Source organism: Bacillus sp. T-10(2022), assembly GCF_056502895.1.
Window position 1 is genome coordinate 3,526,406 of sequence record NZ_CP113518.1, and the last position, 230,686, is coordinate 3,757,091.

Below are 230,686 nucleotides of genomic sequence, written 5' to 3' on the forward strand. Positions count from 1 at the left end.
GCTTGCGAAAACCTGTCGCTACAGCACCTGATGAAACAAGGACAACTTCATGTCCGGCTTTCCTTAATGCTGCCACTGCCTGGATATGATCGGAAAATTTATTCTGGTCGATTTCACCTTGTGTGTTGGTCAAAGAACTACTTCCTATCTTTACAACGATGCGTTTCTTTTCCATCGATTACTTCCTCCAATAAATATCTAAGACATGAAAAAAAGCCCTTTTCATCCTCGAAATAAGGACGAAAAGGGCTGCTCTCCGTGGTACCACCTTCATTGAATGCAAGTTCATGCATTCCACTTTGCCTGATAACGCCAGGATTTGCGCCTATGTTTTGCATAGGACTCAAGAAGCAGGTTCTGCGCTTTCCTGTCGCGGGTCTTCCAGCAATTGACGCCGCTCTCTGTCACAGTGATTCTCGCATACTAATCTTCTCTCAACGTTCATTGTTTTAATATAGTATGCAAAATTATCTTCTTGATGTCAATAACATTCCTTCTATGAATGAACCTTATATCGCCATGGCTGGGCCGAAGAACTCATAGTGAATTTTATCCATTTCTACCCCAAGCTCTTTAAGGTAAGTGATGATGGACTTCATGAAAGGCACAGGGCCGCACACATAATAATCAGCTTCAGGTTTAACAATACTGCTCAATAATTCCTTATCAACATACCCTTCCTTTGCAAAATTCGGCAGGTTCTTATCATCCTCACTCGGATTTTTAAAGACAAAGGATAAATGATAACTGGCAAGCTTGTGCGTTAGATCTGTCAGTTCCGTTCTGAACGGCTGTAAAGTGCCTTTATCGGATGCGTGAATGAATTGGACATCACGCTCAGGTGTTTGTTCAGCTACTGCATGAACCATACTCATGAAAGGCGTTATTCCAACGCCTCCGCTCAAGAATACTGCCGGAGTCCGTTTTCCCAAATCAATGGTGAAATCACCTGCAGGAGCCGTTACGTCAATACTGTCACCCATCTGAATGGATTCATGCAAGTAGTTAGAGACCCTTCCATCAGGAGAGGTTCCAGGCTTTTCTTTTTTAACGGAAATCCGGAAGTAATCTTTTCCCGGAACATCAGACAAACTATACTGACGGTTGAATAAATAACGTTCACCCGGTATCTCGATGCGAACCGTAATATATTGTCCTGGAAGAAATGCAGGAACCTTGTCTCCATTTGCTGGCTTTAAATAAAAGGAAGTGATTACGTCACTTTCCCGTACTTTTTCCACCACTGTGAATCGTTTGAAATCAGACCATCCGCCGACCTGATTGGAAGCTTCGTCGTACATTTCCTTTTCGATGCTAATGAAGACATCGGCAATGACTCCATAGGCCTCTCCCCAAGCTTGGAGGATCTCTTCTGTAGCCGAATCTTGTAACACTTCCTTGATTGCACCTAATAGATATTCTCCAACAATGGGATAATGTTCAGCTTTAACTGCAAGACTTCTGTGTTTTTGTGCTATTTGCTTCACGGCAGGTAAGATCGTTTCAAGTTGATCTATATGTTTAGCCGCTGCCAAAACCGTGTTGGCAAGTGCAGTTTGCTGGCGCCCCTTTTTTTGATTGGCGTGATTAAAGACATTTAACAATTCAGGATGTGCTTCAAAAAGATTTTTATAGAATACAGTTGTGATAGTTGCACCATGCACTTCTAATACGGGTACGGTTGATTTGATAACATCGATAGTTTTCTGGGATAGCATAGGTAAACCCCTCTTCATAAACAAGTATTTTAAATACATGTTTATATTAGAACTTAAATGCATTAAAAGCAATATTTTTTATACATCTTTTTAAATAATAAGTTTTCATGTTTATAAAATGTTCACATTTATGATATAGTCTAATGGGGATAGAATGTGAGGCGATAAACATGAGGTTGACGAGTTATTCCGATTACTCACTTAGAGTGTTGATTTACCTGGCTTCCCACGACCAAAGCAAATTGTCAAATATTAAAGAGATATCTGAAGTTTATCAACTGTCTAAAAATCACTTGATGAAGATTGTTCATAATCTAGGTAAATTAGGCTATATTGAGACGATACGTGGAAGAAATGGCGGTTTCCGGCTTGCAAAATCACCCGCCGAAATAAATGTAGGGGAACTGGTACGGAGAACCGAAGAAGATTTTTATTTAGTGGAATGTTTTAAAGATCACGATAACTGTGTGATTTCTCCCGTTTGTTCATTGAAATTTGTCCTTAATAATGCCTTGGATGCTTTTTTAAAGGTCCTTGATCAATATACGATTGCAGACTTCAGCGAAAATAAAGTGATGCTCAAAACTTATTTCGATTCAGTAAAGCAGAATGACGAAAAGCCCGATTTTTTATAATCGGGCTCTTTTTTATCCGATGATTCGTTCAATCTGCCATTCTTTTTCCATTCGCAAATCCATGATCCCTGAACTGGTTTTCAATAGGACTTTAAGGGGATCGTATGGATTGATCATGATGATCGTCCCGATGCGTCCATTGGTAAGCGCGACTTCTTTTCCGACTAAAGTGGACATTAATCGGTTTACAAACTCCAGCAGTATTTCTGGATTGAATTTACCGAACATATCGCTGTTCATTTGCTCAATCACCTTATAAAACGGCATGGCCTGATGATATACACGATTTGAAGACATCGCATGGAATACATCGGCTATTGCGACGATTTTCGAATGATGATGGATATCATTCCCCATCAGACCAAGTGGATAGCCTTTCCCATCTTCCCGTTCATGGTGCTGAAGGGCTGTTAATGCAATCGATGATGGGATTCCAGGGATATTTTTAAGTAATTCATAACCATAGATGGCATGTCGTTTCATTTCTTCATATTCTGCCGCAGTCAGTCTACCCGGCTTTTCCAATATACTATCCGGAATCTTAGTTTTACCAACGTCATGCAGCGTGGCTGCCAGTGTCAGTGCTGAAAGGTTTTCTTTCGATAATCCAAGCTTCATCCCTAGATAAGTGGCAATGATTCCGACACCGATATTGTGCTTATACGTATAGTCGTTGTTTGCTTGCATCTCTTTGAAAAGGTAATAAACATCAGGGTTCTTTGCAGCTTGTGCAATGACAGGTGCTACCTCAGCTTTAATCACTTCAACCTTTTCAAGCTGTATTTTTCCTTCTTTACGTATATCTTGAAAGATGTTTTTGATTTGAATAGAAGCTTTGTTGATTCTTTCATGAATCTTTACTATAGGTTGTACATGATCATCAGTTAAAGTAGATTCACCTTTTTTCAATTCTTCCATCATGAAATCAATTTCAGGTATGGTAAGAGGCGGATTCGCTTTATTAATCAGCTTCCCTCTTCTATTTTTCATTGCTCTCACACTTTTCTCTATTTTTTACCTATAATACCATATCCTTCATGACATTGTGTCTTAATGTAAACAATTTTTGGCACTTAAGTTCGGTCACTAAGTTCATTGCCCAGCCGTTTTAATTTTTCACCAACCGTACATTCTGAAATACAAAACTGATGGGCATATGTACGCCCCTTCTCTTTTCGAAAATGCTTTCGTAAAAAACAATCCTGACAAAATGAAGCGAGAACATCTTCCACTTCTTCATATATTTTTTTCCTGTTCATTGTTGTTATGGCTCCTTTGGCTCAGCAATCTCTATTTTGCTGAAAATGGCTTTTCCCTGCAGTGCAAGTGTTGCCAGGCGATCAGCTTCCTGATTTTCCTTCCGAGAAATTGGCTTGCAGACCGGAATGATCTTTAATTTATCCAGTTTCGCTTCAATGCGGTCCAGCCATTTATTTAAGTTTTCTTCCATACAGGGCCATTCACCGGAAAGTTGATTTAAGACAACTAGAGAATCCCCTTTAAAGACACAGCTTTGATGGTGGACCCCAAGTTCTTCCATCTGTTTGACCGCTTCATGAAAGGCCGCATATTCAGCTTCATTATTGGATTCGAATTGGTCCAATTTCACGTTGGTGCGTAACCGCCAGAACTTCTTACCTTGACGAAAATAAATCGCTACACCGAGTCCTGCCACCTTTTCATCTTTTTGAAAACCGCCATCAAAAAAAACCGTCACATCCTGCGGCTCTTCCTCAACTTCCGTCAGGAGTTTCTTTAGCTCTTTCTTCGTCCATGTTGTATCGAATTCATCCTTGAATTCCACTTCTTTCAGCCTTCCTGCCTTTTCAAGGTCTTCCGTAATGACCAGTGCAGTCCCGGCATCAAGCCAATCCGAAACGAAATCGGCAGATGGTTTTTTTGAAGCATGATATGTCCATTGCATAATTACCTTCAAAGATTTCCAGCTCCTTATCCATTCACCATTCATGAAGAACAGCTTACAATTTTCATACCTTTTTTTCGTCATACCCTTTATAATATATTGTAAGCATTTGAATCACTCTTTTTAATTATAGTTCCCATATCAGCCTGAAATTCTCATGTTTCAATCTTATTTTATATGAAACGTTTTTTATTAAGGCATATTGACAGTTAAACTCGAGGAGGAGCATATATTGATCGAAGTGTATATTGATGGTGCCAGTGCGGGCAATCCCGGGCCGAGCGGCGCAGGTGTTTTCATAAATAATAACGGTGTGGTCGAGAGGCATTCATTTCCGCTTGGAAATATGGAAAACCATGAAGCGGAGTACCATGCTTTAATCAAAGCATTGGAAATTTGTGTAGCCAATAAGTATCAAATCGTTTCTTTCCGTACTGACTCCCAAGCCATCAACCAGGCCATTGAAAAAAGATTTGCAAAAAATAAGTATGCGATATTGCTGGAACGGGCGCTAAAGCTTTCCGACGAGCTTGAATTATTTTTCATTAAATGGATTCCAAACCTCGAAAACAAGTCCGCGGATGAATTGGCGAGACGGGCCATTCGCATGAATAAGGCTGAGGAAATTCATGAACAAGACAGCTGATTTTTCGTTATTATTCGTTGTATTCATCTGGGGTGTCACTTTTGTCATGGTTCAAAATGCCCTATCATTTCTTGACCCATTCACGTTTAATGCCGTCCGTTTCTTCATGGCCTTCGTTTTCTTGCTCATTCCTTACATATCGACTTTACACAAAAAGGGGAAAACTTGGAATAAGGGCCTCATCATAGCCGGGTTTCATATTGGGGTTTGGCTTTTTCTGGGATATGGGCTTCAAACGATCGGATTGAATTATACGACTCCTGCCAAGACAGGCTTCATTACAGGATTAAGTGTCGTCATGGTACCTGTTTTTTCCTTGCTGCTTTTAAAACATCGGCTTTCCCGCAATACAATGATCGGTGTCGCAGCGGCAACCATTGGGCTTTATCTAATGACTTTCGCTGACCGCTCCAATTTGAATATCGGTGATTTACTGGTATTTTTATGCGCAATCAGTTTTGCCATGCAGATCATTACTACCGCTAGATATGCCAAGACCCTACCCGCCTTACCGTTGACGCTGATTCAGGTTTCGACCGTATCTTTATTATCATTTGTTTCAGCCTTCATTTTCAACGAGAATCATTCCGTCATCTTCAGCCCAGAGGTCATGTTAAAGAAGGATGTATGGACTGCTTTATTGGTTACTGCAGCCCTTGCCACGGCGTTCGCCTTTTTCGCTCAAACCTTCTTCCAAGCCTATACGACACCTACAAGAGTGGCGCTGATCTTTTCAATGGAACCGGTTTTTGCTGCGTTATCCTCATACATATTGATAGGGGAAAAATTGACTACCGCCTCCATCATCGGCTGCGCATTCATTTTCTTGGGAATGATATTCGCTGAACTGCCTGTTAAGAAAAAGAAACAGGTGACACAGGAGCTTTCTTAAAATAGCCCAATAAAACAAATCGGACTTCTAAGTTATGAAGTCCGATTTATTTTAGCAGCCCCTGTTCTTTTGCAAACGATACCGCTGCACTACGCGTTTCAATGCCATTTTGTTTTAAGTTTTCCAAAAAGGAAATATAGAAGCTGCCATCAAAATTCTTTTGTACCTTCAATGTCAATTCTATTGCTGCATTGACTAAAATATCACTTGCATCCGTGTAGCGCTTACCAAAATAAATAAAACCAATAGCGTCATTACCAAAAGTGAAACCCTTACCTTCTAAAAAACTAACATACTCTTCAGTTGATTTCGCCACTTCTGCATCCACTCCATACTTCATGCCTTATTTTCATCTTACCGTATATCAAAGATTTTGACTATCCATTTTTCGACAAAAAAATCACCGTACAAAATAAAGGAGCTCCCATTGGGAAGCTCCCCTTTTTTGATTAGATCATTCGCAGTAAAGCCCTGAATTCATGATCCCTAGCCAGATTTTTGACCTTCTCGCGATCATACTGATAGACCGCATCGTCCAAAGAACATGAAATTGGTACATCACATTTTATTTCTGCTAGCTTTCTGGATAAATGAAGCATATCGACGGCAGATTCAATTTTAGCCCTCTGCCCATTCGTCAATGAAGCAACATTTTCAAGAATCCCTTCGATACTTTGATACTGGATCAATAATTTCAACGCTGTCTTTTCCCCAATTCCTTTAACTCCGGGATAGTTATCAGCTGTATCACCCATTAAAGCTTTTAAATCGATCATTTGTCTTGGTGTGATCCCTTTCCATTCAAAAAAGCTATCGGGATTATGCACCTCATAGTTACCATACCCTTTTTTTAACAAAAGTACGGAAATGTTTTCATCTATTAACTGAAGCATATCTTGATCGCCAGTCAATATACCCACCCGGCTATGTTGGGCAGATGCCTTGGCAATTGTCCCGATACAGTCATCCGCCTCATATCCAGAGAGCCCTATGTTAGGGATATCAAATGCTTCAACCGCTTTTTTCGCCAGGTCGAATTGAGGTATCATTTCGACTGGAGCTTCTGATCGATTAGCCTTGTATCCATCAAATAATTCATTTCTGAAGGTCTTGCTGCCCATATCCCAGCACACCGCTACATGACTGGGTGAAAAGTGATTCACCGCCGTCAGCATATGCTTCAAAAAACCTTGAACGGCATTGGTTGGTATGCCTTTCGAGTTAATCATGAATTGACCAGTAACAGCCGTTGCATAAAAAGCTCTAAATAAAAGCGCCATCCCATCGACAAGCATAAAGGAAGTATGCTGCTCGTTTTCTTTCATTAACACATTATCACCTCTATCATGATGTACTTCCATTTTAACATAACCGTCCCCTTTTTTAAGGATCGTTTAATTGGAAAAAATATTATTCAATTGGATTATCATCGTAGGAGATCCAGTCACTGAAACTGCCAATATAAATCTTCACATCTTTAAAGCCCGCTTCTTTCAGAGCGATATAATTTGGTGATGCCGTTACACCTGAACCGCAGTACACAATGATTTCCTTATCATTACCGATGCCTGTGAAATTTGACTGAAGATCTTCCTTCTTTTTAAAATAGCCATTTTCCAGAACGTTCGTCCACACCTTATTTACGGCACCAGGTATATGGCCGGCTTTTTTATCAATCGGCTCTTCAATTCCCTCGTAGCGTTTAGATTCCCTTGAATCGATTAAAATGACATCGTCTGGCCTATTTATTGTGTAATTCTTTACTGTTTGAAAAGAAGCAAAAACGGACTCATTTAAATCGATATGATATTCTGCTGGCACATAATTCGTTTGATTCGAGTCAATGGGATAGCCTGCATCACTCCAGGCGCGATATCCCCCGTTAAGAACAAAAACTTTCCGATGCCCAAGGTAGCTCAGCAGCCAAGCAAACCTGGAAGCAAAAGAACCTTCGCCGCCATCATAAGCAATAAGTACCGTATCGTTGGTGATTCCATTTGATTCCAGTTTACCTTTAATGGTTTCCAGGTCAGGAAGAGGATGTCTTCCGCCATGTTCTTTAACCTGACCCGATAAGTCCTTTTCTAGATCGAAATAAACAGCGCCGGAAATATGGTCTTTTTTGTATGCCTTATCCCCTGCATCAGGAGTGCCTAGCTGAAAGCGGCAGTCACAAATTCTGATATCATTGGAATTCAACAACGGCAACAGCTCTTCTTTTTCGATTAATAAACTCATCTGTATAACCCCCTACTTCAAAATGGCCCAAATTAAATCATTAAGCTCCGTTTCCATGCTCTTCCCTTGATGTAGCTTAGTTATCTCATTCTTTAAGGAAAGTGATTTCCCTTCTAATAGCGAAAGATTCTTTTCACTTTCATTGTCGCTTATACATTCTTCCATTTGTTTTGCCTTGAATATCCGGGTCATCCCGGTTTTCAATTCTTGATCAATTGAAACCAAATCAAGTAATTCCCACACCGATAAAGGTGGCAGCGAACCCCGTTGGATGATATATTCCAAGATTAAATATGAACGGCATACTTGTACCCATATTTTTAGTTCTTTTCTTTTGGATTCCATTGTTTTTGTCAATTGTTGAAGATTGTCGCTCATCATCCGATAATAGTGATGCCCCAGTGCCTTTTTGGAATAGCAATCCGCTATCAAACCATTCATCTTCCTATAATAATCCGGATGCATAATCAACTTGATTTGCGACTGAAATAATTCAAATAAAGCAGGATTACTCTTTAAGGTAAGACGTGATGATTTAAATAGATCCCAGCCTTCCATGTCAAATTGGCCTTCTTTCATTTGAATGACTTCAACTGGCTGACTTAAGCTTAGGTATGATCGCTTATCATTATGAACATATATAAATCGAACATCATAATCAGATTGGCCGGATGATAAACCAAAAGAATGGCTGCCAGTAACAGCAGCCATCAAAATGGTCATATCCTCTTTCTTTTCCAGGTATCTCAAACTTGAAATAAGGTTTTCTTTCATGAATGAACCTCGTTTCTATTTCGAATGCATTTTTGCCAATTCAGCTACAGCATTTTCATAATACGGTAAATCGACCGTTTCCTCCAATGCTGCACGTAAGCCTGCAAAGATATCCGATATTTCCGTCTTAAACTCTTTTTGAATCGCGAGTAACTCTTGATCGAGGACTTCATTATACATTTCGAAAATCCGCTCACCCTGTTCTTTAACATAAATAAGGGCAGGTTCATCCAAACGCTTCTGAAGTCCTTCGCTCATTTTCGCTTTCTCATTTTTTTCAAAGAAAGATTTTGGATTTTTAAATAATGCCAATTCCTTTTTGAATTCCCCCGTATCCAATTGGGCAAAAGCTCCTGTAAATTCAATGGACTCCCTCTCATTAGGTTCATATGGCTGCAATGAAAGGGTTCTTCTTACTTTTTGCATTTGCTGAAGCAAACTGCTTTGTTTCTCATTCAGTAATTTATTTACGAACATTTCCGTCCTTAATGCCGTTGCCCGCATTTCCTGGGCAAGGTCAAAGCCTAGCGCATCCAATAAGTTCTTCATCGATTGCTTGAGGACAATTTTCAGATCGCCTCCATCATCTTTTAAAACAGCCGGATTGAACGATTCTTTAAAGAAATCATTAAACCGGAAGAAGACTCGTTGTTTACTATAGAAAGTCAATTCGTCGACTTCTTTTTTCAAACGTTGCTTTTCTCCATCCCCTTTAATGACTGAGAGGAGTTCCGAAATGGACTGTGCCTCTTGAGAAAGGGTCTCCAGGGCTTTTTGTTTCGCTTTCTCATCTTGCCTGGAAGCTGTAATTACATCTCGTAGCAGTTCTTCCGTTCTTTTTACAGCCGCTTGAGCCGATTCAATTGCAAGTCCAGTTAAATCGTTTTCTATGAAAGAATCGAATTGGCCTTGGAATTCCGAGATTCCGCTATTAGGAAGGAACGAATGCTTAAATGAACCAGGCGTTTGTTTTTCCATCAACGCTCCCTTACTCGTAAGCGGGAACAGTTTTGGAAAACGGATTCCGAATCCATTCAATTGATCTGTGACATAATCCATCACTTCGTCCAATTCGTCAGTGGTTTGTGCCAGATCGACGGCATTGACAATGAAAAACATCTTATCCATAGCGAATGAATCTTTCACACGTCCAAGTTGTATCAAGAACTCCCTGTCTGCCCGTGAGAATGGGTGATTATAATAGGTCACAAAAAGGATGGCATCCGAATTCTTAATATATTCGAAAGCTGCTCCTGTATGTCGTGCATTTATCGAATCCGCCCCAGGCGTGTCAACAAGGACCATCCCCTGCTTAGTCATTTCACAGTCATAACGCAATTCAATCAGATCAACAAGACATGACTTGGACTCTTCTGCAGCAAAACGTTTAAATCCTTCAAGATCTACCGTAACCACATTTCCTAAATCATTTTGGTACTCAGGCAGTCCTTGATGAAACGCCCTTAGAAAGGATAAATGAGTCTTCCCCTTATCAACTTCCCCCGCCTTCGCAATGATTTGCCCTGCTAGTTGGAGGGCTTCATCTAGAGTCTTTGCCGATTTATCAAAAGCTGCCAAGGCCAGGCTTACATCTTCCAACAGCATCGCTTCGGTCTTTAATTTGACGGTTGCCGTTCCATGTGGATGCTCAGCGTCCGAAGACATGATTTTGTTGATTGCCGCAGTTGTCGGATTTGGTGAAACAGGAAGGACGCTTTCTCCCATCAACGCATTGGCGAAGGAAGATTTGCCCGCACTGAATGCACCGAAGAGGGCAACCGTGAACGTCTGCTGTTCCAAGCGATTTGCCTTCTCTTTCAATTCCTTATAAAGTGATTGAAATCCTCTCAAAGGTTGGATCAGCTTGGCCGCCTGATTCAAACTCGCTGCAGTCTCCATCAGCTTTTCTTTTCCGCGTAAATCAGCAGCATCAGATGAAGAAACTGTCACGGAAGGTACAGCTTCCTTGTTTTCTTTATCATGATCACTTTCAGGTTGTTCGTTGACAGACCTTGAATTACTTCCTTTATCGGTTTTCATGATTTTGACCGTAATATTTTTTTCCTCTTCATTCCATTGAGTTAAAAGCATATCAATATCGCGTTCATCGACTAATGATTCAGTTTGATTTGCAATGGCCTCTAAACGCTCCGTTTGGTAAACGATTTCCGCGTTCATCGCAGCAGTAACTTTAAGTGCTTCCGCAAATTCAGAATAACCTTCAAGCTCCTTATCGATGGATATAGACTGCTGTTCCACTATTCCTTCCATAACGGTAACCATTTCATTCAAAAATCCTTCAGATACATCACGTGCTTTCTTTTTGATGGCTGATGCCAAATCATTCGTATAGTTTAAAACGTATTCACCCGTAATATCGACTTGAGGCCTCAAAGAGTTTTTTATGTAAGATTCCGTTACCTCGATCTGAAGTGCCTGAGCCTTACCTTCAAGTGTTGAATCATGGATCTCCGCCTGATTAAGCATTTTAACGGCTAATTCTTTAAGATGCCATTCAAGCTGGGTTTTCACCTTTTCTTGTAGATCGTTCAAGAACGCCTTGATACGCGCCTCACGTTCGGCATCCGTTTTTTTCTTGGCAAATAATAATCCCATTTTAAAGTCGGGCTGAGCGGATTCCAAGAAAGATTTACCTAGGTCCCGTGTTGCCGCGGGCATGATGTACGCACCTTTCAAAATCGTTTCTAATGCATCAGCATATTGGACCTTGATGTCCTCTATGCGTCCCGTTAATGATTTTTTTTCTTTCAATAGGCTGTCCACTTGATTCGTCAGGTGTACTCGTTCTTCATGAGGAAGTTCTGACAATACTTCAAAATCATCGGCATGTTCCTCTTCATACTGCTCCTTCAGCCAATTAAGATGCCTTTCGACAAGGGCATTAGCCGATTGCATGATGGCATCTTTGCCATCATTTAGACCTTTTCCAGCCATTTCATATATGAATTGCTTGACCACTTCTATTTCATTTTCACTATTGTTCAAGTCTCTTACGGAAGTATAAAAAATCCCATCAGGATATACATTCCAGTTCGCAAATGCTTCAGAAACGGAAAGCTTGAAGTCTTGAAAGCTAAGCTCGTTCTCATCATGCTTATCAATCATATTGATAATTAAGTATGTCGGTTTTTCAGCCTCTAACAATTCTTTCGTGAATAGGAAGTTCACCTCTGATTGGACGTGATTGTAGTCCATGACATAGAAGACAACATCAGCTAGATGCAAGGCAGATTCCGTAGAAACTCTATGTGCATCATCGGTTGAATCAATTCCTGGCGTATCCATGATCGCACATGAATCCGGCAGTGAAAAATCATTGGAGCTTATCGTTATTGCCGATACTGAGTCTCCATCCTTGGCAAATTTCTTGACCTCTTTAAAATCATAAGGTGCAGGAAATAATACTGGTGGCTGATGATGGTAAAAGACCTTGGCATAGTCTTCCCCTTTTTGGACTTTTACCGTATTTGCACTCGTTGGAATCGGACTTGAAGGCAGTACTTGATCACCAAGGAAAAAATTGATCATACTGGATTTCCCCGCTGAAAAATGCCCGCAAAAAGCAATGATGAACTCCTCATTATTCACTTTCATGATTAACTGTTTCAGTTTATCGGCATTGCCTGTATCACCTGCCGATTGAAATTTCTCATACATGGCAGTCAAAATCCCCAATTTGGACTGTTGCTTTAATGTTTCTTGAATCATGAATCCATACCCCTTAATCTATCGTCATTTTGATATTCTTATTGTAAACGATTTCGTTTGTTATTCATACCATCAGCTTTATTTTTACTATATGATTCATTACAGTCCATGTTCAAAAAAAAAAATCCACCGATTGGTGGATTCTGCAGTTTGATTCATATTGACTTGGAATGCAAAAAAACCAGGATGTTTACCTGGTTGTAGGGGTGGGGTTAAAAGCAGCTCGGTTTTCAATTGGTGACTCAATATAAGGTTTTACTGCCTTTGCCGGTTTTTGAATATTATTCAATACATGTTTCATCACAAAACCATATGTAGCGATTGTCAATAAAATGAATACCCAAACCATTACCAACACCATCCTCTTATATATTGTTTAGCTTTTAGTTATTAGTTATTAGTTATTTAAATAAAATTATCGAAATCCGAATGAGAATAATTTTCATCTTCATTTAGAATCTTATCACGAACGATAATCATTTTCAATAAGAAATTAAATTTTTTTATTATTTTCCCTTAAAAACCGTAGAATATTCCGTATGTTCCTTTAAAGCCTTTTCTTCCAGCGGGATTCTTACCGTCATCATCCAAACATTCAATAAACTAAAGATGATAGCAGTATAATATGCATTGAATAATAAGGAAATAACTAAAATCTCAGTTGCGACTATGATATAGTTCGGATGTTTGAAATATTTATAAGGACCTTTAATGACTACATCGGCATCGGGAACCACTATGATTTTTGTATTCCAATGTTTTCCCAATGAACGGATTGCCCAAATCCTGCCTGACTGCGCAATTAGAAAAAGGGTCAGCCAAATTGGCCAAAGTCCAGACATATCCCTTTCAAGCGCGACTACTTCAATAATGAGAACAATAAAAAAACTAATATGCATTAGAACCATCCATCTGTAATGGGACTCACCGTATTCCAATGCTCCTGCAGCTTTCAGCTGTTTTTCGTTTTGTTTGGCGATATATAATTCAACCAGGCGTTGTATTGCGATCAAGATAATGAAAATGGCAAAGATCATCACTTCCACCTCATTAACACAAGTTCAGATGAAAACCCAGGCCCTAATGCAGCAGCCAAGCCCACCTCACCTTTATTCCCGCCCCGCTGCATGAACCTCTCAAGGACGTACAAAATAGTTGCCGAGGACATATTTCCAAATTCCCTCAATACGCTCATTGACTCTGCCGTCATGCTTTCATCGAATCCGAGGGCTTCGTGATAAGCATCGATTACTTTTTTGCCTCCAGGATGAGCGATGAAATCTTTTATGTCACTTAGATCGAATCCATTCTCCATTAAGAACTCTTGAACATTCGGTTTAAGCCAATCCTTGATGATTGTAGGGATATCTTTCGAAAAAATCACGTATAATCCTTGATCTTTAACATCCCACCCCATTACATCCAATGAATTCGGCATAAGCGTAGATTGAGAATCCAAAAATTGCAAATGTCTTACTTTTTTTGAAAACTGTTCATTCGGCACTTCATCACCGCAAACCAAAATACAGCTTACTCCATCAGAAAATAAGGAAGTTCCAATTAAATTACTTTTGGAGATATCGTTCCTTTGAAATGTCAGACTGCATAACTCCACGCTTAAAACAATGACCTTTGCCGTCGGGTATGCTTGGCAATATTCAAAAGCACGTGATAGGCCACTCGCTCCCCCTGCACAGCCAAGCCCCCAAATCGGAATCCTTTTAGTATGCGGGTTAAATGGAAGTTCATTCATTATCCTGGCATCAATGGTCGGGGTAGCAATCCCCGTGCTTGAGATAAAGAAGAAAGCATCTAGCTCGTTTGCCTGCAGTTCTTCTTTTAAAAATTCTCTGTTGGCTAAGCATTTTTCTATAGCTTCTTTCCCAAACTTGACTGCCTGCTCAATATATAAATCATTCCGCTCGGCAAAAGAATGATCCTCTTTAAACCAATCAAGATCATTTGAAAAATACCGATTTTCCACTTGCCCATTCTTAAAAGCTTTTAGTAACCGTTCTATATTTTTAAATGATGCCCCAAATATTTCTCTCGAAAATTCCATGATCTTTTCCTGTGAGAGTAAATGTGGCAGCTTTATATGTGATGCAGATAATAAATATGGCATGATTCCACCCCTGATTATTCATGATATGGTTAATATACCCACCAGGATATCAATTATGCTTTATAGCTATATGGCAGACTGTAGACAAACTCGATCAAAATCGAGTTTGTCTACAGTTTTTTTATGGCTTGTACAAATTTGTTGATTTCCACTCCAGGCACTCGCTTTCCGCGGGCGGTCCGGGAGCCTCCTCGGATCCCTTGCGCCTGTGGGGTCCTCCCTTGGACGCGCTTTTCCCGCAGGAGTCTCGCACACCCGCTCCAATCAACTATGTTTAAAAAATTTAGATAGAACTCTTTTTGCCTACAGTCTTTTTTGTTTTAAAATAGAATGATTAAAACTTGAGGTGATGAGGATGCTTTCTAAACATGATTTTATTCAGCAAGATCAACTTGAAATGATTACTTTAGATCAACTGGTGCCAGAGTTATATTAGTTAAACTGACTTTTATTCAATATACCTACGGAAGTCGTTCCATGCGTAAAACAATTGAAGAAGCTGAAACAAATATGGCTACCGTTGGTTCTTAGGCTATGGTTTCCATGATAAAAGTCCCTCATTTCTCAACGTTCGGGAAAATTTTTGAACGACGCTTTAAAGATACAGACCTGTTTGAATGAACAGATTTGCTATCGTACCTTAATGACAAGCTGCTGATAGAAAGTTAATAAGTGCAGAGCATGTATTGGTCGATTCCACACATGTGAAAGCCAGTGCGAATAAGTGGAAATTTGAAAAGAAAATCGTTCACAAAGAAACACGAGCGTATCAAGGACGTCTTCAAGATGAAATAAATCAAGATCGTGAAAACCATTACAAACTGTCATTTATGCTTTATAGCTATATGGTTATATTTATTGGGGTTTTAAAATATTTTTTCTTTTTTTCTTAATCAATAGGTAAAAAAGACTATAAATTTGATAAAATAGAGAACATACCCATACAAGCGGAGGAACGAAATTGGAAATCAACACTATAATCACAAAATTGTTAAATGGAACCATCCAGGCCGTTAAGTCCGTTATTCCTTTCACTTTGGACATTCAAAAGCCTTACCTCATAAGACAGCCTTTCGAACAGGAATCCATTAGCGTCCTTATTGGCATGACAGGAGATATCCGTGGGAGAATAATGATTGAGGGGACTAACGGATGCATGAGTAAAATAGGTGAAAGTATGTTTGGCATGCCGTTAGAAGGTGAAATGCTTGAATCTTTTGCAGCAGAATTCGGTAACATGCTTGCCGGTAATATTGCCACCTCTTTAGCAGGAGAGAATGCATTGATTGATATTACACCGCCCACCGTCATTGTGGGCAATACCAAAATGTATGGGTTTCATGAAGCAATCCATTTACCCATTTCATTGGAAGGCGTTGGTACTCTTCAGACCATCTTTATGATCGAAATGTAATCACGAAACAATAAAACCCCCTTACCTATAATCGGTAAGGGGGCACTTTCATTCTTCCTTCTTTACTGAAGATTGATTTTGCACTTGTATAATGATATTTTGAAACTCCTCTTTTCCACACACACTGCACCTATATTCCTGGCTTAGAATGGTCCGACAATGAATACAATATTTTTTCTCCATCCCTATCACTACTTTCCTGAACATATACTATCAATATATTCAAAAAGTGAAGAGAGTTTCCTTTTATCTGACAAAACGCCAATTTCATTATCAAAGATATCCTAAATGAAAAAATGCCCAAAATCCTCATCACCTGAGAAATTTGGGCATTTAATGGGTGAATCTATCAAGTATACCGAAACTATTTTTAATCAGGCTACATTTTGCCCTTCAATACGCGTTTCCTTCATTTTACCTTTTGTAGGGACGATGTTAAAGACAATATTCAAGAAAATGGCTGTCAAACTTCCGGCTACAATACCGTTTTCCGTTAAGATTTGAAAGCTTTCCGGAATTTGCGCAAATAGCTCAGGAACGACCGTCACTCCAAGTCCCATACCTACTGAACAAGCGATGATCAATAAATTTTCTTGAGAAGCAAAATCCACTTTGCTCAACATCTTAATTCCAGCGGCAATTACCATCCCGAACATCGCAACCATTGCACCGCCAAGCACGGATGAAGGGATAATTGTCGTGAATGCACCAATTTTCGGAACAAAACCTATGAAAATGAGAATGCCGGCTGTTGTGTATATGACATTCCTTGTTTTAATGCCTGACAATTGAATCAAGCCGACATTTTGTGAAAAAGCTGTATACGGAAACGCATTGAACAAACCGCCAATCATGATGGCAAGTCCTTCAGAACGATATCCGCGAGCTAGGTCGTCTTCTGAAATCTCTTTGTCCGTGATTTCACCAAGGGCATAATAAACACCAGTCGATTCCACCAAGCTTACGATCGCCACCAATGTCATTGTAATGATTGCCGTGACGTTAAATGTCGGAGTTCCAAAGTAGAAAAAATGTGGCATATGCAGCCAATTGGCACTGACCACTGAGCTAAAATCCACTTTTCCAAGGAAGAAGGCCGCAAAGGTTCCGACTAACAGCCCCAATAAAATAGAAATGGAGCGTAGGAATCCCGTCGAGAATTTATACATGAATATGATGAATAACAAAGTTCCAAAACCAAGAGCTACATTGTTCAAGTCTCCGAAATCAGCAGCTCCCTGGCCTCCACCAAGGTTGTTGATGGCAACAGGAATGAGCGTAATGCCAATAATCAAAACGACCGATCCAGTGACAATGGGCGGGAAGAACCTTGCCAGTTTTCCGAAGAACTTACTAATGATAATGACAATCAATCCCGACGCCAAAATAGATCCATAAATGGAGTTGATTCCATATTGCGTACCAATTGCAATCATCGGGCTAACTGCTGTAAATGTGCAGCCTAGGACGACCGGAAGCCCTATTCCAAAGAATTTATTTTTCCACACTTGCAATAAAGTTGCTATCCCGCACATCAAAATGTCTATCGAAACTAAATAAGTTAACTGCGCTGCAGTCAATCCCAGCGCCCCACCGACAATCAATGGAATGACGACTGCACCGGCATACATGGCGAGAACATGTTGTAATCCTAAGGAAGCAACTTTTAATGGTGATTGATTAGACATTGACGGCTGCTCCTTCCTTTTCCTCAGCGAACGTTATCTCACCGAATTTCAACTCAGCAATTCGTGCAAGTGATTCCACTTGGAAACCTTGTTCCCTAAGATCCTTACCACCACTTTGAAATGCTTTTTCAATCACGATGCCGATTCCGGCCACTTCTGCTCCAACCTGCTTACAGATTTCCACCAAGCCCCTGGCTGCCTGTCCGACCGCAAGGAAGTCATCGATGATCAAGACCTTATCTCCAGCTTCAATATATTTATTGGAAACCGTAATGGTATTGGTTTCTTTTTTTGTAAAGGAATGAACGGATGCCGTCACTAAATCATTTGTTAAAGTAAGTGATTTACGTTTACGGGCAAAAATGAGCGGAACTTCCAATTCCAAAGCAGCCATCAAACCAGGACCAATGCCTGATGATTCAATTGTCAGCACTTTCGTGATTTCCTTGTGTTCGAAACGTTTAACGAATTCTTTACCAATTTCTTTCATTAGCAAAGGATCCATTTGATGATTTAAGAATGAATCTACTTTTAAAATATCTTCTGATAAAGCTTGACCCTCGGACAAGATTTTTTCCTTTAAAAGTTGCATGAAGGTTCCTCCCAATCTCGGATGTTTATTGACCCAAAAACCATACAATTATTTCCCGGCATATAAAAAAGCCCAAGAAACATTGCGGCACTTTTTTGGAGTGAAGCAATACTTCTTGGGCACGAATGAAAAATGAATCAGCAAAAGCCTTCATTTACGCAACAAGATCTATTACTCACCCATAGTCGAATTATTTACGGTAATCCGGTAGAAACTTGCAGGCCATATCCCTGCTATTATACGAGTGAAACATTATATTTTATTAATATATGAATTATACCAACGCTGACCCTATTTGAAAAGTAATTTTTAATAAAAAACCGAACTTTAAATTAGAAAAATAAATCATTATTCGTATTATTAGAAAATTGCGAAATCACCAAACCTAAATAACTTGGATTTCCTATCAAAAAAACATCATATTCCATTTTACTGGTATTATACCATGCGTTTTTGTAGCAACCCATAAAAAAGAAGAAGGGCTTGAGATTAATCCAAGTCCTTCTTCTTTGATTCATTTGATTTTATAAACTTCTTTATATTTATTTTCAAGATACTTTATCAAATACTGAACATTCAAGCCTTCCCCTGTCGTTTCTTTCAAAATCTCCAGAGGCTTTTTTGTTTTTCCGTATTTATGTATTTTTTCATTAAGCCATTTCCTGATTGGTTCAATATCACCCGCTTCCAACAGTTCATCAAAATCAGGCAAATCTTTAAGCATCGATTGCTTGATTTGGGCTGCATACATATATCCCAATGCATAAGAAGGAAAATAACCAAAGCTGCCATCTGCCCAGTGTACATCTTGCAACACGCCCATTGCATCATTTTCAGGCACAATTCCCAAATAATCCTTGTATTTTTCATTCCAGACTTCCGGTAAATCCTTCACTTCAAGTTCCCCATTAAAGAGGGCCTTTTCCAGTTCATACCGAATCATAATATGTAGAGGATACGTCAGTTCATCTGCGTCAATACGGATGAACGATGGTTTTGATTCGTTAATGCCCCGGTAAAATTCATCCAGCGTCACATCTTGGAATTGTTCGGGAGCATATTCTTTTAATAAGGAAAATTTATTTTTCCAAAAGCTATGGTTCCGTCCAATGAAGTTTTCGAAAAACAAAGATTGTGATTCATGGATCCCCATTGATGTCCCGCTATCGAGAAGTGTTCCGGTTAACTCTTCGGCGATATTCTGCTCATAAATGGCATGTCCACATTCATGAATGGTACCAAAGATTGCCCCCCTAAAATCATTTTCATCGTATCGGGTCGTCACCCGGACATCGCCCCTATTTATTCTAATTTCAAAAGGGTGAACTGTTTCATCAAGCCTGCCAGCCTTGAAATCGTATCCTAGCTGATTTAAAATTTCCAAGTTGAGTTGATGCTGTTTTTCTTTTGGAAATTCTTTATATAGGAACGCTGTTTCCGGTCTATGTTCGCTTTTTGCTATCTGTTTTACCAAAGGTACGATCCTCGACCGAAGCTCACTGAATACGCCATCAAGTATATCTACAGTCATGCCTGGTTCATATATGTCTAAAAGGGTATTATATTTCGTCCCTTCATATCCCCAGTACTCTACGAACCTGCGGGTATATGCTACAATTTGCTCCAGATAAGGTTGAAATAAAGAAAAATCAGCTTTTTCCCTTGCCTCTTCCCATGCACTTTCAGAACGCGATTGTAAAATGACGAATTCCTTATATTCGTTCGCAGGAATTTTCTTATTCCTTTCAAACTCTTTTTTACACTCTTGTACCATCTTATTCATCGATTCACTAAGAATGGCTTCATCCATCGAAAGTTCTGCAATGAAGGATTCCATTTCCTTACTTGTGCTCATATTAAACACTTCGGATGAAAGCATACCGATAACTTCGGAACGCTGCTCAACTCCCTTTTTAGGTGCACCTGTACGCAAATCCCAAAAAATTAACGCGAGAGCTTCATTATAAGCCGAGATTTTCTTTACATATTCTTTAAACTCTTTTTCTATCAGTTCTATACCCTTTTTTTTCATATTCACTGCTCCTTCCAACTACACTTTACCATATTATACAAAAGACTTTCATATCAGAACCACTCCGATTAATAAATTCAAATAAAAAGAGCCAAGGGGTTCCCTTGGCTCTCATTATGAATTGGGTTTTATTTAAATCGTTACAGGAAGAATGGATACAATCTTCTCTTTCACATGTTCCGAAAGATCCTTTTCAATCAAAATCTGGACGGTTCCCGAATCATTGCTCGTCCTGATCAAACGCCCTATTCCCTGGCGCAATCGAAGGAGCATGTATGGAAGATCCACTTCTTCGAATGCATCGGTAACCGAGTTACGTTTGGCTTCGAAAACCGGATCGCGAGGCGGGAATGGAAGCGAGTGTATCACTACATTTTGTAATGAAGGGCCTGGTACATCAAGACCTTCCCATAAATGATAGGAGAAAAGGACAGATTGCTCATCCTCTTGGAACTTCTTAACAAGCTCGCTGATTTCCGCTTCCCCTTCAAAATAAAATGGATAAGATGATATTGGGCAGTTTTCCTTGAACCATTGCAATTCTTCTTTTGAATGGAATAACACTAGTGTTCGACCTTCATTTTCCTCAATTGTCTTCATTGTATATTGAAGTTTTGCCAATTGATCTCCATTTTCGAAGACCGGCATGTTCATTTTCATGACTTCATCGTAATCAAATGGTGATTCAACGGAAAAGCTGTCATACTTTTCTATCCCTAAACTATCTGCAATATATTGGAAGGATTTATTGTCCGATAATGTTGCCGATGAAAAAATGTAAGGGATTTTTTTCGAGAATACCTGTTCAGACAAGATATCCTGCACAAGCCTTGGCATGATGACCAATGTTTTGGTCATTTCATTTTCTTCAAACCAGGAAACAGCCTGTTCATCCTTCACAAATAGAGAAAGTGAGTAGCCCAGCTGCTCTAAATACTCTTCCGTCACTTTTAAATCATAATCATTGATCGTGTACATTTCCGCTTCAAAAACAAGATTCTCCTCTAACTCTTCAACCTTTTTATGAAGCTTTTGGGCAAAGTTTGTTATTTCTTTTGACATCGGGATTTCATAACGATTAGATCCGCTGACATGTATCGCTTTTTCATCCAACAAATCAAAAAATTCTTCATTGATATCGATTAAGTCCTCGATGATGTATAAGGTTTCTTCACGAACCTGATTGGCTGTAAGCAATTCCAGAACCGAAGCAAGGGTTTGTTCCCCAACTTTATAAGTTAAAGCCTTTTGAGCAGCAAATTCCAAAAGATGACCTTCATCAAAGACAACGCAGCTATGATCAGGCAGTAATGGTAACTGTCCTTCACGCTTACGCTTTTCCTTAGTCCATACATGTTCCATGAAGAAGTCATGTGAACAAATGATCAAATCACTTGATTTTCGATAGTGGTCCCGTGATAGGGTTTGCCCACAACGATGGCGTTTATCACAAGTAAAACAGTTTTGAAGCTGATCCCAGCCAACTTTAGACCAGTCTTCATCATTTAAATATGGATACTGTTTACGGTCTCCATATGCTGTATAGGCGTTCATGGATGAGTTATCATGAACAAACTTGGGAAGTTCATCATAGAGCTGATCTATCCCTTCTGAATCCTCATGATTCACAGCATAATCCAATTTCTTAAGACATACATATTGATCGTGATATTTGGCAAGCCGAACATCCACTTCAATACCTAAAGCATTCTTGATTTTCTGGATGTCGCCTTCCTCTTTGACAAGCTGTTCAATCAACGTTTCATCTGCACATGAAATAATTGCCGGTTTATTCGTATATCTCGCATAACAAATCGCATATAGTAAATAGACCAAAGTCTTACCGGTCCCTACCCCTGCTTCAGCAAAACTTACATTTTTTTCTTTAAAAGCTTTTTCTAACTGAAAAGCCATGAAGATTTGTTCGTCACGCAGCTCAAATCCTTTTTCGGGAAGAATATCGTAAAAAACATCACCGATCCATTCTGAAAGCTTATCGTAAAAAGAATCTTCCTTTGTTACCGAAAAAGGCAGTGTTTTAAGCATCATGGTCTCCCCTTTTATCTATCATCATTATATAGAATCCGAATCATTATTATCTTAGGCAAAAGTATATTATCCTTTATTTCACATTAGTAGTCAAGATATTTACCTATTATCAGAATGAAAGGTAATATGTATGTATGCATGCTGTCTGGTTGCCCGATTCGTAAAATAAAAGACAGGCTCCAAGAGAGCCTGTCTGTAAGTAATATAGGGTTGAATTAAGCTTTGTTTACGTTTGATGCTTGTGGTCCACGTTGACCTTGTTCTACATCAAATGTAACGTCTTGGCCTTCTTCAAGTGTTTTGAAACCTTCGCCTTGGATAGCTGAGAAATGTACGAATACATCGTCTCCACCTTCACGTTCGATGAATCCAAAACCTTTTTCTGCGTTAAACCATTTTACTTTACCTTGTTCCATTTTTGTTGCCTCCTAGTGTGTTCTCCACACATTATATTACTATCCTTGCTCAAAAGAATATTAAGGTATTCCTTAAATCTGAACAAAAATAATTCATTATTAGAATAACAGAAAAGGAAATGATAAGCAAGACTGGAACCTATTATGAATAAATCGTCCTGACTAGCAAAAATCCTCCATTATATTCTACCTACTCATTCACCTTGAGGCTGCCTTGGCGGCCTTTTCCCCCAATATTGATAAAGGTCGGCACGGATGAAACCATTGAACAATTTCCTTTTTTTCGTTGCAGGCTTACCGTAATGCTGTTCGAAGTCAGGATTGGAGGTAATCATGTATACCGACCATGTATCAAGCTTCTTGAAGGCTTGGCCCATTTCCCTATACATCTGCTCTACCGCTTTTTTCTCACCTAGACGTTCTCCATAAGGCGGGTTCCCGACAATGACACCATACTCTTTCCTGGTCGAGATATCCCTTACCTGCATTTGTTTGAATTCAATCAAATCACCCAGACCGGCTTCAAAACTATTCGCTTTAGCTATATCGACCATTCGATGGTCAATATCACAACCGGTTATGTCCAAGTATTGATCATAGTCGGCTAAATCTTCAGCCTCAATCCGCGCTTCATCCCAAACCTTGCTGTCCATCCATGACCAAGTTTCAGAAACGAATTCCCTGTTAAACCCAGGTGCTATATTCTGCCCAATTAAGGCCGCCTCGATGGGAATCGTTCCAGATCCACAAAATGGATCTATGAAAGGTTTATCCGGTTTCCAATTGGTCAGCATGATTAACGCAGCCGCCAATGTTTCTTTTAGGGGCGCCTCTCCCTGCCCTGTACGATAACCCCGTTTATGCAAACCAGCACCTGAAGTGTCTATGGTAAGTGTCACTACATCTTTTAAAATAGACACTTCAATTTTAAACAAAGGACCTGTCTCCGCAAACCAAGATACTTGCTTATATTTACTTTTCAATCTATCAACAATCGCCTTTTTTACAATAGCCTGACAATCAGGGACACTGTATAGCTTTGAATTAACGGATTTTCCACTCACGGGGAACTCGACATCGGCTGATAAGAAATCTTCCCAATTCAAGGCCTTTGTTTTTTCAAACAACTCATCAAATGAATATGCTTTGAATTCCGCGACTTTAATTTTCACCCTATCGGCACTGCGCAGCCATAAATTAGAGCGGGCAATGGCGGATTGATCCCCTTTATAGGTGATTTTACCATTTTCGACTTGACAATCGTAACCAAGATCCCGCACCTCCTTGGCAACAATTGATTCCAATCCCATTGCTGATGTTGCAATTATATCGAATTGTTTCATTAATCCTGCACCTTCTTTCCATTAATCCAAATCAATGGCACCTTTTCCCGAATTTCTTTCATTTATGTATTTAGAATCAGGCATTGATTTTTTACATGTAAACCTTATGGTCCACCGCGTTTTTATATTTCAGTAAGCCAATGTTTGCCTAGCTTATATCATGATCATGTAGCGTATTAATCACCGTGAAGTAAAGCTTTACTCAATACCTTAGGATACACGCTGCCATCCAACCAATTATGTATGCTTCCCATCCATTGTTCTGAAGTTTGATGTTCTATCTTGATACCTTCATATTAGGGCTAACAGAAGAGTTAAGGAACCTTTATAAATAGGATACCCAGAATCAAAGAAATGCTTAACATTCCAACACTATTTTTAAAAACGTTACCGACAGACTTCATTTAAGCCATTTCCCTAATCATTCGAACGCAATGAAAAACTTGCCAAGTTTTAAGTTTAACACAGCCGTGTTTCAGAAAACGAAAAATAAATGGAAATGCCCAATCTTTTTATAATAGTGCATTCTCCATAAACAAAAACTCCCCTTTTAAAAGGAGAGTTGTGCTTTTGGTGTTATATGATAACGTTCTGTAAGCCATGTTTTGTTCCTCAGTACTGCAAGCGACTCGCGTCTCGTACTTCGGCGGTAATCATCTATCTACAGAAGCAAGTGCTTCTGTCCTTCTCCTCGTTCAATTCCAAGGAAGAAAGCGCCCCTACCATTAATTTGGGTTTCTCGCTCGTGGGGTTTACCTCGTTCCACCCTTTACATTTCTGTAAAGGCTCCGTCACTGTGGCACTTTTATAGGTATTCATGCCATATCCAAAAGGACTTAGGCATTTTCCCAGCCGTCAGCAATCCAAGATTGCTGCCCAAGCTTATTTTTTCGCCAGGCACGAACACTACGGACATCGCAGTCCGTGCGAGCATGGACTTTCCTCAACTGCATAAATGCAGCAGCAATTACCCAAACGTTAACATAACATAATTGATTATACTCCATTATTCACGAAAACACAATACCAAAATCATTTTCACTTTTACAATGCAAAATCTCAGTCAAAAAGCTTGTTACCAAAAACGTGCTTTTCCAAGTTGGATAACCGTTTAAGGATATCAAAGTTAGTGGTTCCCGGAGTGGCACTTGGAGCAGGTTGATTTGGACGTTTTGTACTCTCTTCGGCTTGTTTTTTCAATTTAAGATTTTCTTGTTTTAGATCTTCAATTTCCTGATGGAACACTTCATAATCTTTAATGATCAGATCCAGGAATTGATCCACATCTTCAGGTTTATAACCGCGCATGGCTGTTTTAAAATCTTTTTCAAGAATATCTTTAGCCGTTAATTTTATCTTATCGGATAGCATAAGACTTCACCTCAATACTTTCGCCAATACAATCGACTTTTTATTATTTTTTCAAATCTGCTTGGGTTTGTCAACGAAACACCATTTTGTAAGCTTACTGTTTCAGAGAACGATATGTAATCCCATTAAATCTGTATCTAAATTTCATCATAATATGATTATGCTTTAGAAACAACTTTTAATCCATAATTATTTTCACTCCATCATTCTTCGGACCAGCTGGCTTCTTCCGCAGCCAGTTGCAGATCATCAAAGTTTATCTGAAAGATGGGGTATGGCTGTGTTTCCGCCTTTTTCATTGCTTCGAAATAAGGATATCGGGCTGATCCTTCTTTTTCAGCTTCGAAAATGATGAGCATGGCATCGCTTTTATGGACCATATACCTATTTTTGGTTTTCAACTGTTGTGGCCCTTCATATGGTTTGTTGAAAATGGACTCAACAAAATCGGCACGGGCCAATATGGATCGGTAGTAATCTTGATTCGTCTCGTTCCATGACTCTTCCTGTTTCAGGAAAGGAGTAAGCACCCCTAATTTAAGCTGATGATATTCTTCCTGTAATTCGAACACCACTTCGGCACCCCATAGTTCCGTACCCAACTGCCCTGAGATGATCACCCATTCCAGCCCGTCTTCCACCAATGGCAGGAGACGCTCCTTCATCGCTTTCTTTATATATTTTACGGCTTCATGGTCATTTTTGAATATCCCGAATTCAAAAGCTTTGTAGCCCGTCATATACAAAACCTTCATCGCTAGACTAATCTCCTTTTAACATGATTATGTATGAAAACAAGGGCTTAATAAGCCCTTATTTTTTAGTATCCGAAATGCTTAGGTGGACAGCATGGGTTTTGCGGCGGCCTTCCACAAATCAAGTGTTGATTATAGCACTCGTTCACCACGGATTGAGTATGCGGGAAATAATGCTTAAACGTGTTCACATGTTTATTGACATTTGTAGTATGTGATGGATGAACGACAGGGATCACTGTGTTCGATACATTCGTATTGACATATTGCTGTGTTGGAGAGACTTGCGCTGGGGCAACTTGAGATGGAGATGTTTGTGTTGGACCATATTGCGCTGGAGATACAGCAGATGGACTATAGGCTCCCATTACGTTAGAGTTTTTACCAGCTGACGCTCCCATTACGTTGGAGTGTTTACCGGTTGATGCGCCCATTACTCCAGGTGCGTTCCCGTATGCTCCCATTACATTGGATGCTCCCATTACGTTGTTGGATGCTCCCATTACGTTGTTGGATGCTCCCATTACATTGTTGGATGCGCCCATTACATTGTTAGATGCACCCATTACATTGTTGGATGCTCCCATTACATTGGGGTTATTTCCTCCACAATTACGAAAATACATTTATAATACGTCCCCTTTCATCATGATAAGTTTAGTCTTACCATTACAGACTATGAAAAAAAGGGGATACGTGTACTGATGAAATGACCTATTTATACAGAATAAGTATAAAACGATGTATGGCTGTCAATAAGTACACTATCATTATTATATCTGGCTAACCTTCAAATGAAATGAGGAATATTCTATAAAAAGGAATAGAGACTGTCTTTTAATGAAGTAAACAAAACTATCGTTAAACAAAGGACTACAAAAAATAGAAATAAAGTCGTTTTATACATTTCTCCGCTCCGCTTTCACCTTAATTTTATATGATGTAAAGGCATGAAATGAACGCTTCGGTATTTCACCCTCAACTCTTTCCATTTTACACACAATAGTTGAAGGCTACAATAATTGTATACATATTTTTTATTTTCGGCCTTTTGCACTAAAAGAAGATTCTCGGTCCTTATCTTATACAGAAATATCCTTTGATTCCTCTTTCTTTTCGAGCCGCCGGATCCTCTTTTCCAATTCCAACTGTTTTTTCCCCAGGGCGGTCCCTTCCCTAACCATCTCTTGATGTGCGATTATTGAACATTTTAGAGCATGACCGACGTCCTTAAATTGATGTTCGTATAATTTTGCACATTCAATCTGTGCCTGTATCCTTATTTGCACATTCCCTTTTAAGGCGACTTCCTTCCAAATTTCCAAAGCTTCAGCGAATTGTTTTTGCTTCTTTTTCTGGAAGGCCAATGCATGGCCAGCTAATATCCGATCTTCCTCATTACCCGATTCCAATATTTTTTGATATGTCTCAACTGACTCCTCTTTTTTCCCCAAATAAGCAAGCCATCGTGCAATTTCCATTGACTCTTCCGTATATCCATCGATTTGGAGGATTTTTCGGGACAAATGAATATACAAAGTGATCAATGATAAGATATCCAATTCATTATGCTTCATGATTCCAAACAGTATTTCTGGATTCTTCCTCTCAACAAAATCAAAATAAATCATCGGTGCCAAATATCCAGGAATATCATCCTCCCTATGTACACCTAGAATATCTGTTTCGACAGCTGATAATTTCACTCGTTCCAATTTGTTTCTCCATAGGCGTCTTGAAGCATGATACAAATCGAAATGTCCGAATTCCGGTAGTTTCGGTACATGTTCCTTTACCAAGGTATGTCTCGTTTTTAGCTGGGGCCAATCAAAGGATTTACCATTATATGTGACAAGCGTTTCGTAATTGATGTTTTCCAGAAAGCTTTGATAAAGCGGTATTTCACTTCCAGGCTGCGGAAGGATATGTTGCTTCACGACTACTTCTTCACCTTCTAAATAGGCATACCCTAGTAAAAAAATGGTATTGCCGGCTCCGCCTCCTAGCCCTGTCGTTTCCGTATCGAAGAAAAACAGATCTTCACTTTTAACGCCCCTGGCGGAAAGTGGATGCTCCAATGATGTTTGATTCCACTCTTTTACGACCTTTTTCAGCTCGGAAAATTCATATAACCCGTGTTTGTGATTTATAGGGTAACGGACTTCCCTAATGAAACAATAGTCATCGTCGAAATGAAAGGAAACGGTATCGTTCTCCAGCCACTTTTCAAAGTAAGGAATTTCTTCATTCAATGTCTGGTCTTCTTCTACTGGAGAAGAATGTTTTCCTAGGTTCATATGCGTTTTCATACGGTTCAATTTATTTTTTAAAGACATGAAATTACACCTCTTTTCACATATCACTGCAATCTATTAATGTTTTTGCTTACAAAATTGACCTAATAATTGTTTGGCATCACTCTTGGCTGTTTTCGTTGCGGATTCCGTACCGATACAGGAAGGACAGCCGCTTTCACACGTGCAATTTTCGATCATTGATATTGTTTCCAGCAGAATGACTTCAGAGTTTTCATATACTTTATCACTTAACCCTATGCCTCCCGGATAACTATCATAGATAAAAATGGTCGGTTTTTCATTATGTGCTGCCTTAACCTGCGGATAAACATGAATATCATGCGGATCGCACATAACGTATAGCGGAATCATGTAATTCAGCGCATGCGACGCACCTATCATTCCTTGTTCTATTCGATTTTCGCCCCACTTGAATATATCAGGATCCATGGAAAGCATGGCCGAACTAGTGTGCAGTTCCATCTCAGGGAGACTGATTGGACCTGAACCAATATTTTCATGAGTTTCGAATTTGATTTTTTTGAAGATCGTGGGCATCGCCCTGATTGCGACATCACCAAAAGCAGCTGTTGTGGAAGCGAAAGTTCGCTGTTTATCGACTTCCAATACAGACAATTGGACAGCAAGGTTAGCATCCGTATAATAGTCCACATTGACTTCACGTACATAAGCCTTCTTTTCATCCCAATCAAGTTCTTCCACCTGAAATTGAATTCCCTGGTGTAAATAAATGGCTTCATCGTGAAGAAGGGTCATTGCACTGAACGTATCCATTTCCCCTATGACCCGATTAACCGGTGCATTCGTTTGGTCGATGATCACGACATTTTCCTGTGCCGCTGAGCGCAGGCTGATATTGCTTGCGGGAAAAGCATCATTCATCCAATGCCATTTGTCCCCATTTAGGTGTAAGACCCTTTCTTCCGTAAGGAATTCAAGAACGTCCATTATCTCTGTTTTCCCAAAAGTATCGCCTTTTTTAAAAGGTAGCTCATATGCTGCACATTTTACATGATCAACCAAGATCAAAAGATTATCCGGATTGATTCTTGCAGTTTCTGGATTTCTGGTAAAGAAATAATCGGGATGCTGTACGATATATTGATCAAGGGCACTGGAACTGCCGACCATGATGATCAAAGCTTCACCATGCCTTCTTCCTGCTCGCCCAGCCTGTTGCCAGGCACTCGATATGGATCCAGGGTAACCGGTCATTATGCAAACCTGGAGCTGGCCGATATCGACACCCAACTCAAGTGCATTTGTGGAAACTACCCCATAAATGGAACCATCCCTAAGGCCTTGTTCAATTTCCCTACGCTGTGTTGGCAGATATCCGCCGCGATAGCCCCTGATCGATTTTGGCCCCAATTGCTTTGACACAAGTTCCTGTAAATAAGTCAATAGAATTTCCACTCGAACCCTGCTTCGCGCAAAAACAATCGTTTGTATTTTATTTTTCAAAAATTCATTTGCCAGCTTCCTGACTTCCAAAACCGCACTCCTTCGTATGTTGAGCGGTTTATTGACTATTGGGGGATTATAAAATACAAAATGCTTTTTCCCACTGGGTGCTCCGTTATTATCGATAAGGACCATTTGTTTTTCCGTAAGCTCTTCTGCTAACTCTTTTGGGTTATTAATCGTAGCGGAAGTACAGATGAATACAGGGTCGCTTCCATAAAACTTGCAGATCCTTTTTAACCTTCTTATGACGTTGGCTGTATGACTTCCGAAAACGCCTCGGTAAATATGAAGTTCATCGATGACCACATACTTCAAGTTTTCAAACAAAGAGACCCATTTCGTGTGATGGGGCAGGATTCCGGAATGGAGCATATCAGGATTTGTGATCACGATATGCCCGGCCTGGCGAATTTTTTGCCTGATGTTTGAAGGTGTGTCCCCGTCGTATGTATAACTATTTATCTTAGCATCCATTTCATCAATCATTTCATTCAATTCGCTTTTTTGATCATAGCTCAGCGCTTTTGTCGGAAATATATAAAGCGCCCTGGTTTTTTCATTTTCCAGTATCTTTTGAAGGACCGGCAAATTATAGCATAATGTTTTACCAGAAGCTGTTGGTGTGACCGCCACAAGGCTATTGCCACTGACAGCAGTATCAAATGCAGTTGCCTGATGGGTGTACAACCCATTTATCCCCCGTATTTCAAGAGCATGCTTGATCTTATCATTCATTGCAGCGGGAAAAGGGACATGTTTCGCCTCTTTCGCTTCAATTACTTGCCAATGTACGATGTTATCTTTAAAATCCTCATTTGTTTTTAAATCCTTAATAACTTCCTTTAAATTTTTTCGCAGTTTCATATAACCACCTCATACTCCTATTCTACCGAATGAACGTTCTATGCAAAAGGGAAACTATTTCCTATTCAAAAAAAAAGCTGGAAACGGCAACATCCCGTCTCCAGCTCGGTCTTTTATCATTTAATTAATTCTCTTCAACAAAGCGAATGATTTCTTCGAGTAGTCTGCTTGGAGCTTCCAGCATTCCCATATGGCCGCTGCCCTTAAGTATAACTTCATGGATATGGCTCCCTTTTACAGAAAAGGTTTTTTCAACGGGAATTAGCTTATCCTCTTCACCTGCAACCAATAAAACAGGTAACTTTGTATCTTTGAGTACATGATTTCTGTCTATTCTGTTCCTCATGGCATGTAAAGACCCTATCGCACCGCTTTCACTGGTTTTATATCCGATTTCCTTAGTTTGTTCAATATTGGAATCTTCGGGATTAGCGAAAAGCTTTGGTATAAGTCCGTCAATGAAAGCTGGAATTCCATCACTTTTGATTTTCTCGACAGATTTTAAGCGCCCAGCCTTTCCAGTTTCATCGTCCGGCAAAGCCGTAGAATGTACCAATGAAAAACCAGACAATTTCCCAGGAAACCTTTCTGCGAACGCCAAGGTGATATATCCCCCAAGCGAATGACCAAACATATATACCTTTCCGATTTCCAGTTCGTCCAGTAATGACGCAATATCAGCAGCCATATCTTCAATCGAGAACGATTCCCCTATTACCTCACTTGCACCATGCCCCCGTAAATCAACGGCAATAACCCGGTATTCATCCTTTAATTCAGCAATGATGTCACTCCAATATTCATGGCTTCCGCAAAATCCATGAATAAACAACAATGTTTCATTTCCTTTCCCGGTATCTATGTAGGAAAGCTTGCCATTATCTGTCATATAAATCCCTCATTTCCTTTTCTAATCATTCAGTAACGGTATTCCCTATAGTCCTTTATCTGAAACCCAACAGTGCATTCACATTTCTTAATTCCTCACATAGCCTATAGGCAAAGGAATTTTTTAGAAAGGAGCACCGCGATGACCTCTTCTGAAAAAAATAATAATCGGAGAATAGAACCCTTTACCCATTTCATTAACAAAATGGATCGGCTGTTTTCCGAAAGGCCTCCTAAAGGCATGCTGCAATCTCTTGACGATTTCTTCGGTTCGGCGAAAGAACGCAGCTTTCCGGTTGATGTTCACGAAACGCATTCAGAATATACCCTTACCGCCACTTTGCCTGGAATTGCACGCAGCCAAATATCAATTGATGTACTGGCCCATGCCGTAACCATAACTGCAAAGCAAGTAGATAGAAGACATAAAAATCAAGGAATGTTTCAAAAAGAAGTTTCAGCAGGTACTCTTTCAAGAACCATTTCCTTTCCAAAACCCATTGATGAAGCAAAAGTCACCGCTCGACATCGCGATGGCATCCTCACGCTTCATCTACCCAAAATCAGGGGGAATCGGATTGAAATCCATTAGACATGAATAAAAGCAGACTTAAAAAAGTGGCTGGGTCACTTGTAAGTCTGCTTTTCCTTTATTCACCATCTAAGCTTTGAAGAAGCCCCCAACTCCTTTGACCATTGAAGATACTTGAGAAACTGTATTCATCATTTGTCCAGCTGTATTCATCATCTTCGTTATATCCATCGAGCCATCTTGTGTTTTGAATTGATTCATGACCGATTTGAAACCCGATGGCTGGGGTTTTTGCATGAACTGCTGCTTAGGATATGGATTATGAGCCTGCTGCTGACCTTGCGGAGGTCTTTTAGCTGGCTGTAACGGATTTGCGAACGGGCTAAAAGCTTGCGGCTGCTGATTGGACTGGATTGGCTGCATTTGTGCCATTGGCTGCATTTGTGCCATTGGCTGCATTACACTGCTGCCAGGATAAGCTCCCACAGGCATCGCCTGCTGCTGGACTGATTGGAATGGATGATAGGCCGCTTGCTGATAAGGATCATGATATGGTGTCATATAGCCCCCTGTATCCTGGAGATGATATGGATACATAAATGGTTGTTCATGATTATGATTATTGGGCGGAGGATACGGCATTGGCTGCTGGTACCCTCCCCAATATTCCGTCATTGATTGAGGAAACTGTCCTTGATTTGGGGAGATTTGGTTAAAACCGGATCTCATCATGTCAATGAGCCCTCCTCTTTTTTCATTACATGGTTCTGATAATATATGAAAAAAGGGGTAATATAGTGTAGGTATTTTTATGATAAAATCCGATTGATTTCCGTTCTTACATTATTAAGGATGAATTCCACCGATTGAACATGGCTTTTAAATCGCTTATAACTTGTTTTAGGGAAAAATGCCTGTACGGCCACATCAGAAAGGTTATGGGCGGTTTGTTCGATTTGCTCGGGGAAAAGATGCCTAAATTCGGATTCTTTCATCCACTCCTTCATTCCGGTTTCCCATTCGATGCATGCGGTCCTTACCTGGTCTGCAAACGGCTTGACATCCGAAAAAAAATCCTTTTCCTTTCCTTCCTTCCGTACACCCTCATAGATATCATCCGCTTGGTCCGTGAATTTTATTAATTGTTCTGTTAATAGCTGCAGTTTTTCTTTTTGCACAATATATTCCTCCGCACAATTGTTTACCTTATTATAATCCAGTTCATTATAAAATGATATTCTTCTGGCTTATACGTGCAATTCAGTGAGAACATTGTTCTTTATTATTGATTTTTTCGGGACAATGGAAAAGGAATGGTTTACACCTTCAGCATTTACCCAATAATCCTCGGCTTTCTCAATGGCTTCCTGGGCTTCGTTAACTAATGTATATTGCTCCGCCCATAGTTTACACCGCACTGTATTTACAGTTTCCCCATATGAAATTTCCAAACGATCCAGGCTGGTACTGATCTCAGCTATCATCCTTAATATCTCCTCTGTTGCGACACTTTTATTGACCATGCTGATCCCTCCCATTCTTTACCTGTACTATTCTTTTTTTTATCAGAAAGCCCTTCATGACTGACAAAACTAGAAGGGAATCGGCAAAGAAAGTGCAATTCACTTAATTTATTATGCCCTTCGACAACAATGGCAGAATGAAGAATGAAGTTTTAAACAAGAATACAGACAGGAGGTGATTTTATGCAGTCGAATGAAAGCAGACAGCAAAAAAACGAAAAACGACAAAAGCCGCCCACTAAAAAGGCAGGAACGGGAAACCCGAAGCTTAGCGGAGAAAACCGCCCCTCTACGTAAGACATAAATACTGACCGATAAAACAGGGAAGGCTTACACGACGCCTTCCCTGTTTGCTTTTATAATATCCAATTTTTGAGCATTGCTGCTGTATGCAGCTGCTTTTGTTTATGGTCATACCAATCAGTCAAATACGGGTCTTCTTCCCATTTGGATTCAATGAACCATTTTTTTTTAACCTTTTTTTTCATATCCCATTGCTCTGTCATCCTTGCTTGATGATGAATCAATGGATATACTCCCCTCAGCATCGGGGTTTCATGGTACCTAGGATTTTTTCGATATTGTTCATAATCATATCTGGCCCCCGTTGGTTCTGTCCTGCAGGAAAATTCATAGAATAGCGGAAACAAATCTTCAGAAAATAAAAGGCCGGCCAACCTTTTCCCCAATTCAATCCTTTTATCGATATTTCTAAAATGAGAAACGGACGAGCCATACAGTTCTCCATTGCAAGTAGGAAATAAAACGGTGCTAAAATGCATCCAGTCCTGCAGGAAAAATAATAGAGAATGAAATACGAAAGATTGTTTTTTAATAACCGGTTCTTCTATGATGTTTTGTTCATTTATGATAAGCGCAGTGACTAATTTTTCCCGATTTCCATGTTTCCAAAAGGAATACCATTCGTTCGTCATGAATTTGGTAATAAAAAAATAATGACATAAGTGAAACAAAGGACGTCCAAACTTCGTCGAATAATGATAGAGAAGTAATTGCGGATAAGCATCTTGGAATATTCTCCAGTTGGCTTCTTCATACGTCAGGAATAAGAGATGCCTGTATTTTTGGCCAAGCAAACGGGAAAACCAAATCCCTTCAAGATCACACATATTCCAGCCTGCATTTCTGGAAACCATCCCCGCTAAAAAAGACCATTGTATTTCGGGATGCATTTTGAAAAATCGTTCATATGCCTTTGTCCTTGATATATTATCTCTATTCCCTTTAGCGGTTTGGGCTTTTATGGAATGTAGCAATTGCTTTTCCGTCTTTAATAATCGCATCTATGTGTCCGCCTTTCTATAGCGATGAATTGTGACATATAGTTGTACATAAATCCTATCGTTCTAAGAAACAATTCTTTTTATTCACATTTTGGATTCTTTTTTTGCTAATATAGATAAGTGAAAAAAAGGAGGGGTAAAAGTGGCATTTCATTATCCCAACGGACGAAGATTTGTACCGCAGGCTATGGAAGAAAAGAAAAGCCCACTTAAAAAAATCAGTTACAGCAACCGGGGAAAAACATTGGAAGACGATTTGAACGAAACCAATCAGTATTATTTAGCACACGGCATTGCCGTCATCCATAAAAAACCGACACCCATTCAAATTGTCGATGTCCACTATCCGAAAAGAAGTGCTGCAGTCATTAAAGAAGCTTATTTTAAACAAGCATCGACCACCGATTACAATGGTGTTTATAAAGGAAAGTACATTGATTTTGAGGCGAAGGAGACGAAAAGCAGCAGTTCGTTCCCTCTGAAGAATTTTCATGACCATCAAATTGAACATATGAAACAAATCGTTCAGCATGACGGAATTGCATTTGTGATCATTCGGTTTTCCGCAATGGATGATATATATGTAATGAGTTCTGAACAACTGAGTTTTTATTGGAAGAGAATGAAAGAAGGCGGGCGCAAATCTATAACTCTTCAAGAGGTTGAAAGCAGTTCACGAAAGATTACTCTTGGCTTTCAACCGAGAATTGACTATATTAAAGTAGTAGATTCGCTCATCGCAGAAAATTTTTAGTTTTTTTAGAAAGGCAGGTTAGCTGTAATGGCTGAAAAATATAATACTAGAGAAGAACGCCGAAAGCAGGGGCAGACTCAAAAAAAGGGACAGAAAACAGGTCCTAAAAAGCCAACAAATATGCTTAAGCGAATTTTCCTTATACTTGTTACAATCGGAATAATAGGCCTTGTTGCCGGAGGAGCTGCAATGGCTTACTTTATCAGCGACGCTCCAAAGCTTGACCAAAAGCTTTTGAAAGATCCGGTCACATCCAAGATTCTCGATGAAAATGGTAAATTGCTAGCTGAAATCGGAAAGGAAAACCGGGATTATGTAAATTATGAAGACATACCCGACCTTGTCGAAGAGGCTTTCCTGGCAACGGAAGATTCACGATTTTATGAACACCACGGTGTCGATTTCTTACGTCTGGGCAGTGCCGTCATAGCCAACTTCAAAAACGGATTCGGCTCAGAGGGTGCAAGTACATTGACCCAGCAGGTTATCAAGCGTTCTTATTTAACACCTGATAAGACCATCAAAAGGAAAGTCCAGGAAATGTGGCTATCCATACAGCTTGAAAGGAAATATACAAAAGAAGAAATTTTTGAAATGTATGTGAATAAGATTTTCTTTGCAAACCGTGCAAACGGGATCTTAACTGCATCGCAAACTTATTATGGAAAAGATCTAAACGAATTAAAATTGAACGAAGCGGCCATGCTTGTAGGATTACCGCAAAGTCCAAGCAGGTATGACCCGTATAAATACCCTGAACGTGCGAAAGAACGCCGTGATATTGTCCTGCACTTAATGAATAAACATGGATATATCACCGAAACGGAAATGAAAAATGCGCAAAGCATAGATATAACAGAGGGGCTTCAAGAAATCGATAAGAGTCAAATCGATACGACGGCATACGATGCCTTCATCGATTTGGTAATTGAGGAAGTCGGGGATATGGGTGACTATAACGTCTTTACCGATGGTTTGGAAATCCAAACGACAATTGATAAAGATGCCCAAGAATATGTCTATAACATGTTGAATAGTGATGAAATCATTAATTATCCAAGTAAAGATCTCCAAGCAGGAGTCACATTACTCGATACAGAAACTGGTGAAATCAAAGCAGTGGGCGGCGGCAGGAACACGACGGTTAAACGCGGCTGGAATTATGCAACGGATGCCAAGCGATCACCTGGTTCGACCATTAAGCCTATTCTGGATTATGGTCCTGCGGTAGAATATTTAAATTGGTCCACCTACCATCAAATCAAGGATGAGGAATACACTTACAGTGATGGAACACCGCTTAAAAATGCTTCCGGACGACATTATGGTACTGTAACCACTCGTGAAGCACTTGCTCGGTCATTAAATATCCCTGCCTTAAAAACACTACAAGCAGTCGGCTTGGAGCGGGCACGTGATTTTGCCGTTGACCTTGGCATACCTTTTAAAGAGAAGATAAATGAATCTGCTTCACTTGGGAGTGGTCAGGATGTTTCCACACTCGAACTTGCCGGAGCCTACAGCTCATTCGGAAACAACGGTATTTATAATGAACCGCATAGTGTGAAAAAGATTGTATTACGTGATAAAACAACCATTAAAAACAAGACGGAATCAAAACCGGTCATGAAAGATTCCACAGCTTTCATCGTGACGGATATGTTGAAAAGCGTCATGAAAGAACCTTATGGAACAGGAAGGTTAGCCAATATACCTAGTCTCCCTGTAGCCGGTAAAACGGGTTCAACCAATTTCACGCCTGAACAGCGAGCAGCGAACAACATCCCATCTTCCGGTGTAAAAGATAGCTGGATGGCAGGTTATACAACCAATTATACAGTCGCGGTTTGGGCTGGTTATGATAATGCATCTGGTGAGAAAATGGAATATCTGGGTGAATCATCTCAAAGGATCCCTAAATACATCTTTAAGAATTTAATGGAACATATGGCTCAATCAAAAGAAACGAAAGACTTTGATCAACCTGACAGTGTTGTGAAGGTTGGAGTCATCAAAGGTTCGAATCCAGCTGTTAAAGCCAATGAATACACACCAAGCAGTAAAATCACTTATGAATATTATGTTAAAGGTCACGAACCAACACAAGTGACGACAGAATATGAAAAAATCGACTCACCTGGCATTAACGCTTCTTACAATCAGGAAAGCAATGAAATCAATCTATCCTGGTCATATCCTAAAGGAAATGGGGATACCCAATTCGAGGTTAAGATGTCCGTTGATGGCGGAGCAAAGAGCGTATTGAAAAAATCGAAGGATACTAGTTTAACGATCCCGAATCCTACCCCTGGTAGTAAATATACTTTCTCAGTGGTAGCTTTAGTGGATAACCAACAAAGTGATCCTGCGAGTACATCAGTCAAAATACCTACTGAAGCGGAAGCTCCTGAGGATACTGAGGACGAGGAGATTGAAGATCCGGCCGAAGGTGAAGATCCGGAACAAGAAAAGCCTGCAGAAGGCGAAGAAGATAAGCAAGATGAAGACAAAAATAACAATGGCGAAAACGGCAATAATGGCAATGGCGAAAATAACGGCAATAACGGTAATAATGGTAATGGCAACAATGGTAATAATGGTAATGGTAATGGCAATGGCAACAACACTGATGATGGCAATAATGGTGGTGATGAGGACGTCGAAGGCGGGGATGATGCCACTGACCCTGGAACGGGAGAAGAGGAAAAACCAGTCGAGACCCCTGACCCTAACCCTGACCCAGATCCAAACAAAGATACGGAATAAATATATAAAGATTGACTTAAAAAACGTCTAAGCTAAAAGCTTAGACGTTTTTTGGGCTGTTCTTATTTTTGATCATGAACTTCACATATTGCTTTTCAAATTCTCGGAACAACTCACTAAGCTGTCTATATGAATGAAAAAAAGCGGGTCTAGCAAGGATGAAAGAAAGCCTTTCAGCAAGGTTCACCGGAATATTGGGAAAGGATTCTATTTTTGCCCGGAAATCTCTCAATACCACTGGCTTTCCATGCATCCAGAAGACTGCGGTTAAAAATAAACCGATCCCCTGCTTCATGAGTCCCAAAGTCTGTCCCACTTTTCGCTCGGAAAATAGCAAACTGCATTCTGAATCAATTCCCTTCCATTTTTCCAGAAGTTCCTTTATATGCAATGCCCCCTTAGTCCAAGGAGCATACGTCTCAACGTTATTGTAATAAAGTAACTCATACGGGAAAGCTTCGAATGGGATCGTTCCACTCCAACCGGCAAAACGCTCTTTTTCCAAGATGGTTTCCTTTTCAGGAAAAAACAAAGGGTGGTCCAATTCTTCAGGGACTTTCAATGATATGGACTGCGTCAATTGGCTTCTTTCCTTTTCATTCTTTTTTTTCCTTCACGGCATAATTCAAGAAGCGGGCAGGTTTCACATCTTGGTGACTGGGCCTTGCAATGATAGCGTCCAAAGAATATCAGGCGGTGATGCGTAACGGACCATTCATCCTTTGGTATCTTAGCCATCAACGTTTTCTCAACATCGAGGACACTATCCTTCCAACGGCATAATCCCAGTCGCTTGGAAACACGCTCTACATGGGTATCCACAGCAATTGCAGGCACATCAAAAGCAACGGAAACGACTACATTCGCCGTCTTTCTGCCAACGCCAGGCAATTTAACAAGCTCATCACGATCTCTGGGAACTTCCTTACCGAATTCTTCGATCAGCATGCGCGACAACTTTTGTATATTCTTAGCCTTGTTACGAAACAAACCGATTGAGCGAATATCATTTTCCAGCTCTTCTATCGGAACGCTTATGTAATCCTCAGGCGTTTTATATTTTTGAAATAAATCCTTCGTTACTTTATTGACTAATACATCCGTACACTGAGCTGACAGGGCAACAGCAATCACCAATTCAAATGGATTGGAGTGATTCAGCTCACAATGGGCATCCGGAAACATTTCACCCATCGTATCCAGACAATATCGAATTTGAGCTTTATTCAACATATTGGTTCTCCTTCAATTTACATTACTGCTCGAGCCAGTTATAGAAAGGCACATCTTTCAATGGTCGTGCATTTTCCGTCTTTCGGTCCCTCTTTTGGTGAACTCTAAATTTTTGTCCTTGCTCCCTTGCCTGTTCCAAGGTTTTAATTCCATTCTTTTTCCACTCGAATAAAATTCGATCAATATATCGGAAATTCAATTTTCCGGAAATGACAGACTCCCTCAGAGCTGACTTAATGATTTCGGGTTGATGGTCATCCTCCATCCACATTGCCAATGTCTCACATTCATATGGAGATAAAGGGCGGCCGAACTCCTGTTCAAAAATCGTATAAAGGCTCTCCCCCGCTTTTTGGATTTCAGCAGACTCTGTCTGTTTCAAAGTTTTCAAGAAACAGTCCATCATTTTTTCATAAAGTGGAGACAACGAGTATTTTTCCTGTCCGATTTCTTGGCTCTCCTCAACCATCATTTCAATAAATCCCCTTTGGACCAAACGCTGGATCAAGAATAGACATTCCGTTTCCTGCAATGTCATTCGGTCAGAAAGTTGGGATGGTGCAGGGAAATGGTTACCTTTATCTATGAAGCTTTGCAATTGTAATAAAAGGACCATTTCTTGTTCATTTAGTCCCATTGTTCTATAGTTAGTCAACAAAAAGGATGGAATCGTTATCGTTCCTTCCTTAAACCACGCATATAAATGTTCTTTATTCATGTTTTTGGACACCTCTGGTTAAGTATAACATGAATACGGCTCCCCGAATAAGTTTATAATTTTAACAAAAAACGGTTATCTGCCAAATTTGGCAAGATAACCGCTTCATTACGGAATCAAGGATATAATCGATTTAATAGGCGTGGGAACGGGATGGTTTCACGGACATGCTCGACTCCACTGATCCATGCAACGGTGCGTTCTAATCCCAAACCGAAGCCTGAATGCGGTACAGAGCCATATTTTCTTAATTCCATATACCATTTGTAAGCATCCTCGCTCAAGCCATGCTCATTGATCCTCTGCTCAAGCAATTCCTGATCATGAATCCGCTCTGAACCGCCAATTATTTCTCCATATCCTTCTGGAGCGATCAAATCGGCACAAAGAACGACTTCTTCCCTGTCAGGGTCTGGCTGCATATAAAAAGGTTTGATTTTGGTTGGGTAATGGGTTATGAAAACGGGCTTATCATAACTTTCCGCTATCGCAGTTTCGTGCGGAGCCCCAAAATCATCACCCCATTGGATATCATCAAATCCTTGTTCATGAAGGAACTTAATGGCTTCATCATATGTAATACGCGGGAAAGGAGCTTGAATTTGTTCAAGCTTCGCTATGTCACGGCCCAGTGTATTCAACTCAAGCTGACAGTTTTTCAATACGGATTGGACGATCGAAGAAACGAATTGCTCCTGAACCTCCAGGTTTTCTTTAAATTCGATAAAAGCCATTTCTGGTTCAATCATCCAGAACTCGATTAAATGTCGTCTTGTTTTGGATTTTTCTGCCCTGAAGGTAGGGCCAAATGAAAATACCTTACCAAGTGCCATGGCAGCCGCTTCCATATAGAGCTGACCACTTTGTGAAAGGTATGCATCCTCATCAAAGTACTTGGTCGCGAACAATTCACTCGTTCCCTCTGGCGCGCTTCCAGTTAAAATCGGGGGATCCACTTTAACGAAACCTTCTTCATTAAAGAATTCATATGTAGCTCGGATTATTTCATTCCGGATCTTCATGACTGCATGCTGCCGTTTTGAACGCAGCCACAAATGGCGGTTATCCATTAAGAATTCAGGACCATGCGCTTTTGGTGTAATGGGATAATCCAATGATTCATGAATGATTTCAATATCTTTCACCTGTAGCTCAAAACCGAACGGCGAGCGTTCATCCTTTTGAATGACACCTGTTACATACAAGGATGACTCTTGCGAAACCGATTTCGCACGAGCGAAAATTTCTTCACCCACATCAGCTTTCACGACCACACCTTGAATGAAACCAGAGCCATCACGGATTTGAAGGAAAGCAATTTTCCCACTGGAACGTTTACTGGCAAGCCAGCCTCCAATGGTTACTTCTTGATCGACGAATTTGCTAGCATCTTTTATTGTAATTTTCACGGAATTTACCTCCAAAAATAACTTAACTTACTAATGAATTTACTCTACTTATTATACCTATAGCCCTGCTTACAAGCAAATAAATCAATTGAAGCGGAGGTTCCATGCCTTTTATATCATTCTTATTATGTTTTTTAGGTATTCGCTAGATTGCATGGTGGTTTACTATTCACGAAAGCCCATGCTCTTACAGTAAAATCATCGTATATGTTATCGATTGACTTTTCCATTTCCTAAACAAATTAACGAATGGTAATCATGAAATCCTAGCTTCATACTAACTATATGTTCAAGGCATTTTTCAATTGAAACACCTCTTTTTTCTAACATTTTTTGCCTAATTATACTGAATAATCTAAATATGTTGAACTTAAGCAAAAAATCATATACGATATCATATATGATTAATAAAAAATCAAGGGGTGAGTGTCTATGACAAAAGCAAGAGTGAAGCTCATTGAGTCAGATTATTCAGAAGAAATCGAAATACTGTCGAACCGCTACATATTAATGAATGGTGATAAGTATGAGGTATCACAAATCAAGTTGGATAACCCTATTTCAGGAACGGTATATGGAACATTATTAAACTATAAAGGATCATTGGAAGCATTGAAGGGAAAGATCGACCATCCTCCCTATAATGAACCTCCTAAAGGGCCGATCCTTTATATTAAACCTAGAAACACATTTTCTTCTTTTTCAAATCCAGTTCCCCTTCCAAACAGCATACCTGAATTGGAAATCGGGGCAGCACTTGGAATTGTAATTGGTAAAACGGCCACAAGAGTCAAGAAAGAACATGCATTGGATTATATAGAAGGATTTACGATTGCCAATGATATCAGCATTCCTCATGAAAGCTTTTTCCGCCCTGCGATCCGCCATAAAGCGCGTGATGGATTTTGCCCGATCGGTCCCTGGGTCGTATCCAAGGAATCGATATCCAACCCCGATTCTTTAGGAATCCGTGTATATATAAATGGAGAGCTAAAGCAAGAAAATTCAACTTCAAATTTAATTCGCTCCATATCCCGCCTTATTGAGGATGTAACAGACTTCATGACTTTGAGTACAGGTGACGTCCTTCTAGTTGGAGTTCCAGAGAATGCACCGCTGGCAAAAGCCAATGATCATGTCAGAATAGAAATTGATGAAATCGGATATTTGGAAAATACAATCATTTCCGAGGAAAAACTATCACTGGAGGGGATTTTATGAAGAGAGCACGTGTAGCCTATGCAGGTGCCATACATCCAGCATTTGAATATCATGGCCAGCTCCAATTGGCGGATGGCCGGATTGTCAATGAGCAGGATGTTGTCTGGCTTCCCCCAGTGGAACCACGAACTGTCTTCGCGCTTGGCTTGAATTATGCAGACCATGCGAAGGAGCTTGCTTTTAAAGCCCCGGAAGAACCCCTTGCGTTCTTAAAAGGCCCCAATACCTTTATCGGCCACCGGGGACAGACAAAGCGGCCTGCTGATGCAGCTTTTATGCATTATGAATGTGAACTGGCAGTCGTCATCGGGAAAAAGGCGAAGAACATAAAAAAGGAAGAAGCCTTTATGTATGTAAGTGGATATACGGTTGCAAATGATTATGCAATACGGGATTATCTGGAGAATTACTACCGGCCAAACTTAAAGGTCAAAAATCGCGATACCTGCACCCCCATTGGACCTTGGCTAGTCGATGCCGAAGATATTCCAGATCCTTCGAATCTTGCCATCAAAACTTACGTCAACGGAAAATTGACTCAGCAAGGCAACACGAAAGACATGATTTTCGGCATTGCTGATTTAATTGAATATTTCAGCAGCTTCATGACATTGAGTCCAGGCGATATCATTTTGACAGGCACACCTGAAGGATTGGCGGATACTGCTGTAGGCGATGAAATCATCACTGAAATTGAAGGAATCGGGAAACTCGTCAGCACAATAGTCGGTGACGATGCATTTACTGAAGGCGGGGATCGGCCGCATCTAAAAATCCATAATTAACAGAAGGGACTAATCACATGCCTCATATTATTATTGAATATACGGATAATATCAAAGATGAAATCCAGATTGATGGCTTATTAAGGAAGGTGAATGATGTACTGATATCTTATCCTTCCATCTTTCCAATTGGCGGCATTCGATCCCGGGCCATTGAATTGAAGCATTATCGTGTTGCCGATGGTACAGAGGATGATGCCTTTGTTCATGCCATCCTAAAAATTGGTGCTGGACGCCAGGACAGTGATAAAACCAAAGTATGTGACCAACTATTCAAAACGATGGAATCCCATTTGGCATCCCTCTTTTCAAAAAGATATCTTGCACTCTCCATGGAACTTACGGAATTCAGTGATTTTGGCACATATAAAAAGAATAATATCCATGATCGATACAATAAATGAACAAGATTCCATATTTAAAGGCCTTCCACATCATTGGGGAGGCCTTTAAATTATAATGTTTTGCCACTGCTGCCGCGCTCAGTTGATTTCTGCAAGGTTTTCAGTACGGTTCAAGAACTCCTTGACACGATCCACATATTCCTGTTTATCATAGCCGTTATATAAAGCACTCGCCATACGGACCGGATCTCCAAAAAAGAATCTTTCGTACAGCGTTTGCCTGGATCCAAATGAACTCATGCATACATCCCATGCGAGACGATACAATTTGACCCTGTCATATGCTCCACCATTCGCAGCTTGAAGATATTTATCCAAATCCGGTCGAAGCTCCGAATTGAAATCGGCTTCATTTGGAATCGCCATTAAGCCGCTAGCTCCAAGAAGCTGCATTATTTCACTGAATCTAGGGTAAATCTTCGGATAATAATTACGGGCAATGTTTAATGGTGTAAAATCAGGTGTCATCATTCCCCATTTATCCAATTTCGCGTTTGCCTCCGAAGCTGTTATGAAAGCCTTTAGCGTTTCAAGCGCCATGATGACTTCCGAGATTTTCTCCTGAACATGCTGGTATTGCCCGATATTGATGGTTTCCGCCATAAGTTGTAAAATCCCCAGAATGAACTCGGTTTTGGCGATATTCTTCGATACCACCTGATGGGTCATATGAACAACTGCATTGCTTTCATTATAAGCCTGGTTACAAATTCCGACATCCCCATATGCAAATACCCGATTCCAAGGAACGACTACATCATCAAAAACGATAATCGTATCCATCTCCTCAAATCGTGAACCAAGTGGATGATCAAAATGTGATTTGCCATAGTCGAATGATTCACGACAGATGAATTTCAACCCCGGTGTATTATTTGGTATGGAGAATGCGAATGCATAAGGGTTTTCTTCTTCTGATTGTTTTAGCAATGTCGAAGGGAAAACCATGATTTCATCCGTTATTCCTCCTTGTGTAGCTAATAATCTGGCTCCCTTTATAATAAGCCCTTCTGAATTCTTGCCAGCAATCCGTGCAGCGATGTAAGGGTCCGGAAGCTTTGCGGCACTAACTCCCCTATTAACCTGTGGTTGAATCAAGGTATGTGTCAACGACAAATCCTTTTCCCGGCAGAGCTCATAATAATCCTTCATATTTTTTGCAAATGCCGAATCCTGAGTGCCGAACATATCCGCTGCAGTACCGTACGCCATCATCCCACTGTTGATATAATCAGGGGAACGTCCCATCATTCCATTATTATGTCTTGCCCATTCTTGAATCATCATCCTCCTTTTTTCAAGGTCTTCCTTAGTCCGCGGCTGCATGAATGAGGTCCCTACTCTTTCGTTTGAAGTTGGTGAAATATAAGTCATGATGTCATTTTTCGCGGTATCATGCTGCAAATCATATAATTCAGCCTGTGTTTTCATGACCCCTTTAAAAGCTGGGTGTTGACTGATCTTATCTTTTACTTGCTCTCCATTGATCCATACATTCGCCTTTGCTTTGTCTACCCTATCGATATATTCTTTACCTGTTTTAGCCGGCATGCTTGCATCCCCCTTAAAAATCGATATAAATGAAGCGCTTACAATTAAATAAATTCCAAATATTTAATTAATTCCTATAACAAAATATACCATGTGTTATGATATATATAAAATACTTTAAAAATTCAAAATGTATATGTAAATCATATGTATGAGGTGTATATAATGGACATCCGGCAGTTAAAATATTTTGTGACAATCGTTCAGGAAGAACAAGTAACCAAAGCCGCAAAAAAATTACATATGGCTCAACCGCCTCTTAGCCAGCAACTTAAATTAATGGAAATGGAAATCGGTGAAAAACTTTTCGATCGGAATGGAAAGAAACTTGAACTCACAGAAACTGGCAAGGTCCTTTATAAAAAAGCTGAAGCTCTATTGAATCAGTTTGAAGAAACACTTCTGGAAGTGAAGGAAGTCAGTAAAGGGGTAAAGGGCACTCTTTCCATAGGCTCTGTAAAAACTTGCTTTTCTTACATTCCGCAAAGGATGAGAACCTTTAGAGTTAAATACCCTGACATACGTTTCAAGTTAATGGAAGGTGATACGTTCCGTTTGACAGAAGGGTTAATAAACAGGGAAATCGAGTTGGCCATTGTACGGCTTCCTATTAACGGTAAGCAATTCTCATCAATTAACCTTCCGCCGGAAGATTTTGTGCTTGTCACCCCAAAAGATTGGGATATCCCAGACTCCATCGAATTCAAACAAATCAAAGAATATCCCCTCTTATTGCTGCATAGGGTAAGCGGTCAAGGTACTTACGAACTTATAGTGAATGAATGCTTCAGACATGGATTTGATCCTACGATTGTATGTGAATGTCCTGATGCTGCAATGATATTATCTTTAGTGAAGGAAGGAATAGGCGCTACCATCATGCCACGTACCACATCCAAATCGTTTTCAACCCAAGGGATAAAAATAGTCGAATTGATAGATTGTGAAGTACAATCGGAAGCCGCCCTTATTTGGCTAGAAGAACGCTATCTTTCCAAAGGCGCCGTCAAATTTCTAGAAACTTTTTCTGAATGAATGGCCAGTTATCCTTAAATCTTCATTTCATTTGCACCTTTTCTAATAATCTATGGTGTTGGTTTGAATTTCTATTTCAATGAAAAGATAAAAAACAACCTGGATGGCTGCTTTTTAAAATCGATTCACAAGTTCGATGACCTGCCCTTTATTTATAGGCATATCATTCAATGTCGCAAAACACCCTTAACATCATGACCGGTATTGGACTTTACGAGGATTTCATTATAATTGTCTTTTGTAACCGTTTTAAAACCAGTCCTGCGATTACCGATCAGGGCACCTAAATAGCATGCGAGGAATCCAAGAGGAATGGAAACGATTCCTGGTGAATTCAAAGGGAAAATCGGGTCACCTGTCATAATGGTTGCTCCGGGGACCGGGTTCCAGACATTTGGACTGAGGGCCACGAGCAAAAGTGTACCAAAAAGACCTGTCATCATACCGACTATTGCTCCGGTTTTATTGAATTTTTTCCAATAGATAGTAAGAAGGATTACTGGCAAATTCGAACTGGCGGCCAATGTAAAGGCAATCGATGCCAGAAACGCTACATTGAATTCCTGCAGACCTAATGATAAAACAATCGCAAGTGCAGTCACACCAATGGAAGCCCATCTAGCCATCGTCATTTGCTGTTTTTCCGTCGCTTTTCCATCTTTTAATATTTCATTATAAAAATCATGTGAAAATGCCGTAGCACCTGTTAAAACGATTCCCGCAACAACTGCGAGTATCGTAGCAAAGGAAACGGCTGCAATAAAGGCGAATAAGATGTCCCCGCCCACAAGTTGGGCCAATAAAGGTGCAGCCATGTTACCCGCTGGATTAGCGTTCATGATATTCGATGTTCCGACCAACTTCGCAGCACCGAATCCGAGAAAAATGACCATGATATGAAAAGCACCCATAATCCACATCACCCAAACAACAGACTTCCTTGCCACTTGTGCATTCGGGACAGTCAAAAAACGTATTAAAATGTGCGGTAGACCTGCCGTTCCCAGAATTAAGCCCAGGGACAAGGAAGCTGCATCCCACCCACTGGCATATTTAATACCTGCCTTCAGGTAATCTGCACCCATGGGTGTCGCTGTTTTCATTTCCGTGAAAATTCCAATGAAACTAAAATTCAACTTCCACATGACGATCATGAATAATATAAACACGCCGCCAATCAGCAGGATGGCTTTAATGATCTGCACCCAGCTCGTCGCCGTCATCCCCCCAAATAGTACAAATACCAACATTACAATACCTACGATGATGACAGAGGTATTATACGGGATGTCTAAAAGCAATTTAAACAAAGCACCTGCCGCAACAAGTTGACCCAGCATGTACATGACTGATATCACCAAGGTATTAAAAGCGGTCACTCCCCGGACCTGTTTATATTTAAACCTTGTAGTCACCATATCAGCCAATGTGTATTTCCCTAAGTTCCTTAAAGGTTCAGCCACCAGGAATAACACGACAAGGAATGAAACAAGTGCTCCGTACATCAGGAAAAATCCATCATACCCCGTTAAGGAAAATGCTCCAATCAACCCTAAAAATGTGGAAGCCGACATAAAATCCCCAGCCAATGCAAGTCCATTTTGCCTAGCGGTCAAACCGCCCCCAGCCGTATAAAAAGAGCCTGCCGTTTTAGTTTTTTTGGAAGCGAAATACGTGATGAAAAGCGTACCTATCGACATTAGTGCAAAGAGAATAATAACTGTCCAATTCATGAATCAAAGCCCTTCTTTCTCGATGATTTCTTTTATTTGTTCATCGATTCTTTCGGATTTCCTTACATATACGCTGCAAACCCATACAGACATAACCGTGATGGAAACACCGTACACCCACGCCCATGTTATGTCTCCAATGAAAGGGTGATCCAGGATATCAGTGTAAAAAACTAAGAAGGGCAAAAGCAGGGAATATCCCATAAAGAATATCGTATAAGGGATGACGAATTTCTTTTTATCGGAAAGCATATTCTGAAACTCTTTGGAAGCAACAATCCTTTCATAATCCACTAGATTAGTTTGTTCCGAATCTTGAAGGTTTTTTTCCAACCGAACCATCTCTTCACACCTCTACTGATATTTATTTTTCAAAGGACGGTAGTATTGAGCCTCTCCATTGTCAGAAATCCCCAAAAAATCCAAATAACTCATCTGCACAAGAAGGTCTAAGCCCATCCCTAAGCTTTCCGTACGCATTTTATCTACCCGGTGACACTTACAGACAGGGCAGCAGTTAGTTCCCACTGCTGCCCTGTCCCAGACCATATCTTTTAGAAGGCTTGCACTTTCGCAATAGACTTGGCTCGCATATCCCTCATCCGTTTCGGCTTATTTATACTTTCACGTTTCAAATGATATCCATATCCATCTACCAGTTTTCCATCAACTATTCACCAATTGCACTAGCACCCTTTCGAAAAGACCAAGAGAGTCAATGTATGTTTTGCCGAAACACTCGATCATTCATCCTGAATCCCGCTTTTTTCAGATGATGAATTCAGGCTTGCTTTTTGCCAGGATCGGTTCTTTAAGAGGAACTTCTTCTCCTGATATTATATCAAGTACAGAAGATGCCTCATCAAACCATGAATCCGGGGCTTTGGCTCCCCAGAATGTCTGGCGTCTTGGATCATTCAAATCCCAATGAATCGGTTCGATATCCGGGTCAGATGTTAAGTAATCCCCATTGTATAATTCGATTCTGTGACCGTCCGGATCTCTTAAATATAGGAAGAATGCATTGGATAGACCATGCCTTCCAGGTCCGCGTTCGATGGACTGTGCATATCCAAGTGATGCCAGTACATCACAGGCATGGATAATTGCAAGGGGGTCAGGCAGAAAGAAGCCTACATGATGAAGTCTTGGGCCGATTCCGTTCATGAATGCCTGGTCATGGACCGTTTGCTTTCTATGTAGCCACGTTGCCCATAATTGGCCCGACTCATCCACTGTATCTTCCGAGCAGGCAAAACCCAATTCCTTCACATAAAAATCATAGGCTTTTTGCACATTTGTTACATTACAATTCACATGATCGATCCTTTGGACCCTTGAACCCCTATGCATATCGAATCGTTGCAGCAATCTCTCTGCTTTATCCATTTTGCTGAAAAATTCGATTGGCAATCCGGAAATATCCTGAACTCGGAGCGATTTGCCTAGTGCATGCTGTGTTCCTTCCTTCATCCACTTCATTTTCATTCCCTTGGACAGCAAGAAAGATTCCAATTCTTCAAGGTCTTCCTCTTTTTCAACCTTGTATCCTATCGCTTCAACACTTGGCTTTTCTGCCTTTTGCAAGACAAGCGAGTGATGATGCGCTTCCTCTAAACCACGTAAATATATGTGATCATTCGTTCTTTCCGTTTCAATAAAACCTAAAGCATCCACATAAAAGGCTCTTGATTTATCTAAATCTGTTACATTAAGTATCGTTCTCGCAACACGAATAATAGAAAAATTCATAGTATTCTCCCCTTCTTTTGACACCCGGATTATTTTTCAGCAGAAGAAACGGCATTTTGTTTTACGTCCCCAAATTTCGGAATGTGATGTTCTCCAATTGCTACGTGGATAACTTGTGTTTCCGTATAGAATTCAAAGCTATAATGGCCACCTTCACGTCCTACCCCACTATATTTCGATCCTCCAAACGGTATCCGCAAATCCCTTACGTTTTGGGAATTCACCCATACCATCCCACTATCGACAGCTTGAGCAAACCTATGTCCCCGTTTCATATCATTTGTCCATACATAAGCAGCAAGCCCATACTTTACATCATTAGCCATTCTCAGTACTTCCTCTTCAGTCTTGAAAGGAATGACTGCCATGACTGGTCCAAAAATCTCTTCTTGTGCCACCGTCATATCATTTGTACAGTTCAAAAGAAGCGTCGGGGCAATATAATTCCCTTCCTTGAACGCACTAGGTATGGCACCGCTTACAATTTCCGCCCCTTCATCTTTTGCTATATCCAGATAACGGGAGACATTATTAAAATGGCTACGATGGATCAGCGGTCCGATTTCCGTGTCTGGATCCATTGGGTTTCCAATTTTGATATTATGAACACGTTCCTTCAATTCTGCAACGAACTGGTCTATTATCGATTCATGGACAAATAATCTGGAATTAGCTGTGCAGCGCTCCCCATTGAATGAATAGATTCCCCATACCACTGAATCCAGGGCCTTCTCTAGATCGGCATCTTCAAAAATGACTGCTGGTGATTTACCTCCAAGTTCCATGGAAAAACGTTTCATCGTATCCGCACCATTTTTAATGATTTCAGCACCGGTTGTCGTTTCTCCGGTAAAGGATATCAATTGGACTTCAGGATGGGCAACCAAGGACGCCCCCGCTGTCTCCCCAAAACCGTGAACGATATTGAATACGCCTTTTGGCAGACCTGATTGATCAATGATTTGTGCTAATTTATTGGCAGTCAATGGAGACCACTCCGCCGGTTTAAGGACACATGTATTACCTGTAGCCAGGGCCGGGGCGATCTTCCAGGTTTCTAACATGAAAGGCGCATTCCAAGGAGTGATTAATCCTGCCACTCCTATCGGTTTATGAATCGTATAATTGATGAAAGTGTCATCCACTTGATATGACTCTCCTATTAGCCTGCTTTTCACCATTTCAGAATAAAAACGGAAATTCTCCGCTCCCCTTGCCGCTTGTTTTTTTGTCTGGCTAATCGGCAACCCTGTATCAAGGGATTCCAAAAAGGAAATTTCTTCGGCATTCTCTTCAATTAAATCAGCAATCCTATTAATGTACTTCAATCTTTCTTCCACTTTCATCGTTCTCCATGGACCATTACTGAATGCATCTCTTGCGGCAGCGACCGCTTGATCAATATCCTCTTTAAACCCTTCTGCCACATTATTGATTGCTTGATTATTAAAAGGGCTTAGATTTTCAAATGTTTTTCCTGAGATACCATCGACAAATTGACCATTGATGTAATGCTTCACATCTTGCACGGGAAAAGTTTGCATGATAAATCCTCCTTTAAAAATTAATTCGGGAAGATGACAATAATCGTTTGGATTTGTGCAATCTTCCCAATTTAGCAATTATGACTGGATTTTTTGGTCAATCAACCCGTATGATTGAAGGGTTTCACGCAGTTCTTTTTCCAACGGCTCCGAAGGCGGCCCCATTGGCGGCCGTAATGCAGGATTGATTTTCCCCATCATCCCCATCGCAGCTTTTAATGGTCCTGGATTGGTTTCTTTAAACAAAACATCATTCAATGGCATTAATTTGTAATGGAGGTCAAGTGCCTTATCCACATCACCCTCCACCCAATGGTTATAAATTTCCGCCACTTCTTTAGGAGTGATATTGGCTGTAGCACTTATATGTCCTGCCCCTCCAATAGCCAACATCGGATAGCATAATAATTCGATGCCCGAATATAAGAGAAAATCCCTTCCACAATTCAATAAGACACGGTTCACATGTTCAAAATCCTTATTTGATTCCTTCACACCAATAATATTTTCACAGTCTTCAGCAAGACGTGCCAATGTCTTCACTTCCAAATTCGTCGCCGTTCTTCCGGGAATGTTATAAACGATAAGCGGGATATCAACGGAATCGGCCACCGTCTTAAAATGATTGTAAAGTGCCTGTTGATTCGGTTTATTGTAATAAGGAACGATGACTAATGCAGCATCCGCGCCCATTTCCTGTGCCCTTTTTGTCAAATGCAACGTTTCTTTCTGATTGGCAGATCCAGTACCTGGTGCAACCGGAACACGGGCTTTTGCTGCTTTAATCGCCGTCTCCATCACTAATTCCCGTTCCTCAATCGTTAGTGAACTCGGCTCGCCGGTAGTCCCGCATACCGAGACACCATGGGAACCGCTTTCAATATGCCAGTTTACTAGATTTTCAATTGCCTTTACATCCACTTCCATCTTGTCATCAAACGGAGTGATAATGGGAGCGATGGATCCTCTTAAACGACTTTTGATTTCCTCGTACATTATTTCTACCACCTTTTCATTATTTGAATATTCCGAATAATTCAAGTGAAAAAATCGGCTTTGATTTTATGAATAATCGTTCGACTATTATAAAATAAAGCCTGGGTCATCAAAGTGCCTGATCGTGATTAGTTTCCGCCCTCTGCTTGAATGTACTGATGGCATTCATTTTATGCTTTCTCACCAGAGATTCAATTTCTTCAAAAGATGCTTTTTCCTTTAAAAGCTTTATGATGCTTTCATGTTCGCGAATCGATTGGACTGCGCGTTGCGGTACCATGGTGAACATGGACTTTCTGACTCTATTCATTCTTTGTTGCGCCTGTTTAATTTCCTCCTTTAAAAAGGAATTTCCGCACTTTTCATAAATTTCCTCATGGAAACATTCGTTTAACTTACCAAACAGCTCTAATTCAAAGTTATGGAGGGCTTTTTCCATTTCTTTGTTTAAATTAATCAGATTTTCAAAATCATCATCTTTCATCGTCAAAGAACTAAGGGCAGCTGCATATCCTTCAAGCAAAGATAGAACAGAAAGAGTTTCAATGTATTCGCTCTCATTAATGCTTGTAACCACTGCTCCACTATAAGGCTTATATTGAATAAGGCCGTCGGATTCCAGTTGTCTGATCGCTTCCCTGACAGGAATCGGACTTAGACTAAGTTCTTTTGCCGTTTGATCGATAATGATCCGCTGTCCAGAACCATATGTTCCATCCAAAATTAATTTACGAAGGTGCTCATATGCTATTTGTTTTTTGCTGGGTGTTTTGTTTTTCTCTTCCATATTTTCATCATATATGAAATCATATATGATTGCAATCGGTTTTAATTAAAAATCATATATGATTTTCTTATTTCTTTATATACTGTTTCTCTGCAGGACTTAATGGGACAAAAAACTCCATTGTTAAAAAGGGAGATCAGTAATCCACCTTTTCCTATGCCATAGAGAAGTGAGCCAAATGCTTATCATGTCTACTTCCCGAATGTATCATATCAAAATAAAATTCAACTAAAATAACCTGCAGACCCTGTTGTAGCCAGGTAGTCTGCAGGTTATTAAAAAATTATGCCATTTTTGATTTAACGAATGAATGTATTCTTTCAACTGCTGCTTCCAACAGCTCCAGTGAAGTTGCATAAGAGAGTCTGATGTTATCAGGTGCACCGAACCCTGAACCTGGAATAACAGCCACTTGAGCTTCTTCCAGCAACGCAGTCGTAAAATCTTCGACATTGCTGTACCCTGTTAATTCAACTGCACGTTTAACGTTCGGGAATAAATAAAATGCCCCTTGTGGTTTAATGCAGCTAATGCCTGGAATTTCAACCAATTTATCATATATCTTATTCAAACGGCCTTCAAATGCCTGACGCATTTCTTCAACAGGTTCTTGTGTACCTTCATAAGCGGCAATCGCACCATATTGAGCAGTTGTGGTAGGATTTGATGTGCTATGGCTGGCAAGGTTCGTCATTGCTTTAATGATGGACTCTTCACCGACTGCATAACCAATTCTCCAGCCAGTCATCGAATGCGATTTAGATACACCATTGATGATGATCGTTTGCTTTTTCAATTCAGGTGAAATCTCTGCAATGGATGTATGTTTAGCATTTCCATAAACCAATTTTTCGTAAATTTCGTCGGAAACGATCAAGATATCATGAGCCAGGCAAACTTCCCCGATAGCAGCCAATTCTTCCCTGGAATAAAGCATGCCCGTTGGATTGCTTGGCGAGTTTATGATAACCGCTTTCGTTTTTTCGGTAATTGCTTGTTCTAACTGTTCTTTAGTGATTTTATATTGATTTTCTTCCGTACCGACTACATAAACTGGCTTTCCGTCAGCAAGTTTGATTTGCTCAGGATAACTTACCCAATATGGTATCGGAACAATGACTTCATCTTCTTCATCCAGGATAGCTTGAAACAATGTATAAAGCGCGTGCTTTGCACCTGAGCCAACTACAATTTCAGACGGTTTGTATTCCAAGCCTTGATCACGCTTCAATTTAGCCGCAATTGCTTCTTTTAGCTTCGGCAGACCAGCGGATGGCGTGTATTTAGTTTGACCTTCATTCATGGATAGAAGTGCTGCATCTATGATATGTTGGGGTGTATTATAGTCTGGTTCACCAGCACCCAAACCAATTATATCCAGACCTTGTGCCTTAAGCTCCTTTGCTTTTGCCGTAATGGCCAATGTAGTTGATGGCGTTAATGACTGAACGCGGTTCGCTAATTTCATTTTAAATTAATCCTCCATTCTAAATGCTTCGATAATACTTTAGCCATTCCCCAGTTTTAAAATCATAATAGTCATAGTTAAAACGCTCGGATTCATCAAGATACGTTACTTCCCAAAGCGGAACGTTCTTTTCCATGCCTAGCTTAACCGAAATGATTTTTTGGGGATTAAGCTTTTCTTTGACAATGTTCATGATCTCTTTTTTTGATTTACCATCTTTATAGTTTTCCACTACTATTTCTTTCTTCTTGTCCTCAGGAAGCCAGACTATTTTCTTAGTCCCCTTTTCACCTTCACCAATGATGACGGAGTATGAATCCTGCCCATTATAAAGGTAGAATTCTTCCATGGTCACAAGGCCGCCCTCTTCCTTTGCCTTTTTAAAAGCCTCATTACCAGCCTCTTTTTTAGGCTGTAACGCTTTAATATATGCCCCGCTGACAAATCCGATAAAACAAAGGACTAGGATAGAAGCAATAATCAACCATTTTTTCAAAGCTGCTTTTCCCTCTTTCTATGTACGATAAATTGTAAATATCGCTTTTTCTTGATCTTCGGAATCCAATGCGAGACCGAACATCAAGTCATCTTTTTTCAATGTTCGGTTCAAGGAATCCACAATTTTATACAGATCAGGAGAATGTTGCAACCTGACTGTTGAAATTACTTCGATTTTACTTTCCATGAAAATGCCCCTCCATTTTAATAAATTGTCAACAACCACTGGTATGAATAGGATTTGAAGGCTTTACCACCTATCACATTATACCAGTTCAAAGGTTATTTTTCTTTATAAATTCATAAAAATTCCTGGATTAATGAATTATCAAGATCCTTTAAATCCACTTCTCTATCATTTCAGCCATTTCTGTTATTGAGGCTTGGTGCCAGTCCACTTCCGGAATGGCCTTTTGAAATTCAGGGCCGTATTTGGCAGTGATTATGCGGCGATCAAGAATAACCAAAATCCCTTTATCTTCTGGAGTGCGTATAAGCCTGCCGAAACCTTGTCGGAACCTTAATAGGGCTTCAGGTAAAGAATACGCAGAGAATGGATTGCGCCCCTGCTTCTCGAGAAGTTGGCATTTTGCAGCTGTCACTGGTTCATCCGGCGGCGAAAAAGGCAACCTGACAATGATTAAACAAGATAAATCCTCGCCAGGGATATCGACGCCCTCCCATAGGCTGGTTGTCCCAAACAGGACCGCTTTCTCGAAGTTTTGGAAATTCCTGAGCAGCCTCATCCGGCTTCCGCCAGAAATCCCTTGTGCAAACAGGGTGAACTCATCCAGGACCCCACTATCTTTGATGGAATGATAGGTCGCCCGCAGCATTTCATGCGAGGTGAATAATACCATCATCCTCCCTTTCGCTGCTTGAGCGGCAGCAATAATATGGTTTGCCGCGGTTTCGGAGAATTCCTCCACCGATAAGCAATTGATATCTGGTAGATCATTTGGAACCAGTACCTTTACGAGTTCCTTATAAGGAAAGGGTGAAGGAAAACTTGCTGTCTGCATTGGCTCATTCTCCAAACCGAGTTGTTCTTTAAAATACTTGAAAGAATCCTTCACCACGAGGGTTGCCGATGTCATGACCACACTTTTTTGGCGCCCGAAATAGGAATCCCATAGCCGTTTGCTTCCTGCAATCGGCTGAACCGTCAATGTCACCCCATGCTGGGGTGCTGCATTCGTATAATCAAGCCAATAAATATTTTCTTCATGCGGCTTGATGAAGAATTCATGCAAGGAGTCCCTGGTATCTTGTAAATGTCCAAGCAGCACCTCGATATCATTCAAATGAAATAATGAATTTTTTCCTAAAGGGGACTCATTATTCAATAAAAGAGCCAATCTTTTCTCTAACTCCGTGATGATGTATCCTAATAAATCCACCAATCGCTCAGCGACCAGAATCGCTTTACCCCATCTTCCATCATCTATTTTGAATGAAAGCCGTTTCGGACTCATGGAACGTGAAAGTTTTTCCGCCTGATTGGAAATGTAATAAAAAAGCTGTTCGAATTCATAGGAAAAATCACTAAGCTTTTGATCTAATTCATGTGAAGACTTTCCATCCGTCAGTCGGTTATTTAAGAGCATCCTGTCCAATTTATATAATAATTGCTTTTGATCTGATGTCCCTAGTCTGTTCAAAATCGTCTTCACCGAAATGTAATTAAGCCTGCTCCCAAGCTGTTTGGATGCAGCCTGTTCCAAATGATGTGCTTCATCGAGTATCAAATACCCTTTTTTTGGAATCAAGGCATCTTCTGTAAGCAAATCCGTCATTAAAAATGAATGGTTAGTAATGATGATATCCGCCTTGGCAGCTGTTCTTTTTGCCCGTTCAAAAAAATCCAATTCAAGCCAGGGCTGTTTTAATCCGGCGTATGTAAGACCATCACTTTGAAGCCTATTCCAAAATAGCTGACCGCCGCTTGTAAGATTCAATTCATCTTTATCGCCTGTTACGGTTTCAGTAAGCCAAACCAATATCTGCATTTTCGTTAATGCCGTTTCATAATTATCTTCCTTCTCACGCAATGCCCTTTCGAACTTTGCCAAGCTCAAATAATTACTTCTCCCCTTTAGCAAAACAGCTTGAAAGGTAAAGGGAAGTATTTTTTTAAGCTTGGGAACCTCGTTTTGAAGTAGTTGATCCTGTAGCTGAAGCGTGTATGTCGAAACGACGACAGGTTTATGATGTTTCTTTGAAAAATAGACGGCCGGAAGCAGATAGCCTATGGATTTCCCAATCCCAGTCCCAGCTTCAATGATTGCATCCTGGCTCGATTCGAAGGAGTGGTGAATCATGTTCATCATATCAAGTTGTCCGCTTCTTGCTTCAAAGGCAGGATATGCACTTTGAAGCATGGCTATTTTTTTCTTATCATCGAGCGGAAATTCCGCCCCCATATCTTTTTGATCACTTTCGTCTTCGGCCTTTTTAAATGCAAGGCCCCTATAAGTGATAAGATCAGGGGAATGGACTTCTGTTTTAGCAAGTTTGCTTGCAATACAAGCATCTATCAATTCGGAAATCTCACTTTGTAAGGAATATGATAATCGATATAACTGTTTAAGTGTCATCACTGGAAGATTCATCAGCTTTTTTTTCAATTCCAACAATAATAAAGCGGTCGCATATGCATCACTATCCGCTTGATGGGGCCTGGAATGATCCAGGTTTTCTTCTTTAGCCAGCTGGTGCAGCTTATATCCATCGGATGTTGGTTTTAATATTTTCGCTAATTCCACTGTATCAAGGGTGGAACCATAAAACGGCTCAAACCCGCATCGTACTAGTTCTTCCTGTAGAAAAGATAAATCAAATAAAACATTATGGGCAACAAAACAAGCCCCCTCTATAAGCCGGGCAATATTTTCTGCAACATCTTCAAAGTCAGGTGCATTTTTTACCGTCTCGTTGCTTATTCCGGTCAATTCTTCAATAAACAAGGAAATTTCCTGTCCAGGGTGGATATATGTCGAGTATTCATCCACAATTTGGTCATTTTCGATGACCACGCCAGCAAATTGAATAATCCTATCCCCTTTTTTCGGAGAATTCCCTGTTGTTTCCAAATCGACCACTACATATCGTTGCATCATGAATTGTACACCTCAAACTTCACTTTCTCCACTTCCTGATGGAATTCTCTTATCTTTTTTATACCATAATAATCGTAATAAAGGAAACAAGCGGTTCATCGACGGACGAAAAGGGCCGGCACCTGTATGCATGATCCATGCATATTGTGCCGGCCCTCCGCTTACATGATTGTAGCTGCAGGTTCGTTTGAAATCAGATCAATGATTTTGTTATTTTCATCCATGATCGCAACTTTTGGTTTATGATCCCCCAGTTTTTCCTCTGAAACCATCACATAAGAAATGATTATCACGATATCATCCGGCTGCACCAGTCTTGCTGCCGCTCCGTTCAAACACACGACACCGCTGCCCCGTTCACCCGCAATCACATACGTTTCAAGTCGTGCACCATTATTATTATTCACGATGGCGACTTTTTCATTAGGCAGAATACCAACCGCATCAATTATGTCTTCATCAATCGTAATGCTGCCTACATAGTTCAAGTTAGCCTCAGTTACCCTTGCACGGTGGATTTTTCCATTCATCATCGTTCGAAACATCTCAATTCCCCCTGATCTTCATGAATTATTCTACATATAAAGTGATATTATCAATTAGTCTTGCATGCTTGAACTTTACAGCCATTGCAATGATGATGTTTCCAGCCAGCGATTCAAGCGGTTTAAGTTCCGGGTATTGATAGACTTCAATATAGTCGATCACTCCACTTGTATGGGCACCAATATGTTCACTTACTAGAGCCGTGACGGTTGCTGCATTTCTTTCACCTGATTCAACCGCCTTTTTGGCCTTTAATAAACTTTGGTACAGCTCTTTAGCCTCCAAGCGCTCCTGATCTGATAGGTTCACATTTCGCGAGCTCTTCGCTAACCCATCTTCTTCACGTACGGTATCTACAGCGATAAGCTGGATAGGGAAATTAAAGTCTTTGATCAGTCCATCTATCACGGCGACTTGCTGGGCATCCTTCTTACCAAAGTAAGCTCTATCAGGAAGAATGATATTGAAGAATTTCGTTAAGACTGTCGCAACACCATCAAAGTGTCCAGGCCTTTGTCTGCCGCATAAAACATCCGTCCTGCTTTGGACAGCAACTTTTACAGATGGTTCTTCACCGTACATTTCGTGGACTGTTGGATAGAAGAGATAATCAACTCCGCCATTGGCTGCGACTTTTTCATCCCGTTCCAAATCCCGCGGATATGTTTCAAAATCCTCATTGGGTCCAAATTGCGTCGGATTGACAAAAATACTCAATACCACAATGTCATTTTCTTTGCGCGCCTTTTCTAAAAGGGTTGCATGCCCCTCATGTAAAAACCCCATTGTCGCTACATAGCCAATGCTTTTGTTATTGTTTTTTTCCTCTCTAAGTGCCAATTGCAATTCAGCTGCTGATGTAAATGTTTTCATCTTTTCCCTCCGTAAAGTTCAGAAAGCTGCTCTTCCTTCATCGTGAATGTATGTTTCTCCGACGGAAAAACTTTAGATTTCACTTCATTCACGAAGCTTGTAATCGATTGGCCAATCAGTTCATTTGCATCTCCATAAACTTTTACGAATTTCGCCAGCCGGTCTACGCCATACTTGATGACATCATGGTAAACGAGGACTTGACCATCCGTTTCAGCACCTGCCCCAATTCCAATGGTTGGAATGTCAAGGTTCCGTGTGACGAGTTCTCCCACTTGATATGGAACACATTCTAAGACTACTAGCATCGCCCCCGCAGCTTCACACTTTTTCGCATCTTCCAAGAGCTGTGCTGCACTTTCGGCATCTTTTCCTTGCACTTTATATCCGCCCAGAACGCCGACTGATTGAGGAGTCAAGCCAAGATGGGCTACAACCGGGATGCCCGCCTTGGTCAATGCTGATATTTTTTCAACAACATCATCCGCTCCCTCAAGCTTCACGGCATCCGCATGACCTTCCTGCATGATCCGGGCTGCATTCTTGAGTGTTTCATCCATAGAAAGGTGATAGCTCATAAATGGCATATCCGTCACGACAAATGTATTTGGTGCCCCGCGTTTTACTGCCTTTGTATGATGGATCATGTCATTCACCGTAACTGGAATCGTTGACTCATATCCCAATACGACCATTCCTAAAGAATCTCCGACTAAAATCATGTCTACACCTGATTGTTCGGCTAACTTTGCTGACGGGTAATCATAAGCTGTCAGCATGACAATTTTCTCTTGATTTTGTTTCATTTTCAAAAAATCTCCGGACAATTTCATTACGTTTCCTCCTTTTAATGGAGGAGATGAAAACATCAGCGAAAACTGGTGTCTATACATTCATGCGCAAAAAAAGGACTGACTAAAAAAGTATCTGTTTCGCTACGAAAAATGGCTGAAAAAGCCACAATTCGATCAATAAACAGCACTTAGCTTTTTAGTCAATCCCTTTGTTTCATCAGAAGTTTCATCCCTCCGTCCCAGTCCAGTTCTCTGGATCAAGGCAGATTTTCAAATAATTTGGTATTTATGGGGGTGCAGTTCACATGAGATACTGCCCACTTGCATTATATCAAGCCAAATTGAAAATTTCTATTTAATTTTCACGAATTTGACAAAAATCTACTGAATTTCAATATCTGCAGAATATATCGAATGTACGGTTCCTTTGCCGTCTTCAAGAAGTAAAACGCCTGAATCCGTTATGCCCAACGCTTTTCCGACAATCGTGTCATTAACGGTACTGGCTTTGATTACCTGTCCAAGACTGATCGCATAACTCTCCCATAAATCCTTTATTGGCATGAAGCCTTGATCTAAATAGAGTTCGTACAAATTTTCCAGACGAAACAATGCTCGTTGAATGACCTTGGACCTTGAAACCGTCCCTCCACTTTCTATGAGAAGGGAAGACGCTTTTTCCTGCAGATCTTCAGGAAAATCCTCCAATTGCTGATTGATATTCATTCCAATTCCGATAATGACAGAATGGATCCTATCTGATTCCGCCTGCATCTCCGTAAGGATGCCCACCACTTTCTTTCGATTCACCAAAATATCATTCGGCCACTTTATTTGCGGCTTCAAATCAGTGGTATCCTCTATAGCCTGAGCAACAGCGACCGCAGCCAATAATGTAAGCTGTGGAGCCTCATGAATCGGGATTTTCGGCCTTAGGATGAGACTCATCCATATACCGCTGAATTTTGGGGAATGCCAAGATCTCATTAGCCTTCCTTTTCCGGATATCTGCTCCTCGGCAACGACGAGGGTCCCCTCCTGAACGCCTTCATTTGCGAGTTGATGCGCAATTTTTTGCGTGGATTCTACAGTTTCCTGATAGTGGATCATCTTGCCGATCGTTTTTGTTTCCAAGCCAAGCTGTATTTCGCTCTCGGACACTTTTTCCGGCGCTGATATGATCCGGTAGCCTTTTTTCCTTACGGCTTCAACATTATACCCTTCACTGCGCAGGTCTTCTATATGTTTCCAGACAGCTGTGCGCGAACAGCCAATGTATTCAGCAATTTCCTGACCGGATATAAACGCACCATCCGCTTTTGAGAGGGCTTCCATCAGCTTTGTTCTTAACTCAGATTGCATTTCACCAGCCACCTCTTAATTTCTTCTTTATCATTTCTTAATTCTTCATTCAAGACAGCTTTCAATATTTTTTCCAAGTATTCCTTGACCCATGGACCTGGCTTTTCTTGTTGCCAATTCAATAAATCCGTCCCCGTAACGGCAAGATCCGACATTTGTTTAATAATAAGTCCATTATAGCTTTGACGTGCATTCTCCTCCGCATCCGATACATTACCGCCAGTCATCGCCGCCCTGACTTTTGCAGCTTGTACAGTTACGCCATGACCTGCCTGAAATACATCGATGGCTGATGGATCTTCTTTCTTCACTAGCTGTATCGTACGTTGAACGTTTCTTATGCTTTTCAATGGCAGCTTCCATTCCCTCAAAGCCTCTTCGATTTCCTGATCCTTTGTGTGAACCATGATTATAGACCATATTTCTGCCGCTTTTAGCTGATGAAGCGGCAGGTTCAGTAATTCCATTAAATGATCCTTTTTACTGGAGAATAGAGGCAGGTATTGATATAAACCGCTTTCCAGCAAGAGTGAAAAAGCCCTTATCTTATTGGAGCCTGCCAATAGCTTCTCAAATTCAACCAGGATTCTTTCGACAGCAATTTCACTGATGATCTGGGCGTTTTCTTTAAGGGAATCAAAGGTTTTCTGATCCAGTTCAAAATCAAGTTGACTGACGAATCTTAATGCACGCATCATTCTCAATGCATCCTCATGAAATCTTTCATGCGGGTTGCCAACCGTGATGATCCTTTTTTCAGCCAAATCTCGCTTACCATTAAATGGATCGATGATCTTACCGGTCTTATCCATTGCCATTGCATTCATCGTAAAATCTCTTCTTTGCAAATCCTCAGTCAAAGAACGGACAAATTGTACAGCATCGGGTCTGCGATAGTCCGAATACCCGCTTTCCGTTCTAAACGTCGTAATTTCGTATGTACCCGTATCCGTAATGACGAGCACTGTTCCGTGGTCAATCCCGATATCAGCCGTATTAGGAAAAATCCTTTTGATTTCCTGGGGTGTTGCGGAAGTGGCGATGTCCACATCATTAATGGGCCTGCCAAGGATATAATCCCTTACAGAGCCGCCAACGAAATAACCCTCGTATCCTGCTTCTTCAATCAATTCCAGAATGGGTACTGATTTTAAGAATAACCGATCCATCAGCATCCCCTCCCTATTCCATGGATTTACCTTCAAGTGCTTGAATGTAGATGGCTTCATACTCAGCCATAATCGTATCACTGTGAAATTCAGTATTGGCCCTTTCCAGCGCAGCTTCAGAAAAGCGTTTATGTAAAACCGGGTCGCTTAAAAGTCCAATCGCTTTTTCAGCAACCATTTTGACATCTCCCAATTCACAAATATAACCAGTCTCCCCGTCAACGATGACTTCAGGAATTCCCCCGATATTTGTCCCTATACAAGGAACTCCACATGCCATTGCCTCGAGCAGCACAAGTCCGAAACTCTCTTTTTCCGATAACAGGAATATCAAATCACTGATTGAATATAATTCGGCAAGGTTATCCTGCTTACCAAGAAACAAGACCGAATCATCGATTCCAAGATCATTAGCCAATTTCAAAACGGTTGTCACTTCCGGCCCGTCCCCTACGAGCAGAAGCTTTGCAGGCATTTTCTTTTGAGTTAGATAAAACGCTTGGATGACGTCTTTCACTCGCTTGACCGAACGGAAATTCGAAACATGTATGATCACTTTTTCATCTTCACTGATTCCGTATTCATCCTTAAGGTAATCGGAATTGGATTTATGGTAATCTCTTTCATCAATGAAATTATAAACGGTTTTAATTTCCTTATCCGGTGCGATTAATTCGTGCGTCTGCTGAACAAGGGAATTAGATACTCCTGTAACTACATCCGATTGCTCTATCCCAAATTTTATCAAATTGGTCAATGAAGGATCATGGCCTAATACGGTTATGTCCGTACCATGCAGTGTAGTTACGATCTTTACTTCATTACCTGACATCTGCTTTGCAAGGATTGCACAAACAGCATGGGGAATTGCATAATGAACGTGGAGAATATCTAATTTCTCCCGTTTTACGACATCCGCTATCTTGCTCGCAAGCGCCAGGTCATATGGTGGATATTGAAAGACTGAATACGAGTTCACTTCAACTTGGTGATAAAAAATATTACAGTACATCTTATTCAAGCGAAAAGGGAGGCTTGAAGAAATGAAATGTATTTCATGTCCTTTTTCTGCAAGCATCTTTCCTAATTCAGTTGCTACGACACCAGAACCCCCAACTGTAGGGTAACAGGTAATTCCAATTTTTAATTTCATAAGATTATTTTTCTCCTAACAAGTCGGCATCGATCAGTAACGGTTTTTTAGTCATGAATCCCTCCGCATAGGCGACACCCACTTCTTTACCGAACATCCGCTCCCGTGCCTCGACAGTCTCGATATAGCCATTAACCAGCGGTGTTTCTACAGATACTTGACTTTCTTCGAATTGGCTGCGATATGCCCTAAGGCTATCCAACTTTTTCGATATTGTGGAACTGATGTCCACGACGAAGTCCGGTTTGTGAAACCCATTGATCATATAATAGTACATATTTTGGACACGATGATAATCCATGCCTGCTTCTTCCATATACTTTCTTACTCCTGCCGAAAAAACTGCTTCCTCCACTAATTTTGCACAGTTACCATGATCGGGATGGCGATCTTCCAAAAATGGTGCAAATACAAGTGCAGGCTTATATTGGCGAATGACCGTAATGATTTGATTTATGTATTCCGCTTTCATGTATAGGCCCCGGTCGGGTAAATCAAGGGAAATCCTCTTCACCCCAAGGATTTCAGCAGCCTTATGCGCTTCCTCTTGCCGCAATGGAACGGTTCCATTGGAAGACATTTCAGCTTTTGTCAAATCACAAATGACAATTTTCCTGCCTTGTTGCGCATATTTGGCGATCGTGCCACCCATACCGATTTCAACATCATCCGCATGTGCACCGAAAGCCAGAATATCTATGTTACTTTTGTTTATCATTTATCTCACCTTGTTTTTGCCGTAGTTTTAGCCAGTCCATATACCCATGCTTCAAACCTTGTATAAGCACTTCTGCCGTGCCCATATTTGTCGCCAAGGGAATTTCATAAACATCTGATAGTCGTATAAGCGCCGATACATCAGGTTCATGTGGCTGTGATGTCAATGGATCGCGGAAAAATAGGACCATGTCCATTTCTCCGCGCGCGATCATTGCACCTATTTCCTGATCCCCGCCAAGAGGTCCTGAATGAAAACGATGGACAGGCAGCGATACTTCTTCCATGATTCTTTTCCCGGTCGTTCCTGTAGCATATAATTCATGCTGCTCAAATACATCTTTATAGGCTGTTACAAATTGAATGATATCTTCTTTTTTCATATCATGGGCAATTAAGGCAATTTTCATCGTAAATCCTCCTGATCCCTATTCAATAATATTTTCCAGGCCGTATACAAGAACATCCAATTTCATGACGGTATCGACAGCAAGTTTAACTCCTGACATGAAGGAAGCTCGATTAAAGGAATCATGCCGAACCGTCAATAACTCTCCATCACTTCCGAAAAGCACCTGTTGATGGGCAACCAATCCAGGCAGCCGGACACTGTGGATATGCATGCCATCTACATTTGCGCCTCTTGCCCCCTGGATGGTTTCTTTTTCATTAGGGTGCCCCTGTTGTTTCGTTTCACGGACTGCTGCAATCATGTCTGCCGTTTTGGAAGCAGTTCCAGAAGGTGCATCCAGTTTTTGATCATGGTGCATTTCTATGATTTCCACATCCGGGAAGTACTTTGCGGCCATTTGGGAAAACTTCATCATCAAAATGGCACCAATTGCAAAGTTTGGCGCGATGATGCAACCAATGCCCTTTTCTTTTGTTAATGAATCCAGCTTTGCTAAATCTTCCTTAGTAAAACCAGTCGTTCCCACTACAGGGCGGATGCCATGATTAAGTGCCGTTTCGGTATGAAGCATGCCCACTTCCGGTGTGGTCAAATCGATCAATACGTCAGCCTCTACAGAAGAAAAGCATTCATTTATATCAGAAAAAACCGGTGCTTCAATCCCATGAAAACCTTCTATTGCGGAAAGGCTTTCCCCGTTATGCTTGCGATCTATGACAGCTGCCAATTCAAACCCTTCTGTCCTATGTACAAGCTTCACCGCTTCATTTCCCATTCTGCCTCGTGGACCTGCTACAATCACTTTGACTTTACTCATCTTTACCTTCCTCCTCCATTTTTTCTTCTATTCTTGTCCATCTATCTTTATCACGGGTTGTGAACTTTTCCATGACCAAATCATGCGAGTTTTGAAGGTCAATCCCTAAAGAATTGGCAAAACAAATCAACACAAAAAGCATGTCCCCCAATTCCGCTTCAATCGTATTCTCTTCTTCTGTTGCCTTCTTTGGTTTTTCACCATGGTAATGATTGACTTCCCTAGCCAACTCCCCAAGTTCTTCAGACATACGGGCCAGCATGGCCAGAGGGCTGAAATATCCTTCTTTAAATTGTCCTATGTATTGGTCGACTTCCTCTTGCATTTGTTGGATCGTCTTTTGCTTTTCCATATGAGTCACCCATTCTTGATTTTCGTTTTCAAACATCATACCTTCTCCATGTTAGCTAAAAGTGAAACAGATGACAACAGATACGTTTGCGAATCAAAATTGCCCATAGTTGGTTAATTAGTTATAATAAGTAAATTAATGAAATGTAAACCTTTGGAGGTATGGGACATGCTTTTGGGCTTAAAATTAAAAAATATCATCTTCATCCTTTTTGGGGCTGGAATCTTCGCTTTTGGCCTCGTGCATTTTAACATGCAGAACAACTTAGCCGAAGGCGGATTCACCGGTCTCACCTTGATTATATATCAACTTATCGGGATAAATCCTTCTTATTCTAATTTGATTTTGAATATTCCCTTATTTTTAATAGGGTGGAAATATTTAGGGCGCACATCTTTCTTATATACGATTATCGGAACGGTTGGCCTCTCCGTTTGGCTATGGGTTTTCGAGAGATACGAAATCGAAATCGATCTCGGAAACGATTTGATGCTGGTGGCATTGTTTGCCGGGGTCTCTGTTGGTGTCGGTCTGGGCATCATCTTTCGTTACGGCGGGACAACAGGTGGAGTGGATATCATTGCCCGTTTTGCCCATCGTTACTTAGGAGTGGGCATGGGACGGACGATGTTCATCTTTGATGCCGTCGTCATTGGCCTGTCCATCCTTACCTACCTGGATTACCGTGAAGCGATGTATACCCTCGTTGCCGTATTTATAGGTGCCAGAGTAATCGACTTTATGCAAGAAGGAGCCTATGCTGCTAGAGGTGCAATGATCATTAGTGATAAAAACATGGAAATTGCAGAAAAAATCATGAATGATATGGAGCGGGGCGTAACTGTATTAAGGGGATATGGATCCTTTACACGCAATGACCGGGAAGTACTCTATTGTGTTGTCGGGAAAAATGAGTTAGTCCGCTTAAAAAATGCCATAACATCGGTGGACCCTCATGCATTTGTATCAGTAAGTGAAGTTCATGATGTATTGGGTGAGGGCTTTACCCTTGATGAGAACAAGAATCCCATTGAAAGGTAATCCATTGATTAATGTTGCCCCGTCTAACTGCATTTTATTAGCAATGTGCAGCAAAAACTCAAATGAAAAGGACCCCATCCCAAGATGGAGTCCTTTTTTCAAATTAATCTTCTTCCCTCATTCCTGTATACATAAGCAGAAGACGAACTAATTCCAGTACGGCTACAAGAGCGGCAGCAACATAAGTCATTGCAGCAGCACTTAATACTTTTTTCGTTTCCCGTTCTTCATCATTCCGGATGACCCCAGCGGAAATGAGTTGATCCATAGCCCTAGAAGAAGCATTGAATTCAACCGGCAGTGTTATCACTTGGAACAATACAGCGGCTGCCATAAATACGATACCCGCCAAAAGCAAATTAGGAAGTGAAGCTAGCATCCCGATTAAAATCAAAATCCAAGATATGTTAGAGCCAAAATTAGCTACCGGTACTAATGCATGGCGGAAACGCAAGAATGCATATGCTTCTTTATCTTGAATCGCATGTCCAACTTCATGGGCTGCAACAGCTACGCCGGCAACTGAATGGCCGTGATAGTTATCCGTTGATAAACGCACCGTTTTATCCCTTGGGTCATAATGGTCCGAAAGCATTCCAGGTGTCTCTTCGACCCTGACATTGAACAGTCCATTTTGATCCAAAATGGCACGAGCCGTCTCAGCACCATTCATTCCGGAAGAGGCCGATACCTTTGAATATTTTTTATACGTGCTTTTCACTTTCATTTGTGCAAAAATCGGGATTATAATAATAATCGCCAAATAAATGAAATACATGGTATCCTCCTATAACTCTTATTACCCTTAATTCTATGGATTGAAGGCACCCCTGTCAAATATAGTGTTCTCTACCCGTGTCTTTTTAATCATTATGCTCTTTCCTTGGTTTTTCCCTATCACCTTTATATTTTCTCCAGCCTACATAAGAAAGCGTCATGATTATGATTGAGCCTGTCGAAATGATGACCCACCAAAGGGAAGGATCTGCATCATCTTCACCCATATCATCAAAAATCGAGGTTAGTTCGTTTTGCAACGCATCCAGTTCCTCTTGATTATCTCCATCACTGATTACCTCCGGGCGGTATTGGTTGATGTATTGAATCCTCGTGTCCAGTTGCTGCATCGTTTCTTTGGAAAGGTCGACTTTCAAGCTTGGATATATCATTTCATATTGTGATAGGAATAAGTTCAATTGGCTATTGAATGTAATGGTGTCTTGTTTGATGGCGGCATTCTTTGTCTGCTGGAAAGAATTCATCATTTGATCCTCCATCTCTGTCCAAAGTGGCTGATGAGTAGACTTGACCGCATCAACAACAAGCCGGAACTTTGTAACAGAATTAACCTTTTCGGAATCTCCCTTGTTCATATCCTTTATTGTCATTAACGCTTCATTATGAGCTACAGTGATAATTCGAAGTTCGTCCATGTCAAGGATCTGCTCTTTCGCTGTATCTTTTAAAAACCGGTCAGAAAAAAACGTCAGCATCTTTTCCGAATCTCCATATCGCTTCAACTTGGTCATTTCCAAGGCTCTATCGGAAATGTCATCTAATTGCTCCAAACTTGAAGAGGATTCTGCATAGACAGGGAAATGTAAGACGACAAATAAAACAGCAATGGTTAATATGAATTTTTTCAACATGCTACTCGTCCCTCCTCATATCTCTACTAAAACGATATGAAAGAAAAAACATGAGTAGACCTCGTTCAACATAAAAAAGTTAACCATGCTTTTACAAAGCTGTATTTAGAGTTAACTTTTTAAGAAATGAAGGACAGAGTGAACCGCTTTTTTCTATATCCAAAGTACCAGCCGACAAAAATGGAAAGTATGCTGAGCCAAAAAGTGAAATAACCTATCGAGTCCATATACACCAATAAATCACGGTAAATTGGCATCATTTCAAAAACATAGTCGATTATGTCATTATGTATGGTCCAAATCCCTGCCGCTATCAAGTGCCAAGGTTTTATTCGATAAAATGGTGCATATAATATTCCTTGAATCGCCATCCCCAAATGAGAAGCCATTAACATATAACCTTCCCAAGGCAGTGAGCCTGTAGTCACGAAGGTCATCAAATTCATTACAACTGCCCATATGCCATATTTGAATAGTGTCATTATCGCCAACGCTTCCATAAGTCCGAAATTCCTTCTTAAAAGGAACCCCAATAAAACAAAAACAAAAAACAGGCTAGCTGTCGGGCTGTCCGGTACAAATGCCAAAAAAATAGTAGGAGTGTTTTCCAATTGACTTCCATACCAATAATATCCATAGGCAGTTCCGAATATATTTATCATTAATAACAAAACGAGCATTTGCCGATTTGCAAGCCAACTGTAGATAACATTCATTCTTTTACCCTCACTTACATTCTCATGTATACTCATTTTACAGGCCATCAACCAGAAAACCAAGCATTCATTTCAATTTCTTCTCATTTACGCTTCAATTTACCAATAAAAAAGCCGACAACCGTAGTCGTCAGCTTCATTTGCAGCATATGAAAGAAAATGCTGTGGATGGCTATTTTATTTTGCCGATAAACCAGATACAAATTCAGCTAATGTTGCCAATTCTTCATCTGTACCTTTGAACATGCCAGCTGGCATTGCGCCCTGGCCTTTGACTGCGATTTTAGAGATTTCTTCTGGGCTCAAGCCAGTGTCAATTAAGCTTGGCGCTCCTGCTCCACCAGTTAACTCTGCTCCGTGACAGCTAATACAGCCACTGGAATCCATCAGTTTGTACCCATCACTCTCTTTATCAATGTCTGCACCTTCCACGATCGCTCCTTGTTTCTTGGAAGCTTCCCAATCGTGGTGGGCTGCAGACTCCCATGTTAAATAGAAAACGCCAGCAATTGCCAAGAGCATGAAGCCTACAGCAAAAGGTCGTTTTGCCGGGCTCCGCTCTGGTCCACGATCTAAAAATGGTGCCAAGAGCAAAGCTCCAAAAGCCAAACCAGGTATTACTAGAGCCCCAATTGCATTATAAGGGCCTGAAGCATAGGTATACTTAAGTAATTGGTAAAGGAATAGGAAATACCAATCTGGCAGCGGAATATACGCTGTATCTGTAGGATCTGCTATCCTTTCCAATGGAGACGGATGAGCGATTGTCAGGCATAGATAACCTACAAGAAATACAGCTCCTACCATCCATTCTTTTAAAAGGAAATTAGGCCAAAATGCTTCAGTTTTCCCAGGATATTCTGAATAATCTTTCGGAATATTCGGTTTACGGTCCGCGGAGATACGCGAGTCACCTACGAATTTCATACCTTTCCCACGATGCATTGAACAATTCCCCTCCTTTATGAAAAGGTTTTTTTGGTTCTTGGTTCACCATTCTTTTATAGTGGACCTGAAATACCTTGTTTTCGGATCATCAGGAAATGAGCCGCTAATAAAGCAAATAATGCTGCAGGCAGGAAGAATACATGAATTGCAAAGAATCGTGTCAATGTCTGTGCTCCAACGATCGTTGGATCTCCTGCTATCAATGTCTTGAGTGCCGGTCCCATTAACGGTACCGATTCGACAATTGTCAAAGTAACTTTCGTTGCGAATAGCGCTTTCATATCCCATGGCAATAAATAACCAGTCAAGCCTAATGCCAGCATGATGAAGAAAATCAATACGCCGACCATCCAGTTCAATTCACGCGGTTTTTTGTAAGCTCCCTGGAAGAAGACACGAAGAGTATGTAAAAACATCATAACTATAACTAGACTTGCTCCCCAGTGATGCATACCACGGACAATTTGACCGAAGGCAACTTCATTTTGTAAATAATAAACAGATTCCCAAGCGTTTTTAATGTCTGGGACATAGTACATCGTCAAGAACATGCCTGACAAGATTTGGATGACCGTAATAAAGAAAGTTAACCCACCAAAACAATATACGAATGCAGAAAAATGATGTGCGGGGTTAACATGTTCAGGAACCTCATGGTCAGCAATATCCCGCCATAACGGCGTAATATCTAAACGCTCGTCCACCCAGTCATATAACTTTGTTAGCAATGTTTACGCCTCCCCATGCGGTTTTAGTTGACCCAAATAAAGTATTCCATCTTTTTCTTTCGTGTCAAAGACATCCAATGGTGAAACCGGCGGTGTCCCTTTCACATTCACTCCATCTTTCGTATACCTGCCATAATGGCAAGGACAGAAAAATTGATTCGGATTAGTCTTATCCGTATTCCAGCCTACCGTACAGCCTAAATGTTTACAGATTGGAGATAAAGCAACGATCTTACCATCATCCGTTTTGTAAACCCAAGCTGTATTTGTTTCTTCAGATTCATACCACCCATCGACCTGTTTAAAACTAAAGTCGACACGGGTTGGTTCGGTAGTCAGTTCACCTACCTTCTGTTTAGTTGCAACGTAATCCCCGCCTTTATCTGCTGATAATACAGGATCAATTGCAAACCTAACCATAGGCATCAACATACCGGCCGCCATAAATCCACCAACGCCAGTAAGTGTGTAATTAAGGAATTGACGTCGTGAAACATTATGCTTGCTCATGCGTTTTCCCCCCCTCTATTACTATACTGAGAGCCCAAAGGACCAATAAATAGCGACACTATAAAACTAGGACATTTCCATGATATCTCAATAATTTACCAAGGTCAATATTTGTAAAACCCAAAAGGTGGCAACTATGTGTCAAATAATGCGAAAAATCCTACTTTTTTTCATTTTTCCAATTATAAGAGAAAATATCAAGGATTTGGAGAACTTGCTGGTTAATCATTTCCCTTGCTTGTTCAATTTCAAGCCCTTCCAGGGGGATGGCAGGAATCCATACTAAATTATTTTCTAATTCCCGCTCTTCCTTTTTCCACTCAAAATCCGATGTAAGAAAAAAAACATGCTCGAAATTATTTTCTTTCACTTCATTTGCCCAACGCTTTAACCGCTCAACCTTATCCAATTCACCACTTAAATAATGAAATGTTGGCAATAAAAGAATCCTTCCTTTCATCTGCTTTTCAATTTCCAAGCTTAAGATGGTAAGAAATTCATTCATTGAGCCCGTTTGCTTCATTTGCCCTTTAAAAGATAGGGGAACCAAAGGAATCAATACGGTATCCACATACTCTTTTGACTGCATATACATGTCAAGATCTTTTGCTGTCCACTTCATGTTTTTTCTTCACTCCCGATTTTTTAAATCAACTCCTTATCATTTTACCATTATTTTTATAACATCTTTACCATATACCCATAGTCTTTACAAAAATGTGGATTTTATCAATGTTTTATAAAAAATAAAAACCTTTCCTGATTACGGAAAGGTCAATTTATTTCATCCAAGTACTTTTAATTGATTCAATTGTTCGGTTAAGTTCTTAAATGCTTGTTCATCATGCTTATCGAGGGCTTCATCGATTTCCTTAAGCAAACGGTCCCTTTGAAAATACAACATGCTTCTTTCCAAAAATTGTTCAGCCAGCAGCTGGTCTTTTTCATTCGATGCCGTTGTTTTCGGCATGAAGGGGTTGTTCTCGAGTACCGCTGCATATTGATAGGAAGAATAAGAAGATTTAAAATTAAGCTGAATATAAATGTCTTCATCCCGATTTAAACGGATATCATGAAAAGATTTCTCTGCATCGGTCGTCATGATATTGGACTTATAGAATCTGAAAGGGACCTCATCTACACAATGTGTCGACATAATCAGTCCACGTGGGCAATATTGTGCATTTTCTACAAAATGAACCTTTTTCATTAGTTGATCATGACTCATTAAGTAATTCAATATCCACACACATTCTCTTCGTTTCAGTTGATAATGATTTAAAAACCACCGAATAAAATCCTTCTTCTCATTCACAGAAACAGGGGCAGCCACCATGAATTCCCTCCTCTGTCTAGGTTTAGTTTCGTTTCACTTATCTACATTTCATCTGTGCTTTCACCTAGCCGCTCCAAAATCATCGCATACTCATCATTCGCCGGGTTCATCTCTAGGAGCTTATTAAATACTTCTCTAGATGTGGCTCTGTCTCCTTCTTCAATTAAAAAGAAACCATAATCTTCAAGGAAATCTTGATTGTTCTTGAATGAATTATATGCATTATGATAGCTGGTTAATGACTCTTTAAATTGTTCAGTATTCTGATATGATACAGCAGCTATCCATTCAAACTGCGGATCATCCTCTCCATATCGCCTTACTTCACCAATACACTCCAATACATCTTCATACCTTTCTTGGTGCATATACAATTTCAAGAGGGTGAGTGCAGCTTCCAGGTATCCCGGATCAATGGCTAGTGCTTCTTTAAATAGATTTTCCGCCTCTTCATCAAGCCCGCTTTTCAAGGCAATTTTTCCACCGAAGAAGTAAAGTTCCTTATTGAATTCATCAGCCTTGATTCCTTCTTTGACTGTTTTCAAGGCATTTTCCAGATCTTCAAGATGTTCATAACTCTTTGCCAAGTACAAATATAAAGAGTGGTATTCATGATCTAATTCTTTCAGTTCAATGAACTTACGTACGGCTGTGTCATAAAGACCTGCCTGAAAAGCTGTAAATGCATATTCAAATAGGGTATTGATTTCAAGTCCATCCTTTAAGGCCTTTTCAAAGTGCGGAAGGGCCTCCTCGAACTTCCCCGAACTGCTCAATGCTTCAGCAAGCCTCTGATTGACATTAACACCAGCGATTTCTTGTTCCTGTTCCAAAACCTTTATGTAATTTGCAATGGCTTCCTGATCCCTTCCTTGATGAAAGAACAGTTCAGCTAGTGCAAAATCAATGATGATCTCATCTGGAAGCATTTCCTTAGCCTGCAGTAATTTCCTTTCGCTGACCTCGTCCATCCCCTGTAATTGATAGAGGTCCGCTTCCAAAAGCAAAGCACTTGGATATACTTCATCATCTGCACTTACTTTTTCAAGCATCAGCATCGCTTCATCTTCCTGGTCCATGTCAATCAGGATTTCCGCCAACGAAACAATTAATTCTCCTTCATTGGGATAGAGTTGCAGCAGATGTTCAAAAAGATCCTTTGCCTCCTCCGCAAAACCAAGCTGGAGCATTTCTTCGGCCAGCAACAATATGTCCTCTGCTGACTCTGATGATTTAATTCGATTTATATGTTTAAGAGCTTCTGTTAATTCCCCTTTTTTTAAATGCTGTATAACTTGTTCCACTGTGTTCATTGTTGAATCCTTCCTTTTGCATGATAGACTTGGTCCCTAGTCATACACACTCACGCCATAATGTAACATATTCTTCCATCAAGAACAAAATGCCATATAATCGCGAGATGCATAGTAAACAGTATTCATTAGTTTACCATACTGTAGCCCTGTATTCCATTGATGAAGTCCCCTCCCATTCTCATTAAAAAAAGGTTACTAGTTAATTCTCCACACTATGGTAAATCTCCTTTTTGATCATGAACCCCATTTTCATTATTTTCATGATCAATACAGATAGAAAAAGCCCGGATGTTAGCGCTTTCAACACTTTTCAGCATTTAAAAAAAGTTTACAGACCAAATAAGGTCTGTAAACTTTTTTTATATTCACTTTATCAATTGCGTCAAATGCCCAAAAAATTGTGGATATGATACATCTATGGCACCAGGGTCAGCAAGTTCCACTTCCCCATCCGTTATCAAAGCCGCTACAGCAAGCATCATCCCGATACGATGGTCCCCATGGCTTGTAACCTTACCACCATTCAAGGCTTTACGCCCTTTGATGATCAATCCGTCTGCTGTCGGGGTTATATCTGCGCCCAGGACGGAAAGCTCATTTGCAACAGTATCAATTCGATTCGTCTCTTTCACTTTAAGTTCTGCTGCATCCTTGATTGTCGTTATCCCTTCAGCCTGTGTTGCCAGGAGTGCAATTACCGGTATTTCATCGATGAGACGGGGAATTAAATCACCGCTGATAGTCGTTCCCTTTAGCCGGGAGCTTCTGACAGTGATGTCTCCTGCAGGTTCACCCTCGCTCGTCATCTTCTCTATCGTAATATCCGCCCCCATCGATTTCATGACTTCGATGATTCCGGTCCTTGTCGAATTAAGGCCGACATTCTTTAAAACCACTTCACTATTTTCCGTAATCGCTGCAGCCACCATGAAGAAAGCCGCTGAAGAAATATCACCCGGCACATGGATGGTAGTCCCTTTGAAGACTTGGTTTCCGCTTACTTTAATCGTTTGTCCGTCTTTTTCGATTTTTCCGCCAAACTCTTGGATCATTCGTTCTGTATGATCCCGGGTCTCTTCCGGTTCGATAATGATCGTTTCACCTTCTGCCTGTAAACCGGCCAAGATTATCGCTGATTTCACCTGAGCACTTGCCACAGGCAATTCATAGCGAAACCCTTGTAACTTTCCTCCTCTTATGGCGAGGGGGGTGTATTCGGCTCCTTTTCGACCATCAATGACCGCTCCCATTTGACGAAGAGGGTTGACTACCCTGGTCATTGGACGTTTAGCTATCGATTCGTCACCTGCCAAAACGGCCGAAAATTCCTGTCCTGCCAAAATGCCCATCATTAACCTGATCGTGGTACCAGAGTTTCCGACATCCAGTACTGATTCTGGTTCCTTTAATCCATTAAAACCATTGCCTGCAATTTTGACATGCTGGCCATCTTGTTCAATATGAACTCCAAGCTGCTTAAAACAGGAAATCGTACTTAAACAATCGGCTCCTGGAAGAAAATTAGTGACTGTCGTTTCCCCCTCGGCAAGGGCTCCGAACATTATCGAACGATGGGAGATCGACTTATCTCCAGGTATGGCAATCGAACCACGTAATGATTGGATGTTCGTTTGTAATTTTTTTGTATTCATAAAACCATCCTTCCCTATAAATGTTATGCCAGGATCGTTTCATAATCTGTATGTCTTGAAATACACTCTGCAGCTTTTATGCGGTCAACATCCGTTTGGAAGCTGATGACCAGCACACCGTATATCTCTTCCCTGGTTTCAATGATCCTTATGTTTGTAATGCTGATACCTTCTTGTGCCAAATATCCGGTAATCTCAGAAATTATTCCGGCATAATCCGGTATATCGATATATAAATCATAAAACGCTGGTATGGCGCCTTTCGCATGCGTTGGCAAATCATCCCTGAAAATCTTGGCATCGGTAAAGAATCGAAGGATTTCTTCACTATCTTCATTCGCAACCAAGCCTTTTATATGCTCCATTTCATTCAGCCAATCATTCATTAATTCAAGTAACACATCCCGGTTATGTAACAAAATGTCACGCCACATTTCCGGACTGCTTGAAGCAATTCTTGTAATATCTCGAAATCCACCTGCTGCAAGCCTTGAGATCAATTTATTTTCCTTACTGTAATTTTCTGCCTGCTTAACGAGCCCCGATGCGACAATATGCGGGAAATGACTAATGACCCCAGTCAGCTTATCATGTGTGGCAGGACTCACAACCAGAAAGTTCGCTCTTGTTCCTTGCAGCCACCCTTTCAGCTGCTCGACTTTTTCTTCTTCAATGGAATCTCCTGGAGTAAGCAAATAAAATGCATGTTCGAATAAATGCAATTTGGCTGCCGCAGCACCACTTTTATGGGAACCAGCCATAGGGTGTCCCCCGATGAAGGCCACCCCTTTATCTATCAATGGTTTTGCTGCCTTAACGACTGTATCCTTCGTACTTCCTGCATCCGATATGAGGACATCACTCTTCAAATCCATCTCAGCCAATTGAGCTAAAATTTTCACGGTTTCATTGACAGGCACAGCAAGTAGAATCAAATCAGCATCACATGCTCCCGCTTCCAATGATGATACAGAATCATCAATGATCCCCAATAGCATCGATAGTTGAATATTCTTTTCACTTAGGTCCGTACCAACAATCACGGCTTCAGGATGTGCATGGCGTACAGCCATGGCCAATGATCCGCCAATTAGACCTAGACCTATTACAAAAACCTTACCCTTCACTCTTCTCTCCCCCGCATCTTTTATGCTCCTCTAGGTTTGATGAAACGTTAAAGCAGCGAATCAGAAGGTGCCTCAACTTCATTCAAAAAAGCTTTAATAGCGTTAATCATTCCTTCATTTTCTTCCGTAGAACCAACCGTGACCCTTAGGCTGTTAGGAAAACCGAAAGATTTCCCCGACCTTGCAATGTATCCGCGCTCAAGCAAATATTGAAACACCACATCGGCATCCTGTTTAAAATGGATAAAGATGAAATTACCTTGTGACGGGTAATAAGCTAAATTTTCCTTATTGCAAAATTCATAGTACTGCTTGAGCCCTTTTTGATTTTCATCCTTGCATTTTTCAATGAAGGCTTGATCTTCCAAAGCGACGATAGCAATATTCTGTGCGAATGTGTTGACATTGAATGGTTCCCGGGATGGATCTAGTTTCTGGATGATATCCTCATCCGCCAATCCGTACCCTACCCTAAAACTGGCAAGTCCATAGATTTTTGAGAATGTCCGGAGTATGATCAAATTTTTATATTTATTGACCCATTGATTCGTTCTCGGGTAATCCTCAGCCGTTGCATATTCACAGTACGCTTCATCCAAAACGATAAGTACATCTTCCGGCACTCTTTCAATGAATGATAATAAGTCCTGTTCCGAAATGTATTTACCTGTTGGATTATTTGGTGTACAAAGCCAGACAACTGCTGTTTTTTCATCTATAACTTTAAGCATTCCTTCTAGATCATGAGCACCATCAATATGAGGAACTTCCCTGATTTCCGCACCTTCTAGCGTGGCATTATGGCGATACTGTGAAAAAGTGCCTGTTGCCATGACCGTATTCTTTCCAGCTCCCAATAGGCTTCGGGAGATGATTTGAATGTTCTCATCAGATCCATTTCCAAAAATAAGCTGAGTTTCTTTCACACCTGTATGTTTTGCAACAGCTTCCCTTAGCATCGTTGCATACCCATCTGGGTAGATGGCAAACGAATGGGTTGAATTCCTAACGGACTCCTTTACTTTTTCCGAACAGCCGAAAGGATTTTCATTTGAAGCTAATTTCGTGATTTTTTCCAACCCGTATAATTTTTTCACTTCATCAGTGGATTTTCCCGGTTGATAAGACTTCAAGGAAAGGACCGCTTCATTCCATTTCATGTCAATCACCTCTATATTTTTTATCACTTTAAAGTAAGAAAGTATGAGAATAGTATATCATATTCATAGATTTAAAATCATCTTATATCTGCTTTGTCAAATCTGGCCGTAATACCGTAGCCCCTGCCTGGTATACATGCTGTATCTCTTTTTGAGATTTCGTCGTATTTACATGGATCATGACCCGAATGCAAAATGGCAAGGAATTGCTGACCGGTATTTCTTTCATGCATGTAACCGGTACATAAGTCCAGCCTTCGAATTTCCTCAAGGCTTTGGCAGGGAAGACAGAACGAATCTCTTCCGTAGCAGAAAAAAACACAGAAGCTACCATTTCTGGATCAATCTCGTTGACCTGAATGATCTCTGCCATCAACTTTTCGGCAGCGGAAATCACTTCCATTTCCGTGTCTCTTTCTACAGTAGTGGCACCCCTTATTCCTCTTATCACACATAGTCCCCCCCTTCTCCTGAACTCTATATCATATCCGCCATTTCCTCCATCAGCTCAGAGTCGGCTATATCCATTAATAGCGGTGACCCCACTTCGTTTAGCAGGACAAAAGTAGCTGAATCATTGACCGATTTTTTGTCTGTTTTCATTAATTCAAGCAGCATTGCATGTTCAAGCCTGGTTGGAATCGTTATTTGATAACCTAAAGAAGATACCCAGCTAATAAACTCATCCAGTTTAAAATCGAGATCCACTTTCTTTCTGCTTAATTTAAGGGCATAAACCATCCCGATTAAAATGGATTCCCCATGCGTAAAGTTTCCGTACCCCATTGAACCTTCCACTGCATGTCCGAGCGTATGACCAAAATTCAAAAAGGCACGAATGCCGTTTTCCTTCTCATCCTCTTCGACAATTTTAGCTTTAATTCCAATCCCTTTTGTAATCATTGTCAGGAATTGCTCATCCGTTATATCATTCAAATCAACAATATTCGACTTTAACCATAGATAAAACTCATTATCGGCTATCAATGAATGTTTAATGACTTCTGCAAAACCTGACCTTAATTCTTTAAGAGGCAGAGTTTTTAAAAATTCAAGATCATAAATGACCGCTTCTGGCTGATGAAAGGCCCCAATCATATTTTTCCCTAGCGGGTGATTGATGGCAACCTTGCCGCCCACTGCACTATCGTGGGCGAGTAAAGTCGTCGGAACCTGTATAAATGGAATCCCTCTCATAAAAGTAGCCGCAACGAATCCAGCCAAATCACCTACTGCACCACCGCCAAGGGCGATAATCAATGATTTGCGATTAATCTGTTGAGTTAAGCAGAAGCTTTGGCATTCATAAAACACATCGAATGTTTTAGCATGCTCCCCTTCTGGCACTACATGATGCAGGACAGGTTTCCCCGTCTTGATCAGGGCGTTTTTCACGGTCTGCAAATGAAGTGCCGCCACTTTCTCATCAGTTATGATCAGAATCTTGTTTAGATGATTTAATTCATGTGATATTAATTCGGGCAATTCATTTATTGCCTTCTTGCCAATTAAAACCGGATATTGCTTGGAAGCCGTTTTTATTTGGATGGATTCCATGATTTAAAACCCCTTTACTTCTTCCCGATATGATCTTACGTATTCCGCTAATTGCTCATAACGATCTGAAGGGAATTGATCAACGATGGCAGCCGCCAGTTCCCATGCTACTACCGCCTCAGCAACCACTGCTGCAGCAGGAACCGCACAACTATCGGAACGTTCGACACTTGCTTCAAACACTTCCTTCGTATCAATATCAACGCTTTTCAAAGGTTTATATAAAGTGGGGATCGGCTTCATCACACCGCGTACAACTATCGGCATTCCAGTTGTCATACCGCCTTCAAAACCGCCAAGGCGATTGGTTTTCCGGTAATAGCCCTGTTCTTCGTCCCATGCGATTTCATCATGGACATCACTGCCAAATAGATGGGCAGCTTCAAAACCAAGACCTATTTCCACCCCTTTAAATGCATTGATGCTCATTATCGCTGCGGCTAGTTTTGCATCAAGCTTACGGTCATAATGCACATAACTTCCTACACCCACCGGCATTCCTTCTACAATGACTTCCACGATGCCGCCGATGGAATCTCCTTTTTGTTTCGCTTCATCAATTGCATCCTTCATCTGCTGTTCTACGTTTTTGTCAAAACATCTAACAGAAGATTCTTCTGTTACTTGTTGCAATTGCTGAATACTTTCGTATTTTGGCGGTTCTGCCTTCACTCCGCCAATTTCCAAAACATGAGATGCCACTTCTATCCCCAATAAAGACAATAGCTTTTTAGCGACAGCTCCTGCTGCCACCCTTACTGTCGTTTCACGGGCTGAAGAGCGTTCCAGAACATTTCTCAAATCGCGGTGCCCATATTTAATCCCGCCGTTCAAGTCGGCATGACCAGGACGTGGCCGGGTGATTTTACGTTTAATTTCTTCAGCTTCCTCTTCTGAAAGCCCTTCGCTTCCCATAATCTTTGTCCAATGCTTCCAGTCATCGTTCTCAACCACCAAAGCAACCGGTGAACCGAGTGTGTAGCCATGTCTGATTCCCGAAGAAATAAAAGCCTGATCTTTCTCGATCTGCATCCTTCTTCCACGTCCATGCCCTTTTTGCCGGCGCCCTAATTCTTGATTGATATCCTCTTTCGAAATCGGCATTCCTGCCGGTAATCCTTCAATGATAGTAGTCAGTTGCGGACCATGTGATTCTCCCGCTGTTAAATATCTCATCTTCCAGCCCCCTTTTAGCACTTTAAAGTGTATATGTATCAATATACCACAATTTTATGAAATGTGGGTATATGTAAAACGTAAAAACCATATTGTTTGAATTTAATCACTTTTCTTTCTATTTTACAAGTACTTAAACATTTTCGATATAGTTTATTCTTTCAAATTAGAGTTCTACTGGAATTGCTATTACACGGCAAACGAAAAGGGACTGAATGCGCACGTGCAGGATCAGTCCCTTTTTTTTCTAAAGTATTTACTTTTTCTTATAAAAAAATGTGTCGATCGTTTCAAATTGATATTTCCCTGGGGTGAATATTTGTTCTGTACTTCCTACAAAAAATACCCCGTCGCTTTTTAGCGATGCACTGAATTTTTCATATAATAAATTCTTGGCTTCTTCAGTGAAATAAATTAAAACATTGCGGCAAACGATTAAATCGAACCCTTGGTCGAATCGGTCAGCAAGAAGGTTTTGCTTTTTAAATGTCACCCTTCTCTTGATTTCATCATCGACACGATAAAAATCCGCTTTTTTTTCAAAGTATTTCCTTTTAATTTCCTCAGGCACTTCATTTAAGGAACGTTCAGGATACATCCCCAATCTCGCTCGCGCCAATACATTTTCATCGAGATCCGTCGCCAATATCTCTATTTGGCTGAGTGGGACCAGATTGGATAATATCATGGCAATCGTATATGGTTCCTCGCCAGTTGAGCAGGCAGCACTCCAAATTTTCAACTTTTTTTTGCTTTCTAATAACCCAGGCAGGATTTTCCGTTCCAACACTTCCCATCTTTTCGCATTTCTATAAAATTCGGAAACGTTGATTGTCATTCTATCCAAAAACTCATTTAAAACACCGGGATTGGTTTGAATGTCTTTGTAGTATTCACGAAATGAATGATATCCTCTTTTTTCATATAGAGATGTTAGTCGCCTTTTCATTTGCCCTTCCTTATATAATGCCAAATCAATGCCTGTCAGCATTTTGATATTACGAATAAACTCTTCATATTCTTGAGGCATTCCCACGACTCCCCTGCACATAATTATTTTAAGCGGTTCTTCCCTTTATATATATCGGAGAGTGCCATATTTTCTTTAAACTAAAATAATCCCTTACGTTGCTGCTTGAAACTAAAAAAGCAATTAAAAAAAGCGGGTTCCATCGCATAATGACGATGGAACCCGCTTTTTTTTAAAGAGATCGTATTAATTAATAAACCCACTCGTTAACAAGTTTAGAGTACTCAACAAGTTCTTCTTCTTTAAAGAATAAACCGATTTCGCGTACAGCGCTTTCAGCTGAATCAGATCCGTGAATGATGTTTTTGCCGACAGTTACGGCAAAATCGCCACGAATTGTTGCTGCTGCTGCATCTTTAGGGTTAGTGGCACCCATCATTTGACGTGCAGTAGCGATTACGTTTTCACCTTCCCAAACCATTGCGAAGACAGGACCTGAAGTAATGAAGTCCACTAGTTCGCCAAAGAAAGGACGTTCTTTGTGCTCGCCATAATGCTGCTCAGCCAATTCTTGAGAAATGACCATTAATTTTGCTCCTGCAAGAAGGAAGCCTTTCTTTTCAAAACGGGAAACGATTTCACCGATTAAATTGCGTTGAACGCCGTCAGGCTTAACCATTAAAAATGTTCTTTCCATGAATGTCACTCCTAATATGTATCATTGTTATTTGCCTATATAAGGCAATACTTTTAGAATATTACCATTGTTTGATGAGTTTCGCAACTCCCATTATCAAAACTTTCTTTTTCCGATATTTTTCGCGATATCGGATAAAGTTTTTCTAGCTTTAATGGCAGGAAGACCTTTCAACTCGGTAAATGCCTTTTCTAAATACATATCACTGATCCTCGCTGCCTTTTCAATGGCACCGGAAGTTTTTATCGCATGAATTATATGGGACATTTTCTCTTTTGGCGTATCTTCCCGAACTGCTTCGATAAGCTTTTTTAACTTTGGATCTTCCATAGCAATCAATACGGGTAAAGTGATATTACCTTGAATCAAATCACTGCCGGCCGGTTTCCCAAGCTCTTCTTCCGAAGCAGTAAAATCCAATATATCATCAGTGATTTGATAAGACATACCGACATAATATCCGAATTTAAATAGCTTTTGGTGAATTCTCTCTTCAACACCCGCTGAAATGGCTCCCAACTGGCAGCTGGATGCAATGAGCAGTGCCGTTTTCCGTTTGATCCTTCTAAAGTATATCCGCCAATTCTGTTCGAAATTGTATTTATCTTTTATTTGTTCAATCTCCCCAAGACATAGTTCAACCATAGTATCAGCGAGAATTTGATGCGCCAGCGGAGACTCGATAACCGCCATCATTTCCAGTGCACGAGCAAAAATGAAGTCGCCTGTGTACATGGCGACACGATTATCCCATTTTGATTTAATGGTAGCAGATCCCCTGCGTAAATCCGCATCATCCACAACATCATCATGCACAAGGGAAGCTGTATGAATCAGTTCCAAAGTCGCTGCGACATGCTTTACGACATGAATATCATAGTTGCCAAACTTCGCACCCAATAGGACGAATACCGGACGGATCCGTTTTCCACCGGATTGCAGCAAATGCAGGGAAGCTTCCCTTAAAACCGTGGAATCCGCTTCGATTGCGGCTTCCAGTTCTTTTTCTATTAATTGCAAATCTGCATTCAAAAATGAATACATCATTTTAAATTTCATACATTCCACCCAGCTTTGTCCATTGCTATTATGCTTATTTTGAAGGCTTGTACCCGAAATGTGTTGCTGCTACCCCACCGAAATGGGCCTTATAACTGACATTTTCCATTCCCGCCTGCTTGAACATGTTTTCAAGCTTTTTCATGCCAGGGAAATCCCGAGCCGATTCCTGCAGCCATGAGTATTCGCTATAGCTTTTTGCGAATAATTTGCCAAACATGGGCATGATGAAACGGAAATAAAAATAATAGCCCTGTTTAAAGCCAAGCATCGTAGGCTGTGAAGTATCCAAGCAAACGATCATTCCACCCGGCTTGGCTACCCGGTTTAACTCTTTAAGCACTTTCATGTAATCGGGGACATTCCGCAGCCCGAAACCGATCGTGACATAGTCAAAGCTATTGTCCTCAAAAGGAAGCTCCATTGCATTCCCATGCATCAGGGACACTTGCTCCAGATTGAGTTCATTTACCTTTTGTTCGCCGATTTTCAGCATGTTCTTACTAAAATCCAGACCAACAACCTTTCCTTCTGGTCCTACTTCATTAGCAAGGGCAATGGTCCAGTCCGCTGTTCCACAGCATACATCCAGTGCATGGGCGCCTTTTGGGACATTCATGATGGCCATTGTAGCCTTCCGCCATTTAAGATGCTGTTTAAAGCTGATGAGGGAATTCATCTTGTCATAATTTCCGTAGATCTTTTCAAAGACATGATGAACTTTTTGCTCTTTAGACTGCTCCATGATTCACCCTTCTTTCACATATGAATTTGCTATACTCTCTGTTTGTTCCAAGATGGCCTTCACTCTTTCCAGAAGTTCATCATCCAACTTTGCCAGCTTCCGCATCGAGCACTGTACGGATTGCCTGGCATCCCTCAGGCACTTGTCGAATTGGGTGCGTACCTGTTCTTCTTTTTCCGAAATGGTAACTTCCCCGCCAATCGAGTCATCGAGAGGCATTTCCCTTAGGACATCAAAAACTATCGATTGCCCCGACTCCATATAACTGTTCTTCTCGGCATGCAACCGTTTTAAAAGCAGCAGATCTTCCGCTATTTCTATCCAGGCAGGCTCATTATAGTAATCCGCCAGTTTATGAATCAGCGAAGCCTCGATCGCTTTGATCGTCATTAAAAGCGTTGGGACATCATTAATGGACCCTTGTTGGTAAAGAATGATTTTATTGTCATTTATTTTTTTTATCGCGCTCGAAAGTATACGGATCATATCAACATTACCTACACTGGCAAGCACTTGATAATATAAGCCACTATAGTAATCACCGGCAAGCACTTGTAATTGACGATTTTTCAATACCTCGGGCAACTCGGTTCCTTCTCCTGAATTCGAGACGATTTCATGGGTATCCAGAGCTATTTGCACTAACATGGTTGAAATGATGTATTGATTTCGTTTTTCGCTTAAAACGTCCAAATCGTTAAACAATCCCCAAAGCAATATCAGTTTATCTTCGTCCAAGCTTGGCTTTTGTATATACTTCAATAAATATGGATGTTGAGCTTTCGTTTCTATTAATCGCTTTAATTGCCTTATGTCGTCCGTTATGTTTAACAATTGAGATCACCCTTGCATCCCCGAAAGATAATTTTTTTCATACATATTGGTTTCTGTCTGTGTAAAATACACATTATTATACCATAAAAACAATCAGATGAAATGGTCAACGTTTATAAAATGAAACTTCCAAAGGTAAGGAAACCATCGACTTTTGCTCTTCAAAAAAATGGATGCGGGAAATTTACAGCTTGTTAAACGTGATATCAGATGATTGATTTACTAATTAACCAAGTATTGAGAAGCTATCATTTCTCAGGTGAATTCTTTTTGGAATCACTTTCTATCTCTCCGAATGGAGTATAGACTTTTGCATGGCCCCTGATTTTAATTGCCGAGGTATGTTCCGTGAATTGTGCGATCATCACCTCTCCTGAGTCTAGTTTTTCGGAGTGATGAAACTTGGTGTCCGTTCCCCTTGTCAACCCGATGACGTTCACACTATCCTCAATGGCTTTGATTACGACAAAATCATTCAAGATCTTTTTTTCATTCATTTTTTCCTGCCCCCATGTCCTTAGTCTTTAATGAATGCCAGCACTTCAGCTCTAGTACGATGATCCTTCGCAAACGTTCCCCTTACAGCTGAAGTCACTGTTTTAGATCCAGGTTTTTTTACACCTCGCATGGTCATGCACATATGTTCAGCCTCTACTACAACCATTACACCATGAGGCTCGAGCTTTTCCATTATCGAGTCAGCAACTGTGGAAGTGATGCGCTCTTGAAGTTGCGGACGCTTCGATACAGCCTCAACTGCCCGTGCCAATTTACTTAAGCCAGTCACTTTTCCGTTTTTCGGAATATATGCTACATGGGCTTTCCCATAAAAAGGGACTAAATGATGTTCACATACTGAGTAAAATGGAATATCCTTTACAAGTACGAGTTCTTCATGGTCCTCTCCAAAAACAGTATCGAAATATTCCTTTGGATCCTGATTAAGTCCAGAGAAAATTTCTTCATACATTCTGGCTACACGGCCAGGAGTATCCAGCAGTCCTTCCCTCGTTGGGTCTTCCCCTACAGCCTCAAGAAGCATTTTAACCGCTTCTTCTAATTTGGCATGATCAACATTAGCCATTTTTGTACCTCCTAAAAAATCAATAATATTATGTATTCAGATAAAAAATCCAAAGCGCGTTGCACCCGGATATCCATAATTGCAATTATTAAAGAAGACCCATACATTGAGCCCTTGAACGGCAGTTTCGCCGGAAGCTGTTTTTGGATGGGCATTTCCCTGTGACGGATTAACCATCTGCAGCGTTTCTAAAATATTCACTGTCTTTTATATTATCACAGATGGAAATTAAGAAGCAAAAAAAGGGCCGCGTTTTCACGCGGCCCTTTTCGGTTAAGCACCCGTATGTAATGGTAGAATTACTTCACTGCATCTTTCAGCGCTTTACCGGGTTTGAAAGCTGGCACTTTGCTAGCTGCAATTTCGATTTCGTCACCAGTTTGTGGGTTACGGCCTTTACGAGCCGCACGTTCACGAACTTCAAAGTTACCAAAACCAATCAATTGGACTTTATCACCGTTTTTTAGAGCTTCTAAGATTGTATCAAAAACAGCATCAACAGCTTTTGTAGCGTCTTTCTTAGAAATTTCAGTTGCTGTAACAACTTCATTAATTAATTCTGTTTTGTTCATGCCATTCACCTCCTCCCAAAAAGGAATCTTTATAAAAAATCATTATTACAACACTATAATAGTGATTTGATATTAGCTTCGGTCCTAAAATTTTCATTCCCTGGCAATCAAGGATTACCAAGCCGAATTAATTTCCAAATAATTCATCCAGAAATTTATAAATAGGTTGAAATCGCTGTTATAACGCGTTTTCTGTATGTAGATTATCACAAATCCTATTAGCTTAGCAAGGGAATTCAAAAAATAATGGGAATCTTTTCATTAATAATTGTATATATTATAAATTTTGTCTTTCGCTATTCATCATTTCCCTTTTTTATAGAAATTAAACTTATTATATTGCTGAAAATCGCTTAACCACAGGGTTTTTTCAAGATTATACTAAAAAACAGCAGATTATTTCAAATTTTAGCGTTCAAAATGATAATTTTATTGTGATCCTGAGTATTTCGCATGCAAAAAGACCAATCCATAAATGGAGTTGGTCCAGCTTTTAAACGTTTTTATAAGATGATGGCAATCAATCCCCCACTGCCCTCATTAATAATCCTTTCCAGTGTTTCTTTCAATTTGTAGCGGGCATTGTCAGGCATCATCGCTAATTTCACCTGTATGCCTTCCCTTACATAGGAACTTAGGCTTCTGCCAAAAATATCTGAGTTCCAAATGGAAAGTGGATTGTCTTCGAAATCCTGCATCAGATACCGGACTAATTCTTCACTTTGCTTTTCAGTACCGATGATTGGCGAGAATTCTGATTCGACATCGACCTTGATCATATGGATGGAAGGAGCTACGGCTTTTAGCCTGACACCGAACCTGGCTCCCTGACGGATGATTTCCGGTTCATCAAGACTCATATCGTTAAGGGAAGGGGCTGCGACACCATATCCTGTTTGTTTGACCATTCTCAATGCATCGGCCACCTGATCATACTCTGCTTTGGCATACGCAAAGTCCTGCATTAAAGATAATAGATGATCCTTGCCCCGAATCTCCACACCGACAATTTCCTTCAGAATATCATCATAGAGTTCATCAGGGGCGTATAGGTCGATCTCTGCAACACCCTGCCCCATCTCAATGCCTGCAAGCGCTGCACGGTCAATGAACTCGAATTCATTGAAATGACCGACTACACGATCTACATCCCTCAGGCGTTTAATGTCCTTGACGGTCTCTTTAACCGCTTCCTGGTAACTTTCCCTTAACCAATGATCCTCGCGCAGAACCATTACCCAGCTCGGAAGATTTACATTGACCTCGAGAACTGGGAATTCGTACAGGGCCTCGCGGAGTACGCTGTAAACATCCGATTCCCGCATTCCTTCGACACTCATCGCCAATACAGGGATATCATACTTTTCCTGCAGGGATTCCTTCAGGGCTATCGTATTCGGGTGGTGAGGCTGAACGGAATTGACAATCATGATAAATGGCTTGCCAACCTCCTTCAATTCTTCGACAACCCTTTCCTCGGCCTCTAAATAATCACTTCGCGGAATTTCTCCTATCGACCCATCCGTCGTAACGACCACGCCTAATGTGGAATGATCCTGAATTACTTTGCGAGTACCGATCTCAGCCGCTTCATTGAACGGAATCGGCTCTTCATACCAAGGCGTGTGAATCATGCGGGGACCATTTTCATCTTCATACCCTTTAGCCCCAGGTATTGTATAACCGACACAATCAACTAAACGAATATTCACGTCGAGACCTTCAGCCACTTGAATCGATGCTGCCTGGTTCGGTACGAATTTGGGTTCCGTCGTCATGATCGTCTTTCCAGCAGCACTTTGAGGCAATTCATCCTGTGCCCTTGCGCGGTCCGCCTCTGACGGAATATTTGGAATGACGACTAGCTCCATGAATTTTTTAATAAATGTGGATTTCCCCGTCCTGACGGCACCGACCACCCCTAAATATATGTCGCCACCGGTCCGTTCAGCTATATCTTTAAAAATATCTACCTTTTCCAAGGTATCCCCTCCCGAATTAGAGTTTTGGGATTTCGTTTATCCATTTGCATTTATTTAGGACATTATATATCTATGATGTTGTCCTAAAAATTTATTCCAATTATTTCCCTGGTTCAATCCCTTCCTCCACCAGAAATTTTATATAAGGGTTGTTATTTTAAAAGTAAGATGAAATAAAGATAAAAGAAATAACCCTTCCCCTACAATATATTTTGCAGAAGAAGGGTTATGCCTATTTTGTAAGGAATATTGGTTTTTTTGTTTTTTCATCAATTGTATATGGCAAGGAATAGGCAGGGACGAACTCCGAACTCTGCACCAGCAGTTCCCGGATATCTTCACCTGGCTTCATTTCCCCCTCATTCTTCTTCAATGCCTCAATTAAATCCGGAGTATAATCAACAAAAATACTGCCTTGACCATCAACTACGAGATATAAGTCTTTTTGTGAAAATGGACTCGTGACCGTCGGAGCTTCCTTCAGGCCCATTTTTTCATAATCAAGCGTGAAGACATTATCGGATAACCTTTCCTTAAATGGCGGGTATCCGTTGCTTTGCTGATAGGCAGTCAATCTCAAGGAAACATCCTGAATCTTCTGCGCCATCCTGACATCCAACAGCTTTACGGTCGGATCATTTTCAACATTAACGAGGATGTATTGAAAGACGCCTCCGGATTCAAATGCATTGTCCGGAGGTTCAGCCATATACCTCGGTGAAATCTTTGAAAATTTTATGACATATTTTTGATAAATCGGTGTACCTGCATCTTTTGTAACGATGGGCAGTATGCCCCCTTCATCTTTCTGAAATTGATCCACTGCACTTTGGACGGATTGTATTTGCTCTTTATAAGGCAATTGGTTTTGCATTTTTTGCTTCTCCGGATATAAGCAGCCAGATAATGATACAGAGATGCAAAATAAACATAATATTTTGAAAAAATTTCTCATCATTTCTCCTCACCTATCAAGTGGTTGGCCCGCTAAGAACAACGATAAGGATGATCAAGCCGGCCAGAATCATAAGTATGTATGCGATAATTGCTGTCAAGACTCTCCAAAAGCCTTTTAATTTATAGCGGCTTAAGTAGATTAGAAATATAGAGATAATCATAAAGCCCATTGCTATAAAGGATATCCACATTTTTTGCAGAGCTGGTGTCATATCTTCATCACTCCTTTTTCCAGAAATTATTATAACATACCAAATTACGTTAAAGGAATTAAATCCTTGTCCAATCTGTATAATTCCCGTTTTCATGACTCATTTTCATGAAAAAATATAAAACGAGAATTAAGTATTGTAAGTTATTAACATACCTCCTACCTCCAAGCAACAAAAAAACAGCCCAAAGGCTGTTTCAGTTTGTAGACAAAAGGGGTTCGGAATTAAAAAATTCCGAACCCCTTTTGAAATTCCCTTTGAAATTTTGACCAAAGGTTAAGAGATTTAGGCTCTTCGAGCCACTATGTTAAGCCATTTTAGGACCTTGCCATGTCCAAGTGGCCATCTTCTTTAAATTAATGGCAGCGAAAGTAAGCATCGCTTGCATCGACAATTTTTTAAGTCCCCTTAAAGTAGTCCAACGCATACCATGCTTTTCTTTTGCATCTGCGAATACACGCTCAATCGTTTCTTTGCGTTTCGCATATATAGGTTTTACCTCTTGATGATGACGCAGATGATCTGCTTCTTCCACATATGCTTGCCAAATATGCCGTGTCACTACTTTTTGATGGTCTTTGCTTTCTGTACACCGTGATAAAAATGAGCATGTTGCACAAATTTGTTTTGGCGATTTGTACTCGCGATAGCCCTCTTTATTTGTTGTTGAGTACTTTAAAGTTTCGCCCGAAGGGCAAAGGTAACAATCAAAGTGTTCATCGTAAACATAGTCATGTTTGCGAAAGAACCCTTCTTTTGTACGAGGACGTGTATAGGGTAAAAGCAGGTGTGATTTCTTTGTTAAATAGGTAGCTTGTAATCGCTGGTGTTTTATAAGCTGCATCTGCGGCAACTGCTTCTGGTTTTCCAACTTTCTCAATCACTTGCTCAACAAGTGGCTCCAAAATATGACTGTCATGTGTATTACCAGGTGTTACAATCGTTCCCAATACAAAACCGTTGCGGTCTGCGGCCGCGTGGAATGAATAGGCAAACTGTTTTGTTCGTTCATCTTTCACATAGTAGCCACTCTCAGGATCCGTAGTACTTTCTTTAATTGCTTTGGTTTGTTCCTTATCAAATTTATCTGGTGGAAAAGGCTTCTTACCATGGTTTTCACGATCTTGATTTATTTCATCTTGAAGACGTTCTTGATATGCTCGTGTTTCTTTGCGTACGATTTTCTTTTCAAATTTGCGCTTATTAGCATTGGCTTTCACATGTGTGGAATCGACGAATACGTGTTCAGCACTTATTAACTTTCTATCAGCAGCTGTCATTAAGATGCGATAGAAAATCTGTTCAAACAGGTCTGTATCTTTAAAGCGTCGCTCATAATTTTTCCCGAACGTTGAGAAATGAGGTACTTTATCATGGAAACCATAGCCTAAGAACCAACGGTAAGCCATATTTGTTTCAGCTTCTTCAATCGTTTTACGCATGGAACGAAGTACCGAAGGTATATTGAATGAATGTCAGTTTAACTAAAATAACTGGATCAATACTTGGGCGTCCTACCTCTGAATACATATCTTTCACCAAGTCATAAATGAAAGTGAAGTCAATGGAAGCCTCAATTTTACGAACCAAATGATTCGGAGGCACCAGTTGATCTAAAGTAACATTTCAAGTTGGTCTCGCTGAATAGAATTATGTTTCGAAAGCATCCTCATCACCTCAAGTTTTAATAGTTCTATTTTAAAACAAAAAAGACTGTAGGCAAAAGGAGTTCTATCTAAAATTTTAAACATAGTTGATTGGAACGGAAGGTGCGAGACTCCTGCGGGAATAGCGAGTCCAAGGGAGACCCCACAGGCGCAAGTGCGCTGAGGAGGCTCCCGGACCGCCCGCGGAAAGCGAGTGCCTGAAGTGGAAATCAACGTCCAAATTTGTACAAGCCAAAAAAGACTGTAGACAAACTCGATTTTCATCGAGTTTGTCTACAGTCTGAAACAGCCCAAAGGCTGTTTTTCTGCTTTTTTAAATTAAGATTGAAGCGTCGGTAAGACCTCTTTAAACGCTTTAATGACTGTATCGACTTCATCCAACTGAATAGTCAATGACGGCTCAATCCTGATTGTTTTGGAATTGATAAGCGTACCTGCCACCAAGATGCCTTTATCAAAGAGGGCTTTTGAGAATTCATAACCCACTTCATCTTTATGGAACTCAATGCCAATCATCAATCCTTGGCCGCGGATTTCCAAAACCTTATCTTTGTGCTCAGCAGCCACTTCCCTTAACCCATTTAAGAAGTATTCACCAACTTCTGCAGCACGCTGCGGTAAGTTTTCTTCCAAAAGTACGTCGATCGTAGCAATGGCCGCAGCACAAGCTAGTGGATTTCCACCAAATGTCGTAGTGTGCATGAACGGATTGTCGAACCAGCTTTTAAACACTTTCTCATTGGCTACGACAGCCCCTGCAGGCATTACTCCGCCGCCAAATGCTTTCGCTAAACAAATAATGTCCGGAACAACATCATATAGCTCAGAAGCGAACATTTTACCTGTCCGTCCCATTCCTGTTTGCACTTCATCCAAGATCAATAACGCATCATATTCGTCACACAATGCCCGAACCTGCTTTAAATAATCTTGCGGAGGAAGAATGACCCCTCCTTCACCTTGAATAGGCTCTAACAGCACAGCAGCAACATCTTCACCGACCAATGCACAACTTTCAAACGTTTTTCTCATCATATCCACATCACCGAATGGTACATGACGCACACCTGGTACCAACGGGATGAACGGTTTTCTGAACATGCCCTTTGCCGTTGCCGATAGGGAACCAAGGCTTTTCCCATGAAATGATTTTGTCGTGGAAATAATCGTGTATTTGTCACTGTACATTTTAGCCAGCTTAAGTGCAGCCTCCACGCTCTCGGTACCGCTGTTCGTAAAGAATGAGTATTTTAGATCTCCCGGCGTGATTTCGGCAAGGATCTTGGCAAGCATTGCACGTAATGGGTCAAGTAAGTCCTGGCTATGAAGGGCTTGTCTTTGTAACTGATCGGTTACTGCCTTTACTACTTTAGGGTTACGATGGCCAACATTATAAATACCAAACCCGCCTAAACAATCAATATATTTTTTTCCATTTACATCCGTAAAACAGGAATCTTGATCAGACCACTCCACCGAAGCGAATTGCGTGTCTTTAGTGACCGTCTTCCGATATTCCAAAAATCCAGGGTTTACATGGTTACGGAAATTCTCGACCGTTTCTCTTGTTACCCATTGCGCGTCTTCTTTTGAAATTTCTTTTTGTTCGATTAATTGAAGCACTTTTTTAATATAATCTTGGGTTGCTGATTGGTTAGCATGAGTGTTTTTACTTTCTACGTTAATTGACATTTTATAAGCTCCTTTTTTTATAACTTTAGTGGATGGTTAATTGAAATTGCTTATTTTATAAAACTTTGATGCTTACCTCCCTTTTTTCTTATACTTACTAATCAAGCAAGAACCATGCCAAGTTAATTACCCATAAAACCGCATTCTTTTTTGATAAATTACGCTAAAATTATGCAAATTTGCATATCGATATTTCAATTTGCATAATCATCCTTGTAAATCATAAAAAAAACTTCCCAAATGCTCTTATAAAAATAAAAGCCGTTGACGAGTGATTTTTCATCACTCGGCAACGGCTTTTATTCAATATGCATTTTTTTCGATTTTCTTACTCTGTTCAGCTAACACTTTTTGATACTTCCTGCTCACTGACGATTGACTTATCCCGAGCGCTTTTGCCGCTTTGGTCGTGGTTTTATACTGTTTCATGGCAAGCATGATCAATTGCTCTTCGACATGATCCATTGCTTCCTGCAGCGGAAGGATTCTCGTAATGATGGGTTTCGATTGTTTAAAGTCACTGCCCACAGGTATGAACCTTTGAATGAAATCAGCATCGATCATCTCTTCATCTGCAGAAACAACCAATCTTTCAATCATGTTCTGCAATTCACGGATGTTCCCCGGCCATGTATAGACTTCCAGTATATTTAATGCATCGGGGGAAAAGTGGTAATTCCGCTGATACCTTTCATTCAGTTTTTGCAGGAAATGAAAGGCTAGCGGCGGTATATCCTCCGGCCTTTCCCTTAAAGGGGGCACATGTATGGGAATGACGTTTAATCTATAGAATAAATCTTCTCTGAACGTCCCCATCTCGACCATTTTTTCCAGACTCTTATTCGTGGCCGCAACAATTTGAACATCAATGGAAATGGGTGTAGTGCTGCCAATCGGAATCACTTCCTGTTCCTGGAGGACCCGCAGCAGCTTAACTTGCAGGTGTATGGGCATGTCACCCACTTCATCAAGGAATAAAACACCTTTATTGGCCTGTTGAAAGTATCCTACCTTCCCATTTTTATCCGCTCCTGTAAAGGATCCCTTCGTATAACCAAACAATTCACTTTCGAGGAGGTTTTCCGGAATCGCCCCGCAATTTATCTTAAGGAAAGGCTGCTTGGACCGCCTGCCCATTTTATGAATGGCTTCGGCTATCACTTCTTTACCTACTCCCGACTCCCCGTTGATCAATACAGTTGATGAGAAATGAGCGATTTTCTTGACTTGGCTGATGATCTGCTCCATTTTAGGACTTGCGAAAACCAACTCTTTATAAAATTGATCCTGTTTTTTGAATGAATCCAGTTCTTTCCTCATTTCATTTAATTCCGATTTCAATTGTGTCGTTTCCGTTATATCCCTTGATGCAATGACTATTCGATCTATATCCCCTTTTTCATTGAACACAGGGGTGCCGACGGAAAGGACTTTCTTATTCATTTTCGTATCTTGGACAATCGATACTTTCTTTTTTTGTTCAAGGACTAACCGGGTGACCGAAGGATTAAAAATCCCTTCATCTTCTAATTGCAAAAGATTCTTCCCGATATAATCTTTTAAATTCTTCCCCCAGAATCCTGAGATGATGCTGTCACTATAACGCAGCAGCTCTCCTTTTTGATTGACTACAAGTATTTCATCATAGATATTCGCTAAAATGGCATTCAAGTCTTTATTCGAGCTTTTAATCAATTCTATTTCCATGGCCATTTCCTCAACCATCGGTAAATCCTGAACGATGATGATCAGGCCTTCGACTTCTTTTTCATGGTTCAGAATCGGGCTATAGTCGACAAGCACACTCATGACATCAGTAATCTCCAACTGATTCAGAATACTGCTCCCGCTGGCAAACACGCTATGTATATGCTGCTTATTGAAGATGTCCGCAGCAGGTTCATTTAGGACTTGTTCAGAAGGCTTTTTTATCATCTTCAAGCCTGATTCATTGAAGTTCACGATATTTTTTTCTTTATCAGCTACAAAAATCCCCATAGGAATGGAGGTTAAAATAACATTTAGCAGGTCTAAATTTTGTTTGCTGTCCTGCTTGAATAATTCTGCTAACACATCTTCCCTTTTTACATAACCGGTAAGCAGGCCATCATCCGTTTTTATCAGCACGATAGGTTCACCGATAATTTGAAACAGAAGCGGCAAGGATATGTTAGGGGTTAATTTACAGACATTATCAATCGAAAAAGCATACTGTAAAAGCTGATCGACTGTCGTTATTTTTTCATTTAACGGGAGGTCATCCATGCGGATATACGCAAACACTTGATTTTCCTTCATAAGAAAGAAGAAAGGTTCCTGTATCTCATGAATTTTTTGGTCTGATAATGTAGGCTGATCAATTGCTATAGTTATGAATGGTCTTATTTTATCATCCGGAATAGATAACACAGTTTCACTCTCCTTTTGTAACCTAACCTATATTTTATCACAATTCTGAATTGCTAGATAAAAAATTACATGTACGATTACTCATATCCAGCATTTACCTTTATCCATTCCACAACAAAAGGGTCCTTTAACGGACCCTTTTGACCTAAAAACCTGCTATGCACCTTAGACTTATTTTATAAAGGACCGTTCACCTTTTCTTATTATTCCTGATCAGGATTGATAAAACGATGAATATGGCTATGAAAAAGCAGCCTTAGTACAGAACGCAGCCGGTTTCACCCCCATGATATCGATAACCGTCACAATAATCAGTAAATTCAGTACCCATGCAAAAGCCGGTACAAAAGGAAAAGCTGCTGAGTAGAAAAAATGCCGAAAGCAAGTAATTGACCATTTAAATGGATAAAAAATCGATCTAAGAAAATCGGCATATGTATTGATAGAACTTTGCGCGTACGCATATACCGAACCTGCCGAAGGAATGACCTTTGCCATCTGTCCATAATATATGCTGTGAAAAGCATCATCATTAAAGCGAACAAGCAGGCCTCCGGAACCATTCCACGTGACATCTCTGCAGCAATTCCATAAGCGCTAAATCACTGTTGCTAATTCCATGGACAAAAAACCGAATAGAAAGAGCGTTAAAGACCTTTTCATTTTCTCATCAGCCATATAACAGACTCCTTCGTTCATGAAGTGAGTAAATTCACTGTGCCTCTTCAAAACGGAATAGCGGTATGGATTCCGTAAACCATTTTGTCCGATACAGAAGATAACCAATCCCAATTACCGCCCATACAATTCCTAGGATCAATGAACTCGTCTCGAGATTAAGCCAAAGGATGAAGACCGATGCAGCACCTAAAACCGGGGACAGAATAGTTGAAAGAAATCCTTTAATCGTTCTGAAGCCTTTGTTTCTTATTGAATGGACGATTACACAAATATTCACGAAAGTAAAAGCAATTAATGCTCCAAAGTTTATGAGGGAAGTGGCGGTAACCAAATCAAGGAATAAGGCAACCAATGATATGGACCCAACAAATATGACATTAAAAAATGGCGTGTTGTATTTTGGGTGGACAAACCCAAATAGTTTTTTCGGGATCATTTGGTCACGTCCCATGACATATAGCAACCTAGAAACACTAGCATGGGATGCAAGCCCGGAGGCAAGTGTACCACATAAAGTTCCTGCAAGAAAGAAGGCTTGAAATAACTTCCCGCCAACAAAAAGGGCAATTTCCGGAGAAGCTGCTTCTGGATCGCTAAAACGGGAAACATCCGGGAAAAATAACTGTGTAAAGAATGATGCCGTCACAAATAAAACCCCTCCGATAAGGGCGGTCAAAAAGATGGCCCGGGGAACCGTTTTAGCTGGATTCGGTGTTTCTTCCGATAAAGTAGTGACAGCGTCAAACCCCAAGAAAGAAAAACAAAGGATTGTAGCACCAGTTATGAGCGTCGACATTTCCATATGATGCCCGAAGAATGGCTGAACCGATAAGACCTCTCCAGTCCCTGCTCCACCCATGACCCCTTTAACGACAAGCGCCACAAATATAACAATCACCAACATTTGAAAAAAAACAAGGAAGCTATTAAAGTTGGCGGCAAAATTAACATTGAATAAGTTAATGCCTGTCATTAAAAGGACAAATGCCACCACCCATATCCACGGGTACACCTCCGGAAAAAGAGCTGTTAAGTATATTTTTGTTAATATGCCATTCACCATCGGTAAAAATAAATAATCAAGTAACGAAGACCACCCGACAAGGAAGCCTAAATGTGGATTGATCGTTTTTTGTGTGTAAGTATAGGATGAACCTGCCTGCGGATAAATTTTTACCATTTTCCCATAACTGGCGGCAGTAAACAACATCGCTAAAAGAGCAATGACATAAGCGGTTGGCACATGTCCCCCCGTTTTTTCGGAAACTATCCCAAATGTATCAAAAACAACCATCGGCGTCATATATCCAACACCAAGCAATACGATATGCCACAAGTTTAAAGACCTTTTCAGATTACCTGTTTGCATGTATCATTCCCCTTCCTTTTTTAGCGAGAAAAGTTAACCAACTTTTCTGGCCTCCCTTATAATTCTTTGGTCATATTACACCTCGCAATTTTCATACCAAAAAAAATAGTCGATTTATAACAAAAAACAAGGAAATATGTAGAATGCTTTATGCAAATTTGAATAACTTATTCAATTATTCATAAGAGAACAGGTAATTTTTTGCCCATAAAAAAAAGCAGAAGATATTAAATATCTTCTGCTCATTTGACTAAATCCCCCGTGCCGAGGTCAAATTACTAGTTTACTTTCGTTGCATTGTATGCTGATACACGGCAAGGCGCATCATCAAATGCCTAATTTAATGAAATTCTTTTATGAAAATCAACAGATTCGGATTTCAATCCTGCTGTCTGCTATCCAAAATGTTATAAAGTTCTTCCATCTCATTCGTTTTTGAACGATTCATCAAGAGGTCAACTGCCTTTTTCACTTCTTCCCCATTGAATAAAACATCGTACAGGGCTTCAGTGATCGGCATGTTCACTTCGTACTTTTGAGCTAGTTGATAGGCGGCTTTAGTGGTTCTGACACCTTCAACGACCATACCCATGTTTTCCAAAACTTCTTCAAGCTTTTGCCCTTTTCCAAGCATATTTCCAGCTCTCCAATTACGGGAATGTACGCTTGTACAAGTGACGATCAAGTCGCCAATCCCAGCTAAACCTGAAAACGTAAGCGGGTTAGCCCCCATGGCCACCCCTAGACGGGATATTTCAGCCAATCCTCGTGTCATTAATGCAGCCTTGGCATTATCCCCATAGCCTAAACCATCCGTAATTCCGGCAGCCAATGCAATGATGTTCTTTAATGCCCCTCCGATTTCAACACCAATCAAGTCCGGATTTGTATACACACGGAAATTATTATTGATGAAGATGTCCTGAACCCTTTCGGCAGCCTTCATATTCTTTGAAGAAACGGCAACTGTTGTCGGGTGACGTAGACTGACTTCTTCAGCATGACTCGGTCCTGAAAGAACCACTATATCTTTAAGCCAATCCGCCGAAGAGACTTCCTCAATCATTTCCGATATACGAAGCAGGGAATCAGGTTCAATCCCCTTACTCACATGAACGATTGTCAATGGCTTATCATGAGCCTCTTCAATCTGACCAAGCACTTCCCGGTAAGCTTTGGTCGGCACAGCCAAAATTATTATTTCAATCCCGGCCAATGCTTCCTTAATCGAAGAATAACCTTTAATCCCCAAAGGCAATTCAATCCCAGGCAAGTATTTTTCATTCGTATGATTTTGATTTATTTCATTGATTTGATTCTGATTATGTCCCCACAATCTCACTTCATGCTGGTTATCAGCGATCACGAGCGCTAAAGCAGTTCCCCAGCTCCCTGCTCCGATAACTGCGATACTTTCTTTATCTTTCACCATGGTATAACCACCTTTACTATTTTCTCTGGCGTCCAAAAATTCGTATTGGTGTACCTTCAAAACCAAAGGCATCCCTAATTCTATTTTCTAAAAATCTCTCATATGAGAAATGCAATAACTCCGGATCGTTAACGAATACAACGAAAGTTGGCGGCTTGATCGCTACCTGAGTCGTATAATAAATTTTCAAACGGTTGCCATTATGTGTCGGTGTCGGATTCATCGCCACGGCGTCCATGACCACTTCATTCAATACATTTGTCTGAACCCGGATAGCATGATTCTCACTAGCCTGATCAATGACCGGTATTAAGGTATGTGTACGTTTTTTCGTTAAGGCAGAAAGATAAATGATTGGCGCATAATCCAAGAATAGGAAATGGGCACGGATTTTTTCTTCAAAATCCTTCATCGTTTTTTCATCTTTTTCGATGGCATCCCACTTATTGACGACGATGATGACCGCCCTACCCGCTTCATGGGCATATCCGGCAATTTTTTTATCCTGCTCACGAATACCTTCTTCAGCGTTCAGGACCACAAGAACAACGTCTGAACGTTCGATTGCCCTTAATGCACGAAGTACGCTATATTTTTCCGTGCTTTCATACACTTTACCTTTTTTCCTCATCCCTGCAGTATCAATAATGACATATTCTTTGCCATTGTACTTATACGGAGAGTCAATCGCGTCGCGAGTCGTACCTTCAATATCGCTTACAATGACACGTTCTTCACCTAACAATGCATTGACCAGAGATGATTTACCTACGTTCGGTCTCCCAATCAAACTGAATTTAATGACATCATCATCATAATCCTGGCCAGTGAATTTAGGGAAATGTTTGGCCGCTTCATCCAGAAGGTCACCAAGACCAAGCCCATGAGACCCGGAGATCGGGAATGGATCGCCAAAACCTAACGCATAGAAATCATAAATTTGATCCTTCATTTCTGGGTTATCTACTTTATTTACTGCAAGGACAACCGGCTTTCTCGATTTATAGAGAATCTTAGCGACTTCTTCATCAGCAGCCGTTACCCCTTCACGACCATTCGTCATAAAAATTATCACATCGGCTTCGTCGATGGCAATTTCAGCCTGCTGGCGAATTTGTTCCAGGAACGGCTCGTCACCGATATCAATTCCACCTGTATCAATAATGTTAAAATCATGTGTCAACCATTCACCAGAACTATAAATCCTGTCCCGGGTCACTCCAGGAACGTCTTCGACAATCGAAACCCGTTCTCCAACTATTCTATTAAAGATTGTCGATTTTCCCACGTTCGGACGACCGACTATCGCAATTACCGGTTTTGGCATTGCTATTCACCCTTTCTGCTACTATATCTCTGTCAAAGTCACGAAATTCATGAATGCATTTATACGGTTGCTTTGCATTATTGATTTTCATTATTTCCTTTTAAAGGAAAGAGCTGTATCCATCATCATTTAAAGGAATCTTTCATCAGTAAGAGAACTCGCAACTGATGTTCAGTTAAATGTATCAAGTATTCACGGGCAGTTTGTCCACTTGACGCCCCAGTTCCTGAGGTGACGTGAAGCTGTCCCTCTGCATGCTCAAACTTGATTATAAACAGCCCAAAAAAATGAAGAAAGCTTCGGCATACGGCTTCCTTTTTAATTGTTTAGAGCATTTTACGATTATCTACAGACCCCTAACTATCCTATAGTAACAAATTTCTCGCCAATCAACAATGATTGTATGAATAAAAGCCTTCTAATTCCAGTTTGCACCATTTTGATATCTTTTTCACCATACTTTTCATTGATTAAAATTCTCTTTTCCTTGTTTTGATAAAAATCTCGATTGAGATATTGAATATATGTATTGGCCAACCAGTTCCAACATTCTCCACAGTATGTTTGCGCCCAAAACCAGCACAGCATTATCATGCCATGCGTAAGCAAGGGCCACATAAGGTAAAGAGTGGTAAGCAAGCAATCCAGAATATATGATATCTCCCATCATCATCCCAATTAAAAGGACGAACAATCGATGTTTCCAATTTTTAAAAAGTAATAGGATAAGATAATTCAGGAAAATACACAAAAGATAAGTCGGTTTCATGATGAGCCATATCGGATCAAGCAAAGAAAAAAGTTGAAAACTGGCATAACCGAGAGTGATAATAAGACTTCCGCTGATCAGTTCCATCATCTTGATGATGGATTTCTTCCTAATATACACACACAGTATAAAGAAAAGATACGGCCCGCTCAAATGCACGGAAACCAAGGGAGCATCCAGTTTATAACCAGCTAAAACCATAACGGCCAATAGATGAAATAAAAAATCAAAACGAAAGGGAACCGTTTTCGGAATAAAATACATGACAATGACCCAAACTATCCATGAAATCCAATAAAATATTATTCCATCCATGCAGCGCCCCCCCTTTTAGGAACATTATGGCTTGTTTATTCAAAGTATAAACGTATAGCACGGCATTTAATGAGGAAACCTTCCTCCTATCATTAGAAAAGGAGGTGTAAACATGGGAAAAGATCGGCAAGAGAAGAAATTGAAAGAAAGTAAACGGGTGGAGTCCGACAGGGACCAATCACTGGAGCATAAAGGGGCAACTAGAATGGAAAGCCCTGAAGAGGCCCGAAAAAGGAATAGTTAAGTCTATCCCTGAACAAAAAGAAGCATCTCAATCCGTTTCAATTGAGATGCTTCTTTTACTGGTCATTCATTTAGCATATGCCGAACAATCAATGCCTCTTTGAGATAACCAATGATAGGTATTGCCCTTGATGACTAATTTCGATTTCCTTAGCTCTGAGATATTACCGCACCCGAGTGCAGTCATGATGATCTTTAAATCTTCATGTATGTAATTTATTTCTTTAATCAGTTGTTCCAAGCCCAACTCTTTATAGAGCTTGAGGAAATGTCCGGCCAATCCGACACCTTTCGCTCCTAATGCCAGGCTTTTTGAAATTTCCAGAGGACTTTGAATGCCGCCTGATCCAATGACTGATAGCTGTGGTGAAACATTAACTGCCTCGACAATCGAAGCGGCTGTCGGTATGCCCCATTCGTTGAAATAACCGAGTATTTTTGCGCGTCTCTCATTCTCGATTTTAGCAAAATTCGTTCCGCCAAACCCGCCTACATCAATGATCGAAATACCAATAGAATGTAATTGCTGCACCGTTTCCATACTCATCCCAAATCCAACCTCTTTTACGATGATAGGGATTCCGATCGTTCTATTGATTTTTTCAATTCTCGAAAGGGTACCGGCAAAATCCCTGTCCCCTTCAGGCATCGTCAATTCTTGAATTACATTGATATGAATCTGAAGGGCATTTGCCCCGATCATATCGCTGGCCCGCTTAGCCTGTTCGACTGTTGCTTCGCCACCGAGATTACCAATCAACACACCATTAGGATTTTCCTGCCTTACAACTTTAAAAGAAGCCTGCTGGCTAGAATCCTTGATGGCTGCCATTTGAGATCCGACCGCCATGGCGATTCCTGTTTCCCGAGCAGCAATGGCTAGGTCACCATTCAATTTTTCGGTTTCAGGGCCTCCGCCTCCGGTCATGGCATTTATGAAAATTGGCGAACTTAATTCAAGTCCGCCAACTTCTGCTGTGAGGTTCACATTATTCAAGGAAATACCTGGTAAGCTTTGGTGAATAAACGAAATATCTTCTAGTCCGGTTTTATGCTGCTGCCCTGTCTTTAGCGCAAATTCTATATGATCTAATTTTCGTTGTTTTCTCTCCAAGGCCATCACCATTATTATCTTATTTTAGTTTTTTCAATTGATCACCGATCATTTCACCTAGCTGAAAGCCCTTCGATTCTTCAGGGATCTCATAATCCGATGTATTGTAATTGGCTTGAGGTTCTTCAAGTTCCTTAATGCTCAATGATAGACGTTGATCCGTTTCATTGACTTCCAGCACCTTCACTTCGACAGACTGACCTTCTTTAAGCACTTCTTGCGGTGTGGCAATATGCTTGTGGGAAATCTGGGAAATATGAACAAGCCCTTCCACCCCTGGAAAAATCTCCACAAATGCACCGAAAGAAACAAGTCGTTTGACGATACCTTCCAGTGTAGAGCCTTTGGCCGCTTTTTCTGCAATGCCTGCCCACGGTCCCGGAAGGGTATCTTTAATGGAAAGAGAGATCCTTTCATTATCACGATCGATGGATAGTACTTTAACTTGCACTTTATCCCCTTCGGAAACGACATCGGATGCCTTTTCGACATGCTGATGGGAAAGCTGGGAAATGTGGACAAGACCGTCTACGCCCCCAATATCCACGAATGCACCAAAATCGGTAATCCTTTGGACCACGCCCTCAAGCACTTGCCCGCTTTCAATCTTATCCAAAACGTTTGCTTTTTGCTTTTCCTTTTGTTCTTGGACGACTGCCCGATGTGAGAGGATTAAGCGATTCTTGTCTTTCTCAAGCTCAACGATCTTGAATGTTAAAGTTTTGTTTTTGTAATCAGAAAAATCTTCAACGAAATAGTCTTCTACTAGAGAAGCCGGAACAAAACCACGTACGCCTAGATCTACAACAAGCCCGCCTTTGACGACATCTTTAACTTCAGCCTCAAACACGTCTCCATTTTCAAATTTCAATTCCAGGTCATCCCATGCTTTAAGAGCGTCAATTTTACGTTTTGATAGAATGAGAGCTTCTTCTTCGACCTTAATGACTTCCAGCTCCAATGCATCACCTTCCGAAACGGCATCTGACGCCTTTTCGACATGAAGGCTTGAAAGCTCACTTATTGGTATGATTCCATCAGTCTTGCTGTTTTCCACATCGACAATGACCTGTTTTTCTTCTACCTTTGAAACGGTTGCTTTAACTTGATCCCCAACTTTGTAATTGTTCACTTCTACCTGGTTCATATCTTCTGTCATTACTAACTCCTCCTTAACCCATGACTGATCAGCAAATTTCCTCTTCATCGGCCACATATTTTATTTAAAGTGGTTCAATAAAAACACTTTCCCAATAAAGATAAAAACAGTTTTTTTAGAGTAATAGGGTTATATTCCTTTTTATCGGCAATAAGGAATAATACCCTTATTTTATAAATTCTAACAAAATCAGAAAATTGTCAAGTATGAAGGACTATTTATGCTCGGAAATCAATTTCCCAATTTGGTCCATGATGATTTTGGTAGCCTCATCGGCTGATATTTTCTGTTCGCGATATTGAGTAAAATTTATTGGAGGACCGTAAACGACCTTCAACGGGCGCAAAAATTTATATGGGCCGATGATTGCACACGGTATGATAACGGCATCAGACCGCAAAGCGAAAAATCCAGCACCCGCCAAACCTTCTCCCAATTCACCAGTCTTGCTTCTTGTTCCTTCGGGAAACAGACCGATCGCCTTGCCCTCCTTCAAAAGCTTTAAACCTTTTCTCAGGGATTCCCGATCGCTATTGCCCCGCTTCACGGGAAATGCATTTACTCTGGGTAATATACCCTTTAAAACAGGTGCTTGAAACAACTCTTCTTTCGCCATGAAATGAATATCCCTTGGAGATGTCATTCCAACTATGGGCGGATCCAAATTATCAATGTGATTGGCACAGATCAATACTCCGCCCTCTTTAGGGATATGTTCCTTTCCGAGCGCTTTAACCCTAAACGAAGGCGTTAAAACGCCTTTTACGATGTTCTTGGCAAATGTGTAAAAATCCAATGTCATCTTTTCCTCTCTTCTATTAAAGACATGATACTTTCTGCAACTTCCTGAATCGATAATGAAGTCGTATCGATTTCGATAGCATCCGCAGCCTTTTTCAGTGGCGATACCTCGCGTTCCGAGTCCAGCTTGTCCCTTGTTGCAATTTCCTCCCTTAACTTTTCGATATCTGAAGGAAAACCTTTCAATATATTTTCCTGATGCCTCCGCTGTGCCCTTTCATCCACAGATGCGATAAGAAATACCTTTACTTCGGCGTTGGGTAAAACATGCGTACCAATATCCCTGCCATCCATGACGACACCGCCATTTTCAGCAAAGATTTGCTGCCTGCGAACCAATTCTTCCCGGATGCTTCGGTGCTTTGCCACTTCCGAAACGGAACCAGTCACTTCATTATTCCTGATTTGGGCTGTCACGTCCTCATTATCCAAGAACACCAACTGTCCATTTTCACTTGGTCTTAATTCGATTTCCGTATTGATGAGAACTTCTGATAATGCTGGTTCATCATCAAGAAGAATCTTTTGGTTAAGGGCCTTATAGGTAAGGGCCCTATACATTGCACCTGTATCCACATATATGTAATTGAACTTTTCTGCAACAATTTTAGCAACCGTGCTTTTTCCAGCAGCAGCTGGTCCATCGATTGCGACTGATAATTTTTTTTCCATAAATCCTCCCAAGAATCATACAATCATGCTGATTATTTAGTACCCTTTCATTTTATCACAACTAGCGGGAAAATCATTAATAAAAGGGATGTGAGGTTCAAAATCACCTTTGTTCTTTTTTATCATTACAGCTATCAATAGTTATCCCTTTTTGAAAATCTTCATACAAAAAAGCGGATCACCGCTTCAGACTGTAGACAATTCATAGAAAAACGAGTTTGCCTGCAGTATTTTCATTAAATTCTTCAATCTAGGTAGGGTTTTTTCCATATAAAAAGGAAAATATATTTTACATTTAAATCACGGTTCGGAGGAGCATTCCTAATTTCATTTTGTCGACAAAATGAAATTAATCACCGCTTTTACTTATCGGTCCCATTGAATGTTTCAATGATTTTCGTATAATTATTGCTGGTGACACCTTCATACCTCGAGAGCTTGGTCAAATCAAAGATTTGATCCTCCCTGCTCAAAAGGAACTGGAAAAAAAATAAGCAGGCCAATTGAATGATGATCACTTTAATTAATAGTCTTTCAAATGTTTTCATAAGCCGCACCCTCCATCTGTTTATATTAGCAGTATGGATGGAATCGCTGTTTTTCATTCAATCATGTTAAACATGCAAGCCTTTTTTCTTTAATTCGACCTGCTTTTCAAATATAAATCTCAATAATGTCTGTACATCATTTTTTGTAGGTTCAAGAAATTGGACGTGCAGCAGCATATTTCCATGCTCTTTCTCCGTTACGCGAATGACTTTGCTTTTTAACCTTAAATAATGAATCTCACCTGATTTAAGCGTGAGCGCCATCCACAGGTATAAGTGGGGAACCGATTGTATATCAGTGCCATTTAAAAGCCTTATGGAAGCTCCGCCTGCACTTATATCCTCTGATAATGCGCAAAAAGGGGGAAACTCGGAATGTTCTGGATGAATGGCTGTATCCAGGGTTACATCCAGGCGCACGTATTGCCTCCGTTGGATTTTCACAAACGTTTCTGCTTCGGGCAGCAATATTTGCATCATTGGTATCCTGCCTTTCACTTTTCCAAGCACTTCAGAATCAAATACATAAACAGCCTGCTCTTCATTGGAAAATGTGACGTTCAACTGTGTCCCATCCATAAGGAATGCAGTTTTACCAGTCTCTAAATTGATGGGAAAGTCGGTATAGACACAACCCTGTCCCATTTCGACGACCATACAATTGAACTTTTCCTTCTGTGATGAGTATTTCGGTTCGAGCATTAATATATCACCAATTTTAAACATCGTTATCCACGTCCTTTTGACAGAAAGGAAACTACATAATATTACCCATTAATTTCCCCATATTATCCAATAATCATTTACGTTATTATGTCATGAAATAAGAAAAAGGGAAAGTGACTAAGCACATTTCCCTACAACTAATGATTCACGATAACAGTTAACATTAAATTAAATTCTCGTATATCGGTTCGGAATTCTTTAATTTTTCCACCTTTTCTTCTTGACCGGTATCTGCATTAATGAAAATACGGTAGGTATCATCTTTAATCGTACCGAGAAATTCATAACATAGAACTTCTTCACCAATATCATTGGTGATTAACGCCTTTCCTTCTTCCATTATTTTTACATTACTGTTGATTTTGTCCTTAGCTTCTTTCTCGGATATGTTCGGATTCGCTAATTCCCTGGTTTTATGTGATTTTAAATACTCGTCCGCTGAAAATCCTATAATGGAACCATCATCCAATGCGACTTTGACCTTGACTGAATCCGGATAAATCTTGACGCCATTTTCTGATGTCACGAAATTCAATAATGCGATATTATCGTACTGAGCACTTTCAAATAATTCAAGTGAACTGAAATCATGTTCCTTTAAAAATTCTTCGGCTTTTGTATAGGCTTGATTCAAATCAATATTTGTTTTGTTCACGTCCCTATTATTGATATACCAAATAGGGTAACCGCCTTTTTTTGTCAAATCCATATTCAATTCGGTATCGGAATCTTTATCGAGAATGCTCACACTATAAAATCCAAAATCGGAACCTTTTCCGTTTTCCTCCACATTCACCTGCATATTTCCGCTTTTTGAGTGTGCATAGTTTTTTGCTGTCGCAATGGCTTCTTTTTTTGTTATGGTTTCACCTTGCAAATTTTTAAAGTTTTCATCCCTCTGTTGTGCAGATGTAAAAGTCGGATTCATCTCATTCGTTTCGCCGTACCCAGATACTTTTTTCTCCACCGTCTTTAATCCGTCGATGATCGTGTTATCCGAATTTTCTTTCCCTGATGCAAGAGCCATTTCGACATCCATCCATCTTAAATTGTTTTTCAGGACTAGATACTGCACTTTTCTTAACTCGCCCTGGATGTCCCCAGCCTGTGTGTACAAGGATTGTAGAGTCGCATATTCCTTATCATTCAATGGTTCTTTTTCAAGGTCACGTACCGCTGTTTTATAACTGAAGTCTGCAATTTTCGATAAAAATTCTTCTGTCTTATTAAAAGGAAGCAAGGTCAATGGCAACTGCCCGACATCACTTTGGGCTTCGGAAGTGATACGCCAAACATCCGTTAAAGCCGGACTTAATGAATAACGTGAATTCATGGCCAAAGTACTGCCGACCTTATCATGCAATAAATCCACTTGATAGCTTAAATCATGAAAGGCTCGCTGATACGTATTTTCCGCGTTGATTAATACAGCATTTTTTTCCTTATGTTCTTGATAGCCCCAGAATGCAGTTCCCGCAACAACTACAACAAGCAGGGCAATCACTATATTCCTGATCATTTTCCTTCACCTCTTTACTTACAAAAGATATGTTTTCCGATTCTTTTAATTTGTTCCCTTGACCAGATCCATTTGCTTGTTGCCGTATCGGGGTTAAAATAATATTCTGCATTACCGCTTGGATCCCATCCATTGATAGCATCCACCACGGCTTCTTTCGCCCTTTCGTTCGGTGTCAGCCAAATCTGTCCATCCGCAACAGCCGTAAAGGCCCCAGGTTCAAAAATCACTCCTGAAATGGTATTAGGAAAAGCAGCACTTTCCACTCTATTCAGTATTACTGCCGCAACGGCAACCTGACCTGTATATGGCTCCCCTCGTGCTTCTCCATAAACGGCATTGGCCATCAGCTGTATATCGTTTTGAGAATATCCTCCTGGAAGATTGGCTGATGTCGTTGTTTTGGAAGGAGCTTTTCCGGAAGCGGCCCCTCCAGACGTAGTGCCATTTCCTTTCGCTTTTACCTGTTTTTCAATGGGGACTCCTCCATAATAGGTGAACTCGTTCCCTTTATTGATCTGCTCATGAACCCATGCTTTATTGAAATTAGACGCATTCGTCAACTTCTGTTTTGTTGTAGTCCCTGCCAAACCATCTATTGGAAGCCCGAAATCTTGTTGAAAATTTCGAAGTGCCCAATAAGTGCCCCATCCATAGGCTCCATCAATCTTTCCATTATAGTAACCGATGTTTTGTAGGCGTGCCTGCAGTTCAATTACATCGTCTCCAACCGCACCTTTTTGAATGATTTGGCTCGAAAAGGCATTTGTTCTTGTTTCCGGGTAAATTCCGAAACAAATAGTAATACACGAAAACAGCAAAAGCCATTTCCATTTTGACGAAATTCCTTTCATCAAAAACACTCCTCTTTTTCTTGAATTAATGTAATTCTATTTTCTTCTTTACTGGCTTTTTTATTCCAAACATCAAAAAAACGGAGCGGGCAAAATATGCCAGCACTCCGTTTTTGATAGTATTCTTCATTTACTAAGGTATTGATTTTGAGAAAGTTTTTCTGCATGAAAGTCAGACAACAAACGTGCTTTTTTTACTTTTTTCATGCCTAGCCACCATAAATAAATCATGAATGGCATGATAAAGTACACCCAAAATTTTTGGGAAACTAAAATATAATCGTAAACCCCATGTAACGAAATTGGTATGATCAATGCCAATGATAAATAGACCCTATTATTCGATGCTGAAAATTTAGCCTTGCCCAAATAATATCCCATGATCACACCGAACAAAGCGTGACTGGATACAGGGAGAACGGCCCTGAGAAAAGCATGTTCCACCCCGTTGGCCAACAAGTACAAAATATTCTCCATTGTTGCGAATCCAAGGGAGACTGCAGCTCCGTAAACTATCCCATCATACGGCTCATCGAATGCTACATGCTGATAAATGACATAAATGAGTATGAACCACTTGAAGAATTCCTCAAGCAGTGCAGCCCATAAAAATGCATTTGCTAAATCGGTATTCAAGATATGTTCCGTTTCGAGCACATACTGTATGAACATAATCGGCAATACAAGAAAGACACCGAATAAAAATGTTTTGACCACAACCGATATCGGTTCGGTTTCATATTGATCTTTCAAATAGAAATAGCTCAGTAGCGCCAATCCTGGCGCAATGGCCGCTGACAACATGACCAGCATTAGCTGACCCTCTTTTCATCTTCGTTTCCTTAATCGTACCATGGATTGAAGAAAAACTGAATCCAAGAATCAAGTCTTCCAAATTTTATTTAATCCTTCAGTACTTAAAGAAGGTCTCATCTATAGTGTTTTCGCTTGCCAGCATGACAGCTAACTTAATCCGGGCCTTCTTGCTGTCATAGTCAGCGCCTAATATCACGCCGCGTTGTTTTAGATCAAATGCGCTGCCTTCATAATCATAAGCTGGGTAAACTTTTCCTTCTTCCGCACTTGTAGTCATGATGATCGTTATGCCTTTATCGATTGCAGCCTGTATGGAAGTCACCATTACAGGGGTAACCTGTCCCCTTCCTACACCCTCGAGCACGATGCCTTTCGCACCTTTTGCAACCGCAGCATCAATAAAGAGGCCATCAGAGCCTGTATGGCACTTGATGATATCCACCCTTGGAATGCGATCCCGAATATCATAGTACTCCCTATGTAATGGTTTTTGATAGATGCTGACGACATCATTATCAATTATCCCCAAATATCCATAGCCAAAAGATACGAAACCCTGCAAATTGGAAGCATGAACTTTTTTGACATACTTGGCTGAATAGATCCGCTCATTAAAAACGACTACTACGCCGACGTCCCTTATAAGATCACTCGCAGCGCATAATATCGAATTCCTTAGATTGGAATACACATCGGTGCCCACCTCTTGAGGAGAACGTTGTGAGCCGGTTATTACGATTGGACGTTGATCCTTAGTCGTGACATCAAGGAAATAAGCCGTTTCCTCAAGTGTATCCGTACCGTGGGTCACGACGATTCCCGTAACATCAGGATCCTCCAATTCCTTTTGAATGGCTGATTTAAGCTGCTGCATTTTCTCGAAGGACATGGACATGCTTGAAATCTGGAAAAGATCAACCACTTTAACCTCGATATCGTTGGGCAATTCGCAAAGTGATGCCAACTCATGGCCAGTCAATGCACCAGAGGCCAACATACCATTTGCAGTTGCTTTACTGGCAATAGTCCCACCAGTCGTTATTAATGATATTTTTTCCATACGGTCCCAGCTCCTTATTTATATAATTCACTTTTCTTTAACAGCCAAGTGATAAGCAATCAATCCACCATGGAACCTGCCGTTCTCGATGAAGATTTCGTTCGCATTATTTCCGGCTGCCAGAACTCCTGCAATATAAAGACCTTTAACGTTCGTCTCCATCGTTTCTTCGTTATATGCGGGCCTTCCAGTTTCCTTATCAATAGTAATGCCCATTGAAGCTAAAAATGAGTGGTCAGGATGGTATCCAGTCATAGCAAATACAAAATCATTTTTAATGACTTTTTCCTCATCACCTACATGATAGATGACGCTGTCTTCCGTTATACTGTCAACATTCGCATTAAACTCCATCTTGATCGTTCCATTGCGGACCAATGATTCGAATTCGGGAAGGATCCAAGGTTTGATACTTGAAGAGTAATCCGATCCTCTATAAAGGACTGAAACCCTTGCTCCTGATTTGACCAATTCCAGAGCTGCATCCACACTTGAGTTTTTGCCACCGATGACGGCTACATCACAATTAAAGTAGGGGTGGCCCTCCTTGAAGTAATGAAACACTTTAGGAAGCTGTTCACCCGGTATGCACATATAGTTCGGATGATCATAGTATCCGGTCGATACGATGACATGCAGAGCTGTATAGTCACTCTTCGATGTCTTGACTAAAAACTTCCCATCTTCACGCTTTTCCACTTTTTCCACTTTTTCGAATTTATTAACCCGCAATTCTTTCCTTCTGACTACCTCCCTATAATAGGCTAGCGCCTGGTTGCGGACCGGTTTACGGTTTTCGATTATAAAAGCGATATCACCAATCTCCAGTTTTTCACTCGAACTGAAAAATGTTTGATGTGTCGGATAACGGTATATGGAATCTACCACATTGCCTTTTTCAATGATCAGGGACTGTATTCCCACTTCTTTAAGAGCGATTGCAGCAGCCAATCCACAAGGGCCCCCACCTATGATAATGACTTCTTCAACATTCATCTTTATTCCACTGCCTTTCCATGCACTATGTAATTCGTTCGTCTAAATAATAAAAACTCCTATCAATACATGATAGGAGTTTTTACAAATCATTTCAATGATAAAGCAATGAACATGATTTTAACTATAAATTAATACATGAATTGAATCTTTTAGATCCAACCACGGAAGCGAGAAGCTTCAGCCATTTTTCTTACGCCAATCATATAGGCAGCAAGGCGCATATCTACACGTCTTGATTGTGCAAGTTCATAAATGTTATTAAAGGATTTCACAAGGATTTTTTCCAGCTTTTCGTCCACTTCTTCTTCAGACCAGTAATATCCTTGGTTATTTTGTACCCATTCGAAGTAAGAAACCGTTACACCACCAGCAGAAGCAAGGACATCAGGAACAAGAAGGATTCCGCGATCCGTCAGGATTTGTGTCGCTTCTATTGTTGTTGGTCCGTTAGCTGCCTCGACAACGATCGATGCTTTGATATCAGCAGCATTTTCTTCAGTGATTTGGTTTTCAATTGCGGCCGGAACTAGAATATCACATTCCAATTCAAGCAGTTCTTTATTTGAAATTGTGCTTTTAAACAATTTCGTTACGGTTCCGAAACTATCTCTCCGATCGAGAAGATAATCGATATCCAAGCCTTCAGGATCATGAAGAGCACCATATGCATCCGAAATCCCAATAACTTTAGCACCTGCATCATGCATGAATTTAGCTAAGAAACTACCGGCGTTACCAAAACCTTGAATGACGACCCGTGCCCCTTTAATATCGATGCCGCGTTTCTTGGCAGCTTCATTGATACAAATCGTTACACCCTTGGCAGTGGCTGATTCACGACCATGGGAACCACCAAGCACTAGCGGTTTACCCGTAATGAATCCTGGCGAGTTGAATTCATCCATACGGCTGTATTCGTCCATCATCCAAGCCATGATTTGAGAGTTTGTGAACACATCAGGTGCCGGGATATCTTTAGTCGGCCCAACGATTTGGCTAATTGCGCGAACATAGCCCCGGCTCAGCCTTTCAAGCTCACGGAATGACATATTACGAGGATCACATACGATACCGCCTTTACCCCCGCCGTATGGCAAATCAACGATGCCGCATTTCAAACTCATCCAAATGGATAATGCCTTCACTTCACGTTCCGTTACATTAGGGTGAAAACGGATACCACCTTTTGTAGGCCCAACAGCATCGTTATGCTGTGCACGGTAACCCGTGAAAATCTTAACCGATCCATCATCCATGCGGACTGGTATCTTCACCGTTAATAAGCGCAATGGTTCCTTCAACAGCTCAAAAACTTCTTCCGGGTAACCCAGCTTATCCAAAGCTTTATGTATTACAGTTTGGGTAGACCTCAGTACGTCGTGTTTTTCTTCTTCATTTACATGGCTATTGCCTTTTGCCGATTCCATTAAAGTACCTCCTAGAAAATCTCATCCATATATAAAATCTATAATGTACAAATAGTCCTCTTCATGTGCTAGTATACACCTTCGTTACAGATATGCAAGAGTAAAAACGGGAATTTAAAAGTTAGAAATATTCTAAAAATGAAAACGTTATCATATCAACTGTTTTCATACACTTTAACCGTATATCTTCTTCGGCCGAGAGTTGAGACAAATAAGGCAAACCGCATTGTTTTTTCCTAATGTGGCCGCCTTGTCTCATTCGTTTTACATCAACTGAAGTGTGTGAGCAAAACATGTATCGCTTCATTTTCGATTATACATGTTCCGTATTCATTGATGCGGCAGAGTGTCAATGTAGATGCATGGCCATACTCAGCCGCTAAAGATATGACCGTGTCATAGGTGGTGTCTTTAACATTTTCGATAAGTAAATAGTATCTTCCCTCAAAATGATAAAGAGTACTTTTAAGCAAACCTTGAAAAGATAATCTATGAGATAATTGGACGATATCTTCAAAGTCATTGAAAACATACAGAATATGGGGGAAGTCATCAATTTTCACTTGTAAATCCAAGTACTCCTCTTCATCTGTCAATAATTCTTCTTCGTCCTTTGTCACAATGATTATCAATCCTTGAGCAGGCAAGGAGAAAATTTCAATTGCAATGGAGCCACTCATTTTAAAGCTGAGTTCTTCGCATGCTTCTTCGACCATATCCTGAAATAGCTTGTGGACCTTTAAGGAATTCCCTAAAATATCTTCTTTGGTAATGCCTCTATCAATTAAATCATCAAGGGTCAAAAAAATCTTGATTTTATTATTAGTTAATCGCTCCAGCTTCATAAAAAAATGCCCCCTGGTTACCATCTTCATACATCATATGAAGCCTTGGTCGCAGGGTGCATATCCATTATTTCACCAGCCATTCCTCCCATTTAGATTGCGTGTCCCCCATTAAAACTTCGCTGAAGGCCGTACGGTTTTCTTCGGATATAAGGCTCAGCGCCGCGCCGCCAAGACCCACCTTCAACTCCGGGAAATCCTTTATTAACGCTTCAACCAGCATGAATGTTCCATCAAGATTCTCTTTCAGTGAACATGACATGAATAGGTATGAGGGCTTTATGATGTTTAAAACGGTGAAAAGGTCCTTATCAGCAATGGATTCACCTAAATAAATGGTTTCATACCCTTTCCGCTTCAAAAAAATGGTGAAGACCAACAGTCCAAATTCATGTTTTTCACCGGGAGCACAAACGGTAAGGGCTTTCGGAAGGAAACCATTAGTCGGAATCGCATGCATGACTGAACTGATCCTGGATTTTAGGATGTTCGACGCAAAGTGTTCATGAGCGGAAGTAATTTCTCCCCTTTCCCACTTATCCCCTATCTGAACCAATATTGAACCGAGTATTTCAACTATGGTTTGTTCGATTGTATACATACTGAATGCTTGGCTTATCAGCATATGGGCTTTATTTTCATTGAAATTTAATAGAGCTTCGATCAATTCATCCGATAACTTAACCGTTTGTTCATCCTTACGGCTCGTTTCAGGAACTCCAATCGCTTTAGTGCCAGTACTTTCGAGAAGTGAAACGGCTTGGCTTATTGTAAAACCTTGCTCTGTTTTATTGATGAGCCACTTAAGGATTTGCAGATGTTTTTCTGTATAAAGCCGGTGCCCTGATTCATTCCTGACAGGCTCGATAAATTTATAGCGCCTTTCCCATGCCCTTAGGGTTCCCGGCTGAATGTCCAGCAGTTTTGAAACTGCCTTTATATTATATTTACCTTCTTGCATGGTTTTACAAGGCCTCCAATAACTGTACGATCATTTGTTGAAATTATAGTGGATTTTTCAAAGTCTGTAAAATCCCGATATGCTCGTCTAAAAGCAGCCTAATAGGTTTTTTCCACCGCTTCGCCTATTTCAGTGTCCGTCCCCCTTTTCAGGGTGAACAGGTGCGTTTCTGGCTTAGCCTCAAGCCTTAAAGGCACTGCGCTTGTCCCATAGCCATTACTCGTCATATATAAGCAATCCCCCTCTTTTTTAATGCTGCCGATCTGATAGGGCCCGAATCCGAATATGCGAATCTGCCCGCCATGGGTGTGACCTGACAGGACAAAACTAATATGGTGTTCCGGAGTCAACTGATTTTTGACCAATGGATTATGGCTCACCAAAATCCGAAAACCTTCATTCCCGCAATCCGACAGTGCAAGGTCAAGCCTATCACGTTCTTCCGATATATCATCAATGCCCAGAAGAGCTATTTTACTGCCATTTTGAGACTCAAAGGAAACAGCTGTATTATCAAGGATTTTCACACCATGTTTCAGAAGAGTCGCATCCAGTTCATGGAAATCTCCTTCATAATCATTATTTCCCCAAACAAAATAAAGGGGGCCAAGTTCTTTTAGTTTCAATATATTTTTTTCCACACGTTCTAAGGGAACCCCGCTTTCCCTAATGTCACCGCCGATTATCACCAAGTCTGCCTTGTCACGAACTTCCTCAATTAATTTATCCGCAACAATCCGTCGATGAAGATCGGAAATGAAAAAAATCCGAACATCGCCAAAGCCTTCTGGAAAGTCTTTGAAATATAAGTCTTGAAAAATCACCCTATCTTGCATAGCCGTACGCCACATGTAAATGACCGTGGCAAATGACAGCAGAATGATGACTAAAAATAATCCAGATAACCAATACATCTTAGTTAAACCTTCTTTCCATCCTTATCCCAAACGTACTTTCATATAACCATAAAACCAAATTACCCGCAATTAAATATGATTTTACACGCCCATCATTTATTTTCATGATATAAGTTAATATCATAATTCTTCTTCATCATTTCAAAAACCTTGTGGCGATTTTTCCATTCTTCCTCTTTTTCCCATAATTGCTTACTTTTATTAATGATTTCACAGCGTAGCAGTTGAAACTCCTTCTCAGCTTTATCAAGCTTTTTTTTAATTAAAACCATATATCCGTATAGGCCAATTGCTGCCGCCAAAAAAAGGAAATGGCTAAAATGATCGACGAAAACACTAAACATACTGAAAAAGGAATAGGAATAAGGTACAACGATATATAAATAAAGATAAATCATAAAAAGGGCAGCAACAATCATGGTTGCCCATAAGCTTTGCAGGTGCTTCTTTTTAAGTGCCTCGAATTTTTTCTTTCGATCCACGACATTCTGCAGCATTTGTTTTGTTGCTTGATCCGTTTTCTCATCCAATAAAATGATTGTCGATTCCATCGCATTTCCCCCTCTACTCTTTCAAATCATGATATGAAAGAATAGAGGAAAAAATGATTAAGTACCTGTCACGTTTGGCTTCATACCGGGCCAAGTAAAGCAATTTTAAAAACACCCTGCCTATAAAGACAGAGTGCCATCGTTATTTCTTGATCGGAATTTTCAATACTTGACCTTTGGAAATTTCATTGCCATTCAGCCCATTCCACTCCTTGATCAGAGCAATCCCTTCCTGGGATTTGTAGTAGTTCATGGAAATGCGAAATAATGTTTCTTGACCTTGAACAGTATGTAAGACAACTTTGTATCCCTCTTTATCCGTTTTCGCGGCTTGAACATTTTCGGCAGATTTTTTCTTATCTGCTGCTTCCTTCTTTGCTTTTTCGTCAGCTATTTGCTGTGCTTTGGCTTTTTCTTCAGCCTCTTGCTCCGCTTTGGCCTTTTCCTCAGCTTCTTGCTTCGCGCTTGCTTTTTCTTCAGCCTCTTGCTCCGCTTTGGCCTTTTCCTCAGCTTCTTGCTCCGCTTTGGCCTTTTCTTCAGCTTCTTGCTTCGCTTTGGCTTTAGCCTCTGCTTCTTCTTTTTCCTTCTCCTCGTCAGCCTTTGCCGACTCTTTTCCCTTTAAATCTTCTGCCGTTGCTGTAGTAGGAATCGATTCTTTATCTTCCTCTTTTAAGACGACTTGGTCATTTTTCGTAACAGGTACAGGCCTATCCTGCAGATATGTATAAAGGGTATAAAATCCAATTGGAAGCAAAATAAAAAATAACGCTAATAATTGTATCATTGGGAACTTAATCTTCGCTTTACTTTTTTTCTTTTTATTCTGGTGGACTTTGCTGCGCTTGGGCAATGATGATTTAGCCTTCTGACGTTCAATTCGCGAACGAAGTTCACCAGCCTGATCATTTTCTTTTTCATTCTTTTGTACCCGGCTCATTCAAGTCACCCCCTTTCTTGCTCAACCCTCTTTGCTTTTTGTTCTTGATTAATATACCAAGGATAAAGTCAATCAAAAAGTGGGCCGTAATCGTCACGATGATATTATTAGTCATTTCAAATAGAAAACCGATAAAGAAGCTCAAAACCAAAACATTTAAAAATAAAAACCAATTAAAAAGGTAACGATAATGAACGGCTGCAAAAATGAGGCTCGTAAGAAGCAAACCAAAATGTGTTTGCAGCACTCCACGGAATAATAATTCTTCGCTTATCGCTACCACTAAAGCTACGACAAAAATCATCGGGTATGACAAATTACTGAAAATGCGTTCGTTAATACCACCATCATCCTGATAGGAAGAGGGTGTCACTTTCATAAGCAATAAGTCTAATAGCACGACAATGACTCCTGCGGGAATTCCAATCAGCAAAATGTTCAGGTCATCATAGATAAATAAGTCGAAAAAGGCAGAACGGTCTTTAAATAAAATAATACCTAAAAAGATGGCTAACGTTAAGAGAATAATTTGTGTAAGAAACAAATTATATAGCAACTGTTTATCTGTAAGTTGTTTAATCATTTCAGCTTGCTTATTTTTCATTGCCATTTTCCTTCTTTAATAAGATATAAGCCAATTCCTTTTTCCACGAGGAAAAGGAATTAACCGGATCCACCTTGACTTCCGGCCATACATCAACCATTTTTTCGGTATCCATCCCACAAATATCACAGCAGATGGGATTCACTTCCCGATGCTCTTCTCCAAAGTAGTCCAGTATTCCTAAACGTCGACATTCCGGTGCATAGATCCAGTGCAGGAATTTATGCAGTTTTTCTTGATTCCTGGATTTCCTCTTTTGACAATACTCTTTCATCTCAGCCACTTGATTCTGGTTATTGCCCGTTATAAACTGGGTAAAAAAACGCAGCTGGACTTCGTTTAACGAAAAGGATTGAGATAGCTGTTCTTTTTCTGAGAGGGTCAAATTCCCCGGCATCTTTTGTGTTGCATTAAGGAAAGAACATACACCATCGATTTGCGAATCCGAAGGCAACTGTTGCTCCATCAAATGCAGCGGAAGCCCTTCATCCCCTTCGCTATATAATAAGACAGCCACACTTTGCTTCCGATCCCGTCCCGCCCTGCCTATCTCTTGAAGATATGATTCCATCGTCGATGGGATATGAAAATGGATAACATATCTGACATCGGATTTATTCACACCCATTCCAAAAGCACTTGTTGCACATATAATCTTTAACTGGCCGGAAATGAATTGCTGCTGAATGAGCAACCTTTGTTCCTGTTCCATTCCACCGTGATAATAATTGACACTATCGATCCCGTTTTCCTGTAAAAACCCTGTGACATATTCTGCCACTTTTTTAGAGGAAAAATAAATAATCCCGCTTCCGGTAAATTTCCTGACAAGCTCCAGCACACGTGCTAGCTTCTCATCGTAGCTGAACATTCGCTCGACAATAATTGCAATATTTTCCCGATCAACAGAAGAGACCGTTTCATTGACCGGCTCAATATTGAGTTTACCAACGATGTCCCTCCGAACCTCATCGGTTGCAGTTGCTGTCAGGGCAAGAGTCAACGGATTGCTCAATTCACGCCTCACTTCTCCTAAATTCAAATAATCCGGACGGAAATCATACCCCCATTGTGAGATGCAGTGTGCTTCATCTATGACGAACAAGCCTATATCTATGGATTTCAAGGATTTTATCACACCATCCAAGCTTAGCATTTCAGGAGATAAAAAGATAAAACGATAACTATGCAACCGGTCGAAAGCTTTCCTTTTTTGATTTAATGTCAAAAAAGAGTTGAGGGTCAATACACTTTTTTCGCCACTCATCTTCAGTTGATCTGCCTGATCCTGCATTAATGATAATAACGGGGAGACAATTAGGACAGTCTTATTAAAAAGATAAGCCGGCAGCTGGTAACATAATGATTTACCTGATCCGGTCGGTAGCATCGCTAAGGTATGATTGCCGGACATCAATGATTCAACCACTTCCTTTTGTCCAGGACGGAATTCATCAAAACCGAATTTTTCTTTGAGGACTCGTTCTATATTCATCATCACTCACCTATTTTCGCAAGTACAAGTCTTATTTGGAAAAAGCTTATCTGTTTATTATCGACCATCTGCTTGATTGCTTTAAGCTTTTTCGTTCCAAGTTCCTTAATTGCTTCAGCAATTTTCCGCTCATCCTCGATAGTCACATAATCTGAAATCGGAAAACTCTTGTCCGATAAGACAATTTCTACGAGGTGATCTTCGATGGTGTTGACTTTCAATCTGCGGATTTCAGCTATTTCACCCAGACTTTTCCCTTCCTGGATGTATCGTAAAGTAGTCTTTGTAGATTGTGTCAAATGAGGATTTCCACTACTTTTCCAATCATTTGTTAATGTGGACAAGAGAGGGTAATCCTTTCCCGTTTCCATTTCAGCAAGCATTTGATGCAATGAGTCAAGGAAAGTAAAGCGAACATACTCTTCTTCTACGTCTTTCCTTTTTGCAATCTGTTCAAAGGTAAGTCCAATCCTGTTAATCCCGGTTATTTTCAAAATGAAAATGTCTCGTTTCATATCACTTTGACTTTCTAAAAGGGATATCAATTCATCATATAGGTGTTGGGCAATCAACGCTCGATCCTGACGATTGGCATGTAAAAATTCCTTTACGAAGAATTGGATTTTAGGATTTCTTTGTATCGGATAAAAACGTCTTTCATTGTGGACAATATGGGATATGGTTTGAATGAGTAAGTTTAACCTTCCCCAGAAAACCGGGGTGATATTGTGATACTTCCAACCATTTATATACGCCGGAAAAGGATTATTTTTAAAGTAATCGACTAATATTCCCTCTCCTTGCATACTAATTTCATATGCATCTGGTTTATCCGTTAAATTAATCAAGTCATGCTTAAGTAAATGTTCAATGTTTTGATTTAATTGCTGACGGGTAAATCGAGGTATTGTCCCAAAAATATCCGTTAGCCCGAATAAATGGGCATCCTGGATTGTTTGTGACGATTTCTTCCCCTGCAGCATATGGTATATAGCATAAATGGAGCGTTCGCCTTGAAATTTTTTTATCGCATATAGAATGATGGCCTGTAGATAATTATTCATGGGACTCACATCCTTGTTTCATTTAACCAATAAACCCATTGTAACAAATAACTGCAAAAATCGCCGTTATTATTAATGAATACAAGGGAAATTATGTGACTAAATGACGAATCATGGAAAGAACCAAGTTAATTATTTCGATGTTTTCCGTTGACATTGTGCTACATGATAGTTATTATCAATACAATTTCTATTGAAAAGTTTGGCATTGGGTCTTACAATAAGAAAGAGATAATAATCTGAAATAAAAAGATTATCAGTTGTCAATCAACTTAGGAGGGGTTATATTCATGGCTAAATTTACTATTGTGGATAAAGAAACATGCATAGCTTGTGGGGCTTGCGGAGCAGCGGCACCAGATATATATGATTACGATGACGAAGGGATTGCATTTGTTACCCTTGACGATAACGAGGGAATCGTTGAAATTCCTGATGTACTTATAGATGACATGATGGATGCATTTGAAGGATGCCCAACGGATTCTATTAAAGTTGCTGATGAGGCATTTGACGGAGATGCACTTAAATTCGAATAACGTACAAGCCATTTTCAATCGAAAATGGCTTTTCTTTTGCCATCTCCCCATACCAAAATTAAACAGGCATAAAAAAACAACCGAATACGAATATCGGTTGTTTTTTATATCGTCAATGCTATTAAGCATTTTTATATAATGTTTGCTTATTGATCCATGTCTGTAATTTAATGAACAGCAACATGAATACAGATGTGATGAGTACGCCTTTTATCACATTGAAAGGCAAGATTGCCGTCGTAACGAGCTTTCTTGACTCTGGTGCCGACATTGCATCCCATCCCATAAAGAAAGTATAAGCCGGTAAAAAGACATAATAGTTTAAAACACTCATGAATACTGCCATGGAAACTGTCCCCGCAAGTAAAGCGAATGTCATCCCTTTTTTTGAATTGATTTTCTGAAATACATAATAAGTCGGCAAGACAAACAGTATTCCGGCTATAAAGTTAGCGATATGCCCCACAGGTACAGCAGTCAAGGTCCCTGTCATGACTAAATCCAATAGGTTCTTAATGAACTCGACTAGAATTCCAGCCATCGGTCCGAAAATTAATGCCGCCATCAGTGCTGGTATGTCGCTAAAATCAACATTGAGAAAAGGCGGGAATCCCGGAAACGGGAAATTTAAAAGCATCAATAAATAAGAAATGCTTCCCATCATGGCAAGTGTGACCGTTTTTTTCACTTTGTTCTTTTTCATAGGTCTCTCTCCTTCTTTTCCGATCTACCTGAAAAAGAGGTTAGGGTTCCAAAATATGTTGATGCTCAATAAAAAAACCTTTAATTCCAATAGAATTAAAGGGATAAATTAAAGGTTACATCAAACAAACGTTCAGCAAATAACTGTTGAAACGCACTCAGGAACCTCCATCTTCTCCCATCCAGACTATACTGTCGGCTTTGGAATCGCACCAAATCCTGCCTTGTAAGGCTCGCGGGCTTAGAAGAGGAATTTCCTTCATCACCGCCGGTGGGGAATTTCGCCCCGCCCCGAAGATAGATCTATAAAATTTTTTATACTCCCCATTATATCTGAATTACCTGTTTTTTGATAGCACTTTTTTTCTCAGTTGATTCATTCAGGATGAATATCGATCGTCACAGTGAATGGCTTAAAACAAATAGTGGAGGCACAAAATTAAAATTCATAATATTGAAAATTATTTTTTATATTATTCAATCCTTGATGAAGCCATTTATATCGCGACATTAAACAGATGATCAGAAGATAACCATCCTATTAAGCGCTTACATCCATTTAAGCCAAATTGACATATTCAGCATTTCAATTGTAAAATTAACTGAAATTTAAGATAATTTTTTCCTAGGAAGGTGTTTAGACGTGTATCGGATTTTAGTAGCAGACGCCATTAAACCAGAAGGACTCGGACCGCTATCTGAGGCATCCAATATTCATCTCATTCAAAAGACCGTAGAGGAAGCTGCAAACGAACTTGATCAGATTGATGCAATTCTTGTAAGAAGTGCTACGAAGGTTTCGGAGGGTTTAATGAACCGTATGCCGCAGCTAAAAATTATAGCACGCGCTGGTGTCGGTGTTGATAACATAGATATCCCCTCGGCGACAAAACGCGGGATTGTCGTGGTTAATGCACCTGACGGAAACACCATTTCAACAGCTGAACATACATTCGCCATGATGGCTTCATTAATGCGCCACATTCCGCAAGCTTATGCTTCACTGAAGAATGGGGAGTGGAAACGTTCTTCATATACGGGTACTGAACTGCGTGGTAAAACATTAGGAATAGTTGGCTTTGGACGTATCGGAGGGGAAATTGCCAAACGCGCTAAGGTATTCGGCATGGATGTCATTGTCTATGATCCGTTCCTTACTGTCGATCGTGCAAAGAAAATGTCCGTAACGGCCCTGCCGTTAGATGAATTGCTTCCTAAAGCAGACATCATTACTGTTCATACACCACTTACGAATGAAACAAGAGGATTAATCAATAAAGAAAAACTGCTTACCTGTAAAAAAGGGGTTTATGTACTGAACTGCGCCCGGGGCGGTATTCTGGACGAAGATGATTTATATGAAATGTTAGTTCAAGGACATGTTGCAGGGGCTGCACTGGACGTTTTCGTCGAAGAACCTCCACTTGGCCATAAACTGCTTGAATTGGAAAGCGTCATTGCTACACCGCATCTGGGTGCTTCCACTAAAGAAGCCCAATTAAATGTTGCCGTACAGGTTGCCCAAGAAGTATTGACCTTTTTCGAAGGAAATCCAGTCTCAAGTTCGATCAACCTTCCAGCTATATCTAAAGAAGTGTTTGAAAAGGTACAGCCATTCTATCAACTTGTTCAGCAAATGGGATCCATTGCTTCTCAGTGCATGAATGAAGGAATTCAGGAAATCTCCGTTACGTATGCAGGTGAATCATTGGATTTCGATACAGCGATTCTTACAAAAAGTCTAATCTCTGGATTTTTCAGATCAAGAGTCGATGCATCAGTCAATGAAGTGAATGCCTTGTTGATCGCAAAAGAGCGTGGCATAACCGTTGGTGAAAAAATCTCTACAGACTCTTTAGGTTACTCGAATTTGATCAGCCTTAAAGTAAAAGGTGACCACCGTGAATTAACAATCAGTGGGACCTATATCGAAAATTACGGTTCTCGAATTGTAAGTTTGAATGGTTTCAAAATCGACTTTCATCCAGAACCGAATTTACTTTATATCCAGCATACCGATAAACCTGGTGTAATCGGTAACGTAGGTAAGGTCCTGGGTGATCACGGAGTGAATATCGCCACCATGCAGGTTGGCCGAAAAGAAGCTGGCGGGGAAGCCATCATGGTTTTGAGCTTTGATTTACCATTGGAAGATAACATGAAACAATTTTTAATGGAAACAGAAGAAATTACGTTTATGGCCCGTATTTCATTATAAGAAAAAAAGTGCCCGTCAGCGCGGGCACTTTTTTCTTAATGCAAGGGGCTTTTGCCAAATAGTCAGGGTGTTGATAACGTACCATCATTTAGTCTTGGCTTCCTGCATCAATTCACCTGGTTCGGTGCTTCGGGCACCAATATGTCTTCAGTTAAATTCAGCTGGCCCACCTCTTCAATAGGAGCATTTTCAAATTTCACTTTTTCAAAGCCAAAATCCTTAGCTATGAAGAGTATGGCTTCTAAAGCTTGAAGGGATTCCTCACTATTTTCAATAGCAGCTTGATCTGATAATTGAATGATCACAAGATTTCCTTTAGAGCTTATCCTTTCCCATTTCAGGTCAGGCGGGATTGCAGGTGAAATTCCCTCGATGTCTGCCTCCCCTTTTCCAGCTTGCAGCGCCTCCTCAAAGTCCTGATATCCCATATTGCTTGGAACAAGAAACCTTGGGGAGGACTCATCCTTTTGGTAAAGCAGGTATGTGCGATTTTTTTGATGAGGTATATCCACCTCCTTTAAATATCCCGCATGCGCAAACATCGCACCTTGCTTACCATCTGTAGAAAATGTCATTTTCTCTATATTATTATAGGAAAGCGTTACCTCCATCGAATGGAGAAAAAGTGTATCTTCATCCAATAGTTGGCTTTTTTCTTGAAAATCAATATGAGCAGTTGCCGTATCGTTTCCTTGGCTTATCTTTATATCAAGTGGAAAATAGTCAGATAGCCCATATCGCTCTTCATTAATATCGGACATTTGATTAACTAACTGTTTCAATGTATCATTTTGATTATAATGTTTGAGTTTCATTGAAACGGGAACGATGAAATTCATTTGATCATCTGGGATACCCATCGTAATTATCGATGCATTGTTTAGGTCATCTTGATAGATCGCTTGTGCAAAGTTTTTTTCCTTTTTCCCTTTTCCGGGTTCCATTTCTGAAACCTCGTCTTTGGATTCGATTTTTGCTTGCTTACTCGAAAACTCTTGATAATCCTGTTTATCTTCTGGAGGATTTTCTTTGTTGCTTGCATCCTGCCGTTCATGATCTGCCGTTTCCTTATTTTCAGATAGAGATAATTTCCCACTACTGCCGCTGCCTTCTTGACTTGTCGTTCCTTTTTTTTCAATAATTAACGATGATGCCAAAACAACCATTAAGCATAAGGAGGCAACACCCGCAATTAGAGGTATCCAGTGTTTCTTTCTCTTTTTATCATGTATTCTCGCAAACACCTCTGACTTGGTTCGGTCATCTTTAAATTTCGGAAGCTCTCGGAGCAAGTCTTCAATTTCGCTTTCTTTCCAACGGGATCTTCTCAATGCGGTGGCCCTCCTTTCCTGATAAATCCTCCATCAACTTTTTAATAGCCTTCAAAGCACGGTGCTGGGTTGTTTTTACCTTACTTTCACTCCAATTCAATACTTCAGCAGTTTCCGTAATGGACAATCCCTGAATATATCGTAAAATGATGACGGATCTTTGATTCGTGGTACACCGGTTTAAGCATTGATAAATATCTTGGATTTCATCGTTCATGATAGCCACTTCTTCGGGAATGGGTTCTTTATCTTTTATCAATTGCCTATCCCAATCAAAGTTAGGAAAGATTTTGTCTTTCCACCCTTTTTGTTTCCGAAAGTAATCAATCGTCACATTTCTAGCAATCGAATACATCCACGTTTTTTCACTGCTCTTTCCTTCGAAGCGTTCATACGCCTTCATCACCCGGATATAGACCTCCTGAACAAGGTCCTCAGCCGTTTCTCGATTCTTTGTCATATAAAAAATGAATTGATAAATTTCCTGATGATATTTCTCATAAAGATCGTGGAAAACGGAATCCATCATTTCCCCACATCCGTTCATAAATATAGTCGTCAAACCTAAACAAAAGTTACATACTTCGGCTTTTATCTTATTATAAAATTCCGTTAATTTCCACAGATTCGGGACTTATCTGTTCCTAAAAAAAACAAAGACAAGTTGGAAAGAAATCCAATTGCCTTTGTCTTCTCAGTTCCTTATGAAACAAGATTTTTTGGCAAGCCACCCGTCATTCATTCAGCATTCTCCATAATTCGAGGCAGGATAAAACTGAACGTTGTCCCTTTATTAGGTAAACTGTTTACCGATATGAAGCCATCATGGGCATTGATTATATTTTTTACGATTGCCAAACCCAATCCGGTGCCCGAACGCCCGCGGGTCCTTGCTTTATCCGCTTTATAAAACCTCTCGAAAACAAAAGGCAGATCTTCTTCGGGAATTCCAGATCCAGAGTCCCTCACATCAATGATTAGACCCCTTCGATCACTTGTCCTCTGAATGACATCAATGTTACCTCCTGGAGGAGTATGACGAATCGCATTATCAATTAAATTGGTCAAAACCTGTTCAATACGGTCCGGATCGAAATGCCATTGAATTTGATCATCTTCAAGACTGGCTGATATTGTGATCCCTTTTTCTTTAGCCAGCCCGGAAAACTTACTTGTAATCCTCTTTAAATAAGGAGAAATAGGTACACATTCATAGCTAAGGTTCATTTTACCCGATTCCAATTTAGCAAGATCGAGCAGATCATTGACTAAACGTCCCATTCTCAAAGACTCATCATAGATGATGCGGGCCATTTCCACCTTTTCCTCTTCACTGCTCGCAATGTCATCTACAATCGCTTCACTATACCCCTGCAACATTGAAATCGGCGTTCTTAACTCATGGGAGACATTCGCTATGAAATCAGTCCTAAGTTTGTCCATACGTCTTTCATCACTCATATCCCGTATGATGGCCACCGCTCCCCGAATATTGTCGGCATTTGTATATAGCGGACTGACGATCAATCCCCAATCACGGCCCTGCAAGGTGATTTCACCGACCTTCTCCTTATCGAAGGATTCTGATTCATCAAAAAGATTCATTAAAACCAAGGGGACATTCACATTATCTTCCCGATTATAGCCCTTTTCAAAGTACCAGGATTGCAGAAACCTTTCCGCGGGCGGATTCGTTTCAAGAATTGTGCCATCTTTATTGAAGGTAATGACCCCATCTGCCATACTGCTAAGAATGCTTGAGAGATGTTCCTTTTCCTGACTAAGTGCATTCATATTGAATTTCAGCTGCTTCCTCATCTGATTAAACGCTATGGCCAGCTCACCGATTTCATCTTGAGTCAGAATTGGAACCTTTGTATCAAATTTCCCTCGGGCAATCGCTAGGGCGGCTTCCCTCATCTTCACCAATGGGGCATTGATTCTTGTGGATAAAAAGAAAGCAAAAATCGTTGTCAAAATAATGGCGATGCCCGCTGCCAATAAAATGAACTGTGTAGTGGATTTTGTGGTTTCTTCCATGGACTCCAACGATTGAAATAGAAAAACTTCATCCTGTTCCCCATTCAATTCAAGTGGAATGCCTACTACGATTGCTGACAATCCCTCGTTACCCGCATCATCGGAAAGCGCCATCTCCTTTTTCACAGTCTTTCTTTCCGTAAAAACCTTCAGTAATTCAGAATCTTTTTTTATGAGTTCCGGTGTGATTTCGAACTCATTATCTCCTCCGGTGGATGAGAATATCATTTTGTCATCATTGAGAATGATCATTTTCGCTTCGTTGCCTATTAGTTCCGAAGCTATTTGTAAAACCTCATTGCTGGATCCCTGATGTTCATTGGTAACCTTAATGATTTGTTCAGCGGTTTTGGTTAAATCATTTTCAATATTTTCAATTTGGAAATTCTCAAAGAATTCGACCAGCAGAACGGTTAAAACGATTAATACAAACGAAACGAGCAATAGGATCGTTGCCCATAGCTTCCCTACAACACTGCCCCATAGCATCAGTCATTTACGACTTCGAACTTGTAACCTACACCCCAAACGGTGACAATCATCTTGGCTGCGTTTTCGGATATGCGGTTTAATTTTTCACGTAAGCGTTTAACATGCGTGTCTACAGTTCGAAGATCTCCAAAGAATTCATAGTGCCACACTTCTTTTAACAATTGCTCCCGATCGAAAACCTTATCTGGGGATTTCGCCAAGAAATATAATAATTCATATTCTTTTGGTGTTAATGAAACCTCTTTGTTATCCGCAAGTACACGGTGGGCATCATTATCAATGGTTAGATGCGGGAAGACGATCACATCTTTTGCCGTCGTTTCCGTCTGCATGTAACTTGTGCTTGATGAGCGACGTAATAAAGCCTTAACCCTTAACACGACTTCACGGGGACTGAAAGGCTTTACGATATAATCATCGGTTCCCACTTCGAACCCTTGAACGCGGTTCACTTCTTCACCTTTAGCAGTCAGCATGATAATCGGTGTCGTTTTCTTTTCCCTTAACTCACGGCAAACTTCGATTCCATCTTTACCAGGCATCATAATATCCAATAAAATTAAATCATAATCATTTTCAAGGGCTTTTGTTAAAGCAACATCTCCATTTTCAGCTTCATCGATCATGTATTCTTCTCTTTCCAAATACATCTTTAGCAGCCGGCGGATTCTTTCCTCATCATCCACCACGAGAATTTTAATAGCATTATACATTATGTATCAGCCTCCTATTCATATATTCTACAAAATGAAAACTTCCATGACTAATACTTTTTCCTCACAAAGTACGATAAAAAGCGTATTTCGCATGGGTTCCATGAACCTTTCACCATTTTGTCACAAAAAAAGACTTCGACCGCTACTAAGAGTTCATAAATGCTATTTCAACGAAATATTGTTTTATTAAAGGGAGTGACGAAAAAAAGGGATCATTTTCCAGAAAAACCGATAAACCAACTCATCGACGTTTCTATCAAAAGACCCCCTTCATCTAAATATTACAATACAGAATCAAGCATATGAATGCAAACCAGCAATAACTAGATTTACGAATATCAGGTTAAACATTATGATGGCAAAACCGATTACGGCAAGCCAAGCTGATTTTTCCCCTTGCCACCCCTTTGACATGCGCAGATGCAAGAAAGCCGCATAAAACAACCAAGTAACCAGTGCCCAGACCTCTTTCGGATCCCAGCCCCAGAATCGTGTCCAGGCCACTTGAGCCCAGATCATTGCAAAAATGAGGGCACCGAGTGTAAAGATCGGAAAACCGATAAGAACCGAACGATAACTAATCTCGTCCAATAAATTCAAATTCACATTTTTAACGATCGGTTTAATCAATGCTGCCACTCTTTTGCGAGCAATCAACCTTATTAAACCATACAGGACGAGTCCCGCACCGATTGACCAAATTACAGTATTCAGTTTCTTGGCATTGATCAGTGCAGGCATGTCCACCAGTGGTTCAAACCGATCCGTCTCGATGAGTTTCCCTTCATTTGGACCTACCAATGCCGGCAGGTTGAATTCCTGTTTGACCTCGGCACCATGTTTATCGACCCAATCAAAATTCGCCTTATAATCCATGGCAGCAAAAGAAGAAGTGATGATGACGAAACCGAGGGTGCAGACTAATGTAAACATGATGGCTTCAAGCCAGAACGTTCTTTTGCTTGATTGTGTCTGATCGACGAATTTGATTAAATAAATGATGGCAGTAATGAAACTTATGGCAAGGATTGACTGTCCTGCCGCTGCAGTCGTTACATGAATATGAAGCCAATCACTCTGCAGGGCAGGGATGAGTGGCGAAATCTCTGTAGGGAACATACTTGCATATGCGATTATCAATAACGCAATCGGCAAAGCGAATAGCCCAAGGGCAGGTGTTTTATAAAGAAAATAAATTAGTATGAAAGCACCGACCAGCATCATTCCGAAAAAGGTCGTAAATTCAAACAGGTTACTTACCGGGGCATGGCCGGCAGCAATCCATCTTGTGATGAAATACCCGATTTGCGCTGCAAATCCGATAATGGTGATGAAAATGCCCAGCTTAGCCCATTTGTTTTGTTTCTTTTCCTCCGCTCCGCGTTTATCCTTGATCGATCCCCCAAATAAAAAGGTAGCGATCAGATATAAAATGAAAGCCGCATATAAAAGGTTACTGCTTAGTTCAGCCATTTAAAACTTCCCCCTTACTAGAAGATTTCTCCTCTTCAAGTTGATCCATTGGTTCGGAAAGTGATGTTGATTCTATCGCTTGTTTTATATCTCTTTTAATGCCGTGCCAGTTTTTGTTTGTATGGCCGGCCAAAAGTATCTCATCATCTTTCCTCTTAATCCATATACGCCGGTGATTCCAATAAGACCCTTGGATAACGCCGATCATGAAGATGATTCCACCCGTGAATAGGATCCAAAGCGTTAAATCCTTCCTGACGGTCAAAGCCGTGACATCTTGGGTTTCCACACCATTAAAAGCCATTTTATAAGTGTTTTCCCCTAAAGGCTCCACAGTCTCCTTAATTGCCACGAAACTGACTTCACCCTCTGGCTTATCCGGAGTATGCATTTTAAAGATAAATGCTGGATTATTCGGAATCTTCGATATCGTTCTAGGCTCGCCTTTTTCATCGAACTCGAAATCGGGGAAGTAACTGATCAAGTCAACGGAATATCCTTCTTTCAACTCGTATTTCTTTTGAGGGTTGTTCAAATCAACCTTTAAGCTGCCATATTTCTCTTCAGTTTTTTTATTTATCAAATTAAAAGCCATCGTGCTGAGCTCATCCAGTTTATAGTCTACTTGGTAGAGAGCATAATGATCATGTTTCAAAGGTTCGTTGACTTTGATTTTATAATCTTTAAGCTTTTCAAGGTCCACTTTTTCCCCTGGTAAGGTTTCTCCCTTGCGCTCATAGAGCGTAACATCGGATTGATAGGTTTTTGCGATCGTACCGGTTTTATCAATTGCAGCACTGTACTGCTCATCTTCTTCATTCTCTTTGTCATACACCTCTAAGGTAAATTCATTATTCTGGAGGTAGTATTCACCATTTGTACCCGGGATTTCTTTTCTCTCGCCTTCACGCAGCCAAAGTACTTTGTCGATATACATCCCAGGGACGGAACGCAATAATGCTCCAATTAAAAAAATGATAAGTCCAATATGATTTACATAGGGTCCCCAACGTGAAAAACGCCCCTTTTCGGCAAGTATATGACCGTTTTCCTCACGTATATGATAACGCTGCCTTTTTAGTCTATCCTTTACTTCTTCAAGGTTTATATCTTGGTCTTCCAGCTTTGTCACCCCGTAAATCCGCTGACGTTTCATGAACCCGTCATGGCGTGTGACCCCTTGTTTTTTTAACGATCGATATAACGGAAAGAACCGGTCGATACTGGCAATCAATAGTGATATGCCCAGCATGCCTATGATAATCAAATACCACCATGAACTATACAAGTTATGAAACCCGAGTTCATAATACACCATTCCGAACCAGCCGTATTCCAGTTCATAATGCTCTGCAGGCGTAGCTGTTGAAGGGATGTACATTTCCTGGGGTAAAATCGTCCCGATAGCTGAAGCGATCAAGGCAATGACAATGAGCGTCACCCCGACCTTAACGGAAGAAAAGAAGTTCCATATTTTATCGATGATCGTTTTTTTATATGTTTGTGAACGCCTGGCACTTCCTTCATATCTCATATCAATAAGCTTGTTTTCTTTTTCGTTATCAAGCACCATACCGCATTTCCCACAAATGTTTGTGCCAAACGGATTTACATGACCACAATCGCACTTTACTTCTTTCATGTCAAAAACTCCCCAATATTATGGTTTAATTCTCTCCATATGCTTTTGGATGCTCTCTTCTGTCAAAGCTCCGGTGATGATATCTATCACTTTCCCCTCTTTATCAACCAAAAAGGTGACAGGCAATATATCCACGCGATAAGCATTTTCCACTTCCCTACCTTTATCGATCATGACAGGAAAGGTAAGATCATGCTTTGTAATGAAATTATTGACAGCATAGTCAGATTCCCCGACATTAACCGCCAATATCTCAACGCCCTGGTCTTTAAAGTTTTTATATTGATTTTCCATATAAGGCATTTCATATTCACACGGCTTGCAATATGTACCCCAAAAGTTCAGGAAGACGCCTTTTCCCTTGTAATCGGAAAGTTTATGCTCTTTGCCTTCCATATCAGTCAAGACGAAATTGGGTGCATCGGATCCTTTTCTCAGACTCTCATTCTTATCTTTAGTGAAGTTCGTATAAAGGGCAAACACTAAAGCTGCACCTAAAAGCAGGAGAATGATGGTTCTGCTAATTAGGCGTCGCTTCTTTTTATCCATAGAGATCCTCCTAAGGCCACACTAAATTTAACCATACCATTATACCATTTAACGACATGTCCTTTTTATTTACATTTCTGAAGGTTTTGTGACATTCTTTCCCGATTCATGAAGGAAAAGGTATTTACAGGTTGTTTTCCACCACCCATTCTTCAAGGAAGGGAATGGGGTAGTGGTTTCAACCTATCAATACAGGAAAAATTCTTATCTACATTCTGCGCTGTTTAGGCTCGGTCGTTGCTAATGTCCGCATTAATTTAACTTCATGTGGAGTCAGCTCCCGGGAATCTCCTGCTGTTAAACCGTCCAAGGTCAAGAAACCATATTGTTCCCTCTTCAATTTAATGACGGGATGGCCAATTGCTTCGAACATCCGGCGGACTTGCCTGTTCCTGCCTTCATGTATTGTGATTTCAACGATGGCTGTTTCCTTTTTCTTGTCGGTAGACAATACCCTTGTCTTGGCTGGAGCAGTCTTGCCATCCTCCAACTTGATACCTTTATCCAGCTTTTTCAAGCTTTCACGCAAAGGCATTCCTTTCACTTTTGCCACATACACTTTATCCACTTCATGCTTCGGATGCATTAACGTGTTTGCAAATTCTCCGTCATTCGTTAAAATCAATAAGCCCGAAGTATCGTAATCCAAGCGGCCAACTGGATAAATCCGTTCATTGATGTAAGGGAAAAAGTCCGTTACGACTTTTCTGTTCTTATCATCAGAAACTGCCGAAATGACGCCGCGCGGTTTATAGAATAGGAAATAAACCGGGGCTTCTTTTTCAAGCGGGACTTCATTAACCTCAACCTTATCATTAGGCCCCACCTTCACACCTAATTCCTTCACTACTTTGCCGTTCACTTTTACCTTACCTTCTAAAATCAACTCTTCTGCTTTACGGCGGGAAGCCAGTCCAGCATGTGCTATCACCTTTTGTAATCGTTCCATCTATCTTCACCCCATAATATAATCATTCGTTTGTTATTGTCTATACATACACAATCATACAATTATTACATATTGAGAGGCAAAAACAAAAGGTTTTTCGCGATTAAGAGCTTTTCTTTTATTATTACACCAATAATGGGACTGTTAAATGGGCTGGTTTCCATAATGAGTGTAACATAGCTTATTTTTCCATACAAAAAAATGTTTCTTTTGATGAAGGTTTGAATGTACCTTATTAATGGAGGCTAATTTTAAGAAAAAGACAAAAAAAAAGAAATGGAATCGCCCATTTCCCTACCTTTAATTCATACCGAAAACCAATGTGACGACAATAACGGCAGCTATGATTCCGATCAAGTCTGCCAAAAGGCCGACCTTAAGGGCATCACCCATTTTTTTGATTCCGACGGCTCCAAAATAAACGGTCAATACATAGAAGGTGGTATCTGTACTTCCCTGAATCGTGGCAGCCAAACGCCCAACAAAGGAATCCGGTCCATAAACCGATATCAGGTCGCTGGTGATTCCTAAAGCGGCTGTTCCGGATATTGGTCTAATAATCGCAAGGGGTAAAACCTCAGACGGAAAATGAAGAAAGGAAAGCAAGGGGTGCAGTGATTGTACAATGAAATCCAACGCCCCTGATGCCCTAAATACTGAAATCGCCACAAGCATCCCTACCAGGAAAGGGATGAGGGAAAAGGACATGCTGATTCCTTCTTTCCCCCCCTCAACGAAGGTCTCATAGGTGGGAACTCTTTTCAATGTGCCGTAGAGTAATATACAGAGAATCAAAATCGGTATCATCCAAATTGAAATGGTGGTCATCCAGTGCAACATCTTATTCCCTCCCGTTCCTCTTTCTCCTGTAATAAAAATATCGATCTATCGCGATTCCTCCAACGGCAGAAATGGCCGTTGCTATTATGGTCGGAAAAACGATGTCCGTCGGGGAGTGGGCATCGTAATTCATGCGGATCGCAATGACAGTAGTTGGAATTAACGTTACGCTTGAGGTATTGATTGCTAAAAAAGTGACCATCGAGCGGCTGACCGTTGCTTTTCCTCCATTTAGTTTCTTTAGCTGTTCCATGGCTTTTATACCAAGAGGCGTAGCTGCATTCCCCAATCCGAATGTGTTTGCCATCATATTGGAAAGTATATACCCCATAGCGGGATGATTAGGAGGAACTTCAGGGAACAGCCATCTCATGAATGGCTTGAACAAGTTGGATAGTTTATCTAACAGCCCCGATTCCTCCGCTATTTTCATCAGACCGAGCCAAAAAACAAGTATGCTCATCAATCCCAGACAAAGGGTGACCGCTTCCTTTGCGCTGACAAAAAGAGCTTCATTCACCTGTTCCATCGTCCCATTAACCATGCCAAAGACAATACCGATCACAAACATCCCGAACCAAATGTAATTAACCATTTCGTCCGATTCCCAATACCGCTTCAAATACCTCAGCCCAAGAAGATTGGAATGATTGTTGCTTGAAGCTTTCTTTTGCTTCCCCATAAAAAATCGAACGAGTGCCTATTTTCTTTCCATCGAGATAGATGGATGCTCTGCCGACCACTTCCGGGATTTTCCTTTTATCTTTCCAAGCCTTCTGAGGCTTCAGCAATTTCATTTTCACATTGACCAATTCTCTCTCTTCTTTTGTCAGTGGGTACGAAAAATCATTTTTAATGTAGACATGCCCTTTATATATTTCATTTTCCATATTTTTTACCATGCCTTCGGGTAAAATTTCTGTCGGCTTATAATCCTTAAAGGCGGATTCGTACATTTGAATATGATCATTCCAATCATCCGGACCATTCAATGTCACAGCAATCAGGTCATGTTCGTTTTTTGTTGCCGTCGTGACCAAAGTACGTTTTGCTAGTTTGGTATACCCTGTTTTCCCTCCTGTGCAATACTCATATAGTTGTGTAAGCAAACGGTTTTTGTTCTTCCATACATAATCCCATTGTTCAGTGGAATTAGGTGCTCTGTGTTCCTTTGTGCCGGCAATCTTTGCATACGTTTTATTTTGCATGGCATAACGAGTGAGTATGGCCATATCATATGCGGTTGAATAATGGTTCTTCGTATTATCCAAACCATGTGGGTTTGAAAAATGGGTATTTTTCATACCGATTTCTTCAGCTTTTTGATTCATCATCCAGACGAATCCATCCAGGCTTCCGCCAACCTTTTCGCTGATTGCGACTGCTGCATCATTACCTGAACGAAGCATCAAACCATAAACCAAATCTTCGAGCTTAATTTTTTCTCCTACTTTTAAATAAAGTGAAGAGCCCTCCGTCCCGAAGGCATTGCTGCTTACCTTCACCGTTTCATCCATTTGTCCCGATTCAATAGCCAAGATAGCCGTCATTATTTTCGTAATGCTTGCAATACGGTTCTTTTCATGGGCATTCACTTCATAAATGACCCTTCCGCTATCCTCATCCATTAAAATCGCACTATGGGCACTTACGGATACATTTGCTTTGGCGCTTTGTACAGGAGCCATAAAAGACAACAGGAGAATGACGATACACAAACTTGATAACCCTTTATATGGAAAACGCATGAGTGCCCCCTCGTCTCTTTACTTGTTTTTGTACAAGTTTATGCAAAGGGACAAGGGTTATGAATAAAAGAATGTAACCCTTCATGTTATCTACCGATTTTCTCAGTGATTTCCCATAAAAAAAATCGATAGGGGGCCCCTATCGATTTAGTGTTCTATCATACTAATAATGCAGCAATTTCATCAATTTTCTTAGCTCCGAATACCACTTCTTCATCATTGATAATCATGGCCGGCACGCTCATGACTTTATATTTCTTCTTGATTTCCTGGAAATTGCTTATATCGACCATTTCAGCTTCAACGTTAGGGTTTTCAATCGCTATGCGCTGAGCTCCCACTACAACGTCAGGACAGTAGTGACATGCCAATGAAACCATAACCTTAATGTTCGCTTTTTTACTGATACCCTTGATTGAATTCAATACGGCTGAATCCAATGCTTGACCAGGTCCGGCCAGGTTATAGATAGCCAAAATGAAGGAATTCAACTCATGGCCGCCAGGTACACCGTGGTATTTGACGCCACTGTATTCACCATTCGAATTTAAGAGGGAAACGACAGGGAACTTATCTGCATTGATTTTTTCTTCAATTTCCACATTTTCCCCTTTGTTGTATAACTCAAGATGAAGCTTATCTCCTAATTCCGCAACATCCAACAAGAAGTCTCGCAATTCAACTGATTTTGGCAAACTTTCATCGACGATGGACACTAATGTAACGTCACTCTCCATCTTGCCGAAGATTCCCTTTAATTGGCCACGTAACGCATCACTCAATAAAGCGCTTTTGCCTGCCGGGACTGCTGCCTGTTCTTTTTTCGCCGGTTTCTCAACTTCAGGTTCATCTTTGATTCCCAGGCGATCTTTTTCTTCTGCAATATATTTACCGGCATCCGTTGCTGCAATCGCTCCGTCCGATACAGCTGTGATAATCTGGCGCAAGGATTTTGGCCTTAGATCGCCCGCGGCATAAACACCCTTCACATTAGTCTTCATATCATCATCGGTTAAAATGTAACCAGCATCATCCATTTCGATATGGCCATTGAAAATCTCTGTTTTCGGCTCGTAACCTATGAAAACGAATACGCCAAACGTACTGTCTTCTTCCTTCGCCTTATATTCAAATTCTTCTTTAGTCGCATTATTGATGAAACGGGCACTTTGAATCATCCCGTCTCCATATACCCCAAGGATTTCAGTATTGAATTTCACTTCAATCTTATCATTTGCCATTACTTTATCAACAATGGACGGGGCACACGAGAAGCTTGATTCCCGGGCGATGATTGTAACTTTTGTTGCAAAGCGTGTCAGGAAAATAGCTTCTTCAGCAGCTGCATATCCTGCCCCGATAACGAAAACTTCCAATCCTTCAAAGAATTCACCATCACATGTTGAACAATAAGCTACACCGCGGCCGGTAAATTCCTCTTCACCTGGAAATCCTAGTGTCCTTGGAGAAGCACCCGTTGCAATGATGACGGCGCGTGCATGGTAGTCCCCGCCAAGGGTTTTTACGACTTTCACCTCACCGGAGAAATCCACGCCCGTTACATCGGCTTTGGCGAACTCAACGCCAAAATCTTCGTTTTGAAGCTTCATTTCTTCAACTAACCTAGGGCCCGATATATGACGGATACCAGGATAATTGGCTATTTCCGACGTAGTTGCAGCTTGTCCGCCGCCAGTTCCTTTTTCTAGGATTATTGTTTTTAACTTAGCTCTTCCTGCATAAACACCGGCTGAGAGGCCTGCAGGACCGCCACCAATAATTAATAAATCATATATTTTTTTCATCTTTTGTGCTCCTTGCTGAATGATTATAACGTGCTAAACTGATTATTTTGAAAAACAAAAGGCACTTATTTTAGGTAAGTGCCTTTTGTCATTAGATCATGTCGGACGATTTGTCCAGTAATCGTAATCAATGCTGGGTATGTCCATTACCTGTAGAAATGGACCCTCCCATATTAAAAATTAAAGTTTACCTACAAGGTCTAGGCTTGGTTCAAGAGTATCTTCACCTGGAGTCCATTTTGCAGGGCAAACTTTATCTCCATGTTCCGCTACGAATTGTGCAGCTTGAACTTTTCTTACAAGTTCTTCTGCATTACGGCCAATTCCTAAATCATTGACTTCGTATGCTTTAATTTGTCCTTCTGGATTTACGATGAAAGTTCCACGAAGAGCCAAACCATCTTCTTCAATCAATACACCGAATTGACGGGATAAAACGTTTGCTGGGTCAGCTAGCATTGGATATTGGATTTTACCGATTGTATCAGTAGCATCAGCCCATCCTTTGTGGCTGAAATGAGTATCTGTTGAAACTGAGTAAACTTCACAACCGATTTCCTTGAATGTTTCATAGTTATCTTGAAGATCAGCTAATTCAGTTGGACATACGAAAGAGAAGTCAGCTGGGTAGAAAAAGAATACTGCCCATTTTCCTTTAACATCTTCAAGTGTTACTTCTTTGAACTCTCCTGCATGGTAAGCTTGTACTTTAAAATCTTCAACTTGTTTATTGATCAATGACATAATAAATTCCTCCAATAGCTATTTTTTTATCTGCTCCTATTTATAATAATTATTAAATAGAAACTAGTCAATAAATATACCTTAATAATTTTTAAGTTCACAAATTGGTCACAGTTTTTATATTGATATAAATTAATTATTTTTAAAAACCCATAGTACTTCAAATTAGCATTATTAACACATTTCCAATGTTATTTCAAGGATTTAAATAAGACATATGCTCATTATTTCGTGAGATGATATCATCTCCCTTTCAATCTAATTATATTTTCCAAATGAGAATCATAAGTCGCTTTAAAATTAAATTAGCAGGTTCTCCTTCATATCCTTGCCATAATTTCCCTAAAAAATTCTTGATACAAAATTTCAGGCAAAAAAAAACGAACCTTTACGGCTCGTGTCAGTTTGACGGCAAAATGTTGTTCGGATTCCGAATAGTAAGGTGAAGGTCGAAAAAAATTTGTGAACGGTCGAATATAGTGCCTCAACGGTCGAATACTGTGCTGGGTAGGTTGAATAAAGTGTGGTTTAGGTCGATAAACTGCGTTAACGTCCCAAGACAGTGCTGCGGGTCGAATAAAGCGCTCTGGTCTTTATGTTTTTTTTAAGCTGTTTTCGCATACTTTGTTGCTATTTACTAAGTAGTGCGGTGTGGTTGATTTCCCCTCCAGATGCTCGCTTTCCGCGGGGCGGGCGGTGAGCCTCCTCGGCGTAAACGCCTGTGGGGTCTCACCTGTCCCGCTGCTCCCGCAGGAGTCTCGCACTTCCGCTCCAATCAACCTTAAATAGTTTCGTTTTAAAAACAACGATCTTTACGAAAAGAGCCTTTTTTTACTGTAACCTTCATTGAATTGAGAAACTTGCGACACTACTGCCGAAAATCCGGCTACCCGAGACACCAAAGGTGCTTACTTTGATTTGGCTTGGCAGACAGTCGGCGGAAAGGGAGCTGATTTCTGAAATCTACTGAACTTTTCAAATAAAAAACTGCAGGCAAACTGAGTATTCATCGAGTTTGTCTACAGTCTGGAACGTACCTTTACAGCTCATGTATTTGTATTTGTTTCTCCAAAAACTTTACTATATTTTATCTGTTATTGCTTTTTCCAAATAAGCTTTTTCGCTTCGGTGAACCTTACGGCTGTTTTCGGCCAGTTTACAACGTCCCACCATTTGTCCACATAGGCTGCCCGATTATTTTTATATTGCAGGTAATAAGCATGTTCCCATACATCAAGAACAAGGATTGGGATTGTATCCCACTGGGTCAAAACCATATGCAATTCCGATTGAAGTATTTCTAGTCGCCGCGCACGCGGAACCCAGACTAAAATTGCCCAACCAACACCTTCTACTTGTTTGGCAGCTTCACTAAAATGACTTTTAAAAGCGGCAAAGCTTCCAAAATCCTTCTCAATCTGGTTAAGTAAATCCCCCCTTGGCTGTCCGCCCCCTCCCGGAATCATCTCTTCCCAGAACAGCGTATGGAGATAATGGCCTGACCCATGAAAGGCTGCTTCCTTTTCCCAATGTTTCAACAAGGAAAAATCTTTCGTTTCCCTCGCTTTTTTCATCATCAATTCCGCTTTATTCAGACCATCGACATATGCTTGATGATGCTTATCATGGTGCAGATACATGATTTCCCTCGAAATCGTCGGCTCCAACGCATCATAGGCATAAGGTAACGGCGGTAGCGTATGCTTCCCAATCGGTACCGATTGCCTTTCCTGTATATTGAATTCCCTAGCGAGCTCTTCAATTTCCTCGTAGACCCGAGCCATCTCTTCTTCAATCAGGACCATATCCTCATAATCCATTTCTTCCTCATCCATATCTTTTGTCATCTCGGAAAGCCGTTCAATATTTGACAGCACTGGCGAATCGGTGATATCGATCTTCTCAAGGTATTCCATCACTCCATCAACCCAATCACTTACCTCTTTAGCATAATCTCTTTCATCAGACATCTTGCAACCTCCTCTTAGCCTTTATGCACATAAATCATCAAAGTATTTTATGTTTCGAATAAGCGGAGATTCCATTTATAGATAAAAAAAACAGCAAGGCCTATTAAGCCTAGCTGTTTCATTATCTTGACTGTAACATTTTCGTCCGGTAATCCGTTTCATAAAACTCCAATTCTTCACGCATGGTCTGGAATCCACTTTCCACGGCCTTCAGAATGGATATTATGCTGTCAGGTACACTTTGGTGAAATTTAATCGAGTTTTTCCCTGTATAGGCAGATCTGCTGTCCTCAAACCACCGATCTGATTTTGGGGAAAAGTATTCTTCGATACATTGATGATAAATTCTATAAAGCGTCTTTTCAGCTGCGGCTTTATTGAAAACATCATTTTTCAGAACGATTTGGCAAGCCTCCAAGCCCTCTTCACAACTTACAAGCATTCTTCTTAAACTGGAAAGGATCCCTTTATAATAGGTTTCATCCCCGCTTTTTTCTTCTTGCAGCTTAGAATAGGTCGTCTCATTTATAAATTCCTCTAGCTGAGCCACTGTCGTTTCTAAAAAGCCTTTTACATCCTCAAGCTGAGATTTTACCAATGTATTCCCCAACCGTGAACCCTCCTCAAAATGATTAAGATTGAAAATAATAGTCAACATGTGATTCTATATCATATGGTTTAGCTTGGTCAATAGATATAAACACTTTCTCCAATTTTTCAAAATCTATATTTTCGAAATAACCAGCCAGCTCTTTTTCTGCATTTATATATATACGTTTTCGGTTAACCAGGCTCGGGTCCTTGAGTAGACAGACCATGGCAATGATATCAGCCATATAAATATCCCTGTTAGGGCTTTTGAATATGGGATTGGAGGGATATGGGGTCCAACGAGTGACCATCTCATCAAAATAGCGAAGATACAGTACATTCAGCGTCTTTTCTTCTCCATCCTTTATGTATTGTATAACGGATCGATTAAAGAAGTCCTCAGGTGAATTTGACTTTGACTTTTCAAGCCCAAATCCATTGCATGCTACAATTTGCACCAGCAATCCCCCCGCATTCATTTTTTTCTATATTATCACAATTTAAAGAAAAATGTTATTCGATTGTTTGCTGAAATTTTTCAAAAAACAGATCGGCTTCACCATTTTCAAAGCTATCATCCGAATTATCGGCGAGAGGCGGTAATTCATCTATGGAATTCAGGCCGAAGTAATCCAAAAACTCTTTTGTTGTCCCATATAAATAAGCCCGGCCGGAGCCTTCAGCACGTCCGACCTCTTTTATTAAGACTTTAGTGACAAGTGTATGAATGGGGCGTTCCGTTTTCACTCCGCGAATTTCATCAATTTCCGCTCTGGTAATCGGCTGCTTATAGGCAATGATTGCGAGTGTTTCCAAGGCCGCCTGGGACAAGCCTTGAGTGCTTGATGTTTCCACTAGCCTTTTCAAGTAATCCGAGTGCTCTTTCTTTGTCGTCATTTGATAAACACCCGCTATTTCGATAACCTGAATCCCACGTACATCGGATATATATTCTTCCTTCAAACTTTCAACGATGTCCGTTGCTTGATATTCCGTAATTTCCAGGACAGAGGCAATTTGTTTGACGGAGAGCCCTTCATCTCCGGCAGCAAACAATAATGCCTCAAGAATCCCTTTCCAATTAATAACTTCCAACTGGTTCTACACCTTCCTTAGCAGCAATCATGATTTCCGAAAAATTATCTTCCTGTTCAACGATGATTTCATTTAGTTTCATCAGTTCCAGCACCGCCATGAAAGTGATGACGATATGCTCCTTAACCGGGAGCGAAAACAGTTCAAAAAAACTTTTCTTCCCTTTTATTGATTGTAACTCAATCATGATTTCATCCATTCGTTTCTCTATCGATATCTCTTGTTTCGTTACTTTCGTGTATAGCGGCTTTTGAATTTTTTGCCTTCGCAGCAGTTTTTGCAGAGCACCCAACATATCATATAGACTTATATTCAACTCTTGTTTATCACTTTCCGCTTCTTTAACATAAACAGATAAATCACTTGGGGGTTTAGTGAACAGCAAGCTGCGTTCTTCTTCCATCCCTTTAAATTCTTCGGCTGCATATTTATACTTTTTATATTCTAATAGTTTTTCCACAAGCTCGTCCCGTGGATCTTCCTCAAATATTTCCCCATCTTCATCAATCAATTGTTCATCTTCATGCTTTGGAAGCAACATTTTACTCTTGATGGCAAGCAGTGTTGCAGCCATCACCAGATATTCGCTGGCCACATCCAATTCCAGATGCTGCATTGTATGGATGTACCCTAGGTATTGATCTGTAATATCAGCCATCGGAATATCGTAGATGTCTATTTCCAGGCGATTAATCAAATGCAGGAGTAAATCCATCGGACCTTCGAAAGCGTCAATTTTTATATTATAACCCATTAAATTACCTCATTTAAATCTAATTGGCCAAAAAAGGCCTATTTCTTTTACTAATCAAGTATAGTGGATTGCCGCCCTTTATCCAAATAATAATTTACTGTCCCTAGAAAAGTTTTTATTAGGGATTTCCGACAAATGGGTCGTTGCCCAATCACATTACGAAATCCAACATAACCTAGAAATGTAAGAATAGCAGAACAAAGGAGGTACTCATTATGGGTTCAGGTGGTTTTGGAAACGGCGGCGGATTCGCGTTTATTGTAGTATTGTTCATTTTATTAGTTATCGTCGGTGCTTCTTGGTGTTAATTGAAGACTGACGAATCAAGCTGATTGCCTTGCAATCGGCTTTCTTTATTTTCCAAGAAAAAATTCTATGCTAAACTTGGTGAGTATACATAGCGGGTGTTAGGCTATAAGAAAATGTTTTTTGCCTTACCTTAGATAATTCCATAAAACAAAAGGGGTGCTCCTATTGAATTACGCGGAAGACTACCTTTCTTTCCTTGTCCATTTCCATGGGACTAGGGATTACTTCGAATGTCATGAAATTCTTGAAGAATATTGGAAAGAAACCGCACCAAAAGAGCGTGACTCTCATTGGGTCGGGCTCATTCAAATTGCGGTTGCCCTGTATCATGATCGCAGGGGAAACAAAAAAGGGGCTGCAAGGACCCTGTCTAAAGCCCTGTCAAATCTCCACCATAAAAAGGCCGAGCTCCTGGAGTTGGGACTCGATCCAGAACGACTGTTCAAATTGCTCGAGGACACCCATGAGCGAATGTTATCTCAAAAGCCATATGAAAGCATTAATCTGCCGATTGCGGATCAAGGCTTGATCGAAATATGCCAGACGATGTGTTTGCAAGAAGGGTACAAATGGGGTGCAGACAGCGACATGGCTAATTCTTCCATAGTCGATAAGCATCTAATGCGTGACCGTTCGGATGTCATTTCTGAAAGGGCTCGGCAACTATCCCTTCGAAAAACAAGAAAGGAGGACCGCCCTTAAAGGTGGTCCTCCTTTCCAGCTTTCATATTCAGAATTCTTCACATCTGTCAAGAAAGCTTTCGGTAAACTCATTTGCTTTTAATTCTTTGTCAGGATATTGCTCCTTGATGGCCCTGACCATCGTTTTACCGATACCTTGCTTCCGGAAGGATGGATTTACAGATATATGTTGTATCTCAATGTGGTTTGGAGAGACTTCTATCCCGATCAAGCCCGTAATCTCTTCATCTTTCCATAAGAACAGCTGTAGATTTTCATCCGTTTCATAATTCTTCATCGTATTCCGAAGCGTTTTTATCTCTTTTTCATTTGGCATGAAAGATAATAATCCCATGGCAAACTTCTCATAACTTTTCTTATACTTAATCAACATAATATCCCTCGTTACTAAATAACGTTTTTATTATCTTCCTGTTTCCAATTAATTTGCTTTGAATAATAATCCTCACATATAACATTTACATCATACATAAAAACCTCGTTCGTTTCAACATCACTTTCAGCACTTGATTTATCGATGTGCTATGTGCTAAGCGATAAACAGCCAGTATACGATTCCCCACATCAAAGCGATAATAAGCATCATAAGTAAAAGAGTCTTATTACTTTTCCTCATCCCATACTCCCTTTATGAATGGTCCAAATATTTAAATAACGAATTCATTCTACTATAACTTAACACAATCTGACAAATATCCTTGCAATCTTGCTTCGATTTTACTACATTGGTAAAGTGATCTAGGTTCATAGAATGCCCTCTTAGGTATAAAAGACAAAGATACACCAAACTTTTTCGTTTAAAAAACGTAGCTATCTTAGGCTATATAAATTTTTTTCAGGAAAATATGTATCTTTTTTATCCTTTGTTTCGTCAAATACTATGAATCTGATTTAAAGTGCCGCCCTTTTATTGAAAGATTCCCAATTCAGCAGGAAAAGTTAAGGAGGATTATCATGAAAAAAATGAATAAATGGGTCATTGTAACCATTTTATTATGCCTATTATTGCCATATAAGGCTTTTGCAGATGCAGCTGTTGGTGAAATGATCGTCACACTTGGTGAGAATTTGACGAATGAACAAAAAAATATGATTTTATCAGAAATGAAAGCACCTAATGATGTTGAGGTGCTGACGGTTACAAATGCGGAGGAACATGAATACTTAGGTGACTATATTGCTAGCCGTCTGATCGGTACAAAAGCGATTTCATCTTCTGCGATTACTTTGGAGGAAAAAGGGACCGGACTTAAATTGGAGTCGAAAAACATTAATTGGGTTTCCGATGAAATGTATATCAATGCACTGGCAACTGCTGGAGTAAAGGATGCTACAGTTTATGTCACCGCGCCAATACCAGTCTCCGGTACAGCGGCTTTGACAGGGGTCATTAAAGCCTACGAAATTTCTGCCGACAAGAAGATTCCTGAAGATGTGAAACAGGCAGCGAATGAAGAAATGGTGAAAACAGCAAAATTGGGTGACGAAATCGGTACAGAAGAAGCCTCTGCACTCGTTACGAAAATCAAAGAGGAAATGGCTGCAAATCCACCAGCCAATACTGAGGAGGTCCGCGAGGTGGTCGAGTCTTCAGCAAAAGACCTTGGAATCACCTTAAATGATGCTCAAGTCCAAAGTTTAATTGATTTATTCAATAAGCTAAAAGAATTGGATATTGATTGGAACGCTGTCGGTGATCAGCTTACTGCAGCTAAAGATAAGCTTTCCAATTTTCTTGAATCCGAAGAGGGTCAATCATTTCTGGATAAATTGAAAGAAGTCTTCAGTAGTTTAATAGACGCGATCAAGTCACTTTTCAGCTGAATCCAATAAAAAGGGATGGCCAATGCCATCCCTTTCAGAATGTAGGTAAACTCGATGAAAATCGAGTTTGCCCACAGTTTTTTTATAACAGTACAATTTGACCGTTGATTTCCACTACAGGCACTCGCTTTCCGCGGGCGGTCCGGGAGCCTCCTCGGCGCTATTGCGCCTGCGGGGTCTCCCTTTGACGCGCTTTCCCCGCAGGAGTCTCGTCCCTTCCGTTCCAATCAACTTTGATATAAAATTTAGATAGAAACAATTCCTGAGGTCTTGAAGGTATTGCTTTGGCTTATTTGGTTCGGGAACAACATTTGAGCAAAGTTACGTTTTCCAAGCCCTTTTATTTACAAACTGAAAGGATGGCCAATGCCATCCTTTTTTCTATTCTTTATTGACGACTGCCGCTTCATGAAGGGCCAAATCCAAATGGATAAGATCTTCGTACGTCTCGCGTTTGATGACCAACCGGGCTTCTCCATTTTCGGCAAAGACGACTGCCGGTCTCGGAATCCGATTGTAATTATTCGACATGGAATATCCATATGCCCCTGTACAAAATACCGCCAAAACATCACCGCGGCCGGCTTTTGGCAATGGTAAATCCCAAATCAGCATATCTCCGCTTTCACAGCATTTCCCGGCAATGGACACTGTCTCTTCTACAGGGTCAAGCGGCCGGTTTGCCAGAATTGCATCATACTTCGCCTCATAAAGAGCTGGACGTATATTATCACTCATGCCCCCATCAACGGCAATATATTTACGGACATTAGGAACTTCCTTTTCAGAACCGACCTTGTATAACGTCACACCGGCGTCTCCGACTAAAGAACGGCCAGGTTCGATCCAGATTTCAGGCATCACTAAATCGGAATCAGCAATCAGGTCCTGCACTTCCCTAACGATTTCCTCAACGTATTGAGACGCCGGTAGCGGGTCGTCCTCTTGTGTATATCGAATCCCGAATCCCCCTCCGAGATTCAATACCTTTGGTTGAAACCCTACAGAATCGTGCCAATCATTCAGCTTGCCAATAATTTTTTGGGCCGCGAGAAGGAAACCTGTCGTTTGAAAGATCTGCGAACCTATATGGCAGTGCAGCCCCAGAACTTCCAGGAATCCACTTTTCAACGCTTGCCTAAGGGCTGCTTCGGCCTGGCCGTTAATAAGATCAAAACCAAATTTCGAATCTTCTTGCCCTGTCAAAATATAATCATGCGTATGGGCTTCAATACCTGGCGTTACACGAAGAAGGATTTTCACCTTTTGTTCACGGTTTGTACAAATTTCTTCCAACAGTGTCAACTCTGAAAAATTATCGACTACTATACAGCCAATGTCATAATCCAAAGCCATATGTAGCTCTTCTTCACTTTTGTTATTTCCATGAAAGTGAATCCGTTCTGTTGGGAAATTTGCCTTAATTGCCGTATACAATTCCCCCGCTGAGACAACATCGAGAGAAAGTCCTTCTTGCTCAGCCAACTGGATCATGGCAATCGAAGAAAAAGCCTTACTTGCGTAAGCAACTTGAGCTGAAATTCCCAATTCCTCAAAAGTTCTCTTAAACCCTCTTGCCCGTTCGCGAATTAGCTCTACATCATAAACATATAATGGTGTGCCAAATTGTTCGATCAATTCGATCGTGTCCACTCCGCCAATCTCCAGATGTCCACGTTCATTGACACCACCGGTTCCGTACAAATGCATGATAGCCTCACCTTCCTGACTTAAAACTAAAGATTAATAAGAAATGAGGCAGCCTCAAATAAAGAAACCCTGCTGTAAAAGGTTCTCTATATGAACAAGCCTCATCCGAATCGATTATCCCATGTAAATAATGTTCTCTATGACTGCTTAGTAGTTCGAAGGGAAAGACAGATTGGTTTAAACTCCAAAGAGTCATAGTAGCTTTATCTCTTTGTGAAGCTTAACTTTACCGCTTTATCCGAATAAAATTAAATTACCACAACTTTTCGACAACATCAACCTTTAGATTTTCTCGGCTGCCTATATAAATCCTGGGGATGTACAATACTCGGACGTTCTATAGAACCTGGATAAGGTCTTCTAAATATTATATGTGACAAGGCTTTCGGCTGAAACGGTAGAAGCGGCCATAAATAAGGTGTATTTAACGTTTTTATGCTAGTAAGCATGATAATGTATAGCGTGATGCCTATGACTAGGCCAGGCACTTTAAATAAAGCGACCAAAACTAGCAGGGCCAAACGGGAAATTTTATTCGCAACCCCTAGTTCTAAACTTGGAGTGACAAATGTACCGATTGTAGCAACTGAAGCGTAGAGAACCACTTCAGGAACAAAGAGGCCAACATCTATCGCTATCTGCCCTATCAAAACTGCCGCAACCAAGCCCATCGCCGTAGAAAGCGGGGTCGGAGTATGAACGGCTGCCATCCTTAGAAATTCTATCCCAATATCGGATATGAAGATTTGGACTACAATGGGTATATGCGTTTTTTCATTCGGTCCGATATACTCGAACTTTTCCGGCAGGAGGGAAGGCTCTAAACAAAACAATAACCAAATCGGCAGCAAGAATAACGAAACGAAAATCCCGAGAAACCGGACCCAGCGCACCAAGGTTCCCACGGCAGGTGCCTGTCGATACTCCTCAGCGTGTTGCATGTGATGGAAAAGAGTGGACGGGGTAATGATGACACTCGGTGAAGTATCCACATAAATAAGGACATGCCCCTCAAGCAAATGCGTTGCCGCCACATCAGCCCGTTCCGTGTATCTGACAAGCGGGTATGGATTATACTTTTGATTGACGATGAACTCTTCGATCGTTTTATCAGACATCGTTATGCCATCAACCTCAATACTATTCAATTCCTTACGAACGATTTCTATTAAATCGGGATCGGCAATATCTTTAATGTAGCCGATGGATATATCCGATTTCGATCGTTCCCCTACATGCAGCATTTCGAAACGTAATCTTTCATCCCGGATTCTCCGTCTGGTTATCGCTGTGTTAATGATGATATTCTCGACAAAACCATCCCTTGATCCACGGACGACTTTTTCCGTATCGGGTTCTACTGGCTGTCTCCCGGGATAACTCCTGACATCCACAACCAATCCTATTGGTTTACCATCAACAACAACGACTATTAAACCGGATAATACCTGATCAACAAGCTCATCCATCGTCTTTATTTCCTGAACGGATTGGTGTACGAGCAAGTCTTTGACTACATCAAAAACTTTAGTAGACACGATATCGGCATTTTTGTTATGAATAAGAGAATCGAGGATATCGATGATGTACTCTGTATCCGTCAGCCCGTTTATATAGTAAATATGCACATCTTTTCTATAGACCTTTATCTTTCTTACTCCTAAGTCGAAGCTGACGCCTAGACCTACTTTCTCTTCCATGTACGCGTCAACTTCCGCTACCCTACTCGGAATCGGCATCATGTTTTGAGGTTTTTCTGAAGTCATTATGACCACTCCTTTCCAATATGATTTCCACCGCTAGCTTCGTTATCGGTGCTCCTCTTTTAAAATCGTCCTGATGGGACATTTTCCCTATATCTCCTATCCCCACTACGATGGGAACATGTAATTGATCGATGCAATACACCGTATCTCCTGTTATCTTGCCCAGTTCAAATTCCTCGGCGCCGTATTTATCAACCCCGTTCGGTGTCAAATTACCATCACGGTCAATACAGATATCCACCTTGGTCCATTCTTCCCTTCTAGTCCTTGAAGCGACCGCTATTACGCCAAGGACATTAATATCAGGGTGTCCGGCAACTACCTTCATTGCCTGTTCACCTGATCCTTCTCCTATAAAACCGCTATCATCAAACATGACCAATACAGGATCATACTTCGCCTTTTTTATTAATTCAACTAACTCCAAGCCCGTATATCGTGATGGATTACCTTGGGACATGGAGATACATCTTCCCCCAATTTCCTTGGCTACATGCTCGACAGCCCGTTTCGCATACTCATCTCCATCCGTAATCAATATCACTTTTCGTTTGGTCACCATCTTGGGCCTACCTTTCATCATCAGGAATAGTTACCTCATAAACTTATAAATCAACAAAATAAATCCATTGGAATAATGATCCGGCTATTTTTCCCAATACGAGTGCCATCAACAGATAAATGATCTTCTCTTGAATTCCGATTCGTTTTGAAAGAACCGGAAATACATTCAGGACTTCAGTTAAGGCAGCAGCGAGCATCCCATTAAATATCCCGTCAGCCAAACCGATCGGAATTAATAAAAAATGCGGGAGGGAAAGTTCCGTTTCCTGTAATCCTAACCATGTTCCTGCGACAACCCCGGCTATGATGGCTCCTTCGTAGTAATGTATCATTTTCATTGTTTTTGTCAGCTGAGTCAGCCTCGGAATCACCCCAAGTACAGTTAAAAACGCTACAAAACCGGCACCTGTCGCAAAACCCCCGGCTAAACCGACAAAGATTCCGAAGATGATTTTACCGGTCATCAAGGTGGCGCACGTTCTCCTTATTTTCATTCATGATTACATAACGGTCCAAATCCTGCTGATAGTTGAACATTTCAACCTCGAGCGGACTAGGTTCCTCATTGAAGCGTTTTTTAAAGAAGTGATTAAAAAATAAAATCATGCCCATACCAAGGCCGAAGCTATATGGGATTTGGATCAATAACGGCTTATCTTCCACTTTTCCCGTTATTATAGTAAAGATTTTTTGATGCACTTCCCCCATGCTGACATCCACATGAAAATTCATGATCGTCATTCCGCCGCCGACAAATAACAAAAACCAAACTAAGGCGAATGTCAGGTATGACATTTTCTTTTTCGAGAGGATGATTTCGATGATCGTTTGGGAGGGCCCGAATGTCTCCACTTCAATAGTCGGATCCACCTTGCGGATGGCCATGATAACTTGAGCCAAATCAATGACAATAATATTCCTATCTTCCTTCTTGACCGTTAATAATATGATTTCTTCAATTAAGGCAATCACTTCTTCAGGTCCGATTATCCTTGCAATATCTTTTATCCTCACCGTTTGATTTCCCTTTACTTGTACACGGTTCCTCATCCTGATATATACAACTGCCACTATCATCACATCCCGACCTTTTATTTCCTTATGCTAGTAGTATGGATTGGAAACAGTTTGAAAATGCAGGAAGTGAACCATGTCCAAATATTACTAATTTGAAAACAAAAAAAGACACGCTGCAATGACAGCATGTCTTTTTGATTTAGATTCATACTTTAATGAGTGGGGAAGAAAATCAGCTGAACCAAAAATATCAATCCAAAAATATAAATGAGCGGATGTACGGATTTTCCTTTTCCACTGAATACCTTCATAAGGGGATAAGTAATGAACCCGATTGCAATCCCTGTAGATATACTTGAAGTAAGCGGCATCGTTAAAATGATCGCAAATGCCGGAAATGCCTCATCGAAAATTTTCCAATTGACTTTAGCCAGCCCTTCCATCATGAAACATCCCACGATGATCAAAACAGGAGCTGTGATTGCTTGAACTGAAGAAATTGCCGATATCAATGGAGAAAAGAAAATCGATGCAGCAAACAAGATTGCCACGACTGTAGCGGTTAATCCCGTACGTCCGCCAGCGGCCACTCCCGTACTTGATTCAACATAGGCAGTCGAAGGGCTTGTACCAAACATCGAGCCGACTGTCGTCGCAATCGCATCACCTAAAAAGGCTTTCTTGGCACGGGGGATTTTCCCATCCTTCGTTAGTCCTGCCTGTTCCGTCACGCCAATCAAGGTTCCTGTCGTATCAAAAATCGTCACAAGTAAAAAGGCGAAAACAATCGAATATAAAGAATTCGTGAAGACCCCGGCAATATCGATATCGAAAAATACCGGTGTTGGAGGTACAGATAAGACCCCATCGAAGTTGAGCAAACCGATAAAGTAGCCAATGATTGCCGTAACGATCATACCAATGAAAATTGCCCCTTTAATATTACGGGCCATAAAAATCAAGGTAATGAATAAGCCTGCTAATGCTAAAACGGTTCCAGGCTGATGCAAATCGCCAAGTGTCACCATCGTTGATTCATTAGGAACTACGATTCCAGCATTTTTTAATCCGATAAACGCAATGAATAAACCAATTCCTGATGTAATGCCATATTTTAATGAGTTAGGAATCGCATCAATTATCATTTTACGCAAGCTTGTCACGCTAATTAGCAAAAATAGCAAACCAGCAATGAAAACCGTACCGAATACGGTCTGGTATGAAAGGCCCTGTGCCCCCACTACGCTGGCAAAATACGCATTCAAACCCATCCCTGGTGCTATCGCAATCGGGTATTTTGCAACGAGTCCCATGATAAGGGTACCAATCACCGCTGATATGACCGTTGCCATGAAAACTTGTTCAAATGGTATTCCGATTGAAGACAATAAAGCCGGATTCACGATTAGGATATAAACCATAGTCAAAAATGTCGTAACACCCGCCATGACTTCTGTACGGACATCCGTCCCATTTTCTTTCAGGGAGAAAAACTTTTCCATAAACATATTTTAGACCTCCAGATCTAAAGGAAACACCGACAACCGTTTGCACGAAAAGACAAGGTGTCCTAATATTGTACTGCATCAACGTTTTCCCTAATCATTATTGATTAAAAGAAAGCTAAAAAAACGAATGAAAAACGCGACCTTTACTATAATATTCGTTTTTAATCCTAAATTCAACTAAAAAATTCGACCCCGCTCATATTTTCATTCTACTTGATAAGAACCTCTTTTACTTTTTCCTAAAATCAATCATTTATTTTCAAGCTCAATGAAAAACCACATGAATCATTGATTCATGTGGTTTTTCATTTGCTGAAGAATCTTCTTTTCCAGCCTTGACACCTGGACTTGGGAGATACCAAGCCTTGCCGCCACTTCCGATTGCGTCTGATCTTTATAATACCTCAGGAAAACAATCAGCCTTTCACGTTCATTCAATTCTTGTATGGCTTCTTTCAAAGCGATTTGATCGAACCAGGAGGTTTCATTATTGTCGGCAATCTGGTCAAGAAGAGTAATCGGATCTCCATCATTTTCGTAAACCGTTTCATGGATGGATGAAGGGCTCCTGCTAGCTTCTTGGGCCATGATAATTTCCTCTGGCGACAACTCTAGATGTTCCGCCAATTCATTGACAGTCGGAACACGGCCGTACGTCTTTGAAAGCTCCTCTTTGGCCCGGCGAATTTTATTCGCCATTTCCTTTAATGACCGGCTTACTTTAACCGTTCCGTCATCACGGATAAAACGTTGGATTTCACCAATGATCATAGGCACAGCATACGTTGAGAATTTCACTTCAAACGATAAGTCAAATTTATCCACGGACTTTAACAGACCAATACAGCCTATTTGATAAAGGTCATCCGGTTCGTAACCTCGATTGAGGAATCTTTGCACTACTGACCATACAAGCCTCAGATTGCTGTTGACAATCAGATTTCTCGCATCTTGGTCACCGCTCTGGCTGCGTTGGATTAAATTCCGCAATTCCTCATCTTTTAAATGGGGCTGGCCTTTCTTGCTCTTCTCGTTTTTAACCTCCACATCCATATGCAAGTCTCCCTTAATTGCACAAAGCTCTGCTTGTAGTTAAGTGCTTTTTTAATCGAATGATCGTGCCTTCGCCCTTATGGGAAATAATATTGATTTCATCCATGAAGTTTTCCATGATGGTGAATCCCATACCGGAACGTTCAAGTTCGGGTTTTGTCGTAAATAACGGCTGTTTAGCCTCCTCGACGTCTTCAATGCCCAGTCCTTCATCCCGGATGGTCAATTCCACAGTATCGCCTTCGATGATAACTGAAATGTATACCCAACCTTCCGGGTCACTCTCATACCCATGGATAATCGAATTCGTAACGGCTTCTGACACGACAGTCTTGATCTCTGTCAATTCATCCATCGTCGGGTCCAATTGGGCAATGAAAGCCGCAACAGTTACCCTGGCAAAAGATTCATTTTGGCTAAGTGCAGAAAATTTCGTTTCCATTTTATTTTTCATTTTAGGCAACCCCCAGTCTTTGCAAAGCGTTTTTTTCGGATAGTTCCATTTTAACAATTTTAAACAACCCTGACATCTCAAATAACCGCTTTACTGCTGGAGAAATTGCACAGACCACCATTTCACCTTGCTTTTTATTCACCTGCTTATAGCGCCCTAAAATAACTCCGAGCCCTGAACTGTCCATAAAATCCAATTCTTCCATGTTGAGAATGATATGTTTGATATTATGCTTTTGAATGGCTGCCTCTGCCTGGTTTTTCAATTTTTCTGCTGTATGATGATCTAAATCACCTTTGAGACGAATGCACAATACACGATTTTTCGCCTCCATATTAATCGTAAGACTCATTATATACAGCCTCCTTCACTGTCTTATAAAGAGTCAAATTCTCTTTTTCACCTGCCGATTCCTCCTTACTAGCAAAACTAGTGGAGATTCGCCTAAATTAGTACGATTAACAGGCATTGCGACAATTTATTCTATTTCGCTTGGGTAAACATGCCGAAAGCCCGTTTATACAATTGCCACCAGCTGGCATTTTCAACAGTTTCCTTCGCAACAATCGGAGATTCGACATACACCTTGCCGTTTTTCTTCAATTCAAGCGTACCAATTTCATCACCTTTTTTAATCGGGGCATCCAAATCTTTATCAAGCGTGATTTTTTTTGTAAAGTCCTTTGCCGTTCCGTTTTTGGCTGTCAAAACTGAAATAGGTTCACTTGTCACACCCACGACCGATTTCTTGTCTCCTTTACTTACCTTTGCTTCACCTAACACCTCGCCTCGTTTATAAATAGGGTATGTGATATATTGTGAAAATGCATAATCTAACATCTTGGTGACCTGAGCGTTTCGTTCCTTAGGGGAAACGGCTCCGAAAACGACGGCAATGACACGCATATTCCCTTTTTTGGCGGTCGCTGTCAAACAATACTTCGCTTCATTTGTGAATCCTGTCTTCAGTCCATCGACCCCAGGGTAAAATTTCACCAATCTGTTCGTGTTGACAAGCCAGAATTTCTTTTCGGTATTTTCACGGAGATAATCTTCATATGTACCCGTGAACCTTGTAATCGTATCGTATTTCAATAATTCCTTCGCCATGATCGACATATCATTTGCCGAACTGTAATGATCTTTAACAGGAAGGCCTGTTGCGTTTTGGAACTTTGTATTTTTCAACCCGAGGTCTTTCGCCCTTTTGTTCATTTTCCTGACAAACTCTTCTTCCGATCCAGCTAGACGTTCAGCCATCGCCACCGATGCATCATTCGCCGAACCAATCGAGATGCCCTTGAGCATTTGTTCTGTGGTCATTTCTTCACCTGGCTCGAGGAAGATCTGGGAACCGCCCATCGATGCTGCATACTCACTAGTCCTTATTTTCTCCTTCATGGTAAGTTCGCCTTTATCAATCGCTTCCATGATCAGCAGCATTGTCATGATTTTCGTCATGCTTGCCGGCGAAAGACGAACGTCTGCATTTTTATCATAGAGAACAGTACCTGTATCCCGTTCAATCAAAATAGCCGATTTAGCATTTGCCGCCAATTCGACTCCTTTTTCCTCAGCTGCTTTTGTATGTGGGATGCTAAAACCCATTGCTACCAATACGGTTAAAAATAGAGAAAGAATCCGCTTCATCTCCATACCCTCCAATCTTTATAGAATTTATTTTTTCCATTAAACCCATTTTTATACAAATAAAGATGAATTTTGAACATATACTGGATATAGGGTAACAAAGTGAACCAAATTAAAAGAGGATGCGCATGGGCATCCTCTTTTAAACATTCAATGAAATAAACGTAAAAAGGCCGCTTAAAAGCGCGGCCCTTTTGGAAAATATTTATTCCATGATCTCTTTATAGATCAAAGTAGGTTTTTCTACTTTCTCTTTTGAAATCGCAATGCTTTCATACAATTTTTCTTTTACCTTTGAAACATCTTCGAAGTTGCTGTAAATCGTCACAAGGGATTCACCTTTTGCCACGGTTTCCCCGATTTTTTTACGAAGTACCAGTCCGACTGCCAAATCAATCTCTGATTCCTTAGTCGCCCGCCCGGCACCTAACAACATGGCTGCCGTTCCTACTTCATCAGCGATGATTTCCGATACATATCCGTCCTCTTTCGCTTCCAGCTCGAAAGTATGAGCAGCCTGCGGCAGTTTTTCCGGCTGATCTACAACCGAACCGTCGCCTCCCTGCGCTTCCAAGAAAATCTTGAATGAGTTAAGTGCAGAACCATCCTTTATCGCATTTTCCAGCAAGGTTCTTGCTTCTTCCAGCGAACTTGCCTTTTTGGCAAGGTATACCATATGGCTTCCTAGTGTTAAAGAAAGTTCCGTTAAATCTTCCGGTCCCTCTCCTTTAAGCGTATCGATGGCTTCCTTCACTTCTAGAGCATTTCCGATTGCGTAACCCAACGGTTGGCTCATATCGGAAATGACAGCCATCGTGTTTCGTCCCACATTGTTTCCAATGCTAACCATTGCATGGGCCAACTCTTCGGAATCTTCGAGAGTTTTCATGAAAGCGCCCGCTCCCGTTTTAACATCAAGTACGATTGCATCAGCACCAGCGGCGATTTTCTTACTCATGATCGATCCAGCAATCAAACCGATACTGTTAACGGTACCCGTAACATCGCGCAATGCATATAGCTTTTTGTCGGCGGGAGTCAGGTTACCACTTTGCCCAATGACAGCTATCTTATTTTTATTGACAAGTCGGATGAACTCGTCATTTTCTATTTCGACATGAAATCCTTTTACAGACTCCAACTTATCGATCGTTCCGCCTGTATGGCCAAGACCCCGTCCTGACATCTTTGCCACTGGAACACCTACAGCAGCAACCAATGGTCCAAGCACTAGAGTTGTGGTATCACCAACACCGCCTGTTGAATGTTTATCGACCTTAATTCCTTCAATCATCGATAAATCAATTTGATCTCCTGATTCGACCATTGCCATGGTTAGATCAGCACGTTCCTGCTCATTCATGCCTTTAAAATAAACAGCCATTGACCAAGCGCTCATTTGGTAATCCGGAATCGATCCATCGGTAAACCCTTTGATGATGAACTGTATTTCTTCTGTAGTAAGAGCCTTTCCATCGCGCTTTTTCTCGATTAAATCTACCATTCTCATATTAGAATCCCCACTTTTTCAAGGACACCGCTTCTCTTTAGGTGTACTTGTATTTTTTTTGGTCCGTTTTATATGTCTTTAACAATTTGCTTAACAAATTCAAGAAAACTGCTTTTCACTTTTTCAGTCGTTTCGATTACCTCTTCATGCGACAAAGGCTGATCCAGAATGCCCGCGGCCATATTGGTAAGGCATGAGATTCCGAGCACCCTCATTCCGCTATGCCTTGCTACGATAACTTCCGGAACTGTCGACATACCAACTGCATCCCCGCCAAGGATCCTTGCCATTTTCACTTCTGCCGGTGTCTCATAGGTCGGTCCTGTATTCCCGATATAGACACCTTCTTTAATATCCAATCCTAGTGAAGCTGCTATTTTTTTCGCTTGTGTCCGAAGGTCTTTATTATAAGCTTCCGACATATCAGGGAATCTAGGGCCGAAACGCTCTTCATTAGGACCAATCAATGGGTTTGCCCCCATTAAATTAATATGATCCGTAATGAGCATCAAGTCACCTGGTTCATAGCTTTCATTAACGCTTCCGGCAGCATTCGTTACGATTAACTGCTCAACACCAAGAAGTTTCATTACACGTACAGGAAAAGTGACCTTCTCCATGGAGTAACCCTCATAAAAGTGGAAACGTCCTTGCATCGCTACAACTTTTTTGCCACTTAAATGTCCTATGACAAGCTGTCCAGCGTGTCCTTCAACAGTCGATACCGGGAATTCCGGGATTTCGTGGTAAGGAATCGTTATCGGATTTTCAATTTCATCCGCCAATACTCCAAGTCCGGAACCAAGAATCAGTCCTATTTCCGGAGTGCCTTCAATTTTACTTTTTATGAATGACGCAGCAGTCTCTATTTTATTAAACATCTATTTATTCTCCCCTAAATTTAGATCGCCCAATATATTTTTTCCGAAGGCAGGCATTTTCACATCAAAATTAGCAGCGACCGTCGCCCCAATATCAGCAAATGTATCTCTTATCGGGAGTTCGGCACCTTCTGTAAATCGTTTGGAATAGACTAATAATGGTACATATTCACGTGTGTGATCGGTTCCTTCATGGACCGGATCATTCCCGTGATCGGCAGTGATGATCAATAAATCATCCTCTTTCAGTTTATCAAGGACTTCAGGCATCCGAGCATCGAATTCTTCCAATGCCTTTCCGTATCCCTCTGGATCGCGGCGGTGACCGTATAAAGCATCGAAGTCGACTAGATTAAGGAAACTTAACCCTTTGAAATCCTGTTCTACCGTTTGGATTAATTTATCCATTCCATCCATATTGGATACGGTCCTTAATGATTCAGTGACACCTTCCCCATCAAAGATATCCGAGATCTTCCCGATTGCAAGAACATCATATCCAGAATCTTTCAATTCATCCATTACTGTCCGGTCAAACGGCTTCAACGCATAATCATGACGGTTAGGCGTTCTTTTGAAGTTGCCCGGTTCACCTGTGAACGGTCTGGCAATAACGCGTCCAACCTTGAACTCATCAGCCATTGTCACTTCACGGGCAATTTCACAAATCTTGTACAATTCGTCTATCGGGACGATATCTTCATGTGCAGCAATCTGTAATACGGAATCAGCCGATGTATATACAATCAGGGCACCCGTTTTCATATGTTCCTCGCCAAGCCTCTCAATGATTTCCGTGCCGCTTGCCGGGACGTTCCCAATAATTCCCCGACCCATCTTCGCCTCGAGTTCATTGACTAATAATTCCGGGAAACCATCTGGAAATACACGGAACGGAGTCGATATATTCAACCCCATTATTTCCCAATGTCCAGTCATCGTATCTTTTCCTGTAGAGGCTTCCTTCATTTTCGTATAGTATGCGAGAGGTTGCTGAGCTTTTTCAATCCCCTTGATTTCACGGATATTGCCTAAACCCAATTTTGCGAGAGTCGGCATGTTCAATCCATTCATTCTTTCTGCGATATGGCCGAGTGTATCCGCCCCTTTATCACCGAATAAATCTGCATCAGGTGCTTCGCCAATTCCAACTGAATCCATAACTATTACAAATATTCGATTAAATGCTGAATTCCCTTTCATGAGTCATTCCTCCTAAAATAGTAAATCACTTTTTATACTCTCTATAATACCCTTATTCTGCTCAGTTACTCTTCATTTTAAATGAAACCGCGAGAACGTCAGAAGTCTGACCTCTCTACATTGTAAACGATTACCATGATGGAGACAAATAATATATTTCGGAATAAAACAAAGTTCCACTAGAGCGTGTTTTAGAATCATCAGCAGCCCTTTACCAGTCAAGTCCACACTGAAATAAAAAGGCTGCTCCTTCAACCGCTTCGCAGTTAAATTCACAACCTTTCTATCATTCTACTATTCTTTTAAGCTCGCGGATGGAATTTTGAATATACATCCTTGATCCGTACGTTCGTAATATGTGTATAAATTTGAGTTGTCGAAATATCCGCATGACCAAGCATTTCTTGGACGGCACGTAAATCAGCCCCGTTCATCAATAGATGTGTCGCGAAAGAATGTCTTAGCGTATGCGGTGTAATTTCTTTTTCAATTTGTGCCGATTTTACAAGTTTTTTTAGAATCTTCCAAAATCCCTGCCTTGTCAGCCTGTTTCCATGATGATTCAGAAAAAGTGAATCTGTCCTGTGCTTGGGGCTGGCCATTTTCCCCCGGGAACTTTCCATATAATGCTCAATCGCACCCAATGCAGTTTGGCCAATCGGAATGATCCTCTCTTTATTTCCTTTCCCTACACAACGGACAAAGCCCATCGATGCATGGACATCACTTACATCCATGGTTATCAACTCACTGACACGCATACCCGTCGCATACATCAGTTCTAGCATTGCCTTATCGCGTAAACCGAATTCATCCATTTTCTTTGGGGCTTCCAATAGTGCTTCAACCTCTTCCATGCTTAATACCTTTGGAAGACTTCTTTCCGGTTTTGGCGTTTCTATATGTATGGACGGATCCTGATCGGTTACTTTTTCCCTTAGAAGAAATTGATGAAAAGACCGAATGGAGGCTATATGACGCGCCACCGTCTTCGATGATTTCCCTTGATCCTTCAAATGCACGAGAAAATGCAGGATGTTGACCCGCCGTGAATCATTCCAATCTTCGATGGCTTCAGCCTCTTTCAGAAAGCTCCAATATGATCTTAAGTCACGCTCATAGGAAACGAGCGTATTCTTGGCAAGCCCTTTTTCAATGGTTAAAAAATGAATGAAATCCCTAATTTGATTCTCCATATTCATTACTCCCCGTTTAAATAAAACAACATTAAGCGTTCAAGCCATGCATCATCACCCGTATCAACTGCCTTCGATACTTTTACAGCCATGCCTTTCGGTTCATCATAACGATGATAATCTTGATATTCCTGATTTAACCATACCATTCCTATATAAAAAAGAACAGTGAAGCTAACAAAGAGAATCATCACTTTAGCCGTATGCAAAACAAGCGATAATGATGTTTTCATCATCTTTCCCCTCCCATTCGATCCTTTGTATCAATCTATGCCCAACAGGACAAGTTTTATACGTGTTTCGGAATGGAGAAAAAACAAAAACTGAGAAAATAGGCTTTTAAAAATGCAGAAAACCTTCTCCAATAAATGGAAAAGGTCCGACTTCATTCACCTTTATTTTCTTCTTTGTCATGACATCGATGACAAATGCCATGAAAGGTTAATCTATGGTCTTTTATCTTGAAGTTCCAGTCGCGTTCCACAATGTCTTCTACGTCTTCAAGTAGGTCTTCCTGAATCTCATCTACCGCACCACATTCCACACAAACAAGATGATGATGGAAATGCGCAGCTCCTTCTTGTCTTAAATCATAACGGGAAACCCCGTCTCCAAAGTTAATTTTATCTACTATCTTCAATTCAGTCAGCAACTCTAGCGTACGGTAAACTGTTGCCAATCCAATTTCCGGCGACTTTTCTTTGACAAGGAGGTAAACGTCTTCTGCGCTTAAATGATCCTCTTCATGCTCAAGTAAAACGCGGACGGTCGCTTCTCGCTGAGGCGTTAATTTGTAGCTGGACGAGTGTAACTGCTTTTTTATCCTATCAATTCTGTTTTCTATTTCCATACCTAATATTCCCTCCCGCGCCGCTATCCTATCCATTATATCAAAAGAGGGAAAACTGTCAAAATAGATTTCTTGTTAATGATAAAAAAATTTGCGGGAACGGCAAATTTCAATCAATGACCCAATAAACTTACGACATTTTTCATTAAAGAAGGGGATAGGTACGCTTCAAATGCAGCAGCTGCAATCAAAAATAATCCCGACAAAATCAATGAGAAAATATACCGTGAAATTATCGGCTTCAGCGGTTCACGAACCTGCTTTAGGAAAATCCGGCTGATCATTTTCATCGATAGCGAGACGGCAAGAACGGTTATCACGATGAATATCGGGACGATGAATATATTTTGGGGCAAAATAGCGACAAACGATAATAAAAAACCGCTCCATCCCATTTGATTGACTAAAAAGCCGACTGTGAATCCAACAACCATCCCTTTTATAAATAACAAAACCAGGATGACTGGCAAACCGATGACCGATATTCCGAGAATCCAGATGACCCCGATATATTTTATATTATGCATAATACTTTGGCTGAACATATCATGCGAAGAGGCAAATTCACCTTTGGATACTTGTCCGAAAAACTGCGATAAATAATAGAACAAGTCTTCCTTTTGGGTAAAGCTCAAACTATTCACCAATATTGCCCCAAAAATGACACCCATCAAAAAAAGCACAGTGATAAAGACATATAATGAGGAATGTTCGTTAATATGTTTCATTACGGCATTTTGTACGACAGATTTTTTTTTCATCTTTCATCCTCCCAACTCCGCTTACTAGAATCTATGTTTTCACTCTCTCATTTATGCTAAGAAAACTTTCTCCATTAACCGAACACCTTGAGCTCAATACATGTTATAATTTTCCATATTAACGATATGGAGGCAGGATATGAAAGCTATATTAATGGATTTTCCTGAAAAAATTGAAACCCCACGATTATATCTAAGGCCCTGTCAGCCTGGCGATGGCCTGGACGTTCACGAGGCCATTGTCCATTCCAAACCTGAATTGAAACAATGGCTGCCGTTTGCCCATCAAGATGTTTCTTTGGAAACTACTGAACAGAATGTCCTTAAGTCCTTTTCGGATTTCATTTTAAAAGAGGATATCAGACTCCATGTTTATAGGAAAGAAGACGATCAATTCATCGGCTCCACCGGTCTGCACCGAATTAACTGGGATATCCCTAAATTCGAAATTGGCTATTGGATTGATACGAGATACAGTAAACAAGGCTACATAACGGAGGCGGTAGAAAAGTTAACCAAATTCGCCTTTTACCATTATGGCGCAAAGCGGGTCGAGATCCGCTGTGATCCTAATAATATCGCCAGCAAACGGATTCCCGAAAAGCTGGGGTATACCCTTGAAGGAATTTTGCGTAATGACTGCCTTAGTGCAGATGGCAAGGAAGCGCGGGACACCTCCATTTATGCAAAAACAACAAACTAAAAAAACCCTGACAGATCTCCATCTGTCAGGGTTTTTTTTCAGGTTAATTCCTTTTTGACCTTTCCGTACTTTCCTCCGCCCCCCACTTCAAAAGATAGCGTCCCTTTTCTGGCAGAATCGATGTAGCCCGCCAATTTTTCAGGAACGATTTCCTTGAGCTGTTCAAGCGTAACTTCATGTAGGATATTCATCTCTGTTCCAAATGCCACCAGCAGTTTCTCCATGGATTTAGGACCGAGTCCCGGGATGAAATCAAGTGGTACTTGATGGATATACGGCGGCCTTTCCCTACCATTTCTTCCGTCCATCCCGGAATTGGAGAGCTCTTCAATCCTGGACGATACCCCTTTTATAATGGATTTATTACCGCATTCTGGACATTGTTCACTATCCCTCAATACCTGATGTAAACACCCTGAACATACGGTTTGATGATACTTTCCCAATAAGGGGTTCAATCCATAATTAACGGTCACCTTACGAGTCCCTTTTTCTTTAAGGGCTTTTGCCAGCTCATTGAAACTTGGTTCTTTGAGCAGGACTTTTTGATATTCACGAGCGATTTTCCCAAGCGAATGCGCATCGGAATTTGTTACGAATACATAGGAGTCCAACTCCTCTATATCCTTGACCATTTCTGTATCAGAACTTAAACCAAGTTCGATGGCATCAATTAGCTTCGGATCGAATACTTCAGTCAGACTGGATCGCACCCCTTTTCCATATAAGCTTTTAAATGGGGTGAAAACATGTGCCGGGATAAACAGGCCGCCCAGTGATTTCACGATCCTTTGCAGCGTTCTTCCATCACAATAAATCCTTTGGGAGCTCAAGGTGATATTTTTAACATGTCCGCTCATCCATGATGAGAATTCCTTCATCGCTTTTATAGTGGGAAAATAAGCGAGGACATGGATCGGTCCACTACAATTCTGATCATAAATTTCAATCTCCGAGCCTGGAATGATGGTTGTATTCTTGTATTGAAGTCCGCCTTCAATCTTTTCCGTGATTTCACCGTCCAGCATCCCCGCTTCAATTTCTTCGATAATTTCAGGAGAATGGCAATCGATTATCCCAATTAGATCAAGGCCCTTCCTTTCACTTGCCACTTGCAGCACATTACTGAAGGTTAACGTTTTAGCTCCTGTTATTTTCACGGCCCTTCCGCTTCTCGTTCTGCCTATATGGATATGAAGGTCAGCGTAAAACTCTTTCATTTACGATTTCATCGCCTTTTTCAACTGCAGATACTGAACTGCATATGCCGTTTTGGCATCTTTGATCTTCCCTTCATCCATATAAGTTTGAGCTTCCTCCAGCGTGAGTTCAATCATCTCGACGAATTCATCTTCATCCAGCGGGGCCGCATTTTCTTTCTTTTTCAAATTGTGGGCCACATATAGGTGGACCAATTCATCGGCGAAACCTGGGGACGTATAGAAGGATATGATGTGCTCCATTTTTTCACATTCATAACCTGTCTCCTCTTCCAGCTCCCGTTTAGCCGACAGAACCGGTTCTTCGCCTTTTTCCAGCTTTCCTGCAGGAATTTCCACCAAGCTTCTCTCCAGCGCTTTACGGTACTGTTCAACCATGATGATTTTATTTTCTGCCGTGAGAGCTATGATGGCAACCGCTCCCGGATGCTTGATTATTTCACGTTTACCCGTTTTCCCATCAGGAAGCTCTACATCATCCACTTGCAGGCTGATTACCTTTCCTGTGAAGATTTTTTCCGAAGACAGCGTTTTTTCTTCAAATTTTTTCATCCTGACCACTCCTCTGTTCTAATTGCAGCATGATTCCTCATACATTTTACCATAATAGAGATGGAGGGCGATTTAATGAAAGTTTACGTACTGGAAAAAAGCGTTACTTTATCCGGAAAGAGTTGGGAAATCCTTCAAAAACTAAAACAATTGCAAAATCAATATGTCTATATCAATGATTGGATAGCCGACATACACGATCAGGTGCCGTCCACTCCTTTAAAACGGATCAAGTGAATTCTTTGAGTGAAATGGATTTCTCCTTTACAATGAATGTAAAGGGAGTGGATAACATGAAAAAACGCAGACTAGGAAATTCAGACTTGCTAGTTTCTGAAATCGGGCTCGGGTGCATGTCATTGGGGACTGTTGAAAATCAGGCATCCGAAATCATACAGGCCGCTTTAGATGAAGGAATCAATTATTTTGATACTGCTGACTTATATGATTTCGGCATGAATGAAGAAATCGTCGGAAAGAATTTAAAATCGGTCCGCGATAAGGTATACATAGCCACCAAGGTCGGAAACCGCTGGAATGAAAATAAAGATTCCTGGAGCTGGGATCCATCTCGCGCTCATATTAAAACGGCAGTAAAAGATAGCTTAAAGCGATTGGGGACTGATTATATTGATCTTTATCAGTTACATGGCGGCACCATTTCAGACAATATCGAAGAAACGGTAGAAGCATTTGAAGATTTGAAAAAAGAAGGCTATATCCGATATTATGGAATTTCCTCGATTCGTCCGAATGTAATCAAGGAATTCACTGAAAAGTCTGAGCTTGATTCCGTGATGATGCAGTTTAATCTACTCGACCGCCGCCCAGAAGAGTGGATGTCCCTTTTGGCCAACAAACAGATCAGCATTATCGCCCGTGGCCCGCTTGCCAAAGGGCTGCTCAGTGAAAAAATGCTTGAAAAGGCAAATGAGGATGGATACCTTGACTATGGCTATCACGAACTTAAAAATTTGCTTCCGCAAATAAAGGACAAACTTTCCGATAGGAATTTGAATGAAACGGCACTTCAATATGTATTGTCCCATCCAAGCGTCGCTACCGTTATTCCAGGAGCAAGCTCAGTACAGCAGCTTCGTGAGAACTGCCAGGCCGCTAACAGTCCTTCACTGTCCAAAACCGAGTTGGATATCTTAAAGCAGTTGACCAAAGCGAACAAATATGAAAGTCACCGGGATTAAAAAGAATAGAACTAAACTAAATGTTTCAAATAAATTAGCTGCACTATTTCCGTTTAACCAACGGGATAGGCAGCCTTTTTCCGTTCCAACGTTTTTTTCGCCATACTGCTTCTGTACCGCCTTCAAGTTTCCCATCATTTTAATCCCTTTCCAAACCAATTTTATTTCATACCAATTGAAATTTTTCATTGGACAATATAAAATAAGTGTTATACAATTCAATTGTGCACAATTAAAATAAGAAGGTAAGGGAGAAAAAATGATGACAAAAACATTATTTACAACGTCTGTAACAGTTGATGGCGGAAGAGAAGGAACGGCTATTTCTGCTGACGGCAACTTCACGGTTGATATTGCGATGCCTGGAACACCAAGGGCTAAACAGATGCCTGAAGCATCTAATCCGGAACAGCTTTTTGCAGCTGGATATGCTGCATGTTTTGATAGTGCTTTGCAATCAGTTGGTAAAATTGAGCGCGTTTCCTTCGATTCCAAAGTCACCGCAAGCGTCAGCCTATTGATGGGTGAGATGCATCAGTACAGCTTGGCTGTAACTTTGGCTGTGAAGGGATCCGGGGTCGATAAGGAGACATTCAAAACCCTTGTTCATAAAGCACATCAAATGTGTCCTTATTCAAAAGCAATCAACGGCAATGTGGACGTCGCCTTTGAAATAGATGTAGATTAAATCCGACAAAAAGACGCTTGGGGAACCCCAAGCGTTTTTCTTTGCTAAAATTGCTGTAAAGTTTTCAGTAGTTGGATCAGGGAAACTTTTAAATCCTCAACCACCTTCTTATCATCACCCGACATAGCCGAAATGCGATCGGGAATGAAGCAGGCCTCTTCCTGTAAACCAAGTCCCTTTTCCGTCAACTTAATCATGACAGACCGTTCATCTTCAGTCGAACGTTCACGGACAATCAAGCCATTCTGCTCCATTCGTTTCAACATGGGGGTAAGCGTTCCTGAGTCGAGGGCAAGGAGCTCCCCTAGTTTTTTTACTGTAAGTGTATCCTGTTCCCATAATAGAAGAAGGACCAGATATTGAGGATATGTCACTTCGAGTTTATCAAGCAGCGGTTTATATTTCTTCGTCATTTCCCTTGAACTTGCATAAAGCAGGAAACATAATTGGTCTTCCAGCACTTTTTCTATTTTACTTTGCATCATATCACCAGCTAATAGTAGTCCATCCGATATGAAATCATATCGAACTTATCTTTAATATAATCGTTATACTTTATAAAATAAAGAAGTATCATCAAGGAATGGTTTTCCTGAACAGAAAAAGGGAGCCAGCCCACTTAAAACTTAAACTGCTCCCTGTCCTTCATTTATAGTTCTTCCAGTTCAGATTGCTTTCACCCAATAGTTCTTCAAATGATTTATTCTTCTCCCGCCGCTTTCTTTCTTCGCGTTTCTTTTCTTCTTCCGCTGCCCTTTTTTCTTGTTCAGCCTCATTAAGTTCCTTTTGCTTTTGACGAAGCTGGGACATGATATCTTGATTGATCATATCACCAAGTTTCAATGAAGATGAATCTTTATCTTGGTTTTTGCTTTGATTTTGATGTCGCGGCTGTTTCTTTTTCATCCTTAAAACCTCCTGGCCATTTATGAAATTATTATATCACGACTGCCGTTTTCCTCGTGATGGTTTTCAAACAGTGTTTTCCCATTTCCCACATGGTAAAATAAAGAAAATCAATCGAGGAGGACCTTTCATGAAAAAATGGTGGTTTACACTCGCCGGAATCCTATCGTATATCATCGGCGTCGGCATTTATTTTTCCAATCGGATCATGTACATGAAAAAGAAGGAAGATGATTTTATCCAGAATCGTGAAATCATGGCTAAACGCCTGATCACGGAGGATTTTGATAATCTGCCTAAAACGGAAATTTGGGTATCGTCACCATCCGGATATTCCTTGAAATGCTTGTTTATCGAACCGCATGACACCAATAAGTGGGTGATCATTTCTCATGGTGTGACGGAAAACAAAGTCAATTCGATTAAGTACATGAATATTTTTCTTAAGCGGGGCTTCAATGCGATCATTTATGACCACCGCCGGCATGGGGATTCCGGTGGCAAGACGAGCAGTTACGGACATTATGAAAAATTCGACCTGAAGGCCGTAATCGATGAATTGAAAAGACGTAAAGGTCCCGACCTTCATATTGGCATTCATGGTGAATCCATGGGGGCCGTAACCCTGCTTTTATATGCCGGAATGCTTGAAGATGGTGCTGATTTTTACATTGCCGACTGTCCATTTTCAAATTTCGAGGATCAAATCAAACACCAGCTCAAGCATGAAGTCCCATTTCCTTCCTGGACCGTGTTTCCGCTTGGGCGTACGTTCATCAAACTCCGTGACGGATATTGGACCAATGAAGTGTCCCCAATCGATTATATAAAAAATATCCGAAACCCGGTACTCTTCATCCATAGTGAAAATGACAGTTTCATTCCCGCTTCCATGACAGCGGAATTATATGCAGCAAAAGAGGGCCCAAAGCAGCTTTACATCGCTAAAAAAGGGGCCCACGCTCAATCTTATAATGAAAATCCAAAAGAATATGAAGATCAAATCGATCAGTTTCTAAAACTTGTTTGAGAAGAAAAAAGAGGGTATCCAAGATCCCCTCTTTGCTTTTAATCAGATTTTATTAAAAAAGCTCATCCTCGGATTCAAGATTTGATTCGGACTTTTTAATTGAAAGCTGTTCGCTTCCGGAACAAAGTCTATTTTCATGACTTCATCAAGAAAAATCATTTTTGATTTCTCCACATATAGCGGAATCCCGTTTGTTTCCACTTTTTCGGTACCTTCTTCAGGTTCGTTGACCCACCATAGCGCGGTCACACCGCTTACCACGCAGCCACAGCCATCAGTATCATATTTCAACTGTAAATATCCTTCTTGTCCCTGTACCTTATCGGCCATTTTCTCAGCCGCTGTTTCCGTCCATTCAATATACATGATTGCACGCCTCCCGATGTCTTTCCTTTCCCCCATTATAAACGATAAAAACGCTTCTGTTAAAGAAACTGCCTTCCTTTGCAAGCTTCAGCCGACACGAAAGTCACTTTCTTCATTGACCGTGCTAACAAATGCCGATTCTCTTACGCTCCCGTGATCCCTTTCATCACGATGCCGTTTTGAAAGGCTGTCCCTTGGGAACAGCCCTTCCGCTCATCATTCCATTATTCTTACATCCGCTATATCGGAAAGCCTGATATAGTGAGCCTGCTGAAACCGATCGACGATATGAAGCTTTTGGGTCAGCTCATTATAATAATGGATCCTGCCGATTAACAGCTGATACCGGTTTCCTTCATAATGAGCAATCGTGACATCCTTTCTTTCCTCCATCGCTTCCCCCATTACCGCATTCATTTCTTCCAGTTGCTGCTCATCCAGGATGCGCTTCGTTTCATAGCCATCCTCCACCACCCAATCCCGAAGCATCTTCACATGCTCCGGCAACATCATCGATGTCCATTTGATACGGCCGCGATCACGTATCATTCTTTTCCCTCCCTTCAAAGCCAACCTTACGCCTTATGCCCACCAAGCAGCTTGCTTCGGTAAACGGCTGTACCCGCTTCTGTATACGAAACGGCACGCAATAACGATTTGGCTCCATATTTATGGCGGATTCGATCAACCGTGTAACTCAATTCCCGCTTCTTCCAGCGCGAAGCATCAAATAAAGTTAGCTGCATTTCGTTGTCATCCACAATATTCGAGAGCCTGACCTCTATGCTCCGAACCGTTTTTTGCTTATAGTTCTCATGAAAAAGCTCCAGGCAAACTTTATATAACTCCATCGTAATGTTGGTCGGTTCGCTAATCGAACGCGAACGATGGAAACCTCCGCCGAACTCATCCTTGCTGTAACCAATGCTGAGGCTCACCGTCCTTCCTGCCTTGCGATGGGTGCGTGCCCTTCTTCCAACTTCTTCGCAAATTTCCAGCATGACCTGCTTTACCTCATGCTCCTCCTTATAATCCCGCAGCAGGATTTGACTTTTGCCGAAGCTGACCTGCCCTTCGATGATCGCTGCCCCCATATCAGATAAATCTATTCCCCACGCATGGTGGTAAAGCTGATTGCCCATAATTCCAAACTTTGCTTCAAGTAATTCAAGATCATAATTGGCAAGCTGCCCAACCGTAAATATCCCCATTCCATGAAGGGTTTTTTCTACGCGCCTGCCGATCCCCCACATTTCACGAAGCGGTGAAATCGGCCAAAGTTTGCTTGGCACATCCTCATACTTCCATTCTGCAATCCCTTTATGTTTGGCTTCCAAATCAAGGCAAAGTTTTGCCATAAGCATGTTCGGTCCAATTCCAATGGCACAGGGGAGCTGTAATTCCCGTTCGATTTCATCTTTTATCTTTTCAGCTATCATCCGGGCATCTCCCCATAAAGAAGCGGCACCATCGACTTTCACAAAACTTTCGTCCACACTATATACGTGAATCGCTTCTTTGGGCACATAACGGTTGAACAAGCGGGTTATTTCCGTCGAGACCCTTAAATAGGTCGCCATTTTAGGTTCAACGACCACAATCCTTGGATCATTCGGGATCTCAAACATCCGCGAACCTGTCTTGATGCCAAATTCCTTCTTCATCTTTGGAGAAGCCGCAAGCACAATGCTCCCTGTCCTCTTCAAATCACCAACCACCGCCAGATAACAATCAAGCGGGTCCAGACCAAGCATGACCGCTGAACAACTTGCATAAAAACTTTTCATATCGATACACATAATTGATTGTTTCGGCATCGTCCCATAATCCATCGTTTCTTCACCCTAACAAGAATATACGTTCGCTTTTATTATATTCATAACTTTAACCGAATATACGTTCTTATTCAATGGAAGTTTTCATACAAATTTCTACTTTTTATTGTAATTTCCTCGAAAAATATAATAGATACTAAAAATGGGTAAAATGACAAATTTAAACTGCATATCCAAATAGTTTTTTTAAAAAGAATCATTTAGTAGCTTGAATAATTTTTAATGGATCCTTATGCTTAGTTTTTTTAATTTTTTTACCCTTTTCAACAGACTTTCGTCTATTTAAACTTAAGTCTTATTACTCATTTTTTGTAATGTAAATGTAACCAAAATTATGTCTAATTGTCATAATGGTATTGTAGGATAATATTGTTAACAATACTAGAGAGATAGATAGAGAGGAAATGAAAATTATGAAGAAATGGATCGCTTCAGCTGCTGTTGCATCTGCCATGATGCTAACCCCACTGCAAGCCTTTGCAAATATTGGAGACCAAACCCTCAGACCCGGAATGACACATAGCGATGTCAAACAACTACAACAACTTTTAAAAACCAAAGGTTATTTCACATATTCAGGTTCACTGACTACATATTACGGCACCTATTCTGTATCAGCAGTGAAAAAATTCCAAAAAGCCAAAGGGTTAACTGCCGATGGTATTGCCGGCCGTGGCACATTTAATGCGCTTGGTGTTTATAATGTCAATAATACAAGCTTGATCAGCTATGCAAAAACCTTAATAGGCAAGCCCTACAAATGGGGCGGGACAACACCAACTGGATTTGACTGCTCAGGCTTCGTCTATTACGTATTCCAGAAATCACAAGGAATCACCTTACCGCGTACAACATCCTTGCTTTATTCCAATACAGGTTTAAAAGTATCTTCACCAGCTAAGGGTGACCTTGTATTCTTTGATACTTCTTCTGGAAGAACAGGAGTATCCCATGTTGGTATCTATATCGGAAATGGTCAATTCATCAGTGCTACGTCTTCTAAAGGAATAACCATCACGGATATGGATAATTCTTATTGGAAACCAAAATATTTAGGTGCGAAAACTTTATAAAATCCAGGACAAACAACCGGAAAGAATTCAAAGTGATTCAGTCCGGTTGTTTTATTTTATATATAATATTTCATCCGTTACATCCTCTACTGTCACCATGAATGAAGAGTCCAAGTTGGAACGGTTCATCATTTCGATATTATAAACATGCTCTGAGGGTAAATGGACGACTTCGAGAACCATGAATCGCTGACTTTCCGCTTTGCTGACATGATCGAGGGCAGCAGTGACCGCCCTTTGTTCGGCCAAGCTTTTTTCATCCGTCAAAACCAGAATCAGTTCCGCTTCCGCTTTCCCAGGAAATGATTTCCTCACCCCGCCACGGTGCCATGGTTTCACTTTCATCCCGATTTCCAGGTCGGAATAATCGAGGGCATTACCATGTTGATCTTGAATGGATGTATCATTGGTCACCTTATAATACGTCTCTTTAATCAAAATCCTTTTATCGTCAAGATCCGTAATGAAACCTTCTTCCCCCTTATCGATGGCTTCATCCATGTTCCAATCAGGGGATTGACAGCTACCCAGAATAAAGGCAACGAAAATGGATATATAAAGGTTTACAATCCTCTTCATACAAATCCCTCCTACTAGAAATAGACGGATTCCCCATGAAATAGTTACCAATTCATATGAAAACTTCGTTATTTTTCAAAAAAGGGGGAATGTCATCGACATTCCCCTTTAGACCATCTTTCGCCTTGTCCGGCAGCGAAAGTCTAGCTTACTTTTTAAAAAATGCTTTTTTTCCTAATGTTTCAGTGATCTTTGGAAACATGTTATACCATTTCCCAGCTAAATTCATCCAGCCAGGGAGATTGATTTCCCTCTTATTGGTCAGCATCGCCGCTACGATTTTAGCAGCGACATCTTCAGGCTTAAGCATGAATTTTTCAACATTCTTTAAGTATGTACCTGATTCATCCGCAATGTTAAAGAAATTCGTTTCTATGGGGCCAGGATTGACGGTGGTCACAAAAACATGATCTTCCATCAGCTCGAGCCGAAGTGCGTTTGAATAGCCAAGAACCGCGAACTTGGTCGAAGAGTACAATGTTGATTTAGGAGTGGCGATTTTACCGGCCTGTGAAGCGATATTGATGATATGTCCCGATTTTCTCTGCTTCATATACGGAAGAACCAGCTTTGTGCAGGCCATCAATCCAATGACGTTGACAGCAAACATTGCTTTCGTTTCATTTAATTCCGTATCCTGCGCTTCTTTAAACGTGCCGAAACCGGCATTGTTGACCAACACATCCACTTCACCTATTTGCGCATGGATGTCATTAAAAACATTTGTCACCTGATCAGTGTCTGCCACATCAAGCTTATAGGCATATACATCAATCCCATATTGGGAGATCAGTTCATTCCTTAGCTGTAGTAATTTATCCATGCTTCTGGCCAAGAGGACGAGACGGCCCTCCTGCTTTGCACTTTGAATGGCAACTTCCTTGCCAATCCCTCCGGAAGCTCCGGTAATAACAATAACTTTGCCTTGCAACTTATTCAAAAAAGTGAGCCTCCTTGCGAACATTAAGCGATTGAATACAGAATGACCCCAGATTGGATTTCTGTTTCGACTTCACCCAAGTCTTCTAAATAGTCCAGCTGACCGACCGTTTCCGAAAGTGTCAGGCCCACTTCCTGAAGGTATACTTTCGGAAACAGCTGCTGACATACTTCAAAGACCGATAAAGGCTTATCTTGAAGCATGCTTTTCACCTGCATGGCACGGTTATGCTGCCGCTCAAATCTATAGTGAATCAAGTCGGCAACCGCATCTCCATCCACTTCAGATCCATGTCCGGAGTAAACGGTGGATATGGAAAAATCCAATAATTTTTGAAGTGATGCATTATACTGCAGTAACGGACGAGGCCTCATGCCTCCGGGAAGTAAAGGAGGTTCCATTAATGGATTAGGTGAAATCTTGGCAAGCAAATGATCGCCAACGATCATGACCCCGTCACTTTCCCGGTAAAAGGATAAATGGCTTTGCGCATGCCCTGGAGTCTCGATCACTTTCCAGCCTGGAAGACCAGGGAGCTCATCTCCCTCAGCCAAATATCCATGCAGCTTCCGTTCACTAAGGAAACTGATTTCGTCACGGTTATGGATCAGTTTATTTTTCAGCTCTTCTGCCACTCCGAACTTAGTGGCATAATCAAGGAAAAAACGATTATGGGTTTCAAGGAATTCATCACTGATAGTCAGCCAGCGCTGATTGTTTTTGTGTCCATAAACCGGGATCTCTTTTTCAAAGAAATCGAGTGCACCAGCATGATCAGGATGATGATGGGTTAAAATGATTTGTTCGATATCAGTCAGTTTCAGACCCAAATCCCCAAGCCCATTAGTCAGGGCTTCCTTTGATCGTTTTGTTTTCACTCCAGTATCGATTAGCGTTAAAGCATCCCCTTTAACTACATAAACATTCACATCACCCACTGCAAACGGCGTGGGCAAAGAAATTTTTGCAATATTTCCATTCCAATTCGCCATAATCTTTTCCACCTTAGAAAATTATATTTATATAAATCTTTTTATACACTAAACAGGATTCTTAGTATACTTATCATGTATAATTACCATTTTACATGTATTTTTAATTACTGTCATTATTTTCACATAATTCATGTCTATTTTTTATCGTCCATGCATATATTATCATTGACAGAGTGCCAATATATCCTTCATAATCACAAGTAATTAAAGACGGCATGGCTTTGATTAAGGCCAAGTAAATTATTGATGGCGTAAAGAGAGTGAAGCTCGGAATGTGCTGAAAGGCTTCATCGCCCCCTCATTATTGAACCTACCTTATGAGCCTTCAGGAAAACCTGACGTAATTCCCGCGTTAGAGGATTCAAGTGCAGCTTTTCTGTTTATTTATTATGGGAAAGTTGAACAAAGGTGGTACCACGGAAGCTAGACCTTTCGTCCTTTATTGGATGAGGGGTCTTTTTGTTTTTCAAATACAGGCCGAAAACTTCAAAAGAAAAAGGAGCGGGAACTATGAAAAAAATCGCGTTTATCGGAGCTGGATCGATGGCAGAAGCAATCATTTCGGGGCTGGTGACCCAACAGGTAATTGAGCCAGCAAATATTTTTGTAACAAATAAATCAAATGATGATCGGTTCGATTATTTAAAGAACCAATATGGTGTAACTGCCACAAGATCGCTGCAGCTATTAGTACAGGATGCAAACCTTGTCGTACTGGCGGTGAAACCGAAAGATATTTTAGAAACGATGCAATCAATAAAAGAATATATTCGTGAAGAAATGCTGTTCATTTCCGTTGTTGCCGGGGTTCATACAACAAGCTTGGAAGGTATCGCCAACAAGCGGTTCTCGATCGTCCGTGCAATGCCTAATACATCGGCAGCTGTAGGAAAATCAGCAACGGCCCTTGCGGCTAACTGTCATACGAAAGAAGCACAATTACAAACGGCGATTACCCTTTTTGAAACGGTAGGTACAGTGGCAGTTGTCGACGAAACCCAGCTAGATGCGGTAACAGGCTTATCAGGCAGCGGTCCGGCTTATATTTATTACTTGGTCGAGGCATTGGAAAAATCAGCAGAAAAAATAGGTCTCGATTCCGAAACCGCTAAGCAATTGATTCTCCAGACACTGATGGGTGCAGCCGATATGTTACAGAAATCACCTAAAACGCCTGCTGTACTAAGAAAGGAAGTAACTTCACCAGGCGGAACGACAGAAGCAGGTCTGAAAGCACTTCAGGCTCATCAAGTGGAAGAAGCATTCATTGCCTGTGTACAAGAAGCGACTGAGCAATCGAAGCGAATGGGCAATCAAATAAGTAAAGAACTAGCCAAATATGTAGTTTCGCAGTAAGGTGCACGATGATGATCGGCTGTTGCCAGGCAACAGCCCTTTTTTTTCTAAGGGGTAGTCCTTCCGAAGTGTCCGTTACTTTATAATCAGCATATCATTTTCATCAAAACTCCAATCCTTCGAATAGGCAACCTCCCAATAGTAACCATCGGGGTCTGAAAAATATCCGCTGTACCCTCCCCAAAAAACATCCTGAGGTGATTTCTCGATTGTTCCCCCTGCCTTTTCAGCTTTGTTGATCATATCATCCACTTCTTCAATTGATTTAGCATTATAAGCAAGCGTAAGACCCGGGAAACCATTTTTCTTAGGCGGTTCTTTCTCATTGATGTCTTTTGCTAGCTCCTCTAAAGGATACAAAGCAAGTTTCGTTCCGGCATTATTAAAAAAAACGATTGCGGGTTCGTCCTCTTTAACCGTTGTATGAAATCCCAACCCGTCCCGGTAAAACCTTAATGATTCAGCAATATCCCTGACACCTAAAGTTATAATGTTGATCCTGTTCATACTAGTCCTCCTTTTTCCATGTTTTAAAGATAAATTCGACATCTGCATCACTTTTCCCTTTTTAGCTTGATTACCATCAGCCACGCCATCACAAATGCTTCTAAAAGTTCCTAACAACGCTACCATTTGCAAAAAGCAGTCCACGGGGAATTCCACCTTGGATAGCCCCTCATGCAAATTACGTAGGAATTCCACTTTCTTTGCCGAATGAATACATGTTTTGTCAACTGTAAAGGAATTTCCTCATACTTATCGAATTCAACAACCAAAAGGGGGAATCTCGATGAATACAAGTGCAGTTGCCCGGTTACTGAATGTTTCCCATAGTACGATTCAACGCTGGGTCACCCAATTGAACATGGAAGTAGAACGGAATCAGCTTGGCCACTACCAGTTTTCGGATGAAGACATTGCATTATTGAGAAAAATCCAAGATCAGCTGAACGAGGGCATCATTCTCCAAAAGGTCAGCATCTCAGAGAAGAAGCTTAGAAAAGCAACCATCCAGAAACACTCCGAACCGAATAAAGAAAATGATCAACTGCTAGAACGCATCATCCGGCTTGAAAATGGACTGAAAACAAAAGCGGACGATGTTGTATCCTACCAGCTTTTACAGCACAGAAGTGAAATGGAAGAAATGCACAAACTCGTTAAGAAGCTCGAAGCCCGTATCGAAGCGTTAGAAAAACCAATGGGTCAAAACTTTGATTATTTCCTCGCGGCTGAAGAAGCTGCTGCCACTAAAAAGACGAAGAAAAGGCCATTCATAAAAATGATTTTTGGAAACAGAAAGAACGATAGTTCATCATGGAGCACAGCCGACAGCGATTGACATCGATTTTCAAGATGCTCATGAGCACCCACGATAGCCATTTTTCTTAAGCAAAACATTTCTTCAGTAATAGGACCTGACCTTATTAATTACCCCAAAATAAAAAGGCCCTGACCCAAGATTAATCTACCTGGGTCGGGCCTTTTCATCATCTTAAATCAATACTGCACGGTCATTGAGCATTTTTTCGCCTTTGATGCGCTGGAATTCGTTAAGCAGTTTTTCGACGGTTAGCTTCTGCTTTTCAGCGCCTCTGGCTTCAAAAATGATTTGTCCCTTATCCATCATAATCAAGGAATTTCCAAGATCGATTGCCTGCTGCATATTATGAGTCACCATCAACGTCGTTAACTGGTTCTTTTCGACGATTTCCTTCGTCAGGTTTGTAACGAGCTCTGCCCGTGAAGGATCAAGTGCTGCTGTATGTTCATCAAGAAGCAGGATTTTAGGATCGGTGAAGGTCGCCATCAGCAATGATAGTGCCTGACGCTCCCCTCCTGACAATAATCCCACTTTTGCAGTCATCCGGTTTTCCAAGCCCAAATGTAGGGTGCCCAAACATTCTTTAAAAAGTTCTTTCCGTTTTTTTGTCACCCCAAAACCTAAACCTCTTCTATTGGTTCTGCCATAGGCAATTGCCATATTTTCTTCAATCGTCATATGCGGTGCCGTACCCAGCATGGGATCCTGAAAAACGCGGCCAATCATTTTTGCACGGGCATGTTCTTCAATGGCCGATACGTTTTCACCATCAATGATGACTTCACCGGCATCAGGGAGAATCTTACCGGAAATCATATTCATCAAAGTCGATTTACCTGCTCCATTACTTCCGATGACTGTTACAAATTCACCTTTTGTCATCTGCAGTTCCAGATTTCCAAGGGCTAGCTTTTCATCTGGTGTTCCCTCATTGAACACTTTATAAATCTGATTTAACCGAAGCATATTCTTCCCTCCCTTTCGGTAAAGTGCCATCATGACGCATCTGTATTTCTTTAAGCCGCCTTTTCTTCCGGGTTTTTTCCTTTTGTTTATCGGAAATTTTTGGAATGACAAGTGCCCCGACCACAATAAGTGCCGTAATTAATTTAACATCTCCTGTTTCAAGGAATTCAACGCGAAGTGCCAAGGTTACGACGATTCGGTAAATGATCGCCCCTCCAATGACCGCCAGCGTAGCACGTGCAATTGTTTTTGCACCAAATAGAGCCTCACCGATTATGACGGATGCCAATCCGATAACAATGATTCCAATCCCCATGCCTATATCGCTAAAACCGTTATATTGGGCAACCAAGGAGCCCGAAAAAGCCACAAGTGCATTTCCGATTGCAAGTCCAAGGATCTTCATGTTGCCGGTATGGGCGGAAAAACTCTTGACCATCGCTTCATTATCACCAGTCGCCCGTAAGGCAAGACCAATTTCCGTTTTTAAAAACGCTGACATTCCCGCCTGGATGACTACAGCCACAATCAGCATAACGATTAATATGGCCCACGTTTTTGGCAGACTGTCACCGAGACCCACGAATGATAAAAGACCATTCAAAAAATTGTCCAGCCCGGTGCCAGCCCAGGCATCCTGGATATTCGTGATAATGGTTGTTTGGGAAAGCAACGGAATGTTGGATGCACCCATGATCCGCAAATTGATCGAGTAAAGCGCAATCATCATTAAGATACCTGCCAAGAGAGGATTGATTTTCCCTTTCGTATGCAGGAACCCCGTTATCGTCCCAGCGATGAACCCTGCCACCATGGCACTCAACGTGGAAACGATCGGCGAGTAACCGTTAACGATCATAATCGCGGCAACAGAGGCCCCTGTCACAAAACTGCCTTCCACAGTCATATCCGGGAAGTCGAGAATCCTGAATGTTAAATAGACACCAAGTGCCATGATTGCATAAATCATTCCCGACTCAAAAGAGTTGAATAAGGCTGAGAACATTTTTTTCTTCCTTCCCCGAACAAAAGCAGAGTTTATTTTACAAACTCAGCATCTGCTTTCCATTCTTCTTTTATTTCAACACCCATATCTTTTGCTGCTTTTTCATTGATGACCAATTTCAGTTTTTGTGGATATTGAACCGGGATATCTCCTGGTTTTTTACCATCCTTGAGGATTTCAACCGCTTTCTGCCCCGCTTCATAACCAATATCATAGTAACTGAAGCCATATGCTGCAAAACCGCCAGCATTCACGGAATCAAGCTCGCCGACAAACAATGGGATATCTTGATCATTTGCCACGGAAATGACCGATTCCAGTGCCGAGACAACTGTATTATCAGTAATGATATAGAAAGCATCCGCTTTTCCGATTAATGATTCCGTTGCCTGTTTAACATCCGCTGAAGTCGAGACGGATGCTTCCACGACTTTCAATCCAGCTTTTTTCGCTTCCGCCTTCACATTTTTTATTTGGACGACTGAATTTTGCTCCCCCGTGTTATAGACAGTTCCAATTGTCTTCGCCCCAAGCTCTTCCGCTAGGAATTTCATTGACTTTGCAATCGCTTCAGGATGGGAGTCCGTCGTACCCGTCACATTTCCGCCTGGTTTTTCCAAAGAAGTAACAAGCTCCCCCGCTACAGGATCGGTAACCGATGTAAAGACGATCGGGATATCCTTGGTCGCATTTAAAGCACTTAGAGCACTAGGAGTAGAATTCGCAAATATCAGATCCACTTTATCCCCAACGAAGTTATTGGCAATCGTCTGACTGTTGTTTTGGTCACCCTGTGCAATTTGAAGATCATATTTGGCATTGATGTCACTGTCCTTCAGTGCCGCCTGGAATCCTTCATATGCTTGATCCAGGGAATCATGCTGAACGATTTGCGTTACCCCAATGTTGAAGGTATCCTTTCCGCTTTCATCCTTTGCCGTATCTTTTTCCTTGTCATTTCCACACCCAGCCAATAATAAACCTGCGACCAATGTCATGGCTGCAGTTGAATATAATTTCTTTTTCATATTTTCCCCCCGCTTTTTCCTTATTTAAAATAATGTTTTTCTAACGACTCCAGCTTTTTTCGCTTTTATGTCCTAAATTATAATCGTTTAGTCCCAATTATTCCAATATATTTTTTAACTTTTTAGAATTTTTTGAGTTCTAAATATAAAACATGAAAAAAGCTGCTGTGAAAGGTATGGTAACTTTCACAGCAGCTTTTTGAAAAATCAGTGTTCGACGACCTGGCTGACAATTTCGGTAACTGTAGCACGATCAATTTTTTCTTTTCCTTCTTTTAGCGCTTTCAATGTGGCTTTTGCCAATTCCAAGGGTATTTTACAGAATTGGATGATTTCCTTCGTTTCAATCTCTTCTATGTACGCATCGGCCAAAGCAAGATTACGCTCGGTATGGGCAAGCATCTCGTCGAAACCCCAGCCATCCGGATAAAAGTTCACACCACGTTCTGCATCTTCCTCGCGGTTACGCAGGATATTGACCGTTTGGAGTCCACGGCCAAATGCGATGGCAAGTTCACGGTCGGTTTTGGTTCCATCGTACCAGTTCCACATATCGGACAGCATGACCCCCACTAAACCTGCAACATAATATGTGTAATCATCGAGTTCCTCTTCATTATGGATTTGCCAGTCCTTAGTAACCCATTTTGCCATGCCTTCGGCCATTTCCTTTGTCGACTCCAAGACTTTGGATTTTGCACCGGGAGGACAAAATTCAATCCAGTCCGAAAGAAACAGGGTCACCTCGGGCAGATCATCCTTATATGGTTCAAATAACGATTGAAGATCTTCTTCCCTGAAATCCGCATCAAGCTCACTAAGAGCCTGCAACAGGGAAACCTTACTATCTGCTGGAAGACCTGGGTGGTCCTCGATCTCATCGATGGCGCGCATGCAAAGGTATGCAGCTCCAATGGCCTCTTGTAATCCCTTTGGAAGATAGCTGATCGGAATGAAAAAAGTCCGGCTTGTTTTTAGGAGAAAATCCATTGCTTTAGTATGTAGGGCACTTTTGTCAGTCATATTTACACTCCTTTAAATATCCAATGAACAATTGATTAATTATATCAAACATTGGTTTTGATTTCAGCTGCCCGATTCCTCTGAATACAAAGGAATTTTAATGGCCATAAGATCTTCACCCATAATCGTGTTTGCAAAGATCGCTTTGCTTTCCTCTTTTAGCCTCTCAGCATCCTCCGGAGTATACCGTGAGCTGATATGCGTAAGGATTAGATGCTTAGCTCCCGCTTTCAAAGCCGTTTCGGCAGCCTGAACGGTGGTCGAATGATAATAGGCTGATGCCATTTCCGCTTCTTCCGCTGAAAATGTAGCTTCATGAACAAGGTAATCCGCCGATTCAGCAAGAATGAGCGCATTGCTGCACATTCTTGTATCACCAAGAATCGTGATGATCCGGCCTTTTTGCGGAGCACTGATATAGTCCTTCCCATTTAAGACACGGCCATCATCGAGACAGACCGTTTGTCCATTTTTCAATGCTTTAAAAAGAGGCCCCGGCTTCACACCTTCAGACCGCAGCCGGTCGACCAGTAAGCTTCCCGGACGATCTTTTTCCACAATCCGGTAACCGATGCTGTAAATGCCATGATCAAGCGACATTGCCGTCACTGTGAATTGTTCGTCCTCAAACACTTCGCCTTCTTCTATTTCGATGATTTCCAAGGGATATTTTAAATGAGTTCCACTCACCTGTAAGCTCGTCATAATAAATGCATCTATGCCTTGTGGACCATATACGGTCAATTTATCCACTCCGCCCTGAAAAGATCTGCTGCTTAAAAATCCAGGTAGTCCGAAGATGTGGTCACCATGTAAATGGGTGATGAAGATCTTTTCAACCTTTCGCGGTTTGACCGCCGTTTTTAATATTTGATGCTGTGTTGCTTCCCCACAATCGAATAACCAAACCGTCCCACGTTCTTCCAATAATTGAAGGGCGATTGATGTCACATTACGCGCTTTAGCCGGAACGCCAGCGCCTGTACCCAATAAAACGAAATCCACTCATACTACCTCCGTTGCAAATACTTTATGACTTAACTATAGCATAACCAAGGTGCTCTTTCATTTATGACCCATTAAAACCGAAACCAAATTAAACTTTTAATGAAATATAGAGAAAAAATGCGCAAATTGATTGCTTTGAGGGAAAGCTAAACGTAAAATTAGAAATTGGTACACATACGGGAATTCCAACTTTATAGACAGATTTAACGGAAAGTTGAGGTTTTAAACATGACAGAAAACAATAAACCCACAGCATTGATCATGATTTTTGGTGCTACCGGAGATTTAGCGAAAAGAAAATTGTTCCCTTCCATATATCGACTATTTCAAAAAGAGAAAATCAATAAGTTCGCCGTTGTTGGAGTGGCAAGGAGACCATTGACGAACGAGGAGTTTCAAACAAGTGTCAAGGACTCGATACTTACGTTCGGACATGCGGAAGAGAAGGTCGACGAATTCATTTCCCATTTCCATTATCACTCCCACGACGTTTCCAGCTCGGAATCATACCTGCAGTTAAAAGACATTGCCGAACAATTAAACGGACAATATCAATTAGAAGGAAACCGGATCTTCTATTTGGCGATGGCGCCTGAGTTTTTCGGAACGATTGCCGAACAGATTAAAGCACAAGGCCTGAGTGACACGGATGGATATAAGCGTCTGGTCATAGAAAAGCCATTTGGACACAGTTTCGAAACAGCACAAAAATTGAATGAGCAGATTCGAACTGCATTCGCTGAAGATGAAATCTACCGTATCGATCATTATTTAGGTAAGGAAATGGTACAAAATATTGAGGTCATCCGTTTTTCCAATGCCCTATTCGAGCCGCTTTGGAATAACAGATATATATCCAACATTCAGGTTACTTCAAGCGAAACACTTGGCGTTGAAGAACGCGGGCGTTATTATGAAACCAGCGGTGCCCTAAGGGATATGGTCCAAAACCATCTGCTGCAAATGGTGGCCTTGCTTGCCATGGAACCCCCGATCGCTTTGACGACAGAAGAGATTCGAAGCGAAAAAGTGCGGGCATTGCGTTCACTTCGACCAATGAAAGTGGACGAAGTCAATCAATACTTCGTCCGTGGCCAGTATGGTGAAGGAACGATAGACGGTCAAACACTTCCGGCCTACCGCAATGAACATAACGTAAATCCGGAATCCAACACAGAGACCTATGTTGCGGGTAAATTGATGATTGATAACTTCCGATGGGCCGGTGTTCCTTTTTATATCCGCACCGGTAAGAGAATGGATGTCAAATCAACGAATATCGTTGTTCAATTCAAAGATATCCCAATGAACCTGTATTATAAAACGGAAGAAACACTGAACCCGAATCTTCTCGTTATCAATATCCAGCCTGACGAAGGTATCACATTGTACCTAAATGTGAAGAAATCCGGGACGACATCCAATACAAAGCCAATGAAGCTGACCGTCTCGAACAAAGGGATCGAACACATCAATTCTCCCGAGGCATATGAAAAGCTATTGTTTGACAGCATGCGCGGGGATGCTACAAACTTTACGCACTGGGACGAGGTTGCCCTCTCATGGAAGTTCGTCGATACCATTTCCAATGCATGGGAAAACAATAAAGACGAGTCTTTCCCTAACTATGAAGCTGGATCCACAGGTCCACTTGCATCCGATGAACTCCTAGAAGAAGATGGACATATTTGGTGGCAAGTCAAGAAAAACGAAAAATAATAATGATTGAAATGAAGAAGGGACGCAGTTTTGAATCTGCATCCCTTTTTTCATTCATGAAACACTCTTCCTCAGCAATTTATCACGGATAATATGATACATTTCCTTGGGCTTAGACATTTCTTCCTTTACTTCCGAATTGAGCCAAAATGAAACACCGAATTCTAAGGCGATGAAAAATAAAAATATGGCTACAGCCCACCAGATGATGAACATAAAGTCACCCGCTCCTTCTCTCTTCTATCTGCCTACTGTATCCTACGGTCCGTCCATCTCTTTCAATGTTTATATTCCTTTTTCCGCAGGTGTTTAAACCTAAAAAGCAAGGATGAATGACATACATCATACTATGTTTCCCCTAAAAAAGGTAAATTAATTGGAACTATTTACAACTAGTTCATCATTACCATTTTTACCCTTCCAACCTCTTTGTAGAAATAGAATGGTAAGTCCTTGCTAAGGTTACACTAGAAAAGGCGCCAGTGACGGCACCACTAACTTCGATGTGGAGGGATTAAACGATGGACATTCGTGAAGGATTAATTCCAACTGCGTTGGGCACAGCCGTGACAGCTGCGGGTTATGCAATGAAGCAGACCCGGGGCTCAAACAAAATGGTAGCTAATACGGTTTTTGGTTTCGGTTTGGCACATGTTGTATTAGGGGTCATTGACCTTGTAGAGCATCGGAGATAGTAAAAAAAAGGGGCGCCAAGCGCCCTCTTTTTTACATGATGAAACAAAAAAGCCGGTTTAAAAGGGATTCCCCTTTTAAACCGGCTTGAACTTTTTATTTTTCCATCCATTCGGTATGGAACGTTCCTTCTTTATCAATGCGTTGGTAAGTATGAGCTCCAAAATAGTCACGCTGAGCTTGAATCAGGTTAGCTGGCAGCGTTTCTGTACGATAGCTGTCGAAATAGGCAAGTGCCGATGACAAGCAAGGAACCGGGATTCCATTCATCACTGCCGTTGATACCACCTCACGCAAAGCTCCTTGATAGCTTTCGACGATTCCTTGGAAGTAAGGATCTAGAAGAAGGTTGTTCAAGTTCGCTTCACGATCGTACGCTTCCTTGATTTTTTGGAGGAATTGTGCACGGATGATACAGCCGCCACGGAAAATCATCGCGATTTCCCCATATTGCAAGTTCCAGTCATTTTCTTCTGATGCTGCTTTCATTTGTGCAAATCCTTGTGCATAAGAACAGATTTTGCTCATATAAAGTGCTTTACGGATACTTTCGATCAAAGCTTTTTTGTCGCCTGTAAATGATTCGGCTTTTGGCCCACGAAGGATTTTACTCGCTTCAACACGCTCGTCCTTGATTGCTGAAATAAACCGCGCGAATACGGATTCCGTAATGATTGGAAGCGGAACACCAAGATCAAGCGCACTTTGACTTGTCCACTTCCCAGTACCTTTTTGGCCAGCTTTATCTAAAATGACATCGACCATAGGCTTGCCGGTTTCTTCATCATATTTTTTGAAAATATCAGCAGTAATTTCAATTAAATAGCTATCAAGTTCCCCTTCATTCCATTCAGAGAAGACTTCATGGAATTCTTCTGCAGATAATCCAAGAAGATTTTTTAGAAGGAAATAAGATTCGGAAATCAATTGCATGTCTCCGTATTCAATACCATTATGTACCATTTTAACATAATGACCTGCCCCATCCGGTCCGATATACGTGCAGCAAGCATCCCCGTCGACCTTAGCTGAAATGTCCTTCAAGATCGGTGCAACCAGTTCATATGCTTCTTTTTGACCTCCAGGCATGATGGATGGACCTGTCAGAGCTCCTTCTTCCCCTCCTGACACGCCTGTACCGATGAAATGGATGCCAAGCTTGCTTAACTCCTCATTGCGGCGCTGAGTGTCCTTGAAGAAGGTATTCCCTCCATCAATAACGATATCACCTTTTTCAAGTAACGGTTTTAATTGCTCGATTGTTGCATCCGTTGCCGCTCCGGCTTTAACCATCAATAAAATTTTGCGGGGGGTTTCCAAAGAATTGACGAATTCTTCAAGCGTATAAGCGGCGGTTACGTTTTTGCCTTCCGCTTCCTTCATCATTTCGTCCGTTTTTGATCCTGAGCGATTATACACGGAAATTGAATATCCCCTGCTTTCAATATTAAAAGCAAGGTTCTTGCCCATTACGGCTAGTCCGATAACGCCAATCTGCTGTTTTGTCATAATTCATCTTTCCCTTCTCTATATCTTTACACAGCTTGTACGCTAATCTTTGTCAAAAGAAGGATCATTCCTCCTGGATGGCTCAAAGAAATCTTTACTGAAGCTAGTGTCTGTTCCAATTGAACGATTTTTCAAGGGTAATCCCTTTTTAATAATATTTTCTCCGTACTTATTTTGCAAGTGTTCCATCGCTTCATACAGAGGTTCTTTTTCTGCATCCTCTTGAAAGGAGAAAATATCCAGTTGCTTGAAGGCCGACTCTTTTTCGATGACATCATAGGCAGTGACACCAAGAAGCCTAATTCCTTCCCCATTCCAATTTTTCATGAATAGATCGATAGCTCCATCCAAAATATCCTTTTTTTCAAAAACTGGATTAGGAACCGTTCTGCTTCTCGTTATAGTGCGGCGGTCTTTGTAACGGATCGTCACACCTATTTTTTGACCAAGCAGGCGTTTATTTCTCAAACGGACGGCTACCTTACCGGAAAGCTTTTCCAATACACCAATCAGTTCTTTTTGATTGGCAGAGTCATGCGGAAGAGTTGTCGAGTTCCCAATGCTCTTATGCTCAAAAATCGCTTCAGGATCCACTACCCTTGGGTCGATTCCATTAGCCCTATCCTTCAAACGGATGCCATTGATCCCAAGTAGCTGTTTAAGTTGACTATCATTGGCGTGTGCAAGGTCCCTGATCGTCTTTATCCCGATAGTTTGAAGCTTTTCCGAGGTCTTATCCCCGATGCCGTGCATTTCGCCAACTTGTAAAGGCCAGAGCTTTTCCGGAATGTCCCGTTTCCTTAACACGGTGATTCCCATTGGCTTCTTCATATCAGAAGCAGTTTTGGCCAAAAATTTATTAGGGGCAATCCCGATGCTGCAAGGGAGATCCATCGTATTAAAAATTCTTTCCTGAATGCTATTGGCTATATCTAAAGGCGAACCCAATTCGGCGCATTCACTAATATCCAGATACCCCTCATCTATCGAAACCGGTTCAACCATCTCTGTATATTGCCTCAATACATCGAAAATAGCCAGTGATGCCTTTCGATAGCGCTCGAAATTCGGTTTCTGAATGACTAATTGAGGACATAGTTTTTTTGCCTGCCAAATCGGCATGGTCGTTTTAACCCCGAACTTCCTCGCCTCATAGCTGCAGGTGACGATTATCCCCCTTCTCTCTTCAACATTGCCCGCAATGGCCAGCGGTTTGCCTTTCAATGAAACATCATATGACATTTCCACTGAGGCATAAAAACTATTCATGTCTACATGGAGAATGACCCTGCCATTTTTGGGATACATGTCCTTCATGTTTGACCGTCACATCCTTGTAAAAATAAAAAACACCGGATAATAGGGGCAATAAAAAACCATTTCTATTAAGGTACCCCTATTTATCTTTGGTAACCTCGGTGAAAGATGCTCCACTCCAAGAAAAACAGCCATCATGTCATTGATGACTGTATTCCTTCAATACTTTGAACGCCTTCCAAATATATACGAGTACTTGCTGATCAATGTCGTAATCAAACGGCAACACCGATTGCTTAATAAGGCACCGTTCAAAAGGTATAACTCAAGGATTTCACGAGTTCAATCGACAAGGCATCTTCCTCATCCTTCGCAAGAAATGCGACCACCTTTATCGATACTCAGAAAACTCCTACATTACCCCGTCATATTACAGGTGGTTATTCCCCTGATACTTCTTTGATGATAGCGACGACCATTTCAGCTAGCTTCGTTAATTCCTCAACTGGAATTCTTTCATTCGTAGTATGGATATCTTCATAGCCCACTGCTAGATTGACAGTAGGGATGCCAAAGCCTGCAATGACATTCGCATCGCTTCCTCCGCCGCTTTTAACCAGCTCGCATGGACGGCCGATTTTCTCTGCTGCCTTTCTTGCGATTTCGACTACATGATCACCAGCACCATATTTAAAACCAGGATACATGACGTTAACTTCAACTTCAGCACGTCCGCCCATTTCAATGGCTGCAGTCTCGAATGCCTCTTTCATTTTCGCTACCTGTATTTCCATTTTTTCAGGAATCAAGGATCTTGCTTCTGCAAGGATTTCCACATGGTCACAAACAATATTGGTTTGCTGTCCCCCCTGGAAACGTCCGATATTGGCTGTCGTTTCCTCGTCGATTCTCCCTAATGGCATTCTAGAGATTGCTTTGGCAGCGATCGTAATGGCTGAAACGCCTTTCTCAGGCGCGACACCAGCGTGAGCCGTCTTGCCTAAAATGGTTGCAGACACTTTCGCCTGAGTAGGTGCTGCAACAACCACGTTGCCCACTTTTCCATCACTATCAAGTGCAAAACCGAATTTAGCCGTTACAAGGGAGCGATCCAATGCCTTTGCACCAACCAAGCCAGATTCTTCACCGACTGTTATGATGAATTCGATTGTTCCATGTTCGATATTCTGTTCTTTCAACACTTTAAGCGTTTCTAACATGACCGCTAATCCAGCTTTGTCATCCGCCCCTAAAATGGTCGTTCCGTCTGACACTATGTATCCATCTTTGATGGAAGGCTTGATTCCGTTCCCTGGAACAACCGTATCCATATGGGAGGTGAAATAAATGGTATCTACGCCTTCTTTCATTCCTTTTAAAGTACATACTAAATTCCCTGCACCATGACCGGTAACTGCTGTTGTATCATCTTCAAAAACTTCTACACCCAGTGCCCCGAATTTTTCTTTCAGCACTTTGGCGATGGCTGCTTCATTTTTTGTTTCGGAATCAATCTGCACCAATTCCATAAATTCATTAACTAAACGTTCTTCATTAATCATAAAATAAAACCTCCAAAAAAGTTTTCCTCTTCAATTATACTTCTAAAAGCCGCGCCCCGGCAAATAATGTGAAAGGAAGAACCCAGCCTGAAAAAGCATGCTGGTCATTTCCCTGCCAGAAGGCCTTGTTAAAAAGGTGAATAATGACTTATTATGGTTTTCTTTAAAATGATATCTTGCCAGTATGGAAAAGAGCCCAAAACAAATAGTTTGGGCTCCTTCCAATGTTGATCACAACGGGATATTTCCGTGTTTTTTCCATGGTCGAGTTTCTTTTTTGTTGCGTAGCATTTCTAAAGATTGAATGATCTTAATCCTGGTTTCACGGGGATCAATAACATCATCCACCATTCCAAGACTTGCGGCAACATAAGGATTGGCGAACTTCTCACGGTATTCTTCAATTTTAGCTGCACGTGTCGCCTCCGGATCTTCGCTATTTTGTATTTCACGGGCAAAAATGATATTTGCCGCTCCAGCAGAACCCATTACCGCGATTTCAGCATTCGGCCATGCAAACGTAAGATCCGCACCGATGGATTTACTATTAAGAGCAACGTAAGCTCCTCCGTAAGCTTTACGCAGAATGATCGTCAATTTTGGTACTGTTGCTTCCGAATAAGCATATAGCAGCTTTGCACCGTGGCGAATGATCCCACCATGTTCTTGTTTAACGCCCGGGAAAAACCCTGAAACGTCTTCAAACGTAATCAGCGGAATGTTAAACGAGTCACAGAAACGAATAAAACGGGCAGCCTTATCTGATGAATCTATATCAAGTCCCCCTGCCAACACCTTTGGCTGGTTACAGACAAGCCCCACTGATTTCCCTTTGATCCGCGCCAAGCCGACCACTATGTTTTTCGCAAAGCCCTCTTGAACTTCCATAAAGGAATCCTCATCGACAACCTGCTCCAATACTTTCCGAACATCATATGGACGGATCCCTTCATAAGGAACTACATCCGTTAAGTCCGGCCGGTAGTCATCTCCATCATCCGCTTCCAAAACTGGCGGCTTCTCTTCATTATTTTGTGGAAGATAGCTCAGGAGACGTCTAACGTCCGCCAAAACTTGCTCCTCAGATGCTCCTTTGAAATGAGCATTACCGCTTATGGTATTATGTACAGTCGCTCCGCCCAATCCTTCGGATGAAATCTTTTCACCTGTAACCGTTTCAATGACTTTAGGACCTGTTATGAACATTTGGCTCGTTTTTTCAACCATGAAGACAAAGTCGGTTATGGCTGGGGAATATACGGCTCCGCCAGCACAAGGTCCCATAATAACCGAAATCTGTGGAATGACCCCTGAATAAATGGAATTCCGGTAAAATATTTGGCCATATCCGTCAAGCGAAACTACGCCTTCTTGAATACGCGCCCCGCCAGAATCGTTCAAACCTATGAAAGGGGCTCCATTTTCCGCTGCCAAATCCATAACATTGGCAATTTTCAGAGCATGCATTTCACCGAGTGCACCGCCAAAAACAGTAAAATCCTGTGAAAACAGATAAATGTCGCGGCCGTTGACCTTTCCGTAACCGGTGACAACCCCTTCTCCCGGCCCTTCTTCCTTTTCCATGCCGAAATTGGTATTACGGTGTTTGATGAAAGGATTAAGCTCGATGAAAGTACCTGGATCAACTAAAAGTTCAATTCTTTCCCTTGCCGTAAGTTTGCCCTTTTCATGCTGCTTATCGATTCTTTCTTCACCGCCGCCCATTTCCACTTTGCGGCGTCTGTCATATAGGTCATTGATCGTATCATAAATGTCTGTCATTTCTGCTCCTCCTTTGATAATGCTTGTTCACATAGCTCATATAATACTCCCGCGGTAGACTTCGGATGAACGAAAGCAACATCAGCATTGTGCGCTCCCTTTCTTGATGAATCATCAATCATGCGCAATCCAGCTTCTTTGATTTCTTTTATTCTATCTTCGATGTCATCGACGCCAAGTGCCACATGATGAATCCCTTCACCGCGTTTTTCGATGAATTTGGCGATTGGGCTTGCAGGTGACAACGCTTCCAACAATTCCAAACGGGTATTGCCTGCCAGGATGAAGGCCACTTTCACTCCTTGGCTCTCCACTGTCTCGATTCCTTCAAGTTTCAATTTCAACGTTTCCGTATAAAGCGGCAAGGCTTCATCTAGTGACTTGACGGCAATACCGATATGATCGATATTTTTAATCATCATCAAAACCCCCATGCTATGTATTATTGGATGACTCCATTAAAATACTACTAATCTTGCATTAAAGCCTTTTAAGATTCGGAATAATATGAACATTATACTTTTACTTGTTTCTACTAAATGTTCAAGTTAAAATAAAATCAATCAAACTGTATTAAGGGAGAGAGCATATGGGAAACAAGAAAATCAGAAAGATCGTCGTGTATTTGATGCTTATCTCAATGTTATTAACAAGCTTATTATCAGGTATCGCATTTCTTTTGTAATAGACACCGTATCGGGGAGGGGAGCAAAAAGCTTCCCTCTCTTTATTTTATCGCTCCGTTTTTCTTTGCCAGCGTTTTGAAATCCTCGTTCGATAGGGTGATCAACACCTTAGTGCCGATGGGGACTTTTTCGTACAAACGCTCCACATCGGATTTAAGCATCCGGACACAGCCATTTGAAATATATTTACCAATCGATGATGGCTGATTCGTACCATGTATGCCGTATATCCTCCCATCGGTATTTCGCGCATCGAATCCAATCCACCGCGACCCCAAAGGGTTCCTGGGATCGCCGCCAGGAATATTCTTTTTCCGGTAATATGGATTGACCGCTTTTACTTTGACCGTGAATATCCCTTCAGGTGTCAGTTCCTGACTCTTTCCCGTACCGACCGGCAGAATTTCCTTGACCTCGTTATCATCTATGAAAGCCAATTTATTGTTGGCTTTATTGATGATGATAAACGGATCGCCAGGTTTGACCGATTGAGGCTGGGCCTGTACCTGTAACGGCCACAAAGATAGCATAAGCAACAAAGAAAGGATCCATTTCATTTGTATCATCCCTTTACTTTTTTGCTTAGTTTAAGCCAAGTGCCTCTTTTTCATTCGGTTGCCGGTCAGCTTGGGTAATCCCTTGAAGGAATGCTTCAACAATAAATAGCGCTCCATTTCCTTCATGAGCTGCAGTAATGCAGCCCTGGATTCGAACTCTTCACGTGTCTGCGGCAGTGCCATTCCCCTAAAATGAATCTCCATTTCCTCAAGCTTCTTCAGATAAAGGATGGCCGTATTTTGTGGGTGGACGTTTTCTGCCAAATCTTCTATAAAATCAGCCACTATCCCGCTTTGCTTGACGACCAAAGGAATATTCGTGACCAGGGGAAGAATTCGTTCAATTATTTCAAATTGCTTTTCACGCATTTTGAAATAATGGTAATACAGGTCTTCTTCCCTTAAAAAATGATTTTCCACGTCCCTGAAGGCAAGGCTCTTGGCTTGATTAAGAAGATTGGCTGTTTCGGTGATTTCCTTACCATCCCATGTGTGATCATTATCCCTCAAATAGCGGACAATTCCCATCAAGATCGCACTGAAGTTCGTTTCGATACTTTCCTGATAGGCCAGCAGTTTGTCATCGACACTGGGCATGTACAGATTCATGACAAGTGCCACTCCAACTCCAACTGCAATTAATATCGTTTCATTGATCAGCAGGGAAAAAGTGATGTCACCCGACCCGTATAGGTGCATGATGATGACGCTGCTCGTCACGATCCCCTCATTAATCTTCAAGGCAACTGTCGTTGGAATGAAAATCAAGAGGATCAAACCTATTATCAGCGGATGAAATGCGATGAACTGAAATAATAGGGATGCATAGGCCATTGCGATCAAACAAGCTAAAAACCGGTGCCAGGAGGCATACACCGACTTCTTTTTTGTAACTTGGATGCATAAGATCGCAATGATTCCCGCGGCAGAGAAATATTCGAGATTAAGCATTTGTGCAATAATAATTGCCAGGGTGGCCCCCAAAGCAGTTTTAATCGTCCTGTATCCGATTTTAAACATTGTTATGTATCACCTGGCTCTTTCTCTATCTATTATAATACTATCAGGAAATCAGATATTTTTACAGTCCTTTGTGCGTTAATTTTCCAATTTTTCTAAATACATGCACACAAAAATACATTATAGGAAAAAAATAAAAAAGGTAACTAAACGTTACCTTTTTTCACAATTATATACTATTTGCTTTAGCTTATAAAACTTTTTCCAAGAAGTCTTTTGCACGCTGGCTTTTCGGATTGGAAAAGAATTCTTCCGGAGCACTTTCCTCAACGAGCAGACCCCCGTCCAGGAATAGTACTCGATCGGCCACTTCTTTGGCGAATCCCATTTCATGCGTTACGATCAGCATGGTCATCCCCGTATGTGCCAGTGACTTCATAACCTCGAGCACTTCTTTTACCATCTCGGGATCAAGCGCTGAAGTCGGCTCATCGAAAAGCATTACTTCCGGGTTCATTGCCAACGCCCGTGCAATCGCGACCCTTTGTTTTTGTCCGCCTGACAGACGATTCGGATAAGTCGATTCTTTATCGGCCAAACCGACTTTAGTCAAGAGCTCACGAGCTTGTTTTACAGCCTCGGCCTTTGATAATTTTTTCACCTTCATAGGTGCATATATCAGATTCTCCAGTACGGTTTTATGTGGAAATAAATGAAAATGTTGAAATACCATTCCGACATTTTCACGCACTTTCATGATATTGGTCTTTTTTTCAGTGATGATTTGATCTTTGAACCTGATTTGACCATCAGTTGGAGTTTCCAGCATATTGATGCAGCGCAAGAAAGTTGATTTTCCCGAACCGGATGGACCGATGATCGCTAACACTTCACCCTGTCCTATCTCGGTGCTGATTCCTTTTAAAACCTCGAGCTTACCATAATTTTTTTTGAGTCCATCAATTTTAATCACTGCGTCTCATTCTCCTTTCAATCACTTTGCCTAAGATGGTGAGAATCATGACCATCACATAATAAATGAGACCGGCAAATAAAATCGGCTCGAAGAATTTATATGTCTCACCGCCGACAATATAAGCACGGCGCATGATATCCCCTAATCCAATAATTGTGACAACGGCTGATTCCTTCGTTAAGGAAATCAATTCGTTTACAAGGGATGGCAGGATATTCTTGATGGCCTGCGGAAGGATAATATTAAGCATCATCCCTGAATAGGGAACCCCAAGTGCAAGTGCAGCCTCTCGTTGGCCTTTATCGACCGCTAAAATGCCTCCCCTGATAATTTCAGAGATATAGGCCGCTGAATTTAGCCCGAATGCTAAAAATGCTGCTTGGAACGCTTCGATTTGAATCCCTAATATTTGTGGTGAACCAAAATAAATCAGCATTAATTGCAGCACCAAAGGGGTACCGCGAAAAATGGATGTATAAAAGTCAGCAATCCAATTCAATGGCTTGATTCTGCTGATTTTAAGTATAGATAATAATATTCCCAAAACAAATCCGATTACTGCCGCTACCGCTACAACCTTTAATGTAGTCGGTATTCCCTCCAGGATATATGGAAGGGAAGGCATAATCCTTTCAAATTCCAGATTCACTCCATTCATCCTCTCTTATGAAGGCCCGTTATCTTAGGGCCTTCCTCCTGCTTCATTTTATTAACAATAAAGCGCGGAAAAACGTTCAGAAGGCATTCTGAACGCTTTTCATCTCTCTGTTTTATTCAGTTTCACTGCCACCGAACCATTTTAATATTAATTTTTCCATTTCACCATTCTCTAACATTTTTTTCAACTCGGCATTGAATTCTTCAGTTAACTTGCTTCCTTTTTGGAAAGCGATTGCCGAACCGGCATCTTGTTCACCGGACTCGATCAAATGCCCCACCAATTCTTTATTATCTTTCAAGTAGCCTTTTGCCACAGTATCTTCCATGATCACGGCGTCAAAACGTCCTGTTGACATTTCTTGAACAACCTCAGGAATACGATTCCTTTTTTCAACTTTCATCCCGATATCTTGGGATTTATTCAAGTCATTTGCCAATGTCTCCTGAATGGATGCAAGCTGTACGCCTACCGTTTTCCCTTTTAAATCTTCAACAGTTTTAATTTTACTGTCCTTTGTCGTGATGATCATGTTTTTAGCTGTATAGTAAATATCACTGAAATCGACTGATTGCTCACGTTTTTCTGTTGGAGTCATTCCAGAGATAACGAAATCGACCGATTTATTTTCCAGAGCAGGCACAAGACTATTAAAGTCAATGTCCTTCACTTGGACCTCATAACCTAATTTTTTTCCGATTGCTTTAGCGATATCAATGTCAAATCCTTGGATTTCATCACTTTTAGATGTTTCAACAAATTCAAATGGCGGGTAATCCGCAGATGTTCCCATTACCAGGACCTTTTTGTCTTCTTTGTCAGCTGTGTTCTTATCTTCTTTCTCTGATGTTCCGCATGCCGCTAAAATACCTACTAATAAAACAGAAGTAAGCAACAATGCTAACTGCTTTTTCAACTTCATTATTATTCCTCCAAAATGATATTTTCAATTCTCTTGTTATTAAATTAGGTTAGTTAAATTTCGAATAACTAATATTCATACACTAATGTGTATTTTAACACACTCTAATAATTATTCAATAACGTAAACAATAGATTCATTTTTCAGAATATTATTATAATTTCACATCTAGGCTTGGCGCTTTCTCACCAAAGGTAATATATCTGCTTCCATATCTATCTTCTTTCCCAAAAGTTCCTGACTTATGCAATTTCATGAATGAAAAGCCGCTGATTGGGCGGGTTAAGACTGTAGACAAATTCGAACAAAAGCCAGTTTTCATATAGTTTTTTTCTAAAAAAGGATTTCTGTTGATTCCAGAAATCCGCTCCCTTTCCGCCGACTGTCTGCCAAGCCTCCTCAGCGCAAGCGCCTGTGGGGTCTCGGCTAGCCAGTTACTCGGCAGGAGTGTCGCAAATTTCTTCCATCCATTAAGGATTACTGTAAAAAAACAATCAAGGATCACCTGTTCTTAATTTGGTTCGGGATGTCCAGCCTACAGTTTTTTTCTTAAAATTACATTCCAGTTGATTTCAGAGATCCTGCTCCCTTTCCGCCGACTGTCTGCCAAAGCCCCATTAAAGCAAGCACCTACAGGGGCTTAAAAGCCAATTATCCGGGAGGAGTGTCGTAATCTCTGCAATCCAATATGGATTAAAGTAATAACCACCTATGATAATCTAGCCTTGTTTTAAGATCATGTTCAGGATGAGACCATTCCGAACCTCTTTTTGTCGACAAACTAAAACCCGCCGATTGGGCGGGTTTTTAGGTTATAGCTATGGTTTACACTTCTTCGCAATATTGATCGAAGTAGTCTTGTAATTTTTCTACTACAGACATCGGGTGGTGTCCTTCAATTTCATGGCGCTCTATCATCGTGATGATTTTTCCATCCTTCAGCAATGCAAATGATGGGGATGACGGCGGATATCCTTCGAAATAATCACGGGCTTTCTCCGTCGCTTCTTTATCTTGCCCAGCAAAAACGGTTACAAGCTGATCTGGGCGTTTATCATTATGGATTGCATGTGCCGCTGCAGGTCTAGCTATTCCCCCGGCGCAGCCACAAACGGAGTTGACCATAACAAGTGTCGTTCCTTTTTGTGCAAATACTTCCTCTACTTCCTCGGGAGTAGTCAATTCTGTATATCCAGCAGTCTTTATCTCATCGCGAGCCTGTTTGACTACGTCGTTCATTAAAAAATTAAAATCCATATTCATGGCATGTGCTCCTTCCAAGTTTTCTCTTCAATTCTATCATAACAATTGCCACTTCGTGATTCAATATATTTACCTGTCAAAACTGCATAAACCATTTCCGAACACGTTTAAAACGAAAGGTAAGCGGGAATCATGTGTGTAACAACAAGACTTACAAAAGGATGGGGCAGGCGTGGGAGACAATCCACGCCTGCCCCATCCCATTTCTTTTTAATTTGACTTAAATGTATCGGTAAAAGATTGAAAGGCCTGCTTAACAGCAGCAGTGACCGTTTTATTCCCTGACATCACTTGATTCTCGAGGATTGGGAGAAGACTTTTGACGGTTTCATTTTTATAAAACATCGTTTTAAGTTGGTGATCCATCAATGAATAAAGCCATTCCTTGGATTGCATTCTTCTCCGTTCTTGAAAAACACCCGATTCCTTGGTCAAATCGGTAAATTCATTCATTACACCCCAAAGCTCAGGAATTCCTTTACCGGTTATGCCTGAACAAGTATATGCCTTTCCTGCCCATCCCTTTGTTGCTGGCTGAAGGAAGTGCAAGATTCTGCTATATTCTGACTTCGTCCTAATTGCCAGCGGAATGTTCTCTCCGTCGGCTTTATTGACCACAATTCCGTCCACAAGTTCCAGAATCCCTTTTTTCATCCCTTGTAACTCATCTCCGGCACCTGTAAGGACAAGGAGCATGAAGAAGTCGACCATACTTCGAACTATAGCTTCACTCTGACCGACACCGACAGTTTCAATCAGTATCACATCAAATCCTGCTGCTTCACAAAGCAACATCGTTTCCCTCGTTTTGCGGTGAACTCCTCCTAGAGTGCCTTCGGATGGAGAGGGTCTTATGAAGGCATGAGGGTTTCTTGCCAGCTCCTCCATCCTTGTCTTATCGCCTAGTATACTTCCGCCATTGATCGAAGAGCTTGGATCGACGGCTAGAACGGCAACCTTATGGCCCCTGTCACATAAGTAGGTTCCAAACGTCTCGATGAAGGTACTTTTCCCGGCACCGGGCACTCCGGAAATCCCGATGCGCATCGAGTTCCCTGTATGAGGAAGGATGCTATGCAATAATTCCTGTGCATGATCCAAATGGTGAGATGCATTGCTTTCAACCAATGTAATCCCTTTAGCTAGCTTGGCCCTGTCCCCTTTTATGATTCCCTCTTTAAGTTCATGGACCGGTATGTTTACATTATGTTTTTTGACGAATTTGCTTTTTGAAGGTTTGTTTTGGCTTGCTGCTAATTCCACACCTGGCTTTAAAGAAGTAGCAAAACCTTCCTGATTGTTATGATCGACCCATTCGGGCTTCTTGTCTTCACTCATTATTGAGCCACTTCCTCATATCCGAGGCGCTTGTATATTTCCTGAAGCACTTTCTTTGCTGCCTGCGGAATGACCGTACCAGGTCCAAAAATGGCTGTAGCGCCATTTTCCATTAGGTAATCATAATCCTGCGCAGGGATGACGCCGCCTACGATCACTATGATGTCATCTCGGCCCAAGTTCTTCAGTTCCGTCATAAGCTGCGGCAACAATGTTTTATGGCCGGCAGCAAGCGAACTCATTCCGACTACATGCACATCATTTTCCACGGCCTGGATGGCGGTTTCTTTCGGCGTTTGGAATAATGGACCGATATCGACATCATAGCCCAAATCCGCAAACCCCGTTCCGACTACTTTAGCTCCGCGATCATGACCGTCCTGGCCCATTTTAGCCATTAACAAACGCGGTCTTCTTCCTTCATTTTCAAGGAACTCTTCCGTCATGCGGACGACTTCCTCAATTTCCGCTTCTTTTGAGTATGCCGAGCTGTATACACCGCTGATAGAACGAATTGTTGCTTTGTGACGTCCAGCAACCTCTTCGATCGCATCGGAGATTTCACCTAATGAAGCCCGTACTCTTGCAGCTTGCACAGCCAGTTCAAGAAGGTTACCTTCGCCAGTTCTGGCAGCCATGGATAGCGCTTGAAGAGCTTCATCCACCTTTTCCTGATCACGTTTCGCTTTTAATTCGCTCAAACGCTTAAGCTGACTTTCGCGAACTGCTGTATTATCAATCTCCAGTATTTCAATCGGATCTTCTTTTTTCAAACGATACTTATTTACGCCTACGATCGTTTCATCTTGAGAATCGATTTTAGCCTGACGCTTTGCAGCGGCTTCCTCGATCCTCATTTTTGGAAGGCCGGTTTCAATAGCCTTCGCCATTCCGCCAAGGCCTTCGATTTCTTCTATGTGAGCCCAAGCCCGTTCGATTAATTCATTTGTGAGTGATTCTACATAGTATGAACCAGCCCATGGATCGATTACTTTTGTGATCCCCGTTTCCTCCTGCAGATATAGCTGTGTGTTACGTGCAATGCGTGCCGAGAAATCCGTTGGCAGGGCAATGGCCTCATCCAATGCGTTCGTATGCAGGGATTGTGTATGTCCAAGTGCAGCGGCATGCGCTTCAATAAGGGTCCTTGCGACATTGTTAAACGGATCCTGCTCGGAGAGGCTCCAGCCGGAGGTTTGGGAATGGGTTCTCAATGCCATCGCTTTATTATTTTTCGGCTTGAATTGTTTCATCAGTTTTGACCAAATGAAACGAGCCGCCCGCATTTTCGACACTTCCATGAAATAGTTCATTCCTACAGCCCAGAAGAATGACAGGCGCGGTGCGAATTTATCGATATCAATACCTGCTTTCATTCCGGTACGTGCATACTCAAGCCCATCCGCCAACGTATAGGCAAGTTCGATATCAGCCGGCGCCCCCGCTTCTTGCAGATGATAACCGGAGATGGAAATGGAATTGAACTTGGGCATATATTTGGATGTATACTCAAATATATCAGCTATGATTTTCATGGACATTTCAGGTGGGTAGATATACGTATTCCGAACCATGTATTCCTTTAAGATGTCATTTTGAATCGTTCCTGAAAGCTTATCCTGTGTTACGCCTTGTTCTTCAGCTGTCACGATATAAAATGCAAGGATGGGTAATACTGCGCCGTTCATCGTCATTGACACGGACATTTGATCAAGCGGAATGCCGTCGAACAGGATTTTCATGTCAAGAATGGAATCAATGGCAACTCCCGCCTTCCCCACATCACCGACAACGCGTGGATGATCGGAGTCATAACCGCGGTGTGTAGCTAAATCAAAGGCAACTGAGAGCCCTTTTTGCCCCATCGCCAGGTTACGTCTGTAAAACGCATTGGATTCCTCAGCAGTCGAAAAACCTGCATACTGACGTACCGTCCAAGGACGATTGACATACATCGAAGGATAGGGCCCTCTTGTAAAAGGAGCGATGCCTGGCACACTTTCCATATGCTCCAAGTCACGATTATCTTCCTCAATATAAAGCGGTTTGATTTTTATTTGTTCATTGGTTTCAAACAAAAGATCCTCAATGTTTTTCCCAACGGCTTTTTCGGCTTCCTTTTTCCATGCTTCCACCGTACCTTTAATCTCAGACTTAGCAGGATTTATAGCAGAAAAATTCGGTTTTTTCATTTCAGTTCACCCCCAGCTTCTGCAATAATTCCGATAAAATGGCTATTGCATTCGTTTTGACATGGATAAAATCTTTGACTCCGGCTTCACTTAGTGTAATCTCAAATTCTTCTTGCTGCTTGCCTGCACTATAAATAGTGATTTCAGGGAATTGCTTTTTAATTTCTTTTATGGTGATTGGCGCTAATTCCGAATAGTCACCGTCACTGCCGCAAACACAATAGATAGGGAGCTTGGTCGCAGCTACATAATCGACTGCTTCCTCGACGGTTTGACACCCCTTGCTTCCGGTTGTTTCAATACCACCTGCTGCAGCAAGGCTTGTAACGAAATCTGCACGAGGTTTATAGGATTTAAGATTTTTCAAATTAATTAAACCAATAGTTGGAGCCGTACCACTTATTTCTTTATACTTTTCACTGCGTAGTCTTAACTGTTCGAATTGAATGGATACCCGATCCAAGTCAAGTGGGGCAATGCCAACCGGCTTCTCAACTTTCATATAAGACACATGGATATCCTGTGTCGTGGTTTTAATCTTATCAGCCGGATTCGGATATACATTAGTTCCGATGATACTTTCTTTTCTGAAAGCCGCATTTTCAACTTTTTCTTGGTAAACTTCAGCTATTTCCTTCTGAAGGGTGCCTTGTTTAATTAGCTCAAGAATCCCTCCAGCTGCATCGATTTCAAGGAATTTCGCCCAAGCCTTTTCAGCCAATTCATCCGTTAGTTGCTCAACATACCATGAACCGCCAGCAGGATCGACCACTGTTGTGATATTTGTTTCTTCTTTTAAAATCAAGTGAGTATTACGGGCAATTCTTTCTGAGAAATCATCGGTTTCACCAGTTGCGTGTGTGAATGGATGAATTTGAAGATATTGAATGCCTCCAATAGCTGCAGCGAAAGCTTGGTTTGTTGTCCGAAGAATATTGACGTGCTGATCATATAGCGTTTCTGTCAACTCGGAAGTAACGGCATGTATCGCCATTCTAAAATGGTCCGATGCTGTATCGAAAGCTTCTGCAAGACCTGCCCAAAGTCTTCTTGCAGCCCGTAGCTTAGCGATGGACATGAAGTAATTTGAATCCACAGCAAAAGAGAATACTATTTTTTCGGAAACCGAAGCAATAGAAAGCCCTTGCTTTTGCCCTTCCAATAGATATTGGACGGCTGCCGCTAATCCGTAAGCTATTTCTTGTACGGCATTGGCTCCTCCATTATGGTAGACTGCCGTATTAATCAAAACTGTTTTTAAATCCCTTCCTACCTTCTGATAATCTTGGATCGTCTTCAGCCAGTCTGCAAAATAGATATCCGTATCTTCTGGCAGCTGACCGCAAATGAGCCATTCTGCAATGGGATCTTCAGCAATAACGCCTGTCAATTGGGTATTTTGTGCTTCGGCAACCGCTTTGAATTGAGGGAATAATCCTTTTTGTTTCCCCTTAAGGTCAATGAAAACCGGGATTTCCTTTAATGGGATATCCTTAAACAATTTTTCAGCCCTTGCTCCCTCGGCAAGCAATCGTGCAGGGTATGCCGCGACATTTTGACCGCGCTTGAATGAAGCCTTCATCTTTTCATTTGCTTCTTCAGCCGTGATACCGCTTACAGGTTGAACGACAAGCCAAGGTTTTTCATGATAGCCCGTTGGGGACGTTCCTCGGGTGAAAGGGAAGAATCCTGGCAATTCAGCTACTTTTTCCGTTGATTCCGCCTTTTCTGTATAGAGCGGATATAAAGTGATGCCCTCATATGTATTCGTTTTTAGCTTTTCTACACTTTTCCCTTTTAAACTTGCTTCTGCAGCTTCTTTCCACTCTTCAAAAGAAGGCTTAGGAAAGGTTATGTTTTTTACATCTTTCAGTTCCATCTGTAATCGCTTTCTTATCTTTTGCCGCCTCATACGCCCTGTCCCTTCATTGGGAGAACGAACGCTCAGTCAGTTTTGGATAAGAAAACCACCCTCCCGTCAATTTAATCTGGATTATACTAACATTCTACCATATTTTTCTTGAAATTTAAGACAATAGAAATTAGCAAATCTGTTATATGGGAAAACACTAGCCTATTTCGCCTCTTTATAAATCAAGTACAGCCCCTGATCTGTATTAGAACAGCTCTTAATAAAATAATAGCAAAAATAAATTTTTTGTCGATGTTTTTCTACGGAAAAGTGAAGTACAAAAAAAAGGAAGGACCTTCCGGCCTTCCTTTTCTTCACTTTAGTATATGGGAGTGTTATCTTTGGAAATCTTTTCGATGATTTCTTTAACCCTCGCGAGGAATCGTCCGCATACCAGTCCATCCAAAACACGATGATCAAGTGATAAACAGAGATTCACCATATCTCGTACTGCAATCATGTCATTTATGACCACTGGGCGTTTTACAATCGTTTCAACTTGTAAAATGGCCGCCTGTGGATAATTGATGATTCCCATGGACTGGACAGAGCCGAATGAGCCAGTGTTATTAACAGTGAACGTACCACCTTGCATATCCTCTGCTTTTAACTTACCCGACTTCACTTTGGATGCGAGTTCCTGTATCTCCCTTGCTATACCTTTGATTGATTTTTCATCTGCATTTTTAATGACCGGTACAAATAGGGCATCTTCAGTTGCAACGGCTATCGATATATTGATTTCTTTCTTTTGTATGATTTTTTCGCCAGCCCACATCGAATTGAGCTCTGGAAATTCCGTAAGGGCTTGAGCAACCGCTTTTACGAAAAAGGCAAAGTACGTTAAATTATAGCCTTCTTTTTGTTTAAAGTCGGATTTTAGATTATCACGCAACTTCACCATATTGCTTGCGTCAACTTCCACCATCGTCCAAGCATGCGGGATTTCGTGCTTACTTTTCAACATATTGGACGCAATTGCCTTACGGATTCCGGTAACAGGTATTTCCTTGTCACCAGCAGCAGTCGGCACGTTTGTTACTGGACTCGTTTGACGACTAACTTGAGGTGCGGTCTCTTTTGGAGCCGAATCGGATATCACGGAAGGCTCATCCGCCTTAGGAAGATTTCCTGATTCAACAAGTTTCAGTAAATCCTTGCGAGTGATCCGTCCCTCATTCCCCGTTCCTTTAACTTTTGAAAGATCGATTCCATGCTCCTGAGAAAGTTTTAACACGGCAGGCGAATAGCGAGCTTTCCTTGATGGTTCGGCAGCTTGCTGCACTTCTCTTGTAACAGGTGCATCAACATTTTCCTCACTATGTGAAACAGCTTGCCCAGCATTTTCGTTATCCGTCTTTGCCGTTTCAACTTCAATCGAGCAAATAACTTCCCCGACTGCCAATGTTTGATTTTCATCCGCTTTCAATTCCTTGATGATGCCGGTGAAGGAAGAAGGAACCTCAGCATTTACTTTATCCGTCATCACTTCAGCTAGCGGGTCGTATTTCGTGACATGATCCCCAGGCTTCACTAGCCATTTACTGATGGTTCCCTCTGTGACACTTTCGCCTAGTTGAGGCATCTTCATTAATTCCATAGCCATTATTCGTTCCTCCTTCTTAACAGTCATTAATACTCGGCCAATTCCCTCATTGCTCTTTCCACTTTATCAGGATTCACCATAAAATGTTTTTCCATCGTAGGCGCATATGGCATGGCAGGTACATCAGGTCCGGCCAATCGTTTTACAGGGGCATCCAAATCAAAAAGGCAATGCTCGGCAATGATGGCTGCGACCTCACTCATGATGCTTCCTTCTTTATTATCTTCCGTAACCAGTAGTACTTTCCCCGTTTTAGATGCTGCTTCTATGATGGCATCCTTATCCAAAGGATAGACTGTACGCAAGTCAAGAACATGTGCAGAAATTCCATCTGCAGCTAATTTTTCTGCTGCCTGAAGGGCAAAATGCACACAAAGGCCATAGGAGATGACAGTAATGTCTTCCCCTTCCCTTTTCACATCCGCCTTACCGATGGGAAGTACATAATCTTCAGTAGGTACCTCACCCTTGATCAAGCGGTATGCCCGTTTATGTTCAAAGAAAAGCACTGGGTCTTCATCGCGAATGGCAGCTTTAAGCAAACCCTTTACATCATATGGAGTGGAAGGCATCACAATTTTCAAGCCCGGCTGATTGGCAAAGATTGCTTCAACCGATTGTGAATGATAAAGAGCTCCATGAATCCCTCCGCCATATGGTGCACGGATTACCATAGGACAGCTCCAGTCATTATTGGAACGATATCTAATTTTAGCTGCCTCTGAAACGATTTGGTTAATGGCAGGCATGATGAAATCAGCGAATTGCATCTCAGCAATCGGCCGAAGCCCATACATGGCGGCTCCAATTCCCACTCCTGCAATTGCAGATTCAGCGAGCGGGGTATCGATGACCCTGGCTTCACCGAATTGGTCGTATAAACCATTAGTGGCTTTAAAGACCCCACCTTTTTTTCCTACGTCCTCACCCAATACGAATACACGGGAATCGCGTTCCATCTCTTCCCTCATTGCCATTGTCACGGCATCTATATATGAAATCACTGGCATTCTATTACCCCCTTACTTTTGTGCATACACATGATTCATAGCACTTTCAGCCTTCGGATATGGAGCATTTTCAGCATAATCGGTTGCTTCGTTGACTATCTTCATGACTTCATCATTCATTTGTTTCTCAAGGTCATCATCCAAGATTCCCACTTCTTTTAAATACGCTCCAAATGTCATTATCGAGTCCTTCGTTTTGGCTTCGGCCACTTCGTCCGCAGTCCGGTAGCTTCGGTCATCATCATCACTTGAATGAGGCGTGAGCCTGTATGAAACGGTTTCCACCAGTGTAGGGCCTTCTCCCCTTCGTGCACGGTCAGCCGCTTCTTTCACCGCTGCATACACTTCCAATGGATCATTGCCATCCACCGTTATTCCAGGCATCCCATAGCCAATCGCCCTGTCGGAAACATTTTCACACGATAGCTGTTTCTCAATAGGAACTGAAATCGCATATTTATTATTTTCACACATGAAAATGACCGGTAGCTTGTGCACACCTGCAAAGTTGGCCCCTTCATGAAAATCGCCCTGATTGGATGAACCTTCCCCAAACGTTACGAATGTTACCAAATCCTTACCTTCCATCTTCCCTGCAAGGGCAATTCCAACAGCATGCGGGACCTGTGTCGTTACAGGCGATGATCCAGTGACGATCCTATTTTTCTTTTGACCGAAATGACCAGGCATTTGGCGCCCGCCGGAATTGGGATCTTCCTCTTTTGCGAAACCGGAAAGCATCAAGTCTTTTGCGGTCATTCCGAATGTTAGTACCACACCGACATCCCGATAATAAGGCAGTACATAATCCTTTTGCCGATCAAGCGCAAACGCTGCCCCAACCTGTGCCGCTTCTTGCCCCTGGCAGGAAATCACGAAGGGAATTTTCCCGGATCGGTTTAAAAGCCACATGCGCTCATCAATTCTGCGGGACAAAAGCATTGTCCGGTACATATCTAAAACCGTTTCCTCATTTAAGCCTAATTGTTCATGACGTTTTTCTACCATCATAAAACCTCCTGACCTTATTCTTTATGAATGAATGGCACGTCCATCGACAGCAAGCGCCGCCTCTCCGATTGCTTCAGAAAGACTTGGGTGCGGATGAATTGTCTTGCCTATCTCCCAAGGTGTTGCATCAAGCACTTTTGCAAGTCCCGCTTCTGAAATCATATCCGTAACATGTGGTCCGATCATATGAACGCCCAGTATATCATCCGTTTTCTTATCGGCGATGATTTTGACAAAACCATCCGCTTCCCCGAAAACAAGGGCCTTGCCAACTGCACGGAATGGGAATTTCCCAATTTTAAGGTCATAGCCTTCCTTGTTTGCCTGTTCTTCAGTCAAGCCGACACTTGCAGCTTCAGGGCTTGAATACACACATTTTGAAATGAGCGAATAATCCAGCCGTTCCGGTTTTTGGCCTGCGATATGTTCAACGGCCATAATACCTTCATGGGAGGCAACGTGAGCCAATTGCAGACCGCCGATACAGTCACCGATTGCATAGATATGTGATTCCTTCGTTTGGAAGAAGTCATTGGTTTCAATAAAACCTTTTTCTTTCACAATTTCCGTATTTTCAAGGCCGATCCCTTCAACATTTGCTGATCTGCCTACGGAAACAAGCATTTTTTCAGCAGTGAATTCCTCTACCGAACCTTTGACTTCAGCAGAAATGGATACTGAAGCATCCGTTTTCAGGGTTTCAGGCAATACCTTGGCACCTGTAACGAACTTGACGCCTTTTTTCGTTAGGAGACGAAGCATTTCACTTGAAATATCCTGGTCTTCAGTCGGGATGATTCTATCTGCATATTCAAGTACTGTCACTTCCACACCAAAATCATTGAGCATCGAAGCCCATTCAATGCCGATAACTCCACCGCCTACAATAATCATTGATTTTGGCAGGCTCTCAAGCTTTAGAGCTTCATCCGATGTAAGCACAATTTCCCCATCAATCGCCAAACCGGGCAGTGTCCTCGGACGCGAACCGGTGGCAATGATGACATTCTGAGGAATGAGCATTTCATTTTCACTGCCATCATTCATTTCCACGGAAATTGTCCCAGGCATCGGTGAAAATATAGAAGGACCAAGTATACGTCCTAACCCTTCATAAACCGTTATCTTTCCTTGTTTCATCAAGTGCTGGACACCTTTATAGAGTTGATCGACCACTTTATTCTTTCTTTCTTGCACCTTAAGGAAATCTACCTTTACATCCCCGGTAACAACACCGAATTCCTCACTTTTCACTGCAGTCTGATAAACTTCTGCACTCCTTAAAAGTGCTTTTGAAGGGATACAGCCTTTATGTAGACACGTTCCGCCGAGCTTGCCTTTCTCCACGACAGCCGTTTTCAATCCTAATTGAGCAGCCCTTATCGCTGCCACATACCCGCCTGTTCCTCCGCCGAGGATAACGAGGTCAAATTCTTCAGCCAAAACCGCTCCTCCTCACAAATACATACTATTGTCATCATTTTTACTTGCCTTATGTTTATTACGTTATCCATGTTGAAAATTCCTGTGTTTATTTAAAAAAACACAGGAATCTAGATCTTGTACAATTACATTCATTTTCTTCCATTCAAGATATGTTTTTCATTTTGCAAGAATTGGCTTCTTGAATTTCTCATGCGAGCAATTCTCTCCTCTGCCATCCTATCCGCCGCTTTATAAGTTGGGATTTGATCACGTTTTGCAATCTCGATGACTCTTTCAATTGTATCATAAACCGTTTCCACTTTCTTAAGGGCTCTTTCCCGATTATACCCTAAAAGCTCATCGGCCACGTTTATGACTCCACCTGCATTAATTACATAATCAGGAGCGTATATAATACCCTTTTCATGAATTTGATCGCCATGAACAGGTTCCTTTAATTGATTATTTGCCGCACCTGCAATGACCTTCGCCTTGATTTGATTGATTGTATGATCATTTATGACAGCCCCTAATGCACAAGGTGCATAGATATCACAGTCGACTCCATAAATTTCATCAGGATTCACTGCGGTCGCCCCAAAGGATTCAACCGCACGGGCCACGCTTTCTTTATTGATATCCGTAACGATTAGCTTGGCGCCTTCCTCATGAAGGTGACGGCATAAGTTATAAGAAACATTCCCGACGCCTTGGACTGCAATTACCTTGCCTTCTAAAGAATCAGTTCCGAATGCCTCTTTTGCAGCAGCTTTCATACCTCGGTATACCCCATATGCAGTAACAGGGGAAGGATTACCCGAAGAACCGAATGCAGGGGAAATCCCAGTGACAAAATCCGTCTCCTCATGAATGAGATCCATATCCTCAACCGTTGTACCTACATCTTCAGCTGTTATATAACGGCCATTCAGCCCTTGGATATACCTTCCGAATGCACGGAACATCTCTTCATTTTTATCCTTACGCGGATCGCCGATGATGACAGTCTTCCCCCCGCCTAAATTCAAGCCGGCAGCGGCGTTCTTATATGTCATTCCTCTCGAAAGCCTTAAGGCATCTTCAATGGCATCTTCTTCAGATGCATACGTCCACATCCTTGTGCCTCCAAGCGCAGGCCCTAATGTTGTATCATGAATGGCAATAATCGCTTTCAAACCCGATTGTTTGTCCTGACAGAATAGCAGTTGCTCGTAATCATACTTCTCAAGATATTTAAAAATTTCCATAAAGGAATCCTCCCTAGATGTTTTAATACATGTCAGAGATGAGAAAACTGAATTTCTCCTCATTCTTACTTGTTCCTACGTTCATTTTAAATAAAATCCGCTACTCACATGATATTTTCCCTATGGGGAATGGTTCCCTTGAAAAACCCATGCACCTTTAAATATGCAAATAACATGCCAATAAAATACATAATGAGAGCGTTTTTATCCAAAAAAAGGAGATGCTGGTTAATATGTTGGGCAACTATAGCCTATAACAAATTGAAAAAAATTTCATGTTAGAAGTGGAGTCTCGCTTAAATTAAAATAAATCAGAAAATTCCGTGCAGTTTTTTTCATAGTGCGCAATTAATTGCGTGCAAAAATTTTCACAGTTTTAATTTTTCCATTTTGTAATATAAATTTCTGACAGAAATCCCAAGAGCTTTTGCCGTAAGTGTTTTATTTCCCTTGTGGGTATGGAACGCTTGCTGAATGATATCGGCTTCATACTGGTCTATTATCTCCGAGAGCGGTTTCCCCGATACGTAGCCAGAAGGCTTCATTAATAATTTCTCTTGTTTTAATGGAATCTCTTCGATAAAATCCGGAATATGATGTATATCAATGATCGTCTCGTTCAATTTCATGAAAATGATTGCCCGTCCTAAGATATTTTCCAGTTCCCTCACATTACCTGGCCAGTTGTAGATTTGCATCTTATGTATAGCTGCTGCTGTAATTCCCTCTATGCTCCGTCCATACTCCTGATTGATTTTATTAATCAAATGCTCCGCCAATTCTCTCAAATCTTCTTTTCTCTTTCTTAATGGAGCAATGAAAATAGGCATGCGGTTCAGCCTGAAATATAAGTCTTCCCTGAATGATCCGTTTGCGATGGCCTCTTCAAGATTGATATTCGTAGCGGCTATGACCCGGACATTGATGGGAATCGGCTTCGTCCCCCCCACTCTGATGATTTCCTTTTCTTGTAAAACCCGAAGCAATTTAGCTTGAATGTTGGCTGGTAATTCACCAATTTCGTCCAAAAAGATACTCCCTTGATTTGCCTCTTCAAAAAACCCGACCTTTCCGCCCCTGCTTGCCCCTGTAAAGGCTCCTTCATCATAACCGAACAGTTCACTTTCAAGTAATGATTCCGAGATGGCCGCACAATTTACACGAACGAATTTATTGAATTTCCTATCGCTCGCATTATGGATGGCATGTGCAAATAACTCTTTGCCAGTCCCTGATTCCCCTCTTAATAAGACAGTAGCAGGTGTTCTTGCCGATAATTTCGCCTGTTCAATGGGAAGCTTCATCTCTTCGGAAGCCCCAATTATATCATCAAAGGAATATTTAGCCTGCAAAGTACGGATGATCTGTCTTGCCCGATTCAGTTCGTGGGTCAAGGCTTGAATTTCCGATACATCATGAATGACGCCAACACTCCCTTTCAGGCACCCGTCCACAATGATTGGAGCAACATTCACGATCACTTCCTTATGTTTTGGGCCGACACGCATATTGACACCCCGAACAGGCTTTTTTGTCTGAAGCACTTTCATATGCATACTTTCACCTTCGTAAATATCGATGGAAGCCGGCTTACCGATCACTTGGGTCTTTGTTAACCCGGTGATTCTTGTATATGCCGGATTGATCAAAAGTCCCCTGCCTTGATCATCCACAACCGATATGGCTTCATCACTGGATTGAATGATCGCCTGAAGCATCGTCTGTATTTCTTTTAAATCAGTAATTTGCTCCGCCAATTGGACAGCTTCCGTTTTATTCCTAAACACGGAAAAAGCCCCTATGATTTCCTTATCGGCATTCACAAGAGGTATCCTTGTCGTTATGAGTTCCATTCCATTGCTAAGGGTGATTTCCTGATTCACTTCTTTTTGGTTCGTTTGCATCACTCGCAGCAATCCAGTTGAAGGGATGAAATCTTTGATATGTCTGCCTATCACATCCTCGCGCTTTGTGTCAGTTGCACGTTCCGCACTATCATTGAACATGATGATGAATCCTTCATGATCAATCACCACCATCCCTTCACTGGTCGTATTGAGGATCAAGTCCATTTTTGCCGAGGCATTCTCCAATTTACTTATTAAACGATTTTTCTCTTCAAACAACTTAGTCATAATGAGGGCGACACTACCAGGAATGAGAATCGTTTGTTCGCCCATGTCCCTTTTTATCTTTTTATAGACAGACGGGTCACCGGTCGTATCAAAAATGATGTCCAAATCCCGCTCCAATCCCATGCTCCAATTAGTCACTGTAGGAATCCTTAATTCCTTTGCAGCAAGCATCCCTTCAGCGGATTCATTCGTATCAGCCATACAAACAATGGAGAATACTTCACTTTCTGATAGGAGTTTCAACACGGTTGTCCCTCCCACTCCTCCCCCTACTATCATGACCTTTTGCATCAGCCATCCCCCTTAAGATATAATTACCCCTTTTAAAAGATCATTCCCTGCAATTTTTTTCATACTCCACTCTAGTTTACCATATCGGATCCCTTTAAAAAAACAGCCGCCAACTCCCAGTCATTATCTAGATTCCCGAAACTTGACAAATAATTTATATCCTTTATCATTTTTTAAAGACGGAATTTTCGGAAGGGATTTGACCGCATGAAACGTTTAATCGCTTTTTTGATTCTTTTTATACCCGGTGCCTTTGCTGCCTATGGCATAAAAATAATGAGGGACATGGTGTTCGGTATTCTACAGCCTCCCTATCCAATCCTTTGGCTGCAATTTTTAATAGGCCTTCTCATCACGATTGGCGGAATAGCCTTTATCGCAGGCTTCGTCCTTCATCGAGATCGAAAGCAAAATAAAGTCCAAAGCAGGTTCAATAAATTTTAAACGCAAAAAAAGGTGCCATGTTTCGTATGGCACCTTCTTTTTGCGTGTACAAATTTGGACGTTGATTTCCATTTCAGGCACTCGCTTTCCGCGGGCGGTCCGGGAGCCTCCTCGGCGCACTTGCGCCTGTGGGGTCTCCCTTGGACTCGCTATTCCCGCAGGAGTCTCGCACCTTACGTTCCAATCAACTATGTTTTTAGTTAGAACTCCTTTTGCCTACAGTCTTTTTTGTTTTAAAATAGATCTATTAAAACTTGAGGTAACCGAACCCCTTTTGTCTACAAACTGAAGGTGCCATGTATCATATGGCACCTTCTTTGTTTATCTTGATTTCAATCCTTCCCTGACCCGTACGGCTGCCTCGGGAAAATCGGTTATGATGCCACTGCATCCCAAATTGAATAATCGCTTCATCTCGGCTTCTTTATTAATGGTATATGGCCGCACAGGAACACCCATACTCACCGATGTTTGAATGAGTGCATCAGGGGCAGCCCGGATATTTGGATGGATTGCACTTCCGCCAATTGCCTTGGCATATATCCAAGGCATGTATAGTCCATCCCTATAAAGAGGTGCGGTTTCCAATTCAGGTGCCAATTGATGGCAATTGACCAAGCTGTAATGATTGAAAGAAGAAAGAATAATCCTTTCCTCCATTTCGTAAGTACGGATGAGTCGGATGACTTTCTCTTCTAAACCTGGATACAGAAAAAGCGTATTTTTCAATTCAATGTTGCAAAAAAGCTGATTTTCATCAAGCCAAATAAATAGTTCTTCAAGTGTCGGAATCTTTTCTTTCCCCAATCTACCCTTATAGTTTGAAGACGCATTAAGGGTTTTCAACTCCGTCAAGGTCCTGTCTTTTACATATCCCGAGGCATTCGTGGTCCGATCGAGCTTTTCATCGTGAATGATGACCACTTCCCCATCTTTCGAGAGCTGGACATCCGTTTCAATACCGTCCGCCCCGACACGGGCAGCTTCTTTGAACGCCGACATCGTATTTTCCGGATGTGTCCCTGCTGAGCCTCGATGTGCAAAGATTAGGGTCATGAAGAAACGCCGCCTCTCTCAATAATGGTTATATCCGAATGTTATGAACAGAAACAGCAAATTATTTTCATCTAGCTCAATACTCTAATAAAATGCAGCTGATTATTTTCTGCATAGAAGGTTCCTTTCGTCAAATCATTCAATTTTTTTTGCATGCTTTTGATTTGCAAGCAAGTATCCGGAAAAGCCATTTGACCAATCGTAATTTCCCCTTCCCCTTTTGATTCAAGCATATCCATGATTGACTTCCGTTTTTCGTCCAATTGATATATTTGAACCATCAACCTCTCGTATTGATTTGTTGTTTGTTCATATTGATAATTTTTCTCACCAGTCAATTCTCCAAGAGGCGTTTCATACACTTCAAGCTTTTCCTTTATTGATTCAAGTTTCATTATTATTGATTTATATAAAAGCAAAGTCTCATTCAATTGTTCTTTTAAGAGTTCACGGTCAAATCCCTTCACATTTATTAATGTTTTCCGTTCCATTCGATTCCCGATTACAGCCGCCCTCACTTTTCCATGCGCTTCAATTACACCGCCGATTAATTTTCCCTTCTTTTCATCCGTGAAGATATTCTTGGCTTTCAGGAAACTCCCCAGCGAATATGATCCTATATGTATATTTTCCCCCGCTGTTAAGTGGCATTCGTTGGCATGTTTCACAAAAATGTTCCTTGCTGCATATATTTTGGACACACCTTTACCAAATATCCCTCCTTTAATGAATACATCCCCCTCCCTTGAGTTGATTTCCTTCACATTACTTACACCAAGCTCACTTAAAATCGAAATATCCTTCGTAGCCGTCACGGAAAAATGATCGATAACCGTACCTTTAATGGTCACACTTCCAACAAATTCAATATTCCCTGTTTTATTGCCTATATCACCGTCAATCAATAGGTGATCACCTACCGCAATCTTCCCTTCCCTAAATTCCACCACACCATCGATCAATGCCCTTAGAATGATCTTTCCGTCTTCCTCGACAGCAGCAACCGTTTTTTGATCGTATAAAAGTTTCTTATCCTTTCCTTTCCTGGGCAAGGCTATTTCCCCCGTAATTCGCCTTCCCATCTCACCAGATGACGGCGGTATCCTTTCCCCCAGCCAATCTCCCCTTTTCACTTCATCAAGAAAATGCATATCATAATAATCAGCTTTTCCATTTTCACGGACTGCTGGTTTTCTGTCCGATCTTTTGAAATAGGTAACCACTGCGTCTTTGGCGTGTACTGGTTCCATCCCTTTAGCAATGATTGTTTGATTTTTGATGCTCAGCTCATTTTGCAATACATGCATTAAAATCCCTTCGGAAATACCTTCACATTGAAGACTCTCTAAAATACTCCCCATAATTACTGAATAGTTCTCATTCAGGTAGTTTTCTGAACAATTGAGTTTTACACTTGCGGACATTTTATCAGTCGCTATGTCCAACTCCGCGATTGGTTTCTGTCTTCCCACTTGAATTCTTTCCCCGCTCGCCTCTGTCAGTGCATCCTTCAAGTCTTTGACGTTCTCCAGCATGATTTGTGGAAAATCCAACAGAATAGGATTCAATTGAAAAATGGAAAAGCCCTTTTGAATAACGGTGATAAAAACCATGTTCCTATCCGCTTCCAATACAAAATGCTCATTTTTTACACAAATCATTTACTCCCCTCCTTTTATCATGATTAAATATACCTATAATTATAATCTAAAAACTATGAAAAGGAGCTATATAGCCCGAACATCGTCTAAAATAATTCGTGCCGCTTTTCAACCAAACAAAAACGCCTTTTATTTATGGGATTTCCTGAAAAATCCAATAAATAAAAGGCGTTTAATTTTTTTAACCGGCAGCGTAAAAAATTTAAAGTTGCCGATTAGAAAAAATCACGAAGCAACTTCTTCCTGTCCTTTACAGCCAGACGGAGAGTTCTTATTTATATTTAGCGGCTCTAGCCTTTATATGGTCAATTGTTACCCCTGGCTCTTAACAACCGGTGTTCCCCCTACCCTTGTCAAGAAGCTTTATGTTCGAGGCGCAGCTTATCGGCAACCATGGCAATGAATTCGGAATTTGTAGGTTTTGCCTTAGTCATGCTTACGGTATATCCGAAAAGTGATGAAATGGATTCTATATTGCCACGGCTCCAGGCCACTTCAATCGCATGCCTGATGGCACGTTCAACACGGCTCGCCGTTGTATTGTATTTTTTTGCGATATCCGGATATAAAACTTTGGTGATGGAACCCAATAGTTCAATATCATTATATACCATGGATATGGCTTCCCTTAAATACAAATAGCCCTTTATATGTGCAGGGACTCCAATCTCGTGAATGATGCTTGTGATGCTGGCATCGAGGTTCTTCGGCTTGGATTCATTTTGGGGACGATAACTAAACTGACTATGATTTTTTAAAACTGCTTGCCCTTTACTGCTTACCTGACGTATGTGATTGGCCAGATTATCCATATCGAAGGGCTTTAGGATAAAGTATGAGGCACCCAAATCAACAGCTTTTTTCGTTACATCTTCTTGACCAAAGGCAGTAAGCATAATCACATTAGGCATGGCACCCCGTTTTACTTCACGAAGTTTTTCAAGCACACCTAATCCATCTAAATGAGGCATGATAATATCGAGGATCAATATATCCGGGTCAACGCTTTCAAGCATACCCAGGCAATCTTGACCGTTATGTGCCACCCCAATTACTTCCATGTCATCCTGTGCAGAAATGTATTCTTCCAGAAGGCCAACAAGTTCTCTATTATCATCTACAACGCACACCTTAATTTTTTTCACGCTTGATTTCCTCCTCAACTACAATTGGTCTTTTTTTCTATATGACTAAATTCTATTGTAATTGAACTTTTCGACAATGGAAACTAAATTCCTTTTATTTTTGAAAAAATATAAGGAATTCAATATTATTCTCCGGATATCTCTTGTTTTCGACTTCGTTTGCTATTCGAATAAAGCGATTGTCGAAAAATCTTCATATCGTTATCATTTTATCACATCGTTTCAAAAAAACCTCTACTTTTTGAAGAAATCAATTTAATTCCTACCCAAAATATATGCTAATCATAACTTTCCATTAAAAAGGGGCATCCAAAAGGATACCCGGATTCTTAGCTTGCCTTTTCATAATTATCTTTGTCGTATATATTTATACCGGCTTCGTTTAACATCCATTCGATATGGACTCCATACCCACTTGTAGGATCATTAACGAATACATGGGTGACTGCACCGATTAATTTCCCATTTTGTATGATAGGACTGCCGCTCATACCTTGAACGATCCCACCCGTTTTTTGAAGCAATTCCTTATCCGTCACTTTTAAGACCATTCCCTTAATTGCGGGGAACTTCTGTGGTATGGAACTGACGATTTCAACATCGAATTCCTCCACTTCAGAACCATCCACCACTGTAAGGATTTTTGCTGGTCCTTCCTTTACCTCATGGGAAAGGGTGATGGGGAGTGGCTTATCGTTAATTCCATTTTTAAAATCTTGATTTAATTTCCCAAAAATTCCAAAGGGACTATTGCGATTGATATTTCCTATTTTTTCTTTATTGGAAGAAAAGCGTGCCAATTTTTCTCCCGGATCACCATTGCTTCCCTTTTCGATGGATGTGACCGTCGATTGAACAATCTGTCCGTCCTTGACAACAATCGGCTTTTTTGTATCCATATCGGATATGACATGTCCCAACGCCCCGTATTTTTTCGAATCCGGGTGGTAAAACGTCATCGTTCCGATGCCAGCTGCCGAATCACGGATATACAAACCCAATTTGTAAGTTCCTTCATTCTTATCTTTTAGAGGTAATAGGGTACTATGAAGCACTTCATTATCACGGTTAATGACAAGATTCAACGCCTCACCCTTTTCGCCTGCCTGCTGAACAAAAGGGGTTACATCCCCCATCTTCTTTATCGTCTGACCATTGATTTCTGTAATAATATCACCGATTTCAATTTTTGCTTTTTCTCCCGGTGATTTTTTCCCCTGCGCAGTATCAATTAGATGATGACCTACTACGAGTACCCCAAGAGTATTAAGCTTTACTCCAATGGATTGGCCTCCAGGCATGACTTTAAAGTCTTTTAACACCCTGATGTCGACCTTTTTGGCAGGTAATCCTGCTACATCGAGTAACACTTCATTCGTACCAGGTTTTTCAGCACCAAGCGTAATCGAGGCTTGTTCATCATGAAGCGAAATTCCATCACTGGATCCCGAAGTTTTTGCAGAAACAGGCAATGATTTGGAAATACTATATTGACTTCCTTCAAATAGTACAAGATGATTTGGAATTAAAAAATATTCACGAGATGGCTGGTATAACCCTAATGTTAATAGCGAAACAAGGAGAATTCCACCGATGATCCTGTTTATCCATATAAATTTCAATCCATTCACTCTCCTCGCTCTCTGAAACTTTATGGCTACACCTTTAATTTAGCCCTCATGACAGTCATTTATAACAGGTGCAAAAAATAAAAGCTATCCGTTTTTGGATAGCTTTACAATGAATGCTTATGATAAATTTTAAATAATCTTCTAACCGGCCCTTCATGATGTAATCTTCAGCCTTTTGGCCAGCTGGATTAATTCATTGGCATGCTGCTTCGTCAAATCCGTAATCTCGACTCCTGAAATCATCCTGCCGATTTCTTTTACTTTTTCCGTTTCAATTAACGGCTTGACCGAGGTATTCGTGCGTCCGGCCCTTACATTTTTTGCTATGAAAAGGTGGGTATCCGCCATAGCGGCCACCTGTGGCAAATGGGATATGCACAATACTTGTGATCCAGTTGCCACTTTATAGATCTTTTCGGCAATGGATTGTGCAACCCTTCCGCTCACACCTGTGTCCACTTCATCAAATATAATGGATGTTATGCCTTGATGTTTGGAGAAAATGCTTTTCAAAGCCAGCATGATCCTCGACAGTTCTCCGCCAGATGCGATTTTGGAAAGAGGTTTTAACGGTTCACCTGGATTGGTGGAAATATAAAATTCCATTGAATCCAGGCCTGATTGATTAATGCCCCTATCTGACAATTCATCGAAAGTATAAGCAGTTTGAAGGAAGTGTGGTTCGAAAATTGTCTTTTCCATGTATAAATCTTTTAATTCCTTATGGATCTTTTTGGTTAACTGCTGAGCGAAGTTCTGGCGAAGTTCAGAAAGATTCTTTGCTTCGACAATTAAATCTGCCTTAATGGATTTCATTTCCTTTTCAAGCTTCGCTATATGGGTTTCCCTATTTTGCAGTTTTTCGACTTCTTCTTCTATAGCGGCTCCATATTCCAGGATTTCCTCAATGGTCCGCCCGTATTTCCGCTTTAATTGATTTATTTCATTAAGGCGGCTTTCAATGAATTCCACACGCTCTGTATCATAATCCAAAGAATCTAATTGGTCTCGGATGTTTGACACGGCCTCTTCAAGCAGGAAGTAGCTATTTGAAACGGTTTCAGAGCTATTCTTTAAACCCTCATCAAGCCCTGCCGCTTCCTCCAAATTATTCATGGCTACGGAAAGCCAATCAATTGCATGCTGCTCACCATTTAAAGCATTATAACTGGTTTGCAGCGCTTCATGAATTTTTTCGAAATTATTAATTTTCTTCCGCTCTTCCATCAATTCTTCATCTTCGCGTAACTTCAAATCAGCTTTTTGGATTTCATCGAATTGAAATTGGATCAAATCAAGGCGGTGGACCATTTGCTGTTCATTTTGGCTCAAGGCATTCAATTGTTTAGAAGCGGTTTCATAACGTTTATATAGCTTTTGGTATTCAGTGAGTGCAGATGCGATTTTTTCACCGCCGAATTGATCGAGCAGTGGAAGATGGAGTCGTTCATCCATTAATTCCTGATGTTCATGCTGACCATGGATATCTATCAATGTCCGGCCTATCTCGCGTAAAGTGGAAATCGTTACAAGCTTCCCATTTACCCTGCAAACGCTTTTGCCACTTTGTGAGATGTCCCTTCGAAGTATCGCCATCCCATCATTCATATCCAGGCCAAACTCTTCCGCTTTGGCAAAGACCGGGTGTTTTTCATCTTCAATTTGGAATAATCCTTCTATTTCGGCCTTAGACTCACCATGCCGAATGAACTCTGCAGAACCACGTCCCCCAACCAAAAGATGAACGGCATCTATTATGATCGACTTCCCTGCCCCTGTTTCTCCTGTCAAGACCGTCAAGCCTTTCTCAAATGAAACGGACAGGCTGTCTATGATCGCAAAATTCCTAATCGATAGTTCTGTTAACAAACTAGGTCACCTCACAACATTATTAGAGCATGTCCAAGAATTTGCCGGAAATGATCTTTGCATCTTCCTCAGAACGGCAGATAATCAAACAAGTATCGTCGCCGCCGATCGTCCCGAGTATTTCTTGCCAATTTAAATTATCAATCAATGCGCAGATTGCCTGGGCATTACCTGGGAGCATCTTCATAACCAGTAAATTGTTGGCTGAGTCAATGCGTACAAATGCATCGACAAGGATTCTCTTTAATTTTTGAAGTGGATTGAAGCGTTGGTCGGCCGGCAGACTGTATTTATACCTTCCATCCGTCAAAGGAACCTTTACAAGGTGAAGCTCTTTAATATCCCTTGAAACAGTGGCTTGAGTTACATTGTATCCAGCTAATTTCAATTCTTCAACTAACTCATCCTGGGTTTCGATATCATTATTCGTTATGATGTCCCTTATTTTTATATGTCGTTGTCCTTTATTCATAAGTAGAAGCACCTCTTCTCAACTGTTGCTCATTTAATGGTAATGGTCTCACTTTCATTTCTTACTTAAGCAAGCTGCCCCAATATGGGATTGCTTCGTTATCTTCAATACGTGCAAATAGGCCGCTTTAGAAAGTGGCTAATATTAATGTTATCGGATTTTTATGCAATTGTACAACTTTTTCTCTAAAAATGAATACAAGTGTATTTTTTACGTACCTATTTTATGTATCCACCCTTAAATGATTCAGTGCATGACCACAATGTATAGTTAAAAAGCTCCTTTAGCCAACCATTCAGCCAAAGGAGCCCATACAAAGTTCTAACTATTCTTTTTTAAATTGGGCATGGGCCTCTCCAACGATGTCGTCAACCGTTTTCGAAAGCAATATCGCTCCTTCATCCTTGGACCCTTGCCAGTGTAAATGAAGTAAGAATTCAATATTTCCATCACCGCCGGTAATCGGTGAGAAGGAGGCATCCTTAATATCATAGCCTTCCTTTATAGAAAAAGAAATGATCTTATCCAATACTTGTTTATGGATTTTGGAATCGCGAACAATCCCCTTTTTACCCACTTGATCCTTCCCAGCTTCGAATTGCGGTTTAACCAAGGCAACGACATCACTATTCGGGACGAGCAAGGTCTTTAGCACCGGTAAAATTAACGTAAGCGAGATGAAAGAAACATCAATGCTTGCAAAGTTTGGCATCTCCCCATCGAGATCGGCGGGTGTAACATAACGGAAATTGGTTCGTTCCATTACTTTAACCCGCTCATCCTGCCTAAGCTTCCAGGCAAGTTGATTATAACCCACATCAAGCGCATAAGACATTAGAGCGCCATTTTGCAATGCACAATCCGTGAACCCACCCGTTGATGAACCGATATCAAGCAGTATTTTTCCATTCACTTGTAAATCGAATTCCCTTAATGCCTTCTCAAGTTTAAGACCGCCTCTTGAAACGTAAGGCATGACTTTTCCTTTGATCGTAAATTCGAGATCGACCGGCACTTTTTCCCCCGGTTTTTCGTACCTCTCTTCATTCGCGTAGACAAGACCTGCCATAACCATACGCTTCGCTTTTTCACGTGTATCGGCCAAGCCTTGTTCTACAAGTAATACATCTACTCTTTCTTTCATCACTTTCATATTGTCAGGCCCTTTTTTCTTTTTTGGGTGTTATCATTTTAATTTTTTTGATGGCTGTCTCAGTCGTTAAACCGATTTCTTCAAGCAGTTCATCGACACTTCCATGTTCAATGAAATAATCAGGTATCCCCATTCGATCTATAATTGCCCCATAAAATCCTTGATCATGGGCATATTCAAGTACAGAACTGCCGAAACCACCTTGAAGAACCGCTTCTTCTATTGTCAAAATAGGCATTTTTTCACCAAGGAGACTGCTTAGCATGTTCTCATCCAAAGGCTTAATGAACCGGGCATTGATCACCTTAACAGAATAATCCTCTTTCTCGAGCAGTTCTGCCGCTTCAAGAGCCATGGGAATCGTTGTACCGAACGTTAAGATGGCAGCATCCGTTCCTTCTTTAAGAACTTCCCACGAACCGATTGGAATCTGCTGTAATTCAGTATCCATCACAACTCCCCAACCATTCCCACGAGGGAAACGCATAGCAATCGGACCATCATTATAGTTTAAGGCCGTATTGACCATATGCTGACCCTCGTTTTCATCTTTCGGCATCATCAACACCATATTCGGTACATGGCGTAAGAAAGCAATGTCGAAAACGCCTTGATGCGTTTCACCATCGGAACCAACTAATCCGGCACGGTCGATCCCAATGAATACGTTCAAATTCTGACGGCAGATATCATGCACCACCTGGTCATAAGCCCTTTGCAGGAAAGTTGAATATATAGCCAGGAAAGGTTTCATTTTTTGCGTTGCCAATCCGGCTGCAAAAGTTGCAGCATGCTGCTCGGCAATCCCTACATCATAGAAACGCTCAGGAAACTCTTGAGAAAAGCCCACCAATTTCGAACCTACGGGCATTGCAGGTGTAATCGCGACAATCCGCTCATCGTCACGGGCTAGCCTGCTGACAGTATCGCTTACAAGAGCGCTCCAAGCAGGACCTTTACTAGGGGATTTCACAAAATCGCCTGTCTCGATTTTGTATGGGCCTGTCCCATGCCAGTTTCCTGTTGTATCCAGCTCGGCAGGTGAATAGCCCTTGCCTTTTTTCGTGATGACATGCAACAGTACAGGTCCCTTCGTTTTCTTGGCATATCTTAAATTCTCCAGCAATTCTTCATAATTATGACCATCCACTGGTCCAAGGTATGTGAAACCGAGCTCCTCGAAAAAGATTCCTGAAACCAATAAGTACTTCATGCTATCCTTCAGGCGTTCAGCTGTAGCTGCAAGTTTACCACCGACTGCAGGGATTTTTTTCAAAAGCAGCTCCAATTCATCTTTTGCCCAGTTATATTTGCCGGCTGTACGCAATCTTCCCAATATCGTGTGCAGGGCACCTACGTTAGGGGCTATGGACATTTCATTATCATTCAGGATAACGATCATGTCCTTTTTTTCATCACCGATATGATTCAACGCTTCAAGCGCCATTCCGCCTGTTAGAGCACCGTCCCCGATCACTGGCAAAATAAAACTATTTTCACCTTTGATATCACGGGCAGCCGCCATTCCCATTGCAGCTGAAAGGGAAGTCGAACTGTGACCGGTTTCCCAAACATCATGGGGGCTTTCAATCATTTTTGGAAAACCGCAAAGACCTTTGTATTTCTTTAAGGTGTCGAACTCACCTGCTCTGCCAGTCAGGATCTTATGGACATAGGATTGATGTCCGACATCCCATAAAATTTTATCATTCGGACTGTCGAATTCTTTATGCAAGGCTATAGTCAACTCGACGACACCTAAATTGGGACCAATATGCCCACCTGTCACCGATAATTTTTCCACAAGGAATTTACGTACTTCCACACTTAACTCGACAAGTTCTTCATTATTCATCTTCTTCAAAAAAGAAGGGTCTTTTATAGATAGAAGATCCAAACAGGACCACTCACTTTCTGTCATTTTCGGTTGTAAGCATAAACAAAGCCTCATAAAAGAGGGCTATGGGGGACTTGACCGAAAAATTGGTTTTAAGTTAAAAAATAGCCGCCAACACCCAGGTGATTTCGGCGGCTTAATATACCTATTTTATCACGTATCTCAAATAAAAAATTCATTTTGATTTTCACATATTTTTGCACAATGAGTATACCATAAAACCTCAATTGATAACAAATTTAGCTCAATCAATGGTTACGGTTCGCTATTAAATCGGTTAGTTCATCCAACAAACCCGTTTGTAAGGTTGTTTTTCCTAAAGCGGCATGGGCAAGTTCTATATGATGTTCCAACTTTTCCTTTGCCCCTTGAAGCGTAAGTAAAGAAGGATATGTGCTTTTATGATTACCCACATCACTGCCAACCGGCTTACCGATCAACTCGACGGACCCTTCAATATCCAGAATATCATCCCGAATTTGAAAAGCAAGCCCCAGGTGGTATGCAAAGTCACGTAAATGGAGTTGCTGTTCTTCATTCGCTCCGGCTAATATAGCACCGGAAAGGATGCTTGCAGTCAATAACTTCCCTGTTTTATGTTCATGGATATACTCCAATTCCTGAAGGGTCAGCTGTTTATTTTCACCTTCCATATCGGCAACTTGACCTCCAACCATTCCTTCGGCTCCGGCAGACTTCGCAATTTCACTTACAAGGTTCAGCTTCATTTCAGCCGTCACCTCGGGATCGATCATATCCGTCACCAATTGAAAGCTATATGTAAGAAGCGCATCACCTGCCAGTATTGCCACCGCTTCACCGAACACTTTATGGTTCGTCGGTTTTCCGCGGCGGAGATCATCATCATCCATCGCCGGAAGATCGTCATGAATCAAAGAATATGTATGGATCATTTCAATGGCAGCCGCTGCAGGAATCCCGATCCTCAAGCTTTTCCCAAAGGCCTCCAGAACCGCAAAGACCAATAACGGGCGAATCCGTTTACCCCCTGCCTCCAGTGAATAGATCATGGCTTCTTTGACCACTGCCGGTGCTTTAAGTTTATTGACATATTCCACGATTTCCCGTTCTATAACCGTTTTATATTCTTTAGAAAACATTTCAAAGGACGCCGTACCCATGTCATTCTTCCTCCTGTACAGCGAAGTTTTCAAGTTCCCCATCTTCGCGTAAAATTTGAGTCAGCTGATCTTCAACAGCCTTAAGCTTTGAATGGCAAAGCCTTGATAAATCCATTCCTTGTTTATATATGGAGATGGCTTCTTCCAAGGGCACATCGCCTTCTTCCAACTGTTCTACAATTTTTTCGAGATTCTCCATCGCTTCTTCAAATGTAGCTTCCTGTTTTTTTGTCATGGTTCAATCCGCTCCTTTATTCCTTTAATTTCACATTCAAGGGTTCCATCTTTTATCGAAACCGCTATCTTATCCCCTTTGGATACTTGCTGTGTACTTTTCACTAATGTCTCATCCTCAGTAAAAACCAATCCATAGCCCCGTTCCATAATTTTTAATGGACTGAGGGCAGACAAAGTGGCTGTAATATGAACGAATTGCTGTGATTTTTGCCGATAGATGGCTTCCATGGCCCTTCGTAAAACCTTTGCATGCTGCCGCAATTCATCTTTCGCATTTTTCACCGCTTGTTCAGGATGCTGCTTTTTCAGAATATCGTTCAGCTGATTCAGCTCATCTCTCTTTTTCATGAAATATCGCGTGCTGGTCCTCCCTAGCCTGTCCATCGTCTTGTCTAGCTGTTCCAGCTTCTGTTCATACATTTTATGCGGATAACGGAAAGCATAAGACCTCTCCATCCTGGTCAAACGGGTTCGTTCAAAATTAACCGCTTCTTGAATGGAGCGGGTCAACCGATTTTTGCGGTTCATCAGGCGTTCGAGTATTTCATTCAAGTGAGGAACCGCTAACTCTGCTGCACCAGTCGGTGTAGGAGCACGCATATCGGCGACAAAATCAGCAATGGTAAAATCAGTTTCGTGACCGACAGCAGAAATTACCGGTATATCGGAATCATAAATCGATTCAGCCACTATCTCCTCATTAAAGGCCCATAGCTCCTCGATCGACCCGCCACCCCTTCCGACAATGAGAACATCGCTTTCCGCCCTTGCGTTAGCCATTGAAATTGCCTTGGCAATCGATTTAGCGGCATTATTCCCTTGTACAAGTGCTGGATAAACGATAATCCTGGCGATTGGATATCTTCGCTTGATGGTTATCAGGATATCTCTTAATGCAGCACCGGTCGGGGATGTTATGACTCCTACAGACTTAGGGTACTGCGGGATCGGCTTCTTATGTTCGGTCAAAAACAAACCTGCCGCCTCCAGCTTTTTCTTCAGCTGTTCATAAGCAAGATACAAATCCCCCACACCATCAGGGGCCATGCTTTTCACATAAAGCTGATACTGTCCCCCAGCTTCATATAATGATATATCGCCCTTAACAAGTACCTTCATACCATTTTCAGGCAGGAATTTCATCCCTTTATTATTGGCGGCAAACATAACGGAAAGAAGTCGGGCCTTCTCATCCTTTAAAGTAAAATACATATGTCCGCTTGTATGTTGTTTAAAATTCGAAATTTCACCTTTTATGTATACATTTTGCAAATGGGGGTCGGCATCGAATTTCCTTTTGATGTACTTCGTTAAAGCCGACACACTCAAATATTGTTGGTTGCTCATATAATGTCTCCTTCCGATGGAAATCGGATATAAAGAAAACTCACCTATTGATCCATGAATGGAAAAAAAAAGCGGTCTCCCGTTATTATAAAACAAGAGGTCCGCTTCTTTAAAATAATTTAACGTTTTTTTCAGCTTTTTAATGCTTGCTTGCTCAGTTCAAGTGCTTTTTGAGCAGATTTGACCGTATTCTTCATAAGCATCGTAATCGTCATCGGACCAACGCCTTTAGGAACAGGTGTAATGTATGAAGCCTTATTTTTCACTTCATCAAACGCCACATCACCGCAAAGCTTCCCTTCATCATTCCTGTTCATTCCGACGTCAATGACGACTGCGCCTTCTTTAATATGGTCACTCGTGATCGTGTCCCTCTTTCCGACAGCTGCCACAACGACATCGGCTTGCTTGGTATGATATGCAAGATCCTTTGTCCTTGAATGACAGTATGTAACGGTTGCATTTGCATTCAAAAACAATTGTCCGGCTGGTTTTCCGACGATATTACTTCTCCCTACGATGACAACATGCTTACCTTCAAGGTCATAGTTGATATACTCAAGCATCACCATGACGCCGTATGGAGTACAAGGTAAAAATGCATCCTGTCCCGTCATCATCCGCCCAATATTAATAGGGTGGAATCCATCTACATCCTTTTCAGGGGAAATCGCTTCAATGATCGCTTTTTCCTGAATATGTCCAGGCAATGGCAGCTGCACCAATATACCATGAATGCTGTCATCCTGGTTTAATTCAGCAATGCTCTGAATTAATTCCTCCTGAGAGAGTTCCGCAGGCTTTTTAATTAATACGGAATGCATGCCCAAGTCCTCACAGGCCTTTTGCTTATTGCGCACATAGGTTTGTGATGCTTGATTGTCACCGACCAGGATTACAGCCAAACCCGGAACGATATTTTTTTCACGTAACTGTTGAACTTCCTTACTGATTTCCTGCCTAACTGCCTCTGCAATTTCTTTACCATTAATGATTTGAGCTGACATGTGTTTATTCCTCCCAAGTTAATTTTGCTAAAGAAATTGCTGAGAGAATCCTTGTTCAAGGCTGCAGCTTTAGCTGCCGCTTTTCACCTTCACTTTGGATAAAACGGCATTTACAAAGCTGCTCGATTGATCATCACCGAATTTCTTAGCAATTTCAATAGCTTCATTCATTGCAACACTTACAGGAACATCTTCACTGTGAATCATTTCATAAACCGCGATCCGCAGTAAATTCCGATCAATGTTCGCCAGTCTTTCCAACGTCCAATTCTCTAAATTGTCCCTGATCATTCCATCAATTTGTTCACGATTTTCCGTTATCCCCATTACTAATTTCTTGAAGTATTCATCAGTAGGAGCACCATCCAGTACGCTGTCCATTGCTTCTTCTGCATTCGAGTTGGCAATATCTATTTGATATAGTGCTTGAAGGGATTTTTCACGGGCTTCTCTTCTTTTCATAATCTTACTCCTTTAACATCTACTATTATATATGAAAATGCTAGAACAAACGAACATTAAATAACATTTTTTCAAAAATATTAAGATTTTCGCTATATTATTTAAAAAACAAGCTAAATCTCACTAAAATTAAGGCCAATAGACTCAAATATCTTGATTCAGGATAACAATTCAAGATTACATTCGGAATTAAACGGCCAACACAGTCCCATACTTTTTGAAAGTGTCAAAAAGCTCATGCCTAGCTTTCATGCTCATATTTCACCTTTTACACTCTAACAGAAATCACCCTTGAATTAAAGGGAAACTTCCAGACACCGCCTTATTATGTTCATTTAAATTTAATATTATAAGCAGGCCTCTAAAACGGGGTATCTGGAGTTAACATTCAAAAAAACAAAAACCCGGCTTTTTGCCGGGTTTTTGCAGGTGCGAATCGAATGAAGCCACTTACACTTCTTGTTCGTAATCCGCTTCTTGTTTAGCGTTTTCAAACGCAATGCCCACTACATGAATGTTCACTTCCCCCGCGTCGATAGCGGTCATATTCAACAAAGCTTCACGAATGTTATCTTGCACTTCCTGAGCAACTTTCGGAATTGAAACACCAAACTTCATGACACAATAAAGTTCGACTTTGATGGATTCTCCCGTTAAGTCCACTTTAACACCTTTACCGTGGTTCTTTTTTCCAAGCTTTTCAACAACACCCGTGGCGAAATTCCCGCGCATATGTGCAACACCTTCAACTTCCGATGCAGCGATACCCGCAATCACCTCTATTACCTCAGGTGCGATCTCCACTTTGCCCAGCCCACTATTATAATCATTCATTTCGAGTAATTGGCCTTCCATTTCACTCATTCAAAAGCACCTCCTGTCTTCCTTTACATTATGAGTTCATTACATCATATATTTCAAGGAATTTGGTATTAAATTCTCCGGAAACAAATTGTTCATGCTGAAGTAACTTAATATGGAAAGGAATTGTGGTACTGATCCCTTCAATGACAAACTCACCTAAGGCGCGTTTCATCTTCTCGATTGCCTCTTCCCTAGTAGGTGCATGGACAATCAATTTAGCGATCATGGAATCGTAATACGGCGGTATCGAGTACCCAGGGTATGCCGCGGAATCAACACGAACTCCGTAGCCGCCTGGCGGTAAATACATTTGAATCTTACCTGCGGAAGGCATGAAATTCTTTTCTGGATTTTCAGCATTGATCCGGCATTCGATAGACCAACCGTTATAAGTGACATCCTCTTGCGAAAGCGATAGTTTGCTGCCAGAAGCAACTTTGATCTGTTCTTTAATCAAATCCACGCCCGTTACCATTTCTGTAACTGGGTGTTCAACCTGGATACGTGTATTCATTTCCATAAAGTAGTATTTTCTATTCACATAGTCATAAATAAATTCTACTGTTCCGGCACCTGAATAATTAACGGCAAGTGCTGCCGTAACTGCAGCCTGCCCCATTTCCGCACGTGTTTCACCATCCAATGCCGGTGAAGGGGTTTCTTCAACAAGTTTTTGCAAACGTCGCTGGACCGTACAATCACGCTCACCTAAATGGATGGCATTGCCATGATTATCTGCCATGACCTGTATTTCAACGTGTCGGAAGTCCTCGATGAACTTTTCAATATACACGCCTGGATTCCCAAATGCTGTCGCGGCTTCCTGTTGTGTGATGTTAATGCCTTTAATGAGCTCTTCTTCCGTCCTTGCGACGCGGATACCTTTACCGCCCCCGCCGGCAGTAGCTTTGATGATGACTGGATAGCCCATTTCATTAGCTAAAGCCACACCCTCATCCGTATCCTTAATTATGCCTTTAGAACCTGGAACGATCGGTACACCAGCTTTGCGCATGGTTTCCCTTGCTACGTCCTTTGTTCCCATTTTATTGATTGCTTCTGGGCTAGGACCGATGAAAATGATATTGCATTCACGGCATAGCTCAGCAAAGTCAGCATTTTCAGCAAGGAAGCCATATCCCGGGTGAATCGCATCGGATCCCGTTTTCTTGGCTGTGCTGATAATGTTCGTTGTATTTAAATAACTGTCTTTTGATAATTTAGGACCGATGCAATATGCTTCATCCGCAAGTTGAACATGTAATGCTTCTTTATCTGCTTCTGAATAGACCGCAACAGTCTCGATTCCTAATTCCTTGCATGCCCGGATGATTCGGACAGCAATTTCCCCGCGATTGGCAATTAATACCTTTTTAATCATTTAGAAACAGCTCCTCATTCCGGCTTTACTAAAAATAATGGTTGACCATATTCTACAAGCTGGCCTTCTTTTACAAGGACTTCAACGATTTCACCGCTTACTTCGGCTTCGATTTCATTGAAAAGCTTCATGGCTTCCACGATGCAGACGATGGAATCCCCTGTTACTTTATCGCCTGTTTTTACGTATGCAGGTGAATCCGGTGCAGGAGATTGGTAGAATGTCCCGACCATCGGAGAAGTGATTTTATGTAAATTTTCAGCGTCTGCAGCAGCCGGTTTTGCAGGTTCAACAGCTTTCGGTACTTCAGGGGCAGGAGCCGCTGCGGGCTTGACCTCTACAGCTGCATTGGTTTGAACAACTGCTGGAGCTGCTGCTGGGTGTAATACTGTACCCGTTTCAGTTTTTTTCAATTTAATTTTCGTTCCTTCATTTTCAAAAACGAATTCATTGATATTTGATTGATCGACTAGCTTAATAATTTCACGAATTTCTTGCACTTTCATTTTGTGGCACCCCTTGTCTAATTTAATATGAGTTTGTGAGGCAATAATATTTTATGTAACCTTACCCTTAGCTTATCCTACTTTGTCCAATACTGCACAAAGTAGCCGCTTTCTTTATGCGAATGCGAATAAACTGAATACAAACCTCATCTGTATTATAACAGATATTTCACTTTCTCAAAATATTGTTTCCCTTAGAGAATTGAAAAGTTTATGACCAGCTTCTAACATCATACAATATTAGCTTATACAAATTCAATGATAGATTAATTGTAACTTGTTATCCATACTTTTATATTACACCTTTATTATAATATTGTGAATATTTTTCAACTGGGGCACCTTAACGCTTTCTCTTGAATTTTGCATTTCACTCGTAGAAAATCAGCAATAATATCCACTATAATTACTTTTCTAGAATATTACGGAGGATCATTATCACCGATTCTATTTGCGTTCCTGATATCAATTGACATAAAAAAACTTTTCCTCTAAAGTTTCCCGGTTTGAGATAGTTAAAAAAATCATAATAAAAAGCC

Annotated in this window: 226 protein-coding genes, 1 other RNA gene, 2 pseudogenes and 2 riboswitches (1 of these 231 only partly in view); of the genes and pseudogenes, 31 read left to right on the forward strand and 198 right to left on the reverse strand. The window is 41.1% G+C overall.

Annotated features, from left to right (window positions below; all coding sequences use genetic code 11):
- Nucleotides 1–175, reverse strand: the 5' end (the start) of a protein-coding gene (gene proB / locus OSJ91_RS17155; protein ID WP_485890125.1) for a glutamate 5-kinase. It extends 914 nt beyond the left edge of the window; 175 of the gene's 1,089 nt are visible here — the first part of the coding sequence; its start codon is at nucleotides 173–175; its stop codon lies off the left edge, out of view.
- A 334-nt stretch (nucleotides 176–509) separates the two neighbouring features.
- Nucleotides 510–1,718, reverse strand: coding sequence for an NO-inducible flavohemoprotein (gene hmpA / locus OSJ91_RS17160; protein ID WP_350299302.1), 1,209 nt, complete (start codon nucleotides 1,716–1,718; stop codon nucleotides 510–512).
- Between the two features lie 170 nt (nucleotides 1,719–1,888).
- Between hmpA and OSJ91_RS17165 the strand changes: the two genes are divergently transcribed.
- Nucleotides 1,889–2,353 carry an RrF2 family transcriptional regulator gene (locus OSJ91_RS17165; RefSeq protein WP_350299303.1) on the forward strand — a complete coding sequence of 155 codons (465 nt, stop codon included), beginning with the start codon at nucleotides 1,889–1,891 and terminating at the stop codon, nucleotides 2,351–2,353.
- 12 nt (nucleotides 2,354–2,365) lie between these two features.
- On the opposite strand, the gene OSJ91_RS17170 is transcribed toward OSJ91_RS17165, so the two are convergent.
- The 3 genes from OSJ91_RS17170 to OSJ91_RS17180 form a co-directional block, all read right to left on the reverse strand.
- A complete protein-coding gene (locus tag OSJ91_RS17170) occupies nucleotides 2,366–3,343 on the reverse strand; it encodes an HD-GYP domain-containing protein (RefSeq protein WP_485890126.1) in 978 nt (325 codons plus the stop codon).
- An 83-nt stretch (nucleotides 3,344–3,426) separates the two neighbouring features.
- A complete protein-coding gene (locus OSJ91_RS17175; protein ID WP_101222353.1) occupies nucleotides 3,427–3,612 on the reverse strand; it encodes a zinc-finger domain-containing protein in 186 nt (61 codons plus the stop codon).
- A 5-nt stretch (nucleotides 3,613–3,617) separates the two neighbouring features.
- Nucleotides 3,618–4,289, reverse strand: coding sequence for a ribonuclease H family protein (locus OSJ91_RS17180; protein ID WP_485890127.1), 672 nt, complete (start codon nucleotides 4,287–4,289; stop codon nucleotides 3,618–3,620).
- 220 nt (nucleotides 4,290–4,509) lie between these two features.
- On the opposite strand from OSJ91_RS17180, the gene OSJ91_RS17185 reads away from it, so the two are divergent.
- Nucleotides 4,510–4,923, forward strand: a complete 414-nt coding sequence (locus OSJ91_RS17185) for a reverse transcriptase-like protein (RefSeq protein WP_350299306.1) — start codon at nucleotides 4,510–4,512, stop codon at nucleotides 4,921–4,923.
- Nucleotides 4,907–5,815, forward strand: a complete 909-nt coding sequence (locus OSJ91_RS17190) for a DMT family transporter (RefSeq protein ID WP_350299307.1) — start codon at nucleotides 4,907–4,909, stop codon at nucleotides 5,813–5,815. Before OSJ91_RS17185 ends, OSJ91_RS17190 begins: the two co-directional genes overlap by 17 nt.
- A 46-nt stretch (nucleotides 5,816–5,861) precedes the next feature.
- Here OSJ91_RS17190 and OSJ91_RS17195 read toward each other — a convergent pair whose 3' ends face one another.
- From OSJ91_RS17195 to OSJ91_RS17230, 8 genes are all read right to left on the reverse strand, one after another.
- Entirely contained in the window at nucleotides 5,862–6,155 is a 294-nt protein-coding gene (locus tag OSJ91_RS17195; RefSeq protein WP_048688421.1) for a DUF6123 family protein, read from the reverse strand.
- 109 nt (nucleotides 6,156–6,264) lie between these two features.
- Nucleotides 6,265–7,140, reverse strand: coding sequence for a 5'-3' exonuclease (locus OSJ91_RS17200; RefSeq protein ID WP_350302903.1), 876 nt, complete (start codon nucleotides 7,138–7,140; stop codon nucleotides 6,265–6,267).
- A gap of 85 nt (nucleotides 7,141–7,225) precedes the next feature.
- Complete coding sequence (locus OSJ91_RS17205) at nucleotides 7,226–8,053, reverse strand: sulfurtransferase (protein WP_485890128.1); 828 nt, start codon at nucleotides 8,051–8,053, stop codon at nucleotides 7,226–7,228.
- A gap of 12 nt (nucleotides 8,054–8,065) precedes the next feature.
- Nucleotides 8,066–8,827: a nucleotidyltransferase domain-containing protein gene (locus OSJ91_RS17210; protein WP_485890129.1), complete on the reverse strand. Its 762-nt coding sequence runs from the start codon at nucleotides 8,825–8,827 to the stop codon at nucleotides 8,066–8,068.
- Between the two features lie 15 nt (nucleotides 8,828–8,842).
- Nucleotides 8,843–12,556: a dynamin family protein gene (locus tag OSJ91_RS17215; RefSeq protein WP_485890130.1), complete on the reverse strand. Its 3,714-nt coding sequence runs from the start codon at nucleotides 12,554–12,556 to the stop codon at nucleotides 8,843–8,845.
- Between the two features lie 190 nt (nucleotides 12,557–12,746).
- A complete protein-coding gene (locus tag OSJ91_RS17220) occupies nucleotides 12,747–12,911 on the reverse strand; it encodes a hypothetical protein (protein ID WP_350299311.1) in 165 nt (54 codons plus the stop codon).
- A 151-nt stretch (nucleotides 12,912–13,062) separates the two neighbouring features.
- Nucleotides 13,063–13,593 (reverse strand): isoprenylcysteine carboxyl methyltransferase family protein, encoded by a 531-nt coding sequence (locus OSJ91_RS17225; RefSeq protein ID WP_350299312.1) that lies wholly within the window; start codon nucleotides 13,591–13,593, stop codon nucleotides 13,063–13,065.
- The gene (locus OSJ91_RS17230; RefSeq protein ID WP_350299313.1) at nucleotides 13,593–14,681 is read right to left on the reverse strand and encodes a type III polyketide synthase; all 1,089 of its coding nucleotides are present in this window, start codon (nucleotides 14,679–14,681) and stop codon (nucleotides 13,593–13,595) included. Before OSJ91_RS17230 ends, OSJ91_RS17225 begins: the two co-directional genes overlap by 1 nt.
- Before the next feature lie 355 nt (nucleotides 14,682–15,036).
- On the opposite strand from OSJ91_RS17230, the pseudogene OSJ91_RS17235 reads away from it, so the two are divergent.
- Nucleotides 15,037–15,511, forward strand: a pseudogene (locus OSJ91_RS17235) (transposase); the annotation flags it as partial.
- 131 nt (nucleotides 15,512–15,642) lie between these two features.
- The gene (locus OSJ91_RS17240; protein ID WP_485890131.1) at nucleotides 15,643–16,095 is read left to right on the forward strand and encodes a chemotaxis protein CheX; all 453 of its coding nucleotides are present in this window, start codon (nucleotides 15,643–15,645) and stop codon (nucleotides 16,093–16,095) included.
- Between the two features lie 374 nt (nucleotides 16,096–16,469).
- On the opposite strand, the gene OSJ91_RS17245 is transcribed toward OSJ91_RS17240, so the two are convergent.
- From OSJ91_RS17245 to OSJ91_RS17305, 13 genes are all read right to left on the reverse strand, one after another.
- Nucleotides 16,470–17,783, reverse strand: coding sequence for a nucleobase:cation symporter-2 family protein (locus OSJ91_RS17245; protein WP_350299315.1), 1,314 nt, complete (start codon nucleotides 17,781–17,783; stop codon nucleotides 16,470–16,472).
- Nucleotides 17,776–18,375: a xanthine phosphoribosyltransferase gene (locus tag OSJ91_RS17250; RefSeq protein WP_350299316.1), complete on the reverse strand. Its 600-nt coding sequence runs from the start codon at nucleotides 18,373–18,375 to the stop codon at nucleotides 17,776–17,778. The genes OSJ91_RS17245 and OSJ91_RS17250 overlap by 8 nt, the downstream gene beginning before the upstream one ends.
- Nucleotides 18,376–18,537: 162 nt before the next feature.
- Nucleotides 18,538–18,639: riboswitch (purine riboswitch) on the reverse strand.
- 250 nt (nucleotides 18,640–18,889) lie between these two features.
- Nucleotides 18,890–20,407, reverse strand: coding sequence for a carboxypeptidase M32 (locus OSJ91_RS17255; protein WP_485890132.1), 1,518 nt, complete (start codon nucleotides 20,405–20,407; stop codon nucleotides 18,890–18,892).
- Nucleotides 20,408–20,539: 132 nt separating this feature from the next.
- Nucleotides 20,540–22,456: an ATP-dependent DNA helicase gene (locus OSJ91_RS17260; RefSeq protein ID WP_434547740.1), complete on the reverse strand. Its 1,917-nt coding sequence runs from the start codon at nucleotides 22,454–22,456 to the stop codon at nucleotides 20,540–20,542.
- A gap of 215 nt (nucleotides 22,457–22,671) precedes the next feature.
- Nucleotides 22,672–22,872, reverse strand: a complete 201-nt coding sequence (locus OSJ91_RS17265) for a cold-shock protein (RefSeq protein WP_034307871.1) — start codon at nucleotides 22,870–22,872, stop codon at nucleotides 22,672–22,674.
- A 194-nt stretch (nucleotides 22,873–23,066) separates the two neighbouring features.
- Complete coding sequence (locus OSJ91_RS17270; protein WP_485890133.1) at nucleotides 23,067–24,215, reverse strand: THUMP domain-containing class I SAM-dependent RNA methyltransferase; 1,149 nt, start codon at nucleotides 24,213–24,215, stop codon at nucleotides 23,067–23,069.
- A 589-nt stretch (nucleotides 24,216–24,804) separates the two neighbouring features.
- Nucleotides 24,805–25,194: RNase P RNA component class B (gene rnpB / locus OSJ91_RS17275), an RNA gene on the reverse strand.
- 80 nt (nucleotides 25,195–25,274) lie between these two features.
- On the reverse strand, nucleotides 25,275–25,586 hold the full coding sequence (gene gpsB / locus OSJ91_RS17280; RefSeq protein ID WP_061463822.1) for a cell division regulator GpsB: 312 nt from the start codon (nucleotides 25,584–25,586) through the stop codon (nucleotides 25,275–25,277).
- 203 nt (nucleotides 25,587–25,789) lie between these two features.
- Entirely contained in the window at nucleotides 25,790–26,341 is a 552-nt protein-coding gene (locus OSJ91_RS17285) for an SLOG family protein (protein WP_101222367.1), read from the reverse strand.
- A 65-nt stretch (nucleotides 26,342–26,406) separates the two neighbouring features.
- Entirely contained in the window at nucleotides 26,407–26,967 is a 561-nt protein-coding gene (locus OSJ91_RS17290; protein WP_350299319.1) for a CotD family spore coat protein, read from the reverse strand.
- 456 nt (nucleotides 26,968–27,423) lie between these two features.
- Nucleotides 27,424–28,677, reverse strand: coding sequence for a ribonuclease H-like domain-containing protein (locus OSJ91_RS17295; RefSeq protein WP_485890134.1), 1,254 nt, complete (start codon nucleotides 28,675–28,677; stop codon nucleotides 27,424–27,426).
- Nucleotides 28,678–28,713: 36 nt separating this feature from the next.
- Nucleotides 28,714–30,990, reverse strand: a complete 2,277-nt coding sequence (locus OSJ91_RS17300) for a DEAD/DEAH box helicase (protein WP_485890135.1) — start codon at nucleotides 30,988–30,990, stop codon at nucleotides 28,714–28,716.
- Between the two features lie 124 nt (nucleotides 30,991–31,114).
- A complete protein-coding gene (locus OSJ91_RS17305; RefSeq protein WP_350299322.1) occupies nucleotides 31,115–31,879 on the reverse strand; it encodes an alpha/beta fold hydrolase in 765 nt (254 codons plus the stop codon).
- 141 nt (nucleotides 31,880–32,020) lie between these two features.
- Between OSJ91_RS17305 and OSJ91_RS17310 the strand changes: the two genes are divergently transcribed.
- A complete protein-coding gene (locus tag OSJ91_RS17310; RefSeq protein ID WP_485890136.1) occupies nucleotides 32,021–32,470 on the forward strand; it encodes an Hsp20/alpha crystallin family protein in 450 nt (149 codons plus the stop codon).
- Nucleotides 32,471–32,539: 69 nt separating this feature from the next.
- Here OSJ91_RS17310 and OSJ91_RS17315 read toward each other — a convergent pair whose 3' ends face one another.
- The 4 genes from OSJ91_RS17315 to OSJ91_RS17330 all read right to left on the reverse strand — a co-directional run bounded on the left by OSJ91_RS17315 (nucleotide 32,540) and on the right by OSJ91_RS17330 (nucleotide 35,237).
- Nucleotides 32,540–33,142 carry a YppG family protein gene (locus tag OSJ91_RS17315; protein ID WP_485890137.1) on the reverse strand — a complete coding sequence of 201 codons (603 nt, stop codon included), beginning with the start codon at nucleotides 33,140–33,142 and terminating at the stop codon, nucleotides 32,540–32,542.
- Nucleotides 33,143–33,219: 77 nt separating this feature from the next.
- The gene (locus OSJ91_RS17320) at nucleotides 33,220–33,588 is read right to left on the reverse strand and encodes a YppE family protein (protein ID WP_350299325.1); all 369 of its coding nucleotides are present in this window, start codon (nucleotides 33,586–33,588) and stop codon (nucleotides 33,220–33,222) included.
- A gap of 69 nt (nucleotides 33,589–33,657) precedes the next feature.
- The gene (locus OSJ91_RS17325; protein WP_350299326.1) at nucleotides 33,658–33,933 is read right to left on the reverse strand and encodes a hypothetical protein; all 276 of its coding nucleotides are present in this window, start codon (nucleotides 33,931–33,933) and stop codon (nucleotides 33,658–33,660) included.
- A gap of 356 nt (nucleotides 33,934–34,289) precedes the next feature.
- The gene (locus OSJ91_RS17330; RefSeq protein ID WP_485890138.1) at nucleotides 34,290–35,237 is read right to left on the reverse strand and encodes a DUF2515 family protein; all 948 of its coding nucleotides are present in this window, start codon (nucleotides 35,235–35,237) and stop codon (nucleotides 34,290–34,292) included.
- Nucleotides 35,238–35,379: 142 nt separating this feature from the next.
- On the opposite strand from OSJ91_RS17330, the gene recU reads away from it, so the two are divergent.
- Both recU and OSJ91_RS17340 read left to right on the forward strand, forming a co-directional pair.
- Nucleotides 35,380–35,991 (forward strand): Holliday junction resolvase RecU, encoded by a 612-nt coding sequence (gene recU, locus OSJ91_RS17335; RefSeq protein ID WP_350299328.1) that lies wholly within the window; start codon nucleotides 35,380–35,382, stop codon nucleotides 35,989–35,991.
- 27 nt (nucleotides 35,992–36,018) lie between these two features.
- Nucleotides 36,019–38,757 carry a PBP1A family penicillin-binding protein gene (locus tag OSJ91_RS17340; RefSeq protein ID WP_485890139.1) on the forward strand — a complete coding sequence of 913 codons (2,739 nt, stop codon included), beginning with the start codon at nucleotides 36,019–36,021 and terminating at the stop codon, nucleotides 38,755–38,757.
- A gap of 40 nt (nucleotides 38,758–38,797) precedes the next feature.
- On the opposite strand, the gene OSJ91_RS17345 is transcribed toward OSJ91_RS17340, so the two are convergent.
- The 4 genes from OSJ91_RS17345 to asnS form a co-directional block, all read right to left on the reverse strand.
- Nucleotides 38,798–39,337, reverse strand: coding sequence for a YpoC family protein (locus OSJ91_RS17345; RefSeq protein ID WP_485890140.1), 540 nt, complete (start codon nucleotides 39,335–39,337; stop codon nucleotides 38,798–38,800).
- The gene (gene nth / locus OSJ91_RS17350) at nucleotides 39,334–39,990 is read right to left on the reverse strand and encodes an endonuclease III (RefSeq protein WP_485890141.1); all 657 of its coding nucleotides are present in this window, start codon (nucleotides 39,988–39,990) and stop codon (nucleotides 39,334–39,336) included. The genes OSJ91_RS17345 and nth overlap by 4 nt, the downstream gene beginning before the upstream one ends.
- A gap of 22 nt (nucleotides 39,991–40,012) precedes the next feature.
- Nucleotides 40,013–40,708 (reverse strand): DnaD domain-containing protein, encoded by a 696-nt coding sequence (locus OSJ91_RS17355; RefSeq protein ID WP_350299332.1) that lies wholly within the window; start codon nucleotides 40,706–40,708, stop codon nucleotides 40,013–40,015.
- Between the two features lie 116 nt (nucleotides 40,709–40,824).
- The gene (gene asnS, locus OSJ91_RS17360; protein WP_350299333.1) at nucleotides 40,825–42,117 is read right to left on the reverse strand and encodes an asparagine--tRNA ligase; all 1,293 of its coding nucleotides are present in this window, start codon (nucleotides 42,115–42,117) and stop codon (nucleotides 40,825–40,827) included.
- Nucleotides 42,118–42,549: 432 nt separating this feature from the next.
- Between asnS and OSJ91_RS17365 the strand changes: the two genes are divergently transcribed.
- From OSJ91_RS17365 to OSJ91_RS17375, 3 genes are read left to right on the forward strand one after another with little or no spacing between them, the layout of a single operon-like run.
- Nucleotides 42,550–43,338: a fumarylacetoacetate hydrolase family protein gene (locus tag OSJ91_RS17365; protein WP_413018679.1), complete on the forward strand. Its 789-nt coding sequence runs from the start codon at nucleotides 42,550–42,552 to the stop codon at nucleotides 43,336–43,338.
- Nucleotides 43,335–44,123 (forward strand): fumarylacetoacetate hydrolase family protein, encoded by a 789-nt coding sequence (locus OSJ91_RS17370; protein ID WP_350299335.1) that lies wholly within the window; start codon nucleotides 43,335–43,337, stop codon nucleotides 44,121–44,123. The genes OSJ91_RS17365 and OSJ91_RS17370 overlap by 4 nt, the downstream gene beginning before the upstream one ends.
- Nucleotides 44,124–44,140: 17 nt before the next feature.
- Nucleotides 44,141–44,527: a 5-carboxymethyl-2-hydroxymuconate Delta-isomerase gene (locus OSJ91_RS17375; protein WP_350299336.1), complete on the forward strand. Its 387-nt coding sequence runs from the start codon at nucleotides 44,141–44,143 to the stop codon at nucleotides 44,525–44,527.
- Nucleotides 44,528–44,605: 78 nt separating this feature from the next.
- On the opposite strand, the gene hpaB is transcribed toward OSJ91_RS17375, so the two are convergent.
- Nucleotides 44,606–46,078 carry a 4-hydroxyphenylacetate 3-monooxygenase, oxygenase component gene (gene hpaB / locus OSJ91_RS17380; protein WP_350299337.1) on the reverse strand — a complete coding sequence of 491 codons (1,473 nt, stop codon included), beginning with the start codon at nucleotides 46,076–46,078 and terminating at the stop codon, nucleotides 44,606–44,608.
- A gap of 165 nt (nucleotides 46,079–46,243) precedes the next feature.
- On the opposite strand from hpaB, the gene OSJ91_RS17385 reads away from it, so the two are divergent.
- Nucleotides 46,244–47,113 (forward strand): LysR family transcriptional regulator, encoded by an 870-nt coding sequence (locus tag OSJ91_RS17385; RefSeq protein WP_350299338.1) that lies wholly within the window; start codon nucleotides 46,244–46,246, stop codon nucleotides 47,111–47,113.
- A gap of 167 nt (nucleotides 47,114–47,280) precedes the next feature.
- Here the strand turns inward: OSJ91_RS17385 and OSJ91_RS17390 are convergent, their stop codons facing one another.
- The 20 genes from OSJ91_RS17390 to OSJ91_RS17485 all read right to left on the reverse strand — a co-directional run bounded on the left by OSJ91_RS17390 (nucleotide 47,281) and on the right by OSJ91_RS17485 (nucleotide 67,205).
- Nucleotides 47,281–48,846, reverse strand: coding sequence for a solute symporter family protein (locus OSJ91_RS17390; protein WP_350299339.1), 1,566 nt, complete (start codon nucleotides 48,844–48,846; stop codon nucleotides 47,281–47,283).
- Between the two features lie 3 nt (nucleotides 48,847–48,849).
- Nucleotides 48,850–49,188: a DUF485 domain-containing protein gene (locus tag OSJ91_RS17395; RefSeq protein WP_350299340.1), complete on the reverse strand. Its 339-nt coding sequence runs from the start codon at nucleotides 49,186–49,188 to the stop codon at nucleotides 48,850–48,852.
- 426 nt (nucleotides 49,189–49,614) lie between these two features.
- The gene (gene hpaD / locus OSJ91_RS17400; RefSeq protein ID WP_350299341.1) at nucleotides 49,615–50,598 is read right to left on the reverse strand and encodes a 3,4-dihydroxyphenylacetate 2,3-dioxygenase; all 984 of its coding nucleotides are present in this window, start codon (nucleotides 50,596–50,598) and stop codon (nucleotides 49,615–49,617) included.
- 29 nt (nucleotides 50,599–50,627) lie between these two features.
- Entirely contained in the window at nucleotides 50,628–52,142 is a 1,515-nt protein-coding gene (gene hpaE, locus OSJ91_RS17405) for a 5-carboxymethyl-2-hydroxymuconate semialdehyde dehydrogenase (RefSeq protein ID WP_350299342.1), read from the reverse strand.
- Nucleotides 52,143–52,220: 78 nt separating this feature from the next.
- Nucleotides 52,221–53,141, reverse strand: a complete 921-nt coding sequence (hpaI, locus tag OSJ91_RS17410; protein ID WP_413020376.1) for a 2,4-dihydroxyhept-2-ene-1,7-dioic acid aldolase — start codon at nucleotides 53,139–53,141, stop codon at nucleotides 52,221–52,223.
- 106 nt (nucleotides 53,142–53,247) lie between these two features.
- Nucleotides 53,248–53,925 (reverse strand): GntR family transcriptional regulator, encoded by a 678-nt coding sequence (locus OSJ91_RS17415; protein WP_485890142.1) that lies wholly within the window; start codon nucleotides 53,923–53,925, stop codon nucleotides 53,248–53,250.
- 283 nt (nucleotides 53,926–54,208) lie between these two features.
- Complete coding sequence (locus OSJ91_RS17420) at nucleotides 54,209–55,393, reverse strand: pyridoxal phosphate-dependent aminotransferase (protein ID WP_350299344.1); 1,185 nt, start codon at nucleotides 55,391–55,393, stop codon at nucleotides 54,209–54,211.
- A 19-nt stretch (nucleotides 55,394–55,412) separates the two neighbouring features.
- A complete protein-coding gene (locus OSJ91_RS17425; RefSeq protein WP_048681612.1) occupies nucleotides 55,413–55,889 on the reverse strand; it encodes a cell wall elongation regulator TseB-like domain-containing protein in 477 nt (158 codons plus the stop codon).
- A gap of 18 nt (nucleotides 55,890–55,907) precedes the next feature.
- Nucleotides 55,908–56,078, reverse strand: a complete 171-nt coding sequence (locus tag OSJ91_RS17430) for a YpmA family protein (protein ID WP_064505144.1) — start codon at nucleotides 56,076–56,078, stop codon at nucleotides 55,908–55,910.
- Nucleotides 56,079–56,229: 151 nt separating this feature from the next.
- A complete protein-coding gene (gene dinG / locus OSJ91_RS17435; protein ID WP_485890143.1) occupies nucleotides 56,230–59,010 on the reverse strand; it encodes an ATP-dependent DNA helicase DinG in 2,781 nt (926 codons plus the stop codon).
- 161 nt (nucleotides 59,011–59,171) lie between these two features.
- On the reverse strand, nucleotides 59,172–59,555 hold the full coding sequence (gene panD / locus OSJ91_RS17440; protein WP_048681619.1) for an aspartate 1-decarboxylase: 384 nt from the start codon (nucleotides 59,553–59,555) through the stop codon (nucleotides 59,172–59,174).
- A gap of 25 nt (nucleotides 59,556–59,580) precedes the next feature.
- Nucleotides 59,581–60,429, reverse strand: a complete 849-nt coding sequence (gene panC, locus OSJ91_RS17445; RefSeq protein WP_350299346.1) for a pantoate--beta-alanine ligase — start codon at nucleotides 60,427–60,429, stop codon at nucleotides 59,581–59,583.
- Nucleotides 60,426–61,262, reverse strand: a complete 837-nt coding sequence (gene panB, locus OSJ91_RS17450; protein ID WP_350299347.1) for a 3-methyl-2-oxobutanoate hydroxymethyltransferase — start codon at nucleotides 61,260–61,262, stop codon at nucleotides 60,426–60,428. The genes panC and panB overlap by 4 nt, the downstream gene beginning before the upstream one ends.
- 342 nt (nucleotides 61,263–61,604) lie before the next feature.
- Entirely contained in the window at nucleotides 61,605–62,585 is a 981-nt protein-coding gene (locus OSJ91_RS17455; protein WP_485890144.1) for a biotin--[acetyl-CoA-carboxylase] ligase, read from the reverse strand.
- Entirely contained in the window at nucleotides 62,570–63,754 is a 1,185-nt protein-coding gene (locus tag OSJ91_RS17460; RefSeq protein WP_485890145.1) for a CCA tRNA nucleotidyltransferase, read from the reverse strand. The genes OSJ91_RS17455 and OSJ91_RS17460 overlap by 16 nt, the downstream gene beginning before the upstream one ends.
- 13 nt (nucleotides 63,755–63,767) lie before the next feature.
- Nucleotides 63,768–64,907 (reverse strand): N-acetyl-alpha-D-glucosaminyl L-malate synthase BshA, encoded by a 1,140-nt coding sequence (bshA, locus tag OSJ91_RS17465; protein WP_137015988.1) that lies wholly within the window; start codon nucleotides 64,905–64,907, stop codon nucleotides 63,768–63,770.
- A gap of 4 nt (nucleotides 64,908–64,911) precedes the next feature.
- Nucleotides 64,912–65,625 carry a bacillithiol biosynthesis deacetylase BshB1 gene (gene bshB1 / locus OSJ91_RS17470; protein WP_413018705.1) on the reverse strand — a complete coding sequence of 238 codons (714 nt, stop codon included), beginning with the start codon at nucleotides 65,623–65,625 and terminating at the stop codon, nucleotides 64,912–64,914.
- Nucleotides 65,609–66,034 carry a methylglyoxal synthase gene (locus tag OSJ91_RS17475; protein ID WP_137015992.1) on the reverse strand — a complete coding sequence of 142 codons (426 nt, stop codon included), beginning with the start codon at nucleotides 66,032–66,034 and terminating at the stop codon, nucleotides 65,609–65,611. The genes bshB1 and OSJ91_RS17475 overlap by 17 nt, the downstream gene beginning before the upstream one ends.
- 18 nt (nucleotides 66,035–66,052) lie before the next feature.
- Entirely contained in the window at nucleotides 66,053–66,853 is an 801-nt protein-coding gene (gene dapB / locus OSJ91_RS17480; RefSeq protein ID WP_350299351.1) for a 4-hydroxy-tetrahydrodipicolinate reductase, read from the reverse strand.
- Nucleotides 66,846–67,205, reverse strand: a complete 360-nt coding sequence (locus tag OSJ91_RS17485) for a nucleotide pyrophosphohydrolase (protein WP_485891921.1) — start codon at nucleotides 67,203–67,205, stop codon at nucleotides 66,846–66,848. The genes dapB and OSJ91_RS17485 overlap by 8 nt, the downstream gene beginning before the upstream one ends.
- 168 nt (nucleotides 67,206–67,373) lie before the next feature.
- Here OSJ91_RS17485 and OSJ91_RS17490 point away from each other — a divergent pair, with 168 nt between their 5' ends.
- Complete coding sequence (locus OSJ91_RS17490) at nucleotides 67,374–68,246, forward strand: YitT family protein (protein ID WP_241590174.1); 873 nt, start codon at nucleotides 67,374–67,376, stop codon at nucleotides 68,244–68,246.
- Between the two features lie 103 nt (nucleotides 68,247–68,349).
- Here OSJ91_RS17490 and OSJ91_RS17495 read toward each other — a convergent pair whose 3' ends face one another.
- From OSJ91_RS17495 to OSJ91_RS17655, 33 genes and pseudogenes are all read right to left on the reverse strand, one after another.
- Nucleotides 68,350–69,024, reverse strand: coding sequence for a zinc metallopeptidase (locus tag OSJ91_RS17495; RefSeq protein ID WP_350299353.1), 675 nt, complete (start codon nucleotides 69,022–69,024; stop codon nucleotides 68,350–68,352).
- 85 nt (nucleotides 69,025–69,109) lie between these two features.
- Nucleotides 69,110–69,895 (reverse strand): sporulation protein YpjB, encoded by a 786-nt coding sequence (gene ypjB, locus OSJ91_RS17500; protein ID WP_101222408.1) that lies wholly within the window; start codon nucleotides 69,893–69,895, stop codon nucleotides 69,110–69,112.
- 119 nt (nucleotides 69,896–70,014) lie between these two features.
- Nucleotides 70,015–70,611: a lipoprotein heptaprenylglyceryl N-acetyltransferase LhaT gene (gene lhaT / locus OSJ91_RS17505; protein ID WP_350299354.1), complete on the reverse strand. Its 597-nt coding sequence runs from the start codon at nucleotides 70,609–70,611 to the stop codon at nucleotides 70,015–70,017.
- A gap of 177 nt (nucleotides 70,612–70,788) precedes the next feature.
- A complete protein-coding gene (locus tag OSJ91_RS17510) occupies nucleotides 70,789–71,556 on the reverse strand; it encodes a menaquinol-cytochrome c reductase cytochrome b/c subunit (RefSeq protein ID WP_137016001.1) in 768 nt (255 codons plus the stop codon).
- A 56-nt stretch (nucleotides 71,557–71,612) separates the two neighbouring features.
- Nucleotides 71,613–72,287 carry a menaquinol-cytochrome c reductase cytochrome b subunit gene (gene qcrB, locus OSJ91_RS17515; RefSeq protein ID WP_034307974.1) on the reverse strand — a complete coding sequence of 225 codons (675 nt, stop codon included), beginning with the start codon at nucleotides 72,285–72,287 and terminating at the stop codon, nucleotides 71,613–71,615.
- Between the two features lie 3 nt (nucleotides 72,288–72,290).
- Nucleotides 72,291–72,797 carry a Rieske (2Fe-2S) protein gene (locus OSJ91_RS17520; RefSeq protein WP_057276295.1) on the reverse strand — a complete coding sequence of 169 codons (507 nt, stop codon included), beginning with the start codon at nucleotides 72,795–72,797 and terminating at the stop codon, nucleotides 72,291–72,293.
- A gap of 160 nt (nucleotides 72,798–72,957) precedes the next feature.
- A complete protein-coding gene (locus OSJ91_RS17525) occupies nucleotides 72,958–73,419 on the reverse strand; it encodes a YpiF family protein (RefSeq protein ID WP_350299355.1) in 462 nt (153 codons plus the stop codon).
- 162 nt (nucleotides 73,420–73,581) lie between these two features.
- Nucleotides 73,582–74,133, reverse strand: a complete 552-nt coding sequence (locus OSJ91_RS17530) for a ReoY family proteolytic degradation factor (RefSeq protein ID WP_350299356.1) — start codon at nucleotides 74,131–74,133, stop codon at nucleotides 73,582–73,584.
- Between the two features lie 41 nt (nucleotides 74,134–74,174).
- On the reverse strand, nucleotides 74,175–75,446 hold the full coding sequence (locus OSJ91_RS17535) for a tetratricopeptide repeat protein (protein WP_485890146.1): 1,272 nt from the start codon (nucleotides 75,444–75,446) through the stop codon (nucleotides 74,175–74,177).
- Nucleotides 75,447–75,814: 368 nt separating this feature from the next.
- Entirely contained in the window at nucleotides 75,815–77,101 is a 1,287-nt protein-coding gene (gene aroA / locus OSJ91_RS17540; protein WP_485890147.1) for a 3-phosphoshikimate 1-carboxyvinyltransferase, read from the reverse strand.
- Nucleotides 77,102–77,124: 23 nt separating this feature from the next.
- Nucleotides 77,125–78,228 carry a prephenate dehydrogenase gene (locus OSJ91_RS17545; RefSeq protein ID WP_402897402.1) on the reverse strand — a complete coding sequence of 368 codons (1,104 nt, stop codon included), beginning with the start codon at nucleotides 78,226–78,228 and terminating at the stop codon, nucleotides 77,125–77,127.
- A 47-nt stretch (nucleotides 78,229–78,275) separates the two neighbouring features.
- A complete protein-coding gene (gene hisC / locus OSJ91_RS17550) occupies nucleotides 78,276–79,388 on the reverse strand; it encodes a histidinol-phosphate transaminase (RefSeq protein ID WP_485890148.1) in 1,113 nt (370 codons plus the stop codon).
- A gap of 82 nt (nucleotides 79,389–79,470) precedes the next feature.
- Nucleotides 79,471–79,839 (reverse strand): chorismate mutase, encoded by a 369-nt coding sequence (gene aroH / locus OSJ91_RS17555; RefSeq protein WP_101222417.1) that lies wholly within the window; start codon nucleotides 79,837–79,839, stop codon nucleotides 79,471–79,473.
- A gap of 26 nt (nucleotides 79,840–79,865) precedes the next feature.
- Nucleotides 79,866–80,945 carry a 3-dehydroquinate synthase gene (gene aroB / locus OSJ91_RS17560; protein WP_350299361.1) on the reverse strand — a complete coding sequence of 360 codons (1,080 nt, stop codon included), beginning with the start codon at nucleotides 80,943–80,945 and terminating at the stop codon, nucleotides 79,866–79,868.
- Between the two features lie 3 nt (nucleotides 80,946–80,948).
- Entirely contained in the window at nucleotides 80,949–82,121 is a 1,173-nt protein-coding gene (gene aroC / locus OSJ91_RS17565) for a chorismate synthase (RefSeq protein ID WP_350299362.1), read from the reverse strand.
- A 256-nt stretch (nucleotides 82,122–82,377) separates the two neighbouring features.
- The gene (locus OSJ91_RS17570) at nucleotides 82,378–83,151 is read right to left on the reverse strand and encodes a CheR family methyltransferase (protein ID WP_350299363.1); all 774 of its coding nucleotides are present in this window, start codon (nucleotides 83,149–83,151) and stop codon (nucleotides 82,378–82,380) included.
- Nucleotides 83,152–83,341: 190 nt separating this feature from the next.
- Nucleotides 83,342–83,788 (reverse strand): nucleoside-diphosphate kinase, encoded by a 447-nt coding sequence (ndk, locus tag OSJ91_RS17575; protein WP_034308008.1) that lies wholly within the window; start codon nucleotides 83,786–83,788, stop codon nucleotides 83,342–83,344.
- 96 nt (nucleotides 83,789–83,884) lie between these two features.
- Nucleotides 83,885–84,847, reverse strand: a complete 963-nt coding sequence (gene hepT / locus OSJ91_RS17580) for a heptaprenyl diphosphate synthase component II (protein ID WP_485890149.1) — start codon at nucleotides 84,845–84,847, stop codon at nucleotides 83,885–83,887.
- Between the two features lie 34 nt (nucleotides 84,848–84,881).
- Complete coding sequence (locus tag OSJ91_RS17585; RefSeq protein WP_352920278.1) at nucleotides 84,882–85,592, reverse strand: demethylmenaquinone methyltransferase; 711 nt, start codon at nucleotides 85,590–85,592, stop codon at nucleotides 84,882–84,884.
- Nucleotides 85,593–85,595: 3 nt separating this feature from the next.
- On the reverse strand, nucleotides 85,596–86,426 hold the full coding sequence (locus OSJ91_RS17590; protein WP_485890150.1) for a heptaprenyl diphosphate synthase component 1: 831 nt from the start codon (nucleotides 86,424–86,426) through the stop codon (nucleotides 85,596–85,598).
- Between the two features lie 248 nt (nucleotides 86,427–86,674).
- On the reverse strand, nucleotides 86,675–86,923 hold the full coding sequence (gene mtrB / locus OSJ91_RS17595; RefSeq protein WP_137016024.1) for a trp RNA-binding attenuation protein MtrB: 249 nt from the start codon (nucleotides 86,921–86,923) through the stop codon (nucleotides 86,675–86,677).
- 20 nt (nucleotides 86,924–86,943) lie between these two features.
- Complete coding sequence (gene folE, locus OSJ91_RS17600) at nucleotides 86,944–87,510, reverse strand: GTP cyclohydrolase I FolE (RefSeq protein ID WP_063233209.1); 567 nt, start codon at nucleotides 87,508–87,510, stop codon at nucleotides 86,944–86,946.
- Nucleotides 87,511–87,809: 299 nt separating this feature from the next.
- Nucleotides 87,810–88,082 carry an HU family DNA-binding protein gene (locus tag OSJ91_RS17605; protein WP_034308023.1) on the reverse strand — a complete coding sequence of 91 codons (273 nt, stop codon included), beginning with the start codon at nucleotides 88,080–88,082 and terminating at the stop codon, nucleotides 87,810–87,812.
- A 503-nt stretch (nucleotides 88,083–88,585) separates the two neighbouring features.
- Nucleotides 88,586–90,064: a stage IV sporulation protein A gene (spoIVA, locus tag OSJ91_RS17610; RefSeq protein ID WP_101222423.1), complete on the reverse strand. Its 1,479-nt coding sequence runs from the start codon at nucleotides 90,062–90,064 to the stop codon at nucleotides 88,586–88,588.
- 232 nt (nucleotides 90,065–90,296) lie between these two features.
- Nucleotides 90,297–91,019: a hypothetical protein gene (locus OSJ91_RS17615; protein WP_485891922.1), complete on the reverse strand. Its 723-nt coding sequence runs from the start codon at nucleotides 91,017–91,019 to the stop codon at nucleotides 90,297–90,299.
- Between the two features lie 16 nt (nucleotides 91,020–91,035).
- Nucleotides 91,036–91,233: a DUF2768 domain-containing protein gene (locus tag OSJ91_RS17620; RefSeq protein ID WP_101222425.1), complete on the reverse strand. Its 198-nt coding sequence runs from the start codon at nucleotides 91,231–91,233 to the stop codon at nucleotides 91,036–91,038.
- 307 nt (nucleotides 91,234–91,540) lie between these two features.
- Nucleotides 91,541–92,900 (reverse strand): annotated as a pseudogene (locus OSJ91_RS17625) (IS1182 family transposase).
- 318 nt (nucleotides 92,901–93,218) lie between these two features.
- Nucleotides 93,219–94,592: a putrescine aminotransferase gene (locus OSJ91_RS17630; RefSeq protein WP_485890151.1), complete on the reverse strand. Its 1,374-nt coding sequence runs from the start codon at nucleotides 94,590–94,592 to the stop codon at nucleotides 93,219–93,221.
- A 303-nt stretch (nucleotides 94,593–94,895) separates the two neighbouring features.
- A complete protein-coding gene (locus tag OSJ91_RS17635; RefSeq protein ID WP_485890152.1) occupies nucleotides 94,896–97,001 on the reverse strand; it encodes a sigma-54 interaction domain-containing protein in 2,106 nt (701 codons plus the stop codon).
- Nucleotides 97,002–97,713: 712 nt separating this feature from the next.
- Entirely contained in the window at nucleotides 97,714–99,051 is a 1,338-nt protein-coding gene (locus OSJ91_RS17640) for an APC family permease (RefSeq protein ID WP_485890153.1), read from the reverse strand.
- Between the two features lie 379 nt (nucleotides 99,052–99,430).
- Nucleotides 99,431–100,483 (reverse strand): NAD(P)H-dependent glycerol-3-phosphate dehydrogenase, encoded by a 1,053-nt coding sequence (locus OSJ91_RS17645; RefSeq protein ID WP_485890154.1) that lies wholly within the window; start codon nucleotides 100,481–100,483, stop codon nucleotides 99,431–99,433.
- 16 nt (nucleotides 100,484–100,499) lie between these two features.
- A complete protein-coding gene (der, locus tag OSJ91_RS17650) occupies nucleotides 100,500–101,810 on the reverse strand; it encodes a ribosome biogenesis GTPase Der (protein WP_137016033.1) in 1,311 nt (436 codons plus the stop codon).
- Nucleotides 101,811–102,273: 463 nt separating this feature from the next.
- On the reverse strand, nucleotides 102,274–102,894 hold the full coding sequence (locus OSJ91_RS17655) for a YphA family membrane protein (RefSeq protein ID WP_485890155.1): 621 nt from the start codon (nucleotides 102,892–102,894) through the stop codon (nucleotides 102,274–102,276).
- Nucleotides 102,895–103,006: 112 nt separating this feature from the next.
- Here OSJ91_RS17655 and OSJ91_RS17660 point away from each other — a divergent pair, with 112 nt between their 5' ends.
- Entirely contained in the window at nucleotides 103,007–103,138 is a 132-nt protein-coding gene (locus tag OSJ91_RS17660; RefSeq protein ID WP_101222431.1) for a YpzI family protein, read from the forward strand.
- Nucleotides 103,139–103,204: 66 nt separating this feature from the next.
- On the opposite strand, the gene fni is transcribed toward OSJ91_RS17660, so the two are convergent.
- From fni to OSJ91_RS17760, 20 genes are all read right to left on the reverse strand, one after another.
- Nucleotides 103,205–104,251, reverse strand: coding sequence for a type 2 isopentenyl-diphosphate Delta-isomerase (gene fni, locus OSJ91_RS17665; protein WP_485890156.1), 1,047 nt, complete (start codon nucleotides 104,249–104,251; stop codon nucleotides 103,205–103,207).
- 19 nt (nucleotides 104,252–104,270) lie between these two features.
- The gene (gene rpsA / locus OSJ91_RS17670; RefSeq protein WP_350299374.1) at nucleotides 104,271–105,410 is read right to left on the reverse strand and encodes a 30S ribosomal protein S1; all 1,140 of its coding nucleotides are present in this window, start codon (nucleotides 105,408–105,410) and stop codon (nucleotides 104,271–104,273) included.
- A gap of 214 nt (nucleotides 105,411–105,624) precedes the next feature.
- A complete protein-coding gene (locus tag OSJ91_RS17675) occupies nucleotides 105,625–106,212 on the reverse strand; it encodes a lysophospholipid acyltransferase family protein (RefSeq protein ID WP_350299375.1) in 588 nt (195 codons plus the stop codon).
- Nucleotides 106,209–106,883: a (d)CMP kinase gene (gene cmk / locus OSJ91_RS17680; RefSeq protein ID WP_350299376.1), complete on the reverse strand. Its 675-nt coding sequence runs from the start codon at nucleotides 106,881–106,883 to the stop codon at nucleotides 106,209–106,211. The genes OSJ91_RS17675 and cmk overlap by 4 nt, the downstream gene beginning before the upstream one ends.
- Nucleotides 106,884–107,245: 362 nt before the next feature.
- Nucleotides 107,246–107,431 (reverse strand): YpfB family protein, encoded by a 186-nt coding sequence (locus tag OSJ91_RS17685; RefSeq protein WP_133347608.1) that lies wholly within the window; start codon nucleotides 107,429–107,431, stop codon nucleotides 107,246–107,248.
- A gap of 66 nt (nucleotides 107,432–107,497) precedes the next feature.
- A complete protein-coding gene (locus tag OSJ91_RS17690) occupies nucleotides 107,498–108,157 on the reverse strand; it encodes a flagellar brake protein (RefSeq protein WP_485890157.1) in 660 nt (219 codons plus the stop codon).
- A 163-nt stretch (nucleotides 108,158–108,320) separates the two neighbouring features.
- Nucleotides 108,321–109,676: a germination protein YpeB gene (gene ypeB / locus OSJ91_RS17695; RefSeq protein WP_413018740.1), complete on the reverse strand. Its 1,356-nt coding sequence runs from the start codon at nucleotides 109,674–109,676 to the stop codon at nucleotides 108,321–108,323.
- Nucleotides 109,677–109,690: 14 nt separating this feature from the next.
- Nucleotides 109,691–110,530 (reverse strand): spore cortex-lytic enzyme, encoded by an 840-nt coding sequence (sleB, locus tag OSJ91_RS17700; RefSeq protein WP_485890158.1) that lies wholly within the window; start codon nucleotides 110,528–110,530, stop codon nucleotides 109,691–109,693.
- A 126-nt stretch (nucleotides 110,531–110,656) separates the two neighbouring features.
- Entirely contained in the window at nucleotides 110,657–111,343 is a 687-nt protein-coding gene (gene prsW / locus OSJ91_RS17705) for a glutamic-type intramembrane protease PrsW (RefSeq protein WP_350299380.1), read from the reverse strand.
- A 97-nt stretch (nucleotides 111,344–111,440) separates the two neighbouring features.
- Complete coding sequence (locus OSJ91_RS17710; RefSeq protein WP_485890159.1) at nucleotides 111,441–112,406, reverse strand: asparaginase; 966 nt, start codon at nucleotides 112,404–112,406, stop codon at nucleotides 111,441–111,443.
- 27 nt (nucleotides 112,407–112,433) lie between these two features.
- Nucleotides 112,434–113,402, reverse strand: a complete 969-nt coding sequence (locus tag OSJ91_RS17715) for a YpdA family putative bacillithiol disulfide reductase (RefSeq protein WP_350299382.1) — start codon at nucleotides 113,400–113,402, stop codon at nucleotides 112,434–112,436.
- 152 nt (nucleotides 113,403–113,554) lie between these two features.
- Nucleotides 113,555–114,832: a Glu/Leu/Phe/Val family dehydrogenase gene (locus OSJ91_RS17720; protein WP_048681753.1), complete on the reverse strand. Its 1,278-nt coding sequence runs from the start codon at nucleotides 114,830–114,832 to the stop codon at nucleotides 113,555–113,557.
- Nucleotides 114,833–115,101: 269 nt separating this feature from the next.
- Nucleotides 115,102–115,677: a genetic competence negative regulator gene (locus OSJ91_RS17725; RefSeq protein WP_101222440.1), complete on the reverse strand. Its 576-nt coding sequence runs from the start codon at nucleotides 115,675–115,677 to the stop codon at nucleotides 115,102–115,104.
- Nucleotides 115,678–115,744: 67 nt separating this feature from the next.
- Nucleotides 115,745–116,638 carry a MerR family transcriptional regulator gene (locus tag OSJ91_RS17730; protein ID WP_485890160.1) on the reverse strand — a complete coding sequence of 298 codons (894 nt, stop codon included), beginning with the start codon at nucleotides 116,636–116,638 and terminating at the stop codon, nucleotides 115,745–115,747.
- A gap of 98 nt (nucleotides 116,639–116,736) precedes the next feature.
- Nucleotides 116,737–117,552, reverse strand: a complete 816-nt coding sequence (locus OSJ91_RS17735) for a metallophosphoesterase (protein WP_485890161.1) — start codon at nucleotides 117,550–117,552, stop codon at nucleotides 116,737–116,739.
- Between the two features lie 95 nt (nucleotides 117,553–117,647).
- The gene (locus OSJ91_RS17740) at nucleotides 117,648–118,106 is read right to left on the reverse strand and encodes a YpbF family protein (RefSeq protein ID WP_350299385.1); all 459 of its coding nucleotides are present in this window, start codon (nucleotides 118,104–118,106) and stop codon (nucleotides 117,648–117,650) included.
- A gap of 142 nt (nucleotides 118,107–118,248) precedes the next feature.
- Nucleotides 118,249–119,043 (reverse strand): LysM peptidoglycan-binding domain-containing protein, encoded by a 795-nt coding sequence (locus OSJ91_RS17745; protein WP_485890162.1) that lies wholly within the window; start codon nucleotides 119,041–119,043, stop codon nucleotides 118,249–118,251.
- Nucleotides 119,021–119,647: a CPBP family intramembrane glutamic endopeptidase gene (locus OSJ91_RS17750; RefSeq protein ID WP_485890163.1), complete on the reverse strand. Its 627-nt coding sequence runs from the start codon at nucleotides 119,645–119,647 to the stop codon at nucleotides 119,021–119,023. Before OSJ91_RS17750 ends, OSJ91_RS17745 begins: the two co-directional genes overlap by 23 nt.
- Nucleotides 119,637–121,145, reverse strand: coding sequence for a RecQ family ATP-dependent DNA helicase (locus OSJ91_RS17755; protein WP_485890164.1), 1,509 nt, complete (start codon nucleotides 121,143–121,145; stop codon nucleotides 119,637–119,639). Before OSJ91_RS17755 ends, OSJ91_RS17750 begins: the two co-directional genes overlap by 11 nt.
- Nucleotides 121,145–122,206, reverse strand: a complete 1,062-nt coding sequence (locus OSJ91_RS17760) for a YpbB family protein (RefSeq protein WP_350299389.1) — start codon at nucleotides 122,204–122,206, stop codon at nucleotides 121,145–121,147. The genes OSJ91_RS17755 and OSJ91_RS17760 overlap by 1 nt, the downstream gene beginning before the upstream one ends.
- Nucleotides 122,207–122,496: 290 nt before the next feature.
- Here OSJ91_RS17760 and OSJ91_RS17765 point away from each other — a divergent pair, with 290 nt between their 5' ends.
- Entirely contained in the window at nucleotides 122,497–122,745 is a 249-nt protein-coding gene (locus tag OSJ91_RS17765; RefSeq protein ID WP_034308087.1) for a ferredoxin, read from the forward strand.
- Between the two features lie 121 nt (nucleotides 122,746–122,866).
- On the opposite strand, the gene OSJ91_RS17770 is transcribed toward OSJ91_RS17765, so the two are convergent.
- Entirely contained in the window at nucleotides 122,867–123,448 is a 582-nt protein-coding gene (locus OSJ91_RS17770; protein WP_101222448.1) for an ECF transporter S component, read from the reverse strand.
- 165 nt (nucleotides 123,449–123,613) lie between these two features.
- Nucleotides 123,614–123,750, reverse strand: a riboswitch (FMN riboswitch).
- Between the two features lie 340 nt (nucleotides 123,751–124,090).
- On the opposite strand from OSJ91_RS17770, the gene serA reads away from it, so the two are divergent.
- Nucleotides 124,091–125,665, forward strand: coding sequence for a phosphoglycerate dehydrogenase (gene serA / locus OSJ91_RS17775; protein ID WP_485890165.1), 1,575 nt, complete (start codon nucleotides 124,091–124,093; stop codon nucleotides 125,663–125,665).
- A gap of 107 nt (nucleotides 125,666–125,772) precedes the next feature.
- Here the strand turns inward: serA and OSJ91_RS17780 are convergent, their stop codons facing one another.
- The 18 genes from OSJ91_RS17780 to OSJ91_RS17865 all read right to left on the reverse strand — a co-directional run bounded on the left by OSJ91_RS17780 (nucleotide 125,773) and on the right by OSJ91_RS17865 (nucleotide 144,404).
- Nucleotides 125,773–126,996, reverse strand: coding sequence for a hypothetical protein (locus tag OSJ91_RS17780; RefSeq protein ID WP_350299391.1), 1,224 nt, complete (start codon nucleotides 126,994–126,996; stop codon nucleotides 125,773–125,775).
- Complete coding sequence (gene sigX, locus OSJ91_RS17785; RefSeq protein ID WP_098370848.1) at nucleotides 126,962–127,522, reverse strand: RNA polymerase sigma factor SigX; 561 nt, start codon at nucleotides 127,520–127,522, stop codon at nucleotides 126,962–126,964. The genes OSJ91_RS17780 and sigX overlap by 35 nt, the downstream gene beginning before the upstream one ends.
- Nucleotides 127,523–127,734: 212 nt before the next feature.
- Entirely contained in the window at nucleotides 127,735–129,528 is a 1,794-nt protein-coding gene (locus OSJ91_RS17790) for an ATP-binding protein (protein WP_350302907.1), read from the reverse strand.
- Nucleotides 129,525–130,241 (reverse strand): response regulator, encoded by a 717-nt coding sequence (locus tag OSJ91_RS17795; RefSeq protein ID WP_101222452.1) that lies wholly within the window; start codon nucleotides 130,239–130,241, stop codon nucleotides 129,525–129,527. The genes OSJ91_RS17790 and OSJ91_RS17795 overlap by 4 nt, the downstream gene beginning before the upstream one ends.
- Before the next feature lie 297 nt (nucleotides 130,242–130,538).
- A complete protein-coding gene (ccsB, locus tag OSJ91_RS17800; protein WP_350299392.1) occupies nucleotides 130,539–131,717 on the reverse strand; it encodes a c-type cytochrome biogenesis protein CcsB in 1,179 nt (392 codons plus the stop codon).
- On the reverse strand, nucleotides 131,710–133,359 hold the full coding sequence (gene resB, locus OSJ91_RS17805) for a cytochrome c biogenesis protein ResB (RefSeq protein ID WP_413018763.1): 1,650 nt from the start codon (nucleotides 133,357–133,359) through the stop codon (nucleotides 131,710–131,712). Before resB ends, ccsB begins: the two co-directional genes overlap by 8 nt.
- Nucleotides 133,360–133,377: 18 nt before the next feature.
- Complete coding sequence (gene resA / locus OSJ91_RS17810; RefSeq protein WP_144478468.1) at nucleotides 133,378–133,908, reverse strand: thiol-disulfide oxidoreductase ResA; 531 nt, start codon at nucleotides 133,906–133,908, stop codon at nucleotides 133,378–133,380.
- Between the two features lie 208 nt (nucleotides 133,909–134,116).
- Nucleotides 134,117–134,857: a 23S rRNA pseudouridine(2605) synthase RluB gene (gene rluB / locus OSJ91_RS17815; RefSeq protein ID WP_034308106.1), complete on the reverse strand. Its 741-nt coding sequence runs from the start codon at nucleotides 134,855–134,857 to the stop codon at nucleotides 134,117–134,119.
- Nucleotides 134,858–135,157: 300 nt separating this feature from the next.
- Nucleotides 135,158–135,685, reverse strand: coding sequence for a spore maturation protein (locus OSJ91_RS17820; protein ID WP_396020129.1), 528 nt, complete (start codon nucleotides 135,683–135,685; stop codon nucleotides 135,158–135,160).
- Nucleotides 135,686–135,698: 13 nt separating this feature from the next.
- Complete coding sequence (locus OSJ91_RS17825) at nucleotides 135,699–136,292, reverse strand: nucleoside recognition domain-containing protein (protein ID WP_101222457.1); 594 nt, start codon at nucleotides 136,290–136,292, stop codon at nucleotides 135,699–135,701.
- On the reverse strand, nucleotides 136,285–137,445 hold the full coding sequence (locus OSJ91_RS17830) for a D-alanyl-D-alanine carboxypeptidase family protein (RefSeq protein ID WP_350299394.1): 1,161 nt from the start codon (nucleotides 137,443–137,445) through the stop codon (nucleotides 136,285–136,287). Before OSJ91_RS17830 ends, OSJ91_RS17825 begins: the two co-directional genes overlap by 8 nt.
- A 158-nt stretch (nucleotides 137,446–137,603) precedes the next feature.
- Nucleotides 137,604–139,250, reverse strand: a complete 1,647-nt coding sequence (locus OSJ91_RS17835; protein ID WP_485890166.1) for an FAD-dependent oxidoreductase — start codon at nucleotides 139,248–139,250, stop codon at nucleotides 137,604–137,606.
- A 180-nt stretch (nucleotides 139,251–139,430) separates the two neighbouring features.
- The gene (ahpC, locus tag OSJ91_RS17840; protein WP_034308115.1) at nucleotides 139,431–139,994 is read right to left on the reverse strand and encodes an alkyl hydroperoxide reductase subunit C; all 564 of its coding nucleotides are present in this window, start codon (nucleotides 139,992–139,994) and stop codon (nucleotides 139,431–139,433) included.
- Between the two features lie 1,094 nt (nucleotides 139,995–141,088).
- Nucleotides 141,089–141,964 carry a superoxide dismutase gene (locus tag OSJ91_RS17845; RefSeq protein ID WP_350299396.1) on the reverse strand — a complete coding sequence of 292 codons (876 nt, stop codon included), beginning with the start codon at nucleotides 141,962–141,964 and terminating at the stop codon, nucleotides 141,089–141,091.
- A gap of 121 nt (nucleotides 141,965–142,085) precedes the next feature.
- The gene (locus OSJ91_RS17850) at nucleotides 142,086–142,574 is read right to left on the reverse strand and encodes a YpuI family protein (protein ID WP_137016092.1); all 489 of its coding nucleotides are present in this window, start codon (nucleotides 142,572–142,574) and stop codon (nucleotides 142,086–142,088) included.
- Between the two features lie 22 nt (nucleotides 142,575–142,596).
- Nucleotides 142,597–143,013 (reverse strand): hypothetical protein, encoded by a 417-nt coding sequence (locus OSJ91_RS17855; protein ID WP_485890167.1) that lies wholly within the window; start codon nucleotides 143,011–143,013, stop codon nucleotides 142,597–142,599.
- Between the two features lie 55 nt (nucleotides 143,014–143,068).
- Nucleotides 143,069–143,650, reverse strand: coding sequence for an SMC-Scp complex subunit ScpB (scpB, locus tag OSJ91_RS17860; protein ID WP_076365560.1), 582 nt, complete (start codon nucleotides 143,648–143,650; stop codon nucleotides 143,069–143,071).
- On the reverse strand, nucleotides 143,637–144,404 hold the full coding sequence (locus OSJ91_RS17865; RefSeq protein WP_101222464.1) for a segregation/condensation protein A: 768 nt from the start codon (nucleotides 144,402–144,404) through the stop codon (nucleotides 143,637–143,639). The genes scpB and OSJ91_RS17865 overlap by 14 nt, the downstream gene beginning before the upstream one ends.
- 215 nt (nucleotides 144,405–144,619) lie before the next feature.
- On the opposite strand from OSJ91_RS17865, the gene OSJ91_RS17870 reads away from it, so the two are divergent.
- Nucleotides 144,620–144,712, forward strand: a complete 93-nt coding sequence (locus OSJ91_RS17870; RefSeq protein ID WP_283915101.1) for a YjcZ family sporulation protein — start codon at nucleotides 144,620–144,622, stop codon at nucleotides 144,710–144,712.
- A 166-nt stretch (nucleotides 144,713–144,878) separates the two neighbouring features.
- Complete coding sequence (locus OSJ91_RS17875) at nucleotides 144,879–145,415, forward strand: DUF309 domain-containing protein (RefSeq protein ID WP_350299398.1); 537 nt, start codon at nucleotides 144,879–144,881, stop codon at nucleotides 145,413–145,415.
- A 28-nt stretch (nucleotides 145,416–145,443) separates the two neighbouring features.
- Here OSJ91_RS17875 and OSJ91_RS17880 read toward each other — a convergent pair whose 3' ends face one another.
- On the reverse strand, nucleotides 145,444–145,788 hold the full coding sequence (locus tag OSJ91_RS17880; RefSeq protein WP_101222466.1) for a GNAT family N-acetyltransferase: 345 nt from the start codon (nucleotides 145,786–145,788) through the stop codon (nucleotides 145,444–145,446).
- 581 nt (nucleotides 145,789–146,369) lie between these two features.
- Here OSJ91_RS17880 and OSJ91_RS17885 point away from each other — a divergent pair.
- Nucleotides 146,370–147,239 (forward strand): DUF1002 domain-containing protein, encoded by an 870-nt coding sequence (locus tag OSJ91_RS17885; protein ID WP_230176973.1) that lies wholly within the window; start codon nucleotides 146,370–146,372, stop codon nucleotides 147,237–147,239.
- Nucleotides 147,240–147,620: 381 nt separating this feature from the next.
- Here the strand turns inward: OSJ91_RS17885 and lysA are convergent, their stop codons facing one another.
- From lysA to spoIIM, 17 genes are all read right to left on the reverse strand, one after another.
- Nucleotides 147,621–148,949 (reverse strand): diaminopimelate decarboxylase, encoded by a 1,329-nt coding sequence (lysA, locus tag OSJ91_RS17890; RefSeq protein ID WP_350299399.1) that lies wholly within the window; start codon nucleotides 148,947–148,949, stop codon nucleotides 147,621–147,623.
- Between the two features lie 275 nt (nucleotides 148,950–149,224).
- Nucleotides 149,225–150,691 carry a spore germination protein gene (locus OSJ91_RS17895; protein WP_434547797.1) on the reverse strand — a complete coding sequence of 489 codons (1,467 nt, stop codon included), beginning with the start codon at nucleotides 150,689–150,691 and terminating at the stop codon, nucleotides 149,225–149,227.
- A complete protein-coding gene (spoVAEA, locus tag OSJ91_RS17900; protein ID WP_350299401.1) occupies nucleotides 150,672–151,277 on the reverse strand; it encodes a stage V sporulation protein SpoVABEA in 606 nt (201 codons plus the stop codon). Before spoVAEA ends, OSJ91_RS17895 begins: the two co-directional genes overlap by 20 nt.
- 43 nt (nucleotides 151,278–151,320) lie before the next feature.
- Nucleotides 151,321–151,743 (reverse strand): stage V sporulation protein AB, encoded by a 423-nt coding sequence (locus OSJ91_RS17905; protein WP_034308131.1) that lies wholly within the window; start codon nucleotides 151,741–151,743, stop codon nucleotides 151,321–151,323.
- The gene (locus OSJ91_RS17910) at nucleotides 151,733–152,353 is read right to left on the reverse strand and encodes a stage V sporulation protein AA (RefSeq protein ID WP_241592409.1); all 621 of its coding nucleotides are present in this window, start codon (nucleotides 152,351–152,353) and stop codon (nucleotides 151,733–151,735) included. The genes OSJ91_RS17905 and OSJ91_RS17910 overlap by 11 nt, the downstream gene beginning before the upstream one ends.
- 155 nt (nucleotides 152,354–152,508) lie before the next feature.
- On the reverse strand, nucleotides 152,509–153,798 hold the full coding sequence (locus tag OSJ91_RS17915; protein ID WP_048680228.1) for an NCS2 family permease: 1,290 nt from the start codon (nucleotides 153,796–153,798) through the stop codon (nucleotides 152,509–152,511).
- A 291-nt stretch (nucleotides 153,799–154,089) separates the two neighbouring features.
- Entirely contained in the window at nucleotides 154,090–154,857 is a 768-nt protein-coding gene (gene sigF / locus OSJ91_RS17920; protein WP_137016104.1) for an RNA polymerase sporulation sigma factor SigF, read from the reverse strand.
- A 13-nt stretch (nucleotides 154,858–154,870) separates the two neighbouring features.
- Complete coding sequence (gene spoIIAB / locus OSJ91_RS17925; protein ID WP_053346844.1) at nucleotides 154,871–155,311, reverse strand: anti-sigma F factor; 441 nt, start codon at nucleotides 155,309–155,311, stop codon at nucleotides 154,871–154,873.
- 1 nt (nucleotide 155,312) lies between these two features.
- The gene (spoIIAA, locus tag OSJ91_RS17930) at nucleotides 155,313–155,663 is read right to left on the reverse strand and encodes an anti-sigma F factor antagonist (RefSeq protein ID WP_034308142.1); all 351 of its coding nucleotides are present in this window, start codon (nucleotides 155,661–155,663) and stop codon (nucleotides 155,313–155,315) included.
- A 131-nt stretch (nucleotides 155,664–155,794) separates the two neighbouring features.
- On the reverse strand, nucleotides 155,795–156,961 hold the full coding sequence (locus OSJ91_RS17935; RefSeq protein ID WP_485890168.1) for a D-alanyl-D-alanine carboxypeptidase family protein: 1,167 nt from the start codon (nucleotides 156,959–156,961) through the stop codon (nucleotides 155,795–155,797).
- Between the two features lie 205 nt (nucleotides 156,962–157,166).
- The gene (locus OSJ91_RS17940; protein WP_485890169.1) at nucleotides 157,167–158,471 is read right to left on the reverse strand and encodes a pyrimidine-nucleoside phosphorylase; all 1,305 of its coding nucleotides are present in this window, start codon (nucleotides 158,469–158,471) and stop codon (nucleotides 157,167–157,169) included.
- Nucleotides 158,472–158,539: 68 nt separating this feature from the next.
- Complete coding sequence (locus tag OSJ91_RS17945) at nucleotides 158,540–159,352, reverse strand: purine-nucleoside phosphorylase (protein WP_350299404.1); 813 nt, start codon at nucleotides 159,350–159,352, stop codon at nucleotides 158,540–158,542.
- Nucleotides 159,353–160,555, reverse strand: coding sequence for a phosphopentomutase (gene deoB / locus OSJ91_RS17950; protein WP_350299405.1), 1,203 nt, complete (start codon nucleotides 160,553–160,555; stop codon nucleotides 159,353–159,355).
- Nucleotides 160,556–160,857: 302 nt separating this feature from the next.
- Entirely contained in the window at nucleotides 160,858–161,751 is an 894-nt protein-coding gene (gene xerD / locus OSJ91_RS17955; protein ID WP_485890170.1) for a site-specific tyrosine recombinase XerD, read from the reverse strand.
- A 5-nt stretch (nucleotides 161,752–161,756) separates the two neighbouring features.
- The gene (locus OSJ91_RS17960) at nucleotides 161,757–161,984 is read right to left on the reverse strand and encodes a YqzK family protein (RefSeq protein ID WP_101223458.1); all 228 of its coding nucleotides are present in this window, start codon (nucleotides 161,982–161,984) and stop codon (nucleotides 161,757–161,759) included.
- A gap of 152 nt (nucleotides 161,985–162,136) precedes the next feature.
- Nucleotides 162,137–162,595 carry a ferric iron uptake transcriptional regulator gene (gene fur, locus OSJ91_RS17965; protein ID WP_101223459.1) on the reverse strand — a complete coding sequence of 153 codons (459 nt, stop codon included), beginning with the start codon at nucleotides 162,593–162,595 and terminating at the stop codon, nucleotides 162,137–162,139.
- 119 nt (nucleotides 162,596–162,714) lie between these two features.
- Nucleotides 162,715–163,362 carry a stage II sporulation protein M gene (spoIIM, locus tag OSJ91_RS17970; RefSeq protein WP_485890171.1) on the reverse strand — a complete coding sequence of 216 codons (648 nt, stop codon included), beginning with the start codon at nucleotides 163,360–163,362 and terminating at the stop codon, nucleotides 162,715–162,717.
- A gap of 139 nt (nucleotides 163,363–163,501) precedes the next feature.
- On the opposite strand from spoIIM, the gene OSJ91_RS17975 reads away from it, so the two are divergent.
- Nucleotides 163,502–164,065, forward strand: coding sequence for a GNAT family N-acetyltransferase (locus OSJ91_RS17975; RefSeq protein ID WP_485890172.1), 564 nt, complete (start codon nucleotides 163,502–163,504; stop codon nucleotides 164,063–164,065).
- A 38-nt stretch (nucleotides 164,066–164,103) separates the two neighbouring features.
- Here OSJ91_RS17975 and OSJ91_RS17980 read toward each other — a convergent pair whose 3' ends face one another.
- Together OSJ91_RS17980 and OSJ91_RS17985 are read right to left on the reverse strand one after the other, a co-directional pair.
- Nucleotides 164,104–165,285, reverse strand: coding sequence for an endonuclease Q family protein (locus tag OSJ91_RS17980; RefSeq protein WP_485890173.1), 1,182 nt, complete (start codon nucleotides 165,283–165,285; stop codon nucleotides 164,104–164,106).
- Entirely contained in the window at nucleotides 165,286–165,837 is a 552-nt protein-coding gene (locus OSJ91_RS17985; RefSeq protein WP_230176979.1) for an NUDIX hydrolase, read from the reverse strand.
- A gap of 75 nt (nucleotides 165,838–165,912) precedes the next feature.
- Here OSJ91_RS17985 and mciZ point away from each other — a divergent pair, with 75 nt between their 5' ends.
- The 3 genes from mciZ to OSJ91_RS18000 all read left to right on the forward strand — a co-directional run bounded on the left by mciZ (nucleotide 165,913) and on the right by OSJ91_RS18000 (nucleotide 167,727).
- Nucleotides 165,913–166,074, forward strand: a complete 162-nt coding sequence (gene mciZ, locus OSJ91_RS17990) for a Z-ring formation inhibitor MciZ (RefSeq protein ID WP_207439406.1) — start codon at nucleotides 165,913–165,915, stop codon at nucleotides 166,072–166,074.
- A 56-nt stretch (nucleotides 166,075–166,130) separates the two neighbouring features.
- The gene (locus OSJ91_RS17995) at nucleotides 166,131–167,039 is read left to right on the forward strand and encodes an aldo/keto reductase (protein ID WP_485890174.1); all 909 of its coding nucleotides are present in this window, start codon (nucleotides 166,131–166,133) and stop codon (nucleotides 167,037–167,039) included.
- A 262-nt stretch (nucleotides 167,040–167,301) separates the two neighbouring features.
- Nucleotides 167,302–167,727 carry an Ohr family peroxiredoxin gene (locus OSJ91_RS18000; RefSeq protein ID WP_098373678.1) on the forward strand — a complete coding sequence of 142 codons (426 nt, stop codon included), beginning with the start codon at nucleotides 167,302–167,304 and terminating at the stop codon, nucleotides 167,725–167,727.
- A gap of 44 nt (nucleotides 167,728–167,771) precedes the next feature.
- Here OSJ91_RS18000 and OSJ91_RS18005 read toward each other — a convergent pair whose 3' ends face one another.
- Nucleotides 167,772–168,209, reverse strand: coding sequence for a MarR family winged helix-turn-helix transcriptional regulator (locus OSJ91_RS18005; protein ID WP_350302908.1), 438 nt, complete (start codon nucleotides 168,207–168,209; stop codon nucleotides 167,772–167,774).
- 163 nt (nucleotides 168,210–168,372) lie between these two features.
- Complete coding sequence (locus OSJ91_RS18010; protein WP_413018792.1) at nucleotides 168,373–168,633, reverse strand: YqkE family protein; 261 nt, start codon at nucleotides 168,631–168,633, stop codon at nucleotides 168,373–168,375.
- A gap of 130 nt (nucleotides 168,634–168,763) precedes the next feature.
- On the opposite strand from OSJ91_RS18010, the gene OSJ91_RS18015 reads away from it, so the two are divergent.
- Nucleotides 168,764–169,663, forward strand: coding sequence for an alpha/beta hydrolase (locus OSJ91_RS18015; RefSeq protein ID WP_350299410.1), 900 nt, complete (start codon nucleotides 168,764–168,766; stop codon nucleotides 169,661–169,663).
- Nucleotides 169,664–169,705: 42 nt separating this feature from the next.
- Here the strand turns inward: OSJ91_RS18015 and OSJ91_RS18020 are convergent, their stop codons facing one another.
- The 3 genes from OSJ91_RS18020 to OSJ91_RS18030 form a co-directional block, all read right to left on the reverse strand.
- On the reverse strand, nucleotides 169,706–170,029 hold the full coding sequence (locus tag OSJ91_RS18020; RefSeq protein ID WP_350299411.1) for an iron-sulfur cluster biosynthesis family protein: 324 nt from the start codon (nucleotides 170,027–170,029) through the stop codon (nucleotides 169,706–169,708).
- Nucleotides 170,030–170,245: 216 nt separating this feature from the next.
- The gene (locus OSJ91_RS18025; RefSeq protein ID WP_101222486.1) at nucleotides 170,246–170,578 is read right to left on the reverse strand and encodes a YolD-like family protein; all 333 of its coding nucleotides are present in this window, start codon (nucleotides 170,576–170,578) and stop codon (nucleotides 170,246–170,248) included.
- A gap of 26 nt (nucleotides 170,579–170,604) precedes the next feature.
- The gene (locus OSJ91_RS18030; protein WP_350299412.1) at nucleotides 170,605–171,861 is read right to left on the reverse strand and encodes a Y-family DNA polymerase; all 1,257 of its coding nucleotides are present in this window, start codon (nucleotides 171,859–171,861) and stop codon (nucleotides 170,605–170,607) included.
- A gap of 416 nt (nucleotides 171,862–172,277) precedes the next feature.
- Between OSJ91_RS18030 and OSJ91_RS18035 the strand changes: the two genes are divergently transcribed.
- Complete coding sequence (locus OSJ91_RS18035) at nucleotides 172,278–172,937, forward strand: C40 family peptidase (RefSeq protein ID WP_350299413.1); 660 nt, start codon at nucleotides 172,278–172,280, stop codon at nucleotides 172,935–172,937.
- A 51-nt stretch (nucleotides 172,938–172,988) separates the two neighbouring features.
- Here OSJ91_RS18035 and OSJ91_RS18040 read toward each other — a convergent pair whose 3' ends face one another.
- From OSJ91_RS18040 to OSJ91_RS18050, 3 genes are all read right to left on the reverse strand, one after another.
- Nucleotides 172,989–173,516: a DUF3221 domain-containing protein gene (locus OSJ91_RS18040; RefSeq protein WP_485890175.1), complete on the reverse strand. Its 528-nt coding sequence runs from the start codon at nucleotides 173,514–173,516 to the stop codon at nucleotides 172,989–172,991.
- Between the two features lie 148 nt (nucleotides 173,517–173,664).
- Nucleotides 173,665–174,456 (reverse strand): SDR family NAD(P)-dependent oxidoreductase, encoded by a 792-nt coding sequence (locus OSJ91_RS18045; protein WP_485890176.1) that lies wholly within the window; start codon nucleotides 174,454–174,456, stop codon nucleotides 173,665–173,667.
- 23 nt (nucleotides 174,457–174,479) lie between these two features.
- On the reverse strand, nucleotides 174,480–175,448 hold the full coding sequence (locus OSJ91_RS18050) for an MBL fold metallo-hydrolase (RefSeq protein ID WP_485890177.1): 969 nt from the start codon (nucleotides 175,446–175,448) through the stop codon (nucleotides 174,480–174,482).
- 513 nt (nucleotides 175,449–175,961) lie between these two features.
- Between OSJ91_RS18050 and proC the strand changes: the two genes are divergently transcribed.
- Nucleotides 175,962–176,807: a pyrroline-5-carboxylate reductase gene (proC, locus tag OSJ91_RS18055; protein ID WP_133347699.1), complete on the forward strand. Its 846-nt coding sequence runs from the start codon at nucleotides 175,962–175,964 to the stop codon at nucleotides 176,805–176,807.
- A gap of 75 nt (nucleotides 176,808–176,882) precedes the next feature.
- On the opposite strand, the gene OSJ91_RS18060 is transcribed toward proC, so the two are convergent.
- Entirely contained in the window at nucleotides 176,883–177,314 is a 432-nt protein-coding gene (locus OSJ91_RS18060) for a VOC family protein (protein WP_485890178.1), read from the reverse strand.
- A 283-nt stretch (nucleotides 177,315–177,597) separates the two neighbouring features.
- On the opposite strand from OSJ91_RS18060, the gene OSJ91_RS18065 reads away from it, so the two are divergent.
- Nucleotides 177,598–178,149: a MerR family transcriptional regulator gene (locus tag OSJ91_RS18065; protein WP_485890179.1), complete on the forward strand. Its 552-nt coding sequence runs from the start codon at nucleotides 177,598–177,600 to the stop codon at nucleotides 178,147–178,149.
- Nucleotides 178,150–178,302: 153 nt separating this feature from the next.
- Here the strand turns inward: OSJ91_RS18065 and OSJ91_RS18070 are convergent, their stop codons facing one another.
- From OSJ91_RS18070 to rnz, 5 genes are all read right to left on the reverse strand, one after another.
- On the reverse strand, nucleotides 178,303–179,097 hold the full coding sequence (locus OSJ91_RS18070) for an ABC transporter ATP-binding protein (RefSeq protein WP_239858464.1): 795 nt from the start codon (nucleotides 179,095–179,097) through the stop codon (nucleotides 178,303–178,305).
- Entirely contained in the window at nucleotides 179,072–180,103 is a 1,032-nt protein-coding gene (locus OSJ91_RS18075; RefSeq protein ID WP_485890180.1) for an ABC transporter permease, read from the reverse strand. The genes OSJ91_RS18070 and OSJ91_RS18075 overlap by 26 nt, the downstream gene beginning before the upstream one ends.
- 32 nt (nucleotides 180,104–180,135) lie before the next feature.
- Entirely contained in the window at nucleotides 180,136–181,131 is a 996-nt protein-coding gene (locus OSJ91_RS18080) for an ABC transporter substrate-binding protein (protein WP_101222497.1), read from the reverse strand.
- Between the two features lie 207 nt (nucleotides 181,132–181,338).
- Nucleotides 181,339–182,154: a squalene/phytoene synthase family protein gene (locus OSJ91_RS18085; protein WP_485890181.1), complete on the reverse strand. Its 816-nt coding sequence runs from the start codon at nucleotides 182,152–182,154 to the stop codon at nucleotides 181,339–181,341.
- Between the two features lie 63 nt (nucleotides 182,155–182,217).
- Nucleotides 182,218–183,159 carry a ribonuclease Z gene (gene rnz, locus OSJ91_RS18090; RefSeq protein ID WP_350299421.1) on the reverse strand — a complete coding sequence of 314 codons (942 nt, stop codon included), beginning with the start codon at nucleotides 183,157–183,159 and terminating at the stop codon, nucleotides 182,218–182,220.
- Between the two features lie 231 nt (nucleotides 183,160–183,390).
- Between rnz and zwf the strand changes: the two genes are divergently transcribed.
- Nucleotides 183,391–184,881, forward strand: a complete 1,491-nt coding sequence (gene zwf, locus OSJ91_RS18095; protein WP_350299422.1) for a glucose-6-phosphate dehydrogenase — start codon at nucleotides 183,391–183,393, stop codon at nucleotides 184,879–184,881.
- Nucleotides 184,882–184,935: 54 nt separating this feature from the next.
- Here the strand turns inward: zwf and OSJ91_RS18100 are convergent, their stop codons facing one another.
- A complete protein-coding gene (locus tag OSJ91_RS18100; RefSeq protein ID WP_350299423.1) occupies nucleotides 184,936–185,097 on the reverse strand; it encodes a hypothetical protein in 162 nt (53 codons plus the stop codon).
- A 305-nt stretch (nucleotides 185,098–185,402) separates the two neighbouring features.
- Between OSJ91_RS18100 and OSJ91_RS18105 the strand changes: the two genes are divergently transcribed.
- Nucleotides 185,403–185,576 carry a hypothetical protein gene (locus OSJ91_RS18105; RefSeq protein WP_034308217.1) on the forward strand — a complete coding sequence of 58 codons (174 nt, stop codon included), beginning with the start codon at nucleotides 185,403–185,405 and terminating at the stop codon, nucleotides 185,574–185,576.
- A 94-nt stretch (nucleotides 185,577–185,670) separates the two neighbouring features.
- Here the strand turns inward: OSJ91_RS18105 and gndA are convergent, their stop codons facing one another.
- From gndA to mce, 5 genes are all read right to left on the reverse strand, one after another.
- On the reverse strand, nucleotides 185,671–187,083 hold the full coding sequence (gndA, locus tag OSJ91_RS18110; protein WP_350299424.1) for an NADP-dependent phosphogluconate dehydrogenase: 1,413 nt from the start codon (nucleotides 187,081–187,083) through the stop codon (nucleotides 185,671–185,673).
- A 42-nt stretch (nucleotides 187,084–187,125) separates the two neighbouring features.
- Nucleotides 187,126–188,400, reverse strand: coding sequence for a DNA polymerase IV (locus tag OSJ91_RS18115; RefSeq protein WP_350299425.1), 1,275 nt, complete (start codon nucleotides 188,398–188,400; stop codon nucleotides 187,126–187,128).
- 380 nt (nucleotides 188,401–188,780) lie between these two features.
- Nucleotides 188,781–189,902 (reverse strand): tripeptidase T, encoded by a 1,122-nt coding sequence (locus OSJ91_RS18120; RefSeq protein WP_101222503.1) that lies wholly within the window; start codon nucleotides 189,900–189,902, stop codon nucleotides 188,781–188,783.
- A gap of 231 nt (nucleotides 189,903–190,133) precedes the next feature.
- Nucleotides 190,134–191,684 (reverse strand): acyl-CoA carboxylase subunit beta, encoded by a 1,551-nt coding sequence (locus tag OSJ91_RS18125; RefSeq protein ID WP_230176990.1) that lies wholly within the window; start codon nucleotides 191,682–191,684, stop codon nucleotides 190,134–190,136.
- Nucleotides 191,681–192,106, reverse strand: a complete 426-nt coding sequence (gene mce, locus OSJ91_RS18130) for a methylmalonyl-CoA epimerase (RefSeq protein WP_034308227.1) — start codon at nucleotides 192,104–192,106, stop codon at nucleotides 191,681–191,683. The genes OSJ91_RS18125 and mce overlap by 4 nt, the downstream gene beginning before the upstream one ends.
- A gap of 167 nt (nucleotides 192,107–192,273) precedes the next feature.
- Here mce and prli42 point away from each other — a divergent pair, with 167 nt between their 5' ends.
- Nucleotides 192,274–192,369 (forward strand): stressosome-associated protein Prli42, encoded by a 96-nt coding sequence (gene prli42, locus OSJ91_RS18135; protein WP_155726463.1) that lies wholly within the window; start codon nucleotides 192,274–192,276, stop codon nucleotides 192,367–192,369.
- A 42-nt stretch (nucleotides 192,370–192,411) separates the two neighbouring features.
- Here prli42 and OSJ91_RS18140 read toward each other — a convergent pair whose 3' ends face one another.
- The 15 genes from OSJ91_RS18140 to OSJ91_RS18210 all read right to left on the reverse strand — a co-directional run bounded on the left by OSJ91_RS18140 (nucleotide 192,412) and on the right by OSJ91_RS18210 (nucleotide 211,873).
- Nucleotides 192,412–192,927, reverse strand: a complete 516-nt coding sequence (locus OSJ91_RS18140; RefSeq protein WP_350299426.1) for a L,D-transpeptidase — start codon at nucleotides 192,925–192,927, stop codon at nucleotides 192,412–192,414.
- A 30-nt stretch (nucleotides 192,928–192,957) separates the two neighbouring features.
- The gene (locus OSJ91_RS18145; protein ID WP_350299427.1) at nucleotides 192,958–193,947 is read right to left on the reverse strand and encodes an aromatic acid exporter family protein; all 990 of its coding nucleotides are present in this window, start codon (nucleotides 193,945–193,947) and stop codon (nucleotides 192,958–192,960) included.
- A gap of 190 nt (nucleotides 193,948–194,137) precedes the next feature.
- A complete protein-coding gene (locus tag OSJ91_RS18150) occupies nucleotides 194,138–194,860 on the reverse strand; it encodes an amino acid ABC transporter ATP-binding protein (protein ID WP_350299428.1) in 723 nt (240 codons plus the stop codon).
- Nucleotides 194,853–195,512, reverse strand: a complete 660-nt coding sequence (locus OSJ91_RS18155) for an amino acid ABC transporter permease (protein WP_034311315.1) — start codon at nucleotides 195,510–195,512, stop codon at nucleotides 194,853–194,855. Before OSJ91_RS18155 ends, OSJ91_RS18150 begins: the two co-directional genes overlap by 8 nt.
- Before the next feature lie 121 nt (nucleotides 195,513–195,633).
- Complete coding sequence (locus OSJ91_RS18160) at nucleotides 195,634–196,437, reverse strand: transporter substrate-binding domain-containing protein (RefSeq protein ID WP_413020380.1); 804 nt, start codon at nucleotides 196,435–196,437, stop codon at nucleotides 195,634–195,636.
- 831 nt (nucleotides 196,438–197,268) lie between these two features.
- Nucleotides 197,269–197,706, reverse strand: a complete 438-nt coding sequence (locus tag OSJ91_RS18165; protein ID WP_034308239.1) for a BrxA/BrxB family bacilliredoxin — start codon at nucleotides 197,704–197,706, stop codon at nucleotides 197,269–197,271.
- 210 nt (nucleotides 197,707–197,916) lie between these two features.
- A complete protein-coding gene (gene meaB / locus OSJ91_RS18170; RefSeq protein WP_485890182.1) occupies nucleotides 197,917–199,044 on the reverse strand; it encodes a methylmalonyl Co-A mutase-associated GTPase MeaB in 1,128 nt (375 codons plus the stop codon).
- Nucleotides 199,044–201,236, reverse strand: a complete 2,193-nt coding sequence (gene scpA / locus OSJ91_RS18175) for a methylmalonyl-CoA mutase (RefSeq protein WP_485890183.1) — start codon at nucleotides 201,234–201,236, stop codon at nucleotides 199,044–199,046. The genes meaB and scpA overlap by 1 nt, the downstream gene beginning before the upstream one ends.
- Before the next feature lies 1 nt (nucleotide 201,237).
- Nucleotides 201,238–203,148 (reverse strand): methylmalonyl-CoA mutase family protein, encoded by a 1,911-nt coding sequence (locus OSJ91_RS18180; protein ID WP_485890184.1) that lies wholly within the window; start codon nucleotides 203,146–203,148, stop codon nucleotides 201,238–201,240.
- A 319-nt stretch (nucleotides 203,149–203,467) separates the two neighbouring features.
- Nucleotides 203,468–204,754 carry a dihydrolipoamide acetyltransferase family protein gene (locus tag OSJ91_RS18185; protein ID WP_485890185.1) on the reverse strand — a complete coding sequence of 429 codons (1,287 nt, stop codon included), beginning with the start codon at nucleotides 204,752–204,754 and terminating at the stop codon, nucleotides 203,468–203,470.
- Between the two features lie 26 nt (nucleotides 204,755–204,780).
- Nucleotides 204,781–205,764, reverse strand: coding sequence for an alpha-ketoacid dehydrogenase subunit beta (locus OSJ91_RS18190; RefSeq protein WP_350299435.1), 984 nt, complete (start codon nucleotides 205,762–205,764; stop codon nucleotides 204,781–204,783).
- Nucleotides 205,765–205,776: 12 nt separating this feature from the next.
- Entirely contained in the window at nucleotides 205,777–206,772 is a 996-nt protein-coding gene (locus tag OSJ91_RS18195) for a thiamine pyrophosphate-dependent dehydrogenase E1 component subunit alpha (RefSeq protein ID WP_350302909.1), read from the reverse strand.
- 24 nt (nucleotides 206,773–206,796) lie between these two features.
- Complete coding sequence (gene lpdA, locus OSJ91_RS18200) at nucleotides 206,797–208,218, reverse strand: dihydrolipoyl dehydrogenase (RefSeq protein ID WP_485890186.1); 1,422 nt, start codon at nucleotides 208,216–208,218, stop codon at nucleotides 206,797–206,799.
- A 131-nt stretch (nucleotides 208,219–208,349) separates the two neighbouring features.
- Complete coding sequence (gene bcd / locus OSJ91_RS18205) at nucleotides 208,350–209,447, reverse strand: branched-chain amino acid dehydrogenase (RefSeq protein ID WP_350299437.1); 1,098 nt, start codon at nucleotides 209,445–209,447, stop codon at nucleotides 208,350–208,352.
- A gap of 368 nt (nucleotides 209,448–209,815) precedes the next feature.
- Nucleotides 209,816–211,873 (reverse strand): sigma 54-interacting transcriptional regulator, encoded by a 2,058-nt coding sequence (locus tag OSJ91_RS18210; protein ID WP_350299438.1) that lies wholly within the window; start codon nucleotides 211,871–211,873, stop codon nucleotides 209,816–209,818.
- A 207-nt stretch (nucleotides 211,874–212,080) separates the two neighbouring features.
- On the opposite strand from OSJ91_RS18210, the gene OSJ91_RS18215 reads away from it, so the two are divergent.
- Nucleotides 212,081–212,317, forward strand: a complete 237-nt coding sequence (locus OSJ91_RS18215) for a DUF2627 domain-containing protein (protein WP_063233102.1) — start codon at nucleotides 212,081–212,083, stop codon at nucleotides 212,315–212,317.
- 321 nt (nucleotides 212,318–212,638) lie between these two features.
- Here OSJ91_RS18215 and OSJ91_RS18220 read toward each other — a convergent pair whose 3' ends face one another.
- The 16 genes from OSJ91_RS18220 to accB all read right to left on the reverse strand — a co-directional run bounded on the left by OSJ91_RS18220 (nucleotide 212,639) and on the right by accB (nucleotide 230,147).
- The gene (locus OSJ91_RS18220) at nucleotides 212,639–213,373 is read right to left on the reverse strand and encodes a glycerophosphodiester phosphodiesterase (RefSeq protein WP_485890187.1); all 735 of its coding nucleotides are present in this window, start codon (nucleotides 213,371–213,373) and stop codon (nucleotides 212,639–212,641) included.
- A 71-nt stretch (nucleotides 213,374–213,444) separates the two neighbouring features.
- Nucleotides 213,445–215,034, reverse strand: coding sequence for a DUF342 domain-containing protein (locus OSJ91_RS18225; RefSeq protein WP_485890188.1), 1,590 nt, complete (start codon nucleotides 215,032–215,034; stop codon nucleotides 213,445–213,447).
- A 353-nt stretch (nucleotides 215,035–215,387) separates the two neighbouring features.
- Nucleotides 215,388–216,179: a sporulation transcription factor Spo0A gene (gene spo0A, locus OSJ91_RS18230; RefSeq protein WP_485890189.1), complete on the reverse strand. Its 792-nt coding sequence runs from the start codon at nucleotides 216,177–216,179 to the stop codon at nucleotides 215,388–215,390.
- A gap of 329 nt (nucleotides 216,180–216,508) precedes the next feature.
- On the reverse strand, nucleotides 216,509–217,801 hold the full coding sequence (spoIVB, locus tag OSJ91_RS18235; RefSeq protein WP_137016179.1) for a SpoIVB peptidase: 1,293 nt from the start codon (nucleotides 217,799–217,801) through the stop codon (nucleotides 216,509–216,511).
- A gap of 162 nt (nucleotides 217,802–217,963) precedes the next feature.
- Nucleotides 217,964–219,679, reverse strand: a complete 1,716-nt coding sequence (gene recN / locus OSJ91_RS18240) for a DNA repair protein RecN (protein WP_350299441.1) — start codon at nucleotides 219,677–219,679, stop codon at nucleotides 217,964–217,966.
- Between the two features lie 22 nt (nucleotides 219,680–219,701).
- Nucleotides 219,702–220,151, reverse strand: a complete 450-nt coding sequence (gene ahrC, locus OSJ91_RS18245; RefSeq protein WP_034308279.1) for a transcriptional regulator AhrC/ArgR — start codon at nucleotides 220,149–220,151, stop codon at nucleotides 219,702–219,704.
- A 325-nt stretch (nucleotides 220,152–220,476) separates the two neighbouring features.
- Nucleotides 220,477–221,304: a TlyA family RNA methyltransferase gene (locus tag OSJ91_RS18250; RefSeq protein WP_350299442.1), complete on the reverse strand. Its 828-nt coding sequence runs from the start codon at nucleotides 221,302–221,304 to the stop codon at nucleotides 220,477–220,479.
- A 4-nt stretch (nucleotides 221,305–221,308) separates the two neighbouring features.
- Entirely contained in the window at nucleotides 221,309–223,201 is a 1,893-nt protein-coding gene (dxs, locus tag OSJ91_RS18255; RefSeq protein ID WP_101223461.1) for a 1-deoxy-D-xylulose-5-phosphate synthase, read from the reverse strand.
- 248 nt (nucleotides 223,202–223,449) lie between these two features.
- Nucleotides 223,450–224,343: a polyprenyl synthetase family protein gene (locus OSJ91_RS18260; RefSeq protein WP_485890190.1), complete on the reverse strand. Its 894-nt coding sequence runs from the start codon at nucleotides 224,341–224,343 to the stop codon at nucleotides 223,450–223,452.
- Nucleotide 224,344: 1 nt separating this feature from the next.
- A complete protein-coding gene (locus OSJ91_RS18265; protein ID WP_034308286.1) occupies nucleotides 224,345–224,578 on the reverse strand; it encodes an exodeoxyribonuclease VII small subunit in 234 nt (77 codons plus the stop codon).
- Nucleotides 224,575–225,927, reverse strand: coding sequence for an exodeoxyribonuclease VII large subunit (gene xseA, locus OSJ91_RS18270; protein ID WP_485890191.1), 1,353 nt, complete (start codon nucleotides 225,925–225,927; stop codon nucleotides 224,575–224,577). The genes OSJ91_RS18265 and xseA overlap by 4 nt, the downstream gene beginning before the upstream one ends.
- A 131-nt stretch (nucleotides 225,928–226,058) precedes the next feature.
- A complete protein-coding gene (folD, locus tag OSJ91_RS18275) occupies nucleotides 226,059–226,934 on the reverse strand; it encodes a bifunctional methylenetetrahydrofolate dehydrogenase/methenyltetrahydrofolate cyclohydrolase FolD (RefSeq protein ID WP_485890192.1) in 876 nt (291 codons plus the stop codon).
- Nucleotides 226,935–227,003: 69 nt separating this feature from the next.
- On the reverse strand, nucleotides 227,004–227,396 hold the full coding sequence (nusB, locus tag OSJ91_RS18280) for a transcription antitermination factor NusB (RefSeq protein WP_485890193.1): 393 nt from the start codon (nucleotides 227,394–227,396) through the stop codon (nucleotides 227,004–227,006).
- Between the two features lie 450 nt (nucleotides 227,397–227,846).
- Nucleotides 227,847–228,251, reverse strand: a complete 405-nt coding sequence (locus tag OSJ91_RS18285; RefSeq protein ID WP_222620245.1) for an Asp23/Gls24 family envelope stress response protein — start codon at nucleotides 228,249–228,251, stop codon at nucleotides 227,847–227,849.
- Nucleotides 228,252–228,288: 37 nt separating this feature from the next.
- Nucleotides 228,289–229,641 (reverse strand): acetyl-CoA carboxylase biotin carboxylase subunit, encoded by a 1,353-nt coding sequence (accC, locus tag OSJ91_RS18290; protein ID WP_101222529.1) that lies wholly within the window; start codon nucleotides 229,639–229,641, stop codon nucleotides 228,289–228,291.
- A gap of 14 nt (nucleotides 229,642–229,655) precedes the next feature.
- Complete coding sequence (accB, locus tag OSJ91_RS18295; protein ID WP_485890194.1) at nucleotides 229,656–230,147, reverse strand: acetyl-CoA carboxylase biotin carboxyl carrier protein; 492 nt, start codon at nucleotides 230,145–230,147, stop codon at nucleotides 229,656–229,658.
- Nucleotides 230,148–230,686: the final 539 nt, after the last annotated feature.

What these genes read in the sequence shown, in the direction of transcription:
- OSJ91_RS17355 (WP_350299332.1), bottom strand. Translation starts at nt 40,708, where the DNA reads ATGAATAAAGAACATTTATATGCGTGGTTTAAGGAAGGAACGATAACG.
- OSJ91_RS17765 (WP_034308087.1), top strand. Translation starts at nt 122,497, where the DNA reads ATGGCTAAATTTACTATTGTGGATAAAGAAACATGCATAGCTTGTGGG.
- OSJ91_RS17640 (WP_485890153.1), bottom strand. Translation starts at nt 99,051, where the DNA reads ATGCAAACAGGTAATCTGAAAAGGTCTTTAAACTTGTGGCATATCGTA.
- OSJ91_RS17980 (WP_485890173.1), bottom strand. Translation starts at nt 165,285, where the DNA reads ATGAAAGAGTTTTACGCTGACCTTCATATCCATATAGGCAGAACGAGA.
- OSJ91_RS18145 (WP_350299427.1), bottom strand. Translation starts at nt 193,947, where the DNA reads ATGTTTAAAATCGGATACAGGACGATTAAAACTGCTTTGGGGGCCACC.
- dinG (WP_485890143.1), bottom strand. Translation starts at nt 59,010, where the DNA reads ATGATGCAACGATATGTAGTGGTCGATTTGGAAACAACAGGGAATTCT.
- OSJ91_RS17460 (WP_485890145.1), bottom strand. Translation starts at nt 63,754, where the DNA reads ATGGATCGGTTATTCTTAAAATCAGTACCCATTCTGGAATTGATTGAA.
- OSJ91_RS17730 (WP_485890160.1), bottom strand. Translation starts at nt 116,638, where the DNA reads ATGCAAGAAGGTAAATATAATATAAAGGCAGTTTCAAAACTGCTGGAC.
- OSJ91_RS18065 (WP_485890179.1), top strand. Translation starts at nt 177,598, where the DNA reads ATGAATACAAGTGCAGTTGCCCGGTTACTGAATGTTTCCCATAGTACG.
- OSJ91_RS18180 (WP_485890184.1), bottom strand. Translation starts at nt 203,148, where the DNA reads ATGAGGCGGCAAAAGATAAGAAAGCGATTACAGATGGAACTGAAAGAT.
- OSJ91_RS17710 (WP_485890159.1), bottom strand. Translation starts at nt 112,406, where the DNA reads ATGGAAAAAATATCATTAATAACGACTGGTGGGACTATTGCCAGTAAA.
- OSJ91_RS17885 (WP_230176973.1), top strand. Translation starts at nt 146,370, where the DNA reads ATGAAAAAAATGAATAAATGGGTCATTGTAACCATTTTATTATGCCTA.
- OSJ91_RS17830 (WP_350299394.1), bottom strand. Translation starts at nt 137,445, where the DNA reads ATGCGTTTTCCATATAAAGGGTTATCAAGTTTGTGTATCGTCATTCTC.
- OSJ91_RS17225 (WP_350299312.1), bottom strand. Translation starts at nt 13,593, where the DNA reads ATGATCTTTGCCATTTTCATTATCTTGATCGCAATACAACGCCTGGTT.
- OSJ91_RS18005 (WP_350302908.1), bottom strand. Translation starts at nt 168,209, where the DNA reads ATGCAAAGTAAAATAGAAAAAGTGCTGGAAGACCAATTATGTTTCCTG.
- prsW (WP_350299380.1), bottom strand. Translation starts at nt 111,343, where the DNA reads ATGCTGGTCATGTTGTCAGCGGCCATTGCGCCAGGATTGGCGCTACTG.
- OSJ91_RS17245 (WP_350299315.1), bottom strand. Translation starts at nt 17,783, where the DNA reads ATGTCTAATCAATCACCATTAAAAGTTGCTTCCTTAGGATTACAACAT.
- OSJ91_RS18215 (WP_063233102.1), top strand. Translation starts at nt 212,081, where the DNA reads ATGAAACGTTTAATCGCTTTTTTGATTCTTTTTATACCCGGTGCCTTT.
- OSJ91_RS17535 (WP_485890146.1), bottom strand. Translation starts at nt 75,446, where the DNA reads ATGAACACAGTGGAACAAGTTATACAGCATTTAAAAAAAGGGGAATTA.
- OSJ91_RS18100 (WP_350299423.1), bottom strand. Translation starts at nt 185,097, where the DNA reads ATGTTCATCATCTGGTGGGCTGTAGCCATATTTTTATTTTTCATCGCC.
- lhaT (WP_350299354.1), bottom strand. Translation starts at nt 70,611, where the DNA reads ATGAATGTTATCTACAGTTGGCTTGCAAATCGGCAAATGCTCGTTTTG.
- OSJ91_RS17165 (WP_350299303.1), top strand. Translation starts at nt 1,889, where the DNA reads ATGAGGTTGACGAGTTATTCCGATTACTCACTTAGAGTGTTGATTTAC.
- mce (WP_034308227.1), bottom strand. Translation starts at nt 192,106, where the DNA reads ATGATGATTAAAAATATCGATCATATCGGTATTGCCGTCAAGTCACTA.
- OSJ91_RS18075 (WP_485890180.1), bottom strand. Translation starts at nt 180,103, where the DNA reads ATGTTCTCAGCCTTATTCAACTCTTTTGAGTCGGGAATGATTTATGCA.
- OSJ91_RS17375 (WP_350299336.1), top strand. Translation starts at nt 44,141, where the DNA reads ATGCCTCATATTATTATTGAATATACGGATAATATCAAAGATGAAATC.
- OSJ91_RS17490 (WP_241590174.1), top strand. Translation starts at nt 67,374, where the DNA reads ATGCTTTTGGGCTTAAAATTAAAAAATATCATCTTCATCCTTTTTGGG.
- OSJ91_RS17530 (WP_350299356.1), bottom strand. Translation starts at nt 74,133, where the DNA reads ATGGTGGCTGCCCCTGTTTCTGTGAATGAGAAGAAGGATTTTATTCGG.
- OSJ91_RS17770 (WP_101222448.1), bottom strand. Translation starts at nt 123,448, where the DNA reads ATGAAAAAGAACAAAGTGAAAAAAACGGTCACACTTGCCATGATGGGA.
- OSJ91_RS17420 (WP_350299344.1), bottom strand. Translation starts at nt 55,393, where the DNA reads ATGAAATTAGCGAACCGCGTTCAGTCATTAACGCCATCAACTACATTG.
- OSJ91_RS17210 (WP_485890129.1), bottom strand. Translation starts at nt 8,827, where the DNA reads ATGAAAGAAAACCTTATTTCAAGTTTGAGATACCTGGAAAAGAAAGAG.
- sleB (WP_485890158.1), bottom strand. Translation starts at nt 110,530, where the DNA reads ATGAAAGGAATTTCGTCAAAATGGAAATGGCTTTTGCTGTTTTCGTGT.
- xerD (WP_485890170.1), bottom strand. Translation starts at nt 161,751, where the DNA reads ATGGAGAATCAAATTAGGGATTTCATTCATTTTTTAACCATTGAAAAA.
- OSJ91_RS18070 (WP_239858464.1), bottom strand. Translation starts at nt 179,097, where the DNA reads ATGCTTCGGTTAAATCAGATTTATAAAGTGTTCAATGAGGGAACACCA.
- hepT (WP_485890149.1), bottom strand. Translation starts at nt 84,847, where the DNA reads ATGAAATTTAAAATGATGTATTCATTTTTGAATGCAGATTTGCAATTA.
- OSJ91_RS17215 (WP_485890130.1), bottom strand. Translation starts at nt 12,556, where the DNA reads ATGATTCAAGAAACATTAAAGCAACAGTCCAAATTGGGGATTTTGACT.
- OSJ91_RS17835 (WP_485890166.1), bottom strand. Translation starts at nt 139,250, where the DNA reads ATGAAAAAAATATATGATTTATTAATTATTGGTGGCGGTCCTGCAGGC.
- OSJ91_RS17570 (WP_350299363.1), bottom strand. Translation starts at nt 83,151, where the DNA reads ATGCCTCAAGAATATGAAGAGTTTATTCGTAATATCAAAATGCTGACA.
- ahrC (WP_034308279.1), bottom strand. Translation starts at nt 220,151, where the DNA reads ATGAATAAAGGACAACGACATATAAAAATAAGGGACATCATAACGAAT.
- OSJ91_RS17895 (WP_434547797.1), bottom strand. Translation starts at nt 150,691, where the DNA reads ATGATGCCGATTCCGAGTAGGGTAGCGGAAGTTGACGCGTACATGGAA.
- panB (WP_350299347.1), bottom strand. Translation starts at nt 61,262, where the DNA reads ATGAAATTGTCCGGAGATTTTTTGAAAATGAAACAAAATCAAGAGAAA.
- folE (WP_063233209.1), bottom strand. Translation starts at nt 87,510, where the DNA reads ATGGCTAATGTTGATCATGCCAAATTAGAAGAAGCGGTTAAAATGCTT.
- OSJ91_RS17325 (WP_350299326.1), bottom strand. Translation starts at nt 33,933, where the DNA reads ATGGTCAATAAAAGTGTCGCAACAGAGGAGATATTAAGGATGATAGCT.
- OSJ91_RS18035 (WP_350299413.1), top strand. Translation starts at nt 172,278, where the DNA reads ATGAAGAAATGGATCGCTTCAGCTGCTGTTGCATCTGCCATGATGCTA.
- OSJ91_RS17255 (WP_485890132.1), bottom strand. Translation starts at nt 20,407, where the DNA reads ATGAAAAAAAAGGGTATAGAACTGATAGAAAAAGAGTTTAAAGAATAT.
- OSJ91_RS17905 (WP_034308131.1), bottom strand. Translation starts at nt 151,743, where the DNA reads ATGACCGGTAAAATCATCTTCGGAATCTTTGTCGGTTTAGCCGGGGGT.
- OSJ91_RS18140 (WP_350299426.1), bottom strand. Translation starts at nt 192,927, where the DNA reads ATGAAATGGATCCTTTCTTTGTTGCTTATGCTATCTTTGTGGCCGTTA.
- OSJ91_RS17290 (WP_350299319.1), bottom strand. Translation starts at nt 26,967, where the DNA reads ATGTATTTTCGTAATTGTGGAGGAAATAACCCCAATGTAATGGGAGCA.
- OSJ91_RS17760 (WP_350299389.1), bottom strand. Translation starts at nt 122,206, where the DNA reads ATGAATAATTATCTACAGGCCATCATTCTATATGCGATAAAAAAATTT.
- rluB (WP_034308106.1), bottom strand. Translation starts at nt 134,857, where the DNA reads ATGGAACGATTACAAAAGGTGATAGCACATGCTGGACTGGCTTCCCGC.
- hpaE (WP_350299342.1), bottom strand. Translation starts at nt 52,142, where the DNA reads ATGCAAACTTTTCCCGTGCAAGATGTGAAGCATTACATCAATGGTCAA.
- OSJ91_RS18000 (WP_098373678.1), top strand. Translation starts at nt 167,302, where the DNA reads ATGACAAAAACATTATTTACAACGTCTGTAACAGTTGATGGCGGAAGA.
- hisC (WP_485890148.1), bottom strand. Translation starts at nt 79,388, where the DNA reads ATGAAATGGAATGAAGCGGTCCTTTCCTTGAAGTCTTATCAACCGGGA.
- OSJ91_RS18115 (WP_350299425.1), bottom strand. Translation starts at nt 188,400, where the DNA reads ATGAAGGACATGTATCCCAAAAATGGCAGGGTCATTCTCCATGTAGAC.
- OSJ91_RS18105 (WP_034308217.1), top strand. Translation starts at nt 185,403, where the DNA reads ATGGACATTCGTGAAGGATTAATTCCAACTGCGTTGGGCACAGCCGTG.
- cmk (WP_350299376.1), bottom strand. Translation starts at nt 106,883, where the DNA reads ATGGAAAAAAAATTATCAGTCGCAATCGATGGACCAGCTGCTGCTGGA.
- OSJ91_RS17415 (WP_485890142.1), bottom strand. Translation starts at nt 53,925, where the DNA reads ATGGAAGAGAAAAACAAAACACCCAGCAAAAAACAAATAGCATATGAG.
- OSJ91_RS17520 (WP_057276295.1), bottom strand. Translation starts at nt 72,797, where the DNA reads ATGAGCAAGCATAATGTTTCACGACGTCAATTCCTTAATTACACACTT.
- OSJ91_RS17935 (WP_485890168.1), bottom strand. Translation starts at nt 156,961, where the DNA reads ATGAAGCGGATTCTTTCTCTATTTTTAACCGTATTGGTAGCAATGGGT.
- aroC (WP_350299362.1), bottom strand. Translation starts at nt 82,121, where the DNA reads ATGAGATATTTAACAGCGGGAGAATCACATGGTCCGCAACTGACTACT.
- OSJ91_RS17310 (WP_485890136.1), top strand. Translation starts at nt 32,021, where the DNA reads ATGACCTCTTCTGAAAAAAATAATAATCGGAGAATAGAACCCTTTACC.
- OSJ91_RS18185 (WP_485890185.1), bottom strand. Translation starts at nt 204,754, where the DNA reads ATGGCTATGGAATTAATGAAGATGCCTCAACTAGGCGAAAGTGTCACA.
- OSJ91_RS17755 (WP_485890164.1), bottom strand. Translation starts at nt 121,145, where the DNA reads ATGATGAATATAGAACGAGTCCTCAAAGAAAAATTCGGTTTTGATGAA.
- ypjB (WP_101222408.1), bottom strand. Translation starts at nt 69,895, where the DNA reads ATGTTGAAAAAATTCATATTAACCATTGCTGTTTTATTTGTCGTCTTA.
- OSJ91_RS17265 (WP_034307871.1), bottom strand. Translation starts at nt 22,872, where the DNA reads ATGGAACAAGGTAAAGTAAAATGGTTTAACGCAGAAAAAGGTTTTGGA.
- OSJ91_RS17870 (WP_283915101.1), top strand. Translation starts at nt 144,620, where the DNA reads ATGGGTTCAGGTGGTTTTGGAAACGGCGGCGGATTCGCGTTTATTGTA.
- OSJ91_RS18285 (WP_222620245.1), bottom strand. Translation starts at nt 228,251, where the DNA reads ATGGAAGGCCAATTACTCGAAATGAATGATTATAATAGTGGGCTGGGC.
- OSJ91_RS17340 (WP_485890139.1), top strand. Translation starts at nt 36,019, where the DNA reads ATGGCTGAAAAATATAATACTAGAGAAGAACGCCGAAAGCAGGGGCAG.
- OSJ91_RS17170 (WP_485890126.1), bottom strand. Translation starts at nt 3,343, where the DNA reads ATGAAAAATAGAAGAGGGAAGCTGATTAATAAAGCGAATCCGCCTCTT.
- OSJ91_RS18060 (WP_485890178.1), bottom strand. Translation starts at nt 177,314, where the DNA reads ATGAACAGGATCAACATTATAACTTTAGGTGTCAGGGATATTGCTGAA.
- OSJ91_RS17260 (WP_434547740.1), bottom strand. Translation starts at nt 22,456, where the DNA reads ATGATGCTTAAAACACTGCCTTTTTCGGTAACAAAGGAAGATTCTTTT.
- OSJ91_RS17370 (WP_350299335.1), top strand. Translation starts at nt 43,335, where the DNA reads ATGAAGAGAGCACGTGTAGCCTATGCAGGTGCCATACATCCAGCATTT.
- OSJ91_RS18165 (WP_034308239.1), bottom strand. Translation starts at nt 197,706, where the DNA reads ATGAATATGGATTTTAATTTTTTAATGAACGACGTAGTCAAACAGGCT.
- OSJ91_RS17270 (WP_485890133.1), bottom strand. Translation starts at nt 24,215, where the DNA reads ATGAAACAATTCGATATAATTGCAACATCAGCAATGGGATTGGAATCA.
- OSJ91_RS17995 (WP_485890174.1), top strand. Translation starts at nt 166,131, where the DNA reads ATGAAAAAACGCAGACTAGGAAATTCAGACTTGCTAGTTTCTGAAATC.
- hpaD (WP_350299341.1), bottom strand. Translation starts at nt 50,598, where the DNA reads ATGAATTTTTCTATTATTCGTGTTGCGAGAACGATACTTAATGTAACA.
- OSJ91_RS18195 (WP_350302909.1), bottom strand. Translation starts at nt 206,772, where the DNA reads ATGGTAGAAAAACGTCATGAACAATTAGGCTTAAATGAGGAAACGGTT.
- OSJ91_RS17430 (WP_064505144.1), bottom strand. Translation starts at nt 56,078, where the DNA reads ATGGAAAGTAAAATCGAAGTAATTTCAACAGTCAGGTTGCAACATTCT.
- OSJ91_RS17605 (WP_034308023.1), bottom strand. Translation starts at nt 88,082, where the DNA reads ATGAACAAAACAGAATTAATTAATGAAGTTGTTACAGCAACTGAAATT.
- aroA (WP_485890147.1), bottom strand. Translation starts at nt 77,101, where the DNA reads ATGAATACAAAAAAATTACAAACGAACATCCAATCATTACGTGGTTCG.
- OSJ91_RS17510 (WP_137016001.1), bottom strand. Translation starts at nt 71,556, where the DNA reads ATGCATCGTGGGAAAGGTATGAAATTCGTAGGTGACTCGCGTATCTCC.
- panD (WP_048681619.1), bottom strand. Translation starts at nt 59,555, where the DNA reads ATGTTTCGAACGATGATGAATGGAAAAATCCACCGTGCAAGGGTAACT.
- OSJ91_RS17300 (WP_485890135.1), bottom strand. Translation starts at nt 30,990, where the DNA reads ATGAAACTGCGAAAAAATTTAAAGGAAGTTATTAAGGATTTAAAAACA.
- OSJ91_RS17735 (WP_485890161.1), bottom strand. Translation starts at nt 117,552, where the DNA reads ATGTATTGGTTATCTGGATTATTTTTAGTCATCATTCTGCTGTCATTT.
- bshB1 (WP_413018705.1), bottom strand. Translation starts at nt 65,625, where the DNA reads ATGATAAACAAAAGTAACATAGATATTCTGGCTTTCGGTGCACATGCG.
- ahpC (WP_034308115.1), bottom strand. Translation starts at nt 139,994, where the DNA reads ATGTCATTGATCAATAAACAAGTTGAAGATTTTAAAGTACAAGCTTAC.
- resA (WP_144478468.1), bottom strand. Translation starts at nt 133,908, where the DNA reads ATGGATAAAAAGAAGCGACGCCTAATTAGCAGAACCATCATTCTCCTG.
- OSJ91_RS17685 (WP_133347608.1), bottom strand. Translation starts at nt 107,431, where the DNA reads ATGAAAACATTTGAAAGACTATTAATTAAAGTGATCATCATTCAATTG.
- OSJ91_RS18015 (WP_350299410.1), top strand. Translation starts at nt 168,764, where the DNA reads ATGAAAAAATGGTGGTTTACACTCGCCGGAATCCTATCGTATATCATC.
- OSJ91_RS17190 (WP_350299307.1), top strand. Translation starts at nt 4,907, where the DNA reads ATGAACAAGACAGCTGATTTTTCGTTATTATTCGTTGTATTCATCTGG.
- OSJ91_RS17880 (WP_101222466.1), bottom strand. Translation starts at nt 145,788, where the DNA reads ATGTTGATTAAGTATAAGAAAAGTTATGAGAAGTTTGCCATGGGATTA.
- prli42 (WP_155726463.1), top strand. Translation starts at nt 192,274, where the DNA reads ATGGGAAACAAGAAAATCAGAAAGATCGTCGTGTATTTGATGCTTATC.
- OSJ91_RS17865 (WP_101222464.1), bottom strand. Translation starts at nt 144,404, where the DNA reads ATGGGTTATAATATAAAAATTGACGCTTTCGAAGGTCCGATGGATTTA.
- folD (WP_485890192.1), bottom strand. Translation starts at nt 226,934, where the DNA reads ATGTCAGCTCAAATCATTAATGGTAAAGAAATTGCAGAGGCAGTTAGG.
- accB (WP_485890194.1), bottom strand. Translation starts at nt 230,147, where the DNA reads ATGAAAGTGCAAGAAATTCGTGAAATTATTAAGCTAGTCGATCAATCA.
- spoIIM (WP_485890171.1), bottom strand. Translation starts at nt 163,362, where the DNA reads ATGAAAAAAAAATCTGTCGTACAAAATGCCGTAATGAAACATATTAAC.
- panC (WP_350299346.1), bottom strand. Translation starts at nt 60,429, where the DNA reads ATGAAAACATTTACATCAGCAGCTGAATTGCAATTGGCACTTAGAGAG.
- OSJ91_RS18025 (WP_101222486.1), bottom strand. Translation starts at nt 170,578, where the DNA reads ATGATACGTGATCGCGGCCGTATCAAATGGACATCGATGATGTTGCCG.
- OSJ91_RS17740 (WP_350299385.1), bottom strand. Translation starts at nt 118,106, where the DNA reads ATGGAATCGACAATCATTTTATTGGATGAGAAAACGGATCAAGCAACA.
- OSJ91_RS18125 (WP_230176990.1), bottom strand. Translation starts at nt 191,684, where the DNA reads ATGACAGACATTTATGATACGATCAATGACCTATATGACAGACGCCGC.
- spoVAEA (WP_350299401.1), bottom strand. Translation starts at nt 151,277, where the DNA reads ATGGTGACCAAACGAAAAGTGATATTGATTACGGATGGAGATGAGTAT.
- OSJ91_RS17675 (WP_350299375.1), bottom strand. Translation starts at nt 106,212, where the DNA reads ATGACATTGGATTTTTACACATTTGCCAAGAACATCGTAAAAGGCGTT.
- gpsB (WP_061463822.1), bottom strand. Translation starts at nt 25,586, where the DNA reads ATGCTATCCGATAAGATAAAATTAACGGCTAAAGATATTCTTGAAAAA.
- OSJ91_RS17915 (WP_048680228.1), bottom strand. Translation starts at nt 153,798, where the DNA reads ATGGAAAAGTTTTTCTCCCTGAAAGAAAATGGGACGGATGTCCGTACA.
- OSJ91_RS18225 (WP_485890188.1), bottom strand. Translation starts at nt 215,034, where the DNA reads ATGATTTGTGTAAAAAATGAGCATTTTGTATTGGAAGCGGATAGGAAC.
- OSJ91_RS17525 (WP_350299355.1), bottom strand. Translation starts at nt 73,419, where the DNA reads ATGAAGTGGACAGCAAAAGATCTTGACATGTATATGCAGTCAAAAGAG.
- deoB (WP_350299405.1), bottom strand. Translation starts at nt 160,555, where the DNA reads ATGAAAGGGAATTCAGCATTTAATCGAATATTTGTAATAGTTATGGAT.
- OSJ91_RS17975 (WP_485890172.1), top strand. Translation starts at nt 163,502, where the DNA reads ATGAAAGCTATATTAATGGATTTTCCTGAAAAAATTGAAACCCCACGA.
- gndA (WP_350299424.1), bottom strand. Translation starts at nt 187,083, where the DNA reads ATGACAAAACAGCAGATTGGCGTTATCGGACTAGCCGTAATGGGCAAG.
- OSJ91_RS18210 (WP_350299438.1), bottom strand. Translation starts at nt 211,873, where the DNA reads ATGCAAAAGGTCATGATAGTAGGGGGAGGAGTGGGAGGGACAACCGTG.
- bcd (WP_350299437.1), bottom strand. Translation starts at nt 209,447, where the DNA reads ATGGAAATTTTTAAATATCTTGAGAAGTATGATTACGAGCAACTGCTA.
- OSJ91_RS17820 (WP_396020129.1), bottom strand. Translation starts at nt 135,685, where the DNA reads ATGACCACCATTTCAATTTGGATGATACCGATTTTGATTCTCTGTATA.
- OSJ91_RS18250 (WP_350299442.1), bottom strand. Translation starts at nt 221,304, where the DNA reads ATGAAAGTGATGAAAGAAAGAGTAGATGTATTACTTGTAGAACAAGGC.
- OSJ91_RS17715 (WP_350299382.1), bottom strand. Translation starts at nt 113,402, where the DNA reads ATGAATGTTGAAGAAGTCATTATCATAGGTGGGGGCCCTTGTGGATTG.
- OSJ91_RS17615 (WP_485891922.1), bottom strand. Translation starts at nt 91,019, where the DNA reads ATGAGAAATTTTTTCAAAATATTATGTTTATTTTGCATCTCTGTATCA.
- OSJ91_RS17690 (WP_485890157.1), bottom strand. Translation starts at nt 108,157, where the DNA reads ATGTTTAAAATTGGTGATATATTAATGCTCGAACCGAAATACTCATCA.
- OSJ91_RS18010 (WP_413018792.1), bottom strand. Translation starts at nt 168,633, where the DNA reads ATGAAAAAGAAACAGCCGCGACATCAAAATCAAAGCAAAAACCAAGAT.
- OSJ91_RS17285 (WP_101222367.1), bottom strand. Translation starts at nt 26,341, where the DNA reads ATGAAGGTTTTGTATATGACGGGCTACAAAGCTTTTGAATTCGGGATA.
- mciZ (WP_207439406.1), top strand. Translation starts at nt 165,913, where the DNA reads ATGAAAGTTTACGTACTGGAAAAAAGCGTTACTTTATCCGGAAAGAGT.
- OSJ91_RS17620 (WP_101222425.1), bottom strand. Translation starts at nt 91,233, where the DNA reads ATGACACCAGCTCTGCAAAAAATGTGGATATCCTTTATAGCAATGGGC.
- OSJ91_RS18120 (WP_101222503.1), bottom strand. Translation starts at nt 189,902, where the DNA reads ATGATTAATGAAGAACGTTTAGTTAATGAATTTATGGAATTGGTGCAG.
- OSJ91_RS17390 (WP_350299339.1), bottom strand. Translation starts at nt 48,846, where the DNA reads ATGAATTGGACAGTTATTATTCTCTTTGCACTAATGTCGATAGGTACG.
- nth (WP_485890141.1), bottom strand. Translation starts at nt 39,990, where the DNA reads ATGTTGAATAAAGCTCAAATTCGATATTGTCTGGATACGATGGGTGAA.
- OSJ91_RS18085 (WP_485890181.1), bottom strand. Translation starts at nt 182,154, where the DNA reads ATGACTGACAAAAGTGCCCTACATACTAAAGCAATGGATTTTCTCCTA.
- OSJ91_RS17660 (WP_101222431.1), top strand. Translation starts at nt 103,007, where the DNA reads ATGGGAAAAGATCGGCAAGAGAAGAAATTGAAAGAAAGTAAACGGGTG.
- ccsB (WP_350299392.1), bottom strand. Translation starts at nt 131,717, where the DNA reads ATGGCTGAACTAAGCAGTAACCTTTTATATGCGGCTTTCATTTTATAT.
- OSJ91_RS17455 (WP_485890144.1), bottom strand. Translation starts at nt 62,585, where the DNA reads ATGCAATCTGAGTTAAGAACAAAGCTGATGGAAGCCCTCTCAAAAGCG.
- OSJ91_RS18220 (WP_485890187.1), bottom strand. Translation starts at nt 213,373, where the DNA reads ATGACCCTAATCTTTGCACATCGAGGCTCAGCAGGGACACATCCGGAA.
- OSJ91_RS17795 (WP_101222452.1), bottom strand. Translation starts at nt 130,241, where the DNA reads ATGTATAATGCTATTAAAATTCTCGTGGTGGATGATGAGGAAAGAATC.
- dapB (WP_350299351.1), bottom strand. Translation starts at nt 66,853, where the DNA reads ATGAGTAAAGTCAAAGTGATTGTAGCAGGTCCACGAGGCAGAATGGGA.
- OSJ91_RS17960 (WP_101223458.1), bottom strand. Translation starts at nt 161,984, where the DNA reads ATGAAAACATCATTATCGCTTGTTTTGCATACGGCTAAAGTGATGATT.
- spoIIAB (WP_053346844.1), bottom strand. Translation starts at nt 155,311, where the DNA reads ATGAAAAATAAAATGGAAACGAAATTTTCTGCACTTAGCCAAAATGAA.
- OSJ91_RS17365 (WP_413018679.1), top strand. Translation starts at nt 42,550, where the DNA reads ATGACAAAAGCAAGAGTGAAGCTCATTGAGTCAGATTATTCAGAAGAA.
- OSJ91_RS17175 (WP_101222353.1), bottom strand. Translation starts at nt 3,612, where the DNA reads ATGAACAGGAAAAAAATATATGAAGAAGTGGAAGATGTTCTCGCTTCA.
- OSJ91_RS17475 (WP_137015992.1), bottom strand. Translation starts at nt 66,034, where the DNA reads ATGAAAATTGCCTTAATTGCCCATGATATGAAAAAAGAAGATATCATT.
- OSJ91_RS17205 (WP_485890128.1), bottom strand. Translation starts at nt 8,053, where the DNA reads ATGAGTTTATTAATCGAAAAAGAAGAGCTGTTGCCGTTGTTGAATTCC.
- OSJ91_RS17985 (WP_230176979.1), bottom strand. Translation starts at nt 165,837, where the DNA reads ATGAAAAAATTTGAAGAAAAAACGCTGTCTTCGGAAAAAATCTTCACA.
- OSJ91_RS18040 (WP_485890175.1), bottom strand. Translation starts at nt 173,516, where the DNA reads ATGAAGAGGATTGTAAACCTTTATATATCCATTTTCGTTGCCTTTATT.
- OSJ91_RS17230 (WP_350299313.1), bottom strand. Translation starts at nt 14,681, where the DNA reads ATGCCATATTTATTATCTGCATCACATATAAAGCTGCCACATTTACTC.
- xseA (WP_485890191.1), bottom strand. Translation starts at nt 225,927, where the DNA reads ATGAGCAACCAACAATATTTGAGTGTGTCGGCTTTAACGAAGTACATC.
- nusB (WP_485890193.1), bottom strand. Translation starts at nt 227,396, where the DNA reads ATGAAAAGAAGAGAAGCCCGTGAAAAATCCCTTCAAGCACTATATCAA.
- OSJ91_RS17725 (WP_101222440.1), bottom strand. Translation starts at nt 115,677, where the DNA reads ATGAAGCTGGAGCGATTAACTAATAATAAAATCAAGATTTTTTTGACC.
- proC (WP_133347699.1), top strand. Translation starts at nt 175,962, where the DNA reads ATGAAAAAAATCGCGTTTATCGGAGCTGGATCGATGGCAGAAGCAATC.
- OSJ91_RS17385 (WP_350299338.1), top strand. Translation starts at nt 46,244, where the DNA reads ATGGACATCCGGCAGTTAAAATATTTTGTGACAATCGTTCAGGAAGAA.
- OSJ91_RS18260 (WP_485890190.1), bottom strand. Translation starts at nt 224,343, where the DNA reads ATGGGTACGGCGTCCTTTGAAATGTTTTCTAAAGAATATAAAACGGTT.
- hpaB (WP_350299337.1), bottom strand. Translation starts at nt 46,078, where the DNA reads ATGCCGGCTAAAACAGGTAAAGAATATATCGATAGGGTAGACAAAGCA.
- ypeB (WP_413018740.1), bottom strand. Translation starts at nt 109,676, where the DNA reads ATGATCAGGAATATAGTGATTGCCCTGCTTGTTGTAGTTGTTGCGGGA.
- scpA (WP_485890183.1), bottom strand. Translation starts at nt 201,236, where the DNA reads ATGAAAAAACCGAATTTTTCTGCTATAAATCCTGCTAAGTCTGAGATT.
- OSJ91_RS18265 (WP_034308286.1), bottom strand. Translation starts at nt 224,578, where the DNA reads ATGACAAAAAAACAGGAAGCTACATTTGAAGAAGCGATGGAGAATCTC.
- OSJ91_RS17305 (WP_350299322.1), bottom strand. Translation starts at nt 31,879, where the DNA reads ATGACAGATAATGGCAAGCTTTCCTACATAGATACCGGGAAAGGAAAT.
- OSJ91_RS18050 (WP_485890177.1), bottom strand. Translation starts at nt 175,448, where the DNA reads ATGGCGAATTGGAATGGAAATATTGCAAAAATTTCTTTGCCCACGCCG.
- ndk (WP_034308008.1), bottom strand. Translation starts at nt 83,788, where the DNA reads ATGGAAAGAACATTTTTAATGGTTAAGCCTGACGGCGTTCAACGCAAT.
- sigX (WP_098370848.1), bottom strand. Translation starts at nt 127,522, where the DNA reads ATGGATTCCGTTTTCCACGATCTTTATGAGAAATATCATCAGGAAATT.
- sigF (WP_137016104.1), bottom strand. Translation starts at nt 154,857, where the DNA reads ATGGATGTGGAGGTTAAAAACGAGAAGAGCAAGAAAGGCCAGCCCCAT.
- rpsA (WP_350299374.1), bottom strand. Translation starts at nt 105,410, where the DNA reads ATGACAGAAGATATGAACCAGGTAGAAGTGAACAATTACAAAGTTGGG.
- OSJ91_RS17845 (WP_350299396.1), bottom strand. Translation starts at nt 141,964, where the DNA reads ATGTCTGATGAAAGAGATTATGCTAAAGAGGTAAGTGATTGGGTTGAT.
- accC (WP_101222529.1), bottom strand. Translation starts at nt 229,641, where the DNA reads ATGATTAAAAAGGTATTAATTGCCAATCGCGGGGAAATTGCTGTCCGA.
- resB (WP_413018763.1), bottom strand. Translation starts at nt 133,359, where the DNA reads ATGAAAGAAGTAAAGTGCGATTGTGGTCATGTAAATCCGTTTGGCACA.
- OSJ91_RS17195 (WP_048688421.1), bottom strand. Translation starts at nt 6,155, where the DNA reads ATGAAGTATGGAGTGGATGCAGAAGTGGCGAAATCAACTGAAGAGTAT.
- OSJ91_RS17940 (WP_485890169.1), bottom strand. Translation starts at nt 158,471, where the DNA reads ATGAGAATGGTAGATTTAATCGAGAAAAAGCGCGATGGAAAGGCTCTT.
- hmpA (WP_350299302.1), bottom strand. Translation starts at nt 1,718, where the DNA reads ATGCTATCCCAGAAAACTATCGATGTTATCAAATCAACCGTACCCGTA.
- OSJ91_RS17200 (WP_350302903.1), bottom strand. Translation starts at nt 7,140, where the DNA reads ATGAAAGAAAACGAGCAGCATACTTCCTTTATGCTTGTCGATGGGATG.
- OSJ91_RS17750 (WP_485890163.1), bottom strand. Translation starts at nt 119,647, where the DNA reads ATGAAAAATAAGCAAGCTGAAATGATTAAACAACTTACAGATAAACAG.
- OSJ91_RS17825 (WP_101222457.1), bottom strand. Translation starts at nt 136,292, where the DNA reads ATGGTTAATTACATTTGGTTCGGGATGTTTGTGATCGGTATTGTCTTT.
- der (WP_137016033.1), bottom strand. Translation starts at nt 101,810, where the DNA reads ATGCCAAAACCGGTAATTGCGATAGTCGGTCGTCCGAACGTGGGAAAA.
- bshA (WP_137015988.1), bottom strand. Translation starts at nt 64,907, where the DNA reads ATGAAATTAAAAATTGGAATTACCTGTTACCCTACAGTTGGGGGTTCT.
- OSJ91_RS17645 (WP_485890154.1), bottom strand. Translation starts at nt 100,483, where the DNA reads ATGGTGAAAGATAAAGAAAGTATCGCAGTTATCGGAGCAGGGAGCTGG.
- zwf (WP_350299422.1), top strand. Translation starts at nt 183,391, where the DNA reads ATGACAGAAAACAATAAACCCACAGCATTGATCATGATTTTTGGTGCT.
- OSJ91_RS18190 (WP_350299435.1), bottom strand. Translation starts at nt 205,764, where the DNA reads ATGCCAGTGATTTCATATATAGATGCCGTGACAATGGCAATGAGGGAA.
- OSJ91_RS18030 (WP_350299412.1), bottom strand. Translation starts at nt 171,861, where the DNA reads ATGGATTATGGGACGATGCCGAAACAATCAATTATGTGTATCGATATG.
- OSJ91_RS17295 (WP_485890134.1), bottom strand. Translation starts at nt 28,677, where the DNA reads ATGTCTTTAAAAAATAAATTGAACCGTATGAAAACGCATATGAACCTA.
- OSJ91_RS17485 (WP_485891921.1), bottom strand. Translation starts at nt 67,205, where the DNA reads ATGGAAAAGCAAAAGACGATCCAACAAATGCAAGAGGAAGTCGACCAA.
- OSJ91_RS18080 (WP_101222497.1), bottom strand. Translation starts at nt 181,131, where the DNA reads ATGAAAAAGAAATTATATTCAACTGCAGCCATGACATTGGTCGCAGGT.
- OSJ91_RS17330 (WP_485890138.1), bottom strand. Translation starts at nt 35,237, where the DNA reads ATGCGATTATTAAAGACGGAAAAGCAATTGCTACATTCCATAAAAGCC.
- OSJ91_RS17720 (WP_048681753.1), bottom strand. Translation starts at nt 114,832, where the DNA reads ATGGAATCGGCAAAAGGCAATAGCCATGTAAATGAAGAAGAAAAACAC.
- OSJ91_RS17945 (WP_350299404.1), bottom strand. Translation starts at nt 159,352, where the DNA reads ATGTTTAATAAAATAGAGACTGCTGCGTCATTCATAAAAAGTAAAATT.
- OSJ91_RS17655 (WP_485890155.1), bottom strand. Translation starts at nt 102,894, where the DNA reads ATGGATGGAATAATATTTTATTGGATTTCATGGATAGTTTGGGTCATT.
- OSJ91_RS18020 (WP_350299411.1), bottom strand. Translation starts at nt 170,029, where the DNA reads ATGTATATTGAATGGACGGAAACAGCGGCTGAGAAAATGGCCGATAAG.
- meaB (WP_485890182.1), bottom strand. Translation starts at nt 199,044, where the DNA reads ATGAGTGAAGACAAGAAGCCCGAATGGGTCGATCATAACAATCAGGAA.
- lysA (WP_350299399.1), bottom strand. Translation starts at nt 148,949, where the DNA reads ATGCATTTGTACGGAACCGGTGGTGTCAATGAACGTGGACATCTGGAG.
- OSJ91_RS17315 (WP_485890137.1), bottom strand. Translation starts at nt 33,142, where the DNA reads ATGATGAGATCCGGTTTTAACCAAATCTCCCCAAATCAAGGACAGTTT.
- OSJ91_RS17585 (WP_352920278.1), bottom strand. Translation starts at nt 85,592, where the DNA reads ATGGAGCAGTCTAAAGAGCAAAAAGTTCATCATGTCTTTGAAAAGATC.
- OSJ91_RS17495 (WP_350299353.1), bottom strand. Translation starts at nt 69,024, where the DNA reads ATGTATTTCATTTATTTGGCGATTATTATTATAATCCCGATTTTTGCA.
- mtrB (WP_137016024.1), bottom strand. Translation starts at nt 86,923, where the DNA reads ATGAATGAAAAAAAGATCTTGAATGATTTTGTCGTAATCAAAGCCATT.
- OSJ91_RS17395 (WP_350299340.1), bottom strand. Translation starts at nt 49,188, where the DNA reads ATGGTTCGGTTGGAAAAAAACCTTCAAGATTCGGAACAAACTAATCTA.
- spoIIAA (WP_034308142.1), bottom strand. Translation starts at nt 155,663, where the DNA reads ATGAGTCTTACGATTAATATGGAGGCGAAAAATCGTGTATTGTGCATT.
- OSJ91_RS17630 (WP_485890151.1), bottom strand. Translation starts at nt 94,592, where the DNA reads ATGTCAATTAACGTAGAAAGTAAAAACACTCATGCTAACCAATCAGCA.
- OSJ91_RS17745 (WP_485890162.1), bottom strand. Translation starts at nt 119,043, where the DNA reads ATGAGCCGGGTACAAAAGAATGAAAAAGAAAATGATCAGGCTGGTGAA.
- OSJ91_RS17250 (WP_350299316.1), bottom strand. Translation starts at nt 18,375, where the DNA reads ATGCAACTTTTAAAGGAAAAAATCTTGTCCGAGGGTCAAGCTTTATCA.
- aroB (WP_350299361.1), bottom strand. Translation starts at nt 80,945, where the DNA reads ATGGAATCCATCCAAATAAAAACGGCTTCCAAGCAATATCCGGTTTTA.